Raw genomic sequence first — 162,596 nt, forward strand, 5'->3', positions numbered from 1 at the left:
CGTCAAACAGTGTATAGGCACCCCATAGGGCTATGGCTCCCGCAAGGCCGCCGCCAATGTTGTGCGACGTATTCCAGAAGCCCAGATACTTTCCGCGTTTATCTCGCGGTGTCCAGCGGGTCAGGGTGGAATAGGATGCTGGCCCACCGATGCACTGAAAGACGCCATTAAGCCCCCAGAGAACGATCAGAAATCCAATATGGGATCCCAGATAGCTCATCACCATGCCCATTAAGAGTACGCATATAGAGGACAGGATCAGGGCAAACGAGAGTAGTTTTTTAGTGTTCTTTCCGTCGATGTAGTAGCCCAGCACCGTTTTCCCTAGCCCGTAGGTGAGTGAAAAGGCTAGTCCGATCAGCCCCAGTTCAGTGGTAGTAAAATCTAGCTGCTCTTTCAGCAGAGGCTGGGCGGCTTTAAAGTTATTGCGCACCAGGTACATGGCCATATAGCCGAGAAAGACCACCAGGAACGCTTTAATAAACTGTCCCAGCCACATCTGCCGCTGTTGGCTAAGAGGAATTCGTTGATCAGATACTTTTTGTATTGAGAACATTCCCATTAGTACTGCTCCTTCAATATCGATAAGTGTGTAACGCCTACGATATGAAAATTAATTCCTTATAACAATTTATAAAATGAAATTTAATTCAAAATGTGATCGCTGTTGTTATTCACCAAGTAAGATACTGTGAGTTACAGTGCCAATGTAACATGAATTACTTGAGTTGGAAGGCTTTGTATTTTTTTATTTTATTGATTTATATAAAATAAATTATATTTCCTGACTATTCAAAGAGATCAAAAAGCGAACGAAGTGAATATCTCAGTCATTCGCAAAAAGAGCTGGCGTGATGAAATAAAATTTCATTGTGTCTTAATGGTGTGAAAAGGCTAGGATGAAAATGAGCAGGCGAGGGTTGAATGTGAATGAGTTTGGTGTGGTCATTCTTGTTCTGTTCTGTTCTGTTCTGTTCTGTTCTGTTCTGTTCTGTTTGGAATGGAGTGTTCAAAGTCGCCCATAATGCAGGCGACTCCATTACGTACTCCATCAACTGTAGCTATAAAATCCTTCTCTACTTTTCTTCCCAAGTCGACCGCCTCTGACCATCTTGCGCAGCAGCACGTGCGGGCGATATTTTGAATCGCCGGTTTCTGAATAGAGCACTTCCATAATGGCTAGGCAGACGTCCAGCCCGATAAGATCCCCCAGCGCCAGTGGCCCCATGGGATGATTAGCGCCAAGCTTCATGGCGGTGTCGATATCTTCCGCACTGGCAGTGCCGTCGGCGTAGATGCCGATGGCTTCATTCACCATTGGGATCAACACTCGGTTAACGATAAAGCCGGGAGCGTCTTTAGAGATAACGGCAACTTTGCCGACTTTTTCGACCAGCTCCTGCATTTTAGCGACAGTTTCGTCAGCAGTACCCAGACCGACGACGATCTCCACTAGCGCCATCACCGGCGCGGGGTTGAAAAAGTGCAGGCCGATGACTTGGCGATCCAGCCCGTTGCTTAATTCAGTAATAGACAGGGAAGAGGTGTTGGAAGCAAAAATGGCCTCAGGCTTACAGATCTTTTGCAGACCGCTAAAAAGCTGGCGCTTAACGTCTATCTTTTCGACCACAGCCTCGATAATCAGATCGCAGTCGGATACGGCGTCTGTCATGCCGGGAGTAATGTTGTCGGCAATAGCCTTGGCTTTCTCCGGTTCGATTTTGCCTTTTTCTACCAGCCTGCCGAGCGAGGCGATAATGCCGTTTTTCCCTTTTTCTGCGAACTCCTGCTTAATGTCACAAAGAACTACCGAGAAGCCTTCCGCAGCGGCAAACACCTGAGCAATACCCGCGCCCATAGCGCCCGCACCGATAACGCCTACTTTCATCTTGTCATCCTTTCTATTTTTCAACGGGTTACAGAGATTATTAGATTTATTTCGGCATTATACCTTCATGTGACTATGTCAACCGTGCCAGAAGGCGCAGTTTCAACACTTTCCTTCGATTTTCTCTAACGCAACCGGCGGCTTGATGCTTTTGCTGACGATCCTTTTCAAGCTTAAAAACAGGAATTGTATTTTTTGTGATCCAAATTGTAGTACAACTATAATTATATGTACTACAATGACGGCAGATAAGAGAGAAACAAGATTCATTTTGTACTGTAAAAGCGGGTGAAAATGCGTCGGTCGCGGTAAAGTAGGAACCTGTACATCTTTGACAGGAGATATTCCATGACCATGACGAAAACAGACCGAATTATCGAAGCGCTAGGGCGACAGATTGTTAGCGGAAAGTACGTTCCCGGCGCGGCGCTGCCGTCAGAAGCCGAGCTGTGCGAAGAGTTTGAAACGTCGCGCAATATTATTCGCGAAGTGTTTCGCTCACTCACCGCTAAGCGGCTGGTTGACATTAAGCGCTATCGCGGCGCTTTCGTGGCTCCGCGCAACTACTGGAACTATCTCGACACCGAGGTATTGCAGTGGGTGCTGGAACAAGACTACGACCCGCGATTGATTCGGGCCATGAGTGAAGTGCGTCACCTAGTGGAACCTGCCATCGCCCGATGGGCCGCTGAGCGGGCAACCTCAAGCGACTTAGCGCGCATTGAGGCGGCGCTCAATGACATGGTTGCTAACAATCAGGAGCGGGACGCGTTTAACGAGGCCGATATTCGCTATCACGAAGCGGTGCTGGAGTCGGTTCACAATCCGGTTTTACAGCAGCTGAGCGTTGCTATCAGTTCACTGCAGCGCGCGGTATTTGACAGAACCTGGATGGGGGATGAGGACAACATGCCGAAAACCCTTCAAGAACATAAGGCGCTATTTGACGCCATTCGTCATCAGGACGTCGACGCGGCGGAACAGGCTGCGTTGTCAATGATTGCCAGCTCAACGAAAAGGCTTAAGGAAATTACATGATATGTCGCTACATCGCTGTTGATTGGGGTTCTACGAATCTTCGCGCCTGGCTCTTTCAGGGTGAAGAATGTCTGCAAAGCAGACAGTCAGAGGCAGGCGTTACGCGTCTTAATGGTAAAACCCCCGAAGCGGTGTTAGCGGATATCACCGACGGCTGGCGTTCAGAGGGGACGCCTGTCGTGATGGCCGGTATGGTGGGCAGCAATGCCGGCTGGAAAATAGCCCCCTACCTCCCTTGCCCTGCTCGCTTTTCCGACCTGAGCAGCCATCTGATGACCGTCAAGCCCGGGGTTTATATCGTTCCCGGCATGAGCATTGATAGCGACGACAACCACAACGTGATGCGCGGCGAAGAGACCCAGCTTTTAGGGCTAGCCGCCTAATGCCTTCCTCGCTGTACGTTATGCCCGGCACCCACTGTAAGTGGGTCAAAGCCAGCGGCGACACTGTCAGCGACTTTCGCACAGTGATGACCGGCGAACTGCACCATCTTCTTTTGAATAATTCTCTGATCGGCGTAGGGATCGACGCTCAGCGTGCCAGCCCAGAGGCGTTTCGCGCTGGGCTGGAGAAGGGCATTGCGTCTGCGGATCTCCTGCCTGACCTGTTTGAAGTGCGCGCGGCGCACGTGCTGGAAGCGCTTCCTAAAAGCGACGTCAGCGAGTTTCTTTCCGGGCTGCTTATTGGCAACGAGGTTGCCGATATGGTGCGGCGTTACCAACCCGATGCAGCGCAGCCTATTACCATCGTCGCAGGGCCGTCTTTGGCCGAACGCTATCGGCAGGCGCTTTCCCTGATGGGGTTCTCCGCTCAGGTTATGGACGGCGACGCGGCATTTCAGGCAGGAATAAGGAGCATCGCCTATGCAGTGGCAAACTAGTTTACCCCTGATCGCTATTTTACGCGGAATTACGCCCGATGAAGCACAGCTTCACGTCGACGCGCTGTTGGAGGAGGGCTTCGACGCGATTGAAATTCCTCTTAATTCGCCAGACTGGCAAACCAGCATTTCTCAGGTGGTCAGAACCTCAGGCAGCCGTGCGCTGATAGGTGCGGGGACAGTGTTGAAACCAGAACAGGTGGATACGCTGGCGGAAATGGGCAGCCGTCTGGTGGTTACGCCTAATACTAACCCAGCGGTGATCCGCCGTGCGGTAGAAAAAGGCATGACGGTTTGCGCCGGATGCGCGACGGCGACCGAGGCTTTTATCGCGCTAGAGGCGGGAGCACAGTCGTTGAAGATTTTCCCTTCTTCGGCATTTGGCACGGACTACGTTAAAGCGCTGAAGGCCGTGCTGCCAGCGGACGTGCCGGTCTTCGCCGTCGGCGGCGTAACGCCGGAGAACTTATCCCAGTGGCTGAACGCAGGCTGTGCCGGCGCGGGGCTTGGCAGCGATTTGTATCGTGCGGGACAGGCCGTTAGCCGAACCCGAGAAAAGGCAAGAGCGTTTGTGAGCGCTTACAGAGAGGCAGTGAAATGAAAATAACGAAAATAACCACTTGGCGCCTGCCGCCGCGCTGGATGTTTCTGAAAATAGAAACCGACGAAGGCGTTGTAGGCTGGGGCGAGCCGGTGATTGAAGGGCGAGCGCGCAGCGTTGAAACCGCCGTCCACGAGCTGAGCGAGTTTCTTATCGGTAAAGATCCGTCTCGCATTAACGATCTTTGGCAGACCATGTACCGCGGCGGCTTTTACCGCGGCGGGCCAATCCTGATGAGCGCCATTGCTGGTATCGATCAAGCCCTTTGGGACATTAAAGGCAAAGTGCTCAACGCACCGGTTTGGCAGCTAATGGGCGGCCTGGTGCGCGATAAAATCAAAGCCTACAGCTGGGTTGGCGGCGATCGCCCGTCAGAAGTGATCGACGGTATTAAAACCCTGCGCAGCATCGGCTTTGACACCTTTAAGCTGAACGGCTGTGAAGAGCTGGGTGTGATAGACGACTCTCGCAAGGTTGATGCTGCGGTGAATACCGTTGCACAAATTCGCGAAGCGTTCGGCAATGAGATTGAGTTTGGCCTCGACTTCCACGGTCGCGTCAGTGCGGGCATGGCGAAGGTGTTGATCAAAGAGCTGGAGCCTTATCGTCCGCTGTTTATTGAAGAACCAGTACTCCCTGAGCAGGCTGAGTACTACCCGCGTCTGGCGGCACAGACCCATATTCCTCTTGCAGCTGGCGAACGCATGTTCTCTCGCTTTGAGTTTAAGCGCGTGTTTGAGGCGGGCGGTCTGTCTATTGTTCAACCAGATCTCTCTCACGCGGGCGGTATCACCGAGTGCTACAAGATCGCCGCAATGGCGGAGGCCTACGACGTTGGGTTCGCACCGCACTGCCCGCTGGGGCCGATCGCGCTGGCGGCCTGCCTGCACGTTGACTTTGTGGCTCGCAACGCCGTGCTGCAAGAGCAGAGCATGGGTATTCACTACAACAAGGGCGCAGAGCTGCTCGACTTTGTGAAAAACAAGGACGATTTCAAGATGGACGGCGGCTACTTCCATCCGCTAACCAAGCCCGGTTTAGGTGTGGACATTAACGAAGAGTTGGTTATTGAGCGAAGCAAGAACGTTGAAGACTGGCGCAACCCGCTTTGGCGTTACCCTGACGGCTCTGTGGCTGAGTGGTAGTCGTTTTACCTTAGAGCCTACTGGAATAGGCTTTTAATCGAAATTATTAAATAAAAACATCACCCTCTGTATAAACAGGGCGCGGTGAGGGGACTCATCGCGCCAAAATTTGGAGACGGACACTATGGATACTTCAGTCGCTACTGCGGCAAAACCCACGCGCCGCCGCTACCTGACGCTGCTGATGATCTTTGTTACGGTCGTTATTTGCTATGTCGATCGGGCTAACCTGGCAGTGGCTTCAGCACACATTCAGGAAGAGTTTGGTATTACTAAAACCGAAATGGGGTATATCTTTTCCGCCTTTGCCTGGCTGTATACGATTTGCCAGATCCCCGGAGGCTGGTTCCTCGATCGGGTGGGTTCACGCCTGACCTATTTTATCGCTATCTTTGGCTGGTCAGTGGCGACGCTGTTCCAAGGATTTGCCACCGGGCTGATGTCTTTGATTGGTCTGCGGGCAATCACCGGTATTTTTGAAGCCCCGGCGTTCCCGACCAACAACCGCATTGTCACCAGTTGGTTCCCCGAGCACGAGCGCGCTTCAGCGGTAGGTTTCTATACCTCCGGCCAGTTTGTCGGGCTGGCGTTTCTGACGCCGCTGCTTATCTGGATCCAGGAAGTTTTAAGCTGGCATTGGGTGTTTATCATCACCGGCGGTATCGGCATTATCTGGTCACTGGTGTGGATTAAGGTTTATCAGTCACCGCGCAAAAGCAAGGGCATCAACTCAACCGAGCTGGAGTACATCCGCAGCGGCGGTGGTCTAGTAGACGGCGATGCGCCAGTAGAGAAAAAGGCCCGCGTCCCCATGACGGCGGCTGACTGGAAGCTGGTGTTCCACCGCAAGCTGATTGGCGTTTATCTTGGCCAGTTCGCGGTAGCCTCTACCCTTTGGTTCTTCCTGACCTGGTTCCCGAACTACTTGACGCAGGAAAAGGGCATTACCGCGCTGAAGGCCGGATTTATGACCACCGTACCTTTCTTAGCAGCGTTCTGCGGCGTGCTGCTTTCTGGCTGGGTAGCGGACCGACTGGTGCGTAAGGGTTACTCCCTCGGCATCGCGCGTAAAACGCCGATTATCTGCGGTCTGCTGATTTCAACCTGCATTATGGGCGCTAACTATACTGATAACCCTGTCTGGATTATGACTCTGATGGCCGTGGCATTCTTCGGTAACGGATTTGCATCTATCACTTGGTCGTTGGTTTCATCACTGGCGCCGATGCGCCTCATCGGCCTGACCGGCGGGGTGTTCAACTTTGTCGGCGGCCTGGGCGGTATTACCGCACCGCTGGTGATTGGCTATCTGGCTCAGAGCTATGGCTTTGCCCCCGCGCTGGTTTACATCTCCATCGTGGCGCTGATCGGCGCGCTGTCCTACATTCTGCTGGTGGGGGATGTGAAGCGGGTGGGCTAAGCTATCGCATTTTTTACCCAATCTTTTTTGCTTGCTCTGGTGCGAATAGTCGCATCAGAGCTTTTTTATCCTATCTATTTGGTTTTTCCTCCGGAAATTTTCTGCTGTGTTACCGCACCTCTTTTCGTTATATGACGACCTCTAGCGTACTGATCATAAGGCCAAATGAATCTCACCTCATTGATAATCAGATCAAAAGCGATCTTTTATGACGTTAAAATATTAATGTCTGCATAATAATTTCATATAAATATTATTTAGATCACATAAATTCTAAAAAGTTATTAGTTTGAGCGAATAGTCATCGACAGCCTCTTAGATGGGGAGTAGCTTGTTTTTTGTTTGGAACATTGGTTCCGTATAAAGAACAAAAGGAGGCAGTCTATGTGTTTAAATCAATTCAAAGGTATTTTTCCACCTGTACCTACGATCGTCGATAGTCAAGGGCGACTCGATCGCGTCGGAATGGGGCCCTGATTGATAAGAGTATTCACGACGGAGCTCACGGCATGCTGATCCTTGGCAGCGGCGGGGAGTTTTGCCATATGTCGCATGAGATGAGGCTTGAGGTCGCTGAGTTTGCTTTGCAGCATGTGGCGGGAAGAGTTCCCGTCATGCTTGGTATTGCGGCACCAGGAACGGCAGAAACCGTTCAATACGGCCTGCATGCACAGTCAGTTGGCGCGTCAGCCGTGCTGGTTGTTAATCCCTACTATGCTGTTTTGAGCAGCGACTATATCTATCATCACTACCGCACTATTGGTGAAAGCCTGTCAATTCCCGTACTGCTGTACAACTTTCCTGCGCTGACTGGGCAAGATATTGGGCTAGACGTTATTGAGCGCTTGGCGCGCGATGTGCCAAATATCGTTGGGATTAAAGACACTATCGATAATATCAGCCATACGAGAGAAATTATTAACCGTGTCCACTCTTTCCGTCCTGATTTTCTTGTCTTCTCCGGCTATGACGAATACCTGCTCGATACACTCATTTTGGGTGGACACGGTGGTATTCCCGCAACCTTCAATTTTGCCCCTCAGGTGACGGGCGGAATATACCGCGCGTTTGTGGAAAAGGATTATGAAAGAGCCTTTGCGCTACAGCGAACGCTGGCCAAGCTGTCTTCTTTGTATGCCGTTGAGTCGCCGTTTTTTGGTGTAGTGAAAGAGGGGATAAAGGCAACGGGATTGAATATATCTACTGAGACTATCGCTCCTGTTCAGCGGCTTTCTGCCGATAAGGTTGAACAGGTTAAGCAGATACTGCGCTCGGCAGGTATAGAGGTAAAACAAGAAATAAAATAATAGCGGTATTTCCGTTTCTAATAAGATGAAAAAAAGGAAATTTCAATGAGCAATGTCTATCCGGTTATTAAACTGAATCCCAATGATGATGTCGTTATTGCCCGGCATCCGGTTGCAGCAGGAACCTTTCTGGCACAGGAGAGCGTCACAGTGCGAAGTGATATTCCTGAAGGCCACAAAGTGTCTTTGAGAGAGATCTCAGCCGGCGAGCCGGTAAAACGTTATGGGCAAATAATTGGTTTTGCAACGACCGATATTCACGCCGGGGACCACATTCATACTCACAATATGGGCATGGGGGATTTCACTCGCGATTATGCTTTCGGTGAAGATTTGACGTCGCTACCAGCGCCGGAAAAGATTGACACCTTTATGGGGATTCGGCGCGCCGATGGCAGAGTGGCTACCCGCAACTATATTGGCATTCTGACGTCCGTTAACTGTAGTTCAACAGTCGCTCGCGCCATTGAAGATCACTATAAAAAAGTGGGGCTAGACGGCTATCCAAACGTGGACGGTGTTGTGGCGCTTCCTCAGAGCTTTGGCTGTGCAATTGGTTTTGACAGCGAGTCAATGATGGTGATGCGGCGCACAATGAGCGGCTATGCTCGTCACGTGAACTTTGCTGGCGTCGTTATTATTGGTTTGGGGTGTGAATCTAGCCAGATAAAGGATCTGATTCGGGTCGAGGGGCTGACAGAAGGCCGCACGTTGCACACGATGACGATTCAGGAAACCGGCGGTACTCAGAAAACCATCGATAAAGGAATCAGTGTGATTTACGGAATGTTAGCAGAGGCGAACTGCGTTAAGCGTGAGCCTGTACCGGTTTCCGAACTGATGGTGGCGTTGGAGTGCGGTGGTTCCGACAGTTACTCAGGGATCTCCGCCAACCCAGTACTCGGCTACGCTGCGGATAAAATTGTGGCTCAGGGCGGTACAGCAATCCTTTCTGAAACGCCCGAAATTTATGGCGCAGAGCATCTGCTGACTCGTCGCGCTGTTTCTGCTGAAGTGGGTAATAAGCTGGTAGCCCGCATTAAGTGGTGGGAAGACTACTGCGCACGGACCCAAAGTGAAATGAACAATAACCCGTCGGCGGGCAACAAAGAGGGCGGTTTGACGACGATTCTGGAAAAATCGTTAGGGGCTATTGCTAAAGGCGGTACGTCTAATTTGGTGGATGTCTATGAATATGCTCAGCCGGTTACGGCTAAAGGGTTTGTGTTTATGGACACGCCGGGATATGACCCCGTTGCTGTGACTGGACAAATTGCCGGTGGTGCAAACATGCTGTGCTTTACTACCGGACGTGGCTCTGCATTCGGCTGTAAACCGACACCCTCCCTGAAGTTGGCAACCAACAATACGCTGTGGAAGCGGCAGGAAGAAGATATGGATATCAACTGTGGTGATGTGGTTGAAGGGGAAGAGACCATTCCTGAAGCCGGTGAGCGTCTGTATACGATGATTCTGGAAGCAGCGTCAGGTAAAAAGACGAAAAGTGAAAAGTTTGGCTACGGTGGCCTAGAGTTTGTGCCGTGGAATATTAACGCCATTATGTAATACATATTGTTATTCATTATCAATAATGCGAACGGCATCGTTATAACATTAATAACGATGCCGAATGTAACTCTGTTTTTATTTTCAGGAGATACGGCCTTTCTTTAATTAATTATTAAACCGTTTATTTAGACATGAATTTTAATCATGAAATAACGTGGGAATAAGTCATTTCTGCGATGGCTTCCTTTTAATTAAATGTCGATGCCTCGTTATTTCATTAAATATTAAAATAAAAAATGAAGGAATAATGTCATCATGATTATGAATTTCTTGAAAAGGGTTCCGGCCGGAATGATGGTCGTCCCTCTGCTTTTAGGCTGTGTAATAAATACGTTCTTTCCTGAAGCGCTGCAAATTGGCTCATTAACAACAGCAACGTTTTCAAGCAAGGCTGCGGCAACGGCAATGGGCATTCAGCTTTTCTGTTTGGGAACGACACTACAGGTTAAAGAAATGCCGCAGGTATTAAAGCGCGGTGGCGTACTGTTAATGTCGAAATTTTTAATTGGTGCTGTTATCGGTATTTTTATCGGTAAAGTGTTTGGCATGGACGGCATTCTGGGGCTGACGACACTGGCGGTGATTAGCGCAGTAACTAACAGCAATGGAAGCGTTTATTTGGCGCTGATGCAAACCTACGGCGATGATACTGACAGCGGCAGTATGGCGCTGCTGGCGCTTAACGATGGGCCTTTTTTTACCATGATAGCTTTAGGGCTGTCTGGTTTGGCAAATATCCCCATTGAGGCGCTTATCGCAACGGTTATCCCTATTATCGCAGGTATGGTTTTAGGCAATATAGATAAAAAGGTGCGCGACTTCTTCGAGCCCGCCGGTTCAGTCATGATACCTTTTGTTGGCTTTGCGCTTGGCGCAGGTATTGATCTGATGAACGTGATTAAAGGCGGCCTGCCGGGTATTGCGTTAGGGCTGATCACTATTTTTATTGGTGGCGCCTTTATTATTCTTTGCGATCGCCTTATTAGCAAAAGGCCGGGATATGCCGCCGTTGCCGTATCCACAACGGCCGGGAACGCGGTTGCGGTGCCGGCAGCGGTCGCGCTGGTCGATCCCTCTTGGGCTCCTTATGTCGGTACAGCAACAACCCAAGTGGCTGCGGCTGTAGTGGTCAGTGCCATTCTTGTTCCGATACTGACAGACCGCTGGGCGAAGAGGTTTGGCTGTCCGAAGATGCCGCTAGGTTAATAGTGGCCTATGCTGCTTAACTTCAGGCTAAAGAGCGCATAGCTTTTTGGCCTGATTTTATATAGAGCGGATTAGGTAAATTCACCTCTTTAACTAACCCCATGAAAATAATGAGATACCGCTAGCAGAACCGGTGGCTTCAAGGGCGTATAGTTTCGCCCACGTGTTTTTTACCCGTCAGGAAAGAGTGAATGTTTAAGAAGGCTTTATTAGCGGTCGCGCTGGCGTTTAGCGCCTCGGCCTTTGCCGCCGAGCATTGGATTGATGTGCGCGTTCCCGAGCAGTATCAAAGAGAGCATATTCAGGGAGCGGTGAATATTCCGCTGAAGGAGCTGACGGAGAAAATTGCCGCTCAGGTGCCGGATAAGAACGACACCGTTCACCTTTACTGTAACTCCGGTCGCCAGTCAGGGCTGGCGAAAGAGACGCTGTTGGATATGGGTTATACCCAAGTGTTTAACGATGGCGGCATCAGTCGGCTTGATATGCCTAAGGTGAAAGGCGAGTAGCGGCTCGCCTCGGGCTAATGGTCTGCGTGCTGCTGCCAGGCTTGCCGGAGTGACTCTGCGCTATCAACGCTGTCACAGCTGGCCGGGAAGGGCTTTTTCTCCTGCGCCAGCGCGGTCACTTTATCTTCTTGGCACAGTTCGGCCTGACCTTTGGCGTAGCCTTCCAGATAGGCGGTGCGGTTGACTTCCGCTTCACCGTACCACTCTGACAGGGATGCGTTGTCCTTCACGCCGCTGCCTTCAGCAGCTTCTTTGTACCCTACGTCAAACCAGACGGAAGAGCGTTCGGTCGTTTCCGATGCGTCAGCCGGAGCACTTTCACTGGCTGCGGCGCTGCAGCCAACTAACCATCCGGCCAGAAGTATGATCGTGATGTTTTTCATACGCTTTTTACTCTCTATTAGGCGATGCCGAGCTGTTCTTTCAGCGGCTTAAGATAGCGGCGGCTGACGGGAATGCGCTTTCCTGAACGGGTGACCGCTTCCGCGCTGCCGTTGTCCAACAGCTGTATTTCGCCGACGTGATCCAGATTGAGCAGATACTGACGATGGCAGCGGGTAAACGGCGTTTTTTCTTCCAGAATTTTCAGCGTGAGCTGAGTGTATCCGCTTTGATCGGTGCCGATAACGCGAACGCCGCTCAGCTCGCTGCTCAGGTATTCAACGTCGGACAGCCGCAGGAGAAAAATGCGGTTGTGGCCGTGACAGGGAATGTGCTTGAGGGCACTGTCGGTAAGCAAGTGGAAGTTTTTATTGACGGACTTAGTGCTTCTTAGGCGTTCAATGGTTTTGAGTAGCCGCTGGCCGTCGATTGGCTTGAGCAGGTAGTCAAAGGCGTGCTGTTCAAACGCTTTCACCGCGTATTCGTCATAGGCGGTGGTAAACACAATGTGCGGCATCGCGGCGGGGTCGAGCATGGCCGTCATTTCAAGCCCGCTGATCCGGGGCATCTGAATGTCGAGAAAAACCACGTCCGGCTGCAGGCGGTGGATGGCGGCAATGGCTTCCAGCGCGTTGCTGCACTCGCCGACAACGGTCAGGTTTTCAATTCCAACAAGCAGTTCCGCCAGTTCTTCCCGAGCCGGCTGCTCGTCGTCAACAATCATTGCTCTCAGCATGTTCCCTCCACAGATTTTGTTCAGTTTATCACGGCGCGGTACTTATGCGAACGCTCTCGATTGGAAAGTTATGTTTACATATTTTTATTGAAATTTTCCATATATTATGGGGTGTAAAAATAATAGTAAAAATATATTTACAATATCGGATTTAAAAGTTTACACTTAAACCCATGCCGCTAAACGCGGCCTTTGACTCTTTATCACAAGACGTTTTTACTCATCAGGGGATGGGGCTAAGGAACAACGATGATCATGCAGAAAGACAAGCTCAACAACGTAAACATCAGTGCAGAACAGGTTTTGGTGACGCCCGAAGAGCTTAAGCAGAAGTATCCCCTGAGCCAAGAGGATGAAATGAACATCTCGGCGGCACGTCAGACTATTGCCGATATTCTCCACGGTCGCGATCGCCGTCTGCTGGTGGTTTGCGGGCCCTGTTCTATTCACGACCCACAGGCTGCTCTAGACTACGCTCGCCGCCTGAAGAAGCTGGCGGACTCCACCAAAGACCGTTTGTTTATCGTGATGCGCGTTTACTTCGAAAAACCGAGAACAACCGTCGGCTGGAAAGGGCTGATTAACGACCCTCATATGGACGGCTCATTCGACGTTGAGTACGGCCTGCACGTTGCGCGCAAGCTGCTGCTAGAGCTGGTCTCTATGGGACTGCCTTTAGCGACCGAAGCGCTGGATCCGAACAGCCCGCAGTACCTTGGCGATCTGTTCAGCTGGTCAGCTATCGGTGCACGCACTACCGAGTCACAAACTCACCGTGAAATGGCGTCGGGTCTGTCAATGCCGGTCGGCTTTAAAAACGGCACAGACGGTAGCCTAGCAACAGCCATTAACGCCATGAAGGCCGCCGCTATGCCGCACCGCTTTATGGGCATTAATCAGGAAGGGCAGGTTTGCCTGCTGCAAACTCAGGGCAACGCTAACGGCCACGTTATCCTGCGCGGCGGTAAAATTCCGAACTACGATGCGCAGAGCGTGAAGGCATGCGAAGAGCAGATGAAGGCGGCAGGGCTTAATCCTTCGCTGATGATTGACTGTAGCCACGGTAACTCAAATAAAGACTTCCGCCGTCAGTCCGAGGTGGTGTTCTCTCTGCTGGAGCAGATTAAGGCAGGTAATCGTTCTATCATTGGCATGATGTTGGAAAGCAACATTCACGAGGGGAATCAGTCGTCTGAACAGTCTCGTTCCGACATGCGCTACGGCGTTTCCGTCACCGACGCCTGCATCGACTGGGAGACCACCGAGCGGCTTTTGAACAAGGTACATGAAGAGCTGGGTGAAGCAGCGCTTGTGTGTCAGTGATTTTTATCTGATTATTATTGCTCATCATTAGACCTGATGCCGCCGGAAGGCGGCATCTTTGTAAGTGTTAACCCGGGAGAGAAGACTAACATGGTGGCGGAACTGGCGGCGCTGCGCGATCGCATTGATGAAGTGGACAAAGGATTGCTCAAGCTGCTGTCTCAGCGGCTGGCGCTGGTGGCTGAAGTGGGTGAAGTGAAGAGTCAGCACGGCTTGCCCATTTATGCTCCGGACCGGGAAAGCAGCATGCTCGCTTCGCGCCGAAAAGAGGCTGAGTCCATGGGCGTTCCGCCCGACCTGATTGAGGACGTTCTGCGCCGCGTAATGCGCGAGTCTTACGCCAGTGAAAACGACAAAGGATTTAAAACCCTGAAGCCGGACATGGGGCCCATTGTTATCGTCGGTGGGCGAGGCAAGATGGGGCAGCTGTTTGGTCGGCTGTTTCAGCTATCGGGCTATCAGGTGCGCATTCTCGAGCAGGAAGACTGGCCGAACGCCGATGCGCTGTTAAAAGACGCCGGCATGGTGATCGTCAGCGTGCCCATCCATCTGACCGAAGAGGTTATTCGTAGGCTGCCGAAGCTCTCGGACGACTGTATTCTGGTGGACTTTGCCTCTATTAAGCAAAAGCCGATGGAGGCGATGTTAGAGGTACACTCTGGTCCGGTACTGGGGCTGCACCCGATGTTCGGGCCGGACGTCAGCAGTCTGGCTAAGCAGGTGATTGCCTACTGTGACGGGCGCAAGCCTGAGTCCTATCAGTGGCTGCTGGAACAGCTTCAGGTCTGGGGTTCGCGACTTCACGCTATTACGCCCGCGGAGCACGACCGCAATATGGCCTTTATTCAGGCGCTGCGCCACTTCGCCACTTTCACCTATGGGCTTAACCTGTCTCACGAGAAGGCCGAGCTGGAGCAGCTTTTAGCGCTGTCGTCACCGATTTACCGCTTAGAGCTGGCGATGATTGGCCGCCTGTTTGCTCAGGATCCTCAGCTGTATGCAGACATTATTATGTCGTCAGAAGAAAATCTGGCACTGATTAAGCGCTACTACGCTTGCTTCGGCGAAGCCGTGGCGATTCTGGAGAAGGGCGATAAAACCGCGTTTATCGATAACTTTAATCAGGTTAAAGACTGGTTTGGCGACTACGCCAGCCGCTTCCTGAACGAAAGCCGCACGCTGCTGCGACAGGCAAACGACAGCAGGCAGTAAGGGAAGTAGAAAATGTAAAGCGGCCACGCCGTTCGGCGTGGCTTCAAATAGCTTAGGCAACGTCCGGCATGTTTCTGCCGTAGTAGATTTCCTGCATTTCTTTGCGTACCAGACGAGTAATGTGCTGGCGCTCGCTCTGACTCAGGTCTTCCGGCTTGGCGTTAAACAGGTAGTGGTCGAGGTCGAACTCTTTGAGCATCATCTTGGTATGGAAAATGTTTTCCTGATACACGTTGACGTCCACCATGTGGAACTGAGAGGTAATGCTCTCAGCCATAAAGTTCTGAATTGAGTTGATCGGGTGGTCGATATAGTGCTTCACGCCGTTGACGTCGCGGGTAAAGCCGCGCACGCGGTAGTCCAGCGTCACGATATCTGATTCCAGCTGGTGAATCAGGTAGTTGAGCGCCTTGAGCGGAGAGATTACGCCGCAGGTAGACACTTCAATATCAGCGCGGAACGTGCAGATTCCTCCCTGAGGATGACTTTCAGGGTAGGTATGAACGCAGATATGGCTTTTGTCCAGATGGGCGACGACGGCCTCCGGCAGCGGGCCGGGATTCTCTGACTGATCGACGAGGCTTGGGTCGATAGGCTCTTCGCTGATGAGAATCGTCACGCTGGCGCCCTGCGGATCGTAGTCCTGACGGGCGATATTGAGAATATTGGCTCCGATGATGGAACAGGTTTCCGTCAGAATTTCCGTCAGGCGGTTGGCGTTGTACTGTTCATCAATGTAAGCAATGTACTGCTCTCTGTCGTAGTCCGTTTGGGTATAACAGATATCGTAGATACAAAAACTCAGGCTTTTGGTTAAGTTATTGAAGCCGTGTAGTTTTATTTTATGCAATTTGGTCCACCGCCTTTGTCGATAGTGAATAAAACGGGTGATTAACGGTCGTTCAACGCGTCATGTAAATACTGCGGCAGCGCAAAAGCACCCACGTGTATCGCCGGGTTGTAGTAGCGGCAGCGCAGGCCAGAGGCGCTGAACCGCGCTTCCAGCGTTGCAATATCGTGCTGGCGCAGCATCGGATTCTGGCTTGCCCAGGCGAAGGTCATGATGCCGCCGTAGTAGGTCGGGATCGCCGTCTGGTAGAAGCTGGCGTCGTCAAAATAGTGCGACAGTCTGCGCTGGCTGTTTACTGCTTCGTCCTGCTGTAGGAAGCAGACGCCGTTTTGGGCGACAAAAATGCCGTTTTCATTCAGGCAGCGCGCGCAGCCCTGATAAAAGTCAGAGGTAAACAGGCTCTCGCCGGGGCCGATAGGGTCAGTACAGTCGGAGATAATGACGTCGAACTTTTGGTCTGTCTGGCTGACGAAGTTCACGCCGTCTTCGATAACCAGATTAAAACGCGGATCGTCATAGGCGCCCGCGCTGTGGTTGGGCAAGTACTGACGGCAGAACTCCACTACGCCTGCGTCGATTTCCACCATGGTGATGTGTTCGACGCTCTGATGGCGGCACACTTCTCGAAGCATACCGCCGTCTCCGCCGCCGATGATCAACACGCGCTTGGCTTTACCATGGGCGAAAATCGGCACGTGAGCCATCATCTCATGGTAGATAAACTCGTCGCGCTCGGTGGTTTGTACTACACCATCAAGCGCCATCACGCGCCCAAGAGCGGCGTTTTCAAAGATGATCAGATCCTGATGTTCGGTTTTATTGTGATAAAGGGTTTTATCAATGGAAAAAAACTGACCAAATCCGCCGCCGTACAGCGTTTCAAACCAGATCTCTTTTTGAGACATGCGCCTTAATCCTCAATGCCGGACAAAAATTTAGCGAAATATCATAGCGGACTTGGGGCGTGGATGCACGGCAAACGGCGCATTTATGCGTATCAGATCGGCTGAGTGCCTTAGTGAGTAATAAGGCCGAACGAGTCTTTGGCGAGCCTGCGGCACTTGAGGTCTTTATCAAGAGGGATTTGCTTTAAGTCGCGGTAGCTGGCGCTACCTAGGGCTTCCATATTGAGCTGGTTATAGTTGCTCAGGTCCCAGCGGTTTTGCTGGGCAAAGTAAATCAGCGCCCGCTTGATTTCTGGGATAGGTAAATCGCCATACCCACATTCCTGTTTCAGATACAGAAAGACGGCGGTCAAGTCGGCAAGGTCTTCGGCTTCAGCTTCGGTTAGTGCCTGACTTTCAAAGGAGAACCCTGATAAAGACAGCAGCAGCAGAGGAAGGCGAAAAAAAGATTTGTGTTTCATGGCGTTGATATTCGTTACGGATACTCGGCGACGTTACCATACTGTATAGCGATGACAAATCTTTTTTATTCCTTCCCTCCGCGGCTGGCAGAAGGAAAGGGATAGGAGAGAAGAGGGGCTATGTGCGATAGCGGTAGTCTGACGGTGTTTTATCAAACATCTTTTTAAACGCTCGGGTAAAGCTCTGCTGTGAGTCAAACTGGTACTTATAGGCAATGTCCGCAATGGTTTTTCTGCTTTGCTTAAGCTCTGACGCCGCATTTTGCAGGCGCTTTTTGCGAATGTAGGTTGCCAGCGAGTCTCCGGTCGTATTTTTGAACAGCCGCTGTAAGTGCCACTGTGAGTAGCCCGCCTTGCTGGCGACGCGTTTAACGTTAAGAGGCTCCTCCAAGTGGTTTTCTATCCAGTGAGCCAGATCGTAAATAATCGTTGTTTGCAGCATAGCGTTATTTCCCTTTAGAAAACATTCCGAACCAGGGTTTCTCTCGATTCGTCTTTCGCACCGTTCAGATAAATGCGTCTCATTTATTTCGTCTTTGTACTGTACGGTACAGTATCTTGATGAAAAAAAGCCGTCAAATAAAACAGCACTAAACGTCAAAAAGAATGAGTGGGGCGAAGGAGCTGGAATGTGTGGGGTTGTAATCAAATTTGGCTATAGATGTTAAAAATTTTTAGCATTAAAAGCTAATACGGATCACATTTTTGGGTTTAGGATTTGTTCATCGTTTGAATAAAATTGATTTAGATATTTTCAATATATTAATTTAATTCAAATTGTTATGTTAATTTTTATTTTTTAATTCAATTAAATTCAATAATAAATTCAAATTTATTGAATAAAATATGAGGCAACAAAATGAAAAAGTCAGCAGCATTAATCGCTCTGTTATTCTCCCTTGGTGCAGGTTCTGCAATGGCCGCTACTCAGGTTAATAGCCAGCAGGCTCAGCAGCTACAAAGCATGGGTACCGTATCCAGTTCAGTACAGGTTGCTGACATGGATCAGGCCGTTAGCGCCATTGCGAAAAAAGCGGAAAGTATGAATGCAGGCCACTATCGCGTTATCGCAGCTAACTCTCAAGACGACTCCAACCAGTGGTGGGTTTCCGCTGAGCTGTATCGCTAATTGCGCGGGGGTATCGCCCAGAGCCGGCGTGCAATATAGGTGAGAAAAGCCGCTTTTATTTATGACTTTCCCCAGCGTATGATAGCCAAACGTTCAGCTTAATAGGTGATTGGCATCATGAAGACCACAGCGGTTCTGGCGATGTTCTTGGCTCTGTCCGTCAGCAGTATGGCGCACGCCGTGACGGAGATTTCACGTGCCGATGTGGCTGAGAAAATGCAGCTTCAGAGCATGGGCGTAATTAGCCTGTCAGTTATGGTCTCAACGCTAGATGAAGCGGTAGAGGCTATTGCTGAAAAGGCTGAGAAAGAGGGTGCCGACTATTTTCGCGTGATTGGTGCGCGTGATGCGGATGTCTCTCCTTACTGGCGCATTTCCGCTGAGATGTATCGCGCAGGCGGAACGACAGCGGCGCCGGCAAAATAGCGCGACACGTTTTTCCTTGATCCTGTCAAACGGCGGCTCAGTCCTGTGAGCCGCCGTTTTTTTACCTCTTCCGATAAGCAGCTCGCATAATCATTTCTGTTTTATTGCAATTTATTTCCTAACGAAATTAATTAATGTGCTGATTTTTATTTAGAAAAAAATTCCAGTGCCCAAAAGGCCAGTTGCGCAAACGGTGCCGGAATGCAATAAAAATACACAAATCTCTTTATGCCTGAGCAGGCACTTAGGCTCGGTAGCCCGTCGAGCACTTTTTAAGAAGATCGGTGAGGAAAAACAGGAAACGTATACGATGAAAACAAAGAAGAATGCGAAAAACGTAAACGATGAGGCTCTGGCCGATGACTCTCCAAAAATGACACGGGTGCGCGCCCGTACGTTAAACAAGCTTATGCAAGCGGCAATGACGATGCTAGAGAGTGGTAACATTCCCTCTATTACCGAGCTGGCTAACGAGGCGGGAGTATCGAGAGCGACGGCCTATCGCTATTTTCCTACCCAAAGCTCGCTGATTTCTGCCATTGTCGGGGACGTTCTGGCACCGATGCGGGCCTGGAAGCCGGAAGAGACTTCGGTGGCTGAACGCTTAGATTCGCTGCTTTCTTTTGCCTATCCTCAGTTGGAAAAGCACGAAGGGGCGCTGAGGGCGGCGCTGCGTATTTCTCTTGAACAGTGGGCAGCAAGGCGCTCTGGTAGCGAAGATGTAAGTGGAGAGCTGCCGCTGGTTCGGGGCAACCGCAAGCAGCTGTTGGAGATGGTGGCGCATCCGCTGAAGGAAAGAATGTCTGCGGCGGAATGGAACCGCATGAATCACGCTTTTTCTCTTATTTACGGTTCTGAAGTGTTTTTGGTGCTGAAAGATATTTGGGGGCTTGAGAGCCAGCAGATCCTCGACGTTGTGCGCTGGATGGGGAAAGCCATCGTTCGCCAGTCAGAGGAAGAGGCTGGCCTGACTTATTAACCTTTATGGTGTAGATCGAGTCGTACAGAGAGAAGTCGGGCGGCGATGAGCTTGCCGCCCGGCTTTTTCTCGGTGAGATTTGCCTTATTCCCCCTACGGCCGTATGTAACCGGCATGAAGATGTGTTACACTTTTCCGCCTTCCGTTTAACTACGCTTAACTCCAAAGGACGATGCGTTCGGGCTCTCCGAGCGTTTTTCACTATGAAACATATTGTTGAAACCATGATTTCCGAGCAGGAAGTAAAGGCACGTATTGCTGAGCTTGCTGCTGAAATTAACGCGCGCTATGGCGATAGCGGCAAAGAGCTGGTGCTGGTGGGGCTGCTGCGCGGCTCATTCATTTTTATGGCTGACCTGTGCCGGATGATTACCGTCCCTCACGAAGTCGACTTTATTACCGCTTCCAGCTATGGCAACAGCATGGACAGCAACCGCGACGTGAAAATCCTTAAAGATCTGGATGAAGACATCCGGGGTAAGGACGTCCTGATTGTTGAAGACATCATTGATACGGGCTATACCCTAACTAAAGTTCGCGAAATCCTGCTGCTACGAGAGCCTAATTCACTGGCGCTTTGCACTCTGCTGGACAAGCCTTCGCGTCGTGAAGTACCGGTGCCGATTGACTATATTGGTTTTTCTATCGCCGACGAGTTTGTTGTGGGGTACGGCATTGACTATGCTCAACGCTATCGTCATCTGCCCTATATTGGCAAAGTCGTTCTGCTAGACGAATAGTCTTTGCGCCTGCCCCGGCAGCGCTAGCCGTCCGGGGTAGGTCTCGCTTGCTGCGTTACTTTTCTGATTTGTCGGTGACGAGCAGGTTGGAAATGGCCTTGCGGTACAGCAGCTCGAGGGATTCGCGGCTTGACGCGCTGATTTCCAAATCGCGCAGTTTTCCGTCCTGTACGTCGTAAACCCAGCCGTGAATCAGCACTTTCTGCCCGCGCTTCCAGGCTGACTGTACGATAGTCGAATGGCCGAGGTTATACACCTGCTCCACTACGTTGATTTCACTCAGCAGGTTGGCGCGTTTTTCCGGCGGCAGCTCCCCGATCAGTGAACTGTGCTTGTACCAAAGATCGCGGATGTGCAGCAGCCAGTTGTTGATGAGCCCCAGCTCCGGGTTGTTGATGGCTGCATTGACGCCGCCGCACTCGTAGTGGCCACAGATAATGATGTGCTCAATCTCAAGGACTTCAACCGCATACTGCACAACAGAAAGGCAGTTCAGGTCGGTGTGGATAACCAGGTTGGCAACGTTACGGTGAACAAACAGCTCGCCCGGCTCAAGCCCGGTCAAGCGCTCTGCCGGTACGCGGCTGTCGGAACAGCCAATCCAGAGAAAGCGTGGCTTTTGTGACAGCGCCAGGCGTTCAAAAAATTCGGGGTCGTCCTTGCTGATACTTGCAGCCCAAACCTCGTTGTTGTGCATTAGTCTTTCAATGTCTTTCATAGGTGCTATCGCTCATTGTGTTTAACGGCGTTAATATACTCATTGTGCTTCACAGGATCGCCCAGTTGGCGACAACGCTCTGCCGAGGCTCGAATGGCTTAGAGTATACCGTGCTATGGCGGCGTTTTTTCAACGGAACCATGGTTCGTTATGACTTTTTTGGGCCGACTGTCCGGCCGAAGGGCTTGGGCAGCGTCCGTCATGAAAAAGGACGGACGCTATTTTATACCTGAATGAATTGTTTCAAAAGTGTTAATTGAATTGTTAAGCGTGACTATAACGATTAAGCTGATCGCATCTGCGCAGATGACGCGTCAATCCTGCGCCGTTCTTCTCCTCTCCCAAATAAGGTAATCCTGTTGGCTATGACGTACGCACTAGAATTATCGAAGTTATCCAAAGTGTATGCCGGCGGCGTAAAGGCGCTTAAAGGCATTGACCTGACCGTAGAGGCCGGCGATTTTTATGCACTCTTAGGCCCCAACGGCGCCGGGAAGTCGACCACCATTGGTATTATCAGTTCGCTGGTGAATAAAACGTCAGGGCAGGTGAAGGTGTTCGGTTACGATACGGACAGCGATCTGGTGAACGCCAAACGGCAGCTGGGTCTGGTGCCGCAGGAGTTTAACTTTAACCCCTTTGAGACTGTTCTACAGATTGTCGTCACTCAGGCCGGCTATTACGGCGTACCGCGGGATGTGGCGCTGGAGCGCGCAGAGACTTATCTGAAGCGCCTTGAACTGTGGGAGAAGCGCAACGAGCGCGCTATGCGACTGTCCGGCGGTATGAAGCGGCGGCTGATGATCGCTCGGGCGCTGATGCATCAGCCTAAGCTGTTGATCCTCGATGAGCCCACCGCTGGCGTTGACATTGAGCTTCGTCGTTCGATGTGGCTGTTCTTAAAAGAGCTGAACCAGCAGGGCATCACGATTATTTTAACCACCCACTATCTGGAAGAGGCAGAAATGCTGTGCCGCAATATCGGCATTATCCGGCAGGGGGAACTGGTGGAAAATACTTCTATGCGCGAGCTGCTGTCTAAGCTGAAGTCGGAAACGTTTATCCTCGACCTAGCGCCGAAAAGCCCGATCCCTCAGTTAGAAGGGTACGTCAGCCGTCTGGTAGACACTGCAACGCTGGAAGTTGACGTTGAGAGAGAGCAGGGGCTTAACGGCGTTTTCAACCAGTTGAGCGCGCAGGGTGTCGCTGTGTTAAGCATGAGAAATAAAGCGAACCGTTTGGAAGAGCTATTTGTCCACTTGGTCAACGATTATGAGGAAGAGGCAGAATGATTCGTCTGTATTGGATCGCACTGAAGAGCATCTGGATTAAGGAAGTCACTCGCTTCGCGAGGATCTGGGTTCAAACGCTGGTGCCGCCCGTTATTACCATGACCCTCTACTTCATCATTTTCGGTAACCTGATCGGTTCGCGCATCGGTGAAATGCAGGGCTTCGGCTATATGCAGTTTATTGTGCCGGGGCTGATTATGATGTCGGTGATCACTAACTCCTACTCTAACGTGGCGTCGTCGTTTTTCGGTGCCAAGTACCAGCACAGCATTGAAGAACTGCTGGTCGCGCCGGTACCAACCCACATCATTATTCTTGGCTTTGTCGGCGGCGGCGTGGCGCGAGGGGTTTGCGTTGGCGTGCTGGTTACGCTGGTATCGATGTTCTTTGTGCCGTTGGAAATCCACTCATGGTGGGCGATTGCCATAACGCTGCTGTTTACGTCGGTGCTGTTTTCTTTGGGCGGGCTGGTGAACGCGGTTTTTGCCGAAACGTTTGACGATATTAGCATTGTGCCAACGTTCGTGCTGACGCCACTGACCTACCTAGGAGGGGTCTTTTATTCACTGACTCTGCTGCCGCCTGTATGGCAAGTGATCTCCAAGGCAAACCCGATCGTGTACATGATAAGCGGTTTTCGCTATGGTTTTCTGGGTATTACCGACGTGTCGTTAACCATGACGCTGGGTGTATTGATTGCCTTTACGACAGGGTTTTATCTGCTGAGCTGGTGGCTGATTTCTCGCGGCAGAGGGCTTCGCAGCTAGTTTATTGATTTTATTCGCCACGCAATGTCTGCGTGGCTTTTTAATATTCGAACAGGGACGTTTTGATAATGAAAAAGTGCGTTTTAATCGTCGTTGCGCTTTTCACCCTTCTGCTGGCGGGATGCGAGTTTGATAAGCCAGAAATGACCACTGAACAGTTTCAAGCCGCTATGGAAGCGGAAGGTTTTACCATCGACAAGTCTAAGGATATGGACGGCAAAGGTAAGTCTGTTAAGCGCTATCTGGTGGCAGAAAAGGACGGCGTGACGGTGAATTTCTTGATATACACCAGTGTCGAGCGCGCAATTCAAGCCTATACCGGGATGGAAAAAGAGTATGAGAGTAGGAAGGCTGCGTCTAACCTCACTTCCTCCAGTAAGTTCGGCATGGGTAATTACAATAAATTTACTCTGAGATATAACGACAGGTACGTGCTGATAACTCGCATCGGCAGCACGATGATTTTTGTGGGCACTCAGGCTGACAGGCGAGAATGGATCGCTCCACTGATAGAAAAAATGGGATACTAGCGTTTTACTCACGGAAAGAAGGCTCGAGAGGGCTCAGCATGATTAGGGAGCAGGAATGAAAAGGACATCGCGTTTAGTAAAGGCTTCTTGGGCTATCCTTCTGCTTTCCAGCACAGGGCTTTTTATCTCCTATCAGGCGGTATCGGAACCTCAGCCGCCGTTGGCGGCGCCATCCTCAGGCGCGGAACGTGCTTCCCCAACTGTTTCAATCACTCCAAGTGCCGCAATCGTGCCCAAAACCAATCTGGCGCTGGGGCGCAGTGCTGAAGGTCAAATTGGCAAAACGCTGTACTATGACCCAGCTTACGTCTCTTTGTCTTATCCCAACGGTGACGTGCCGGAAGATCGGGGCGTGTGCTCTGACGTGGTTATCCGCGCTCTGCGTCAGCAGGGTGCCGATCTACAGCAGTTAGTGCATAAAGACATGAAAGCCAATTTTTCCTCTTATCCAAAGCGTTGGGGATTGAAAAAGCCCGATCCAAATATCGATCACCGCCGCGTGCCGAATCTTGAAACTTATTTTAATCGGCATAAAATGAGCAGGCCGATTTCGCAGAATTCTGCGGACTACCTGCCTGGCGACATCGTTTCCTGGCGTTTAGACAATGGATTACCCCACATCGGTATTGTGACCGATCGCTATACCTCTGACGGGCGGCCTTTAGTGGTTCACAATATAGGTTCCGGAGCTCGGGCTGAGGACATTCTTTTTTCATGGACGATTGAAGGGCACTACCGCTATTTTGCCAAATAGGCTATTTCGCCTATTCGGTGCGGGTCACTGCCTTTGCCTTTATCGCCCGGTGATGTCTGTCATTCTACTATAATAAATACGACGATTTTATGAGCTTTATATCCGTTCTACGCTTGCCGATCGCGCTGTTTCTTTTCGCCATCGGATTAACGCACGCCTACGCGCAGGGAGAAAGCGCGTCCATTATTCAGGTCAAACTGCTTCGCGAGAGCAGCATCATGGCGCCAGTTGCCGGTGAGGTTATTAACGTCGGCTCGCTCAATAAAAACGTCGAGCTGATGGTCTATCCGCTGAATGATGACTACTACGAATTTACCTTTGGTAACGGCAGAGGCCTTATTGATAAAGACGACTTAGAGCCGGTACAGAAGTCGAAAAAAGTGCTCGGCCTAGAGTTGGCAGATCTGCAAAAGCTGAATCAAAACCTGATCACTACCCGCACGACGGTGCTGTATAACCACCCTAAGGCGAAAAGCGGCGTTTTCGGCGAGCTGAGCGAGAACCTGCGCTATCCTATTCTAGGGCGCCTAAAGGGCGATGACGGCGTGCTGTGGTATGAAATTAACGTAGGTGATGACGTAAAGTACGTCCGCGCTGACGACTGTGAGCTGGACAACGGCATTCCGGTTCTGACTTACCATCACGTGCTGAAAGACGACGAAAATCGGCTGTTTCGCAACACGTCTACTACCACCTCCGATACCGCCTTTGATGCACAAATGGGCTACCTGAAAAGCGCGGGCTACCGCACGCTGTCTTTGGCTCAGCTTGAAGGGTACTTGAACAACAGCGTTAACCTGCCCGCTAAGGCGGTTGTGCTGACGTTTGACGACGGCCTGAAGTCGGTTTATCGCTACGCCTATCCGATATTGAAGAAGTATGGTCAGCAGGCAACGGCGTTTATTATCTCTTCGCGCGTTAAGCACAATCCGCAGCCTTGGGATGCAAACTCGCTGCAGTTTATGAGCATAAGCGAGATTAAGCAGATTCAGGACGTGTTTGACATTCAGTCGCATACTCACTTTCTGCACCGCTATTCCGACGATAAGCGCCCGGTGCTGCTTAGCCGTACTGAGCACAATATTCAGCTGGATTTTGAGCGCTCAGCGCGCGTGCTGAAGCCGTTTAACCCGAAGGTGCTTTACGTTTCCTATCCTTTTGGCGGCTATAACGATAAGGCTATTGAAGCGGCAAGGCTGGCGGGCTATCGCCTAGCGGTGACGACGGTAAGAGGGAAGGTGAAGCCGGGGGACAATCCATATACCCTGAAGCGCCTTTACGTGCTGCGCACAGATTCTATTGATGCAATGGCAGAGCGCATTGCCAATAACCGTTCAGACGTCAAGCCAATGGCGGTGAGGCAGTAGTCACTGCCGTTTAATCAAACCAGAGATTGATGCCTTCAAGGCTCAGCTGCGCCAGTTTCTGGCGCAGCGAGATGCCGTCCGGAAATATCAGTTCGGGCGCAATATCGGCGAGGGGATAGAGCATAAACGCACGGTTGTGCATGTCGTAGTGAGGGACTGTCAGCCGGGGCGTATTTATCACGCGATCGCCAAACAGCATGATGTCGAGATCCAGCGTGCGTGGCCCCCAGCGTTCGGCCTTTCTGACTCGTCCCTGTTGAAGTTCAATCTGCTGCGTGGCGTCCAGTAGCGCTTCGGGCTCTAGCGATGTTTCCAGCTCAACGGCTGCGTTAAGGTAGTCGGGCTGATCTTTTGGCCCCAGAGGCGCGGTGCGAAAATAGCGCGAGCAGTTAACCAGCCGGGTGTATTCAATGCGCCCAAGCGCATCCAGTGCCGCTTCAACCTGCTTAAGCGGCTGTTCCAGATTGCTGCCGAGTGCAATAAATACCTGAGTCATGAGGCTAGTGCCTTATTCCTGCGGCTTAGCCGCTCTAGGCACTCGCTTGCGCGGCCTGCGTGGACGACGCCCTCTGTCCGGCTCATCGCCCAGCGTGCTGAGCATGGTTTTCTGCCGCTGAGTGTCCGCTTCCTGAAACTCTTGCCACCAGATGCCCACTTTCTCCAGCTCGCCTCTTTCGATTTCGCCGCGAAGCAGCAGTAAATCGAAGGCGGCTCGGAACTTGGGATGCTCCATCAGCTTATAGGCTCTCTTGCCCTGACGGCGAGGAAGGCGAAGCTGCAGCTGCCAGATGTCGCGAACCAGAGAGGTAATGCGTTTGGGAATAGCCAGCGTGCGGCACTGTTCGTCCAGCGTATCGTTCATCGCTAAGGCGAACGCATCGTGGTAAGTCAGGCCGCTTTCCTGCGCCAGCTTTTGCGCAAGCTCAACCAGCGGGTACCAAAGCATGGCGGCGAACAGGAAGGCCGGATTGACGCGCTTGCCGTTTTGCAGCCGACGGTCGGTATTCTGCAGCACTTTTGCCAGCAGCTTTTCCATGTTGCCGTCGCTCTGAGGAGTAAAGTGCCGCGCAATTACCGGAAACAGCGGGCCAAACAGACGATATTCACGCATCAGTAAATAGGTGTCATAACCCTGACCGGACTGTAGCAGTTTGAGAGACTCTTCAAACAGCCGAGCGGGAGGGATATCGCTAAGCAGGTTGGCTAGACGAGGGATCGGCTCAGCGGTGACCGGTTCGATTTTCATGCCAAGCTTGGCGGCAAAGCGCACAGCCCGCAGCATTCTGACCGGGTCTTCGCGGTAGCGTACTTCCGGCTCGCCGATAAGGCGAATGATACCCTGTTGAATATCGCTCAGGCCGCCGGTGAAGTCGCGCAGCGTAAAGTCGCTGGCGCTGTAGTAAAGGCTGTTTACGGTAAAGTCGCGACGATAGGCGTCTTCCGTGATGGAGCCGTAAACGTTATCCCGCAGCAGCATGCCGTTATTCGCCTGCTGAGAGGCGTTTTTGTCGTCGCTGTCGCTGTGAGTGCCGCGAAACGTCGCAACCTCAATGATTTCTGGGCCAAACATGATGTGCGCCAGACGGAAGCGGCGACCAATCAGGCGGCAGTTGCGAAACAGCTTGCGGATCTGCTCTGGGGTGGCATTAGTGGTAATGTCGAAATCTTTTGGCTTTTTGTTTAACAGCAGGTCGCGCACGCCGCCGCCGACCAGATAGGCTTCATAGCCCGCTTTGTTCAGGCGATAAAGAACCTTCAGCGCGTTGTCGCTGATGTCTTGACGGGAAATGTTGTGCTGTGCGCGAGGAACGATGATGACGTCTTGAATGCTGTCGTCCTGCTGTTCGCCTGATTCAGGCTCTCGGGTGAATACCTTGCGGCAAAAGTCAGCTACGCGGGTAAAAATAGGACACCTCGATTGTTGTCTCTCTGTGAACGGTTGGCCCGAACGCGATCTGACGCCGTGAAGGCGATGCGGACGACCGGGCTCTGAAAAATTCGCTAGTCCCGCTTTCGCAGCGGGAAGATTTGTCGTCTTTTAGTTTAGGTGACGGCAAAATCGGCGGCCTATGATAGCTCACGCGAAGGCGTTTGAGAATGAAAACCGTATTTCCCTCTAATGCTAAGGATTTAGCGGGGTGGCAGTTGGGGGAGCGGTTAAGGGAATGGTCGACAACGACCAGCTATCAATAGCCCATGCAAGCAGTTCGTCCGTTGACGCGTATTCCCAGCCGACGGGCAAAGGTTGGCCAAGAAACGCGAGCGCTTTGGCAAGTGTCGGAACGGGGTTTCCCTCCGGCAGAGCGGGGGCATGATTTTGCTTCGACAGCTTGTCTCCGGTTCCGTTAAGCGCCAGCGGCAGGTGAAGGTAGCGCGGCTCTCGCCAGCCGAGTTGCCGATAAAGAGCAATTTGCCGAACGGTAGGGAGGATAAGGTCTGCGCCGCGGACAATTTCCGTCACGCCCTGAAAGTGGTCATCTACCACGACGGCGAGGTTATAGGCAAACAGGCCGTCTTTGCGGTGAATGATAAAGTCTTCTTTGGCGAAGTCCTGCGGTGTGGCAATGTCTCCCCTGAGCTCGTCGTGAAAGCTGAGAACGGGGTGAGTTAGCCTAAGCCTAAGAGCGGCCTGTTGTGCAGGAAGGTGCAAATCTCGACAGTGGCCGTCGTAAACGCCGCTCAGCTGTTGGATTCTGGCTCGGGTACAGTGGCAATAGTAGCAGTGATTTTGCTGATACAGGTCATCAAGCACCTGTCGATAGGCGTCAGAACGCTGAGACTGGTAGAGAATATCTTTGTCCCAGTGTAGCCCATAGCGTTCAAGGGTGTAGAGGATCCGTGAGGCCGCGCCAGCGACTTCCCGTGGAGGATCGATATCCTCGATGCGAACCAGCCAGTCACCGCAGTGTGCTCTGGCCTGTAAAAAGCTGCCCAGTGCGGCGATGAGTGAACCGAAATGCAGATCTCCAGAAGGAGAGGGGGCAAAGCGCCCCACATAGTGAGCCGTCATAGCTGCTGAGCCCGCGTAAAATTAGGCGGGCTCCTGTTAGTCACTGTGCTGAGCGATTAGCCCGCCATCTGCTTTTCGCGGATTTCGGCCAGCGTTTTACAGTCGATACACAGATCGGCAGTAGGACGCGCTTCAAGACGGCGGATGCCAATCTCAACGCCGCACGATTCGCAGTAGCCAAACTCGTCTTCGGCAATTTTTTGCAGCGTCTTGTCGATCTTCTTGATCAGCTTACGTTCGCGGTCGCGGTTGCGAAGTTCCAGACTGAACTCCTCTTCCTGCGTTGCGCGGTCTGCCGGATCGGGGAAGTTCGCCGCTTCGTCTTGCATATGGCTAACTGTACGGTCAACTTCATCCCTGAGCTGCCCGCGCCATGCTTCAAGAATCAGCCTGAAATGTGTAAGCTGGGCTTCGTTCATGTACTCTTCTCCCGGCTTCTCTTTATAGGGCTCGAGGCCCGCAATCGCCAGGATACTTAAGGACGAGGTCTTACGCTTTTGCCCTTCTTGCATTTTGCTTCTCCTACAAAATACGCGTTGTAGATTTGACTCTAAGAAAAAATCAGGCCGCTATAAATAACAGATGAGGATGAAGTTAGCAATTTTTCCTCCTCTCAGTATGACAATGCTGTGAGGGAAAGCACTTTCCTTTATAAGCACGATCATTTCTTCTCGTGAAACTACTTCACTCGTTATTTTTCATTCCTAATTCACGCTTTGAAATGCAGCGGTACTTGCAGGATCATTCCGTTAGGTGAGATCTCTGCTTTATAACAGACGACTTCGACACCGCATTTCCGAACTTGTTCAAAAAGCTTAGCGTAAGTCGGATCAATGTGCTTTGCCACATCGACGGATTCAATACCAGAATGCAGCACAGCGAACAGTAAAACGGCCCGCAGCCCCTGTTCAACAACGGACTGAAGCTCTCGAAGATGCTTTTGACCTCGGGTGGTCACTGCATCTGGAAAATACCCGCAGCCGTCTGTCAGCAGGGTGACGGACTTCACTTCAATATAGCAAGCGGGCTTCGTTTCACTTTCCAACAAAAAGTCGATGCGGCTGTTTTCTTCGCCATAGCGGACTTCGCTACGAAGCGAATCGTATCCCTGAAGCTGGGCAATGTTTCCCAGCGCCAGCGCTTCTTTAACCAGCTCGTTGGCGCGCAGTGTATTGATACAGATGAAATGGCCAGTGCGGGTTTGCGTCAGTTCCCACGAGTGAGCGTACTTTCGCTTTGGGTTGTCGGAAGTGGAGTACCACACCGTATCCCCCGGTTCTGCGCAGCCGGTCATTGCACCGGTATTGGCACAGTGCAGCGTCAGAGTTTCGCCTTCCGGCGTGACGACGTCGGCTAAAAAGCGCTTGTAGCGCTTCACCAGTGTGGCGGACTTTAGCGGGGAAGAAAACTGCATGGCCAGTGTATCCTTGGTTAAAAATCGGACATTATTCACGATGTTGGCCGTTTGGTAAAACAATGAAAGTTTTCTTTTCGGCTTTTATTCGGCTGATAGACTAACGGCCTCTATAATAGAGCCCTGATTTTGATACCACTACTCTGGCGATTAAAGCGTGCCTTTACCGATAAGCGACATTCTTGAACCTTTACTGGGCGAGCTTCAGCGCTCCCAGGCCGTGCTGCTTCAGGCGCCTCCCGGTGCGGGTAAGTCAACATGGCTGCCGCTGAGGCTTTTAGAACAGCCTTGGCTAGCGGGACGAATCATCATGCTGGAGCCCCGGCGACTGGCGGCTCGCAGCGTTGCCCAACGGCTGGCGGAACAGCTGGGAGAACCGGTGGGGCAGCAGGTCGGCTACCGCATGCGCGCCGAAAGCCTGTGCAGCGCCGCAACGCGCCTTGAAGTGGTGACCGAGGGCGTGCTGGTTCGCATGCTGCAGCGCGATCCGATGCTGGACGGTGTCTCCCTCATTATTCTTGATGAATTTCACGAGCGCAGCCTACAGGCGGATCTGGCTCTTAGCCTTCTTTTAGACGTGCAGAGCGGCCTTAACGAGACGCTAAAGCTGCTTATCATGTCAGCGACATTGGATAACCAAAAGCTCTGTCAGACTCTGCCGCAGGCGGCGGTGGTGAGTGCTGAGGGGCGAAGCTTCCCTGTGGAACGCCACTATCAGTCTTTACCCGTCGCAGGGTACTTTGAGGACAACGTTGCGCAGGCCGTTCGGCAGATTTTGAACCGGAATCAGGGTTCACTGCTGCTGTTTTTACCCGGCGTGGCGGAGATTCGGCGCGTGTACGACGCGTTGAGCGGTTCGGTGCCTTCTGATATTGACCTGTGCCCCTTGTACGGCGCGCTGTCGCTGGCGGAGCAGCAAAGAGCGATCGCCCCCTCTCCCGCAGGGCGGCGGAAGGTGGTGCTGGCGACCAATATTGCGGAAACCAGTTTGACTATCGACGGCATTAGTCTGGTGGTGGACAGCGGCCTAGAGCGCACGGCGCGGTTTGAGGCAAAAAGCGGTCTGACCCGGCTGGTGACCCAGCGCATCTCAAAAGCCTCCATGATCCAGCGCGCAGGGCGTGCCGGGCGGCTGATGCCCGGTCAGTGCTGGCACCTGTTTGCGCAGGAGCAGGCCGAACGGGCAGCAGAGCAGAGCGAGGCTGAAATCATGCAGGCCGATCTGTCGATGCTGCTGATGGAGCTTTTACAGTGGGGCTGTCGCGACGTTGAACAGCTGACTTGGCTAGATCGTCCGCCGGAAGCTGCGCTCTCGGCTGCACGCCGGCTGCTGACGCAGCTAGGGGCGCTGGCAGCCGACGGTGGTCTGAGCGCCAACGGTAGAAAAATGGCGGAAATGGGCTGCGATCCCCGACTGGCTGCGATGCTGCTTTTTGCACAAACCCAAAGCGCAGACTCGCTGGCAACGGCGCTAGCGCTGACAGCAATGCTTGAAGAGCCGCCAAGAAGCGGCAATAAAGACGTAGCCTATTGGCTGTCTAACCCGCTTCCCCAGTGGCAAAAGCGTGTTCGTCAGCTTTGCGGTCGCCTGTCTGGTCGGTCTGAAAAAATAGGGCGAATTGATGCTGACGAGGCACCGTTTTTACTGGCGGCTGGGTTTGCCGATCGCATTGCTCAGCGGCGCGCTAACGACGGTCGCTATCTGCTGGCTAACGGGCTGGGCGCGCAGTTGGAACCCGGTGACGGTCTGAGCCGTTCGCCCTGGCTGGTCGCCGCTTCTTTATTACAGGGGACAACCAGCCCTGATGCGAGAATATTACTGGCGAGCGCTGTCGATCCTGAGTGTCTGGCACAGCGGTTTCCTCATCTGGTGAACAGCCAGAGTGCGGTGGAGTGGGATGAAGAGAAGGGCACGCTGCGCGCCTGGAGGCGCCAGCAGATAGGTCGACTGGTGTTGAAGGCATCTCCGCTGGCAAAGCCGTCAATGGAAGAACTGCACGCCGCTTTTCTTAACTGGATCAGAACTCAGGGCATCGAGGCGCTCGGCTGGGATGACGATGCTCAACAGCTGCGGCTGCGCATGCTGCGCGCCCAAGAGTGGCTGCCGGGTTCGCCGTGGCCGGACGTCAGTGATGAAGGGCTGCTGGCGTCGCTGGAGCGCTGGCTACTGCCCTCTCTTGAGGGCGTGAAGGATATTAAGGGGTTAAAGCAGGTCTCCCTGTCTAAAGCCTTAGGCCAGCTGTTGGACTGGAAGCAGAAACAGCAGCTGGACGCCGCGCTGCCCTCAGCCTACCGAGTGCCGACAGACAGCCTGATCCCCATTCGCTATAGCGCTGAGGGGCCGCCCGCGCTGGCCGTGCGGCTACAGGAAATGTTTGGCGAAAAGCAGACACCAGCAATTGCTGACGGTCGCGTGGCGCTGGTGGTTGAGCTGCTGTCACCGGCTCATCGACCGCTGCAAATTACGCAGGACTTAGCCGCGTTCTGGCAGGGAGCCTATCGCGACGTGCAAAAAGAGATGAAGGGGCGTTACCCGAAACACGTCTGGCCGGATGACCCCGCTAACGCTGTGCCGACGCGTAGAACCAAGCGGTTTTATGAAGGGTAAACCTAAAAAATCAGTGGGCGAATCGCGTTGCATTCTGGGGTACAATACGCCCCGGCCGCGAGGGGCCTGTCTGGATACTGTGAGGAAAATACACCAATGCTGCCTGGAGTAATTGATGGCTAAAACAAAGAAATCCCGTAAGCCGGGTCTGATTAGGCGCCTGTTTGGGCTGACAGTCAAACTGGGGATTGTGGCGGTTGCGCTGCTGGCGTTTTACGGTGTCTATCTGGATTCTCAAATTCGCAGCCGCATTGACGGAAAAGTCTGGGATCTCCCCGCGGCGGTTTATGGCCGTATGGTTAACCTCGAGCCGGGGATGTCCTATAGCCAGAAAGAAATGGTCGATCTGCTTAACGGCATGCAGTATCGCAACGTCACTAAAATTACGCGTCCTGGCGAGTATTCTGTTCAGGGCAGCACTATCGAGCTTCTGCGTCGGCCGTTTGACTTCCCTGATGTCAAAGAGGGGCAGATCCGAGCGCGCCTTGAGTTTAACGGCTCCGGTTTAGCGCGAATTCTGAATCTGGATACGGGGCGTGAATTCGGCTTCTTCCGACTGGATCCGAAGCTTATTACGATGCTGCAGGCGCCAAACGGCGAGCAGCGGCTATTTGTTTCCGGCAAGAATATGCCTTATCCCATGTCGGATATGCTGATTGCCACCGAAGACCGCAATTTCTATCAGCACGACGGCATCAGCATTTACTCCATTGGTCGAGCAGTGCTGGCGAACCTGTCTGCCGGGCGGACGGTTCAGGGCGGCAGTACCCTAACGCAGCAGCTGGTAAAAAACCTGTTTTTAACCAACGAGCGCTCTCTGACCCGCAAGATGCGCGAAGCCTATATGGCGATTATTCTTGACGCCCGCTACAGCAAAGAGCGCATTCTTGAGCTGTACATGAACGAAGTGTTTCTGGGGCAAAGCGGCGCGGATCAGATCCGCGGTTTCCCGCTGGCCAGCCTCTATTTCTTCGGGCGGCCAATTAACGAGCTGAGCGTCGATCAGCAGGCGATGCTGGTGGGAATGGTAAAGGGCGCTTCTCTGTACAACCCGTGGAAGAATCAGCAAATTGTGCTGGAGCGCCGCAATCTGGTGCTGAAGCTGGCACAGCAGCAGAACGTCATCGATCAGGAACTGTATAACGTTCTGAGCGCAAGGCCGCTGGGCGTACAACCAAGGGGCGGTGTTATTACTCCTCAGCCCGCCTTTATGCAGCTAGTGCATCAGGAGCTTAATGAAAAGCTGGGAGACAAGGTTAACAACCTGTCAGGGGTGAAGATCTTTACCACCCTCGATCCGGTATCGCAAAACGCGGCGGAAAAGGCCGTGGAAGAAGGTATTCCAGCACTGCGCGCGGCGCGCGGTGTTAACGATCTGGAAGCGGCGATGGTGGTGGTTGACCGCTTTAGCGGCGAAGTACGCGCCGTCGTCGGCGGCTCTCAGCCTCAGTACGCAGGCTTTAACCGCGCTGTACAGGCAAGGCGCCCGATTGGCTCTTTAGCCAAGCCGCCGACCTATCTGACCGCGCTGAGCGAGCCGGAAAAATACCGTTTAAATACCTGGCTGGCCGATGAAGCGCTGGCGATCCCTCAGTCCGGTGGTAAAACCTGGCGGCCGCAAAACTACGATCGCCAGTTCCGCGGTCGCGTGCTGCTGGTTGACGCGCTGGCCAACTCGCTAAACATTCCGACGGTGAATCTGGGGCTGGAAGTGGGGCTGGATAAGGTAAGCGATATGCTGCAGCGCCTCGGCGTGCCGGAGAGCTCGATTCAGAAAGTTCCGGCTATGCTGTTAGGTTCTACCAGCCTGACGCCGATGGAGGCCGCGCAGATGTATCAGACAATCGGCAGCGGCGGCCAAAGGGCTAAGCTGTCCGTACTGCGTTCTGCCATCGCAGAAGACGGCACGGTTCTGTTACAAAGCCTGCCGCAGGCGCAGCGAGTCATTGAGCCTCAGGCAGCCTACTTGACGCTGTACGGTATGCAGCAGGTTGTCGAGCGCGGTACTTCTCGTTCGCTGACGGCTAAGTTTGGTAAATATAACCTAGCGGCGAAAACCGGTACTACCAACGATCTGCGCGACAGCTGGTTTGTCGGCATCGACGGTAAAGAGGTTGCTATTGCTTGGGTAGGCCGTGATAACAACGGCGTCGCCAAGCTGACGGGCGCCAATGGCTCACTGACGCTTTATCGCCGCTATCTGGAGAACCAGACGCCGCTGGCGCTGAATCTGGTTATGCCGGAGCGTATGTCGATGATGGGCATTAACGCTGACGGAAGCTTTGTCTGCAGTGGCGGTGTTCGCACACTGCCTGTCTGGACTGATTTCCCGAATGAGCTCTGTCAGTCACAGCAGCCCGCTCAGCAGGAAAGCGGCGCGCCGGACTGGGTTAGGGATATGTTTGGCAACTGATCTGTAACGATGAGATAAAGTCATGTTAAAAGGCCGCTTTAAAGCGGCCTTTTCTATTTAACGCTGTAAATATGAGGGTTATTTCTACATGATAACCGAAGGGTTATCTTTCGTATGCTTTATGATAAATGCTTCAAATATGTTCTGTAGCTCTTCTATATCATAGTCAATTTCATTAAGAGGAATATGCAATAGTCGAGAGTTGTTATTTTTCTTTTTCAAAGCAATAAACTGCTCCCGAAGTTTAACGGAGGGGATTTTCTGCGCGTACAACTCGACGTCATTAATATAAATTGCTAGTACAGGTTGATTGTTGACTACCTGTTGTTCGGTATAGGCAACGTCACTCCAGTCGAGTGGAGGAAGCTTTGTTCTATATAAGATTACTCCATCATTCGTTAGGGTTAACCATGGAGTCTTTGAACTGGCCTGGATAAAAAAGATAACTGAAGTAAAAAACATAACAGCGGTACATATAGCTAAAAGGATTTTTAAATCCGTCCTGTCCGCTAAAAATAGAGCCATGAGGGCAATCACGATTGCGATAATAAGTAAGACTACCGCAGTCTTCATTTTTATTTTTCTATTAGTATGAATGTGTACTGGTGCTGAGATATCCATTCCCTATATTTCCTCATTGATCGTCCCTGCTAATATAAACGCCAGTATGGGGGGTTGGCTTTGGGAAGTCTACGTTACGGTGCGTTATGGGTATTGTCATGCGATACCATTCTTGGCTTTTTCCGTTGACGAATTTGTATGGCTGACTAACAATCAGGCTAATAGAATAAGCCACCAACAGCAGGTGGCCTAAAAGGATGAACTCATGGCATGGAGCTTTACTTCAAACCCTTTCATTTCAATGTATGGGCCACTCTTCCTCGTTGTTTACTACGTGTTGGTCATTGCCCTATGGCAGCTGACCAAAGCGTTGTTGAAAAATTGGCCTCGTTTGCCTAAAGAAACGCTGTTGCCAAACGCCAATATATCCCCCTGCTTCATTGCCTGGCTTATGCACAGAAAAGATGGCGTACTGCTGCAGGGCATGGGAGTGCTGTTGCAAAGGGGCTATCTGGAAAAAGGTAAAAAGCTGGACTATTACCGAGCAGCGAAAACTTCTGATAGCGAGCTGGAGGACAGCGAACGACGGCTGCTGGCGCATTTTAGCAAGGCCAAGTACGCGTTTACCGTTAACGGCCTGATCGACAGGATATCTAATGAATATGAACAACAGGCCAGAGAAGAGGGGCTGATTCTGTCTGAGCGGCAGCTGCGCACTCAGTTTAGAATCGCACTGGGAGGCGGGTTACTCATTTTTGCGCTGGCGGTCTATAAGATTTGGGTGGCGCTAATGACCGGACACAGCAATGTTCTGTTTCTTGCTATTAGCGCCCCGATTCTCGCTATTGCTTATTACCTGCGCTTTAAGCCTCGAGACCGAATCGTCAACTCACCGAAGGGCCGTGCGCTGCTCGACTATTATCTTACCCAGCTTAGTCATCTCTCTAACCGAGAGGGAGCTCAGGCGTGGCTATATTTGGTGTTGGTCGGCACCGTGTCGATTGATTCTTTCTTTATGACGTCATATGCCCGACATGTGAATAGCGGTAGCGCAGGTTCGGGTGGCGATGGATCTCCCTCTTCATCCGACAGCGGTGGAGATAGCGGAAGTGGTGGCGACGGAGGCGGCAGTGGCTGCGGCGGTTGCGGGGGTGGTGACTAGCCGTGATCCACTTTCAGCCAGCGCGAATGACCGTTCAATGGCATATTACTCACGCCTGCAACCTGCGCTGCCAGCACTGCTATCAGGCTTCTTATACAGGCGCCAAAAATAACTTTGCTGAGCTTCGCCAGACGGCGGATCGCATACTGTCCTTCCATCAGCGTCTGGCTCCCGCTCCCTTGCTGATAACGCTGACGGGCGGTGAGCCTTTTGCTCACCCTAACTTTATCGAGCTGCTCGACTATCTGGTCGATCGCCCTGAACCTCCCAATCTGGCAGTTCTGACCAACGGTACGCTGCTCAACGAGCGAAGAATTGCCGCACTGCGCCGGGTAAATCCCACCTTTGTGCAGTTAAGCGTTGACGGTGGGCAAAGTACCCACGACGCCATTCGCGGAGAGGGTAACTTTGACCGGGTATTAGCCGCCAGCCGTCAGTTAAAGGCGCAGGGCGTTCGCGTACTGTGGTCGTTTACCGCTCATCGGCGCAATGCGCAAGAGTTTGCTGAGGTGGAGAAAGCCGCGCAGCGTATCGGTATCGACAGGCTGTGGGTAGACCGTATGATCCCCTGCAAGCAGAGCCAGCCCGATGCACTGGGCATTGCAGAGACTCAGGCGCTGTTTGCCGATATGCAGCGCATCAAGCGTCAGCGCGAGCAGCCCACGTTTATCCGACGTATCGTGCAGAGGCTTCATTCGCCGCCGAAAACGGAAGTCGCTATGAAGCGAGCGCTGCAGTTTTTATGGAGTGCGGGCGAGCCCTACCGCTGCCTAGCCGGGGAACGGCTTTTGACTATTATGCCGGACGGTGAAGTGCTCCCCTGTCGCAGAATGCCCGTTTCTGTGGGTAACCTTTATCAAAGCGATCTGGACGACATTTATCAAAATTCGCCTTTCCTTCAGCAGCTGCGGGCGTTTCGCCATCCTTCCGCATGCAGTCAGTGCCTTTTCAAAAACCAGTGCCGAGGCGGCCTGCGCTGCCTAGCCTGGGCACAGACCGGAAATCCTTTCAGCGCCGACCCCGGTTGCCCTTTAGTGAACAGAGGGAAAGGGAGCGGGTCAGTCTAAAAGCTGAGCATTTCTCTCTTTTCCCTCTCTCTGATTTCCTTTTTGTCATTTTGAAATTTACGGTTTTCATTTTGATATGAAAAGTTGATTTTTAACACTATGAAACGTGATACCAGTCACTAAGTAAAAGTGGCTTCAATAAAAATGAAAAAATAAAATATTTATATATCAAATGGATATTTTTTATTTCTTCCGGTTTTAGCGGTTTGGCACGGCGAATGCAATTAAGGAGGTGCAGAGACTAACAAACCTACTAAGGAGAAAGTGAATGACCTTTAAAATTCTGCTTCCGCAGGAAATCATGCAGGAAGGAAGAGAGTATCTGGAAAGCCGCGGCTATCAGCTTATCGACGGCTCGGGTATGGAAGAAGAGGATATTATCCGCGACATTCCCGACTGTGACGGCATTATCGTTCGCCTTTCCAAAATGTCCGACCGCGTATTTGACGCGGCGAAAAAGCTGAAGGTCGTTGCGCGCCACGGAGCAGGCTATGACACCGTTGACTTGGATTCCGCCAAGCGCCACGGCGTGACTGTCCTCAATGCTCCAATAGCAAACAGCATGTCAGTGGCTGAACTGGCTATCTTTTACATGCTTCACTGCTCCCGCAACTTCAAGCTGGTTCAGCAAAAGATGCTGGAGGACTATTACTTCGCCAAGCTGCGTACGCCAAAGGTAGAGCTAGACGGTAAAACTCTGGGGCTTATCGGCGTGGGTAACATTGGCTCCCGTGTGGCGCTGAAGGCTCTTCACGGTTTTAACATGAAGGTCATCGCTTACGATCCGTACAAAACCAAAGAACAGGTTCCTGAAGGCGTAGAGCTGACTGACGACTTCGATCGCATCTTTAAAGAGAGTGACTTTGTGTCGCTGCACTGCCCGGCAACCAAAGAGACCTTTGATTTTATCGGTGAAAAGCAGCTCGCCATGATGAAGCCAACTGCCTACCTGATTAACACTGCGCGCGGCAAAATCGTTGATGAAAATGCGCTCTATCACGCTCTCCAGAGCGGCGTGATTGCCGGTGCTGGCGTAGACGTTCTGAAAGAAGAGCCGTTTAATCCGGCACACCCTCTGCTCGGCCTGAGCAACATTATTATCGCTCCCCATATTGGCGCAGCGACGAAAGAGGCAACGGACAGGGCTTCCCTGCACTCTGCTATTGGCGTTGACGAAGTGCTGTCAGGTAAAAAGCCGTCTTGGCCGGTTCCTGGATTCTGAGGAGAATAAAAATGACTATTGGAAATCGAATCTTTACCCAGCGCCCTGACTTTGACGTTGCGCTACTTAACGGTTACAGAACGCTGCCCGCGGCGAACATTGCGGACAAAATGAATCGTATTGCGGTGCTGGGTAACGGCATCAGGCTGATTTCATCGCCAAAGGCGCCCGTGATGGCAGGCTATGCAATTACCGTGAAGGCCAGAGCCGGTGACAACCTGATGCTGCACGCCGCATTGGACATGGCGGGCGAAAACGATGTGATCGTTGTGTCAAACGAAGGTGACCGCTCCCGAGCGCTGATGGGGGAAATCATGGTGGCCTATGCACACTACGATAAGAAGATCGCCGGTATCGTGCTGGACGGCCCGATTAGAGACATCGATGCGCTTTCTCAAATGGATTTTCCCATCTATGCCACTGGCTCTAATCCGGCAGGTCCGTTTAAAGAAGGCCCGGGCGAGGTGAATACGCCGATTGCCGTAGGCGGCGTTGCCGTTTGCCCTGGGGATCTCATCGTTGGCGATGCTGACGGCGTTATCGTTGTTCCTTTGAATGATGCGGCGGGTCTGCTTGAAGCGGCAACGGAATACTCCAAGTTTGACGCCTCTAAAGTCGAAGCGGCGAAAAGCGGTAAGGCCAACCGTGCCTGGGTCAATAAGTCGTTAGTTGAGAAGGGTGTGGAATTTATCGACGACGTATATCGTTAAAAATAAATTCTAATAAATAATAATCAGCCATGCGAGCCGCAGGGCAGGGCATGGCTGTCTAAAAAAGGTCACAACAATGTTTTATTTAAAACTCTTACCGATTATTTTATTTCCCCTGCTTTTTTGGATTATCCCTAATCCTGAAGGCGTTTCTCCCCAGACGTGGCACATGGTCGGCATTTATTTGGCGATGCTGTGTGGGCTGGTTTTGCGGCCGTTTACCGATGCGGTGATTATGCTGATCATTCTCGGCATTGCCTCGGTCTTTATTTCCCCTAATTTACTTTTTGCCGGATTTGGCAGCCCGATGGTGTGGTTTATCATCAGCGCCTTTATTATCTGTAAGGCGTTTGTGATTACCGGGCTGGGCAAGCGAATTGCCTATTTGCTGCTGAGGAAATACGGCAAAAATACGCTGACCCTAGGCTATCTGATGATGGTCACTGACACTGTTCTGGCGCCAGCAACCGGTTCTAATATGTCTCGCTCAGGCGGCATTACTTACCCTATTTTTCGCAATATTGCCGAAGCGCTGGGTTCAACGCCTGAATCGGGCAGTCGCAGGATTGGCGCATATCTGACCATCCTGATGTATGTGGTGTCGATGGGAACCTCATCGCTGTTTTTGACCGGTATGGCGACCAACTCGATTACCGTTTCTCTCGCCAACGAAATCATGGGCGTCAACCTTGAGTGGATGGTCTGGTTTAAAGCCGCTATCGTTCCTGCCGGAATTATCCTGCTGACAGCGCCGCTTATCCTGTACAAGCTTTACGCTCCAGAGCTGAAAAAGATCGATAACGTGGCGGAAATCGCCAATCAGGGGCTGTCAGAGCTTGGACCGATTAAGCGGGAAGAAAAGCTGCTGATGGTGTTCTTTGCGCTGGGCGTTCTGGGATGGATGACCGGTTCGCTGACGGGCATTGCCTTTATTCCCGTCGGACTGGCGTTTTTGGCCTGTTTACTGCTGTTCAAAGTGCTGAGCTGGAACGACGTGGTGAGCGAAAAGAGCGCCTGGCAGACCTTCGTGTGGTACGGCGCGTTCTACGGCGCGGCGGTAGCCCTTTCCAAAGGCGGCTTCTATGTTTATCTGGTCGAGCTGATTAAAAACTATCTCGATCTTTCTCAGCTGAGTGAATTTAGCGCCCTGGGCGTACTGGTGTTTATCAGTCTGGCGGTGCGCTACTTCTTTGTCTCTAACAGCGCGTTCGTGGTGTCGTTCTATCCAGTGCTGTTTACGCTGGGTATGACCACGCAGGCACATCCGATGTACGTGGCGCTTTCGTTGGCATTCTCTGCGGGTTACGGCGCGCTGCTCACCCACTACGGCAACGGCGCAGGAGTGTTCACCTTTTCTAGCGGATACGTGCCGCAAAAGACCTTCTGGCTGCTGGGTACCATCATGGTGATTATCAACGTGCTGGTGTATTTCCTTATCGGCATACCGTACTGGAAGATGATCGGTATTTGATTCGCGGAGGCTGTGTATGAAACTGGATCTTTTAATTAAAAATGGCCGCGTGGCAGACGTTGAGAGCGGCGCTTTTGTTGAGCGCAGCGTAGGCGTTGTCGGCGACAGGATTGTTGACTTGACGGCTCTGGGCGAGTTCGACGCCGAAACGACGATTGATGCGAATGGCGCACTGGTGCTGCCGGGGTTGATTGACTTTCACGCCCACGTTTTTCACGGCGGTAGTGCTATTAGCGTTAATCCAGACGTTGTGTGTCTGCCTAACGGGGTGACTAGTGTAGTGGATGCGGGCAGCAGCGGCTGGGCGAACTATCCGTCTTTCTATAACGGGGTTATCACGCCGTCGACCGTCAAAATAAAAAGCTACCTCAACGTCGTTAACGTAGGGTTAGCGACGCTGGGCGGCGGTCCGACCGGCTATCTGGAAAACACCAATCCCGCCAACTATAACGCCGAAAGAATCAAAGCCACCTTTGAGCGCTACGGTGATAACCTGCTGGGGCTTAAGCTGCGCTATAGCAGAGATATCGCTAAAGATAAGAACTACAGCGCCGACCCGTTCCATTCAACGCTGGCGCTGGCGAAATCGCTAAAGGTGCCGCTGTGTGTACACGTCACTGACTCTCTTATGGGAGCCGACGAGCTGGTTCACCACTTCAGAGAAGGGGACGTTTATGCCCACTGTTTCCACGGTACCGGCAACACGATCCTGAACCCATCGGGTCGCCTCTTTGACTCTGTAAAAGAGGCGAAGGCGCGGGGAGTGATTTTTGACTGCTCCAACGGCGTGGCGCACTTTGACTTTAGCGTCGCTCGCGCTGCGCTGGCGGAAGGGTTTATGCCTGATGTGATCAGTACCGATCTGACGACTAAAAACAGCCTGAGAACCAACAGGGTTTACAGCCTGCCGTTTGTGATGTCTAAGTATTACGCCATGGGAATGCCCCTAATGGATATCGTTCGAGCGGTAACGCAAACGCCTGCTCGGCTGATGCGAATGGCGGGTGAGATTGGAACGCTGGCGCCGGGCGCAAACGCCGATATTGCCATTGTAAAACTGCGCAGCGAAGCGGTGACGTTTGAAGATACCCGCGGAGAGTCCATGACCGGAGAGGCGTATTTCGATAACTGCGCCACGGTGTGCAACGGTCAGATAGTTTATCGAAGATACCACTTCTGATAGGGCTTTAGATGACGCCGCGACGCAATTCGCGGCGTCTCTTTCCTATTTTCCCTTCTTGGCCAATCGCTTTGGGCGAAATGCAGTATCACACTTTTCACTCTCGCTCCTTAGCGAAGGCCGCTGAGATGGTAGTATCTCTTTAATGGTAGTATCTCTTTAACTGAAATCAGCAATGAGCGTGCGTGTTACCCATGGGCAAAAATGAAATTGTCATATTTTCGGTATCGCTGAGAATCACTCAGCGCATTTCTACGCTGTTGGCTGAAAGAAAGTTGCAGATACCGGTGTATGAGCTGAGCTATTTCGACGTGCTCGACAAGGCGAATGAGCTTATTCGAAACGGGACAAAAATCATTATTAGCCGGGGCGGCACGGCAGAGCTGCTGAGGAATAACGTCAATATTCCCGTCGTTGAGATATCGCACAATTTCTATGGTATCTACAGAACGATTCAGGAAGCGCGGGAGAAGTCGCATAAGATTGCGGCGGTCGGCTTTCCCCAGTTCTGTAACATGCTTAAGCACTACCAGAGCCTGACGAACGAAGAATTTAAGATCTGTCAGGTGTATAACCACGCCGACATTGAGAATGTCATCAGGCAGCTGTCTGAAGAGAACTATCAGCTGGTCATCGGCGGGCTTACCGTCGCGGAAAAGGCGAAGAAGTACGGCATGGGCGTTGTGATGGGGGATACCGACAATATCTCCATCGATCAGGCGCTGAACGAAGCCTTCAGCTTTTTAAAATATATCCGGCAGGAAAACGAAAAGCTGCTGATTTCTAACGCGGCGCTGAACCAAACCCGCGAAGGCATTATGTGTATTGATGAGTCAGGGGAAGTTATTCGCATCAATGCTAAAGGAATAGACCTGTTTCGATGTAATACCGGAGATAATATTTTTCGAAAGCCTCACTTTGAGTCGATGTACAACGGCATTATCAATGAGGTTGAGCTAAAAGATCGCCCGTTTGAGATTGGCGGTGAAACAGTCATTATCAACGTCAGGCACATCAAGAACCGCTCGAGCTTTTATTCGGTACTTACCGGGTATGCGATCGACGGCGTCCTGTCTCTTGGGGGGAAAGCCGGAGCCCGCCTGGCGTCAAAAAGCTTTCAGGCCAAGTACCGCTTTAGCGACATCGTAGGCTCATCAGAACCGTTGCAGCAGGCTATCGGTCTGGCAAAAACCTATGCCAAATTCGATTTTCCGGTGCACGTTTATGGCGAAACGGGCACCGGTAAAGAGCTGTTCGCCCAGAGTATACACAGCGAAAGCGAACGGCGCGGTGAACCCTTTATCGCCGTAAACTGCGCGGCGCTGCCGGAAAGCATTCTGGAGAGTGAACTTTTTGGCTATGTAGACGGGGCCTTTACCGGTACGCGCAAAGGGGGAAAGGTGGGCATCTTTGAGCTGGCCCGCAACGGTACAGTGTTTATTGATGAAATCAGTGAGGCTCCACTTTCTGTACAAATTAAGCTGCTGCGCGTCTTGCAGGAAAAGTCGTTTACTCGTCTGGGTGGTGAAGCCCTCATTGAGACCGATTTTCGGCTGATTACGGCAAGCAACAAGGATCTGCTGGCGCTGGTGCAGCGTAAAGAGTTTCGTGAAGACCTCTACTATCGGGTTAATGTGCTTAGCCTTGAACTGCCTAATCTTTCACAGCGGCGCGGTGACATTATTGAGATCGTCAATGCGTTGCTGGTTCAGCACGGGCGTTCGTTTACCTTTACCGACGATGCCGTTGGCTACCTCACAGAGAATGACTGGTCGGGGAACGTTCGCGAGCTTCAGGCTATTGTCTATCGGCTGCTGGTTTTATCGCCCAGTGAGACCATAGATCGGGACACCCTGTGTCGCTACGGCAACGCTGCGGGCGCAAAGGTTCAAGCTACGCCTCTTCTGGCGGGGGAAAGCGATCTGCTGAGAAAAAGTGAGGAGCGGCTGATTAAAGAAGTGATGACGATCACCGAAGGGGACAGGATTAAAGCTTCGGCCATACTGGGCATTAGCCCGTCGACGCTGTGGAGAAAAATCAAGTCGCTCTAACTGAAACAAAAAAGCGCCGAGTTCGGCGCCTTTTTGTCGATTTTCGCTGTTATTTGTCTTCTTGTGGTGAGTCTTTTAGCGACACGGGCACGACGTTTTCGCTCGGGAAGCACCCCAACACCTTGACTGACCGAGTGATAGGGCGCAGGTCTTCCAGAGCATTTTGCATCTCGATGGCATTCAGGTTGGCCTGAGTGTCGATATAAAACATCTCTTCCCAAGGATTGCCGTTAATCGGCCGTGACTCCAGCTTAGTCATCACAATATTGTGCTTACGCAGCACCAGAAGGGCCTCTACCAGCGCGCCGGACTGCTGCCCTGTCGCCATAATCAGGGTGGTTTTTGCCGGTATTTGCGCAGCCACTTCAATCGGTTTGCGCGCCACGACGATAAAGCGGGTGATGTTCTCTTTCTGGTTAGCCTGAATATGTTCCAGAACCTGAAGCTGATACAGCGCACCGCCCGGTTCACTGCCCACGGCGACCGCGTGCGGTGACTTCAGGCTGGCGACTTTTTCCATCGCCGCAGAGGTGCTTTCGCAGTACTCGATTTTCCACTCAGGGAATCCGCTGAGGTACTGAGTGCACTGCTGGAACGGCTGCGGATGGCTGTAGAGCGTTGTGACCCGATCTAGCGATGTCTCGACGGCGCTGAGCAGGCAGTGATTAATAGGGTTAGTCAGTTCGCCGACGATAAACAGGCTAGTGGACTGGAGAAGATCATAGACTTCGTTGATCGAGCCTGAGCTGGTGTTCTCAATCGGCAGTACACCGTAGTCTGCCTGACCTGTTTCAACGAGCTTGAAGACATCGTCGAAACGACTACAGCCGCACTCCACGAGTCCGTCAAAGTGGCGCGCAGCGTACTGACGCGCGGCCAAGTGTGAGTAAGACCCTTTAGGGCCAAGAAAGGCGATTCTGGCGGTGCTGAGCTTGTCCTGATTGATAAACTGTTGAAGCAGCGCCTGCTGGGTCAGAACGGAGTCTTCAATGATCAGCTGAAACACGCGGGTGATGTAGTGACCATCGAGGTGATGCTTTTTCCCTTCTTCAATCAGCCGATTTAGCAGGGCGCGTTCGCGCTCTTTATCGCGGATTGGCTTATGGGATGCCTGTTTGGTTTTGGCCACGTCCAGCGCCAGACTGCGGCGCTGCGCCAGCAGTTCCAGCAGTTGCAGGTCGAGCGCGGTAATGCGTTCTCTGAGTCCAAGCAGCGGATTTTCGCTCATAACGTTGTGTCACCTGTTTTTTTGTTATTTGGTATATACCCTAAATAATTCGAGTTGCATGACAAAACGCCGATGGCGTTTTGAACAGCGCTTGCGCAGCCAACGCACAGGCAACTTGAAGTATGACGGGTATAAAGCATTCAATAAAAAAGCCCCCCTTTAGGGAGGCTTTCGTGTTCGTCTTCGCTTTCTTTCTGCTCGCCTTGGAGCTACGGACGAAACGCCTCCCTGTCAGGGGTGGCTAAAAAAGAAAGCGAAGAAAAACGGCACTAAACGCATAATATGAAACATATCCTGAAGTAAAAAATCACCCCTAACTTAACCGCGGGCTTTCCGCTCTGTCAACCGATATTGTTTAAGTGGAAGAGAAAAGGGCGCAGAGAGGGTATTTTGTGGCGCCTGTTCGCGGCGGTGATGTAGAAAAATAGTGCCGAACCAATAAAAAACGCGCCCCGCAGGGCGCGCAATATCAAAAAACAGAAACTGAAATCAATCTTCTTGCAGCTGTTGCAGATTTGCTTCTTTCACACTGCCGTCAGCGCGGCGCGCTTCACCCTTGTGCTGCACTTTGTTGAGCTGACGCTCCAGCTTCAGCAGCAGTTCATTGATCGCCGCATACATATCTTCGTGCTTGGCGCTGGCGACTAGCGGGCCGTTCGGCGTAGTTATCGTCGCGTCGGCAACGAACACTTTGGGTTCTTTAGAGAGAACGATGTGTGGATTAATTAACTGAACCTGCCATTTCTCCAGCTTTTTAAGACGGTCTTCGACGTGAGTGCGAATTGCCGGGGTAATATCCATTTGTTTGCTGGTGATATTTACTGTCATATAACTTACCTCTTTGTCAGTCAACTGCCGTCAGATTCAATTTTAGAATACCGTTCCGGCCAAACTATTATGTGATCAGGATCAATTTTTTCCTCACCCTGAAACAAAGATGGCAGAAGTGTGATAACCGTAATGATTTATGACTCTTCGCTTGTATATTCAGTATAGCTCAAGCAATATTATTCATTGTGTTGGACTTACAATTCTGTACAAAAGAGCAGCAACCCTTCCTTTTTTAATCAATTATGTTTTTTCACGCTGGCCTGCCGTCTCGAAGGCCGACCTCAGGTATGAATTTTTCCAGTCATCATCGCTTGATTCACCGCTCAAAAACGCGAGGGTTGAAATGAGGTATGTGAGAGAGACTATCGACTTGATGAGGTTTTAGACGGAGGCGCCGTTTGCTCTTCAACAGGCTGACTATCACAAACCCTTTCTACCGAACTGAGCAGTATATGAACAGAAGCGCGAGTCGCGGCACTCGGCGTGACTATTTATCTCGAGTTATCTCGTGCTGTCAAAGACTATTGTGTGGTAGGTATTTAAAATAAATTGCCATACAGTGCATTTTTAAATAATATGAAAATATCTATATTTTTTAAAATATTAGCTTTTGGAAAATCGTTTTCATAGGGAATAAAAATGAAGAAAATAGTTACTCAGGCGTTGTTGTTGTTATTTTTGGCTCTAAACAGTACTTTTTCTTTTGCTGAAATAGCGTGTATTGACGCACAGACCCAATCAAAAATAGCTAAACCAGAGACGTTTCCAACGACGAATAAAAGCGTAGGGATTGCATGTGAATGGGAAGAGGGAAGTCAATCAGCCAAGTACCAAAGCGCTGCGCTGAATGACTATGATAACGCAGAAGATGTATCAATTAACACGCTATCTTTAGAAGACAGTAAAGGCATCGACGATGATTTATTAGGGGATAATTTGGATAAAAACTACATTGCTAACGTTCCCTATCTAGTTAAAGATGCAAAAGGTGTTAAAAACAGCATAGAGCTATTTGAAATAAAAAGAACGAATAGCGGTGAGGTGCGGATATATCTCATTAATAAGAATACGCCCAGAATCACTTTTTCATGTTTAGATAAAAGCATAAATTATAAAAAGAATGAAGCTAGCCATATTAGCGATATCCTGCTTTCAGATACTTGCCAAAAAGCCATGCAGGAATTCAACATACCGTTATCGAAAGAAGATATTAAAAACCTGGTAGTGACAAAAGGTTCTATTAATTAACCTGTTTTATCGATGTAACATCAATAGGCAAAATGCACGCCTTGAGCTGACCGCTTCCGCAGTGGATGTGTGGCCTAGCGAGTAGATACCCAAGGGGATAACGGGAAGGACAGACTTGCAACAGCAAATCACTTCCCCTAACCTTGTAAAAAGTAAATTGTAAAAAGTAAAAAAACTCAATCAACATGACTCGGGGTGCCCCGCTAACGCGCGGGCTGAGATATTACCCGTATTACCTGATCTGGATTATGCCAGCGTAGGGAAGTCGCCGCGTTCCAACGGGCAGCCTTCTTCACGCCGGTTGGGAGCTTTATGACACAGACTCATCCCATACCGCTTTCCGGCGCGATTGCCGCCGATGCGCTTGCGCGCCTTCGAGAACGTACACCGCTTATACACTGTCTGACCAACCAAGTGGTTCAAAGCTTCACGGCTAACGTGCTGCTGGCGCTGGGCGGCTCTCCTGCGATGGTGGTTGCCAGGCAGGAAGTCGCTGAATTTAGCGCGATAGCCGATGCCCTGTTGGTGAACGTCGGTACTTTGCATGACGAGCAGCGTAAGGCAATATCGCTGGCCGTGGTGGCCGCCAATCAGGCTGGCGTTCCCTGGGTGCTTGACCCCGTTGCCGTTGGCGGGTTGAGCTATCGCACTGAATTTTGTCGCACCCTGCTGGAACAGGGGCCTGCGGCAATTCGCGGTAACGCGTCGGAAATTATTGCGCTGGCGGGAAAGACGACTAGCGGACGGGGTGTAGACAGTGCTGATGTGTCTTTGGACGCTCTGTCTTCAGCGCTGTCTCTGGCGCAGCAAACCGGTGCGGTTGTGGCCGTCACCGGCGATGTTGACTATGTCACCGACGGCCGTCTCACTTATGCGCTTCCCTACGGTTCCCCTTTGATGACGAAAGTGGTCGGCACCGGCTGTGCGCTGTCGGCTGCGGTGGCGGCATTTATTGCCCAAAAAGACGGCGAGCGCCTTGAACAGGTAGCCTCCGCATGCATGGTGATGGCCGCGTGTGGCGGCATGGCGGCGGCTGAAGTTGGTGGCCCGGGCAGCTTTGTGCCGCGATTTTTGGATTTACTTTATCAGTTAGAACCGAAGCGTCTACAGGAGATGACGGTATGAGAATTAATGCACTGACGATTGCTGGTACTGACCCTAGCGGCGGCGCGGGGATACAGGCCGACCTTAAAACCTTTTCTGCGCTGGGCGCCTATGGCACGAGCGTGATGACCGCTCTGGTGGCGCAGAATACGATGGGGGTGCAGTCGGTCTATCGCATTGAACCGTCGTTTGTTTCCGCTCAGCTGGATTCAGTATTGAGTGACGTGAGAATCGACTCCGCCAAGATTGGCATGCTGGCAGAGTCTGACATCGTGCATACCGTTGCTGATGCTCTAGAGCGCTACACTATTCCCCACGTAGTGCTGGATACAGTTATGGTGGCCAAGAGCGGCGATCCGCTGCTGGCGCCCGAAGCCGTGGAGGCGATTCGCCAGCGGCTGTTGCCGATTGTCTCTCTGATCACGCCAAACCTGCCCGAGGCTGCGGCGCTGCTGGAATGTAAGGTAGCGACAAGCGAACAGGAGATGCTGACTCAGGGGGAAGCGCTGCTGGCAATGGGATGCCGCGCCGTTTTGATGAAGGGCGGGCATTTAAGCGAGTCGGAAAGCCCTGACTGGCTGATAACGGCAGAAGGCAGCACGCGGTTTACTGCGCAGCGTATAGTGACTAAGAATACCCACGGTACCGGCTGTACTCTGTCGGCAGCGCTGGCGGCGCTGCGTCCGCGTCACGAAAGCTGGTCTCAGACGGTTGAAGCGGCAAAAGCCTATTTGCAGGCTGCCCTTAAAGCTGCAGATACGCTGGAAGTTGGCCACGGGATTGGCCCAGTGCACCACTTTCACCGCTGGTGGTAAAGATCATAAGCAGTCAGGGGCGCATAAGGCGCCCCTTCTTTTTTTATCGGTATTTTATTATCGGTATTTGTATCGTCAGTACGCTCTTTAGGCCTGAGAGACGTTTTCTTCCACCTGAGCGCGCTGAGAAGTCGCCAGATCGCTGTTGTGCATGGCCCAGGTCGTGTCCAACATGCGATTGGCAAAGCCCCATTCGTTATCGCACCAGACCAGCATCTTAACCAGGTGCTGACCGCTGACGCGGGTCTGGGTTCCGTCGACAATGGCGCTGTGGGGATCGTGATTAAAGTCCGTGGACACCAGCGGCAGCTCGGTGTAGTCAACGATGCCGCTTAGCGCGCTGTTGGCGGCGTGCTCCAGCAGGTTGTTGACGTCGCTGACGTTAACCGGCACTTCCAGCGTAACGCTGAGGTCTATGGCGGTGACGTTGACGGTCGGCACCCGTACTGAAATGGCTTCAAAGCGATCGCAGAACTTGGGAAAAATGCGGGTAATACCTGCCGCCAGCTTGGTATCTACTGGGATAATTGACTGCCCGGCGGCGCGAGTGCGGCGCAGGTCTTTGTGATAGGCGTCAATCACCGGCTGGTCGTTCATGGCAGCGTGAATAGTGGTAACCGTCCCCGACCGAATTTCAAAAGCGTCGTCCAACAGCTTGATGACCGGAATAATACAGTTAGTGGTGCAGGACGCATTAGAAACGATGCGGTGCTCTGATCGCAGGGTAGTGTGGTTTACACCGTAGACGATAGTGGCATCGAGGTCGTTTCCTCCCGGATGAGAGAACAGCACTTTTTTAGCGCCAGCGGCGATGTGGGCTTCGCCGTCAGCCCGACTACCGAACACGCCGCTGCAGTCTAACACGATGTCAACGTTGAGGGATTTCCACGGCAGGTTAGCGATCTCCTGCTGGTGAAACAGCTGAATGGCGTCATCGTCAACCCACAGCATTTTTCCTTCCTGTCTGACGCGGCGAGCAAAGCGACCGTGGGTCGAGTCGTACTGCAACAGGTGCGCCATTCCTTTTGGATCGGCCAGTTCGTTGATGGCTACGACGCTAATATCTCTGTTTCGACCGGATTCATAAAGCGCCCGTAAGACGCTGCGGCCGATGCGGCCAAAGCCGTTGATGGCGATTCGAAGGGTCATTGTTGTTCCTTACCAGTGCCAGGGCCGCTTGGCGTCATTAGAAAGGCAGCCCGAATGATCGTGTCGGAAGGGCAGAATAACACAATGGAGGGAGGGAAAAAGCCTTCCGAAAGGCGTTTAATAGCAAAACGTGATAGTGAAAGATGACGGAAATATTGACGGAGGCGTAGCGCTAAATGAACAGAACGTGCGTTTTCCAAAGCGTTTTGGGTGCTTTACCTAATCATCGCTGATGGCGTTGGCGCTATAATCCGCGCGCGCTGACCGATTCCCGCGATTTTTTCTTTTTACACGCAGTAGACGCCATGAATACAAACCCCTTTATCGCCCGATGGAGCCGTTCCGGCAATCTGTTGTGCCACGGAGAGTGGCAAATTACCTATAGTGGAACACCGTTAACGCTGCCCGAACCCCTGAGAGACAAGGATATGGGTACTTACGGCATTTACGACATTATGGATCCCGACAACGAGCTGTTTGCCGACGGTCTGAAGGAAGATGACTGGATTTTGGCCAATCTGGAATGGCTAGCGGACGTTTTTGTTGACCACGAGATCCCTATTGAGGAGTCGCTAGTCCGAGATTTCTACCAGGCGGTTAACCGCACGGACTGGCGCTGCACCAGCTGTGCCGGATGCATGTAGTTTATCAGTCATATGTAATAATAATGGTTGAATTGAAATATAAGGATTATATAGTTGCCTTTGTAAATTAATTTCAAAGGAAATGCTGTATGAAGCCGATTTTATACGCTGCCGCGCTGCTGCTGGCAGGGTGCGGTACCTATCAGGGCGGATGTGATATCAGCGAACCTTCCCCCATTTATAAATACGATCCCGAGTCGGGAGAGTATCGTCGAGATCGGCGAATGGAGCGGGTGAGGGAGCAGGGCGCTCGCGACGGTTCGGCGGACAGCGGTCCAACTGTCTGTCAGTAGCTCACTGGCTATCCTTCGAGAAGAGTGGGCGAAAGTTCAGTGACATAGACACTTCCCTCCGTATAGGCGGCGACGAGATGACCACGCATGCAGTAGAACGCATCAGTCAGACGTTTACCGTCTGCGGTTGTAAAAACCAGATCGTCCAGCTTCTTCATGCGCTGGCCGCTGGTGCGCAGCAGAGAAAATTTACCGTGTTTGGAATAGCCGTTGTCCATCACCAGATAGGGATGGCATACCGCAAAGCAGCTTGCGCCTTCAATAGGAACGCGATAGCGGGTCGTAGCTTCTCCTGCCAGGTGAATAAGATCGAAGTCGGTGTAGTAGTAAAACCAGACTGAGCGGTCGTTTTCTACATTCAGTGCGTAGCAGTCACAGATATCAAACTCTTCTGCCTGCCAGAGCGGGGTGCCGTTGGCGTCATAGTTTACCAGCCCGTTTTGACCCATCGGCTGCGCCCAGCCGTAGTTGCCGAAAACGCCTTCATCAAAGTAGCTGACCCACAGAGTGTCGCGCTTTGTTGCGATAACGTCCTGAATGCCATCACCGAGGGTAAAGCGACGCAGCAGCCTGCCGTTGAGGTCATAAATTGCAGCGTTCTTTTCTCCTTCACCATTACGATAGTGGCAGCGGGCGCAGACGAGCAAAATCTGCCCATCGTTCAGCGTCTGTACATAGTGAAAGTTGATTTTTGACTCAATGGGAGGCAAAACCTGAGGCGGCAAGCCCGGTGCGTAAAGCGTGACGTACCAGCTTCGCTTATCGACTTCCGTTGGTGTAAACATACCGTTGATTCGCTCGGGCGGCGTTTCAACTTCCAGAACGGCGAGACGACCGTCAGCGCACCAAGAACAGCCGACCAACTTTCCTCGAGCGTGATGGGATATCGGCGTAAGGGGAATGCGGATCACGCCTCGGCCTCCGCTGTTCTGGGCTGATATCCATAAAGAAAGCAGCGAACTGCCTGACGCACGTGCTCGTCAATGGCCTGTTTGGAAGGAGGAGGAAGGCCGAACTGGGCGTCCTGTAAAAGGTTACCTTTGAGAAGGACTATCAGGTGATCGCAGACTATCCGGGGATCGGCATGAACAAGCTTGCCTTTGTTCATGTAGCTTTCCAGAAAGTCTTCCAGATAGCGGGAAACGCGCCCCGGTCCCTCTTTCATAAAGAACTCGGCCAGCTCTTTGTCATGGAAGGATTCGGTAACCAGTAGGCGGAACGTCTGCACCATGCAGGGTTGCAGAACAGTATGCAAAAAATTGTTGCCGAGCTGCACCAGCTGCTGCTCCAGCGGTGAGTCGTCGTCGTGGCGAAAGTTGAAAATTGCCGCCACGCGCTCAATGCTTAATCCGATAACGGCGGTGAGCAGACCCCGCTTGTCGCCAAAATAGCTGTAAATGGTCTGCTTGGATCCGCCGCAGCGTTCAATGATCTGATCCAGATTGGTTTGGGTATATCCTTGCTCAAGAAAAAGATCGCTTGCGGCCTCAATAATTTTTTTCTGTTTTAGCTTTGTCGATGGGCGCATGTAAATACCTCGCAAATTCTATGCCATTAGAACAGCTATCCCTTTTCTATGCAATTCCTCTTAATCCATTGATTGATAAAAACTAAATGAAAAAATCAGAGAGGCTTTGGCTGTTTTATGTACTCTCTAGTACATATTTTGCTCTTAGTGCCCCTTAAATTTCGCTAGGTACTGATGTTGGAAAATGCACATACGGATGGCATCACGATACTCTCCGTTGATAAAGAACTCGTGCTTTAACGTGCCTTCAATGTCGAATCCCAGCTTGGCATAGATATGAATGGCTTTTTCATTTTCCCGATCGACGATCAGGTAGAGCTTGTACAGGTTAAGCACGGAGAAGGCGTAATCCATTGCGGAGTGGGCGGCAGCGCCTGCGTACCCCTGCCCTTGAAACTCTGGGTCGATAATAATCTGAAACTCTGCGCGGCGATGAACGTGGGTAATTTCTACCAGCTCAACCAGCCCAACGCGCTGCTCTGCCGCTTCAATAATAAAGCGACGCTCGCTCTGGTCGTGAATGTGTTTATCGTACAGGTCTGATAGCTCGACGAAGGCTTCGTACGGCTCTTCGAACCAGTAGCGCATAATGCTGGCGTTATTGTCTAGCTGGTGAACGAACCTGAGGTCTTCGCGCTCAAGAGGGCGAAGTTTAACGGTGGGGCGGCGGGTTGACATGAAAACACTCCATCAGTGTAGTTTTTAAATAAAAAATAACAGGGCGTGATGAAAACGCCTGATGAATCTAGCTTAGTAGGGTTTTTATGACGGGAAAAGCGTTGCGGATAAGAAAACGGCCGGGGAAACCGGCCGCAGGGTAAATCGCAGTGAGATGTTTTAGCTTTGGAAGCCTTGTGCCGACAACGGCTTTCCGTCCATCCAGGCGCTGCCGTCGCGCATGGTGAGCCGCCCGTCGACAAACCAGCTGACCACCAGTGGATAGATGCGGTGTTCCTCTACCTGCACGCGCTTAGCGAGGGTATCTTCCGTATCGTTCTCAATAATCGGTACCACGGCCTGAAGAACGACAGGGCCGCCGTCCAGCTCTTCGGTGACGAAGTGAACGGTCACGCCGTGCTCGCGGTCGCCGTTTTCCAGAGCCCTTTGGTGCGTGTGCAGACCGGGGTACTTCGGCAGTAGGGAAGGGTGGATGTTCAGCATGATACCCGCGTAGCGGTTAACAAACTCTGGGGTCAGAATGCGCATATAGCCTGCCAGAACAACGAGGTCTGGGCGATAAGCGTCAACGGCGTCTGCCAGCGCGGCGTCGTAGGCCGCGCGATCGGCAAACGCACGGGGTTCAACCACCTGAGTGGCGATCCCAGCTTGCTGGGCGCGAGTCAGGCCGTAGGCGTCAGCAACGTTGCTAAATACTGCACAGATGTTCCCGCTAATCTCTTTGCGCGCGCAGGCGTCAATCAGCGCCTGAAGGTTAGAACCGCTGCCGGAAATGAGAACGACGATCCGTTTCATCAGCGGATCACCACGCGCTCGTCGCTGTTGGAGGCCTGAATGTGGCCAATTTTCCAAGCGACTTCGCCGGAGGCCGCTAGGGCTGCGATGGCATCGTCAGCCAGCTCTGGCGACAGTGCGATAATCATGCCGACGCCGCAGTTAAAGGTGCGGTACATTTCACGCCGCTCAACGTTGCCCGCCTGTGCCAGCCAGTCAAAAACCGCAGGCCAGCGCCAGCTGTTTTCATCAATCACTGCCTGTGTTCCAGCAGGCAGAACGCGAGGAATGTTCTCCCAGAAGCCGCCGCCGGTTAGGTGGGCGATGGCTTTCACGTCAATGCGTTCAATTAGTGACAAAATGGACTTCACATAGATACGGGTTGGCGCCAGCAGGTGGTCAGCCAGCGGCTTTCCTTCCAGCGTTTCGGCTTGAACGTCGGTTCCACTGACGTCAATAATTTTACGAACCAGAGAATAGCCGTTGGAGTGCGGCCCGCTAGAGGCCAGAGCGATCAGCGTATCGCCGTCGCCGACACGGCTACCGTCGATAATTTCAGACTTTTCAACTACGCCGACGCAAAAACCGGCAACGTCATAATCTTCCCCGTGGTACATGCCTGGCATTTCAGCCGTTTCACCGCCGACCAGCGCACAGCCGGACTGCTTACAGCCTTCGGCAATGCCGGTAATCACTCGGGCTGCGGTATCCACATCCAGTTTGCCCGTAGCGAAGTAGTCGAGGAAAAACAGCGGCTCAGCGCCTTGGACAATCAGGTCGTTAACACACATTGCCACCAGATCGATGCCAATAGTATCGTGGCGCTTGAGATCCATCGCCAGACGGAGCTTGGTGCCCACGCCGTCAGTGCCGGAAACCAGCACCGGTTCGCGGTACTTTTGCGGCAGCGCGCACAGCGCGCCGAATCCGCCAAGGCCGCCCATCACTTCGGGGCGGCGGGTTTCTTTTACGGCGCCTTTAATGCGATCGACCAGTGCGTTACCGGCATCAATGTCTACACCGGCGTCTTTGTAACTTAAGGACGTTTTCTCAGTCACTTTGGGATCCCCTGGAAGGTATCGAAAGGTAAAATTCGCAAACCGCCGCTATTCTATCAGGGGAAGCAATCGTTTGCTCATCTATTTTGACCTGAGAAACCCTCACCGAGCGGAGTGCGTTTTAGCGCGCAAACACCGGATCCGTCTCTCACTATTCGAACAAGGCGTAGCCGTTTATGATCTTAATCATGCATTTGTCGATCTTTTAGCAACCGTTATAGGGTATAATTTGCCGATTTTTTTGAGAACGACGAGTGCCATTTGCAGCAGGGGAGAATATAAGAATGAAGATCGTAGTAGTTAGCCATCCGTTAGTTAAGCACAAGCTGGGCCTGATGCGCGAAGAAGACATCAGCACCAAGCGTTTTCGTGAACTGGCGTCAGAAGTTGGCAGCCTGCTGACCTATGAAGCGACTGCAGATTTAGAAACTGAGAAAGTGACCATTAGCGGCTGGAACGGCCCGGTTGAAGTCGAGCAGATCAAAGGCAAGAAGATTACAGTAGTTCCTATCCTGCGGGCAGGCCTGGGCATGATGGAAGGCGTGCTGGAGCACGTACCGAGCGCGCGCATCAGCGTGGTCGGCGTCTATCGTGACGAAGAAACCCTTAAGCCAGTACCCTATTTCCAAAAGCTGGTTTCCAATATTGAAGAGCGCATGGCACTGGTGGTTGACCCTATGCTGGCGACCGGCGGCTCTATGATTGCCACTATCGACCTGCTGAAAAAAGCCGGATGCCACACGATTAAAGTGCTGGTACTGGTTGCCGCGCCGGAAGGCGTTGCCGCACTGGAAGCGGCGCATCCTGACGTTGAGCTGTATACCGCGTCTATCGATCAGGGGCTGAATGATAAAGGCTACATCATTCCTGGCCTCGGCGATGCGGGCGACAAGATTTTCGGTACAAAATAATTTGTCGGCGATGGCTTATTCCGGCATCGCCTTCGTTTTATAGCGGCGCGTTAGCTGTGCCTGTTGCACTAAAGCGCCTCTTTTGACCAAATGGATAAGGAGTTTCGCATGTCTCGATATCACAGCCTGTTGGCTGCCGCGCTGACACTCACGCTTACCGCTCCGGTATGGAGTAAGGAAGCGCCGGTTAGCAACGCTAACAGCAACGTCAATAGCCGCGAAGTGGCAAGTGCGCTGGGCGGCATCACTAACAAGACGTTCTCGCAAAAAGAAGCGCCGGTTCTGAAAGTGGCTTCGTTTAATATCGCCGCAGGCAAGGTCAGTAAAATGACTGATATCGCCGTTGCAATCAGGGCGATGGATGTTGATATCGTGGCGCTTCAGGAAGTGGACAAGCTAACCGGTCGCAGCGGTAAGATCGATCAGCTGGCTGAGCTGATGAAGCTGACGGGAATGTACGGCGTGTTTGGTCGGGCGATTGACTTTGACGGCGGCGAGTACGGGCTAGCCTATCTGTCGAAATATCCGATTAAAGATACTGAGATCTATCCACTGCCTTCCGGCCAGCGCGAACAGCGCATCGCCTTCGTTGCCAAGGTTGACGTACCGCACTTTGCTGCGCCGATTACCGTGGTGAACGCGCATTTGGACACCAAAGAAGATCCGGCTATGCGTCTGGATCAGGTGCGTGAGCTTAACGATCGCACGATCGAGATCCGCGGCATCAAACTGCTGTTTGGCGACATGAACGACGTTCCTAACAGCGTGACTTGGCAAGAGCTTAACCGCTACTGGAACGACACTCAGCCAGCGGATAAAGACGGCCGCAGCTGGCCTGCGGAAAACGCCGAAATAAAAGTCGACTATATTTTTACCGGCAACGCTCAGCGCTGGCATCTGGATAACATCACCATTCCGAACACAAGCGGTGAATGGGCGGGTGTTAACTGGCCTTCCGTCAGCGACCATCTGCCGATTGTGGCAGAGCTCAGGATGATTGAGCAATAGTCAATGGAGACACGGAATATGGGCGATATAATCGCCCATATTTATGTCTGTAGTTTTTGTAGCTTCTGTAGTTCGGCTGACGCACGAGATGCGGGCAAACCGCCGATTGGCCATCGGCAATAGGGAAATAATAATAACGAATAACGGGCAAGGGTTGCCCGCGGCAGGTCGCGGGCGCAAATATCACCATTTAGATTAGAGGTCTACGCTATGCAACAGCCGTCTACAGTCGGCACTCACCCCCCAACCTGGCAAAACGTTCTGGTTGGCGCACAGATGCTGTTCGTTGCCTTTGGCGCGCTGGTTCTGGTTCCGCTGATTACCGGGCTAGACACTAACGTGGCGCTGTTTACCGCCGGTGTGGGGACACTTCTGTTTCAACTTTGCACAAAGGGAAAGGTGCCGGTCTTTCTGGCGTCGTCTTTCGCCTTCATTGTGCCTATCAGCTACGGTGTGCAAACCTGGGGTATTCCCGCCACCATGGGTGGTTTGTTTGCCGCGGGCGTGGTGTACATGATCTTCGGCGGCTTGATTAAGCTGCGCGGCTCTAAAGTCATTGAGACGCTGCTGCCGCCGGTCGTTACCGGGCCGATGATTGCCATTATCGGCCTGACGCTGGCTCCTGCGGCCGTTAATATGGCGCTGGGGAAAAGCGGTGACGGCGGCTCGGTGATTTTAGCTGACTACCGCGCAGCGCTGATTATCTCAATGCTGTCACTGCTGACCACGCTGCTGGTGGCGGTGTGGGCCAAGGGGATTTTCCGCCTGATCCCTATTCTGTCGGGCATTGTTGTCGGCTATGCCATTGCGCTGGCGATGGGGCTAGTGAACTTCCAGCCGGTGCTAGACGCGCCGTGGTTTGCGCTGCCGAACTTTACCGCCCCTGAATTCCACTGGCAGGCGATTCTGTTTATGCTGCCGGTGGTCATTGCGCCAACCATTGAACACGTCGGCGACATCATGGCGATAAGCTCTGTCACCGGTAAAGACTATGCCAAAGACCCAGGCCTGCACCGCACGCTGGGCGGTGACGGTATTGCAACGTCAGTCGCAGCCTGCTTTGGCGGCCCGCCCTGTATTACCTATGCAGAAGTTATTGGTGCCGTTACTCTGACGCGCAACTTTAACCCGATGGTCATGACTTTTGCGGCCTGCTGGGCGGTATTCATGTCCTTTATCGGTAAAATTGGCGCGTTCCTCAACACCATTCCTACGGTGGTAATGGGAGGCATTATGGTGCTGCTGTTCGGCTCTATCGCGGCAGTTGGGATCAATATCCTGATTAAAAACCGCGTTGACCTGTCCGTTGCGCGCAACCTGTGCATTGTGTCTATCGTGCTGGTGTTCGGCATCGGCGGCATGGTGTTCAACTTTGGTCAGTATTCTCTACAGGGGATCAGCCTGTGTGGTGTCATCGCCATCCTGCTAAACCTGATCCTGCCGAAGGCGCCTGCTTCTTCTAAGACGGACAGCGCAGCCCACTAAGCAGAATGACCGGCGGCTGTCTATTTGCCGCCGGTTTTCTGTCAGCTCTATGTCAGTTCTATGTCAGTTCTATGTAGTATCTCGCTGTGATAAACTAAACGCATCGCTAATTCGCTTTTACCGGGGCTTCTCTGAACTCGTCCATGCAGCTTTCTTTCCCGCTTTACCTCTCTGATGATGAGGTTTTCGCCAGCTTTTACCCTGGGGAAAACGGCGTGCTGCTGTCGGCGATCCACGGCGCTTTAGCGCAGGAACACAGCACCTATATCTACTTTTGGTGCTCAGAGGGGGGAGGGCGAACCCATCTGCTTAACGCCGCCTGTAGCGAGCTTTCTCAGAAAGGGCTGGCCGTTGGCTATGTGCCGTTGGACAAGCGCGCCTACTTCGTGCCGGAAGTGCTGGAGGGAATGGAGCATCTGTCTTTGGTGTGCATTGACAACATTGAGTGCATAGCGGGCGATGAAGCCTGGGAAATGGCGATTTTCAATCTTTATAACCGCATTTTAGAAACCGGCGCTACCCGCCTGCTGGTAAGCGGAGATCGACCACCGCGCCAGCTTAACCTGATGCTGCCGGATCTTGCCTCTCGCCTCGACTGGGGTCAAATTTACCGCCTTCATCCACTGTCGGACGACGACAAGCTTCAGGCGCTGATCCTGCGCGCTAAGCTGCGCGGCTTCGAACTGCCAGAAGACGTCGGCCGCTTCTTGCTCAAGCGTCTGGACAGAGACACCCGCACGCTATTCAACACGCTGGACCGACTGGACAGCGCCTCCATCAGCGCACAGCGCAAACTGACTATCCCGTTCGTTAAAGAGGCGCTGGAGCTGTAGGCCGCGTTTTTCTTGGTTTTATTCTGCTGTTAATCGTGTTTTGTCATTAAACAATGAAAGTATATTGATCATTTCAATTGCTAATATAACTCTGGTTATTATTTTTATTAGCGATAAAATGCCGACGTAAGTCAGTCAATACGCGGCATTATCAAAAATAAGGATATTAAATGCCAATACCCTATAAAGCACTGCTTCTTGCGGCAATGCTGTCGCTGTTTACCGTTCCCTCAATAGCCTGTTCGCTGGGCCCCGATCCCGCTTATCACTATCAAAAGAAGGGTAGCGGGGTGATATACGTTAAAGTCTTTCAAGATAGACAAACGCTACTCTCTCGTCTGCCAGAGGTAAAGTATAAGCGTCTGCGCCGCATTGACGATCTGTCGATACAAAAAGACGAATGGGATACAGAAACTGACTCACTGGCAGACTTAACCACTGACAACGCGATTGGAACCGGGCGCGGTGACGTCGATATCTATTCTTATCACACTGACGGACGCTACGTCGTATGGGCCGGTAAAATAGTGCGTAATCCAAAGGGCAAGCCGAAGGTTGATGCCACAAGCTTTCGTGCCTTTGGTCGCTTTGGTATCGATAAAGACAGCCTCTACTTTGACGGCGTGCGCACTGACGACAATATAGGGGAAAAGCGGGTCGATATCGCCTCTTTGGAAAGAGCCAACGGCAGTGAAAAAGAATATATGCCTTTTGCCGAGTTTAATACCGAATTGCTGAAAGACCGCAATAGCCTGTATCTCAACGGTCGCTGGCTGGGGAGTGCGGCGGGTTTTGCGATTGTGGGAAAGAAAGGATGGAGTCCACGAGGTAAATTTGACCCAGAGCAGCGCAATCACTGTGGCTTTATCGACTCGCGGAGCTTTGATGTCATTGTTCGTACAGACAGGCTGGTTATTGTTAACAGCACGCCGATAGACGCCGATCCCGAAACCTTTCAGATTGTTCGCTGGATCCCTGACTCACTGCTTGTTTACCGCGATAAGAACGGCGTTAAGCGCTATACCTTCGGCTGGCCGGATGAAGGGCCGTTTGCCAAGGAGTACTGCCGCTATACCTTTAACCTGCTGGAAGACCGAGTTACGTGGCGAAGCCGCGGTTCACAGAATGGCTATCCTGTTGTAGAACAAGAACCGTGTCAGACGGAAACGATCCCAGATCTCGATCCTGAGCTGTTTCATCCCATTAGCGACACCGTTGCGCAGTATAAGGATCGTCTATACGTGGTGAATACCACGGAGTTTGGTGAAAGACGGCTCGACGTGATTACGCTGGACGATCCTAACCTGATTGTTGATAAGCGCTTTAACGCAGGAAAAAACCACGGTTATCTATTGACTGAGTGGCGCAGGGGCAGCGCTCAAACGGGATTTGAGATGTTTGAATCATCCGGGCCACTGGTTATGTTAAATGATGGGGGTAACAAACGCCTATTCGAAGGCGGCTGGTATGCCCGTGATGATCGCTACGTTTATATCTTTAACGGCTTTCAGCTTTATCGGTATGAAACTGCCGACCCTGCTGCGGCTCGGGTGTTTGAGGCAGATAGTTACTGCGGTTCAGAAAAGTGCGCCTATCTGGCAACTGTCGAAGGCGTTTATAACAATAGCGGTGTACTCATACCGCTTGGGCAGTAGGGCGAAATATGACCATGGCATTTACTTCGAACCTGCTTCTGGCGAGCGCGCTGCTTCTGTTTGGCTTTCCTGCACAGGCGGAGATTTATTATAAATATTCCCGCCAGGAAGGAGGGAATGCTGCGGTTTACCGAGAAACAACCGACTATATAACTACTGAGGGGCACCACGGAAGAAGAGATAAAGTCATCGCGATACTGCCTGAAATAGACTGGAATAAAGACTTCGATAAGCTAAGAAGCGTTGACCTTTCTATGCTTCAAGAAAAATGGCTTAGGCAAGATCGGGACGACTTCTCCAATGAAGATGACGAATGCTATGGCTACATTACCAACGGCAGTCACATTATTCGCGCGGGAAAGATCGTCAGAAACTCTTTTGATGCACCCATTGTTGACGTCGCCAGCTTTCGAGCCTTCGGGCGCTTTGCCGCCGATAAAGACAGCCTCTACTTTGACGGCGTGCGCACGGACGACAACACTGGTGAAAAGCGCGTCAATATGGCAGCGCTAAAGGCTGTGGCAAATAATACAACCATGCTGACTGACGGTCACAGCCTCTATGTGAAGGGGCGCTGGCAGGGCAGTGCGAGTCGTTTTACTGCGTTGGCACAAAAGCCGTGGCGTAAGAGCGGGTCTCTCGACGATAGTGTCTGGAAGTGGAAAAGCAAGTGCCCTCAGTCTCCGCAGGGGGCTTTTGACGTGATTGCCCGCACCGATTCGGGGCTACTGATTAACGGTGAGCCGATTGATGCCGATCCGGACTCTTTCAAGATCGTCCGCTGGATGCCCAATGCGCTTTTAGTCTACCGCGACAAAAATGGCATCAGGCGCTATGTGTTCGGCAAAGGTAAAATGAACGAGACTCTCGTTGAGCAACAGCCCATTGACTGCAGCAGAGCGTTTGAGCTGCGGGCTGATAAAGTGACTTGGCAGAAGCAGCGGGCGACCAAAAGGGGAGGCGACTGCGTTGTTGAAACACTGTCAGGCGTCGACCCTGAACTGTTTCGCCTAGTGACCGAGCGGGTTGCGCAATATCAGGATCGACTGTACGTGGCTACGGAGACAAAATTTGGTGAAAAACAGCTGGAGGTGATTACGCTGGATAAGCCCGATTTGGTTATCAATAAGCACCTTAATGCGGGAAATCGCTATGGCTATCTTGTTCGAGACTTCTACGGTTTAGATAAGAGGAAGATGGTTTTTGTCTTCGCCACGTCAGGACCTATGGTGGTATTGACGAACAACTCATACCCTAACGGCGTTTTTGCCCATGACGAGCGCTACGTTTATATTTTCGACGACTACGGTCAACTGCATCGCCATGAAACTGCTAACCCGGAAAGTGTATGGATCCGTGGGGGAAGACTAGCCACTGCCGAGGGATTCTATAGCTCTAGCAATGGGGCGTTTTCCCCTCATGCAAAGAACGCTGACGATGTACCTTAAACGCGTAGAAGAGGAAGAAGATGAGGTTATTCATCATCGCCGCGGTATTCTAGTGGCTGCGTTAACAGCGGCAAAATAGAACAGCAAAGGATGGATGTGAAGATAAGTCACCAGCAACAGGGCATTGAGGTACTGCGTCAGGAAATTAGAGCGGCAAAAGATGAATCCGAGCGTGTGAACTATAGATTAGATACAGATTGGAGTCTTAAGAATAAGAACATATGCCTTTGATTGGGCACTTTCTGACAGTATTCTCTGCACTTTGGGAATAGTATTTTCACCCCAAAGTGCAGCACTATCGCCTCTACTGAGCCTGATACCTTTCAAACTCCGTTTTTACGCTTCCTTCCGCGCTATAGGATACGCCGATGGTCATTTCATCCAGATCGGAGACCATTGAATAGGGCTTGCCGTTTAGCGCTTCTTTCATCGCCTGGTAAAACGGCTGATAGAAGTCCTGCGTTTGACCCTGTGGGTCGTACTTCAGGCTGACGTAAAAGACGGGATACTCGTCGGCATTGCACAGCTGTGCTGATGTAACGGTAATCGCGAACCGATCAAAGACCGCCAGAGCGGGGTTTTGCCAGCCGGGTATTTGAACGCTGTGGCAGCCGCTGGTGAGTTCGGTAAACAGGCGGGTTTTGTCCAGCGTCGGCGCAGCCTGTGTGCTAGCCGAGGCGATAAACAGCAGGGCGGCCAGGGGTAATTTCTTCATAAGGTTCATCCTTGATGCTTTAAAGAGAGACTAAAGAATGTCCAAGACGTTCTCAGGCGGGCGGCCTAAACGAGCCTTATTGCCGACAATAACGATCGGGCGCTCAATCAGTTTAGGGTGCTGAATCATGGCATCAATCAGCGCCTGCTCGGATGCGTCGGCCAGCTTCATCTCCTTATACAAATCCTCTTTGGTCCGGATTAGCTGCTGGGCGGAGCTAAAGCCCAGCTTGACCAGAAGATCCTGTAGCGTTGCGGCGTCCGGCGGTGTGTCCATATACAGATTCACGTCGGGAGTGATGCCTCGTTCTTCCAGCAGCGCCAGCGTGGTTCGGCTGGTGCCACAGCGCGGGTTATGATAAATCGTCACGTTTTTAGCGTTTGAGCTATTAGACATTGAGTTTTCCTTTCTTGTTCTTACTGCCTTGAATACTGTTTAAAGCGCTGCTGCATCTGGCGAAGCTGATCGATACGGGCGTCATAGCGAGCCTGTTTCAGGCTGCCGGTTGAGACGCTGGCGCTGGCCGTGCTGAGCATTTCAATTGCCTGATCCAGACGGCCGATCAGCGCCATACTTTCGGCTCGGGCTGCCAGTTCTTCATCGCGCAGCCCTTGCCCGGCACAGGCCTTAGCCAGAAGCTCCCAGCCGTTAGGGTCATCAGAGTGAGAATAGGTGTAGCGATAAAGCAGGGTAGCGGCCTTAGCCGGTTGCCCGGAAGCTATGTAGGCATTGCCCAGATTCACCTGCAGCACTGAGTTATTGGGCTGGCTTTTTATCGCCTGTTCAAGGCGGCTTACCGCAGCCGGAGCTCGGTTTTGCTCCAGATCGATATCCGTTGCCAGATCGAGGAACCAAGGGTTGTTGGGCTGTGCGCTCAGCAGGGATTGAATCGTTGTGCGCGCTGCGTCGTAACGCTGGGACTTGTAGTCCATTACGGCCTGACCGTAACGCCCGGCCAGCTGTTCGCGGGCGTTGCCTTTTTTGTAGTCGTCTAGCAAGTACTGATTCAGGCCGTCCGCGCCGCCGTACATCCCCATAACGCGCATTTTGGCAAATAGATAGTCCTGAGAGGATGGAACGCTTTTTTGACCCATTTGAGACGCGCGGCTACGGGTATCGGACATTCGACTATCGGGCATGGGGTGGGTCAGCAGCATTTCCGGCGGCCTGCTGGCGTAGCGATATTTGTCTGCCAGTTTCTGCATAAAGTCCGGCATGCCCATTGGGTCGAACCCCGCGCGCTGCAGCACGCGAATGCCGATGCGGTCAGCTTCCTGCTCGTTGGACTGGGTAAAGCTGATCATGCCCTGCTGTGTTCCGGCAATGGTGGTGCTCAACGCCGCCATACCCGCCTGCGGATTAGCCATTGTCAGCAGAATCGAGCCCAGTGCGCCGACCCAGGTTAGCGGGGCGTTACGCTGCTGCTCTTCCATTGCTCTGGCCAAATGGCGCTGAGTGACGTGAGAGATTTCGTGCGCCATAACCGAGGCCAGCTGGCTCTCATTGTCGGTTTCTTTAAACAGCGATGAGTGCAGCACGACGTTACCGCCAAAGAAGGCGAATGCGTTGATTTCGTTATTTTGAATCAGGTAGAAGTGAAAAGGCGTGCGTACTGAATCGGCTTTAGACACCAGCTTCATGCCCAGACCGTTGACGTAGTTTGTCAGCAGCGGATCGTAAATCAGCGGCGCTCCGGCTCTTAGCTGACGAAGATAAAAGTCACCCATTTGCAGCTCTTGGTTGATGCTGAGGGTGCCTCCCGCTGTGGTGCCGATATCGGGAAGATCGGTAGGCGCGTTCGCCGCGCTGGCCGCCATTGAGCCGCACAGGAGGGCGCTGCCTAACAGCGTCGCGAAGAGGGACTTACGAAAGCTCGTGGACATAGCGCTATTCATTCCTGAAATTGTTCATATCATTCACGTTGTGCGGCGTGGCCTGACGGCGTTCTGCCATTCGATATCACACCATGATGCCGTTGAAAGCCTAAACCGACAAGGTTTTAAATATTGTCGGTGTGGTCAAAATTTATTGCTATTATAGCTTACTGTTTTATAAAACGGCCGCTTGTATTGGATAGACAACAAGAGCGGTGCTTTGTCCCATAAATTTTGCTTTTTCACTGCCCAAATAGAGCGGTCGGGAAAGCATTTGTTTTTCCAGGCCGGCGGTGAATGCGTTGCTGACGGGCTTAACCGGAGGTTGTCTATGTTGGATATGCTGTTGCGCTGGTATCGTCGGCGCTTCTCCGATCCTCAGGCCGTTGCGCTGTTAATTATACTGGTGGTCGGGTTTGGCATTATCTATTTTTTCAGTGACATTCTGGCGCCGCTGCTGATTGCGATTGTGCTGGCCTACCTGCTTGAGTGGCCCACCACTAAGCTGCAAAAGATGGGTGTCTCCCGGGGGCTGGCGGCAGGAGGGGTGATCGTAATGTTTGGCAGCATTATGTTTGCCACCATCATGTTCGTGGTGCCCACCGCCTGGCAGCAGGGGGTGAACCTGCTGACGGATTTGCCCAATATGCTTAACCGCCTCCATGACTTTGCTGCCACGCTGCCTGCGCGCTATCCCGCTTTGGTTGATGCGGGCATTATCGATTTGGTTGCAGAGAACCTGCGCTCAAAGCTGAGCGGCGTAGCAGACTCGGTTGTTAAGTACTCGATGGCGTCCCTGATGGGGGTGCTAACTCTGGCTATTTATCTGATTCTGGTTCCCCTGATGGTGTTTTTCCTGATTAAGGACAAGAAGCAGATGATTTACGCCGTTCGCCGCATTCTGCCAAGAAACCGCGGGCTGGCCGGCAAGGTCTGGCTGGAGATGAACCAGCAGATCACTAACTACATTCGCGGCAAAGTGGTGGAAATCGTTATCGTAACGGTGGCGACTTACCTCGTCTTCTGGGTGATGGGGATGCGCTATTCCCTTCTGTTGGCTGTGCTGGTTGGCGTTGCGGTACTGGTGCCCTATATCGGCGCGGTGCTGGCGACGGTGCCTGTCCTGTTTGTTGCGCTGTTTCAGTGGGGGATTGGCCCGATTTCTGGACCATGTTTATTGCCTATCTGGTGGTGCAGGGGCTAGACAGTAACCTGCTGGTGCCGCTGCTGTTTTCTGAAGCGGTAAACCTACACCCTTTGGTGATTATACTGTCGGTGATTATCTTCGGCGGCCTGTGGGGCTTCTGGGGCGTTTTCTTCGCCATTCCGCTGGCGACGCTGGTGAAAGCGGTGATCCACGTCTGGCCGGATGATTTGATTGCGGAAAATCTGGAGTAGGTCAGTCGGCGAAAGAGAAAAAAGAAGCGAACAAAAAGAAGAGCAAAGAGAAGAGAGCTAGGCACCTACAGTGCGGCGCAAAGAAAAAGGCGGTCGCTTCCCCTGACGGAGCGGCCGCCCTGTGTTTAGCCAGATTAACCTTTGCCGTTCAGATAGTTCAGAACAACATCCTGATGGTTGCTGGTTTTAAAGTCGTCAAACACTTTTTCGATTTTGCCGTCGGTGCCGACCAAAAAGCTGATGCGGTGAATACCGTCATAGGTCTTACCCATGAAGCTTTTTTCACCCCAAACGCCGAACAGTTCGCACACTTTATGCTCCTCGTCCGACAGCAGGGTAAAGTTCAGCAGGTCGCGCTCAACAAAGCGTGACAGCTTCTCGGGCTTATCGGTACTGATGCCCAGCACGTCAACGCCCAGTTTTTTAAACTCATCCATATTGTCCCTCAGCCCGCACGCCTGTACGGTACAGCCGGGCGTCATGGCCTTAGGATAAAAGTAGATAAGCACTCTTTGCCCTTGAAAATCGCTAAGACTGATATCTTCACCATCTTGATCCGGGAGTGTAAATTCAGGGGCGATATCACCGGCTTTTAATGGATTTATCACGAGTTTCCATCCTTTTGTTCATGCTGTGGGTTGATGACGATATTAATACTGCCCTGCGCGTTAAGCTCTGCGCAGAGACGGTTAAAGTTCTGTTCAAGGACGTCGTGGTGGCCGGTTAAGGCGCTGTGCAACGTCATTTCAATGCCCAGCATGGGGGTATTGGTTTCCTCACTCATGCTGGTGCGGGATATCAGTTCCGCAATATTGGTCTGCGCCGAATCGAACAGGTTCGTGAATCGCTCGATAATATGGGGCGAATCCTTGACCTCTACTTTTACCCACATTGTGACCGGCATGGGAGGGCGAAGATGCTGGGTTGTGCGTTTCATCACAATCAACAGATCCAGCTCGACGCCTTTTTGTACAAGCGTCGATTCCAACAGGCTCATCGCGTTCCAACTGCCTGACAGCAGCATGATAAAAGTAAACTCTTCCCCTAGCAGAGCCAGGCGACTGTCTTCAATATTGCATCCACAGCTGCTGACGTGCCGTGTAATGGTATTCACAATACCCGGTCGATCGGTACCTAGTGCGGTAATGACAAGGTAGTGTTCAGATTGCTGTGGCACGTTAAATTTCCAGCTCAAAATAGAGAGTACTATATGGTAAACATAAAAAAATCACCCAGACAAGCCGTTAGAGTGATGTTGTTACTTGCTTTTCGCTATGAGTCAAAAGTACCATGCTTACTATGTTCATAAAGGGGAATCGCTTATGTTTACGGGAGTATGGTTGCGCTGGTAACACCGATGGATTCAACGGGATCTGTTGACCGTGCCAGTTTGAAAAGTTGGTTGATTATCATGTGGCTAGCGGCACTGCCGCCATCGTCTCCGTAGGTACCACTGGGGAGTCCGCCACGCTGAACCACGGTGAGCACGTAGACGTTGTTAAAATGACGCTGGATCTGGCGGATGGCCGTATTCCCGTTATCGCAGGCACGGGTGCTAATGCGACGGCTGAGGCTATTCTGCTGACAGAGCATTTCAACAATACCGGCGTTGTCGGCTGCCTGTCTGTTACCCCTTACTACAACAAGCCGACGCAGGAAGGCCTGTTCCAACACTTTAAAGCCATTGCTGAACATACCGATTTGCCACAAATCCTCTATAATGTGCCGGGGCGTACGGGCTGCGATATGCTGCCTGAAACCGTTGCCCGCCTAGCGGAAGTCCCCAATATCGTGGCGCTGAAGGATGCAACCGGTAACTTAAGCCGCGTGTCTCAAACGCAGGCGCTGGTCGGCAATGAGTTCAAGCTTCTCAGCGGCGATGACGCGACCTCTTTGGACTTCATGCATTTGGGCGGCCACGGTGTGATTTCAGTGACTGCCAACGTGGCAGCGCGCGAAATGGCGCAGCTGTGTAAATTGGCAGCAGAAGGGAACTTTACTGAGGCGCGCGGTCTTAATCAGCGACTAATGCCTTTACACGTGAAGCTGTTTGTTGAAGCTAACCGATCCCGGTCAAGTGGGCCTGCTACCGTCTGGGCCTGATTGCTGAAAATACGCTGCGCCTTCCGATGACGCCGCTGACTCAGCAGGCGCATCCGGTTGTCGAGCAGGCTTTGACGTCTGCAGGTTTGCTCTAAACTTTAGGAAGATTTGATGGTTCATTCATTACAGAAAGCTGCTGGTGTTTCTCTCGTTATGCTACTGGCTGCGTGCTCTAACGATCAGTCGTACAAGCATCAGATTAACGGCAACGAAGACTACTTGAAGGCACCTGAGCTGCGGGAGCTGCGAGCACCGGCAGGCATGGTTCTGCCGATGTCAAACGGGCAGTATGCGGTTAACAATCGCGTTTCCGATGTGGGTAACGTGGGCTATGCCCTTGATATTCGTCCGCCGTCTCAGCCGCTGGCGCTGGTGTCAGGGTCTCGCGTTCAGTTTAGCGGTAACACCGCGACGCTGCTGCTGGAAGACAGCGCGAAGAATCAGGGGCTGTGGAATCAGGTGATTTCCGTGATTGAGAGCAAAGGCTACCGCATCACTGGTCATCAGGAAGCCAATCAGACGCTGACCACTGACTGGATTGAATGGCCTCGTGGCGATGAAAGCGTGGTGTATCAGGCGCGCTATCAGGTTAACGTTCAGCAGCAGGCCTATCAAAACCAGCTCTCTGTCAGAGTGCTGGAGCTGAAGGCTGATGGCAAATCCGTTTCCGACTCGGCAAATATGCAGCGCTACAGCATCAGTATGCTGAACGCGATTACCGAAGGGTTGGAAAGCCGCCGTAGCGCCAGCAGTACGCAAGGTGCAGTAGCGGGATCCATGGTTGTTCAGGCCGCTACTGATGATACTGGGCTTCCGGTTGCCATTGTCCGCGCGCCTTATTCCACCGTTTGGGAACGCCTGCCTGCGGCACTGGACAAAATGGGCATGAAGGTGAATGACAGCAACCGTCCTCAAGGCACGATTGCGGTAACCTTTAAGTCTTCCAATAGCAACTGGTCTGCATTGAGCGTTCCAAACCCTGACCTGAGTAACGGCGATTACAAGATTCAGGTAGGAGATTTGGATAACCGCAGCAGCCTTCAGTTCAGCACCGATAAAGGTCGCGTGCTGAAAGAGGCGGACAATGCGGCACTCGTGACAATATTGCAGGCAGCGCTCAACCAGAGCGCAGCAGCCGCAAAATAACGAAAAAGGGGCTCACGCCCCTTTTTTATTCCATTCATATGAAATAAAACGGAGAACACTGAAGATGCAAAAGGTCGCCGAGCTTTATCGCGGTAAGGCAAAAACCGTTTATACCACTGAGGATCCCGATTTATTGGTGCTCGAGTTTCGCAACGACACCTCAGCGATGGACGGCGAACGTATTGAACAGTTCGATCGCAAAGGCATGATCAACAACAAGTTCAACTTTTTTATCATGAGCAAGCTGGCAGAAGCCGGTATTCCTACCCAGATGGTAAGCATGCTGTCGGATACGGAAGTGCTGGTGAAGAAGCTTTCCATGGTGCCGGTTGAGTGCGTGATCCGTAACCGCGCAGCGGGCTCACTGGTGCGTCGCCTGGGCGTTGAAGAAGGTCTGGAACTGAATCCTCCCGTATTTGACCTGTTTTTAAAGAATGACGCCATGCACGACCCGATGATTAATGAGTCCTATTGCGCAACGTTTGGCTGGGTGAATGAAACCAATCTGGCGCGGATGAAAGAGCTGACCTATAAGGCGAATCAGGTGCTGAGCAAGCTGTTTGATGACGCAGGTCTGATTCTGGTGGACTTCAAGCTTGAGTTTGGCCTGTTTAAAGGCGAAGTCGTCTTGGGTGACGAATTCTCTCCAGACGGCAGTCGGCTGTGGGACAAAGAGACGCTGAACAAGATGGATAAAGATCGCTTTCGCCAACGCATGGGCGGCCTGATCGAAGCCTATGAAGAGGTAGCACACCGTCTGGGTATTTCTTTGGACTAAATACGCAAACGATTACGTCTTTCTACACCTTTCCAGAGCCGGCGTCAGCCGGCTTTTTTATCGTCCGCGCTTGAGCATTTATCCCAGAGCCATTTTTGACTTTGTCACACACGTTTTTCCTCACGTCGTTTATACTATTGGCAGTTTTGCCAGAAACAGATGGCGATAATTTTAGGCTTGTTAAATTGAGCCAGTGTGAACGAGAGATAACATTATGCGGTGGCAAGGTCGTAGAGAAAGTCAGAACGTAGAGGATCGTCGGCAGCAGTCTGGAGGATTTCCTTCGGGGATGGGCGGCGGCGGTTTTCGACTGCCGAGCGGTAAGGGTGGTCTGGTCTTGCTGGTTGTCGTGCTGGTGGCGGGCTACTACGGTGTCGATCTTACTCCATTGTTGACCGGTGACGGCGCGGCGACCTCCCAGCAGGCTCAGCCAGTGTCAGAAAAAGACAACGAGCTGGCCAAGTTTACGTCAACGGTGCTGGCCTCAACGGAAGACTCCTGGAGCGCTATTTTTAAACAGCAGGGAGCGCAGTATCAAGATCCCAAGCTGGTGCTGTACCGGGGCGCTACCCGCACCGCCTGTGGAACCGGTCAGTCCGTTATGGGGCCGTTCTACTGCCCGGCGGATAAAACGGTCTATATTGACCTCTCTTTCTATCAAGACATGGAGAAAAAGATGCGCGCAGGCGGTGACTTCGCGCAGGCCTACGTTGTGGCTCACGAAGTGGGACACCACGTGCAAAACCTGATGGGTACAGCAGATAAAGTGCGTGCTCTTCAGCAGCAGGCAAAAAGCCAGACTGAAGTTAATCAGCTGTCCGTCCGCCTTGAGCTTCAGGCCGACTGTTACGCTGGCGTTTGGGGACATAGCCTGAAAAATCAGCAGATCCTTGACGTTGGCGATCTGGAAGAGGCGCTCAACGCTGCTCAGGCTATCGGTGACGATCGGTTGCAAAAACAGAGTTCTGGGCAGGTTATTCCCGATAGCTTCACTCACGGCACTTCTCAGCAGCGCTACACGTGGTTTAAGCGTGGTTTTGATACCGGAGACTATCGCCAGTGTGATACTTTTAGCGCAGCTAAACTGTAAGCGAGCTGCATTAGGTGGGCGTGAAGCCTATTTCACGCCCGCTGTCGTTTATATTTGTTACCATAATCATCACAACTTTTATCACAATAAGCAGAGCGTAAATGCCCCATATCGATCCCACGCTGATAGTCCTGCTGGTACTGGCAGGGCTGGGAATCTTAAGCCACAACAATACCGTTACTATCGCCATTTTGACACTGCTGATATTGCGCCTGACGCCGCTGGAAGCCGCCTTTCCTTGGGTGCAGAAGTACGGTTTGACCATTGGTATCACCATTTTGACCATTGCGGTGATGACGCCGCTTGCAAACGGCAAGATGACGCCCGCTATGCTGGCGCAGGTTTTTATTAACTGGAAGTCGCTGGTCGCTATCCTAATAGGTATTCTTGTCGCCTGGCTGGGCGGGCGAGGCGTAACGCTGATGACAAACCAGCCGAGCATTGTCGCAGGGCTTCTGGTGGGGACGATTATCGGTGTAGCGTTCTTCCGGGGTATTCCCGTTGGGCCTTTGATTGCTGCCGGCGTTGTGTCGCTGATAGTGGGTAAAGGCTGACTGAGGATTCTCTAAACACCGGATTAAGAAAGCGTGATAAACGGTAGGACTTATTGCCGCAACCCTTTATAATCCGGTCTAACTCATTGTTATTACAAAGCCTCTATTTATGCACGACATGCACGTCGATCTCTCTCCTCATCTGAATCAGATACGCGACTGCGGTATGCGGCGTTTGCTCGTTTTGAGCGGCGGCGCGGCGTGGCAGCGAATGCAGATTGAATCGCTTATCGCGCAAAGTGAAGGTGACTGGCTGTGGGTGTCGGAAACGGAGCCTGATATCCAAGGCGTCCAGTACCAGAAACCGTCAGGCATTCATCGACTGCTGGGAACAGCGCTGCGCCATGCGGTCATTGATGTGAACAGCGGCTTTCACGCTGAAGCCTTTGCCGTCGTTTCCGGGCTGCTGGCGGCGGGAAGCCTGCTGGTGCTGCAGGTTCCTGAATGGGATGGGTGGTCATCTCTTCCCGATGAAGACAGCCTGCGCTGGAGCGACTGTTCTGAGTCGGTAGCAACGCCTCACTTTATCGAACGCTTTCGCCGGTGCTGCCGTGAAGATGCAGACGTTATGCTGTGGCGGCAGTCAGAGGCGTTTACTCCCTCTCTGTTGCCAAGCGTTAATCGCTGGATAGCTCCAGACGGCCTGCCCACGCCGGACCAGCGGGAACTGCTCTCTCAACTGCTGCGCGCGGAAAAGGGCAACTACGTGCTGCTGGCGGATCGCGGGCGAGGAAAGTCAGCCGTTGCCGGTATGCTGGCCGAGCGCTGGGCAGGGCAGGGGGAATGCTGGCTGACGGCGCCCGCTAAGGTATCGGTTGAAACACTGCTCGAATGGGGGCAGGGGAAGGTTCACTTTTTCTCACCTGACGCACTGCTTGAACGCTGCGGGCAGACGCCTCCGAAAGGCGTTGACTGGCTAATCATTGACGAAGCGGCGGCGATCCCCGCCCCGCTGCTTTATCGGCTGGCGTCGCTTTTTCCCCGAGTGCTTTTTACGACCACTGTGCAGGGCTATGAAGGAAGCGGTCGAGGGTTTTTATTAAAGTTTTGCGCCAACCTGAGTGATTTACACCTGCTGCATTTGAGACAGCCGATCCGCTGGGCGCAGGGAGATCCGTTAGAGCGCTTCACTCGGCGGTTTTTGCTGATGGATGCGGAAGACTCTCTTAGCAGCACATCTAGCAGGAGCTACCGTATAGATAGTCTGAGTCGTCAACAGCTGGTTGAAAACGAAGCGCTGCTTGAACAGTTCTATGGTCTGCTTACCAGTGCCCACTATCGCACCAGCCCGCTGGATCTTCGCCGCCTTCTGGACGCGCCCGGGATGGCATTTTCTGTCGCTAAAGAAGCGCGTGGAGGGATCGCTGCTGCGCTGTGGCTGGTGGATGAAGGCGGCCTGTCTCCCGAGCTTGCCAGAGACGTTTGGGCGGGGCGCCGCCGTCCCAGAGGAAACCTGATCGCACAGTCGCTGGCGGCGCACGGTTCGGAATATCAGGCGGCCAGGCTTTGTTCTGCGCGAGTCACCCGTATTGCTGTGCTGCCGCCGCTGCGTCGTCAGGGCATTGCCAAAGCGCTGATCGAAGGGGCTATAGCAGACGCCCGAGGGCGAGGCCTTGACTATCTGTCCGTCAGCTTTGGCTACACGGAGCCTCTGTGGGCTTTTTGGCAGGCCTGCGGTTTTGAGCTGGTTCATATGGGGAGCCACCCAGAAGCGAGCAGCGGCTGCTGTGCCGCTATGGCGATTGTTCCTTTTACTCCAGAAGCCCATGCTTTGGCTCGGCGCGCTAAGCGTCAATTTTTGCTTAGTCAACTGACACAGTGCTCTGGCCTGCGGCACATTGGCGCCGTTGCGCCATCGCCGTTGGATGACGACGACTGGCGGGAGCTAGCGGGTTTTGCTTTCGCTCACCGTTCGGTTCGTGGGGCTCAGGTCGCACTGTATCGGCTGCTGCGCCATCGCGAAGCTGAGTGCCCGAGTCTGCGCCAGCTGCTAGACAACCGCCAGAACGAACAGCAGATTATTGAGCGCTTGGCGCTAAGCGGCCGCAAGGCGTTAATTCAGCGCTGGCGCGATGAAGTCGCCAACGCGCTGGTAGCGATAGATGCCGAGTGTTGTCGAGTTTGGCAAGCCTGGGCGACGGGCCAGACGGCGCTGGCGCGCTGAGTTTCGCCGCATCCTGCCTGAATAATTACTCTGACTGCTCTCTTTTTTACCGACGATCGGGGTCACACTTTTTAGATCTCCTTTTGGCATCGGCTCCGCGCGTGATATATTGATACGGTAGTTTTCTTTTCTTTTTACTCTCACCGAGGCATTGATGCTGGAGAATGTAATCATCAGATAATCAGCTTCCCGACCTTTGTAGGCCGGACTGATTATCGCTGCGCTAAAACCTTACGCGAACACCTGCGGGTGTTGGCTCGTTTTTGCACATGATGATTAACAGGTTTTCAGTATGAATTTATCCCGTCAGGAACAGCGTACCCTACACGTTCTCGCCAAAGGGGGGCGTATTGCGCACGAGCGCGATACATCAGGGCGTATCACTTCTGTTGAATGCTATAGCCGCGATGGGCTGCTGCTCAGCGACTGTACGCTCGCTGTCTTTAAAAAGCTTAAGACTAAAAAGCTGATTAAGTCCGTCAATGGGCAACCCTACCGTATTAACACCACCGGGCTGGCAAACGTTCGCGCACAGCCAGACAACCGCTAAGGAGTGCATGATGAAGGACAATACGATGAGCGCGCTGTTTTCCCATGAATTTATCAATGCCAACATGATGGGGCCGAATGCCCTGATGCTGGCTGAGGAAGTGTGCCCGGCTATGGGACTAAAGCCCGGCATGCGGGTACTCGATCTCGCCTGCGGCACAGGGCTGACGTCCATGTACCTAGCCAGTCAGTTTGGCGTCGAAGTTGTGGCAATGGATCTGTGGATCCCCGCTGAGGAGAACGCAAAGCGCTTTGAAGAGCGAGGCTTTAAGGATCGCATCACGCCAGTTTACTTTGACGTGGCGGACATGGCCGACCATTCCCCGTTTGAAGAAGAGAGCTTTGACGCGCTGCTAAGCATTGACGCCTGGCACTACTTCGGCGCCAATTCCTCTTTCTTCGACCGCCATCTTGCTCCGTATCTTAAAACGGGTGCGAGTGTGGCTGTTATGGTTCCGGGTTTGAAAGCGTCGTTCCCTAACGGCGTGCCGCCGGAGTTAGCGCCCTGGTGGCAGCCGGAAATCAACTTTTTCACCGTGGACTGGTGGCGGCAGCTTTGGCAGCAAAGCGCTTTTTTGCAGATAGACAGCTGTGAAGAGAGTGCACGCTGTAGCGAAGCCTGGCAGGCGTGGTTAGCCTGCGATCATCCTTATGCCATCCGCGATCGTGACATGATGGCGGCAGAAGGCGGGCGCTGGTTTAATTTCACGAAAATGACAGGACACATCAAACGATAGGCTAATGCCCCCGTCTACGGGCGGGGGCTAACGCGACGCTGACCGGAAGTGGCACAGACGTTTTTACTTCTTATCCTTCTTCTCTTTATTCCACTCGTCGTCTTCCTCTTTATCCCACTGGGCGTTGTTATCGCGGTGGGGAGGCAGATTCGACTTCTTTCTCAGCGAGCCGTCATAGTTAATTCTGGACAGCGCTTTAATACTGTTGATCAACATCCCTACCAGAACCAGCAAAATAACCCACCAGTAGTCAGCTAGCCAGTGCATGAGGGCGCTCCTTGGGGAGGGGATATATAGCGTTGAAACACCTCATCGAGGTGAGCGGACAGCCATTCATAGCCCGCAATTTCTTGCCCTTCCCAAGATAAGAGTAGCACCTCAGGAGTCAGTCGTGTTGAAAGGGGCTCAGCCAGCGGGTGATAGCTAAGGTGCCAGGGTTCAACCGCAACGCCGCCGTCGTTCTTTACGAAAGGGCGATAAAAGCCGTACTGCGCCATGTTGGCGCTTAGCCAGCGGGTGAGAGCGTAAAAATAGCCGCCGCGCTCATATTCCCAAGGTTCCAACTGAAGCTTTTGCCCTTCGGGCAGCAGGTCAGGATCGTAAACGTCAAGGTCGGTTCCCCAGTGGTGACGACTAGCACCCGGCAGGGCTGACCAGCGCAGGATTGCGCGACAGCGCTGCTCGTCGCTGAGTGCTGAGATGTCTATTGGCTGACTGTCTGCGTCTAACACTGGCCGAAGACCGTTGAACTTGTCGTTCCAGATCTTTTGCTGGCGGGCGAAGTCGCGAAAGGTGCTGGCAGGCTGTAGGCTAAAGCCTGCCAGTGCCGCTGCCGCTTGCATGGCAGAAAACGCAGTAACCGCCTCCGGCTGAAGGCGATGAGAACCAGAAAGCGCTGCTAAATGCCCGTCGCTTTGGCCAGTCAGTTCGGAAAGCGCGATCATGCCAGCAGCTGCTCCATGATTTTTTGGTACATGCGGCTAAGAAGCTGAAGATCCGCCGCGTTGACGCACTCGTTCACCTTGTGAATGGTGGCGTTTACCGGGCCAAGCTCAACGACCTGAGTCCCCAGTTGGGCAATAAAGCGACCGTCAGAAGTGCCGCCGTTGGTCAGCAGTTCAGGGCGAATGCCTGCGTAATACTCTACGGCAGTGGAGACGGCGTCAACGAGTTTGCCGCGCGGCGTTAAAAATGGCTTGCCGGACAGGTTCCAGTCAATACGGTAGCGCAGCTGGTGGCGCTCTAGCATGGCCTGAACTTTAGCCACGATCTGTTCGTGAGTCAGTTCCGTGCTGTAGCGGAAGTTAAACTGCACAAACAGATCGCCAGGGATAACGTTATTGCTGCCGGTGCCCGCTTTAATGTTGGCAATCTGCATGCTAGTAGCCGGGAAGAATTCGTTGCCGCGATCCCACTCGACGCCGACCAGCTCTTGAATAAAGGCTGCGGAGCGGTGAACGGGGTTGTCAGCCAAATGAGGATAGGCTACATGCCCCTGAGTGCCAAACACCGTCAGGTTAGCAGTCAGCGAGCCGCGACGACCGTTTTTCACCACATCGCCGACGCGCTCGGTGCTCGAGGGTTCGCCCACTAGGCAGTATTCGATTTTCTCTTGGCGAGCGGCGAGAGCCTCAACGACTTTGACCGTGCCGTTTACCGCGCTGGCCTCTTCGTCAGAGGTAATAAGAAACGCCAGCCTGCCGGTATGGTGAGGGTTTGCCGCCACGAAGCGCTCGGCAGCAACAACCATGGCCGCCAGTGAGCCTTTCATATCGGCAGCGCCTCTGCCGTAAAGGAAACCGTTTTCAATGGTTGGCGAGAAGGGCGGCTGCCGCCACTGGCTTTCGTCTCCAGCAGGGACAACGTCAGTATGCCCGGCGAATGCCAGCGTAGGGCCTTCGCTCCGGCCTTTGCGACAGGCCCAGAAGTTCTGCGTATCGCCAAAGTTCATCTGCTCAACGTGGAAGCCGATGGCCTCCAGTCGCTCAATCATTATTTGCTGGCAGCCCTCGTCGTTGGGGCTAAGAGAGGGGCGGGAAATTAGCTGTTCCGCCAGAGTGAGTACCGGGCATGCCATGGGCTACTCTCCGAAAACAAACTGCTGGTAGCCGCTATCGGCAAAGCCGAGCAGCATGTCATCACCCTTGACCAGCAGAGGGCGTTTAATAATGGCGGGCTGTTCAAGCATCAGCGCCTTAGCGCCCGCTTCATTTGAAGCTGCGGCCTTTTCGGCGTCGCTCAGCTTGCGCCAGGTGGTACCGCGCACGTTGAGCATGGCTTCCCAGCCTAGGCGGTCGATAAAGCTTTGCAGCAGGTCACCGTCTAGCCCGTCAACGCGATAGTCGTGAAAGCGATAGTCGACATCGCGCTCTTCCAGCCAGCGGCGCGCTTTTTTAATGGTGTCGCAGTTTTTTATTCCGTACATGCAGTAAGTCGTCAAGCGGGGCTCCCTGTAGTCAACTCCGCGTCTTTAAAGGCATCACGCGGGAAAAGGTCAAAAAATGGAATAGGTCAATTTACCATTTTATTGGCAACAGAGGGGGAAAAATTACGGTGTCTTTTTCGTTGTGCAAAAGGAGAGCAGAAAAGGTTTATCAGTAGACGAGAAGAGCCTACACAAATCGGTAGGCTCTTCGCACAAGAGAGCGCTATTGGCTTCTTCTTTCCAGATACATCACGGTTGCCGCCACGCGGGAACGGACGTTAAGCTTGCGCAGCATGTTGCGGATGTGCACTTTTACCGTTTCTTCAGAAATGTGCAGATGGGAAGCCACCTGCTTGTTAGACATACCGCGAGCCACTTCCTGCAGCACGTCCAGTTCACGTTCAGTGAGCAGCTCTAGGGGGTCGGTGTCTCCGTCGCTGCGGGAGGCGAGGTACTCAGAAATGATGTCGCTGTAGACGTTTTCACCCTGAGTAGCCTGTACGATCTTGGCCAGCAGCTGTTCTGGTTCACTGTCTTTAAGCAGGTAGCCGTCGGCGCCTGCGTCAATGAGCGCGTAGATATCGTTGCGGTTGTCTGACACTGTCAGCACGATGATGCGGGAATCAATGCCTTCGTTGCGCAGCGCTTTGAGCGTATCCAGACCGGACAGCCCCTTCATATTCAGGTCAAGCAGGATAAGGTCGGGCAGAAACTGGCCGGCATAGGTGATGGCCTCGTTGCCGTTGCTGGCTTCGGCGACGATATTGAGAGTAGGTTCGAGTTCTAGCAGCTGCCGTACGCCGCGGCGCATGAGAGGATGATCGTCGACGATTAAAACGCTGTACTGTTCTTGCACCATTATTACTCCCTATCTTTATGCTGGCGGAATATTGCGCAGAAGGCGCTTTGTCCGCTTCTGTTGTCGTCTATCTAATATCAGGTTCTGTATCGCTTAACGTGTTGTATATACAGTATACAGAAATTTTATTTACCAGAGCCTATCATTGTGCGCCGCGCTATTGTTGAGGAAAGCGCAGGCAAACGCTGGTTCCCCCGCCGTCCCGCTGGAGGATATCCAGCGTTCCGCCTAAGCGGGACGCTCGTTCATTCATAATATTCAGCCCGTAGTGGCCTTCTGGCTCGTTCAGGCTTTTGATCCCTTTGCCGTTGTCGGCAATGGTAATCATGTTTTGTCCATCTGACGTTGGCTCACAGTTTACTCTAATTTCGCTGGCGTGAGCGTGTTTTATGGCATTGAGCACGGCTTCTCTGACTATTTGCAGAGCGTGAACCTGCTGCTGAGCGTTCAGCGACTGAGACGACAGCGCGCAGTAAATGTGAATAGGCACGTCCGTTTGCGCCTGAAGCGGCGTGATGAGCTGATTGAGCGCCTCGTGCAGATCGGCCTCCTGGATGGTCAGTCTGAAGGTCGCCAGCAGTTCGCGCAATTGACGATAGGCACTGGCCAGAGCCCGATCGAAGTCTTGAATGACCTCCATCGCTTTACCGCTGTCGGCGGGCACTTCACGCTTGAGCAGGGTCAGCTGAATGCGCAGGAAGGAGAGCGACTGAGCCAGCGAGTCGTGCAGCTCGCGGGCAATAGTGGCGCGTTCTTCCATCAAAATGACCTGAAGATAGCGCTTTTGGGCGCGGTTAAAGTAAATGCCCCGACTGATGACGTTAGCCACGTTTTCGATAAGCTGTGGGTGAACGGCCGTTTCTGAACACTGCCAGCTCAGCTTGCCCAGCGTCTGTTCATGCTGCTGTAGCGTCAGATATTGCCAGTGAGCGTTAGGATCTTCATCCCCTTCAATCAACACCCAGCGGCCTTCACCGCTGTCCTGCACTTCAAGGCGAATAGTCACCAGATTCTCGCTGTTGTGGACGATTTTCAACACTTGTTCAAAGCACTGGCGGTCTACCTGACTGACACTGAGCGCCTGCAAGCAGTCATACAGTACGCCGAGAGAGCGATTGGCCTGAGTGAGTTCCAGTGTTTTCTCTTCAACTTTTTGTGCCAGAGAGTCGTAGCTCTTGGCCAGATCGGAGGACATGGACGTAAATGCCTGCGCCAGCACCCCCAGCTCGTCCGGTTGCTCAACGTCCAGCGGCAGGTGGTTAAAGCGACCGCTCTGAATTTGATGACTTGCTGTTACCATGCGATTAAGTGGCGCAACGATTTTCCGGCGACTGAAATGAATAACAAAGAAAACCAATCCGACAGTAATCAGAAAACTGATAATGCTGATAGCGCCGGTCACCTGAAGCTTTAGCTCTGAAAAACGCTGAATAGCGAGAACAAACTCATTGATTTCGCTGACGTACTCAGCAAGCTGGCTGACGTAGACGTCGCCGTTATTGCGATAAAGCTCCTCTTCTAATCCCTTCCAGCGGGTAAGGAGGTGCTGATACTTGTTCTGTATATGCTCAGGGTAATAGAACTGATTTACGTCCTTCAACGCGGGAGCGTTGATGGAAACGTCGTATTGGCGAATATGGGAATTCAAATAGGGTGACTGAGTCGTCAAGTCGTAGGCCAAACGATAGCTCTGCATGCGCAGCGAGCCGGAAATGTTGATCGCTTCCGCGTCAGTGCGGCTGGCTATCAGTGTGACCAGCGCAAAGCCAGTGGACAGCACGGAAAGCACCACGATAGCGAGCAGCATCCGGGCGATGGTGCTGGTGACAGAGCGTTTTACAGAGACGGCCATAGTTCCTCAGGCTGTATTAGTGCGGTGTTGATCCCGACGTCCGACAAAAATGTATCCGCTATAATTAGAAAGCGGGGGAAAGATAAAACACGCTGTATTTCCAGATAGCTGTATTTTCGGATAATGAGGACATAAAACGCCAGCGATACGTCACGATTATTTTGCCGCGTTTAGTAAAAAAATGCAGAGGTGAAATCGCGGCTGTGTCAAAAAACTGATTAAAAAACCGGCGAACGCTTGATCTAGCTCAATTGAAGCAGTGATTTACCCCTTAAGAGTAATTATCACATTCCTCCCTAAAGTTTACTTTACCCTCGCCGGGTTCTATAGGCAAAAGCGTTGATAAAAATACACAAGAGATCCTTTGGATAGTTTGAGGTAGCAAATGTCGACTTTGTCCAGACGAAACCTGCTTCGGGGCCATTGGCGAACAGGGGCTAGCGCCGTTAGGCCTCCCTGGTCAGTGGACGACGCGCGTTTTGTTGACGGATGTACCCGCTGCGGAGCCTGTGTTGAGGCCTGTGAAACGGGAGTGTTGACCCTTGCAGGGCGGCTCGACTTTCCCGAGCTCGACTTTCAGCGAGCTGAGTGTACGTTTTGTCGTCGCTGCGTTGAGGCCTGCCCAGAGCCGATTTTTCGGCGTCATGACAACCTGCCTTGGCGGCGCACTGCCGTGATTAGCGAGTCCTGTTTGACCGTGAAGGGCGTTGCCTGCCGCAGCTGTCAGGACGTTTGTGAACCCTACGCTATTCAGTTTCGCCTTTATCCCGGCGGTATAGCCCGGCCGCAGCTGGATGCAGACACCTGCACTGGATGCGGTGGATGCGTGAAAAGCTGCCCCGTCGGGGCGATAACAACCCGTGAGAGCAATAAAGAAAATGACGAAATCGCGTAGTTGGCACGACAGTTGGCACGTTTGCAGTTTAGTCATTCAAGTTAGACCTGAAGCAATTGAAACAGTAAGCAAGGCGTTGTGTGAGCTACCGGGGACAGAGATCCCTGGAGCCAATAACGAAGAAGGGAAACTGATTGTAGTGATGCAGGCAGAAGACGCCGACGCGTTGTATGCCCAAATTGAGTCAGCGCGAGATATCGCAGGCGTGCTGGCTGTGTCGCTGGTTTACCACCAGCAAGATGAGCAAGGTGAGGATACGCCATGAAACTCAGTCGTCGAGACTTCATGAAAGCTAATGCAGCTGCCGCCGCCGCGGTCGCTGCGGGAATGACGATCCCAACTGTCGCCGCTGCGGCAGGAGAAGACGCGTCAATCAAGTGGGATAAAGCACCGTGCCGTTTCTGCGGTACTGGATGTAGCGTTCTGGTCGGAACACAAAACGGCCGCGTGGTCGCCTCTCAAGGCGATCCTGATGCGCCGGTCAACCGTGGCCTTAACTGCATTAAAGGCTACTTCCTGCCCAAAATCATGTACGGAAAGGATCGCCTGACACAGCCGCTGCTGCGTATGAAAAACGGCGAATATGATAAAAACGGCGAGTTTACCCCAGTCAGCTGGGATAAAGCCTTCACCGTCATGAGTGAAAAGTATAAGAAAGCCTTTAAAGACCAAGGGCCGAACGGCGGCGGCATGTTTGCCTCCGGTCAATTCACCATTTGGGAAGGCTATGCGGCCGCCAAGCTGTTTAAGGCGGGCTTCCGCTCTAACAACATCGATCCAAACGCGCGCCACTGTATGGCCACTGCCGTTGTTGGTTTTATGCGCACCTTCGGGATGGACGAACCAATGGGCTGCTACGATGATATCGAGCATGCCGACGCCTTCGTCCTGTGGGGATCCAACATGGCGGAAATGCACCCGATCCTGTGGTCTCGCATTACCGATCGTCGCCTGTCGAACCCGAACGTAAAAGTGGCGGTAATGTCGACGTTTGAAAACCGCAGCTTTGAGCTGGCGGATAACGCGATTATCTTTAAGCCGCAGACAGACTTGGTGATCCTGAACTATATCGCCAACTACATTATTCAGAACGACGCGGTTAATCAGGACTTCCTGGACAAGCACGTCAACATTCGCCGCGGCGCGACAGACATCGGCTACGGCCTGCGTCCGTCCCATCCGCTGGAAAAAGCGGCTAAGAATCCGAACAGCGACGCCTCTACGCCGATGACGTTCGATGAGTACAAGGCGTTTGTTGCCGAGTACACGCTGGAGAAAACGGCTGAAATGACCGGCGTGCCGAAAGATTCTCTGGTGGCGCTGGCCAAGCTGTATGCGGATCCGAATGTGAAAGTTGTTTCCTACTGGACCATGGGCTTTAACCAGCACACCCGCGGCGTATGGGCTAACAACCTGTGTTACAACATTCACCTGCTGACCGGCAAGATTTCTACGCCGGGCTGTGGGCCGTTCTCGCTGACCGGTCAACCGTCAGCCTGTGGTACGGCGCGTGAAGTGGGCACCTTTGCTCACCGCCTGCCTGCCGACATGGTGGTCACTAACGAGGCGCACCGTAAAATAGCCGAAGAGAAGTGGAAACTGCCAGAAGGCACCATTCTTGGAAGTCTTGGTCTGCACGCTGTCGCGCAGGATCGGGCTCTGAAAGACGGTACTCTCAACGCCTATTGGACGCTGTGCACCAACAATATGCAGGCCGGTCCAAACATCAACGAAGACCGTATGCCGGGCTGGCGCGATCCGCGCAACTTCGTGGTTGTTTCTGATCCGTATCCGACCATTAGTGCATTAGCCGCTGACCTGATCCTGCCTACTGCTATGTGGGTAGAAAAAGAGGGTGCTTACGGCAACGCCGAGCGCCGCAGCCAGTTCTGGCGTCAGCAGGTGAAGGCACCGGGCGAAGCAAAATCTGACCTGTGGCAAATCGTTGAATTCTCTAAGTACTTCAAAACTGACGAAGTCTGGCCTGCCGAACTGCTGGAAAAGAACCCAGAATACCGCGGTAAAACGCTGTACGAAGTTCTGTTTGCTAACGGTCAGGTTAACAAGTTCAGCGTTGATGAACTGGCGAAAGATCAGCTTAACGACGAATCTCGCGAGTTAGGCTTCTATCTGCAAAAAGGCCTGTTTGAAGAGTACGCCGGGTTTGGTCGCGGCCATGCTCACGATCTGGCCTCGTTTGACGACTATCACAAGGCGCGCGGTCTGCGCTGGCCGGTGGTTGACGGAAAAGAGACGCTGTGGCGCTACCGTGAAGGCTACGACCCGTATGTCAAAAAGGGTGAAGGCGTTCGCTTCTACGGCAAGCCGGACGGCAAAGCGGTTATCTTTGCGCTGCCCTATGAGCCACCTGCTGAGAGCCCGGACGACGAGTTTGACCTGTGGCTGTCCACCGGTCGCGTATTGGAACACTGGCATACCGGTTCGATGACGCGCCGTGTGCCGGAACTTCACCGCTCGTTCCCTGAGTCAGTGCTGTTTATCCATCCGAAAGACGCCCAGAAGCGCGGTATGCGCCGCGGTGACAAAGTAAAAATTCAGTCTCGTCGCGGCGAGGTGCTGTCTACCGTTGAGACACGCGGTCGTAACCGTGTGCCTGAAGGTCTGGTGTACATGGCATTCTTTGACGCGGCACAGCTGGTGAACGCATTGACGCTGGACGCAACAGATCCTCTGTCTAAAGAGACTGACTACAAGAAGTGTGCAGTCAGGGTTGTGAAAGCGTAAGGCGGATGAGAGCGCATCACAATGGCTAACGAACGGGATAAGGGACCAGCACGGCGGCGCTTTTTGCGCGATGCCGTGCGCAGTGCGGGCGGCCTGGCTGGGCTTGCGCTGCTGTTAAGCGTTCCTCAGCGTCAGTCTCTGGCAAAAGAGGGGGTAGCACTCAGACCCCCCGGTGCGCTGCCGGAAGAGGCGTTTAACCGCGCCTGTATCCGCTGCGGACAGTGTGTGCAGGACTGCCCCTATGACACGCTGAAGCTGGCGACGCTGTTGTCGCCCGTTTCCAGCGGTACGCCTTACTTCGTGGCGCGGCAGGTTCCCTGCGAAATGTGCGACGACGTACCGTGCGTTAAGGCCTGTCCAAGCGGCGCGCTCGATCCTCGGCTGACAGATATCGATCAGTCCCGCATGGGGCTAGCGGTTTTGCTCGATCACGAAAACTGCCTTAACTGGCAGGGGCTGCGCTGTGACGTGTGTCATCGGGTATGCCCACTGATTAACAAAGCCATCACGCTAGAGCACCAGCACAACACGCGCACCGACAAGCACGCCAAGTTCATTCCTACCGTCCACAGTGAATACTGCACCGGATGTGGGAAGTGCGAAGAGGCCTGTGTCTTAGAGGAAGCGGCGATTAAGGTACTGCCTCTGTCGCTCGCGCTTGGCAAGCTGGGGCAGCACTACCGGCTGGGTTGGGAAGAGAAGGACAAGGCGGGTCATTCGCTGATCCCTGAAGCCCTGACGATGCCAACCCGTAAACCGGAAGGAGGGCTATAGTGGCAAATGCACCTATGCTGGCGGGCCGAGAGGCGCGCGTAAAGTTTGGCTGGTGGTACAGCCATCGCTTTCTCCTTCTGCGCCGGTTAAGCCAGATGCTGATCTTGGCGATGTTTCTGGCGGGGCCGTGGTTCAGCCTGTGGATCCTGCGCGGTAACTACAGCGGCAGCATGCTGCTTGGCGTAGTGCCGCTTGGCGATCCGCTGGTGGTGCTGCAAACGCTGGCTAGCGGATACCTGCCCGAGATGCCTACACAGGGTGAAGGTTGGACACAGTGGTACGCGGTCATTGGCGGTGTGATTATCGCTTTGGCCTATGCACTGTTCGCCAGCCGACTGTTCTGCGGCTGGGTGTGCCCTCTGGCGCTGGTGACCGATTTGGCTGCCTGGATGCGCCGCAAGTTTGGCATTCGCAACAGTGCGACCCTTCCTTCATCGCTGCGCTACGGCATTCTGCTGGCGGTTTTAGCAGGTAGCGCCGTGAGCGGTACGCTGATCTGGGAATGGGTTAATCCAGTGTCTGCCTTTGGGCGCGGGTTGATTAACGGGCTGGGGCAGGCGCCGACAGCAGGTCTGGTGAGCGGCCTGATGTTCGGTTTCGGCGCTAGCCTGTGGCTTATCGTTGCAGTGTTCCTGTTCGATCTACTGGTGGTTGAGCACGGCTGGTGTGGGCATCTATGCCCGATCGGCGCACTGTATGGCGCGATTGGCTGTAAGGGTGTGCTTCGCGTTAGCGCGGAAAATCGCCAAGACTGCACCCGCTGTATGGACTGTATTCACATTTGCCCTGAGCCTCAGGTGCTGCGTGGCCCGCTGTTTGGCAAAGGGGAAAGTCCTCTGGTGCTGAGCAAAGAGTGTATCTCCTGTGGCCGCTGCATTGATGTCTGTTCAGAGAAAGTATTTCAAATAAAAACACGATTCCATCGTTCGGGAGAAGAGGAATGAAGAGTAACGTCTTGAAAAAGCGAGTTACCTTATGGACTATGCTAGGCGTATTGGTTTTTGGCGGCGTGGCGTTTGCCGCTAATAATGGCGTGGACTTATCTCAGTCACCGGAAGTGTCAGGCACGGCGGATGGACAGATCACGACGCCGAAAGAGCAGCCTCGCATCGCCCTTGACTATGTAAACCAGCCGCCGATGATCCCGCACAGCGTAGACGGCTATCAGGTAACGACAAAAGTAAACACCTGTTTGAAGTGTCACGGCGTTCAGGGCTACCGCACGACGGGTGCTCCGCGAATCAGCCCGACTCACTTTATGGACAGCAATGGGCATGTTAACAGCGAGGTTGCACCTCGCCGCTACTTCTGCCAGTCCTGTCACGTGCCTCAGGCTGACGCCGCGCCGATTATCGGCAATACGTTCCAGCCTGCGCCTGGCTATGGTAAATAAGCGGGGATGACCATGAGTAAAGAGAAAAAGCCGGGTATTATTCGTCGTGCGTGGCGCTGGTTTCGCACTCCCAGCCGGCTGGCTATCGGCACGCTGCTGGGGCTGGGCTTTATCGCCGGTATCGTCTTTGTGAGTGGTTTTAACACCAGCATGACGATGATGAACAGCGAAGAGTTCTGCATCAGCTGCCACGAAATGCGCGACAACGTGTATCAGGAATACATGGACACCGTGCACTACAGCAACCGCACAGGGGTTCGCGCTGTTTGCTCTGACTGCCACGTTCCGCACGAGTTTGTGCCGAAGATGGTGCGTAAGATCAAGGCGTCTAAAGAGCTGTACGGTAAGGCAATGGGCATCATCGATACGCCTCAAAAGTTCGATGAGCACCGGCTACAGATGGCAAAGAACGAGTGGGAGCGCATGAAGGGGAATAACTCTCAGGAATGTCGCAACTGCCATAACTTCGACTTTATGGACTTTACCGAGCAGAAGGGCGTAGCCGCCAAGATGCACAGTCTGGCCATTAAAGAGAATAAAACCTGTATTGACTGCCATAAGGGCATTGCCCACAAGTTGCCTGATATGACGGGGATTGATACTGGGTTTAACTGATAGCCTGAGATTAATGGCTAATAAAAGAAAACCGCAGACAAGACGTTCTGCGGTTTTTTTATTGCCTTGAAAATGACTCTGCGCTATTTAAGCGCCTGTAGCCACTTGCTCAACTCGTTGGCAAATGCCTGTCGATCGCGCTGGCTCAGCGTGTTGGGACCGCCTGTTTGAATGCCGCTGGCGCGCAGGGTGTCCATAAAGTCGCGCATGGTTAGGCGTTCGGCAATGGTGGCTTTGGTATAGCGTTCACCGCGAGGGTTCAGCGCGGCGGCGCCTTTCTCTATGGCCTCGGCAGCGAGCGGGATATCGGCAGTAATGACCAAGTCACCTTCTTCTGCTCGCTTGACGATCTCGTTGTCCGCTACGTCAAAACCGGCAGCAACCCGCAGTGCGTGAATAAAGGCCGACGGTGGCGTTCTGATGCTTTGGTTAGCGACCAGCGTAACGTGAACCTTCTCCCGGTCGGCGGCGCGAAACAGCACCTCTTTTATCACGTTGGGGCAGGCGTCGGCGTCGACCCAGATTTTCATAGCGTTTCCTTTATGGGAATAGGGTATTAGGGAGATGGAACATAGGGCGATTCTGTCAGGTGCCAGCAGCCGTTTCGCAGCTCAAAGCGGTAGGCGTTGCCTTCGGACATGCCGTATTGATAAGAGACAATTCTGACCTTATCGCTGCTGGCGTCAAGGTTCATTTTGGTAGGCTGGGGATCGACCTGTCCCTGATAGTCAACCACGTGGAACCCGTCGGGCTGATGGCGAAGATTAAAGCCTTCATAGTCAGCACTGGCGAGGTATACCGGTTCTGTGTCAAAACCAAGATCGCCGTCGAATACCGGTTCAAGCACTTTTATCAGCGGGTCAGTGAAGCCTTTTTTCACCGAGTCATCGTTGGCGTAGCGAATAAGAAACTCAGTAAAGTCTGTTGCCGGGCAGGTGGCATTAGGAGAAGGGCTAACGGCTTGGCTTTCCCAAAAGCGCACGGCAAAAGCGCTCTTGGCGGCACTGTCATTCCAGCGAGTATAGTCACCTTCAGCGCCCACGCGCATAATATTCCCCTGCGATTTATGGGCGAAATTCATTACACAGACGCCGGTACCGCTACAGCTGTCGACTTCCGGCAGGTCGCTGCACACTTTTGCCTCTCCGCCAACGTTTGTTTGGCAGTTGAGGTTTCTCAACGGAAGCCAGCCGTCGGCTAGCAGCGCTTGGCGCAGATCGGCATAGGCCATGCCCTGCTTAAATTCAGCGTCGACAGCGGCAGATGCCGTTGCGCTGAACCAGCATAGAGCCAGCATGGAAAGAATAGCGAGTGGTCGGCGTAGAGTAAGCAGAGAGAAGCGAGGTAGCGTCATGGGTATCATCCTGAACGTATGGCGTGTCGAACATCATAAACGATATTATCTTGGGACGGTACGGGCTTAAAACGTGTGTCTAGTCGTTCACAAGGTAGGGGATAGATAAATCATCCTTGCGCTTGACGTTAATCCCATCATAATCAAGGGTAATAGCTGAAGGCGTGGTGGAAATTATGGAAATCCGTATTTTTCGACAAGATGATTTTGAAGACGTTATCACCCTCTGGGAACGCTGCGATCTGCTGCGCCCGTGGAATGACCCGGAAACCGACATTGAGCGTAAACAGCACCATTCACCGGAACTGTTTCTGGTTGCTGAGGTCGGAGGAGAGGTAGTAGGAACGGTTATGGGCGGCTATGACGGGCATCGAGGTTCGGCATACTACCTTGGCGTGCATCCGGACTATCGAGGCCGCGGTATTGCTAATGCTCTGCTAAACCGTTTGGAAAAGAAGCTGATTGCCTGCGGCTGCCCCAAGCTGCATCTGCTGGTGCGTGATGAAAATGACGCGCTGGTGGGCATGTATGAGAAGTTGGGATATGAAATTCAAGAGACGGTGTGCGTTGGCAAGCGTCTGATTGAAGATAGGGAGTACTAGGGCTGTCTGGTACGCTCTGGTTGAATAACACAGTGGGACTATTAATGAATATTCGTGCAGTTTTACTTTTAGCCTGTTTTTCTTTAGCTGGGTGTTCTTCTGTTAGCCAGTTTTCCTGGTCTAGCCTGTCGCCTTTTAGCTGGTTTGGCAGCGATTTGACGCTAAGCGACAGTGGACTAGGCGAAATCACCGCCTCAACGATGATGGATGAGTCCACGCTGGACAAGGCGCTGGACGGTGACTACCGCCTGCGTAAAGGCATGGGAATCGAAAACGGTCAGGTCGTCTCTTTTTATGAAGCCATGGACGACGATGACGTGGCGTTGATTGTTCACGGCGGGGCCGATAATCGCGTGGCGCGTATTGACGTGATGGATAAATCGGTAAAAACGCCGAAGGGAACACAGGTCGGTACGCAGTTTGCCGATCTGTACAGCAAAGCATTTGGTATCTGTCAGGTAGCAGAAGACAGCAGCGGCAATGTGGTTTGCCGTTCACCGGAAAGCCGACGCATTTCCTATGTGTTTGGCGGTAAATGGATGGGTTCAAAGAGCATTATGCCTCCTGACGATACGCTGAAGGGCTGGACTGTTAAAAAAATGGTTTGGCAATCGCAGTAATCGTAGAAACCGTATAGAAACCGTTGGTAGATGTTGCGTCAGCGCAAGGTTCTGTCAGCGGTTTTCGCTATCATAAACGTCCATTTTTTATTTCACGCGTCGACGCCATTGGCTATTTTCCTCCGGCGTCGCACGATCATGATGAGAAGGAGTTAGACATGGCTCAAGTGCAGAGCGGTATTCTGCCGGAACACTGTCGTTTTGGTATTTTTATTGAGGCTACGGCGGGAGACGACCTAGAGTCTATCCGCAGCGGCTGTAAGACTTTTATTTCAGCCCTGACGGAGCTGCAGCAAAAGCATCCCGATGCAGCCCTTGGCGCGACTATCTCTTTCGGTTCCGATCTTTGGCAACGCCTGTCGGGCAAAGGTGCGGCGGAGCTCAAGCCGTTTCGCCCGCTGGGCAATGGTCTGGCTCCTGCCACCCAGCGCGACGTGCTGATCCACATTCTTTCCCTGCGTCACGACGTGAACTTCACGCTGGCTCAGGCGGCGCTAAAGGCGTTCGGTAAGGCGATTTCTGTCGCTGAAGAGATCCACGGCTTCCGTTGGACGGAAGAGCGCGATCTGAGCGGATTTGTTGACGGTACAGAAAACCCAACCGGCGACGCGCGCCCGGGAGTTTGCGTGATTGCCGACGGCGAAGATGCTGGCGGTAGCTACGTCATGGTTCAGCGCTATGTGCACAATCTGGACGTGTGGAACACCATGCCGGTCAAAGCGCAGGAAAACGCCATGGGTCGCACCAAGGTGGATAACGAAGAACTGCCGGGCGACAAGCGCCAGCCTACTTCACACCTCGGTCGCGTAGATCTGAAAGAGGACGGGAAGGGGCTTAAAATCGTTCGCCAGAGCCTGCCGTACGGCACCGCCAGCGGTGAGCACGGTCTGTACTTTATGGCCTACTGTGCTCGTTTGCACAATATCGAGCAACAGCTGCTGAGTATGTACGGCGAGCTGGACGGCAAGACCGACCAACTGCTGCGCTTTAGTAAGCCGGTGACCGGTGGCTACTACTTTGCGCCGTCGTTGGATAAGCTGTTATCCCTGTAAGAGTGGTTTATAGCGATGGAAAAGGGGCTTTATGCCCCTTTTCCATCGGAGCGTGATTGAAGCCTGACCTACTTGGCTAAAATCCGCTAGAAACCGAGATGAAATTTTAAAAGTGCAACAGCGTCAGCTAAGAGTAGACGTTTAAGATTTATCTTTAACGTATCCTCTTTTTTTATCCCTTCTGCTTTCATTTCCCGCTATCTCCCGCCGTTCGGCCTATATGCCTTTTTGCTCTTATTCAGTGCGAAACAGTCTATGAAAAGGGTATATACGCGCAAAATCAGGCCATACACTATGACTTAAGACGCGTTGGCTTCCAACGCACTTTTTAATCATGGTGAGAGCGCATATGAAAAAAACGATTTTGAAAGGCTGGGCCCTGGCTGCGCTGATGGCGACCGGAACGGCTTCTGCTGCTGAGCTTTTAAACAGCTCCTACGACATTGCCCGTGAACTGTTTGTCGACATTAACCCTCTGTTTGAAAAAGAGTGGAAAGAGCAGACAGGCGAAACTCTGACGATTAAACAGTCCCATGCTGGTTCGTCCAAACAGGCGCTGGCTATTTTGCAGGGGCTGAGAGCTGACGTAGTGACCTACAATCAAGTGACGGACGTGCAGATCCTGCACGACAAGGGAAAGCTTATCCCCGCTGACTGGCAGGCGCGCTTGCCGAATAACAGCTCTCCTTACTACTCCACCATGGCGTTTCTGGTGCGCAAGGGCAACCCGAAAAACATTCGCGACTGGAACGATCTGGTTCGTGACGACGTGAAGCTGGTGTTCCCTAACCCTAAAACCTCCGGCAACGGTCGTTACACCTATTTAGCCGCCTGGGGGGCAACCTCACAGGCCAACAAGGGCGACGAGCAGAAAACGCGCGCCTGGATGACTCGCTTTTTAGGCAACGTAGCGGTATTTGACGTTGGCGGCCGCGGTGCAACCACCTCATTCGTTGAGCGCGGGCTGGGTGACGTGCTGATAAGCTTTGAATCCGAGGTGAACAACATTCGCAAGCAGTATGGCGAAGCGGACTATGACGTCGTGGTGCCGCCAGTCGATATTTTGGCGGAGTTCCCCGTCGCCTGGATTGATAAAAACGTCGAGCGCAACGGCACGGAAAAGCAGGCGAAAGCCTATCTGAACTTCCTCTACGGTCCTCAGGCTCAGGCGGTATTTACCCGTTACTACTACCGCGTTTATGACCCAGAAGCGATGAAGGCGGCAAAGGCGCAGTTTCCTGACGTGAAGCTGTTTAAGGTTGAAGAGCAGTTTGGCAGCTGGGAGAAGGTCATGAGTGGACACTTCGCCACAGACGGCGTGCTGGATCAGCTGCTGAGTGCGGGACGTAAAGGCTAATGATTCTGTCAACCTCCGTTAAGCGCGTTCTGCCGGGGTTTTCGCTTAGCCTGGGGAGCAGCCTGCTGTTTACCTGCATCATTCTGCTGCTGCCGATGACGGCGTTAGTCATGCAGCTTGCCGGGATGAGCTGGCAGGAGTACTGGCAGGTGGTGACGCATCCGCAAGTGGTGGCGGCCTACCGGGTCACTCTACTGTCGGCGGCTATCGCCAGCGTGTTTAACGGGGCGTTCGGTATGCTAATGGCCTGGGTACTAACTCGCTACCGTTTTCCCGGCCGTAATTTGCTAGATGGCCTGATGGATTTGCCGTTTGCGCTGCCAACGGCGGTAGCTGGCCTCACGCTGGCAAGCCTGTTTTCTACTACCGGATGGTACGGCCAGTGGTTAGCTCCGCTGGGAATTAAGGTTTCTTTTACCTGGCTCGGTATTGCAGTAGCGATGGCGTTTACCAGTATTCCCTTTGTCGTTCGCACTGTTCAACCAGTGCTGGAAGAGCTAGGGCCGGAATATGAAGAGGCGGCGCAAACTCTGGGGGCTAGCCCCTGGCAGAGCTTTCGTCGGGTAATTTTGCCAGAGGTTGGCCCTGCGCTGACGACCGGCGTCGTGCTGTCGTTTACCCGCAGCCTCGGCGAGTTTGGCGCGGTGATCTTTATTGCAGGCAACATTGCCTGGCAGACCGAGGTGACCTCTCTGATGATTTTTATCCGCCTGCAAGAGTTTAACTATGCGGCGGCCAGCGCGATTGCCTCCGTGATACTGGCTGCATCGCTGGTGCTGCTGTTTATCGCCAACGTGCTGCAAAGCCGCTACGGCAAGCGTGTAGGAGGGCATTGATGGCAGACGTTATTTGGCAGCAGACTGCGCCCCGCAGCCGCGTTAACTGGGGCAAATGGATCCTGATAGGGCTAGCCGTGCTGTTTTCCTTTTTGCTGCTGGCGGTTCCGCTGGCGGCGATCTTTGTTACCGCGTTTTCTGACGGTATTTCCGCACTGTGGAATAACCTGCTGGACGCGGACATGCTGCACGCAGTGTGGCTGACCGTGCTGATTGCGCTGATTACCGTACCGGTCAACGTCGTGTTCGGCACGCTGATGGCGTGGCTGGTAACCCGCTTTGAGTTTCGCGGTCGGCAGCTGCTGCTGACCCTGATCGATATTCCGTTTGCCGTGTCGCCAGTGGTGGCGGGCCTGCTCTACTTGCTGTTTTACGGCGCTAACGGCGTCGCTGGCGGATGGCTAGAGGCACACGATATTCAGTTGATGTTTTCCTGGCCGGGAATGGTGATGGTCACGGTATTTGTCACCTGCCCGTTTGTGGTGCGTGAACTGGTGCCTGTGATGATGAGTCAGGGTAGTCAGGAGGATGAAGCCGCCGTTCTGCTTGGTGCTTCCGGCTGGCAGATGTTCTGGCGTGTGACGCTGCCAAATATTCGCTGGGCGCTGCTGTATGGCGTGGTGCTGACAAACGCCCGCGCTATCGGTGAATTTGGCGCGGTGTCGGTGGTTTCCGGCGCTATTCGGGGCGAGACCTATACGCTACCGCTGCAGGTTGAACTGCTGCATCAGGACTACAACACTGCCGCGGCCTTTACCGCCGCAGCGCTCCTGACGCTAATGGCGATAGCGACACTGTTTTTGAAAAGCGCGCTGCAGTGGCGGATTGCCCGTCAGGCAAAGCGTGACGTTTGGGAGGTGGAGAATGAGCATTGAGGTGAGAGGCATTAACAAGGCTTTTGACGGGACACAGGTTCTGCATAACGTATCCTTAGACATTGCCTCCGGTGACATGGTTGCTTTATTGGGGCCGTCTGGCTCGGGAAAAACCACACTGCTGCGCATTATTGCCGGGCTGGAGTTTCAGAATTCAGGCGGCCTGAGAATTAACGGTCGGGAAGTCAGTCGCCTGCATGCGCGAGACCGCAAAGTCGGCTTCGTATTTCAGCACTATGCGCTGTTTCGCCACATGACGGTATTTGACAACATTGCCTTTGGTTTGACGGTTCTGCCGCGCCGCGAGCGCCCGTCACCGCAGGCGATCAGGCAAAAGGTGGAAGGGCTGCTGGAAAAAGTGCAGCTGTCCCACTTGGCCAATCGCTATCCCTCACAGCTTTCCGGCGGTCAGCGCCAGCGCGTGGCTTTGGCGCGCGCGCTGGCCGTTGACCCACAGATCCTACTGCTGGATGAGCCTTTTGGCGCACTGGATGCACAGGTGCGTAAAGAGCTGCGCACTTGGCTACGCCGCCTGCACGAAGACCTGAAGTTTACCAGTGTGTTTGTGACTCACGATCAGGAAGAGGCGATGGAAATCGCCGATCGCATCGTGGTTATGAGTCAGGGGCACATCGAGCAGGCTGGGGCGCCGGAGGAGGTTATTGACGAACCGCAGAGCCGCTTTGTACTGGAATTTTTGGGTGAGGTAAACAGGATCCCCGGTGAGGTTAAGGGGAATCATCTGCGGCTGGGGCAGCACGTCTGGCCGGAAACTGTGTCGCCGCTGCATCAGGGGAGTGTTGACCTGTACCTGCGCCCTTGGGACGTAACGCTAAGCGCCCAGTCAACGGCGGACTGCGTTCTGCCCGTAGTGGTTGTGGATTCACAGCCCAAGGGACACTATCGCCAGCTGACGGTACAGCCTTTGGGCTGGCATGATGGGCCGCTTAGCGTTACCTTTAACGAGGCAGGTGCCGCGGTACCGCAAAAGGGCGCTCGCTATTTTATCGGCGCGCGGCGCTTTTATCTTTATGCCGACGATAGGCCGCTAAACGCTTCGTTTCCGCTAGCCAAGACGGCCTGACAGCCGCTTTTAGGGAGTAACTGCAGTCGTGTCAACGTTGGAAAACTATATAGGTAACACCCCTCTGGTTCGTCTTCAGCGTCTGACCGAGGGGCTTGACGCTGAGGTATGGGTTAAGCTTGAGGGCAACAATCCCGCCGGTTCGGTAAAAGACCGCGCGGCGCTTTCAATGATTGCACGGGCCGAGCAGCGCGGAGAGATCCAGCCGGGAGACCGACTGATTGAAGCGACCAGCGGTAATACCGGCATTGCGCTGGCAATGATTGCGGCGCTGAAAGGTTACCGCCTGCGCCTGATCATGCCTGAGAACATGAGCCGCGAGCGGCAGGCATCCATGCGCGCCTACGGCGCCGAACTGGTACTGGTGAGCCGGGAGCTTGGCATGGAAGGCGCGCGCGATTTAGCGGCAGAGATGGCGCAGCAGGGAGAGGGGAAAATACTCGACCAGTTTAACAATGATGACAATCCCTATGCCCACTTTACGACGACGGGCCCAGAAATTTGGCATCAAACTCAAGGGGGCGTGAGCCACTTTGTTTCCAGCATGGGTACAACGGGCACCATCACTGGCGTGAGCCGATACCTGAAATCGCAAAATGAAGGCGTGCGGACAATAGGCCTGCAGCCGGCTGAGGGCAGCAGTATTCCCGGCATTCGCCGCTGGTCTCCGGGCTATTTACCGGGGATTTTTCGCCCTGAGCTGGTGGATGAAGTACTGGATATTTCGCAAGCCGAGGCTGAAGCGACCATGAAGCAGCTGGCGACTCGAGAAGGCATTTTCTGCGGCGTCAGCTCCGGTGGCGCAGTGGCGGGTGCACTGAAGATTGCAGCACAGAATCCCGGCGCGAAGGTAGTCACGGTGATTTGCGATCGCGGAGATCGCTATTTGTCGACAGGGGTGTTTGACGAGGCTTAGCCACAGAGCTTGATTTTAGCTCCTATAAGACTTGTTAACAGGTCTCTTTATTATTAGTATGAGACCTATTAACAGGTTTTTTGGGGGATATATGCCAAATTTGATTTTAAGTGATATCAGCGCCAGCGTCAGTGAGTTAAAAAAGAACCCAATGGCAACGGTTAATGCAGGAGCAGGATATCCAGTGGCAATTTTAAATCGTAACCAGCCCGCTTTTTACTGTGTCCCTGCGGAGCTGTATGAACAAATTTTAGACGCGCTAGACGAGCATGAACTGGTGAAACTGGTCAAGGAGCGTCAGGGCCAGCCGCTGGTTGAGGTGGATTTGGACTCATATCTATGAGTTATGCGGTCAAGTTTAGACGCGATGCATTGAAAGAGTGGCAAAAGCTGGATAAAGCCATTCAGCAGCAGTTTGCTAAAAAGCTAAAGAAGTGCTGTGAAGAGCCTCATCTTCCTGCGGCTAGGCTAAGCGGCATGCCGGATTGCTATAAAATTAAGCTTCGATCTTCTGGATTCCGCCTTGTTTATCAGGTTATTAATGACGAGCTGCTTGTTGTCGTCGTTGCAGTAGGCAAGCGAGAGCGCAGCGGTGTTTATCATCTGGCTAGCGAGCGTATGAGATAATTCTTAAGGGCTCCGATGAGCGGCTTTGGCCAGAAATTTTTTGGCAGAAACTTTTTGTTAGAAGAGCAGTATCATCTAAGAAAAACCCCGTTACCGGGGTTTTGTCATTTCAGTGGTTCAACAGAGGGCTATTCCCTTTCCAGCGCGTTGATCGGATCCATTTTCGCCGCTCGGCGAGCGGGGAAAAAGCCGAATACGACGCCAATCAGCGTCGAGCATACAAAGGCGGCGACGATGGAGGAAATGGAGTACACCATTGAAAAGCTGCTAACCAGCTGATGGAACACCACGCCAATGCCGAGGGCTAGGCCGACGCCAAGCGCGCCGCCCAGTAGGCACACCAGCACTGCCTCAATCAGAAACTGCTGCATAATGTCGCTGCCGCGCGCGCCAACCGCCATGCGAACGCCGATTTCCCGCGTTCTTTCGGTGACGGATACCAGCATAATATTCATCACGCCGATGCCGCCAACCACCAGTGAAATGACTGCAATCATGGATACCAGCAGTGTCATGGTAGCGGTGGTTTTCTCAATCGTCTGGCGGATGCTGTCGGTATTCAGAATGAAGAAATCCTGAGTGCCGTGGCGCTGGGTGAGCAACTTAGTGACGCCCTGTTCCGCTACGCTCATGTCTACATTGTCTTTAATTCTTACCGTAATGCTTCTCAGATAGGACTGACCCAGCATGCGTTTCATCACGGTGGTGTGGGGAAGCCAGACGTTGAGGCTTTCACTGCTGCCGAATCCGCTCTGCTGTTCTTCTGCTACACCGATAATACGGGCCGGCAGGCTGCCTAATAGAATAACCTGCCCGATAGGGTTGCTGTTTTTACCAAACAGCTTTTCGCGGGTATTGGCGTCAATAACCGCCTCTTGGGCGAGGGCGTCTACGCCGCTTTGGCTGAACGTTTTTCCTAGCGCCATTTTATAGCCGCGCACGTCAAAAAACTGTGGACCTACACCGTTCACCGTACCGGTTACTGACTGGTTGCCAACCCTGAAGGTGGTTGACGAAGAAACGCTGGGCGTCACGCTGTGCACATAGCTCTGCTGCTGTAATGCGTCCGCGTCGGTATCTCTTAGGGTGTGGATGGTCGAGGACTTTCTGTCGCCAAAGTCTTTACCGGGGAAGATCTCTAGGGTACTCGTGCCCATAGAGCTAATGTCCGACAGAATTTTCTGTCTTGAGCCTTCCCCCAGTGCTACGACGGAAACTACGGAGGCAATACCGATAATGATGCCAAGCATGGTGAGAAAGGTGCGCAGCCGCTGGGAAAACATCGCCAGTAGCGCCATTTTGAAGGCTTCAACGAAGCGATCGCGTAGGGCTCCGACGCCGTTATTGGTTTTGATTCGGTGGGCAGTTGCGTCTGCTGGAACGGCTGTTGTCTGCTTGTCTTCCGGATGGTGGCCGCGATCGTCGACAATCAGACCGTCGCTGATTTCAATAATTCGCTCTGCGTGTTCGGCAATCTGCATATCGTGAGTCACGATTATTACCGTATGCCCTTGAGCGTGCAGGTCTTTCAGTATTTTAAGCACTTCCTGACCGCTGTGAGTATCCAGCGCGCCGGTTGGTTCGTCCGCTAAAATAATCTGCCCACCGTTCATCAGCGCGCGGGCAATACTGACCCGCTGCTGTTGGCCGCCGGAAAGCTGGCTAGGGCGGTAGCCTATGCGCTCCTGTAGCCCTAGCCGAGTCAGTAGCTCCGCCGCCCGCGCTTTACGCTTTTGGCGTTCAGTACCGGCATAAATGGCAGGGATCTCCACGTTGCCGGCAGCGGTTAGAGCGTTGAGCAGGTGATAGCGTTGGAAAATAAAGCCAAAATGCTCTCTACGCAGTTCAGCGAGATCGTCCGGAAGCAGGCTGTTAGTGGCTCGGCCGTCGATGCGGTAAACGCCTGAACTGGGTTTATCCAAACAGCCCAGAATGTTCATCAGCGTAGACTTGCCCGATCCAGAGGCACCGACGATTGCCACCATCTCCCCACGGTTAATCGTTAGATTAATACCGTGCAGAACGGTGACAGTCTGTTCGCCAGTCGGAAAGGTGCGGGTAATGTTTTCAAGCTGGAGCAGCGGCTGAGTCATTACGTTACATCCTCATGCGCATGCGGGCCGGTGATGAGCCGGGCGCTCCACTGCCTTCGCTAACGATGACGCTGTCTCCTTCTACCAGACCAGAAAGGACTTGGACATTCACATTATTGTTGATGCCTACAGTGATTTTCTTTTCTACCACGCTGCCAGAGGCATCGACAACGCGCACAGTGGCGTTACCCTGAGGATCGAGGTTGTCTACTGCTGTGGCGGGAACGATCAGAGCGTCTTTGGCCTGAGCGAGCACGATGTAAACCTGTGCAGTCATCGAGATACGCAGCTTGCCGTCGGGGTTTTCAACGTCGAACAGGCCGTTGTAGTAGATAGCCGTAGTGGTCGATGTTGAAGAGTTGGAGGTTGTAGTGGTGTCGTTGTTGATAGAATCAGGCGCAGGCTCGATAGCGCGAAGCTTAGCGGTGTAGTGCTTGCCTGGCTCACCGAGGATAGTGAAGTATACCGGCATGCCGACGCTGACTTTTGGTACGTCGGCTTCGGAAATCTGTGCCTCGATGGTCATGGTGTCTAACTGAGCGACTTTAAGGATCGTTGGCGCACTCTGAACGGCGTTAACGGTTTGACCTTCTTCCACCGGAATGGCAACGACAACGCCGTCAATGGGTGACGTAATTTTGGTATAGCCGAGGTTCAGCTGAGCAGTGTCTACAGCGATATTTGCCTGAACGATTTGCGCATCCAGCGATTCGATTTCCGCCTTGGTGGCATCCAGCTGGGCTTTTGCGCTGTCGTAGTCAGCCTGAATGCCAACGCCGCGCGCGAGGATTTTACGCTGGCGCTCGAAGGCCAACTGGTTGTTTCTTAACGTAGCCTGCTTGGCCTGACGCTGGGCTTGGGCGCTTTTCAGCCCGGCTTGTGCATTTTGCAGATCGTTTTTTTGCGGCAGATCGTCGATTTCTGCCAGCGCCTGTCCTTTTGTCACCTTATCGCCAAGCTCAACGTGTAGCGCTTTAATCTGGCCGGAGACCTGAGCACCGACGTTAACCTGCTTAAGGGCCTTGATAGAGCCGTCAGCCAGAACGTTTTGTTCTATATCCGCTTTAACGACCGGAGACGTGATGTAGGCGGGCTTAACGTCTTCAGAAAAAAGGAAATGTTTGATTAATCCGCCAACTGCGGCGATGCACAGAATAATCAATGCGATGCGGAATTTTTTATTGGCTAATTGCATAAAAGAGGCTGCCTTAACGCCGTGAATAAAATGTCTAAATACTCCGCAAAAGCGGACTTATTAAGAATACAGGTCAATGTACAATGAGTTTATCCGCATTAGGGTAAGGGCGGCATAAATAAAATGTAAGGTTTAGGTAAAAGTAGCTGCATCTGAGAGAGTAACGGGCAAAATGATATTCAGTGAAAATAATTGGAATGAATCAGGAGATCGACATGCAGATTCTGTTGGTTGACGACGACGTGGAACTGGGCAGTATGCTCAAAGAGTATCTGACAGCAGAAGGCTTTTCGGCGACGGTTGCGCTAACCGGTCAGGGCGGCATTGACGGCGCGCTGTCAGGGCGATACGGCGCCATGATTTTGGATATCATGCTGCCTGACATGAGCGGTATCGACGTGCTGAATAAAGTGCGTAAACAGAGTCGGATGCCAATTATTATGCTGACTGCGAAGGGCGACAATATCGATCGAGTGATTGGGCTGGAGATGGGCGCTGATGACTATGTGCCAAAGCCCTGCTATCCAAGAGAGCTGGTTGCACGACTGCGTGCTGTTCTTCGCCGCTTTGAGGAACACATTGAACCGCAGAGCGGGGCGATTGTGAAACTGGGCGGCCTGTCCCTTGACTCCTCTCAGCGCATCAGCGCATGGCAGGGAACGCCTTTTGAGCTAACCGCCTCTGAATTTAATTTGCTGATGCTGCTTGTGAGGGAGAAAGATCGCGTAGTGTCAAAAGACGAGCTGTCTGAGGTGGGCTAGGGCGCCCGCGTGAAGCCTACGACCGCAGCGTCGACGTTCATATCAGCAACATTCGTCAAAAACTTAGTCAGGTAGCCGGTGACACGCTTTCAATTGAGACCGTTCGCAGTATTGGCTATCGCATCCGGTAACCCCTATGCGTAGAAGCCTGTTTTGGAAGATTCTGGTTGGTTTCTGGATAACGTTTATCGTGATTACCCAGGCCGTTTGGCTGGTGTTTTACTATTATGCTAGCCAAAAGGAGCCGTTTGAAAACCGCATCGCTAACCGCATAGTGTCGCTACAGTTTACGTCGGCGGTTTCGGTCCTGGAGACGGAGGGTCTTGACGGGCTTAACCGTATGACCAGCGGTTGGCCGGCTGTTGACCAGCGGCATATCGCCATTATTCCTCTTAAAGTGCCGTTAACGCAAAGGGCGGGGCCGATGTCGATGATCCCGCTAACTGACGATGTTCGTTTAGAACACGTGAAGGGGGGAGACGGGCGCTATTACCTGCTCAAGTATGACGTTGAGGCTCTGCGTAAAGAGTACCGACCTAACCGTTCTGGGAGAGTGCTGATTTTCAATATGCCGACACCGCTGCTGGTTTTGGGCGGTATTGGCGGGTTCTTATTTAGTGCGCTGCTGGCCTGGAACCTGACTCGGCCTATGCGGCAAATGCGTTCAGGGTTCGATCGCGTGGCGCAGGGCGATCTCGACGTTCGACTCTATCCGGTGATGAAAAATCGTCGCGACGAGCTGGGGGACATGGCCCGTGACTTTGACTCAATGGTTGAGCGACTGAAGCTGCTGGTTGGTGCCAGAGAGGCGCTGCTGCACGATGTGTCTCACGAGCTTCGCACGCCTCTTGCCCGCCTCCAGTTGGCTATCGGGTTAGCAAGGCAGAATCCGCAAAACGTGGAAAATGAGCTTAAGCGCATTGAGTTGGAGTCCGAACGGCTGGATAAAATGATCGGTGAACTGTTGACGCTTTCACGTACCGACGCGGCGGGCATTTCCGATGAAGAATACTTTGACCTGTACGGGCTGCTTGAAGCGGTGGTAAGTGATGTGACTTATGAGGCACAGGTGCCCGGCGTCGATATTGTTCTGCATGCGAACCCTCAGGCGCAGGAAATGTCCACAGTGAAGGGAAACTCTGAGCTGATGCGACGAGCGGTAGAAAATATCATTCGTAACGCGCTGCGCTTTTCTAAACAGGGCCAGAAAATAGAGGTGGAGCTCTTCTATGAAGAAGGGGAGCTGCTGATTCAGGTTAACGATCGGGGCCCGGGCGTAGATGAGGACAAACTGTCGAGCATCTTTGACCCCTTTGTGCGGGTGAAGTCAGCGTCGTCAGGAAAGGGCTATGGTTTAGGGCTGGCGATTGCTCGCAAGGTGGTTAATGCACACGGCGGCGCGATTGAGGCTAAGAATCGGCAACCTCACGGCCTGTCTATCGGTATTCGGCTTCCTGCGTGGCAGGGGTGATTGCTGAATAGTGAGTCTATAAAAAAGCAAAAGCGGCGCAGGAGCGCCGCTTTTGCTTAGTATGATTCTGTTGATTACTTCTTAACGCGAATAACAGGTGTTTCACCTACAACAACGCTTCCACTGAGCTTAGTCAGCTCTTTGATTTCATCCATATTGGAAATTACAACCGGCGTCAGGGTTGATTTAGCCTTCTCTTCAAGAAGAGCCAGATCGAACTCAATAATAGGTTCGCCTTTTTTAACGTGCTGGCCTTCTTCAGCCAGACGCTTGAATCCTTCGCCCTTCAGCTCAACGGTATCAATACCAAAGTGAACGAACAGCTCAATGCCGCTGTCGGATTCGATAGAAAATGCGTGGTTGGTTTCAAAGATTTTACCAATGGTGCCGTCTACCGGAGCAACCATCTTGTCGCCGGTAGGCTTGATGGCAATGCCATCGCCGACGATTTTTTCCGCGAAGACAACGTCTGGCACGTCCTCAATATTGACGATATCACCGGACAGTGGCGCAACAATTTCAATGCTGCCGGCGTCTTTCTTATCATCAGAAACAAGCTGTTTCAGTTTATCGAACAGACCCATGATTTTCTCCTCAGAAATAATATTTTTAACGGCCCTGCACCCATCTTATAACGCCATTTTACATGTTATTTTGGGCCAGAGTAGTGTTCATATTGCCAGCAGGTAAGGTTTCCCGCTGGCTCTGTGACACTTCTCGGGCCCAAATTGACCGCGCTATGCAGCGGTACTGTGGGTTGCCTTAGTTATAATAATAACTTAGCAGAGCGTTTTTTCTTCGATAAATTTATTCACCACCTCCAACACCTCCTGTGCGGTCGGCTGGGCCAGTGCATTTTCTGCCAGCGTTTTGACATCAGAGTAGTTAGCGTTGCGAATGATTTTCTTAATTCGCGGAATCGAAATGGCGCTCATGCTGAACTCATCCAGACCCATGCCGAGCAGCAGCAGCGTTGCTCGCTCGTCACCGGCAAGCTCTCCACACATGCCAGTCCATTTCCCTTCTTTGTGGGAAGCGTCAATCACTTGCTTGATTAACGACAGAACCGATGGAGAAAGCGGATTATACAGATGAGAGATCAGCTCGTTACCGCGGTCAACGGCCAGAGTATACTGGGTTAGGTCGTTTGTACCAATACTGAAGAAATCGACTTCTTTTGCCAGATGGTGGGCAATCGTTGCAGCAGCAGGGGTTTCTACCATCACGCCCACTTCGACGGTTTCATCAAAGGCAATGCTTTCGTCGCGCAGCTGCTGTTTCAGCATTTCTAGTTCGGCCTTCAATAGACGAACTTCTTCGACGGAAATAATCATTGGGAACATGATGCGCAGTTTGCCAAAGGCTGACGCTCTGAGTACAGCGCGCAGCTGCGCGTGTAAAATCTCTTTACGGTCCAGGCAGATACGGATCGCGCGCCAGCCAAGGAACGGGTTCTCTTCCTTTGGCAGGTTCATATAGGGGAGGTCTTTGTCGCCACCGATGTCCATAGTGCGCAGAATGACGGCCTGATCCCCCATCGCTTCAACGACGGCTTTATAGGCCTGAAACTGCTCTTCTTCGGTAGGGAACGCGTCGCGATCCATGAACAAGAACTCGGTGCGGTAGAGGCCAACGCCTTCTGCGCCGTTGCGCTCTGCGCCAGGAATATCGCGCACGGTGCCGATGTTAGCGCACACTTCTACCAGATGGCCGTCCAGCGTGATGGCGGGTAAATCTTTCAGCTTCGCCAACTCGTTTTTGTCGTTCAGGTACTGTGCCTGCACCTTCTTCATCTGCTCTATGGTTTCAATAGGCGGATTGACATAGACGCGATTTTCGACACAGTCGAGTATTAGGTAGTCGCCGTTTTTCACCTGCTTGGTGACGTCGTTGGTGCCGACAATAGCCGGAATTTCCAACGAGCGCGCCATAATGGAGGTGTGGGAGGTGCGGCCGCCCAGATCGGTAATAAATCCGAGGACTTTATCCAGATTAAGCTGAGCGGTTTCTGATGGCGTAAGGTCGGTTGCTACCAGAATAGCTTCTTCCTGAATGGCACCGAGGTCGACGATGGTCATTCCGAGGATGTTCTTTAGTAAGCGCTTACCGATATCGCGGATATCGGCCGCGCGTTCTTTAAGATATTCGTCCTCAAGGCTTTCCAGCTCGATAGCCTGAGCTTCAAACACGGCATGGGCTGCCGCATCAGCGCTTTCCTGCTTGGTTTTAATCCGGCTTTCGATTTCCTGCTCGAGGTCTTCGTCCTCCAACAGCATGATGTGGCCTTCAAAAATAGCGGCCTTCTCTTCGCCGAACGTTTCGCTGGCCTTCGCCATAATGGCGTTAAGCTGTTCGCTGGCCTTGTCGCGTCCTGCTTTAAAGCGGGAAATTTCTTTTTCGACGTCGTCGGCAGAAATTTTTCTGTTATTAACAACGATAGGATCGTCTTTTAATATCAGCGCTTTGCCAAAGGCGATGCCGGGAGATACTAAGATGCCTGAAATCATAAGCCTACCTTCAAATAAATACGGGATTAAAACGCGAGCGGAATTTCCTTCTTATTCCAGTTCCGCCATCAGTTTAACCAGATGCTCAACGGCTTCTTTTTCATCTTCGCCTTCGGCAGAGATGGTGACAACGGTCCCCTGAGTCAGGCCGAGGGTCTGCAGCTTAAACAGGCTTTTGGCACTGGAGCTTTTGCCGTTAGACGTCACGGTAATGTCGGAAGTAAAGGCTTTTGCTTCTTTAACGAACTGAGCGGCAGGGCGAGTGTGCAGGCCATTTGGAGCGGTAACAGTAACGTCTTGCTGGTACATAATATTCCTCGACTTGATGAGTAAAGCGCCATTGTTGTAGCACTTAAGTTTAGTCTAATTTTCATTGGTTCCCGCCCCAATACTGCGAAAAATGGCGCTGAGGTACCAACGGGTTAACGAATCAATATTCGACAGAATTTTGCTCTTTAGGTGCATGCCCGCTGGCTGGGTGCTTCGAGCCGTTACTATCCTAAATCGTCCTTTTTTACCTCTGCATGGAGGTGAAAAAGATTTAATTCGCGCATCGAAAAAATTAATAGCTTGATACTTTTCACCGGCTGATAAAGCAAATGTTAATGTGAAAAATCGAGATCTGGCGCACATAAAATGCGCATATTTTACCAGAATTGACTTTTTGCGAAGGGAAAATACATAGCTAAAAAGGGGGAAGGGGTTACTGTCAGACAATAAAAACGCCTCGACCTATTTGTTGGCCGAGGCGCGCAGTGCATTAAGTCAGTGAGTATCTACTACTGCTGTAGCTCTTGTTCAGTAAATAAACCGGCAAACAGTGGGGTGCTGAGATAGCGTTCACCGGAAGAGGGCAGAATGACAACAATATTCTTGTCGGCAAACTCAGGCTGTTTGGACAGCTTGATGGCTGCTGCGACAGCGGCGCCCGAAGAAATACCGGCCAGAATGCCTTCTTCTTCCATCAGTCGGCGAGCTGTTTCGATAGCCTCTTCATTGGTAATTTTTTCTACACGATCAATAAGGCTCAGATCGAGGTTACCGGGAATAAAGCCAGCGCCGATACCTTGGATTTTGTGCGGGCCCGGTTTGATAGGCTCACCAGCCAGCGCTTGGCTAATGACGGGGGAATCGGTTGGCTCGACTGCAACACTCACTATTTTCTTGCCCTTAGTCTTTTTGATATAGCGACTTACGCCGGTCAGCGTACCGCCGGTACCAACGCCAGCAATGAAGACATCTATGTTGCCATCGGTATCTTCCCAGATCTCAGGCCCTGTCGTTTTCTCATGAATCTCTGGGTTAGCTGGGTTATTAAACTGCTGCAGAAGGATAGTATGTTCAGGATCGGCAGCGACCAGCTCTTCCGCTTTTTCAATTGCGCCTTTCATACCTTTTGCCGCTTCAGTCAAAACTAAATTGGCCCCCAGAGCTTTTAACAGCTTGCGGCGCTCTAGGCTCATGGATTCAGGCATGGTCAACGTCAGCTTGTAGCCGCGGGCGGCTGCGACAAATGCCAGAGCAATCCCGGTGTTACCGCTGGTTGGCTCAACAATTCGTACACCCTGCTTCAAAATACCGCGTTTTTCAGCATCCCAAATCATATTGGCACCGATGCGGCACTTTACGCTAAAGCTTGGATTGCGTGATTCTACCTTGGCCAGGATTTTCCCATTACCCAAGCGGTTCAGGCGTACAAGCGGCGTGTGACCAATCGTTTTTGAGTTGTCTTCATAAATTTTTGTCATGGGTTATCCTTTTAAATTTGATAGATTTTTATCAGGCAATAGCTACAGCATAGCGATAAACCGAAGATAGGGAAGGAAAGAATAGGCATATCGATATGTGATTAAGGAATATGTAAATAATAGAGGAATGATAAAAGTTATAAGATAAAAGGCTTATTAGCGTACGTATTGGAAGGATAAAAGTGTTGTATTTTCGAGAGTTAAAGGTGGATATTAACTGCTGTTGTAATTTCTATCACTTAGTGACTATCTGGTTTTAAATTAATAAATAATGGTTATTAAATCATCAGCTGTTATGGGTTTTTCTCGTTAAATCAATGTATTAATATCGCACATTTGAACCTTGTAAATAGGGGTTTACTTGCGATTGAGGGGTAAGCGCGTATAATTAGGGCGCACTAACGCAGAGCGTTTTTCCTCTGCTATATGAAACATAACGTAGTTGCTTTGCTTACTGGCTTTTGGAGAACTGCCTCAGCACAAGTCAGCAGCAGCGCTACGCCTTTTTTACTGCCTCATTGGGAGCGTAACCCAAGGGCGGTAGCGTACCTAAAAAGTACCTAACTGTTTTTTCATTATCTTCCTTTTTCTCTTTTTTCTTTGATTATTTGGATAAGTTCAATGAGCAATAAAGCGCCTTCCCAGCCTCTGGCTATGCAAAGCGGTGTGGATTACTCCGCCTACCATCCGCAGAATAGAGACGAGATCGATCTGTTTGAACTGCTAGCCCAGCTATGGAAAAAGAAGCTGTGGATAGTGGGCTGTATGGTAGCAACAACGCTTATTGCCGGTATTTATGCTTTCACCGCAAAAGAGCAGTGGACGTCTACAGCCGTCATAAATGCTCCGACGTTTAATACGATGGCTAACTACTATCAGGGATTTAGGCTGGTTGAGGGCGAGACGGATAAGCCAACGACGTCAGAGGACGTGTCTATTAAGCTGTTTCAGCAGTTTGTTAGCCTGGCTTCGTCTTATAATGAGATTAGTCAGTTTGTGCGAGACACTGAGTATTTTAAGACATTGTCCAGCGGAATGACGCCGCAGGAGCAGGCTCGTTTGCTGGAGGATATTGTTGATAACATCAAGTTTGCCAAAGATAAGGAAAGCGGGGTCTACACAGTGAGCTTCCCTGCGCTGACTGCGGAGCAGGCTAAGATGCTGTTAACCGACTATATGTCAACAGTGAATAAGAATGTCGGCAAAATCCAGTACTCCCAGCTGGCGGCTCAAATTGAAGGTAGAAAACAAAGCGTTGAAAATCAGATGGCATCGCTGAAAAAGATTGCCGAAGAGCAGCGCGAAGAAGAGATAGAAAACATAAAAATGGCGTTAGCCATCGCCGAAAAGGCCAATATTCAGAAACCGGATACAGCAGGCCTGGCCAAGCTAGACAGTTCTAATATGTTCCTGTTGGGAAAAGATGCACTGATGGCGATGTCTTCCTCTATTGAGAAACAGCCCCTAACATTGAGTGATAAATACTACGAGTTACAGGGTCAATATATGGCGCTGACTGGATTTAAGTCCGGGGATGAAAAAGCTCAGGCGTTTAGTTACTTGAAAAACCCGATGGAGCCAGTGACCAAGGATAAGCCTAAGAAGGCGTTGATTTTAGTGCTTGGGGCACTGCTTGGGGGGATTTTGGGGGCTGGGGGAGTGTTGGGAATGGGGGCAATAACTAATACCAAACGAAGCGAATCTGTATCTAATTAATGTCTATTTATTTTTGAGTTAACTATGAAAAAAAAAGTTATTTTTATTGGTGCTTCTGGATTTGTTGGTACTCGCCTCATTGAAAATACCCTAAATGAATTTGATGTTAAAAATTTAGATAAACAACAAAGTCATTTCTATCCCAGTATTACTGTACATGGTGATGTGCGGGAATGTTCTTCTTTAAATGATGAGTTGGCGGGGCGAGAAACCGTTGTTCTACTTGCAGCGGAGCACCGCGATGATGTAAGCCCAACATCACTGTATTACGACGTTAACGTTCAAGGTACGAAAAACGTTTTAGCCGCTATGGATAAAAATAATGTTAAAAGTATTATTTTTACCAGTTCTGTTGCCATATATGGTTTAAATAAAGAAAATCCTGATGAAGGGCACCCACATGACCCTTTTAACCATTATGGAAAAAGTAAGTGGCAGGCAGAAGAGGTACTGCGTGAGTGGTATGAGAAAGCTCCAGAAGAGCGTTCCTTAACGATTATCAGGCCTACGGTTATTTTTGGTGAGCGTAACCGAGGAAATGTTTATAACTTGCTTCGACAAATATCTAGTGGAAAGTTTGCAATGATAGGTTCTGGCAATAATTATAAATCAATGGCCTATGTTGGTAATGTTGTGGAGTTTATTAAGTATAGACTTCAAAATGAAACGGTTGGCTATCAGGTTTATAATTATATAGATAAACCTGACTTAAGTATGAACCAACTGATTTCGGAAGTAGAGAAAAGCCTTAATAAAAAAGTGCCTTCAATCCATCTTCCATATGCTGTTGGCATTATGGGGGGGCTGTGTTTTGACCTGCTTAGTAAGGTCACCGGTAAGAAATATACTATCAGTTCTGTACGCGTTAAAAAATTCTGTGCGACGACGCAATTTGATGCCACTAAAGTACACAGCTCAGGATTTATAGCTCCTTATAGCTTATCACAGGGATTGGATAGGACTTTGCAGTATGAATTTGTTAAGAATAAGGAAGATGACATTGTATTTGTATCAGAATGAGTTAATTTTTAATTTAAGATAAATGGCAAATAAAAATTATGAAAGAAAAACTTATCATTATTGGTGCCGGTGGTTTTGCAAAAGCTGTAATTGATAGTTTAAATTATGATTTTTATGAAATTTATGGTTTTATCGATAGTAATAAAGAAGGGGTACATCAGGGATATCCAATAGTTGGAAAGTCTTTAGATGATATAGCAGATATATATAAATATGTCTTTTTTATTGCAATCGGTGATCCAGAAGATAGAGATACTTGGTTAAGACAGCTCAAATTTTTGTCTCTAAAGACAATAAATATTGTAGATCCTACTGCAATAGTATCAAAAAGATCCAAGTTAGGAACATGTATTTATGTAGGGAAAATGGCTATAGTAAATTGTGACTCAGAATTGGAAGATGGAGTTGTTATTAATACTAGAGCCTTAATAGAGCATGGGAATTATATTTCTTACTGTTCAAATATATCAACGAATGTTGTTTTAAATGGAGATGTTTTTGTAGGATATAAAACATTCATTGGAAGTTGTTCTGTTGTTAATGGGCAGCTTAAAATTGGAAATTTATCAATTATCGGTTCTGGCTCCGTAGTTATAAGAGAGATACCTGACAAAGTTGTTGTTGCTGGATCGCCTACTAGGCTAATAAAGGAAAGAAAATAAAATGTCTAAAGTATTTATTGTTGCTGAAATTGGATGTAATCATAATGGCGATTATCAGTTAGCTAAGAGAATGGTTGACGAAGCTAAAAAGGCGGGTGTCGATGCTGTAAAATTCCAGACATTTAAGGCTGATCTACTAATTTCAAAATTTGCACCAAAGGCAGAATACCAAATAAAAAATACGGGTGAAACTGATTCTCAGTTAGAGATGACACGAAAATTAGAATTAGCATATGATGATTATATTAAACTAGAAGAATATGCAAAAGAGTTAGGTCTAAACGTATTTTCTACACCATTTGATCTAGAGTCCATTGATTTTCTTGCAGGCAGAAATCAAAAAATATGGAAAATTCCATCAGGAGAGCTTTTAAATCTGCCATATTTTAGAGAAAATAGCCAAATTAAACATACCAGATAAAGAAATTGTAATATCTACAGGTATGTCAACTATAGATGAAATAGAAATGGCATTATCGATTCTTTGTGAAAATGGAATGAGTAAAAATAAAATCACAATATTGCACTGTAATACAGAATATCCAACGCCATACGAAGATGTTAATTTAAATGTTATAAGTTCTTTCAAAGATATTTTTAATGAATACAAGATAGGGTTTTCCGACCATTCAATTGGATATTTTGCTGGTATTGCAGCAGTTCCATATGGAATTGTTTTTATAGAAAAACATTTTACATTAGATAAAAAACTATCCTGGACCAGATCATAAGGCGTCAGTTACTCCTGATGAGTTGAAATTATTATGTGATGGAATTCGTTGTGTTGAAAAATCATTGGGTTCTAGTACTAAAATAGTAACAAATTCAGAAAGAAAAAATAAAATAGTAGCTAGAAAGTCTATCGTTGCAAAAGAGAATATATTAGCCGGTGATATTTTTAGTGAAGAAAATTTGATTATAAAACGTCCTGGTAATGGCATAAGTCCTATGAATTGGTATAAGCTGATTTGGAAAAAGGGCGAGTAGAAATTTTTCCATAGATGAATTGATTATACATGATGATTTCCCCAGTCAAGAGATTTGATGTTATGTATAAAAAAATAGCTATAATACCTGCGAGATCTGGTTCTAAAGGATTGCCAAATAAAAACATTCTTACTCTAATTGATCGGCCCCTTATTGCTTATACTATAGAGGGCAGCGCTTGACTCGGATGTTTTTGATCGAGTTATAGTTTCTACTGATTCTGAAGAATATAAATCTATTGCTGAAAAATATGGTGCGGAAGTCATATTAAGAGAAAAAGAACTTGCATCAGATACGGCAACTTCTTTTATGGTTGTTAAGGATGTATTATCAAGAATAGAAGTTAAACCACATTATTTTGTACTTTTACAACCAACATCTCCATTTAGGAATTCTAAGCACATTAGAGATGCTGTAAATATATATGAGAATAATACATTAGCAAATTATTTAGTCTCTGTTACTGAAAGTGAAAAAAGTTCATCTTTAATTAAAGAGATAAATGATTTTTCTATGCGCAACTATGATATTGATTATTCAGGATATAGACGACAAAAGCATAAAGAGTATTATCCTAATGGAGCGATATTTATAGGGGATGTAGATAGCTATTTGAAAAAAAAAGCATTTTTTTGGTATTGATAGTATTCCTTATTTTATGGATAAGAGGGATTCGGTTGATATAGATGATGAATTAGACTTTTTATTTTCTATTACAATAGCTAATAAATTAAAGTCTAGAGAAGCTTAGATTTAAGAATAAACAATAGAATTGAAGAAAAGAAAAGTCAAATGACATGATAGTAAGTCAATTACTCTAATTGGCCATTCAATTTTTGATTACTGGAATATTGAAAAGATAAAAGGTAGAGAGGTAAATAACTTAGGTATCGCAGGTATAAATACAAAAGAATACTTAGACAAAGTTATTTTTAAAAAATAAAATACTTGCTCTTAATGAGTATGTGATTTTACTATGTGGTACGAATGATATGGTATTAGATGGCTGGGAAAAAAATGATACATTGAATTGGGTTAATGAAACGATAAGATGTATAAATAAAATAAATCCAAATACAAAGATAATTTTACTTTCAGTTCCTAGGACTAGGGGCGAATGGATCGTAATAATAAAATTATTGATGAATTAAATGTTTACTTAGAAAAGAAAATAAATAAAAACATATGTTTTCTTGATATAACGACAGAATTATCTGATGAATATGGTAGTTTAAAATCAGAATTTACTTTAGATGGATTGCATTTTACTGATTTAGCCTATTTAAAATTGAAAGAAATAATAGAAAGGATCTTGTAAGATGAAGAAAATAATTTATATATCTGGCTCAAGAGCTGAATATGGAATTATGAAAGAGTTATTAGTTAAATTGAAAAATGACTCTGAGATTGAGCTAGTCATTGCTGTAACTGGTATGCATTGTGAGGTGGCATATGGTGAGACATATAAAGTTATTCAACAAGATGGTTTTAAAATAGAGAAGTTTTTTCCTATTTCAATTAATACAGAAAATAATTCATCTATATTAACATCAATGTCTATTTGCCAAAAGAAATTTGGTGAGTACTTTGAAGAGAAAAAATTTGATGCTGTAATGTTACTTGGTGATAGATATGAAATATTTTCTGTAGCGATTGCAGCTGCTATGCATAATTTACCTATTATCCATTTTCATGGTGGTGAAAAAACGCTAGGTAATTATGATGAATTTATTAGACATTCTATTACTAAAATGAGTCGATTGCATTTAGCATCAACAGAGATATATCGAAAGCGTATTATCCAGTTAGGTGAGAACCCTGATTATGTATATAATATTGGTGCTCTAGGTGCTCAAAATAGTTTGTTAATGGGTTTGCCTGAGAAAAGTGAACTTGAAGCGCGTTTTGGGAGATTAGATGTTCCGTATTTCATGGTCGTTTATCATCCTGAAACACTATCTTCACTATCTATAGAGTTTCAATTAGATGAATTACTTAGTGCATTAGAAGTATTTATCTCTGATTATAACTTTATATTTATTGGATCTAATTCAGATACTGGTGCTGATTGTGTAAGAGAAAAAACACTGCAATTTTGTCAGCGCAATAATTCTCGCTATCTGATTTCAGTAAAAGTAGATGAATATCTTGCTTTAAATAAATATTCTAAAGGATTAATTGGTAACTCTTCTTCCGGATTAATTGAAATACCATCGTTAAAAATACCAACGATAAATATAGGTGATAGACAAAAAGGAAGGGTTAGAGGAGCTTCAGTTATAGATATTGCCTGCAAAAAAGAGGAAATAGTGCGTGCAATAGAATTAACTAAGAAAGAACAATTTATAGAATTAGTCAACAATTCTACTAATCCATATCTTCAGGATGATTCATCTGAAAAGGCTCTTCATATAATAAAAGAATTTATTTTTAATGAAAATATTACTTATCAAAAGGATTTCTTCGATCATGAGTTTACCTTTTAGTTATGGTATGTTAGCTTTTTCTTATTGTGATACAAATCATGTGTAATGTAGTTCATTTGTGTATCACATATCGTCAATTAGTTATGGCTATATGTGATACATATTCTAATGAAGAAAATTTGATAAAAAGAAACACATCAATTATATGTTTAATTGATTTTCAGTTTATACCTATCGATATAAGATATAATTTAATTAAAAACTTTAATGACATAAAGTTTTATTTTCTGAGAGAGTCCTCAATAATTAATGAATTCTCTATATTACCACATTTTTTTCCATCAATAATTAGACGAAATATTACTTTTCGGAAACCATAATCCGATAATATACCCTCATCAATGGAAACCTAAAGTATTGAATGGTTTGTCATTTGAAACTGGATACGTATATCATTCCGGACCATTTTTATCAAAAGTTTTTCGTGGGATTTGTAATACTCTTATTTTAAGAGAGGATGGGCTATCAAATTATATACCCCATAATGTTTCTTTATCTAAAGGTATTATTCGTGCATTATTTGGTCTGTCTTATCGTGATCAAGTATGGGGGGAAGAAAAGTGGATTCATATGATAGAAGTTGAGAGACCAGTTGATTTACCTCAAAGGGTACGGCATAAAGCAAGAGAATATAGTTTTGGAAACCTTCTTCATCATACCAGCACAGAAACAAAGAATCTTCTTAAAAAGACGTTTTTGTTAGATGTATTGGATTTAAATAAAAATAAAAAGACATGCATAATATTAACACAACCAGTAGATGATGATAAATATTGTAGTACTGAGTTAAAAATGGAACTATATAATATTATTGCAAAAAAATTCTTAGATAGAGATTATTTAGTTTATTTAAAGCAACATCCAAAAGAAAAAGCATATTCAATACCAGGAACTCTTTCTTTCCCATCTAATTTTCCGATAGAGTTATTACCTTATATTTGTCCTCACCCTTTTGATTCCTGTGTTGCATTATGTTCAACTTCATTATCAATAAAGAATGTAAAGATAGCAGATAGAGAGATTCAATGTATACCTTTAAAACTTTTTACACCATATCATTCTGAAAAGTGGTTAGATATAGTTAAGAAAATTGGAATTGAATGATAGTATGTCTAAATTATATAAAGAAATCATGGGGCATTCATTTATTTATTTACTTTTTGATATGATAAATAAAGCTATTCCATTTCTTCTTTTACCATACATAACACATAATCTCATAACTGCTGACTATGGACGATTAGAACTATTTAATACATATGTATCATTTTTTTCTTTATTTGTTATGTTTGGCATTGATAGTTGGTCAGTTGTTTTTTTTCATAAACAAGATAAAAAAAGATTTAACTGGCAACTAAAATTATCTATCATTTTTATATCTATTATATCGGTAGTTCTATTTCTTTCTTTCTTTCTTCTTCAATTGAATAGAATATATCTCATATCTATTCTCTATTCTTATTGTATTAGTATTGTTCAGCTACGTGCTGTTTTATTTCGTGTTACACTTAAGACGATACATGCATCATTATTATTTTTAGTGAATATATCTATTAGCACATTATTGACGTATCTATCTTTCGAATATATCTCACCATCATTTGAATTTCGGATTATATCATTGCTAACTCCTCTAGTAGTATTATGCATATGGTCTATTTATTCCATATTGAAAGAATTTAATGAAGATGATAAAAAGCTAGGATGGAAATTAGAGTTTTTTCAGGTGTTGAATTTTGTTTTTCCTTTACTACCCAATGGAGTAATTAATTTTATTCGATTTGGTGCGGACAAAATTTTTATTGCAACTTTTTTTGGAATCACTCAATTAGCAGTATTTGGTGTTGGATATCAATTTTCGATGGTTGCCAATATTTTTATGTTATCGTTGAATCAAGCAACAATGCCATTTATGGTTAAGTTCTTTTCTGCTAAAAATATGGCTAAATATATTAAGTTAGCTATATGTCAATTTTTTGTTTTTTTAATATTTATTATTGTATTTTATTTTTCATTTCCATTTATACTTAGAGGCTTTTTTTCAAATCAATATGCTCACGCATCAGAGATAATAAAAAATATATCTGTGGGCATATCCAATTATTTTTTTATCAATAATGTCATCTAATACATTATTCTTCATGGAAAAAACTTGGGCTGTGCTGTTGATTACTGTTTTTTCATCAGGTCTACACCTAATAGTTTTATCATATGTGTATATGTATGATATTGCATATGAAAATGTACCATACGCATTACTGATTTCTAGTATATTATCATTAATTACTTCATTGTTCCTTTCTGTTAGGTATGTGAGGAGCTTTTAAAAATGTATTTGTCTGAACCAATATTTATTGTTTTCAAATTTTTTATTAATTTCTTTTGCTATTGGATTAGCTTTTTTATTCTCAATTAGAGAAGTATATTATAATATAGTTAAAGAGAGTACGACGTTATACGTTTTTATTTTTTTTATCTTTATCTTAATTGCATTTAGAACCAGAGGGTGGGATGTTGAACAATATTATAATATATATTACTCCATAGATATTAATGAACTTAGTCTAAACTCTTGGACGGAACCAGGTTACCTTTTTGCAAATTATATATTTAGACTTTTTGATGCGGATTATTTCCTCTTCAATTTATTTTTCTCCCTCATTCTTAGTATTTTTATATTTTATAGTGTAAAATTAAATTCCTATTACTTTATAGTGTCTATATTTTTTCTCTTTTTGTTTTATTTTTTTCGTGGACCATATGGACAGATTAGACAGGCACTATCTATACTGATTTTTTTCTACTCAATAAAGTATGTTACGTATGAAAATCGGTCACTAAAAAAATATTTTATTATTAATGTTTTTGCAAGTTTATTCCATGGTGTATCTTTAATGGCATTATTGGTGCCATTTTTTATTGGGATTAAATTAAATAAAAAGAGAATTCTATTTTCATTAATGTTGGCATCTACAATATTATTAGCGAATTGTCTTTTGTTTAATATTAGCGATTATATATTGCTAACACAAGATATATCAGTTCTATCGAAAATATATTATTATGTAACTAATTATCATGCTAATGGTAGCTATTTTAATCCAGATACTGCAAGGATTATTTTTATTTATGTAGTGTTATTAATGTGGCCCAATGATAAGTTGATAATCCCTGGGACATTGTTGCATACGCAAATTATTATCTTTATTCTAGGTGCTATATCTTATTCTATTCTCGCTTTTGATTTTAGAGTGGCATCTAGGATATCTTCTTTCTATTATCTTATAGATATATTTATCTTATCTAATTTTATATATTCTATTAATAATAGAAGTAATAAACTATTCTATTTTTGTATTTTCTCTTTTATTGGATTAATTTATTTAATTTATGAAATTATGATGATGTCAAATTCTGAAATAAAATATGAGTGGAGTTTTTAATGCTGGAAATATTAATGGCAACAATGCATAGGAAGAATATATCAGAAATAGATTGGATATATAAAAATATACAGACTCCTATCTTATTGATTAACCAGTCTGACTTCTCTTCATTAGAGATACAGGATAATATTAGAATGATTTCTTGCATTGAACGAGGTTCTTCTAATAGTCGTAATATGGCTTTAAATAATGCTATTGGAGATATCTGCTTAATCGCTGATGATGATGTTGGATATGTTGATAATGCAGAGGAAATAATAAATTGTGCATTTAGAGATAATCCTTCAGCTGATATTATTACTTTTCAGATTATAACTCCTGAAGGTAAACCTTTTAATAAGGGATATCCAGTACATAAACAATGGCACAATAGTCGTTCTATTCTTCGATGTGCATCAATAGAAATAGCCTTTAGAAAAGATAGTATAATTCAAGCTGGTATCAAGCTAGATGTGGATTTTGGATTGGGAAGTAAATATAGAGTACATGATGAAATAATTTTTTTGAAAGATGCTTTAGATAACAATCTGAAATTATTATATATTCCTATCCCTATTGTTATTCATCCGGCTGAAAGCTCTGGTACTGACTTCAACGATCATTTGATCGTATCTAAAGGGGCTGCATTTGTCCGATTATTTGGGTATAAAGGTATGTTCCTCAATATTTTATTTGCCATTAAGAAACACGCTGAATATTCTAATAAATATAGTTTTTTGGGGTTTTTAATGAAAATGTTCGAAGGTTCAATTAAATATATAAGAGAAGATTTGAAATGAATATTTCCAAGTGCAAGTATTTGATTATTGGTGGTGGTGCTTCAGGACTTATGTTTGCTAACACTAAGAAAAATGATGATATTATTCTTCTAGAAAAAGAAAATGAGCTAGGTGGATATTGTAGAACAATATACCAAGATGGTTTTGTATGGGACTATGCGGGACATTTTTTCCATTTTGCTAATGAAGATATAAAGAACTTCTTTAGAAGTAAAATTTCAGATAGTGATCTTGTTTTAAGAGAAAAAATTACTAAAATATTTTATAAAGATCTAGTAATTGATTTTCCATTTCAAACTAATATTCATCAATTAGATAAAGAAGAATTTATTGATTGTTTATATGATTTGTTTTTTAAAAATGAGTCAGAGCATTATAATTCCTTTTTAAGCATGCTATATGGAAAATTTGGTACATCTATAACCGACAAATTCTTGAGGCCATATAATGAGAAATTATATGCCTGTGATTTAAACTTATTAGATCAGAATGCGATGGGACGATTTTTTCCATATGCTGATCTAACTAAGATCATAAGAAATTTTAAGAGTGAATTTCAAGATAGTTATAATTCAACATTTTTGTATCCTAGAAGAGGAGCTAAGGTTTTTATAGATGCCTTAGCAGAGGATATTAGTAGTAAACTAATATCAGTAGGTGAGAGTGTTATATCTATTAACGTTAAAGATAAAATAGTTACTACAAACAAAAGAAATATTTCTTATCAATTCTTAATAAACTCTATGCCTTTCAATTCTCTCTTAGAAAGTATTGTCGATATAAATTATAAAGATATTATTAACACCCTTTCTTGGAATAAGGTTTTAGTCCTTAACTTGGGATTTGATAAAGCCTCTAAATATAATGATATTCATTGGTCATATTTTCCAGAGAAAGAATATAACTTTTATCGCGTCGGATTTTATAATAATATTCTTGGGGATGAAAGATTGAGCCTCTATGTTGAAATTGGTTTTTCTCCTAATGAATATATTAATGTTGATGAACAGTTGAGATTAGCTATTTTAGGGCTAAAAAAATCTGGGATAATTGATGAACATAAAGTTATTTCATACATTCCAATAATTATGGATCCTGCTTATGTTCATGTAGATAATAAGCTTGATAGCATAAAAGACAATATTAAAGAAAGCCTTTCCGAAAGAGGTGTTTATACAATAGGACGTTATGGGGATTGGAAATATTGCTCAATTGAAGACTCAATGCTTGACGCAATAAAAATTTCTCAAGAAATTTAATTTATGTTTATTCTATGGATTTAGAATTTAGATCTTATAGTAAATTTTTAATACTGCACGTTTTTCGGAAATATTATGTGTAATGATCTAGTCTCTATAATTATGCCAGCATTTAATGCTGAGAAATATATTGAAGAAGCCATCTCTTCGGTCCTAACTCAGACATATAATAATATTGAGCTGATTATTATAAATGATTTTTCATCTGATAATACTTCATTGATTTTAAAGAGATATGAGGATTTAGAACAAGTTATCATTATTAATTTAGATGAAAATATTGGAGTTTCAAAAGCTAGGAATATTGGAATTAATAATGCTAAAGGTCGTTATATTTCATTTCTAGATAGCGATGATGTCTGGCTTCCTACTAAGCTACAACTACAAATTGAATGTATGAAAGATTCTAATGTAGGATGTTCTCATTCATCATATTTCCGTATGTCTGAGGATGGTAAAATTCTTACAAAGGTATTAGCAAAAAGACTTTTGACATACGATATTATGTTGAGAGGCAACCAATTAGGAAATTTAACAGGAGTTTATGATACCTTATTTGTGGGCAAGATTCTACAGAAGTGCATCGGGCATGAAGACTATAAAATGTGGCTTGATGTATTAAAGAGTACAAATTCTATAGGGATTATTACTCCTTTGGCAAAATATAGGGTATGCGAAAAGTCTGTTTCTTCTAATAAATTCAAATCTATTGCTTGGCATTATACTATTTTAAAAAATGAATTGAATAATAATAAATTCTTATTTTTTATCTTATGATTAGATATGTTATTCAGGCTTTATTAAAAAGAATATAGATTTTGTTAAAGATTTATTATTGGAGATGAAAATGGCAATTTTAGTAACGGGTGGTGCTGGCTATATAGGTTCTCATACAATCCTGGCTCTATTAGAGCAGAAAGATGAGCATGAGGTTGTTGTTCTTGATGATTTGTCTAATTCATCTAAAGAGTCATTAGATCGCATCTCTAAATTGACAAAAAGAAAATTCATTTTTATTTGGGTAGTGTATTAAATAAGGAATTATTGTCTAATATATTATCAATGCATAAAATTGAATCTGTAATTCATTTCGCTGGATTGAAGTCTGTCGGAGAGTCTGTTAAAGACCCTGTGAAATACTATTATACTAATATCGCAGGAACTCTAGTCTTATTAGAAGCAATGCTTCATTATAATGTTAGGACTCTCGTGTTCAGTTCTTCAGCTACTGTCTATGGCGAACCTGAATTTATTCCATTGACAGAAGCTGCACGTGTTGGAGGGACAACTAATCCTTATGGAACATCTAAGTTGATGGTTGAAAGAATACTTCAGGATTTCTCTCTTGCTAATCCAGATTTTTCTATAACATGTCTTCGATATTTTAATCCTATTGGCGCTCATAGTTCGGGACTTATTGGTGAAAGCCCTAATGGCATACCGAACAATATATTCTTCTTATATATGTCAAGTAGCTATAGGAAATATTGATCATTTATCTATTTTTGGAAATGACTATCCAACTAAAGACGGAACAGGGATTAGAGACTACATTCATGTTATGGACTTAGCTGAGGGACATCTGGCTGCGCTATCACGTTCTAATTTGAATGATTCTTTTGAGGTTTATAATATTGGCACGGGAGTTGGATATTCTGTTCTTGAACTTATTAATTCATTTAAAAAAATGACTGGTATTAATATTAATTATAAATTTGTTGAGCGAAGAAAAGGTGATATTGCAGAATGTTGGTCAGATCCATCATTGGCGGCTCAAAAACTAGGATGGCATGCTAAACGCAATATAGAAGATATGATTTGTGATGCATGGAGATGGCAGAAAAATAATCCTAATGGATATAGATAGTAAACAAGGCCTTTAGAGACCTTGTTTACTTAAGGAATAATTCCTAAACAAACCTCCCCCTATACCTCTCCACCCACATCGCCGTCGCACCGCATACGGCAACTGGCATGATGAACAGATTCAGGATGGGGATCATCGTAAACAGGCTGACGACAGCGCCGAACTGAACGTTGCGAACCTTCTCTTGGCTTAGGGTCAGCTTCATGTCAGAAAAACTGATTTTATGGTTGTCGAACGGATAGTCGTTGTACTGGATGGAAAGCATCCAGGCGCTGAACAGAAACCACAGAACAGGAAAGATGGTCTGACCGACTCCGGGAATAAAATACAGCACAAGCAGAAGCAGCGCGCGGGGCAGGTAGTAGACCAGCTTGAGCCACTCGCGTTTCATAATGCGAGGGATGTCTTTTACTAAGCCAAAAATGCCGGTATCCGGTAGAGGCTTTCCGGTTAGCTTCGCCTCTAACTGTTCAGCCAGCAGGCCGTTAAAGGGCGCGGCTATCCAGTTGGCTATTGTGCTAAAGAAGTAGCCGAAAATTAGTAAAATGGATACAACGGCAAGTGGCCATAGCAGGTAGCTTAACCATTGAAGCCAGTCGGGAACGTAGCTCATCATCGAGGGGATCCATTCCCCCAGTTTGCCGTATAGCCACCAGAAGGCGCCTCCGACTAGGAGAATGTTGACCATCAGCGGCAAAATCACAAAACGCCGGATACCCGGTGTTCTTACCAGCTTGAAGCCTTGAGTGATGTAGTGAAAGCCGCTTTTTTCAGGCAAATTTTGTCGAACTGAGTCTTGTGTCATGCGTTAAAGTTCCCGTTATAAACGCAAATCAGGTTATCATATCCTATGATAAATACATTACTAACTTTGTGAAGACTAAAAAGTAGGCATAAAAGCGGAAAAAATCGTATTTATCGCGAATAAAGATCAGCATAGACTTGCACTTGGATACGCAGGCAAATAGATTATGTATACTTTACATAGTTCGAGTAGTCGGAAGGCGGCAAGCAAGTGAATCCCTGAGACCACGATCGCGATGTGACCAGAGGGTGAACGATGGCAGCCAACGCGTCGGCAGCTTGAAGTATGACGAGAATAGGTAAATGTTTGCCGCGGTGGCACGTATAAAAAGCAGAGATAGCAACGATGCAGAATTTGCGTCTGGTATTGATAGTAGTTGGCGCTATAGCAATCTTAGCGTTATTAATACACGGCCTATGGACTAGCCGTAAAGAACGCTCATCAATTTTTCGTGATAAACCGCTAAAGCGCGGGATAACACAGAAGAAAGAACAGTCTTTCGACTCACTGGACGAAGGTGTTGGTGAGGTTCGCGTGCGTCCTGCGTTTATCCCATCGGCCGATCCCTTGTCTTCATCATCTTCTGAACAGAAGCAGGAAGAAGAACCTGAGATGTCATTCTCTTTGACATCAGATGCCATTGAGGAGACTCAGAGTGGTGTTCGCGAGCCATCCCCTGTGCAAATGTCTTTTGATGATGTCCTGCTTGGCGATAATGAACCTGAAGCACCCGTACAGCAAGAAATTGCGCCTGAACCTATCGCCGAACAGCAAATCGAACAACATGCTGCACCAGCTCCAGAGCTAGTGAAAGAACTGGTTATCGTTTTACACGTATCGGCGCTTAACGGCGGTACGATCGCAGGAGAGCCTCTTCTGCAAAGTATTTTGCATGCGGGCTTCAAGTTTGGTGCGATGAATATTTTCCATCGCCATGTGGATCCTGCCGGTAGCGGAGCGGTTCTGTTTAGCTTAGCGAATATGGTGAAACCAGGCTCGTTTGATCCAGAGCACATGGCCGATTTCTCAACGCCGGGCGTGTCTATTTTTATGATGGTGCCTTCCTACGGCGATGCCAATCAGAACTTTAAGCTGATGCTGCAGTCTGCACAGCGCATAGCGGACGAGGTCGGGGGCGTTGTTTTAGACGAGTCTCGCCATATGATCACGCCCCAGAAGCTGGAAACGTACAAAACGCAAATCCGGGAAGTGCTGGAAAATACGGCTAAGCCAGCAAAGTAATACAATCTGTTTTTATTTAGCAAACCCCCGCCAGTCGGGGGTTTTTTATCATATAGATGGTGAAATATGTCGTCATTAGAGCAGCGTTTAAATCAACTTCGCGACCAACTGCGTCATCATGAATACCTTTATCACGTACTGGATGCGCCAGAAGTACCGGACGCCGAATACGATCGCCTGATGCGCGAGCTGCGCGAGCTTGAAGCTGAACATCCTGAACTGATTACTGACGATTCACCGACACAGCGCGTTGGCGCTGCCCCGCTTTCTGCTTTCGATCAGGTGACTCACGAAGTGCCAATGCTGTCTTTGGACAACGTGTTCGATGAAGCCAGCTATCTGGCGTTTGATAAGCGTCTGCACGATCGGCTGAAGAGTGATGACGAAATAGCCTTTTGCTGTGAGCTGAAGCTAGATGGTTTGGCAGTAAGCCTGCTGTATGAAGACGGTCGCTTGGTACAGGCTGCAACTCGAGGTGATGGAACCACAGGTGAGAATATCACCTCCAACGTGAGGACTATTCGGGCCATACCGCTGCGTTTAAAGGGCGAAGGCATTCCCCGCCGCCTAGAAGTCCGCGGTGAGGTGTTTATGCCTCAGTCAGGCTTTGAGGCGTTGAACGATCATGCGCGCCGTAATCATGAAAAAATATTTGCCAACCCGCGCAATGCTGCTGCGGGCTCTTTGCGCCAGCTCGACCCTCGCATTACGGCCAAAAGACCTCTGACCTTTTTTTGCTACGGTGTTGGCCTAATCGAAGGCGGAGAGCTGCCGAGAAGCCATATGGCACGTTTGCAAACCTTTAAAGCGTGGGGGTTACCCGTAAGCGACCGCATTCGCCTGTGTCAGAGCAGTGAAGAAGTGCTGGCGTTCTATCATCAGGTTCAGGAGGACAGGGCGACACTGGGCTTTGATATCGACGGTGTGGTTATTAAAGTCGACTCTTTGGACCTTCAGGAGACGCTGGGATTTGTCGCCAGAGCTCCCCGTTGGGCAACCGCCTTTAAGTTTCCCGCTCAGGAACAAATGACTGTTGTGCGTGATGTGGAATTTCAGGTTGGACGCACCGGCGCTATTACGCCTGTTGCTCGCCTGGAGCCCGTTAGCGTCGCTGGGGTGACGGTCAGCAACGCGACGCTGCACAACGCTGATGAAATTGCTCGTTTGGGGCTATGTATTGGCGATACCGTTGTGATCCGACGTGCAGGGGACGTGATCCCTCAGGTTGTTGGTGTAATCGAAGCGCAGCGCCCATCTGATGCTAAGGCAATTGTTTTTCCCAGCGCTTGTCCTGTATGTGGTTCAGACATTGAGCGCATTGAAGGAGAGGCCGTGGCCCGCTGTACCGCAGGCTTAGTATGTGCCGCTCAGCGTAAAGAAGCGCTCAAGCACTTTGTCTCTCGCCGGGCGATGGACGTTGAGGGAATGGGAGATAAGATTATCGAGCAGTTGGTGGATAAAGAGTACGTTAAAACGCCTGCTGATCTATACCGCTTGAGCCTCGGCATTCTTACCCGCCTTGAGCGTATGGGTCCCAAGTCGGCACAGAACCTGTTAGAGGCTCTGGAAAAGTCGAAGAGCACTACACTAGCGCGTTTCCTATTTGGATTAGGGATCCGCGAAGTGGGCGAGGCGACGGCCGCCAATTTAGCATCACACTTTGGTTCTCTTCAGGCAATTGAACAGGCCGATATTGACGCGTTAAAAGAAGTACAGGATGTCGGTGAGGTTGTCGCTAAGCACACCTACCACTTCTTTAAGGAAGAGCACAATCAGGCGATTCTAGCTGAGCTTGTAGGGCCTGAAATTGGTATTCATTGGCCTGCACCCGTCATGATTGTGGCTGAAGAAATTGATAGCCCGTTTGCGGGCAAAACAGTAGTGCTAACCGGATCTCTTAGTCAGATGTCGCGTGACGATGCTAAGGCGCGCTTAATTGCGCTAGGTGCCAAGGTGAGCGGCAGCGTGTCTAAGAAAACTGACATGGTGATTGCCGGTGAAGCCGCAGGCTCTAAACTTGCCAAGGCGCAGGAGTTAGATATTCCTGTCATTGATGAAGCGGAAATGCTGCGTCTGCTGGGCGTGTAGATTCAGGTTATAGAGATGATAGAAAAAACTCACCTGATAAAAATTGCCAATACGCCCATGCCGTTTGGTAAATACAAAGGGCGTATGCTGGTCGATTTGCCGGACGAGTATCTTTTGTGGTTCTCTAAAAAGGGCTTTCCAAAAGGTGAACTTGGCGAACTGATGGAGCTCACGCTGGCTTTGAAGATTGAGGGGCTGGATAGTGTGATTAGGCCTTTGAAGGGGCGAGCATAAAGGTGCGTACGGCAGAATGAACGGGGCTTTAAATCCCTCGTTTTTTATTTATAAGCGTTTTTATTTATCGATAAAAAACAGGTACAAAAAAAGCGCCTTAAGCGCTGAGATAAATAATGGTGGGTCGTATAGGATTCGAACCTATGACCAATTGGTTAAAAGCCAACTGCTCTACCGACTGAGCTAACGACCCGATGTAGACTTGATAGTTGGTGGTGGGTGATACCGGGTTCGAACCAGTGACCCCCTCCTTGTAAGGGAGGTGCTCTCCCAACTGAGCTAATCACCCCAAAAACTATCTTGATGAGAACGCTGGTGGGTGATACCGGGTTCGAACCAGTGACCCCCTCCTTGTAAGGGAGGTGCTCTCCCAACTGAGCTAATCACCCTGAAACCGCGTACTCTCATCATTACTACTAAAACTACTAAATCACACGAAAAGATGGTGGGTGATACCGGGTTCGAACCAGTGACCCCCTCCTTGTAAGGGAGGTGCTCTCCCAACTGAGCTAATCACCCTTCTCGTGTGGAGTCGCATTATAGGGAACGAACCAACTGAGTCAATGGTTTTTTCTACGAATCTGACCGTTCGTCGTAAAATTAGTCACCCTCACGGTATTTTTTCTGACTCAGGGCGTTTGGATTGCGCAGGGACATTGAGGATTCAACGGTGAGTGGTAGAATGTGGGCTACTTTTTTATCGCACCCGCTAGCTGTGCTGTAGTTCGCGACAGGCGATAGTGTTTATACCACCTTGAACAAGGCCAACGTTGAATGTCCATGAAAATAAAAACACGTTTTGCTCCAAGCCCAACGGGAGATCTCCACGTTGGCGGCGCTCGTACCGCTCTTTACTCTTGGCTTTTTTCTCGTCACTTTGGCGGCGAATTTGTTTTACGCATTGAAGATACCGATCTGGAGCGTTCAACTCAGCAGGCAATTGACGCCATTATGGACGGTATGAACTGGCTTAATATCGACTGGGACGAAGGCCCTTACTTTCAGACCAAGCGTTTCGATCGCTATAATGCAGTTATCGATGAAATGCTGAAAGCGGGGACAGCCTATAAGTGCTACTGTTCCAAAGAGCGCCTAGAGCAGCTTCGCGAAGAGCAAATCGCCCGTGGAGAAAAGGCTCGCTACGATGGCCACTGCCGCGACAGCGCTTGCCAACACGGCGACAGCGAACCGCACGTTGTGCGTTTTCGCAATCCGCAGGAAGGCTCAGTTATTTTTGATGACAAGATCCGCGGGCCGATTGAGATTGGTAACCAGGAGCTGGACGACCTAATTATTCGTCGGACAGACGGTTCTCCGACCTACAACTTCTGTGTGGTCATTGACGACTGGGATATGGAAATTACCCACGTTATCCGTGGTGAAGACCACATTAACAATACGCCGCGTCAGATCAATATTCTGAAAGCGCTGGGCGCCCCAGTGCCGGAATATGCCCACGTTTCCATGATTCTGGGTGATGATGGTCAGAAACTGTCTAAGCGTAACGGTGCTGCCAGCGTGATGCAGTATCGCGATGCAGGCTACTTGCCAGAGGCACTGCTTAACTATCTGGTACGTCTGGGCTGGTCTCATGGCGATCAGGAAATCTTTAGCGTTGATGAAATGAAAGAGCTGTTTACGCTAGATGCAGTTAGCAAGTCCGCCAGTGCGTTCAATACCGAAAAGCTGCTGTGGTTAAACCACCATTACATCAACCATCTGCCTCCTGAGCGCGTAGTGGTTCATCTGGCATGGCAAATTAACCAGCTGGGTTACAATACGCAGAATGGCCCCGAACTGGTCGATATCGTCAAGCTGTTGGGGGAGCGCTGCAAGACGCTTAAAGAGATGGCAGAGTCCTGCCGCTACTTCTATGAAGAGTTTGATGAGTTCGATGCCGATGCAGCGAAAAAGCATCTGCGCCCGGTCGCTAAAGAGCCGCTGGAGCGAGTGCGCGATAAAATCAGTGCCGTTGTTGACTGGACTGTTGAGAACGTCCATCAGGCCATTGAGGGAACAGCCACTGAACTGGAAATCGGCATGGGTAAAATTGGTATGCCTCTGCGTGTTGCCGTCACTGGCTGTGGTCAGTCACCGTCAGTTGATGCAACAGTCCACGCGATTGGTAAATCCCGCTCGCTGGCGCGTATTGATAGAGCGCTGGCGTTTATTGATGAGAGGGCGGCACAGCAGTAGCCATATGCGTTAGCCGCGAAAAAGCCGGGCTTTGCCCGGTTTTTTATAGACGGCACAGGCGATTTGCTCTCTTTTTCAGCATTTAAACAATTTGTTTTAATTAGGCGTTGACAGACATCCCCCATGTTTCATATTATGCGCCCGTTCCGTTGAGACAGCATCTTGCTGGGGCAGCGAAAACGATTTGGGGTTATAGCTCAGCTGGGAGAGCGCTTGCATGGCATGCAAGAGGTCGACGGTTCGATCCCGTCTAGCTCCACCAAATTATAAGAGGCCGATGCGAAAGCATCGGCCTTTTTCGTTATGCATTATGCAAAGTTATGCATTAAAAAGGGCCTTACGGCCCTAAATGCATTTATATGGCTTCTTGTTTACTTCAACATCGTCGACATCGCTGAGAAGCAGTTCAGAATGCGGATCGCGGACTGAACGGACTCGGCGTTGAAGCCAACTTCATCGCTTGCCAGTCTTTCCACAATCGGCAGTTGGCCAAACAGGTCAGCCAGCGCTGGAGTTTGGGTTTGCAGACGGCAGGTAATAGGTGGCTCGATTTTGAAAGGCTGCCACTGGGATGGGTTTTCCACCAGCATGCGGGCTGCGTCGTAAATAGCGCGGCAGGACTCTTCCGGCGTAATAGATAGGCCGCTGTTTTGCCCTTCGGCCTGCTTAGTTTCCACGAAAGTGACTTCCGGAAAGAGCGGTAGGGTTTCTTCGATAAATACGTCATCGCCGGCGATAAGGGCGACAGGAACGCCGAATTCGCCCGCCAGTGCGCCGTACAGGCCTGCTTCACCCAGTTCCATATCGTTCAGCCAAATGCGGGAAAACGCAAAGCTGTTGATGGTATGGGCCAGAATGCCGCGGGTTTTTGACTTAGAGTGGTAGCCAATCATAAACATGGCGTCAGGAGCGCGCTCAACGCCGGAGGCCATGCTCAGATAGCGAGGCTTGCCCTGAAGCAGCAGTGCGCGCGGATCGATGCGATCGGCGATGATGTTGCGAAAACTGCCGTGGGAGTCGTTGACAATCACCTCTTTTGCCCCGCCGTCCAAAGCGGCGCGTACGGCGGCGTTGGCTTCATTGGTCATCCAGATGCGGGCGCGTTCATATTCACCGTTGCCCGGGCGTACCTGCTCGGGATGAAATACGCCAGCGACGCCTTCAATGTCGGTCGAGATAAGTATTTTCACAGTCGAACTCTCCTTTATGATACGAGTAAATTCTGTAGGTCTGGCGCCAGATCGCGCAGCGAGACTCGGCGATGGCCGTCTCGTCCTTCCGTTGTTGTTGCATGCCACAGCGCGTGAATTATTGCCTGTTCAACGCTGTCGGCGGTAGCCTGAAACAGTGGATCCATCAGCGCATCGTGCAGAAAGGCAACGGAAGGCATAGGGCGATCGGTTTGCTGAGGGAGGGTATAGGCGGTCGAGAAGGCCAGAGAGATATCGCCGCTGCCGTTGCCAAAAAAGGCACCCGTGCGCGACAGGCCTACGCCAGCCCGCAGAGACAGACGCCGCAGCTGGCGTGAGTCCAGCGGTGCATCTGTGGCGACGATCATAATGATGGATCCCTTTTCTTCCGTTAGCGGTCGCTGCTCAAGCCGCTCTTTTAGCAACGTTCCCAGATGTTTGCCTGCTAGTGTAAAGGTCGGCAGGCGGCCAAAGTTGGATAAAACCAGAGCGCCGACGGTGTAGGTTTGCCCTGTCGCCAGCGTAGCGACGCGGGAAGCAGAACCAATACCGCCTTTAAGCTCGAAGCAGGACATGCCACGCCCCGCGCCCACCGCACCTTGGGTAAACTGTGTGTCGGCAGCGCCTAGCGCCGCAGCGTAGTGGCTGTCGTTAAGGATCATCGCCTGAATGTCATTGAGATAGCCGTCGTTGCACTCAAAGACAAGCGGATTCACCGTTGACCAGGCTCTGCCGACTTCCGGGTTCTCATTAATTGACTGGCGGATTTGTGCCTGCGCCATTGCGCCGACAGAGAACGTATTGGTGAGCGCAATAGGCGTTTCTAACACGCCAAGCTCTTCAACCTGTACCAGTCCTACGCTTTTTCCAAAGCCATTAAGCACGGTTGCGGCAGCGGGAACCTTATCGCAAAACAGGTTCCCAGAGTGGGGCGTAATCACTGTGACACCGGTCTGATGGATGCCGTCGCTGACGGTACTGTGCCCGACCTTTAGGCCTGATACGTCAGTAATAAGGTTGTTTTTTCCTGCGGGAAGCAAGCCGATACAGGGGGGAAGCGCGGGCGTGGTCATGGAGGAAGTCTTCTTTTTCTTATTCAGGACGATAACGCGTTGTATCACAGAGCACATCAAGACTCTGCGATACAACGCGTATATTTTACTATTTCTGGTCGATTTTTGGGTCTAACGCATCGCGTAGCCCGTCGCCCAGCAGGTTAAACGCTAGCACTGTCAGGAAAATGGCGATACTAGGGAAAATAGCGACATGAGGCGCCATCACCATATCCGCACGGGCTTCGTTAAGCATCGCGCCCCATTCCGGCGTTGGCGGCTGTGCGCCCATCCCCAGAAATGACAGGCTGGCAGCGGTGATGATCGAAGTGCCTATACGCATGGTGAAATAGACCACAATCGAGGACACGGTGCCGGGCAGGATGTGCCGCATAATGATGGTCCAGTCCGACGCTCCTAGGCTGCGAACCGCCTCAACGTAAGTCAGGTTTTTAATCACCAGCGTATTGCCGCGAACTAGCCGAGCAAAGGCGGGAATACTAAAAATCGCCACCGCAACGATAACGTTTGTCATGCCGCTACCCATAATGGCGACGACGCCGATTGCCAGTAGAATACCGGGGAAGGCGAACAGCACATCGGAGATGCGCATGGTGATACGATCCCACCAGCCTTCATAGTATCCGGCCATCAGTCCCATAAAGGTGCCAATAACGGCGCCGAGAGCGACGGAAAAGAAGCCTGCGGCCAGAGAGATTTTAGTACCGGCGATGATGCGGCTAAAAATGTCTCTACCCAGCGAATCAACCCCAAACCAGTGCAGTGCGGAAGGGCCTTCGTTGAGCTGGTCATAGTCAAAGTAGTTTTCTGGATCGAAAGGCGCAATCCAGGGGCTAAAAATGGCGATAACCACCAGCAGCAGAACGAAAATACCCGCTGCCACAGCGACGTGCTGTTTGCGAAACTTGCGCCAGAACTCGCTCCACGGCGTACGGACGTTTTTAGCACCGGAGCCGGATGCGGCAGTCGGTTCGACGGTCGTTGATGAACTCATATCGGCTCCTCCTATTTGTACTTGATCGTGGGGTTAATGGCGGCGTAGAGCATATCGACGATCAGGTTGATCAGAATAAACTCTAGAGAGAACAGCAGCACTTCAGCCTGAATAACCGGATAGTCGCGGGCATCAACGGAATCCACCAGCAGGCGGCCGAGCCCGGGCCAGTTAAAGACTTTTTCCACGACGATTGAGCCGCCTAGCAGAAAGCCGAACTGAAGCCCCATCATGGTGACTACTGGGATCATGGCGTTGCGCAGGCCGTGCTTAATGACCACTACGCGCTCTTTCAGGCCTTTTGCCCTTGCTGTACGGATAAAGTCTTCCTGCAACACTTCCACAAAGGAGGCGCGGGTGAAGCGCGCCATCACGGCTGCAACGGCAGCGCCTAGCGTAATGGAAGGCAGAATATAGTGTTTCCAGCTCTCCGCACCGACGGTTGGCAGCCAGCCGAGGTTGACGGAGAAAACCTGCATTAACAGCATCCCCAACGCAAAGGAAGGGAAAGAGATACCGGATACTGCCAGCGTCATGCCCAGCCTGTCGGGCCATTTGTTACGCCAAACGGCAGAAACGATACCAATGGCCATGCCGAAAATAACGGCCCAGACCATGCTCGTGACGGTAAGCCAGAATGTTGGCATAAAGCGAGAGGCAATCTCTTCGCTTACAGGGCGTTTAGTGCGAATTGAAGTACCAAAATCGCCCTGTATCATATTGGTAAAAAAGCTGACGAACTGTTGGGGCAGGGGCTTGTCTAGTCCAAGATCCTTGCGCACCATGTTAACGACGGTTTCGTCGGCTTCAGGGCCTGCCGCTAGCCGCGCGGGATCGCCGGGCAGCATGTGGACAAACAGGAACACTAATACCATAACGATAAGCAGCGTCGGTATCAGGCCCAGAAGTCGTTTTATAAAGTAACTCGACATGTTATGAACTCAGAAAACTGCACTTTCTTATAAAACGCGCCCCCCGATAAGAGGGCGCGTGGCGACATGGTTATTGCTTCAGATCGACATCGTCGAAGTTAAACGAACCGTCCAGAGTGATGTACATACCGCTCAGCGCCTTGCTGTGAACGTACAGCAGCTGGTCAGTTGTCAGGAAGATCCACGGGGCATCGGCCCAGACCTGATCCTGCACTTCTTTATACAGCTTGGCTTTTTCGTCACGGTTGGTGGTTTTCAGCGCTTCGATCAGGGCATTGTCCACTTTTTCGTTGCTGTAGTAGGCGGTGTTAAACATTTTCGGCGGCCAGGAAGCCTTAGACAGCAGCGGCGTCAGCGCGAAGTCTGACTCCATGGTGGAAGAAGACCAGCCCGCGTAGTACATGCGGACGCCCGCTTTGTCTGGCGTTGGTACGCTTTCTACTTTAGCAACGCGCTGACCGGGTTCCATCGCTTCGATTTGCACTTTTACGCCCACTTGGCCTAACTGCTGCTGAACAAATTGAATCACTTTTTGGGCGGTGGTGTTGTTGCCGTTGGCCCACAGTGTGGTAGAGAAGCCGTCAGGATAGCCCGCTTCTTTCAGAAGTGCCTTTGCCTTAGCGGGATCATACGGCCATGCGTTGTAGCTTATGGCAAAGTCTACGCCCTTGGGCACGACGCCTTCAGCCGGCATGGCATAGCCTGCAAAAGCGACTTTGGCGAGGGCCTGTTTGTTAACCGCATAGTTGAGAGCCTGACGGACTCTTACGTCATCAAACGGCTTTTGCAGCACGTTGAGGCTGACATAGCGCTGAATAATGGACGGTGATGAGACCATCACCAGCTTGTCATTTTTCTCCAGCAGCTTGGCCTGCTCAAAAGGAATGGTATAGGCAAAGTGCGCTTCACCGGTTTGCATCATGGCTGCGCGAGTGTTGTTTTCAACGACGGGTCGCCAGGTAATGGTGTCAACTTTGGGGAGCCCCTGTTTCCAGTATCCGTCGAACTTCTTCACCTTCATATAGTCGGTAGCGTTCCACTCTTCAAACTGAAATGGACCCGTGCCCACTGGGTGGAAGGCAATTTCCTTGCCGTACTTTTTCAGTGCGGCTGGCGAAATCATGATTGCTGAGGGATGCGCCAGCGAGTTGATAAAGGCGGAATAGGGGGCATCTAGCGTGATTTTTACCGTATAGGGATCGACCACTTCCGTCTTGGCAATGCGCTTAAACATGTTGTAGCGCTTAAGGTGGTTATCCGGGTTGGTCACGCGGTCGAAAACGGCTTTCACTGCCTCGGCGTTAAAGTCGGTGCCGTCGTGGAACTTCACGCCCTGACGCAGCTTAAAGGTATAGGTCAGGCCGTCCTCACTGGTGGTGTAGCTTTCTGCCAGCACGTTAATTAGCTTGGCGTCTTTATCGAAGCCGAACAGCCCTTGATAGAAGGACTTGGAAATAGCCTGAGACAGGGTGTCGTTAGCGTCGTAGGGATCCAGTGTGGTGAAGTTGGAGTAAACAGCGACGACAACGTCTTTGGCGGCAAATGCCGGCGAGGCCGAGAAGCCCGCCATAGCAATAAGACTAGCCGCCAGTAGCGTTCTTTTTGGTAATGAAACGATGGACATAGGTGAAGTCTCCGTGTGATGTTGTGTTGTTTTAATATATTCCGGCGATTTGGTGACGAGCGACAAAGTGGTTTTCGCTGACCTGAACCAGCGGCTGTACCACAGGCTCATCCCCTAACGCGCGTATTGGACTTGGAATTTCATCCGAGAGAGGTTCTCGCTTAATGTGGCGTCGGGCCGGATCGGCGATCGGCACGGCGGCCATCAGCTTTTTGGTGTAGGCGTGCTGTGGGTTTTCGAAAATCTCTCTTCTGGGGCCAATCTCAACGATTTGCCCGAGATACATAACTGCGACGCGATGGCTAATGCGTTCAACCACTGCCATATCGTGAGAGATAAACAGGAACGCCACGCCAAACTCTTTCTGAAGGTCGAGCATCAGGTTGATGACCTGCGCCTGAATGGAAACGTCCAGCGCGGAAACAGACTCATCTGCGACAATCACTTTCGGATTGAGCGCCAGAGCGCGGGCGATACAGATCCGCTGGCGTTGGCCGCCTGAGAATTCGTGCGGATAGCGCTTGGCGTGCTCCGGCAACAGGCCGACTTTCTCAAGCAGCCAGGCCACACGCTGCTCGGCCTCTTTACCGGTAGCAACGCCGTGAATCAGCAGCGGCTCCATGATGGAAAAGCCTACCGTGACGCGAGGGTCGAGAGAGGCGAAGGGATCTTGGAAAATAAACTGAATGTCCCTGCGCAGTGCCTGTAGCGATTTACCTTTTAGCTGATGAATTCTATTACCGCAAAACTCGATGGTGCCGCCCTGACTTTCCACCAGCTGTAGGAGGGAACGGCCTGTCGTTGACTTACCGCAGCCTGACTCACCCACCAGCGCCAGCGTTTCTCCCGGATAGAGGTCAAAGCTGACTTTTTCCACGGCGTGAACGCGCCGCTTAACACGGTTGAGAAGACCGCCGCGTACGTCAAAGCGGGTAATGAGATCGTGAACGCGTAAAATAGGCTCGCCTGTACGTTCTACCGTGCGTGGGGTTTCTTGTGCTTCGGTGACGCTGCTGTCGTTGACGCTTAGCAAAGGAAACTTGGCCGGAAGGTCGGTACCGCGCATCGCGCCCAGCTTTGGTACTGCTGACAGCAGCGCTTTGGTATACGGATGCTGGGGAGCGGCAAACAGAACGTCTGAATCGCCTTCCTCAACCTTTTCGCCTTTGTACATCACCAGAACGCGGTCGGCGACTTCAGCGACGACGCCCATATCATGGGTAATAAAGATCACCGCCATGTCCATCTCTTCCTGAAGCTCACGGATAAGCTGTAGGATTTGAGACTGGATGGTGACGTCCAGCGCGGTGGTTGGCTCGTCAGCAATGAGCAGCGACGGCCGACAGGAGAGCGCCATCGCTATCATTACGCGCTGCCGCATCCCGCCAGAGAGCTGGTGGGGGTAACGGTCAAGAACGTTTTCTGCTTCGGGAATACGCACTCTTTGCAGCATTTTTAGTGCTTCTGCCCGAGCGGTTGACCGGTCTTTCTTTTGGTGAAGTCGAATCGACTCGGCGATCTGCTCTCCCACGGAGAAGACGGGATTCAGGGAGGTCATTGGCTCCTGAAAGATCATCGCGATGTCAGCCCCCCGGATGCTGCGCATCGCCGCACCGTCGGCTTTAACCAGATCGAGCTGGTGTTCGCCGCGATTAAAAAGAATGCTTCCCTGAGTAATTTTACCGCCGCCCTGTTCTACGAGGCGCATCAGCGCCAGAGAGGTGACAGATTTTCCTGAGCCTGATTCACCGACGATAGCCAGTGTTTCCCCCTTTTTAATGCTGAATGAGAGGTTGCGCACAGCCTCAACAGTATGCTCGGATGTTTTAAACTGTACGCAAAGATTTTCGACAATAATCGCCGTGCCGTCGGAAGACGGCCTGGAAGTTTGCTTTTGTGTCACTGTGCGATCCCTGAGTTTGCTTTATTTTTATTGGTACTACTGCTACCGATCGGTAGTCTGGACGCCGTGGCTTATAGCGCCACTGTTATCGTCCGATTTTTGTGGCGAACCGAGAGTGTAAACCGCTTTATAAGAGCGGCTCTGCACGGCATCGGTTGCCACGTATGGTTTTTAAACAGTATTAACTGCGATAGATATCAACGAATGCGTCCTGGCCGACTCGCCCAACGCCGCGATACATGCCTTCTGTATTGAAGGGTAAGGCCACGTTGCCGAGGCTATCTACTGCAATCAGGCCGCCGTTGCCGTTAATTTTTGGCAGTTTTTCCATAACGACTTTGTGGCACGCCTCATCGAGAGTCAGCCCGGCATATTCAATCAGCGCTGAGACGTCATAGGCAGCAACCGCGCGCATAAACATTTCGCCAGTGCCGGTCGATGACACGGCGACAGTTTGGTTATTGGCATAGCATCCCGCTCCGATAATCGGAGAGTCGCCCACTCGGCCAACCTGTTTGTTCGTCATGCCGCCGGTAGAGGTTGCGGCAGCCAGATTGCCGCTGGCATCCAGAGCAACGGCGCCGACGGTGCCAAATTTTTTATCGGGATCGATAGGATCCCCTTGAGGTGCTTCTGCCGCTCGTGAGGCACCGTCGTGATCGAGAACGACGCCCTGATCCAGCAGCGCTCGCTGAAGCTGATCGTAGCGCGCCTGTGTAAAGTAGTAGTCAGTGCCGACCATTTCTATGTTTTGAGTTTTGGCGAACGCCTCTGCACCGTCACCGATAAACATCACGTGCCTGCTGTGCTCCATGACGGCTCTCGCCGCGAGGATAGGGTTGCGGATGTGGGTTACGCCCGCAACAGCCCCTGCATTCAGTGTTGAACCGTCCATGATGGCGGCGTCAAGCTCGTGAGTTCCGGAGTGGGTAAAGACCGCGCCTTTTCCAGCATTGAACAGTGGATTTTCTTCCAGCAGACGAACGGCTTCAGTCACAGCATCCAGTGCGCTGCCTCCGTTGGCTAGAATAGACTGCCCGGCAGTAACAATAGATGTTAGGGCGCTACGGTATTCGGCTTCTTTTTCAGCCGACATTGCGGAACGCGTGATCGCGCCAGCGCCGCCGTGGATAGCAATTACGGGTATACGACTCATTTCTTTCTGGGATCCGTTAGTGTGTTTGTGTCTGGAAATATCTTTTTTGCCAACCAGACTGTTTTTCTTTTCTATCCCTGAGCCTGTTTATATATTCCTTTATGTATCGCTGATAAATCGATTTTTTAACTGGGCCGCGTTTTCCCTATTTTTCGACTATATGTCTTTGGATCTTGCTCGTAAAGAGAAATGTCATACACAAACGGGTCTGGAGAGTGAAAAAAGGGCTGGCTAGCGATGAGAACGCATGAATAAGTTATAAGGATATTAATGTTAATAACTTATTTTTCCATAAGATGATAGGCGTGGATATTGTCTTTCATTTTTTAAATGAAATGATGTTTTATGATTAGGCGATTAGATAGAAATATATATTGTTATAGAGCGGTGTTATTAGGGCAACCTCTCTGTTATTTTCGCTTGAGTAGATGATTTCTTGTTAACCGGCATTTTTGTCCATCCTCTTTCCCTGTCCCCTATGTGATTTCTGTTAAACCAGTATGTTAAATTTGTTACTTTATGTTTTTTAAATGTTGTATAAATGATGTGGATTTTTGTTGAACATAGTATAATCACTTCAGGTTCTGCCTCATTCCTCCCGACAGCTGGGATGCCGCTCTCCGGTTGATTTGTTCTTTTTGAGCGATGTGTATAACCTTCTTGATGTTAGTAATGATAATTATTATCATTTAAAAAAGAGCAAATGGGGAGGCGCAGAATGTCCGATTCAAGTGCCATAGTGAGATCGGGAAAGATATCGCGAAAAGTCAGGCTTTCCCTGATGGGCCCCGCGTTTATTGCTGCCATCGGCTATATTGACCCCGGTAATTTTGCTACTAATATTCAGGCGGGCTCTGCATTCGGCTATCAACTGCTTTGGGTGGTTGTGTGGGCTAACGTTATGGCGATGGTGGTGCAGCTGTTTTCTGCCAAGTTGGGGATTGCCACCAATAAAAACCTTGCTGAACACATTCGAGACAGGTTTCCTCGGCCTTTGGTCTGGTTTTACTGGGTTCAGGCCGAGCTTATTGCAATAGCCACCGATCTGGCAGAGTTCATCGGTGCCGCTATCGGTTTCAAGCTGCTGCTGGGCGTTAGTTTGCTGCAGGGGGCGCTGATTACCGGTGCCTGTACTTTCCTTATTCTTATGCTGCAAAGTCGCGGCGATAAGCCTCTAGAAAGAGTGATCGGCGCATTTCTTCTGTTTGTTGCCTGTGCCTATATCATTGAGCTGTTCTTTTCTGCTCCCGACATAAAAGCCTTGTCGAAAGGCATGCTGATACCGGGGCTAGCAAACCACGATGCGGTATTTTTAGCGGCCGGGGTGCTGGGGGCAACGATTATGCCTCACGTTATCTATTTGCACTCTGCGCTAACCCAAAATACTAAGGGGACGCGCGAGGAGCGCTATAGCGCCACGAAGTGGGACGTGGCGGTCGCTATGACCATTGCCGGATTTGTGAATCTGTCCATGATGGCGATGGCGGCAGCAGTTTTTCACTTCAGCGGCCATACGGGTATTAGCGAGCTGGATGAAGCCTACGTGACGCTGGAACCTCTATTGGGCAAGTTTGCTGCGGTAACTTTTGCTCTAAGTCTAATCGTGGCGGGACTTTCTTCTACCGTGGTTGGCACGATGGCGGGTCAGGTTGTTATGCAGGGCTTTATCCACGTACGAATTCCGCTGTGGGTGCGGCGTTTGGTCACGATGCTGCCTTCACTTGTGGTTATTATGAGTGGTATGGATGCAACTCGGATCCTGATAACAAGCCAAGTCTTTCTCAGCTTTGGGATTGCGCTCGCGCTGATCCCATTATTACAGCTAACGGGGAACAGACAGCTGATGGGGGATATGGTCAATGGACGATGTATGCAAAATTTAGGCAAAGTCATCGTGGTGCTGGTGGTAGGGCTAAACGCTTACCTGCTGGTTGGATTTTTCGCTAGCGCCTAAACGGCGTGGCTCTCTTTTGGCCTAATCGGCTGACCCCGCTTCTGTTATTCCGAACGTTCTCTATTTGCTTTTTCCGAGTATTTTTCTGCGCGGGGCGTCAGTTTGTCGCTGAGCGTGGAGGAAATAGGGGTATTTGTTGTGTGAAAATATTCCGGCCGGCGAACCGACCGGAATAGAAAAGGGAAAAGAAAAGCCTTATCCCATCAGTAAAACCATCAGATAGGCAACGAACATCGCCAGGTGGGCAGCACCGTTAAGCACATTGGTTCTTCCCGTGGCAAATGAGCTTTGGCACAGAATAAGCACGCCAGAAAGTAGAACAATGTTTGGCATGGAGAGCCCGAATACCAGCTGCTGACCCGTGATAAGTGCAATACAGACAACGGCAGGAACTGTCAGCGAGATAGTGGCGAGCACTGAACCAAAAAAGAGGTTCATAGCGCGCTGCACTTGGTTATTCATTACCGCTCTCATTGCGCCCAAGCCTTCCGGCGAAAGGATCAGAAGCGCTATCAGGAAGCCGGTAAACTGAGGCGGCGCGTTCATGGCTGTCAACAGGTGCTCTAGGAGCGGTGCGTTAATTTTTGTAATGGCAATAACGGCAACCAGATGAACAATCAGCCAAACGGCGTGCCAGAGGTTACCGTGTGCCGAGGGCTTACCGTGAGGATCGTCAGGGTTGTCGCTTTCGTCTTCATGCTCGTAAATAAACAGGCTTTGGTGTGTTCTGGTTTGAATCACCAAAAAGACCAGATACATACCGGCAGACAGTAGGGCAACGATGCCAAGCTGTCCGGAAGTAAAGGTGCCGTTGTCGAAGAAGGCCGGTAAAATTAGCACAATAATTGCCAGCGGCAGCAGCGCGGTCAGGTACTGTTTAATGCCTGCCAGATTGACGTGCTGAGTTGCAAACTTGCGCCCGCCTAACAGTAGGGATACACCGACTAGACCACTCATAACAATCATTATGACGGCGTAGAGCGTGTCTCGCATAAGCGTTGGCCCAGTATCTCCGGTGACCATGAGCGCAGAGATAAGGCTAACCTCCAAGATCACCACCGCCAGACTGAGGATCAGAGAACCATAGGGTTCCCCTAGGCGGTGCGCCAGCACGTCTGCGTGACGAACCACGCTGAAGGCGCTGCCGAGTATGGCGACTAGAGCAAGAAGGTTAACCAGAGAAATTGTTAAAAGGCTGGTACTGTGCTGCATATAGAGCAGAACCGGAATTGCTATCATCGCTAGAATCAGCGAGTACTCTTTGTGACGCGTTTTGACGACGGGGTGATCCTGTGTTTGAACCATAAATTCTCTCTAAGTCTGGAAAGTTAATTTCATTATTGAAATGGGAATAACTCAGTTTTGCCAAATGTTACAGGCGAAATCAGGCAGGCCAATAGGCTAATAATCTGTAAGATATGCACATATTAGCCTATGGACAGCTTTGGTATATTCTTCTTAAAACTGCCAGCGCGCCCAGGTAAACAGTACGTTGCCGTTGTTATAAGTACCGGGAATATACGTGTTTTGCAGCGCAAAGTTTTTGTACTCAATAGAGAACAGCGGCAGCGGCAGAGGAATGGGAATATAGTTATAGTCGTGTCGAGCGGTGACTGCGGCAGTAAACCCTAACCCCAAACGCCAGTCGCGCTGGTCGCCGAAATACCAGTTTTTCTGATACCCGTAGCCAACGATAGGTTCAAATTGGTTATGGGAGTCCTGAAATTCCATGGCGTAAATAGAGTGCCAGTTTCCGTCTTTATCAAAACGTGACACTCCGTAGCCAATGCCCCACGGCCTTTCATTATAAGAATCTATTTTATCCTTGTCATACATAGCCCGGTTGTGCCAGGTATTTAAGGGAACGTAGAGATCTCTGGTCGGGGAATTCCACGTCTCTTTGACATTGCTTTTTATAGTTTCCCAAATGCCCTGATCTTCCATATTTGCATCTTCAGCGAAGGCGTTGAAGGAGAGCGCGGATAACAAAGCGATACTAGTAGTAATGGTTTTCATAAAGTTCATGGCTATGTGTGTTGATATCCATATCGTTGTGCGCTCTAGATGAACGCCTTATTCGGCATATTCGGGCAGTTCTATAGCCGAATATTATAGTAAACAGCTCTATTATAGATGAATTTCTATAGCGAATTCATTAATTACGCGTCGTTTTACCGGTACGTTAGTGATAACATTTTGTAATTACGCTGATATTTTTATGTAAAGTTACGTAGCGCGTTTTTCTTCCCTGATGGATAAAAAGCGGTGAGCGACATCAACACGGTTTTAGGCTAAAGTAGCGTCATCGTTTTACCCACTCAGTCAAGCGACACGAGGTTCGTTATGTACGACCACTATCAGGGACTTATCTTTGATATGGATGGAACGCTGCTCGATACGGAAGAGGGGCACCGCAAAGCCTGGGATGAGGTTCTTGCCAAGTATGGCATGAAGCTTGATTTAGACGCGGTCGTGGCGCTCAACGGCTCGCCCTCGTGGAAGGTTGCAGAGTTTGTCATCAATAGCTATCAGGTGGATATGGATCCTCACAGTCTGGCGCAGGAGAAGTTCGCCATTGTTGAGGAGATCGTACTTGATATGGTGAAACCACTGCCCATCGTAGAAGTTGTAAAACGCTATCGCGGGCAGAAACCTATGGCAGTGGGTACCGGCAGTATGCACGGCTTTGCCGATCGCCTGCTGAGGCACGTTGGCCTCCGCGACTGTTTCACTGCGATCGTCGGCGCTGACGATGTGACTAATCATAAGCCAGCACCGGACACTTTCCTGACCTGTGCATCGCTGATGAAGGTACCGGCTAAGGCGTGTGTGGTGTTTGAAGATGCTCCGCTGGGGCTACAGGCCGCGAAGGCGGCGGGAATGGATGCCGTTGACGTTCGGACGCTATGAATGAGGCGTGGCCTTTATTAACGCTGTTTGGCAGCAGCTTTCTCAGTGCAACCCTGCTGCCGGGCAACTCAGAAATTGTATTTATTACGCTGCTTTCTACGGTGGATACCCCGCCGGAGTTATTGCTATTGGCGGCGGTAGTCGGTAATACGCTGGGCGGCTTAGTGAACGTTGTCATAGGCCGTTTAGTTCCGGTGCTTAAGCACCATCCTCGTCTGGCATTAGCCACGACGTGGTTGCAGCGCTACGGTTCCCCCGTGCTGTTGCTAAGCTGGTTGCCCGTTGTGGGTGATTTATTATGTCTGTTGGCAGGCTGGTTACGTTTACCCTGGTGGTCGGTTACTTTTTTTATGTTGGCAGGGAAGTCATTACGCTATGCGGTAGTGATGATGATAACGCTGAAAAGCGCCTCTTTCTTTAGCTAAAAAAGAGTTAACGCTCTCAGAATGACGGTTTGTGCGGCAGGTGGTATGAACATGAATTGCGGGAGGTCAATTTGATCCCGGATGTATCGAAAGCGCTGTCTTGGTTAGAGGCGCACCCTCACGTTTTAAACGGTATCAAGCGCGGTATTGAACGGGAGACGCTGCGCGTCACCCCACAAGGGCACTTGGCCACGACACCACATCCTGCTTCTTTAGGCTCTGCGCTGTCTCATCGTTGGATAACGACCGACTTTGCCGAGGCGCTGCTAGAGTTTATTACGCCCGTTGACGACAGCGTCGATCACACGCTGGCCTTTCTGCGCGATATTCACCGTCACGTGAGTCGTGAGCTAGGCAGCGAGCTGATGTGGCCTTTAAGCATGCCCTGCTTTATCAATTCGGAAGATACCATTGAGCTGGCGCAGTACGGCTCTTCTAACGTTGGGCGCTTTAAAACGCTCTACCGTGAGGGGTTAAAAAACCGGTACGGTGCGCTGATGCAGACTATCTCCGGCGTTCACTACAACTTCTCATTACCGCTGGAGTTCTGGCAGGCAAGAGAAGGGGTCACTGATGAGCAAAGCGGTAAAGACAAAATTTCCGAAGGCTATTTCCGTTTAATCCGTAACTACTACCGCTTTGGCTGGACGATTCCTTTCCTGTTTGGTGCTTCCCCAGCGATCTGCTCTTCCTTCATTAAAGGTCGCGAAACTCAGCTCCCCTTTGAAAAGCTGAAGAGCGGTGCCTGCTATCTGCCTTATGCCACATCTTTGCGCATGAGCGATCTGGGCTATACCAACACAGCGCAAAGCAATCTGGGGATCACCTTTAACGATCTGGACACCTACGTTAAGGGTATTAAGAACGCGATTTCTACTCCTGCGCCGCAGTTTGAAGCGCTGAATGAGAAGAAGGACGGTGGTCACCAGCAGATCAACAGCAACGTGTTGCAGATTGAAAACGAATTCTATGCGCCGATCCGACCTAAGCGCGTGACTAAGGGGGGGGAATCACCCTCTGACGCTCTGCTTCGCGGCGGTGTGGAATATATTGAAGTCAGAGCGCTGGATATTAACCCGTTCTCACCTATCGGCATCGATGCGGATCAGGCTCGTTTCCTCGACCTGTTCCTGATTTGGTGTACGCTGGCTGACGCGCCGATGATGAGCAGCGAGGAGCTGCAGTGTACGCGCTATAATTGGAACAGAGTGATTCTGGAAGGGCGCAAGCCGGGGCAAACCATCGGTATTGGCTGTGACAGTGACCGCCAGCCGCTGGATGTGGTTGGTAAAGCGCTGTTTGCCGACCTGATGCGGGTTGCTGAAGTGCTGGACAGCGGTAATGACAATACGCTGTATCAGAACGTCTGTAAAAAGCTGGTGTCTGCGTTTGACTCTCCTGAGCTGACCTTCTCCGGCAGAATGCTGCAGGCAGTAAAGGACGTTGGTATCGGTCAGTTTGGGCTAGCGCTGGCTGAGCAGTACCGGCAGAGTCTGCAGTCTGAGCCATTGAGCGTTCTGACTGAAGAAGCTCTGGAAGCCGAACGAGTCGCCTCTTTACATCGTCAGGAAGAGATGGAAAAGCGGGACACGATAAGTTTTGATGAGTATTTGGCTGAGCAGAATCGCCGCTGATTTAGAGATAAAAAAAAGGCCACAGTCTAGTGGCCTTACAAAATATCTTTAATGAGGGATGATAACGAGTGTTCTTGTAATGATAAGACTCGTACTTTTAGAAAAGGTTCTGGGTTGAGCAAAAAAATCTCGTTTTTTTTAAGAAGGTGATGAAAATGCCACTGTTAGACAGTTTTACCGTAGACCATACCCGCATGTCCGCCCCAGCGGTTCGGGTAGCTAAAACCATGAAAACGCCTCTTGGCGATACCATCACGGTGTTTGATTTACGCTTCTGCCACCCAAATAAAGAAATTTTGCCAGAGCGGGGCATCCACACGCTTGAGCACCTGTTCGCTGGCTTTATGCGCGATCGTTTAAACGGCGACGGCGTGGAGATTATCGATATTTCTCCTATGGGCTGCCGCACTGGTTTTTACATGAGCCTTATTGGCGTACCGGATGAAGTAAGGGTGGCAAAAGCATGGGAAGCCGCCATGCAGGATGTACTGGGCGTACAGGATCAGGCGAAGATCCCAGAGCTGAACGAATACCAGTGCGGTACCTATTCAATGCACTCCCTGCAGGAAGCGCACGATATCGCGCGGCAAGTTATTGCTTCAGGGGTGGGCGTTAATCGGAATGAAGAACTGGCTTTACCGGCAGAGAAACTGGCTAGCCTGTAATATCGCGTTAATCGTAGCCAGAGCCCTGCCGTTTAGGCGGGGTTTATTTTTTGAAGAGCGGAGGAATTCGAGAAAAGAAAGATAACGCTAGACTTTTTCTTTCCCTGAACTGACCTGTGAACCTTTGGGGCGAATAACAACCTGCTTGATCATGTTGTTGCTGACCTTAACGATGTCCACACTGTAGTTCTTAAAATCGATATGGGTTCCGGCTTTGGGAATGTCTTCCAGATACTCCAACAGCAAGCCGTTAAGGGTTTTTGCCGCTGAGGTGGGCAGATGCCAGCCCATAGCCTTATTCAGGTCGCGAATGCTGGTGCTGCCGTCAACGGAAACCGAGCCGTCGGGCTGTCGAATAACCTCATCTTCCAGCGTTGGGGACATCGATGTGGTAAAGTCGCCAACGATTTCCTCAAGAATATCCTCAACGCTAACCAGCCCCTGAATATCGCCGTATTCATCGACAATTACGCCGACTTTTTCTCTATTGCGCTGAAATTTGACTAACTGAACGTTAAGCGGCGTTCCTTCTGGAATAAAGTAAATTTTGTCGGCAGCGCGCAGCAGCGTTTCTTTATTGAACTCGCTTTTTTCCATCATTAGGCGATAGGCCTCGCGAACCCGCAGCATGCCGATAGCGTCGTCAAGGGAGTCTCTATACAGCACTATACGGCCGTGGGGAGAGTGGGTGAGCTGCTTTAGAATGTCTTTCCAGTCGTCGTTAATGTTGATACCGACGATGTCCTGACGCGGCACCATGATGTCGTCAACGCTGATGGCTTCCAGATCCAATACCGACAGCAGCATGCTCTGATAGCGGTGGGAAATAAGCGGATTCGAGGCGTTAACGATAGTACGAAGCTCATCTTTACTGACGGCGTCAGAGCTTTTTACGTCGGAGCGCAGTCCGAACAGGCGCATAATAAAGCGCGTGATGCCGTTGAGCAGCCATACCAGCGGCGCCATGAGCTTTTGCAACGGCTTAAGCAGCAGGCTGCTGGGAAAGGCGACTCGCTCGGGATACAGAGCGGCTACCGTCTTGGGCAGGACTTCGGCAAACACCAGAATGATAAACGTGAGCAGACCGGTGGCGATAGCAACGCCGATGTCACCATAGAGGCGAATACCTATTACCGTTGAAAGGGCTGAAGCGAGAATATTGACCAGATTGTTGCCAATCAGCACTAGGCTGATAAGCCGGTCAGGACGCTGCAAAAGCTTTTCTACCCGCCGCGCCTGAGGATTGCCTTTGCTGGCCAGATAGCGAAGCCGATAGCGATTCAGAGTCATCATGCCGGTTTCCGACGCAGAGAAGTAGGCGGAAATCAGCACCAGAATAATCAGTATGATGATAAGCGTACTGGTCGATACGGTGTCCACCGAGTATTGCCCTCAAAATTATTAGCGGTTGGGTAACTCAAGTATAGGGCGTCTTGCCTACCAGCGCCCCAGCATCAGCTGAATAAAGCGGCTGCCAAAGTAGCCCAGCGTGAGCAGCACCGCGCCCGCGATGCTGAACCATACCACTTTACGCCCGCGCCAGCCCTGACGGAAGTGGCCCCAAAGCAAAACGAGATAAACCAGCCAGGCCATAATAGAGAGCACGGTTTTGTGCACATTTTCTCGGCCGAATAGGTTATCCAGATAGATAACGCCTGTTAGCAGCGTGAGCGTTAGCAGAACGACGCCAACCTGAGTGATGTGAAACATTTTCCGCTCAGTGGAAAGCAGGGGCGGCATGCCTGGCGCAAACGTCAACTTTTTATGCTTTAGCCGATAGTCAATCCACGCCAGCTGCGCGGCATAAAGCGCAGCAATAATCAGCGTTGCGTAAGAGAACAGCGCCAAAACGATGTGGGCAAGCAGCGTTGGGCTACCTTCCAGATGCAGGATAAATTCCCAAGGGGTGAAGCTGGCCAATGCAAGGTTAATGATAGAAAAACAGTACACAATGGGAAGCAGTACCCAGCCGCGATTTTTCGACGCCACGAAGGTCATGATGGCACTAATCAGCAGGCTGGCACCGGAGGCCATATTGAGCAGACTGATGTTTTGACCGTAGTCAACGTCGAAGACACGCTGCTGAAGCGCAATGCCGTGAAAAATAAGCGCAAATATCGCTGACACCAGCACCCAGCGGCGATGGAGACCTTTATTCTTTATCAGGCCGGGAATAATTAACCCGAGACTGGCTAAATAGGCAATCAGCGAAAGTATGGCAAAAACAGGCATAGTCGTTAACGTCTGGTTTATATAACCTTGAGATAAGTGAAAACAGTATAGCGTTAGTGGCGTCCCCCTCCAACCAATAACTGTTCTTCAGGCGGTTCATGGTATACTGGCCGAAATCTTTCCCGCGAATCGCGGATTATCATTAGTTAAAGCCATAGTTGAGCAGAAACGATGTTTGAAAATTTATCTGACAGATTATCGCGTACTCTTCGCAATATCAGCGGCCGTGGGCGGCTGACCGAAGACAATATTAAAGAGACTCTGCGCGAAGTGCGTATGGCGCTTCTGGAAGCTGACGTCGCTCTGCCAGTCGTGCGCGACTTTATCAATAGAGTGAAAGAGAGCGCTCTTGGGCAGGAAGTTAATAAAAGCCTGACGCCAGGGCAGGAGTTCGTCAAGATCGTCCGCAACGAGCTGGTGTCAGCGATGGGCGAGGAAAACGATGCGCTAAATCTCGCTGCACAGCCTCCCGCCGTTATTCTGATGGCCGGTCTACAGGGTGCCGGTAAGACGACCAGCGTCGCTAAACTGGCGAAGTTTCTGAAAGAAAAACAGAAGAAGAAAGTGCTGGTGGTGTCCGCCGACGTTTACCGCCCGGCGGCTATCCGCCAGTTGGAAACGCTGGCTGAGGCCATCGAGACGGACTTCTTCCCTTCCGACGCACAGGAAAAGCCTGTTGATATCGTCAACCGCGCTTTGTCTCACGCTAAGCTTAAGTTTTATGACGTACTGATCGTCGATACCGCCGGTCGCCTGCACGTTGATGAAGCCATGATGGACGAAATCAAGCAGGTGCACGCGGCGCTGAATCCGATAGAAACGCTGTTTGTGGTGGACGCCATGACCGGTCAGGACGCCGCCAACACCGCTAAGGCGTTTAATGAAGCGCTGCCGCTAACGGGCGTGGTGTTGACCAAGGTTGACGGTGACGCACGAGGCGGTGCGGCGCTTTCTATCCGCCATATTACCGGTAAGCCTATCAAGTTCCTGGGCGTTGGCGAGAAAACCGAAGCGCTAGAGCCGTTCCACCCCGATCGTGTTGCATCCCGCATTCTCGGCATGGGCGACATGCTGTCCCTGATCGAAGAGCTGGAGAGCAAGGTTGACCGCGTGAAAGCGGAGAAACTGGCTTCCAAGCTCAAGAAGGGGGACGGTTTTGACCTGACGGACTTCCTCGAGCAGCTCAAGCAGATGCGCAACATGGGCGGTATGGCCAGCATGATGAGCAAATTGCCGGGCATGGGGCAAATTCCGGACAACGTAAAGTCCCAGATGGATGACAAAGTGCTGGTTCGTATGGAGGCCATCATTAACTCGATGACCTTTAAAGAGCGCGAAGCACCAGAGATTATCAAAGGCTCCCGCAAGCGCCGCATTGCTGCCGGTTCCGGCGTGCAGGTGCAGGATGTCAACCGTCTGCTTAAGCAGTTTGACGACATGCAGCGCATGATGAAGAAAATGAAGAAAGGCGGTATGGCCAAAATGATGCGCGGCATGAAGGGTATGATGCCGCCGGGCATGATGCGCTAAGTGCTGAAAGAGAGGGCGTGATGACGTGCTTAATGAGGCTGTCTCAGGGAATGGCGCAGTTTTCTCCGTCGGAGAAAAAGATGGCGGCGTTTATTCTCGAGTCTCCCAAGCGCATTGTGACGCTCTCTTCTCAGGAACTGGCTGCGGCATTGAACGTGAGCCAGTCGGGCATTATTAAGTTTGCGCAAAAGCTGGGTTTTAAGGGCTACACGGCGCTTAAGCTGGCTATCAGTGAAGAACTGGGGCGTAATCGGCAGGTAGAGAAGTCAACGCTGCACCTGCACAATGAAATTACCGGCGATGACGATCTTCTGGCTATCGCTAACAAACTGCTGCTGGAAAAACAGAGTGCCCTTCGGGAAACCATGAACGCGCTGGATGCAAAGGTTTTCAACCAAGTGGTAGAAAAGGTGGCGGCCGCGCATAAGGTTCACATTGCCGGCATCGGTGGGTCAGCGCTGATTGCTAAAGATCTGGCCTATAAACTGTTGAAAATAGGCATTCCTGCCTTTTCTGAGTTCGATAGTCACGTGCAGTTGACCATTGCTCAAACGCTGGGGCCGAGCGACGTTCAGATTGCTATTTCCTATTCCGGCGTTCGGCGCGAGGTCGTACTGGCAGCAGAAGTCGCCAGAGCGCAGGGAGCGACGGTAGTTGCTATCACCTCTCTGAGAAACAACGCGCTGACACAGCAGGCTGACTTTGTGCTTCATTCTGTTGCAGACGAGGTTCAATGGCGTAGCTCTTCCATTTCTTCCCGCACGGCTCAGAACGCTGTGACCGATCTGCTGTTTATGGCGCTGGTGCAGCACGACCGCGAACGGGCCAACGGCCTGATCCAACAGAGCGGCGAGCTGGTGAAAAAAATACTTCTCTAAATCCAGCTTCAAGGCTCTTTTTTCTTATCTCTACCTATCTTTCTTTTTCCTCTCTCTCTCTCTTTCTTTCTCTTTAGTCTCTGGCGATGTGAATAGCGTCATAAAAATCGACAATGTCTATGTGCCTTTTTGAATAATTTATTATAATTACCTGTAGATTATTGGAATAAAAAATTCATTAAAGAAAACGCCTGCGCAGGAGATAAGCCCCATGATCGATCTGAGTCAAATGGTGACGGAAAGCCGTAATCCGGCCAGTGAACGCATTGATGAACTAACCACATTGGAGATGCTGCGGGTCATTAATGATGAAGATAAAAAAGTGGCTTTTGCGGTAGAAAAAGAGCTGCCTCACATTGCTCGCGCGGTGGATGCTATCAGCGAAGCCTTTAGCCTCGGTGGCCGGCTGGTGTATTGCGGTGCAGGAACCTCTGGAAGGCTGGGGATTCTGGATGCCAGCGAGTGTCCGCCAACCTATGGTACGCCTCCAGAGCAGGTTATTGGTCTTATTGCCGGTGGGCATCGGGCGATTCTGAAAGCGGTAGAAAACGCCGAAGACAGCCTTGAAATGGGCGTTGAGGATCTGAAAGCGATTGGTTTTAACGAGCGCGATGTTTTGGTGGGGATCGCCGCCAGCGGACGGACGCCTTACGTGTTGGCTGCCATGGCATACGCTGACTCGCTGGGAGCGACGGTTGTTAGCCTAAGCTGTAACCCAGAAAGCCCGATGGCTAAAGCCGCAAATATTGCTATTACGCCCGTTGTCGGCGGAGAGGTGGTGACTGGCTCGTCGCGCATGAAGGCCGGAACAGCTCAGAAGCTGGTGCTTAATATGCTGACAACCGGTGCCATGATCCGCACCGGAAAAGTGTATGGCAACCTGATGGTTGACGTAGAGGCGACCAACGCCAAGCTGATTGAACGGCAAAAGGGCATTGTGATGCAGGCGACGGGCTGTGACCGTGACGAAGCACAGGCTGCGCTAGAGCAGAGTGACGGTCACTGTAAGACGGCAATTGTGATGGTTTTAACCGGTGTGTCCGCCGAACAGGCAAAGGCGATGCTGGCAGCCCATCGCGGATTTATTCGCCCGGCGATAGAAGCCGGGCGTGAATAGCCAGGAGACAGCGGCAATGGCGAAAATAACCCAAGAGACAGTAGCGCAGATAGCGAAAGCCATCGGCGGGCTCGACAACGTGGTAAAAAGCGGCAACTGCATGACGCGGCTAAGGCTGACGCTAAAAGATAGCGGTCGTGCGGACACCGCGCAGATAAAGGCCATTCCCGGCGTGCTGGGCGTTATCGAAACTGATGAGCAGCTTCAAATTGTTCTTGGCCCGGGAAAGGCTCAGTCAGCAGCCGATATGATGGCGGCACTGTTGGCACAGCCCTATAGACAAGACAGTTCTTCAGAAAAAGCGCCGGAGGTTACCCTTAAGGATATTGCTGCGGCCAACAAGCGCGAAGTGAAAGCGCGACAGGGTAGCGCTATCCATAATTTTCTCAGCAAGTTTGCCACCATCTTTACGCCGCTGATACCGGGCTTTATTGCCGCCGGCCTGCTGCTTGGCGTGGCGACGCTGATTGAGCAGTCCGTTGTTCAAGGCGGTGGGGTAGTGACGGGTAATTTGCTTTATGTCATTACCTTTATGAAGGTATTTAGCAAGGGGCTGTTTGCCTTTTTAAGCATTATGATCGGCTATAACGCCCAGCAGGCGTTTGGCGGTACTGGTGTTAACGGGGCGATTATCGCCGCGCTGTTTATTCTGGGCTATGACCCCAAGGCCGTGACGGGGATCTACTCAGGCATGGAAACTTTCTTCGGCCTGACGATTGTGCCCAAGGGGAATATTATCGGCGTTCTGATTGCCACCCTGCTAGGCGCCTATGTAGAGCGAGCGGTCAGGCGCATTATTCCCGGCAATCTGGACATGATCCTCACCTCGGGCATTACTCTACTGATTATGGGGACGGTGACCTTTGTTCTGATCATGCCTTTCAGCGGCCTGCTGTTTAACGGCATGTCGTGGCTCTTTTTACACTTGAACAGTAACCCGATTGGCTGCGCGGTATTGGCTGGGCTGTTTCTTATTGCAGTGATGTTCGGCATTCATCAGGGATTTATTCCCGTCTATTTCGCCTTAATGGACGCTCAGGGTTTTAACTCGCTGTTTCCTATCTTATCTATGGCCGGCGCAGGCCAGGTCGGTGCCTCTCTGGCGCTGTACTTTAAGGCGGAAAAGAATTCGTTGCTGCGCACGCAGATCCGAGGGGCGATTATTCCCGGCATTTTGGGGGTTGGTGAGCCGCTTATCTACGGAGTTACGCTGCCAAGACTTAAACCATTTGTCACCGCCTGTATCGGTGGCGCAATAGGCGGCTTTTTTATCGGTACAGTTGCCTACCTTGGTCTGCCGATGGGGCTTAACAGCGCGTTTGGCCCCTCAGGGATTGTGGCGCTGCCGCTGATGACGTCGAACCACGGCATCTTTGCCGGCATGGCGGTGTATGGCTGTGGGCTGCTGGTGTCATATTTCGCAGGGTTTATCATTACCTGGTTCTTTGGCACCAAAGATGTCGATCTAACGTAGTTACTTAGTGATGAATGAAGGAATGCGCTCCAAAAGGAGCGCATTTTTTCTTTTTAAAGCCGTACGATAAGCTCAGCCAGCAGAGCGGAGCGTTTAACCAGATCGTCGAGGACAATATGCTCATGCTCAGCGTGCGGGCCTGCGCCGGTTGACCCCAAGCCGTCAAGGGTTGGAATACCTAGCGCTGCCGTGAAGTTACCGTCACTGCCGCCTCCGACAGAAGCTTCTCCGATTTCAAAGCCTAGCGCGCTGGCGGCCTCTTTAGCCTTGTCCATCAGTTTGCCAGAAGCTTCACTACGCTCCATCGGTGGGCGTACCATGCCGCCGCTGACGGTGAGTTGAATTCCCGCCATAACGGCGACTGAGTCGTAGATTGCCTTGTGGATCCGTTCTGCTTCATCCAGTCGGGTAACGCGTACGTCAATACTGAGGTTTGCTTCTTCAGCTACCACGTTAATCTTACTGCCGCCGCAGGCTACGCCAACGTTAACGGTTGTTCCGTTTTCCGGCGCGTTTAGGGAGTGGAGATACTGGATTTGGTAGGACATTTCCTGAATGGCGCTGATGCCGTCTTCTGGGTTGTTGCCCGCGTGGGCAGCGCGCCCTTTGATGTGCACGTAGAAACGCCCGGTGCCTTTACGACCGGTTTTTAGTGCGCCGCTGGCTGTAGCGGGTTCGGGAACTAGAACGGTCTGGTAGCCGGGGGCAATTTGCTCAATCAGCGGGCGGGAGCTCGGGCTGCCAAGCTCTTCGTCGGCATTGCAAAAAAAGCGGATTTGGCGATCGCCAAGCAGGTTGAGCTCTTTTAGTGCCCGAACAGCCCAAATCGCCTGTGTCAGACCCCCTTTCATATCCAGAACGCCGGGGCCGTAGAGTTTACCGTCTTCCTTTCTTAGCGTTAGGCGGCCGATGTCCCAAACGGTGTCAAAGTGCCCGATAATCAGTGTCTTTTTAGTACCTCTACCGATTTCAACCGTCAGGTGATTACCATATTCCGTTTGAGGAAAAACCTCAGCCTTTACGCCAAGATAGTCAGCAAACAGCGACTGAACCAGATCGCCGCAGGCGTCTACCGCCTGCTTGTCGTGAGAGGGTGATTCAGCACGAGCCAAACGCTCAAGATCGGCCAGAATGTCGTGCTGATGCTGGGTCAGGTAGGCAAGAATTGTGGACATGGTTTCACCTTTGATTTTTTAGGATGTGCTTCAAGCATATTCCTCTAAAGGGTGAAAACAAAGTCAAAAACTACACATCTGTCGGGGAGAACGATGTCGGTTTTGCATGGCGACTTCGTTCTTTGCATTGTGAGTTTATCGGGCGATTGCTAGCTTGTACTGAATGAATAACAAACAAAAATGAGAAAACCTATGTACCAATATGACAAGGTAGTAAAAGGCGTTTGGGTAAAAGATCCGATTAACGGTGTGGATTGTCGGGCGGATATTGCCATTGTTGATGGAAAAATTGCCGCCATTGAAGCGGATATTCCCATGAGCCAGGGAAGAACGCTGATTGACCTTGGCGGCTATACCGCGATTCCCGGCATTATCGATCCCCATACGCACGTCAGTGCATTCTGGGGTAGCGACAACGGCCAGACAATGCTGGCCAAGGCGGGGGTATGTACAACGTTGGACATGGCAGGGCCGATGGAAGATATTCTTCAGTCGATCCCTCAGCACGGTGCAGGGCTTAACGTGGCGATTTTGCAGTATGCGAGTCCACCCTATACCTTTAACAGCGCTTCGCCGTCATCGGCAGAAATCAGTGGACTGGTAGAAAAAAGCCTGCGCGACGGTGCCTACGGTGTGAAGCTGCTGGGCAGGCACTATCCGCTAACGCCGGATGCTTCAGCACAGCTTATTGCTGAAATCGCCCGTCAGGGAGGGTACGTAGCCTGGCATGCGGGAACCACAGAGCACGGCTCCAATATTGAGGGCATGCGTGAAGCTATCGCTATGGCTGACGGTCATTTTCTTCACCTAGCGCATATCAACAGCTACTGTCGTGGAGCGATCAATCCTGAGCTGGAAGAGGCTCAGGAGGCGATTTCTCTGCTGATTAAGAACCCCAATATTTACAGTGAGTCCTATATTTCTCCCCTTAACGGGACCAGCCTAGCCTGTAAGGACGGCGCGCCGATCAGCAAAGTCACCTGTAATAGCCTGATTAAGCTCGGCTTCGAGGCGACGGAAGCAGGAATGGAAAAGGCGTTTCGGGCAGGGAAAGTCGGATGCGTGGTGAACGGCGGCAGTGAGAGTGTACGCGTGACTGGCGAAGAAGGCATTCGGCTGTGGCGGGAGCACGAAACCGAATTGGGGGGAATGTTCCCGGTCAATCCTCCCATGCCTAGGATCATGCTGGCTGAAGCCAAACGACCGAGCGGTGATTTCGTTGTGGACTGCCTGTCCACCGATGGCGGCTGCCTGCCGCGCAACGTACTGATCGAGAAGGGACTTGGTCTGGTCTTCCTTGATGTGCTCAGCCTAGATGAGTTCATTATTAAAACCTCTTGGAACCCTTCTCGTATGCTGCGTTTGACCCAAAAAGGTAGTTTAGGCATCGGGATGGATGCGGATATCACTGTGCTGGATGTTGAACGAAGGCTACCGGTTGCGACCATCGTTGGCGGTGAGGTGGCGATGTTTAAAGGGTTGGTCTGTGGACGCGGTTCGACCATCATCTGTACTGAGAACGGAGAGGCGAGCCTACAGGCAAGAGGGATAAAAACCTGTGTCGCCGATCCGTCTCAAAGGCCGCTGGCAATGAGTGCAACTCGCTGACCTAGAGAGGCCCTTTGTGCGGCAGTTGACAGTAATACTCGGTTTTTCATGCTCGGTTTGCGATTAAAGCACCAATAGCGGGCGCTTTAAGTTGCTTTTTGCGCCAAAACGAGTAAAATTTTTGGGCTTTTTATATAACACCAGACCCCGTTCCTCGATGGGGTCTGTGTGTTTTATTAACTCAAAAGAGGATGTTATGGTAACAATTCGTTTAGCTCGTGGCGGCGCTAAAAAGCGTCCGTTTTATCAAGTTGTCGTGACCGACAGCCGCAATGCGCGCGATGGTCGCTTCATTGAACGCGTAGGCTTCTTCAACCCGATCGCTACCGGTCAGGCTGAGCGTCTGCGTTTAGATCTGGATCGCGTCAATCACTGGATCGGTCTGGGTGCAACGGTTTCTGACCGTGTTGCACAGCTGATTAAAGAAGCTGGTAAAGCAGCTTAACTTGTCTGGGTGTCATTCATTATGAGCGCGCTATTAAATCCCGTAGTCCTTGGTAAGCTAGGGTCTGCATATGGAATTCGAGGCTGGCTCAGAGTGTTTTCATCCACCGAGCAGTCTGAAAGCATTTTTGACTACGGGCCGTGGTATATCAAGCGGGCCGGTGAGTGGCGAATCGTCGAGCTGGAAAGCTGGAAACGCCACAATCAGGATTTGATCGTGAAGCTGAAAGGCGTTGACGATCGCGATGCTGCCCACGTGTTGGCTAACTGCGAGATTGCCGTTAACACTGAGCAGTTGCCTACCCTTGAAGAGGGCGATTACTACTGGAAAGACCTCATGGGCTGTAAAGTAGTAACCACTTCAGGATATGAACTGGGAAAAGTCACTGACATGATGGAAACCGGTTCTAACGACGTTTTAGTCGTTCGGGCAAACCTGAAAGATGCTTTTGGCGCCAAGGAGCGCTTAATTCCGTTCCTTGATGGGCAAGTGATTAAGAAAGTCGATCTCGCTGCTCAATCGATTGAAGTCGATTGGGATCCCGGTTTTTAATTCCGTGCCTCGCGCATTAGGTGCAGGGCGGTTGTTACAGATGGAACGTTAAGCATGTGGATTGGGGTTATTAGCCTGTTCCCGGAAATGTTCCGTGCGGTAACCGACTATGGAGTAACCGGCCGAGCAGTAAAGAATGGCCTGCTGAGTGTCAACGTCTGGAGTCCTCGCGACTTCACGCACGACAGGCATCGCACCGTTGACGACCGGCCTTACGGCGGTGGTCCCGGCATGTTGATGATGGTTCAGCCCTTACGGGACGCCATACACGAAGCGAAAGCGGCAGCGGGTGAAGGGGTGAAGGTGATCTATCTTTCACCACAGGGGCGCAAACTTGACCAGACTGGCGTTTGCGAGCTGGCGATGAATGAGAAGATGATTCTGATTTGTGGCCGGTATGAGGGAATAGACGAGCGCGTGATTCAAACCGAAGTCGATGAGGAGTGGTCCATTGGTGATTACGTTCTCAGCGGCGGAGAGCTTCCCGCGATGACGTTGATTGATTCAGTCTCCCGCTTTATTCCGGGGGTGCTGGGGCATCAGCAGTCAGCCGAAGAGGACTCGTTTGCCGACGGTCTTTTAGACTGTCCGCACTATACCCGACCTGAGGTGTTAGACGGCATGGAAGTACCGGAAGTGCTGCTTTCGGGCAACCATGAACACATTCGCCGCTGGCGCCTGAAGCAGTCGCTGGGTCGAACCTGGCTTAGAAGACCTGAGCTTCTGGAAAGCCTAGCTCTGACTGATGAGCAAGCAGCGCTGTTAACCGCATTCCAAAAAGAATGGGAAGAACAGCAAGACTAACGGGTAACGTTGTGTTCCCGACGTTTCAGTTTACCTAGGGTAAGAGAGATATTATGAGCAACATTATTAAGCAACTTGAAGACGAACAAATGAAGAAGGACGTACCTGCATTCCGTCCGGGTGATTCCGTGGAAGTTAAGGTATGGGTCGTTGAAGGCAGTAAGAAACGTCTGCAGGCATTCGAGGGCGTGGTTATCGCTATCCGTAACCGCGGTCTGCACTCTGCATTCACTGTTCGCAAGATTTCTAACGGCGAAGGCGTAGAACGCGTGTTCCAAACTCACTCTCCAGTGGTTGACAGCATTACCGTTAAGCGTCGTGGTGCCGTTCGTCAGGCTAAACTGTACTACCTGCGTGAGCGTGCCGGTAAGTCTGCTCGTATCAAAGAGCGTCTTGCTAAAGCTAGCGCTTAAGCGACATCCAAAAGCAATATGCAAAGGGCTTAGCAGTGCTAAGCCCTTTTTCTTTTCTATCTTTCAACTCTATTTTTTAATTTCACTGAAGGTGATTACACCCAACCTTTGGCGCGGAATTCGTTAAGCACGCTGACAAAGGTGGTCATTTCTTCGGGAGTACCCAGCGTTAGGCGATTCCAGCCCGTTGCCGGAGGAAATTCGCGGCCAACGAAAACGTGGTATTCCTTCATGCGATTCTGATAGGTTTTAACGTCCCCGGGTACTTTATGGAAAATGAAGTTTGCCTGTGAGGGCAGATATTCCAGTCCCAGCTTGTCTAGCGCTGCAGTAACGATTTTTCGCGCTGTATCTACAGAGGTTTTGCTAATCGTCAGGAAGGTTTTGTCTTCCAGCGATGCGAGAGCCGCCGCCGCGCCTGCTGCGTTAGTATTGTCGATAGACATAAAGGCTTCGATCTGGGCAATGACCTCTGGATGGGCAACCGCATAGCCAATGCGCAGACCTGCCAGCGCATAGATTTTTGAGAACGTGCGGGTAACGATGACCTTTTTGTTCCCTTTCAGAACCAGTTCGATGCCGCTGCGGAAGCTGGGATCGGTCACGAATTCGGCATAGGCTTCATCCAGAATAAACAGCGTGCTTTCTGACGCATCGGCGATCCACGGCTCTAACTGATCGGCGGGAGTAATCGTTGCGGTAGGATTATTCGGGTTACACAGATAGACAATAGATACACCGTCAAATGCATCAACCGCTTTCTTTAAGCCGACAACGTCGAATCCTAGCTTATCGTTCAGTGGAACTTTAACAACGCTGGCCCCTAAGGAAGATGCATAGAGTTCCGCATAGTTGAAGGTGGGATCGGGGGCAACCAGCTGAACTTTTTTACCTGCTTTTTGCGCCTGATATATCCCCATCTGAACGGCAGCCTGAATAGATTCAGAGGAACCATTGCCTAAAGATAAATTGGCTACCTGAAGTTTATGCACTTCGGCGATTTTCTCGACGAGTTTTTCTCTGGCGGCATCAGGGTAGCGGAAGGCCTGTGTTAGCGCTTCAACCGCAGCCTGATGAGCCTTTGGGGACATACCCAGTGAGTTTTCGTTAAAGTTCAGCAGCAGTGGACTTTCTTTAGTCGGTACTGGTAGTGCAGACGATGGGCTTGCTGGTTTTGTACCCTGGCTGGCTCTTGCGGTACCGGTGACGAGCTGGCCAAGAGTCAGGCCGCCCAGCAAAAGGCCGGATGATTTAAGAAGTGTTCGCCTGTCCATATTGTTTTTACCCCATAGTGAATTATTATTCATAAAAATCGATATCTGAACTAAATTAGCGGGTTTTATAAATGATGTAAATAAGGGATCGGACAGGAAAGTAGAAACAACACGGCCGCGATATACGCGGCCGTGTTTAAAGATAAAACGAAAGGTTACGACTTAACGTCGTTGGCTTCAATAATGCGTTTGACCTTATCAGCCTGAGGTGCCAGATTTAATTTCTGATAGGCATTTTCCATCAGCGGCAGCGCGTTACGCGTCGCTTCAGAGTCCGGATAGTCGCGCATCATTTGCTCTACGCGGTTAATGACAGCGACATAGGCGCCGCGCTTAGTATAATATTGCGCGACGGAAAGCTCGTAGTTAGCCAGACGGTTGTGCAAATACACCAGACGCTTCTGCGCATCGTTGGCGTAAGCGCTCTGTGGAAAACGGCGAACCAGCTGTGTGAAGTCGCTGAATGCGGCACGGGCGTGCTGCGGATCGCGATCGGAGCGGTCAATTCCGAAGAAGTTCTGTATCATGTTGCCGTCAAACGCCATATCCGTCAGGCCGCGCATGTACATGACATAGTCAACGTTAGGGTGCGTCGGGTTTAAGCGAGCGAAGCGATCGATAGTGGCCTGTGCCAGCGGCAGCTCGTCAGCCTTGTAGTAGGCGTAGATGAGGTCAAGTTGAACCTGTTGAGAATAGGGGCCAAACGGGTAGCGGCTGTCTAGCGCTTCCAGTTCAGTGATAGCGCCACGAAAGTTACCGCTTTGCAGCTTTTCCTGGGCGGTTGCATACATTTCCGCTGGCGGAGTATCGGGAACCTTGTCCGATGAGCAGCCGGCCAATGTCAGGCTTACTATGGCCGCAGCCACTAACTTTTTCATAGGCATCATGACGCTTTGATTATCCTCAGAGTGTTGTTTCAGAAGCTATCCTTTCAGCTTCTGAGAAGTAACAGATACAATAGCATAATATTTTAAACGGCATTGCCGCTAAAACCCAACTGAAAACTTAAGAAGTCACTTTATGTCACAGCAAGTACAGCTTACTGCAACAGTTCAGGAATCACAGCTCGGTCAGAGATTAGATCAGGCATTGGCCGAATTGTTCCCCGATTATTCACGATCTCGTATAAAAGAATGGATCTTGGAAGAGCGCGTGTCGGTTAACGGCCAGATTATCTCCAAGCCGAAAGAAAAAGTGCTTGGCGGGGAGTGTATCTTAGTCGATGCGCTGATAGAAGAGGAAACGCGTTGGGAGCCTCAGGATATCGCTCTGAATATCGTCTATGAAGATGATGACATTATCGTTATCAACAAGCCGCGCGATCTGGTTGTGCACCCTGGCGCGGGCAATCCTGATGGCACAGTGCTGAATGCGCTTTTGCATCACTATCCAGCCATTGCCGACGTGCCGAGAGCCGGCATTGTGCACCGTTTGGATAAGGATACTACGGGTCTGATGGTGGTAGCGAAAAACGTACCCGCCCAGACTCGTCTGGTAGAGGCGCTTCAGGCACGGGAAATTACCCGTGAGTATGAGGCCGTAGCGATCGGTATTATGGCCGGTGGTGGTACAGTAGATGCCGCGATTGCTCGTCACCCGACCAAGCGTACCCATATGTCAGTTTACCCAATGGGAAAACCGGCAGTGACTCACTATCGCATTATGGAGCGCTTTCGTGCCCATACCCGCCTGCGCCTGCGTTTAGAGACCGGCAGAACGCACCAGATTCGTGTGCACATGGCGCATATCAGCCACCCTCTGGTGGGCGATCCGCTGTATGGCGGTCGTCCTCGTCCGCCAAAAGGCGCGTCTGAAGCCTTTATTCAGCAGCTTCGCAACTTCGACCGTCAGGCGCTGCACGCGACAATGCTGCGTTTGTATCATCCCATTAGTGGTGAACTGATGGAGTGGCACGCGCCGCTGCCCGATGACATGGTGGAACTGGTTGCTGCACTGCGTGAAGATACTGAACAGTTTAAAGACCAACTGGACTGGACATGATCCCGCTAATTTATCCTGAGTGGCAGGGGCCAGCGAACGTTAAGGCGCTGGCGACAACGCGAATAGGCGGCGTTAGTCCGCCGCCTTATGAGTCGCTAAACGTGGGCGATCACGTCGATGATTCACCGCTAAACGTGACTGAAAATCGTCGGCGCTTGGGTGAGCAGTTAGGTTCATCGATTGAGATTGGCTGGCTCTCTCAGGTACACGGCACTGACGTTTTGTCGATGGACGCTTATCGCGCCGCCGATAACTGTGCCGATGCGTCCTATAGCTGTTTGCCAGAAAAGGCCTGTGCGGTAATGACGGCAGACTGTTTACCAGTGCTGTTTTGTTCCGTCCATGGCAATGAAGTCGCTGCCGCTCATGCTGGATGGCGAGGCCTTCAAAGCGGCGTTTTAGAGCGAACTCTTGAACGTTTCAACGCGCGGCCGGGAGAAGTGATGGCCTGGCTTGGGCCAGCGATAGGGCCAGAATGCTTTGAAGTTGGTGCGGAAGTGCGGGATGCCTTTATGGATATTGATCCTCAGGCCGCTTTGGCGTTTCAGCCCCGTGGAAATAAATATCTGGCGGATATCTACCTTCTTGCTCGCCAGCGTCTCATCGCTGCCGGAGTTGAAAAAATTTACGGCGGAACTTACTGCACAGTAAGCCAACCTGAACTATTTTTTTCCTATCGGCGTGAAAAAACGACCGGCAGGATGGTGAGTCTTATTTGGTTCGAGTAATCGCCTGACAGAACGACTGACTGTTAATCTGTCGTTTCCTCATAGCGTCAGGCAGAGAGCTGCCTGACGCACTAGTGTTAAAAAATCTCTCCATTCTGTGACTGATGTTGATAAAAATATATTGACTTTAGTCTTGAAAACCGCCTTGCCAGCCTCATCTATACGACATAGCAACATTGCTAACCCTATTTTTCTCTGGAGGTGTTATGCGTCTAGATCGTTTAACCAGTAAGTTTCAACTCGCTTTGGCCGATGCTCAATCATTAGCGCTGGGGCGTGATAATCAGTTTATTGAACCTATCCATTTAATGAGCGCGCTGCTAGCGCAGGAAGGGGGCAGCATTCGTCCTCTGCTGACGTCCGCGGGTGTTGACGTTAATCGTCTGCGTAATGATTTGAACGATGCGCTAAGCCGTACCGTTCAGGTTGAAGGGGCCGGTGGTGACGTTCAGCCGTCCAATGAGCTTATCCGCATGCTGAACCTGTGCGACAAGCTGGCGCAGAAGCGCAGCGACAAGTTCATTTCTTCGGAGCTGTTTATTCTTGCCGCGCTGGAAGAGCGCGGGCAGCTGGCTGACCTACTTAAGAAAGCAGGGGCTGTGGAAAGTAAAGTCAGCCAGGCGATTGACCAAATGAGGGGAGGAGATAACGTGGACGACGCCAGTGCAGAAGACCAGCGTCAGGCGCTGAAGAAATATACTGTCGATATGACCGAGCGTGCAGAGCAGGGTAAACTCGATCCGGTTATCGGTCGTGATGAAGAAATTCGCCGGACTATTCAGGTACTACAGCGTCGTACTAAAAACAACCCTGTGTTGATCGGTGAGCCCGGTGTTGGTAAAACCGCTATTGTTGAAGGTCTGGCTCAGCGAATTGTTAACGGTGAAGTGCCCGAAGGCTTGAAAAACAAGCGGGTGTTGGCGCTGGACATGGGGGCTTTGATTGCTGGCGCAAAGTATCGCGGCGAGTTCGAAGAGCGTCTAAAGGGAGTTTTAAACGATCTGGCCAAGCAGGAAGGCAGCGTTATTCTGTTTATTGACGAACTGCACACTATGGTCGGTGCCGGTAAGGGCGACGGCGCAATGGACGCGGGCAACATGCTTAAGCCAGCTTTGGCGCGGGGCGAGCTGCACTGCGTTGGGGCAACAACCCTAGATGAATATCGTCAGTATATTGAAAAAGATGCGGCGCTGGAGCGGCGCTTCCAGAAAGTTTACGTAGCGGAGCCGACAGTGGAAGACACTATCGCTATTCTGCGCGGTTTGAAGGAGCGCTATGAGCTACACCACCACGTACAGATTACCGATCCGGCTATCGTTGCGGCTGCGACCCTGTCCCATCGCTATATTTCGGACAGACAGTTGCCGGACAAAGCCATTGACCTGATCGATGAAGCCGCTTCCAGCATCCGTATGCAGATGGACTCCAAGCCTGAGTCGCTGGATCGCCTCGATCGACGCATAATCCAGTTAAAACTGGAACAGCAGGCGCTGCTTAAGGAGTCCGATGACGCCAGTAAAAAGCGCCTTGATATGCTGAATGAAGAGCTTGAGCAAAAAGAGCGCGAATATTCTGAATTGGAAGAAGAGTGGAAAGCGGAAAAGGCCGCAGTGTCTGGTACGCAAAGCATTAAAGCCGAGTTAGAACAGGCCAAAACAACGC

Annotated in this window: 152 protein-coding genes, 5 tRNA genes, 9 pseudogenes, 1 riboswitch and 1 other annotated feature (2 of these 168 only partly in view); of the genes and pseudogenes, 105 read left to right on the forward strand and 61 right to left on the reverse strand. The window is 50.5% G+C overall.

Annotation, left to right across the window (positions count from 1 at the left end; translation table 11 throughout):
• Both uhpT and DQM29_RS04420 read right to left on the reverse strand, forming a co-directional pair.
• Nucleotides 1-562, reverse strand: partial view of a hexose-6-phosphate:phosphate antiporter gene (gene uhpT / locus DQM29_RS04415; protein WP_111739490.1) — the start only. The gene continues 860 nt to the left of window position 1, outside the view; 562 of the gene's 1,422 nt are visible here — the first part of the coding sequence; the start codon lies at nucleotides 560-562; its stop codon lies beyond the left edge, outside the window.
• 489 nt (nucleotides 563-1,051) lie between these two features.
• On the reverse strand, nucleotides 1,052-1,888 hold the full coding sequence (locus tag DQM29_RS04420; RefSeq protein ID WP_111739491.1) for a 3-hydroxyacyl-CoA dehydrogenase family protein: 837 nt from the start codon (nucleotides 1,886-1,888) through the stop codon (nucleotides 1,052-1,054).
• A 348-nt stretch (nucleotides 1,889-2,236) separates the two neighbouring features.
• On the opposite strand from DQM29_RS04420, the gene dgoR reads away from it, so the two are divergent.
• The 9 genes and pseudogenes from dgoR to pspE all read left to right on the forward strand — a co-directional run bounded on the left by dgoR (nucleotide 2,237) and on the right by pspE (nucleotide 11,563).
• Complete coding sequence (dgoR, locus tag DQM29_RS04425) at nucleotides 2,237-2,926, forward strand: D-galactonate utilization transcriptional regulator DgoR (protein ID WP_111739492.1); 690 nt, start codon at nucleotides 2,237-2,239, stop codon at nucleotides 2,924-2,926.
• Nucleotides 2,923-3,806 (forward strand): annotated as a pseudogene (locus DQM29_RS04430) (2-dehydro-3-deoxygalactonokinase). The gene dgoR and the pseudogene DQM29_RS04430 overlap by 4 nt, the downstream one beginning before the upstream one ends.
• On the forward strand, nucleotides 3,790-4,407 hold the full coding sequence (locus DQM29_RS04435; RefSeq protein ID WP_111739493.1) for a 2-dehydro-3-deoxy-6-phosphogalactonate aldolase: 618 nt from the start codon (nucleotides 3,790-3,792) through the stop codon (nucleotides 4,405-4,407). The pseudogene DQM29_RS04430 and the gene DQM29_RS04435 overlap by 17 nt, the downstream one beginning before the upstream one ends.
• Complete coding sequence (gene dgoD / locus DQM29_RS04440; RefSeq protein ID WP_111739494.1) at nucleotides 4,404-5,552, forward strand: galactonate dehydratase; 1,149 nt, start codon at nucleotides 4,404-4,406, stop codon at nucleotides 5,550-5,552. Before DQM29_RS04435 ends, dgoD begins: the two co-directional genes overlap by 4 nt.
• A 107-nt stretch (nucleotides 5,553-5,659) precedes the next feature.
• Nucleotides 5,660-6,972, forward strand: a pseudogene (locus DQM29_RS04445) (MFS transporter).
• Between the two features lie 384 nt (nucleotides 6,973-7,356).
• Nucleotides 7,357-8,279 (forward strand): annotated as a pseudogene (locus tag DQM29_RS04450) (dihydrodipicolinate synthase family protein).
• 45 nt (nucleotides 8,280-8,324) lie between these two features.
• Nucleotides 8,325-9,845, forward strand: a complete 1,521-nt coding sequence (locus DQM29_RS04455; RefSeq protein ID WP_111739496.1) for a UxaA family hydrolase — start codon at nucleotides 8,325-8,327, stop codon at nucleotides 9,843-9,845.
• A gap of 258 nt (nucleotides 9,846-10,103) precedes the next feature.
• Nucleotides 10,104-11,054, forward strand: coding sequence for a 2-keto-3-deoxygluconate permease (locus tag DQM29_RS04460; RefSeq protein WP_111739497.1), 951 nt, complete (start codon nucleotides 10,104-10,106; stop codon nucleotides 11,052-11,054).
• A gap of 191 nt (nucleotides 11,055-11,245) precedes the next feature.
• Nucleotides 11,246-11,563, forward strand: coding sequence for a thiosulfate sulfurtransferase PspE (gene pspE / locus DQM29_RS04465; RefSeq protein ID WP_111739498.1), 318 nt, complete (start codon nucleotides 11,246-11,248; stop codon nucleotides 11,561-11,563).
• 14 nt (nucleotides 11,564-11,577) lie between these two features.
• Here the strand turns inward: pspE and DQM29_RS04470 are convergent, their stop codons facing one another.
• The gene (locus tag DQM29_RS04470) at nucleotides 11,578-11,946 is read right to left on the reverse strand and encodes a DUF2799 domain-containing protein (protein WP_111739499.1); all 369 of its coding nucleotides are present in this window, start codon (nucleotides 11,944-11,946) and stop codon (nucleotides 11,578-11,580) included.
• Nucleotides 11,947-11,963: 17 nt separating this feature from the next.
• Nucleotides 11,964-12,680, reverse strand: a complete 717-nt coding sequence (btsR, locus tag DQM29_RS04475) for a two-component system response regulator BtsR (protein WP_111739500.1) — start codon at nucleotides 12,678-12,680, stop codon at nucleotides 11,964-11,966.
• A gap of 255 nt (nucleotides 12,681-12,935) precedes the next feature.
• Here btsR and DQM29_RS04480 point away from each other — a divergent pair, with 255 nt between their 5' ends.
• A complete protein-coding gene (locus DQM29_RS04480) occupies nucleotides 12,936-14,003 on the forward strand; it encodes a 3-deoxy-7-phosphoheptulonate synthase (protein ID WP_111741992.1) in 1,068 nt (355 codons plus the stop codon).
• A gap of 90 nt (nucleotides 14,004-14,093) precedes the next feature.
• Nucleotides 14,094-15,215, forward strand: coding sequence for a bifunctional chorismate mutase/prephenate dehydrogenase (tyrA, locus tag DQM29_RS04485; RefSeq protein ID WP_111739501.1), 1,122 nt, complete (start codon nucleotides 14,094-14,096; stop codon nucleotides 15,213-15,215).
• Between the two features lie 52 nt (nucleotides 15,216-15,267).
• Here tyrA and speD read toward each other — a convergent pair whose 3' ends face one another.
• From speD to DQM29_RS04505, 4 genes are all read right to left on the reverse strand, one after another.
• Nucleotides 15,268-16,065: an adenosylmethionine decarboxylase gene (gene speD, locus DQM29_RS04490; protein ID WP_111739502.1), complete on the reverse strand. Its 798-nt coding sequence runs from the start codon at nucleotides 16,063-16,065 to the stop codon at nucleotides 15,268-15,270.
• Between the two features lie 41 nt (nucleotides 16,066-16,106).
• On the reverse strand, nucleotides 16,107-16,970 hold the full coding sequence (gene speE, locus DQM29_RS04495; RefSeq protein WP_111739503.1) for a polyamine aminopropyltransferase: 864 nt from the start codon (nucleotides 16,968-16,970) through the stop codon (nucleotides 16,107-16,109).
• A 110-nt stretch (nucleotides 16,971-17,080) separates the two neighbouring features.
• A complete protein-coding gene (locus DQM29_RS04500) occupies nucleotides 17,081-17,431 on the reverse strand; it encodes a YacC family pilotin-like protein (protein ID WP_111739504.1) in 351 nt (116 codons plus the stop codon).
• 118 nt (nucleotides 17,432-17,549) lie between these two features.
• Nucleotides 17,550-17,873 carry a helix-turn-helix domain-containing protein gene (locus DQM29_RS04505; RefSeq protein ID WP_111739505.1) on the reverse strand — a complete coding sequence of 108 codons (324 nt, stop codon included), beginning with the start codon at nucleotides 17,871-17,873 and terminating at the stop codon, nucleotides 17,550-17,552.
• Nucleotides 17,874-18,290: 417 nt separating this feature from the next.
• Here DQM29_RS04505 and DQM29_RS04510 point away from each other — a divergent pair, with 417 nt between their 5' ends.
• The 4 genes from DQM29_RS04510 to hpt all read left to right on the forward strand — a co-directional run bounded on the left by DQM29_RS04510 (nucleotide 18,291) and on the right by hpt (nucleotide 20,705).
• The gene (locus tag DQM29_RS04510) at nucleotides 18,291-18,560 is read left to right on the forward strand and encodes a YdgH/BhsA/McbA-like domain containing protein (RefSeq protein WP_111739506.1); all 270 of its coding nucleotides are present in this window, start codon (nucleotides 18,291-18,293) and stop codon (nucleotides 18,558-18,560) included.
• A 117-nt stretch (nucleotides 18,561-18,677) separates the two neighbouring features.
• Nucleotides 18,678-18,986, forward strand: coding sequence for a YdgH/BhsA/McbA family protein (locus tag DQM29_RS04515; protein ID WP_111739507.1), 309 nt, complete (start codon nucleotides 18,678-18,680; stop codon nucleotides 18,984-18,986).
• A 310-nt stretch (nucleotides 18,987-19,296) separates the two neighbouring features.
• A complete protein-coding gene (locus DQM29_RS04520; RefSeq protein ID WP_111739508.1) occupies nucleotides 19,297-19,965 on the forward strand; it encodes a TetR/AcrR family transcriptional regulator in 669 nt (222 codons plus the stop codon).
• Nucleotides 19,966-20,168: 203 nt separating this feature from the next.
• The gene (hpt, locus tag DQM29_RS04525) at nucleotides 20,169-20,705 is read left to right on the forward strand and encodes a hypoxanthine phosphoribosyltransferase (protein ID WP_111739509.1); all 537 of its coding nucleotides are present in this window, start codon (nucleotides 20,169-20,171) and stop codon (nucleotides 20,703-20,705) included.
• 55 nt (nucleotides 20,706-20,760) lie between these two features.
• On the opposite strand, the gene can is transcribed toward hpt, so the two are convergent.
• Complete coding sequence (gene can / locus DQM29_RS04530) at nucleotides 20,761-21,423, reverse strand: carbonate dehydratase (protein WP_111739510.1); 663 nt, start codon at nucleotides 21,421-21,423, stop codon at nucleotides 20,761-20,763.
• A 365-nt stretch (nucleotides 21,424-21,788) separates the two neighbouring features.
• On the opposite strand from can, the gene DQM29_RS04535 reads away from it, so the two are divergent.
• From DQM29_RS04535 to DQM29_RS04555, 5 genes are all read left to right on the forward strand, one after another.
• Nucleotides 21,789-22,715 carry an ABC transporter ATP-binding protein gene (locus DQM29_RS04535; RefSeq protein ID WP_111739511.1) on the forward strand — a complete coding sequence of 309 codons (927 nt, stop codon included), beginning with the start codon at nucleotides 21,789-21,791 and terminating at the stop codon, nucleotides 22,713-22,715.
• Nucleotides 22,712-23,482 (forward strand): ABC transporter permease, encoded by a 771-nt coding sequence (locus tag DQM29_RS04540; RefSeq protein ID WP_111739512.1) that lies wholly within the window; start codon nucleotides 22,712-22,714, stop codon nucleotides 23,480-23,482. The genes DQM29_RS04535 and DQM29_RS04540 overlap by 4 nt, the downstream gene beginning before the upstream one ends.
• Before the next feature lie 68 nt (nucleotides 23,483-23,550).
• Nucleotides 23,551-24,012 (forward strand): hypothetical protein, encoded by a 462-nt coding sequence (locus tag DQM29_RS04545; RefSeq protein ID WP_111739513.1) that lies wholly within the window; start codon nucleotides 23,551-23,553, stop codon nucleotides 24,010-24,012.
• A 55-nt stretch (nucleotides 24,013-24,067) separates the two neighbouring features.
• Complete coding sequence (locus DQM29_RS04550) at nucleotides 24,068-24,766, forward strand: DUF1287 domain-containing protein (RefSeq protein ID WP_111739514.1); 699 nt, start codon at nucleotides 24,068-24,070, stop codon at nucleotides 24,764-24,766.
• Nucleotides 24,767-24,855: 89 nt separating this feature from the next.
• Nucleotides 24,856-26,133, forward strand: a complete 1,278-nt coding sequence (locus DQM29_RS04555; protein WP_111739515.1) for a polysaccharide deacetylase family protein — start codon at nucleotides 24,856-24,858, stop codon at nucleotides 26,131-26,133.
• A 10-nt stretch (nucleotides 26,134-26,143) separates the two neighbouring features.
• Here DQM29_RS04555 and folK read toward each other — a convergent pair whose 3' ends face one another.
• From folK to sfsA, 5 genes are all read right to left on the reverse strand, one after another.
• Nucleotides 26,144-26,629: a 2-amino-4-hydroxy-6-hydroxymethyldihydropteridine diphosphokinase gene (folK, locus tag DQM29_RS04560; RefSeq protein ID WP_111739516.1), complete on the reverse strand. Its 486-nt coding sequence runs from the start codon at nucleotides 26,627-26,629 to the stop codon at nucleotides 26,144-26,146.
• A gap of 12 nt (nucleotides 26,630-26,641) precedes the next feature.
• Nucleotides 26,642-28,039 (reverse strand): polynucleotide adenylyltransferase PcnB, encoded by a 1,398-nt coding sequence (gene pcnB, locus DQM29_RS04565; RefSeq protein WP_111739517.1) that lies wholly within the window; start codon nucleotides 28,037-28,039, stop codon nucleotides 26,642-26,644.
• A gap of 216 nt (nucleotides 28,040-28,255) precedes the next feature.
• Nucleotides 28,256-29,143 carry a tRNA glutamyl-Q(34) synthetase GluQRS gene (gluQRS, locus tag DQM29_RS04570; RefSeq protein ID WP_111739518.1) on the reverse strand — a complete coding sequence of 296 codons (888 nt, stop codon included), beginning with the start codon at nucleotides 29,141-29,143 and terminating at the stop codon, nucleotides 28,256-28,258.
• Between the two features lie 56 nt (nucleotides 29,144-29,199).
• Complete coding sequence (gene dksA / locus DQM29_RS04575) at nucleotides 29,200-29,655, reverse strand: RNA polymerase-binding protein DksA (protein ID WP_111739519.1); 456 nt, start codon at nucleotides 29,653-29,655, stop codon at nucleotides 29,200-29,202.
• 197 nt (nucleotides 29,656-29,852) lie between these two features.
• Nucleotides 29,853-30,557, reverse strand: coding sequence for a DNA/RNA nuclease SfsA (sfsA, locus tag DQM29_RS04580; RefSeq protein WP_111739520.1), 705 nt, complete (start codon nucleotides 30,555-30,557; stop codon nucleotides 29,853-29,855).
• A gap of 157 nt (nucleotides 30,558-30,714) precedes the next feature.
• Here sfsA and hrpB point away from each other — a divergent pair, with 157 nt between their 5' ends.
• Together hrpB and mrcB are read left to right on the forward strand one after the other, a co-directional pair.
• Nucleotides 30,715-33,165: an ATP-dependent helicase HrpB gene (hrpB, locus tag DQM29_RS04585; RefSeq protein WP_111739521.1), complete on the forward strand. Its 2,451-nt coding sequence runs from the start codon at nucleotides 30,715-30,717 to the stop codon at nucleotides 33,163-33,165.
• 115 nt (nucleotides 33,166-33,280) lie between these two features.
• A pseudogene (mrcB, locus tag DQM29_RS04590) lies at nucleotides 33,281-35,578 on the forward strand (bifunctional glycosyl transferase/transpeptidase); the annotation flags it as partial.
• Nucleotides 35,579-35,662: 84 nt separating this feature from the next.
• On the opposite strand, the gene DQM29_RS04595 reads toward mrcB, so the two are convergent.
• Nucleotides 35,663-36,199, reverse strand: coding sequence for an STM3941 family protein (locus DQM29_RS04595; RefSeq protein WP_111739523.1), 537 nt, complete (start codon nucleotides 36,197-36,199; stop codon nucleotides 35,663-35,665).
• Between the two features lie 205 nt (nucleotides 36,200-36,404).
• On the opposite strand from DQM29_RS04595, the gene DQM29_RS04600 reads away from it, so the two are divergent.
• The 7 genes from DQM29_RS04600 (at nucleotide 36,405) to DQM29_RS04630 (ending at nucleotide 45,002) form a co-directional block, all read left to right on the forward strand.
• Nucleotides 36,405-37,301 carry a TIGR04222 domain-containing membrane protein gene (locus DQM29_RS04600; protein ID WP_111739524.1) on the forward strand — a complete coding sequence of 299 codons (897 nt, stop codon included), beginning with the start codon at nucleotides 36,405-36,407 and terminating at the stop codon, nucleotides 37,299-37,301.
• A 2-nt stretch (nucleotides 37,302-37,303) separates the two neighbouring features.
• A complete protein-coding gene (locus DQM29_RS04605) occupies nucleotides 37,304-38,368 on the forward strand; it encodes a radical SAM/SPASM domain-containing protein (RefSeq protein WP_111739525.1) in 1,065 nt (354 codons plus the stop codon).
• Nucleotides 38,369-38,636: 268 nt separating this feature from the next.
• Nucleotides 38,637-39,590 carry a hydroxyacid dehydrogenase gene (locus DQM29_RS04610; RefSeq protein WP_111739526.1) on the forward strand — a complete coding sequence of 318 codons (954 nt, stop codon included), beginning with the start codon at nucleotides 38,637-38,639 and terminating at the stop codon, nucleotides 39,588-39,590.
• 11 nt (nucleotides 39,591-39,601) lie between these two features.
• The gene (locus DQM29_RS04615) at nucleotides 39,602-40,300 is read left to right on the forward strand and encodes an RraA family protein (protein ID WP_111739527.1); all 699 of its coding nucleotides are present in this window, start codon (nucleotides 39,602-39,604) and stop codon (nucleotides 40,298-40,300) included.
• Between the two features lie 76 nt (nucleotides 40,301-40,376).
• The gene (locus DQM29_RS04620) at nucleotides 40,377-41,771 is read left to right on the forward strand and encodes a DASS family sodium-coupled anion symporter (protein ID WP_111739528.1); all 1,395 of its coding nucleotides are present in this window, start codon (nucleotides 40,377-40,379) and stop codon (nucleotides 41,769-41,771) included.
• 16 nt (nucleotides 41,772-41,787) lie between these two features.
• Nucleotides 41,788-42,951, forward strand: coding sequence for a metallo-dependent hydrolase (locus DQM29_RS04625; protein WP_111739529.1), 1,164 nt, complete (start codon nucleotides 41,788-41,790; stop codon nucleotides 42,949-42,951).
• Between the two features lie 194 nt (nucleotides 42,952-43,145).
• Nucleotides 43,146-45,002 carry a sigma 54-interacting transcriptional regulator gene (locus tag DQM29_RS04630; protein ID WP_111739530.1) on the forward strand — a complete coding sequence of 619 codons (1,857 nt, stop codon included), beginning with the start codon at nucleotides 43,146-43,148 and terminating at the stop codon, nucleotides 45,000-45,002.
• 49 nt (nucleotides 45,003-45,051) lie between these two features.
• Here DQM29_RS04630 and pheA read toward each other — a convergent pair whose 3' ends face one another.
• Nucleotides 45,052-46,230, reverse strand: a complete 1,179-nt coding sequence (gene pheA, locus DQM29_RS04635) for a bifunctional chorismate mutase/prephenate dehydratase (RefSeq protein WP_111739531.1) — start codon at nucleotides 46,228-46,230, stop codon at nucleotides 45,052-45,054.
• A 142-nt stretch (nucleotides 46,231-46,372) separates the two neighbouring features.
• Nucleotides 46,373-46,510 (reverse strand) — a sequence feature (Phe leader region).
• 209 nt (nucleotides 46,511-46,719) lie between these two features.
• The gene (gene raiA / locus DQM29_RS04640) at nucleotides 46,720-47,058 is read right to left on the reverse strand and encodes a ribosome-associated translation inhibitor RaiA (protein WP_111739532.1); all 339 of its coding nucleotides are present in this window, start codon (nucleotides 47,056-47,058) and stop codon (nucleotides 46,720-46,722) included.
• A 642-nt stretch (nucleotides 47,059-47,700) separates the two neighbouring features.
• Between raiA and DQM29_RS04645 the strand changes: the two genes are divergently transcribed.
• From DQM29_RS04645 to thiD, 3 genes are all read left to right on the forward strand, one after another.
• Nucleotides 47,701-48,309, forward strand: a complete 609-nt coding sequence (locus DQM29_RS04645) for a hypothetical protein (protein ID WP_111739533.1) — start codon at nucleotides 47,701-47,703, stop codon at nucleotides 48,307-48,309.
• 181 nt (nucleotides 48,310-48,490) lie between these two features.
• Nucleotides 48,491-48,589, forward strand: a riboswitch (TPP riboswitch).
• A gap of 32 nt (nucleotides 48,590-48,621) precedes the next feature.
• A complete protein-coding gene (gene thiM / locus DQM29_RS04650; RefSeq protein WP_111739534.1) occupies nucleotides 48,622-49,434 on the forward strand; it encodes a hydroxyethylthiazole kinase in 813 nt (270 codons plus the stop codon).
• On the forward strand, nucleotides 49,431-50,228 hold the full coding sequence (gene thiD / locus DQM29_RS04655) for a bifunctional hydroxymethylpyrimidine kinase/phosphomethylpyrimidine kinase (protein ID WP_111739535.1): 798 nt from the start codon (nucleotides 49,431-49,433) through the stop codon (nucleotides 50,226-50,228). Before thiM ends, thiD begins: the two co-directional genes overlap by 4 nt.
• An 87-nt stretch (nucleotides 50,229-50,315) precedes the next feature.
• On the opposite strand, the gene epd is transcribed toward thiD, so the two are convergent.
• Nucleotides 50,316-51,377 carry an erythrose-4-phosphate dehydrogenase gene (gene epd / locus DQM29_RS04660; RefSeq protein ID WP_111739536.1) on the reverse strand — a complete coding sequence of 354 codons (1,062 nt, stop codon included), beginning with the start codon at nucleotides 51,375-51,377 and terminating at the stop codon, nucleotides 50,316-50,318.
• Nucleotides 51,378-51,682: 305 nt separating this feature from the next.
• Between epd and DQM29_RS04665 the strand changes: the two genes are divergently transcribed.
• Entirely contained in the window at nucleotides 51,683-52,021 is a 339-nt protein-coding gene (locus DQM29_RS04665; protein WP_111739537.1) for a hypothetical protein, read from the forward strand.
• 89 nt (nucleotides 52,022-52,110) lie between these two features.
• A complete protein-coding gene (locus tag DQM29_RS04670) occupies nucleotides 52,111-52,314 on the forward strand; it encodes a hypothetical protein (protein ID WP_111739538.1) in 204 nt (67 codons plus the stop codon).
• A gap of 8 nt (nucleotides 52,315-52,322) precedes the next feature.
• Here DQM29_RS04670 and DQM29_RS04675 read toward each other — a convergent pair whose 3' ends face one another.
• The 5 genes from DQM29_RS04675 to purM all read right to left on the reverse strand — a co-directional run bounded on the left by DQM29_RS04675 (nucleotide 52,323) and on the right by purM (nucleotide 56,352).
• Nucleotides 52,323-53,225 carry a hypothetical protein gene (locus tag DQM29_RS04675; protein ID WP_111739539.1) on the reverse strand — a complete coding sequence of 301 codons (903 nt, stop codon included), beginning with the start codon at nucleotides 53,223-53,225 and terminating at the stop codon, nucleotides 52,323-52,325.
• Complete coding sequence (locus tag DQM29_RS04680) at nucleotides 53,222-53,842, reverse strand: TetR/AcrR family transcriptional regulator (protein ID WP_111739540.1); 621 nt, start codon at nucleotides 53,840-53,842, stop codon at nucleotides 53,222-53,224. Before DQM29_RS04680 ends, DQM29_RS04675 begins: the two co-directional genes overlap by 4 nt.
• 144 nt (nucleotides 53,843-53,986) lie before the next feature.
• On the reverse strand, nucleotides 53,987-54,520 hold the full coding sequence (gene speG, locus DQM29_RS04685) for a spermidine N1-acetyltransferase (RefSeq protein WP_111739541.1): 534 nt from the start codon (nucleotides 54,518-54,520) through the stop codon (nucleotides 53,987-53,989).
• Nucleotides 54,521-54,679: 159 nt separating this feature from the next.
• Complete coding sequence (gene purN / locus DQM29_RS04690) at nucleotides 54,680-55,315, reverse strand: phosphoribosylglycinamide formyltransferase (protein ID WP_111739542.1); 636 nt, start codon at nucleotides 55,313-55,315, stop codon at nucleotides 54,680-54,682.
• Nucleotides 55,315-56,352 carry a phosphoribosylformylglycinamidine cyclo-ligase gene (gene purM / locus DQM29_RS04695; protein WP_111739543.1) on the reverse strand — a complete coding sequence of 346 codons (1,038 nt, stop codon included), beginning with the start codon at nucleotides 56,350-56,352 and terminating at the stop codon, nucleotides 55,315-55,317. The genes purN and purM overlap by 1 nt, the downstream gene beginning before the upstream one ends.
• Nucleotides 56,353-56,636: 284 nt before the next feature.
• On the opposite strand from purM, the gene upp reads away from it, so the two are divergent.
• The 6 genes from upp to DQM29_RS04725 all read left to right on the forward strand — a co-directional run bounded on the left by upp (nucleotide 56,637) and on the right by DQM29_RS04725 (nucleotide 63,692).
• Nucleotides 56,637-57,263 carry a uracil phosphoribosyltransferase gene (upp, locus tag DQM29_RS04700; RefSeq protein ID WP_111739544.1) on the forward strand — a complete coding sequence of 209 codons (627 nt, stop codon included), beginning with the start codon at nucleotides 56,637-56,639 and terminating at the stop codon, nucleotides 57,261-57,263.
• Nucleotides 57,264-57,371: 108 nt separating this feature from the next.
• Nucleotides 57,372-58,271 carry an endonuclease/exonuclease/phosphatase family protein gene (locus DQM29_RS04705; protein WP_111739545.1) on the forward strand — a complete coding sequence of 300 codons (900 nt, stop codon included), beginning with the start codon at nucleotides 57,372-57,374 and terminating at the stop codon, nucleotides 58,269-58,271.
• Between the two features lie 210 nt (nucleotides 58,272-58,481).
• The gene (locus DQM29_RS04710; RefSeq protein ID WP_111739546.1) at nucleotides 58,482-59,756 is read left to right on the forward strand and encodes a uracil-xanthine permease family protein; all 1,275 of its coding nucleotides are present in this window, start codon (nucleotides 58,482-58,484) and stop codon (nucleotides 59,754-59,756) included.
• A gap of 131 nt (nucleotides 59,757-59,887) precedes the next feature.
• Complete coding sequence (gene hda / locus DQM29_RS04715; RefSeq protein ID WP_232054947.1) at nucleotides 59,888-60,589, forward strand: DnaA inactivator Hda; 702 nt, start codon at nucleotides 59,888-59,890, stop codon at nucleotides 60,587-60,589.
• A gap of 170 nt (nucleotides 60,590-60,759) precedes the next feature.
• Complete coding sequence (locus DQM29_RS04720) at nucleotides 60,760-62,244, forward strand: DKNYY family protein (protein WP_111739548.1); 1,485 nt, start codon at nucleotides 60,760-60,762, stop codon at nucleotides 62,242-62,244.
• Nucleotides 62,245-62,258: 14 nt separating this feature from the next.
• A complete protein-coding gene (locus DQM29_RS04725; RefSeq protein WP_145960334.1) occupies nucleotides 62,259-63,692 on the forward strand; it encodes a hypothetical protein in 1,434 nt (477 codons plus the stop codon).
• 304 nt (nucleotides 63,693-63,996) lie between these two features.
• Here DQM29_RS04725 and DQM29_RS04735 read toward each other — a convergent pair whose 3' ends face one another.
• From DQM29_RS04735 to bepA, 3 genes are read right to left on the reverse strand one after another with little or no spacing between them, the layout of a single operon-like run.
• Nucleotides 63,997-64,407 (reverse strand): hypothetical protein, encoded by a 411-nt coding sequence (locus tag DQM29_RS04735; RefSeq protein WP_111739550.1) that lies wholly within the window; start codon nucleotides 64,405-64,407, stop codon nucleotides 63,997-63,999.
• A gap of 30 nt (nucleotides 64,408-64,437) precedes the next feature.
• A complete protein-coding gene (gene arsC, locus DQM29_RS04740; RefSeq protein ID WP_111739551.1) occupies nucleotides 64,438-64,803 on the reverse strand; it encodes an arsenate reductase (glutaredoxin) in 366 nt (121 codons plus the stop codon).
• A gap of 20 nt (nucleotides 64,804-64,823) precedes the next feature.
• Entirely contained in the window at nucleotides 64,824-66,290 is a 1,467-nt protein-coding gene (bepA, locus tag DQM29_RS04745; RefSeq protein WP_111739552.1) for a beta-barrel assembly-enhancing protease, read from the reverse strand.
• Nucleotides 66,291-66,612: 322 nt separating this feature from the next.
• Between bepA and DQM29_RS04750 the strand changes: the two are divergent.
• Nucleotides 66,613-67,679, forward strand: a pseudogene (locus DQM29_RS04750) (AI-2E family transporter).
• 134 nt (nucleotides 67,680-67,813) lie between these two features.
• Here DQM29_RS04750 and bcp read toward each other — a convergent pair.
• Both bcp and DQM29_RS04760 read right to left on the reverse strand, forming a co-directional pair.
• Nucleotides 67,814-68,284 (reverse strand): thioredoxin-dependent thiol peroxidase, encoded by a 471-nt coding sequence (gene bcp, locus DQM29_RS04755; RefSeq protein ID WP_111741993.1) that lies wholly within the window; start codon nucleotides 68,282-68,284, stop codon nucleotides 67,814-67,816.
• Entirely contained in the window at nucleotides 68,284-68,856 is a 573-nt protein-coding gene (locus tag DQM29_RS04760) for a glycine cleavage system transcriptional repressor (protein ID WP_111739553.1), read from the reverse strand. The genes bcp and DQM29_RS04760 overlap by 1 nt, the downstream gene beginning before the upstream one ends.
• A gap of 159 nt (nucleotides 68,857-69,015) precedes the next feature.
• On the opposite strand from DQM29_RS04760, the pseudogene dapA reads away from it, so the two are divergent.
• The 8 genes and pseudogenes from dapA to DQM29_RS04800 all read left to right on the forward strand — a co-directional run bounded on the left by dapA (nucleotide 69,016) and on the right by DQM29_RS04800 (nucleotide 76,800).
• Nucleotides 69,016-69,877: pseudogene (gene dapA / locus DQM29_RS04765) on the forward strand (4-hydroxy-tetrahydrodipicolinate synthase).
• 16 nt (nucleotides 69,878-69,893) lie between these two features.
• Complete coding sequence (gene bamC, locus DQM29_RS04770; protein WP_111739554.1) at nucleotides 69,894-70,928, forward strand: outer membrane protein assembly factor BamC; 1,035 nt, start codon at nucleotides 69,894-69,896, stop codon at nucleotides 70,926-70,928.
• A gap of 64 nt (nucleotides 70,929-70,992) precedes the next feature.
• Nucleotides 70,993-71,706, forward strand: a complete 714-nt coding sequence (gene purC / locus DQM29_RS04775; protein WP_111739555.1) for a phosphoribosylaminoimidazolesuccinocarboxamide synthase — start codon at nucleotides 70,993-70,995, stop codon at nucleotides 71,704-71,706.
• A gap of 214 nt (nucleotides 71,707-71,920) precedes the next feature.
• On the forward strand, nucleotides 71,921-72,796 hold the full coding sequence (gene ypfJ, locus DQM29_RS04780; RefSeq protein WP_111739556.1) for a KPN_02809 family neutral zinc metallopeptidase: 876 nt from the start codon (nucleotides 71,921-71,923) through the stop codon (nucleotides 72,794-72,796).
• Nucleotides 72,797-72,897: 101 nt separating this feature from the next.
• Complete coding sequence (locus DQM29_RS04785) at nucleotides 72,898-73,350, forward strand: DUF441 domain-containing protein (RefSeq protein WP_111739557.1); 453 nt, start codon at nucleotides 72,898-72,900, stop codon at nucleotides 73,348-73,350.
• A gap of 109 nt (nucleotides 73,351-73,459) precedes the next feature.
• Nucleotides 73,460-75,514 carry a tRNA(Met) cytidine acetyltransferase TmcA gene (locus DQM29_RS04790; RefSeq protein ID WP_232054860.1) on the forward strand — a complete coding sequence of 685 codons (2,055 nt, stop codon included), beginning with the start codon at nucleotides 73,460-73,462 and terminating at the stop codon, nucleotides 75,512-75,514.
• A 292-nt stretch (nucleotides 75,515-75,806) separates the two neighbouring features.
• Nucleotides 75,807-76,064, forward strand: coding sequence for a YjhX family toxin (locus tag DQM29_RS04795; protein ID WP_111739558.1), 258 nt, complete (start codon nucleotides 75,807-75,809; stop codon nucleotides 76,062-76,064).
• Nucleotides 76,065-76,074: 10 nt separating this feature from the next.
• A complete protein-coding gene (locus DQM29_RS04800) occupies nucleotides 76,075-76,800 on the forward strand; it encodes an SAM-dependent methyltransferase (protein WP_232054861.1) in 726 nt (241 codons plus the stop codon).
• 63 nt (nucleotides 76,801-76,863) lie between these two features.
• On the opposite strand, the gene DQM29_RS04805 is transcribed toward DQM29_RS04800, so the two are convergent.
• The 6 genes from DQM29_RS04805 to narQ form a co-directional block, all read right to left on the reverse strand.
• Complete coding sequence (locus tag DQM29_RS04805; RefSeq protein WP_111739559.1) at nucleotides 76,864-77,067, reverse strand: YpfN family protein; 204 nt, start codon at nucleotides 77,065-77,067, stop codon at nucleotides 76,864-76,866.
• Nucleotides 77,055-77,744, reverse strand: a complete 690-nt coding sequence (locus tag DQM29_RS04810; RefSeq protein WP_111739560.1) for a M15 family metallopeptidase — start codon at nucleotides 77,742-77,744, stop codon at nucleotides 77,055-77,057. The genes DQM29_RS04805 and DQM29_RS04810 overlap by 13 nt, the downstream gene beginning before the upstream one ends.
• Nucleotides 77,741-78,877 carry a succinyl-diaminopimelate desuccinylase gene (gene dapE / locus DQM29_RS04815; protein WP_111739561.1) on the reverse strand — a complete coding sequence of 379 codons (1,137 nt, stop codon included), beginning with the start codon at nucleotides 78,875-78,877 and terminating at the stop codon, nucleotides 77,741-77,743. The genes DQM29_RS04810 and dapE overlap by 4 nt, the downstream gene beginning before the upstream one ends.
• A 3-nt stretch (nucleotides 78,878-78,880) precedes the next feature.
• Nucleotides 78,881-79,225: an ArsC family reductase gene (locus DQM29_RS04820; protein WP_111739562.1), complete on the reverse strand. Its 345-nt coding sequence runs from the start codon at nucleotides 79,223-79,225 to the stop codon at nucleotides 78,881-78,883.
• Nucleotides 79,226-79,448: 223 nt separating this feature from the next.
• A complete protein-coding gene (narL, locus tag DQM29_RS04825; RefSeq protein WP_111739563.1) occupies nucleotides 79,449-80,084 on the reverse strand; it encodes a two-component system response regulator NarL in 636 nt (211 codons plus the stop codon).
• A gap of 157 nt (nucleotides 80,085-80,241) precedes the next feature.
• Entirely contained in the window at nucleotides 80,242-81,936 is a 1,695-nt protein-coding gene (gene narQ, locus DQM29_RS04830; protein ID WP_111739564.1) for a nitrate/nitrite two-component system sensor histidine kinase NarQ, read from the reverse strand.
• A gap of 385 nt (nucleotides 81,937-82,321) precedes the next feature.
• Here narQ and napF point away from each other — a divergent pair, with 385 nt between their 5' ends.
• The 7 genes from napF to napC are packed head-to-tail and all read left to right on the forward strand — an operon-like array spanning nucleotide 82,322 to nucleotide 88,358.
• The gene (gene napF / locus DQM29_RS04835; RefSeq protein ID WP_111739565.1) at nucleotides 82,322-82,831 is read left to right on the forward strand and encodes a ferredoxin-type protein NapF; all 510 of its coding nucleotides are present in this window, start codon (nucleotides 82,322-82,324) and stop codon (nucleotides 82,829-82,831) included.
• Nucleotides 82,815-83,096, forward strand: a complete 282-nt coding sequence (gene napD, locus DQM29_RS04840; protein ID WP_111739566.1) for a chaperone NapD — start codon at nucleotides 82,815-82,817, stop codon at nucleotides 83,094-83,096. Before napF ends, napD begins: the two co-directional genes overlap by 17 nt.
• Nucleotides 83,093-85,576, forward strand: coding sequence for a nitrate reductase catalytic subunit NapA (gene napA, locus DQM29_RS04845; RefSeq protein ID WP_111739567.1), 2,484 nt, complete (start codon nucleotides 83,093-83,095; stop codon nucleotides 85,574-85,576). The genes napD and napA overlap by 4 nt, the downstream gene beginning before the upstream one ends.
• A 21-nt stretch (nucleotides 85,577-85,597) precedes the next feature.
• Nucleotides 85,598-86,350: a ferredoxin-type protein NapG gene (gene napG / locus DQM29_RS04850; protein ID WP_111739568.1), complete on the forward strand. Its 753-nt coding sequence runs from the start codon at nucleotides 85,598-85,600 to the stop codon at nucleotides 86,348-86,350.
• A complete protein-coding gene (locus DQM29_RS04855; RefSeq protein WP_111739569.1) occupies nucleotides 86,350-87,294 on the forward strand; it encodes a quinol dehydrogenase ferredoxin subunit NapH in 945 nt (314 codons plus the stop codon). Before napG ends, DQM29_RS04855 begins: the two co-directional genes overlap by 1 nt.
• Nucleotides 87,291-87,743, forward strand: a complete 453-nt coding sequence (gene napB, locus DQM29_RS04860; protein ID WP_111739570.1) for a nitrate reductase cytochrome c-type subunit — start codon at nucleotides 87,291-87,293, stop codon at nucleotides 87,741-87,743. Before DQM29_RS04855 ends, napB begins: the two co-directional genes overlap by 4 nt.
• A gap of 12 nt (nucleotides 87,744-87,755) precedes the next feature.
• Entirely contained in the window at nucleotides 87,756-88,358 is a 603-nt protein-coding gene (gene napC, locus DQM29_RS04865) for a cytochrome c-type protein NapC (RefSeq protein ID WP_111741996.1), read from the forward strand.
• Between the two features lie 83 nt (nucleotides 88,359-88,441).
• On the opposite strand, the gene DQM29_RS04870 is transcribed toward napC, so the two are convergent.
• Nucleotides 88,442-88,888: a YaiI/YqxD family protein gene (locus tag DQM29_RS04870; RefSeq protein WP_111739571.1), complete on the reverse strand. Its 447-nt coding sequence runs from the start codon at nucleotides 88,886-88,888 to the stop codon at nucleotides 88,442-88,444.
• A gap of 26 nt (nucleotides 88,889-88,914) precedes the next feature.
• Nucleotides 88,915-89,712 carry a hypothetical protein gene (locus DQM29_RS04875; RefSeq protein WP_111739572.1) on the reverse strand — a complete coding sequence of 266 codons (798 nt, stop codon included), beginning with the start codon at nucleotides 89,710-89,712 and terminating at the stop codon, nucleotides 88,915-88,917.
• A gap of 176 nt (nucleotides 89,713-89,888) precedes the next feature.
• Between DQM29_RS04875 and DQM29_RS04880 the strand changes: the two genes are divergently transcribed.
• The 10 genes from DQM29_RS04880 (at nucleotide 89,889) to DQM29_RS04925 (ending at nucleotide 97,681) form a co-directional block, all read left to right on the forward strand.
• Nucleotides 89,889-90,314, forward strand: coding sequence for a GNAT family acetyltransferase (locus tag DQM29_RS04880; protein ID WP_111739573.1), 426 nt, complete (start codon nucleotides 89,889-89,891; stop codon nucleotides 90,312-90,314).
• A gap of 44 nt (nucleotides 90,315-90,358) precedes the next feature.
• Nucleotides 90,359-90,934 (forward strand): RpoE-regulated lipoprotein, encoded by a 576-nt coding sequence (locus tag DQM29_RS04885; protein WP_111739574.1) that lies wholly within the window; start codon nucleotides 90,359-90,361, stop codon nucleotides 90,932-90,934.
• 158 nt (nucleotides 90,935-91,092) lie between these two features.
• Nucleotides 91,093-91,986: a Dyp-type peroxidase gene (locus tag DQM29_RS04890; RefSeq protein WP_111741997.1), complete on the forward strand. Its 894-nt coding sequence runs from the start codon at nucleotides 91,093-91,095 to the stop codon at nucleotides 91,984-91,986.
• Nucleotides 91,987-92,320: 334 nt separating this feature from the next.
• Complete coding sequence (cysP, locus tag DQM29_RS04895) at nucleotides 92,321-93,343, forward strand: thiosulfate ABC transporter substrate-binding protein CysP (protein ID WP_170126490.1); 1,023 nt, start codon at nucleotides 92,321-92,323, stop codon at nucleotides 93,341-93,343.
• Nucleotides 93,344-93,345: 2 nt separating this feature from the next.
• On the forward strand, nucleotides 93,346-94,179 hold the full coding sequence (gene cysT / locus DQM29_RS04900) for a sulfate/thiosulfate ABC transporter permease CysT (protein ID WP_111741998.1): 834 nt from the start codon (nucleotides 93,346-93,348) through the stop codon (nucleotides 94,177-94,179).
• Nucleotides 94,179-95,054 (forward strand): sulfate/thiosulfate ABC transporter permease CysW, encoded by an 876-nt coding sequence (gene cysW, locus DQM29_RS04905; protein ID WP_111739576.1) that lies wholly within the window; start codon nucleotides 94,179-94,181, stop codon nucleotides 95,052-95,054. The genes cysT and cysW overlap by 1 nt, the downstream gene beginning before the upstream one ends.
• Nucleotides 95,044-96,138 carry a sulfate/thiosulfate ABC transporter ATP-binding protein CysA gene (gene cysA, locus DQM29_RS04910; RefSeq protein WP_111739577.1) on the forward strand — a complete coding sequence of 365 codons (1,095 nt, stop codon included), beginning with the start codon at nucleotides 95,044-95,046 and terminating at the stop codon, nucleotides 96,136-96,138. Before cysW ends, cysA begins: the two co-directional genes overlap by 11 nt.
• 28 nt (nucleotides 96,139-96,166) lie before the next feature.
• The gene (gene cysM / locus DQM29_RS04915; protein WP_111739578.1) at nucleotides 96,167-97,054 is read left to right on the forward strand and encodes a cysteine synthase CysM; all 888 of its coding nucleotides are present in this window, start codon (nucleotides 96,167-96,169) and stop codon (nucleotides 97,052-97,054) included.
• A gap of 91 nt (nucleotides 97,055-97,145) precedes the next feature.
• Entirely contained in the window at nucleotides 97,146-97,397 is a 252-nt protein-coding gene (locus DQM29_RS04920) for a type II toxin-antitoxin system Phd/YefM family antitoxin (RefSeq protein WP_111739579.1), read from the forward strand.
• Nucleotides 97,394-97,681, forward strand: coding sequence for a type II toxin-antitoxin system RelE family toxin (locus DQM29_RS04925; protein ID WP_111739580.1), 288 nt, complete (start codon nucleotides 97,394-97,396; stop codon nucleotides 97,679-97,681). The genes DQM29_RS04920 and DQM29_RS04925 overlap by 4 nt, the downstream gene beginning before the upstream one ends.
• Before the next feature lie 128 nt (nucleotides 97,682-97,809).
• Here the strand turns inward: DQM29_RS04925 and DQM29_RS04930 are convergent, their stop codons facing one another.
• Complete coding sequence (locus DQM29_RS04930) at nucleotides 97,810-99,774, reverse strand: MacB family efflux pump subunit (RefSeq protein WP_111739581.1); 1,965 nt, start codon at nucleotides 99,772-99,774, stop codon at nucleotides 97,810-97,812.
• 4 nt (nucleotides 99,775-99,778) lie between these two features.
• On the reverse strand, nucleotides 99,779-100,969 hold the full coding sequence (locus DQM29_RS04935) for an efflux RND transporter periplasmic adaptor subunit (protein ID WP_111739582.1): 1,191 nt from the start codon (nucleotides 100,967-100,969) through the stop codon (nucleotides 99,779-99,781).
• Between the two features lie 215 nt (nucleotides 100,970-101,184).
• Here DQM29_RS04935 and DQM29_RS04940 point away from each other — a divergent pair.
• Nucleotides 101,185-101,861: pseudogene (locus tag DQM29_RS04940) on the forward strand (response regulator transcription factor).
• Nucleotides 101,862-101,866: 5 nt separating this feature from the next.
• Nucleotides 101,867-103,201, forward strand: a complete 1,335-nt coding sequence (locus DQM29_RS04945; RefSeq protein ID WP_111739583.1) for an ATP-binding protein — start codon at nucleotides 101,867-101,869, stop codon at nucleotides 103,199-103,201.
• 74 nt (nucleotides 103,202-103,275) lie between these two features.
• Here DQM29_RS04945 and crr read toward each other — a convergent pair whose 3' ends face one another.
• From crr to cysK, 4 genes are all read right to left on the reverse strand, one after another.
• On the reverse strand, nucleotides 103,276-103,785 hold the full coding sequence (gene crr / locus DQM29_RS04950) for a PTS glucose transporter subunit IIA (RefSeq protein ID WP_111739584.1): 510 nt from the start codon (nucleotides 103,783-103,785) through the stop codon (nucleotides 103,276-103,278).
• Nucleotides 103,786-103,980: 195 nt separating this feature from the next.
• On the reverse strand, nucleotides 103,981-105,708 hold the full coding sequence (ptsI, locus tag DQM29_RS04955) for a phosphoenolpyruvate-protein phosphotransferase PtsI (protein ID WP_111739585.1): 1,728 nt from the start codon (nucleotides 105,706-105,708) through the stop codon (nucleotides 103,981-103,983).
• A 51-nt stretch (nucleotides 105,709-105,759) separates the two neighbouring features.
• Complete coding sequence (ptsH, locus tag DQM29_RS04960) at nucleotides 105,760-106,017, reverse strand: phosphocarrier protein Hpr (RefSeq protein WP_027273961.1); 258 nt, start codon at nucleotides 106,015-106,017, stop codon at nucleotides 105,760-105,762.
• Nucleotides 106,018-106,487: 470 nt separating this feature from the next.
• A complete protein-coding gene (cysK, locus tag DQM29_RS04965; protein WP_111739586.1) occupies nucleotides 106,488-107,456 on the reverse strand; it encodes a cysteine synthase A in 969 nt (322 codons plus the stop codon).
• 621 nt (nucleotides 107,457-108,077) lie between these two features.
• Between cysK and DQM29_RS04970 the strand changes: the two genes are divergently transcribed.
• The 15 genes and pseudogenes from DQM29_RS04970 (at nucleotide 108,078) to galE (ending at nucleotide 121,678) form a co-directional block, all read left to right on the forward strand.
• Complete coding sequence (locus tag DQM29_RS04970) at nucleotides 108,078-109,172, forward strand: LPS O-antigen chain length determinant protein WzzB (protein WP_111739587.1); 1,095 nt, start codon at nucleotides 108,078-108,080, stop codon at nucleotides 109,170-109,172.
• A gap of 24 nt (nucleotides 109,173-109,196) precedes the next feature.
• Nucleotides 109,197-110,192: an NAD-dependent epimerase/dehydratase family protein gene (locus DQM29_RS04975; RefSeq protein ID WP_111739588.1), complete on the forward strand. Its 996-nt coding sequence runs from the start codon at nucleotides 109,197-109,199 to the stop codon at nucleotides 110,190-110,192.
• A gap of 38 nt (nucleotides 110,193-110,230) precedes the next feature.
• The gene (locus DQM29_RS04980) at nucleotides 110,231-110,854 is read left to right on the forward strand and encodes a NeuD/PglB/VioB family sugar acetyltransferase (protein WP_111739589.1); all 624 of its coding nucleotides are present in this window, start codon (nucleotides 110,231-110,233) and stop codon (nucleotides 110,852-110,854) included.
• Between the two features lies 1 nt (nucleotide 110,855).
• A pseudogene (gene neuB / locus DQM29_RS04985) lies at nucleotides 110,856-111,899 on the forward strand (N-acetylneuraminate synthase).
• Nucleotides 111,900-111,903: 4 nt separating this feature from the next.
• Complete coding sequence (locus DQM29_RS18600; RefSeq protein ID WP_332102937.1) at nucleotides 111,904-112,023, forward strand: cytidylyltransferase domain-containing protein; 120 nt, start codon at nucleotides 111,904-111,906, stop codon at nucleotides 112,021-112,023.
• A 22-nt stretch (nucleotides 112,024-112,045) separates the two neighbouring features.
• The gene (locus DQM29_RS18605; RefSeq protein WP_332102951.1) at nucleotides 112,046-112,483 is read left to right on the forward strand and encodes an acylneuraminate cytidylyltransferase family protein; all 438 of its coding nucleotides are present in this window, start codon (nucleotides 112,046-112,048) and stop codon (nucleotides 112,481-112,483) included.
• A 475-nt stretch (nucleotides 112,484-112,958) separates the two neighbouring features.
• Nucleotides 112,959-113,159 carry an SGNH/GDSL hydrolase family protein gene (locus tag DQM29_RS18610; RefSeq protein ID WP_332102938.1) on the forward strand — a complete coding sequence of 67 codons (201 nt, stop codon included), beginning with the start codon at nucleotides 112,959-112,961 and terminating at the stop codon, nucleotides 113,157-113,159.
• A 1-nt stretch (nucleotide 113,160) separates the two neighbouring features.
• On the forward strand, nucleotides 113,161-114,327 hold the full coding sequence (gene neuC, locus DQM29_RS04995; RefSeq protein ID WP_111739590.1) for a UDP-N-acetylglucosamine 2-epimerase: 1,167 nt from the start codon (nucleotides 113,161-113,163) through the stop codon (nucleotides 114,325-114,327).
• Nucleotides 114,328-114,684: 357 nt separating this feature from the next.
• A complete protein-coding gene (locus DQM29_RS18090) occupies nucleotides 114,685-115,431 on the forward strand; it encodes a polysialyltransferase family glycosyltransferase (RefSeq protein ID WP_145960335.1) in 747 nt (248 codons plus the stop codon).
• 4 nt (nucleotides 115,432-115,435) lie between these two features.
• The gene (locus DQM29_RS05000; protein ID WP_111739591.1) at nucleotides 115,436-116,455 is read left to right on the forward strand and encodes a lipopolysaccharide biosynthesis protein; all 1,020 of its coding nucleotides are present in this window, start codon (nucleotides 115,436-115,438) and stop codon (nucleotides 116,453-116,455) included.
• Between the two features lie 226 nt (nucleotides 116,456-116,681).
• A complete protein-coding gene (locus DQM29_RS18690; RefSeq protein WP_170126491.1) occupies nucleotides 116,682-117,770 on the forward strand; it encodes an EpsG family protein in 1,089 nt (362 codons plus the stop codon).
• Nucleotides 117,770-118,552, forward strand: a complete 783-nt coding sequence (locus DQM29_RS05010) for a glycosyltransferase family A protein (RefSeq protein ID WP_111739593.1) — start codon at nucleotides 117,770-117,772, stop codon at nucleotides 118,550-118,552. The genes DQM29_RS18690 and DQM29_RS05010 overlap by 1 nt, the downstream gene beginning before the upstream one ends.
• Nucleotides 118,549-119,811, forward strand: coding sequence for a protoporphyrinogen/coproporphyrinogen oxidase (locus tag DQM29_RS05015; protein WP_111739594.1), 1,263 nt, complete (start codon nucleotides 118,549-118,551; stop codon nucleotides 119,809-119,811). The genes DQM29_RS05010 and DQM29_RS05015 overlap by 4 nt, the downstream gene beginning before the upstream one ends.
• 75 nt (nucleotides 119,812-119,886) lie before the next feature.
• A complete protein-coding gene (locus DQM29_RS05020) occupies nucleotides 119,887-120,588 on the forward strand; it encodes a glycosyltransferase family 2 protein (protein WP_111739595.1) in 702 nt (233 codons plus the stop codon).
• A gap of 70 nt (nucleotides 120,589-120,658) precedes the next feature.
• Nucleotides 120,659-121,678 (forward strand): annotated as a pseudogene (galE, locus tag DQM29_RS05025) (UDP-glucose 4-epimerase GalE).
• Nucleotides 121,679-121,721: 43 nt separating this feature from the next.
• On the opposite strand, the gene cysZ reads toward galE, so the two are convergent.
• Nucleotides 121,722-122,483 carry a sulfate transporter CysZ gene (gene cysZ, locus DQM29_RS05030; protein WP_111739596.1) on the reverse strand — a complete coding sequence of 254 codons (762 nt, stop codon included), beginning with the start codon at nucleotides 122,481-122,483 and terminating at the stop codon, nucleotides 121,722-121,724.
• A 345-nt stretch (nucleotides 122,484-122,828) separates the two neighbouring features.
• Between cysZ and zipA the strand changes: the two genes are divergently transcribed.
• The 3 genes from zipA (at nucleotide 122,829) to DQM29_RS05045 (ending at nucleotide 126,047) form a co-directional block, all read left to right on the forward strand.
• On the forward strand, nucleotides 122,829-123,725 hold the full coding sequence (zipA, locus tag DQM29_RS05035; RefSeq protein WP_111739597.1) for a cell division protein ZipA: 897 nt from the start codon (nucleotides 122,829-122,831) through the stop codon (nucleotides 123,723-123,725).
• 66 nt (nucleotides 123,726-123,791) lie between these two features.
• A complete protein-coding gene (ligA, locus tag DQM29_RS05040; protein ID WP_111739598.1) occupies nucleotides 123,792-125,813 on the forward strand; it encodes an NAD-dependent DNA ligase LigA in 2,022 nt (673 codons plus the stop codon).
• 15 nt (nucleotides 125,814-125,828) lie between these two features.
• Nucleotides 125,829-126,047, forward strand: a complete 219-nt coding sequence (locus DQM29_RS05045; RefSeq protein WP_111739599.1) for a DUF3820 family protein — start codon at nucleotides 125,829-125,831, stop codon at nucleotides 126,045-126,047.
• Nucleotides 126,048-126,164: 117 nt separating this feature from the next.
• Here the strand turns inward: DQM29_RS05045 and DQM29_RS05050 are convergent.
• From DQM29_RS05050 to DQM29_RS05065, 4 genes are all read right to left on the reverse strand, one after another.
• A tRNA-Lys gene (locus DQM29_RS05050) sits at nucleotides 126,165-126,240 on the reverse strand.
• Between the two features lie 20 nt (nucleotides 126,241-126,260).
• Nucleotides 126,261-126,336, reverse strand: a tRNA-Val gene (locus DQM29_RS05055).
• Nucleotides 126,337-126,360: 24 nt separating this feature from the next.
• A tRNA-Val gene (locus tag DQM29_RS05060) sits at nucleotides 126,361-126,436 on the reverse strand.
• Nucleotides 126,437-126,490: 54 nt separating this feature from the next.
• Nucleotides 126,491-126,566, reverse strand: a tRNA-Val gene (locus tag DQM29_RS05065).
• Nucleotides 126,567-126,827: 261 nt separating this feature from the next.
• Here DQM29_RS05065 and gltX point away from each other — a divergent pair.
• Both gltX and DQM29_RS05075 read left to right on the forward strand, forming a co-directional pair.
• Nucleotides 126,828-128,243, forward strand: coding sequence for a glutamate--tRNA ligase (gene gltX, locus DQM29_RS05070; RefSeq protein WP_111741999.1), 1,416 nt, complete (start codon nucleotides 126,828-126,830; stop codon nucleotides 128,241-128,243).
• Nucleotides 128,244-128,429: 186 nt separating this feature from the next.
• A tRNA-Ala gene (locus tag DQM29_RS05075) sits at nucleotides 128,430-128,505 on the forward strand.
• Between the two features lie 109 nt (nucleotides 128,506-128,614).
• Here DQM29_RS05075 and DQM29_RS05080 read toward each other — a convergent pair.
• The 7 genes from DQM29_RS05080 to DQM29_RS05110 all read right to left on the reverse strand — a co-directional run bounded on the left by DQM29_RS05080 (nucleotide 128,615) and on the right by DQM29_RS05110 (nucleotide 137,115).
• Entirely contained in the window at nucleotides 128,615-129,433 is an 819-nt protein-coding gene (locus DQM29_RS05080; protein WP_111739600.1) for a M55 family metallopeptidase, read from the reverse strand.
• A gap of 14 nt (nucleotides 129,434-129,447) precedes the next feature.
• Nucleotides 129,448-130,506: a DmpA family aminopeptidase gene (locus DQM29_RS05085; RefSeq protein WP_111739601.1), complete on the reverse strand. Its 1,059-nt coding sequence runs from the start codon at nucleotides 130,504-130,506 to the stop codon at nucleotides 129,448-129,450.
• A gap of 88 nt (nucleotides 130,507-130,594) precedes the next feature.
• On the reverse strand, nucleotides 130,595-131,500 hold the full coding sequence (gene gsiD, locus DQM29_RS05090; RefSeq protein WP_111739602.1) for a glutathione ABC transporter permease GsiD: 906 nt from the start codon (nucleotides 131,498-131,500) through the stop codon (nucleotides 130,595-130,597).
• A gap of 11 nt (nucleotides 131,501-131,511) precedes the next feature.
• Complete coding sequence (gsiC, locus tag DQM29_RS05095) at nucleotides 131,512-132,432, reverse strand: glutathione ABC transporter permease GsiC (protein WP_111739603.1); 921 nt, start codon at nucleotides 132,430-132,432, stop codon at nucleotides 131,512-131,514.
• Between the two features lie 70 nt (nucleotides 132,433-132,502).
• Nucleotides 132,503-134,056, reverse strand: a complete 1,554-nt coding sequence (gene gsiB, locus DQM29_RS05100; protein ID WP_111739604.1) for a glutathione ABC transporter substrate-binding protein GsiB — start codon at nucleotides 134,054-134,056, stop codon at nucleotides 132,503-132,505.
• A gap of 31 nt (nucleotides 134,057-134,087) precedes the next feature.
• Nucleotides 134,088-135,914 (reverse strand): dipeptide ABC transporter ATP-binding protein, encoded by a 1,827-nt coding sequence (locus DQM29_RS05105; protein WP_232054948.1) that lies wholly within the window; start codon nucleotides 135,912-135,914, stop codon nucleotides 134,088-134,090.
• A gap of 226 nt (nucleotides 135,915-136,140) precedes the next feature.
• A complete protein-coding gene (locus DQM29_RS05110) occupies nucleotides 136,141-137,115 on the reverse strand; it encodes an isoaspartyl peptidase/L-asparaginase family protein (RefSeq protein WP_111739606.1) in 975 nt (324 codons plus the stop codon).
• A gap of 718 nt (nucleotides 137,116-137,833) precedes the next feature.
• Here DQM29_RS05110 and DQM29_RS05115 point away from each other — a divergent pair.
• On the forward strand, nucleotides 137,834-139,069 hold the full coding sequence (locus DQM29_RS05115; RefSeq protein ID WP_111739607.1) for an Nramp family divalent metal transporter: 1,236 nt from the start codon (nucleotides 137,834-137,836) through the stop codon (nucleotides 139,067-139,069).
• Nucleotides 139,070-139,264: 195 nt separating this feature from the next.
• Here DQM29_RS05115 and chaA read toward each other — a convergent pair whose 3' ends face one another.
• Together chaA and pagP are read right to left on the reverse strand one after the other, a co-directional pair.
• On the reverse strand, nucleotides 139,265-140,374 hold the full coding sequence (gene chaA, locus DQM29_RS05120) for a sodium-potassium/proton antiporter ChaA (RefSeq protein ID WP_111739608.1): 1,110 nt from the start codon (nucleotides 140,372-140,374) through the stop codon (nucleotides 139,265-139,267).
• A gap of 153 nt (nucleotides 140,375-140,527) precedes the next feature.
• The gene (pagP, locus tag DQM29_RS05125; protein ID WP_111739609.1) at nucleotides 140,528-141,094 is read right to left on the reverse strand and encodes a lipid IV(A) palmitoyltransferase PagP; all 567 of its coding nucleotides are present in this window, start codon (nucleotides 141,092-141,094) and stop codon (nucleotides 140,528-140,530) included.
• A 318-nt stretch (nucleotides 141,095-141,412) separates the two neighbouring features.
• Here pagP and yqaB point away from each other — a divergent pair, with 318 nt between their 5' ends.
• From yqaB to luxS, 4 genes are all read left to right on the forward strand, one after another.
• Entirely contained in the window at nucleotides 141,413-141,979 is a 567-nt protein-coding gene (yqaB, locus tag DQM29_RS05130) for a fructose-1-phosphate/6-phosphogluconate phosphatase (RefSeq protein WP_111739610.1), read from the forward strand.
• Complete coding sequence (locus tag DQM29_RS05135; protein WP_111739611.1) at nucleotides 141,976-142,404, forward strand: YqaA family protein; 429 nt, start codon at nucleotides 141,976-141,978, stop codon at nucleotides 142,402-142,404. The genes yqaB and DQM29_RS05135 overlap by 4 nt, the downstream gene beginning before the upstream one ends.
• 71 nt (nucleotides 142,405-142,475) lie before the next feature.
• On the forward strand, nucleotides 142,476-144,038 hold the full coding sequence (gene gshA, locus DQM29_RS05140) for a glutamate--cysteine ligase (RefSeq protein WP_111739612.1): 1,563 nt from the start codon (nucleotides 142,476-142,478) through the stop codon (nucleotides 144,036-144,038).
• Between the two features lie 155 nt (nucleotides 144,039-144,193).
• Nucleotides 144,194-144,703: an S-ribosylhomocysteine lyase gene (luxS, locus tag DQM29_RS05145; RefSeq protein ID WP_111739613.1), complete on the forward strand. Its 510-nt coding sequence runs from the start codon at nucleotides 144,194-144,196 to the stop codon at nucleotides 144,701-144,703.
• An 87-nt stretch (nucleotides 144,704-144,790) separates the two neighbouring features.
• Here the strand turns inward: luxS and DQM29_RS05150 are convergent, their stop codons facing one another.
• Together DQM29_RS05150 and DQM29_RS05155 are read right to left on the reverse strand one after the other, a co-directional pair.
• Nucleotides 144,791-146,083 (reverse strand): CNNM domain-containing protein, encoded by a 1,293-nt coding sequence (locus DQM29_RS05150; protein ID WP_111739614.1) that lies wholly within the window; start codon nucleotides 146,081-146,083, stop codon nucleotides 144,791-144,793.
• A gap of 57 nt (nucleotides 146,084-146,140) precedes the next feature.
• Nucleotides 146,141-146,935 (reverse strand): cytochrome C assembly family protein, encoded by a 795-nt coding sequence (locus tag DQM29_RS05155; protein WP_111739615.1) that lies wholly within the window; start codon nucleotides 146,933-146,935, stop codon nucleotides 146,141-146,143.
• A gap of 171 nt (nucleotides 146,936-147,106) precedes the next feature.
• On the opposite strand from DQM29_RS05155, the gene ffh reads away from it, so the two are divergent.
• The 4 genes from ffh (at nucleotide 147,107) to murP (ending at nucleotide 151,934) form a co-directional block, all read left to right on the forward strand.
• The gene (gene ffh, locus DQM29_RS05160) at nucleotides 147,107-148,465 is read left to right on the forward strand and encodes a signal recognition particle protein (protein WP_111739616.1); all 1,359 of its coding nucleotides are present in this window, start codon (nucleotides 147,107-147,109) and stop codon (nucleotides 148,463-148,465) included.
• A 20-nt stretch (nucleotides 148,466-148,485) separates the two neighbouring features.
• Entirely contained in the window at nucleotides 148,486-149,343 is an 858-nt protein-coding gene (locus tag DQM29_RS05165) for an SIS domain-containing protein (protein WP_111739617.1), read from the forward strand.
• 211 nt (nucleotides 149,344-149,554) lie between these two features.
• Entirely contained in the window at nucleotides 149,555-150,460 is a 906-nt protein-coding gene (gene murQ / locus DQM29_RS05170; protein ID WP_111739618.1) for an N-acetylmuramic acid 6-phosphate etherase, read from the forward strand.
• Between the two features lie 16 nt (nucleotides 150,461-150,476).
• Nucleotides 150,477-151,934: a PTS N-acetylmuramic acid transporter subunit IIBC gene (gene murP / locus DQM29_RS05175; RefSeq protein ID WP_111739619.1), complete on the forward strand. Its 1,458-nt coding sequence runs from the start codon at nucleotides 150,477-150,479 to the stop codon at nucleotides 151,932-151,934.
• A 53-nt stretch (nucleotides 151,935-151,987) separates the two neighbouring features.
• Here the strand turns inward: murP and DQM29_RS05180 are convergent, their stop codons facing one another.
• Entirely contained in the window at nucleotides 151,988-153,109 is a 1,122-nt protein-coding gene (locus DQM29_RS05180) for a M20 family metallopeptidase (protein ID WP_111739620.1), read from the reverse strand.
• A gap of 192 nt (nucleotides 153,110-153,301) precedes the next feature.
• On the opposite strand from DQM29_RS05180, the gene DQM29_RS05185 reads away from it, so the two are divergent.
• From DQM29_RS05185 to rplS, 5 genes are all read left to right on the forward strand, one after another.
• Nucleotides 153,302-154,717, forward strand: coding sequence for an amidohydrolase family protein (locus DQM29_RS05185; RefSeq protein WP_111739621.1), 1,416 nt, complete (start codon nucleotides 153,302-153,304; stop codon nucleotides 154,715-154,717).
• 196 nt (nucleotides 154,718-154,913) lie between these two features.
• Nucleotides 154,914-155,162 carry a 30S ribosomal protein S16 gene (gene rpsP, locus DQM29_RS05190; protein WP_111739622.1) on the forward strand — a complete coding sequence of 83 codons (249 nt, stop codon included), beginning with the start codon at nucleotides 154,914-154,916 and terminating at the stop codon, nucleotides 155,160-155,162.
• Nucleotides 155,163-155,183: 21 nt separating this feature from the next.
• Entirely contained in the window at nucleotides 155,184-155,714 is a 531-nt protein-coding gene (gene rimM / locus DQM29_RS05195) for a ribosome maturation factor RimM (protein WP_111739623.1), read from the forward strand.
• Between the two features lie 54 nt (nucleotides 155,715-155,768).
• Nucleotides 155,769-156,518: a tRNA (guanosine(37)-N1)-methyltransferase TrmD gene (gene trmD, locus DQM29_RS05200; RefSeq protein WP_111739624.1), complete on the forward strand. Its 750-nt coding sequence runs from the start codon at nucleotides 155,769-155,771 to the stop codon at nucleotides 156,516-156,518.
• 53 nt (nucleotides 156,519-156,571) lie between these two features.
• On the forward strand, nucleotides 156,572-156,931 hold the full coding sequence (rplS, locus tag DQM29_RS05205; RefSeq protein ID WP_111739625.1) for a 50S ribosomal protein L19: 360 nt from the start codon (nucleotides 156,572-156,574) through the stop codon (nucleotides 156,929-156,931).
• Nucleotides 156,932-157,026: 95 nt separating this feature from the next.
• Here rplS and DQM29_RS05210 read toward each other — a convergent pair whose 3' ends face one another.
• Entirely contained in the window at nucleotides 157,027-158,205 is a 1,179-nt protein-coding gene (locus DQM29_RS05210; RefSeq protein WP_111739626.1) for a pyridoxal phosphate-dependent aminotransferase, read from the reverse strand.
• A 155-nt stretch (nucleotides 158,206-158,360) separates the two neighbouring features.
• Complete coding sequence (bamD, locus tag DQM29_RS05215) at nucleotides 158,361-159,092, reverse strand: outer membrane protein assembly factor BamD (RefSeq protein ID WP_111739627.1); 732 nt, start codon at nucleotides 159,090-159,092, stop codon at nucleotides 158,361-158,363.
• A gap of 133 nt (nucleotides 159,093-159,225) precedes the next feature.
• On the opposite strand from bamD, the gene rluD reads away from it, so the two are divergent.
• The 3 genes from rluD to clpB all read left to right on the forward strand — a co-directional run.
• Nucleotides 159,226-160,206: a 23S rRNA pseudouridine(1911/1915/1917) synthase RluD gene (gene rluD / locus DQM29_RS05220; RefSeq protein WP_111739628.1), complete on the forward strand. Its 981-nt coding sequence runs from the start codon at nucleotides 159,226-159,228 to the stop codon at nucleotides 160,204-160,206.
• Nucleotides 160,203-160,934, forward strand: a complete 732-nt coding sequence (gene pgeF, locus DQM29_RS05225; RefSeq protein ID WP_111739629.1) for a peptidoglycan editing factor PgeF — start codon at nucleotides 160,203-160,205, stop codon at nucleotides 160,932-160,934. Before rluD ends, pgeF begins: the two co-directional genes overlap by 4 nt.
• Nucleotides 160,935-161,140: 206 nt before the next feature.
• Nucleotides 161,141-162,596, forward strand: the 5' portion of a protein-coding gene (gene clpB / locus DQM29_RS05230) for an ATP-dependent chaperone ClpB (protein WP_111739630.1). It continues 1,118 nt past the right edge of the window; the window shows 1,456 of its 2,574 coding nt (coding positions 1-1,456); its start codon is at nucleotides 161,141-161,143; its stop codon lies beyond the right edge, outside the window.

It is taken from the genome of Leminorella richardii, from assembly GCF_900478135.1.
GTDB lineage: Bacteria > Pseudomonadota > Gammaproteobacteria > Enterobacterales > Enterobacteriaceae > Leminorella > Leminorella richardii.

What these genes read in the sequence shown, in the direction of transcription:
- DQM29_RS04420 (WP_111739491.1), bottom strand. Translation starts at nt 1,888, where the DNA reads ATGAAAGTAGGCGTTATCGGTGCGGGCGCTATGGGCGCGGGTATTGCT.
- dgoR (WP_111739492.1), top strand. Translation starts at nt 2,237, where the DNA reads ATGACCATGACGAAAACAGACCGAATTATCGAAGCGCTAGGGCGACAG.
- DQM29_RS04435 (WP_111739493.1), top strand. Translation starts at nt 3,790, where the DNA reads ATGCAGTGGCAAACTAGTTTACCCCTGATCGCTATTTTACGCGGAATT.
- dgoD (WP_111739494.1), top strand. Translation starts at nt 4,404, where the DNA reads ATGAAAATAACGAAAATAACCACTTGGCGCCTGCCGCCGCGCTGGATG.
- DQM29_RS04455 (WP_111739496.1), top strand. Translation starts at nt 8,325, where the DNA reads ATGAGCAATGTCTATCCGGTTATTAAACTGAATCCCAATGATGATGTC.
- DQM29_RS04460 (WP_111739497.1), top strand. Translation starts at nt 10,104, where the DNA reads ATGATTATGAATTTCTTGAAAAGGGTTCCGGCCGGAATGATGGTCGTC.
- pspE (WP_111739498.1), top strand. Translation starts at nt 11,246, where the DNA reads ATGTTTAAGAAGGCTTTATTAGCGGTCGCGCTGGCGTTTAGCGCCTCG.
- DQM29_RS04470 (WP_111739499.1), bottom strand. Translation starts at nt 11,946, where the DNA reads ATGAAAAACATCACGATCATACTTCTGGCCGGATGGTTAGTTGGCTGC.
- btsR (WP_111739500.1), bottom strand. Translation starts at nt 12,680, where the DNA reads ATGCTGAGAGCAATGATTGTTGACGACGAGCAGCCGGCTCGGGAAGAA.
- DQM29_RS04480 (WP_111741992.1), top strand. Translation starts at nt 12,936, where the DNA reads ATGCAGAAAGACAAGCTCAACAACGTAAACATCAGTGCAGAACAGGTT.
- tyrA (WP_111739501.1), top strand. Translation starts at nt 14,094, where the DNA reads ATGGTGGCGGAACTGGCGGCGCTGCGCGATCGCATTGATGAAGTGGAC.
- speE (WP_111739503.1), bottom strand. Translation starts at nt 16,970, where the DNA reads ATGTCTCAAAAAGAGATCTGGTTTGAAACGCTGTACGGCGGCGGATTT.
- DQM29_RS04500 (WP_111739504.1), bottom strand. Translation starts at nt 17,431, where the DNA reads ATGAAACACAAATCTTTTTTTCGCCTTCCTCTGCTGCTGCTGTCTTTA.
- DQM29_RS04505 (WP_111739505.1), bottom strand. Translation starts at nt 17,873, where the DNA reads ATGCTGCAAACAACGATTATTTACGATCTGGCTCACTGGATAGAAAAC.
- DQM29_RS04510 (WP_111739506.1), top strand. Translation starts at nt 18,291, where the DNA reads ATGAAAAAGTCAGCAGCATTAATCGCTCTGTTATTCTCCCTTGGTGCA.
- DQM29_RS04515 (WP_111739507.1), top strand. Translation starts at nt 18,678, where the DNA reads ATGAAGACCACAGCGGTTCTGGCGATGTTCTTGGCTCTGTCCGTCAGC.
- DQM29_RS04520 (WP_111739508.1), top strand. Translation starts at nt 19,297, where the DNA reads ATGAAAACAAAGAAGAATGCGAAAAACGTAAACGATGAGGCTCTGGCC.
- hpt (WP_111739509.1), top strand. Translation starts at nt 20,169, where the DNA reads ATGAAACATATTGTTGAAACCATGATTTCCGAGCAGGAAGTAAAGGCA.
- can (WP_111739510.1), bottom strand. Translation starts at nt 21,423, where the DNA reads ATGAAAGACATTGAAAGACTAATGCACAACAACGAGGTTTGGGCTGCA.
- DQM29_RS04535 (WP_111739511.1), top strand. Translation starts at nt 21,789, where the DNA reads ATGACGTACGCACTAGAATTATCGAAGTTATCCAAAGTGTATGCCGGC.
- DQM29_RS04540 (WP_111739512.1), top strand. Translation starts at nt 22,712, where the DNA reads ATGATTCGTCTGTATTGGATCGCACTGAAGAGCATCTGGATTAAGGAA.
- DQM29_RS04545 (WP_111739513.1), top strand. Translation starts at nt 23,551, where the DNA reads ATGAAAAAGTGCGTTTTAATCGTCGTTGCGCTTTTCACCCTTCTGCTG.
- DQM29_RS04550 (WP_111739514.1), top strand. Translation starts at nt 24,068, where the DNA reads ATGAAAAGGACATCGCGTTTAGTAAAGGCTTCTTGGGCTATCCTTCTG.
- DQM29_RS04555 (WP_111739515.1), top strand. Translation starts at nt 24,856, where the DNA reads ATGAGCTTTATATCCGTTCTACGCTTGCCGATCGCGCTGTTTCTTTTC.
- folK (WP_111739516.1), bottom strand. Translation starts at nt 26,629, where the DNA reads ATGACTCAGGTATTTATTGCACTCGGCAGCAATCTGGAACAGCCGCTT.
- gluQRS (WP_111739518.1), bottom strand. Translation starts at nt 29,143, where the DNA reads ATGACGGCTCACTATGTGGGGCGCTTTGCCCCCTCTCCTTCTGGAGAT.
- dksA (WP_111739519.1), bottom strand. Translation starts at nt 29,655, where the DNA reads ATGCAAGAAGGGCAAAAGCGTAAGACCTCGTCCTTAAGTATCCTGGCG.
- sfsA (WP_111739520.1), bottom strand. Translation starts at nt 30,557, where the DNA reads ATGCAGTTTTCTTCCCCGCTAAAGTCCGCCACACTGGTGAAGCGCTAC.
- DQM29_RS04595 (WP_111739523.1), bottom strand. Translation starts at nt 36,199, where the DNA reads ATGGATATCTCAGCACCAGTACACATTCATACTAATAGAAAAATAAAA.
- DQM29_RS04600 (WP_111739524.1), top strand. Translation starts at nt 36,405, where the DNA reads ATGGCATGGAGCTTTACTTCAAACCCTTTCATTTCAATGTATGGGCCA.
- DQM29_RS04610 (WP_111739526.1), top strand. Translation starts at nt 38,637, where the DNA reads ATGACCTTTAAAATTCTGCTTCCGCAGGAAATCATGCAGGAAGGAAGA.
- DQM29_RS04615 (WP_111739527.1), top strand. Translation starts at nt 39,602, where the DNA reads ATGACTATTGGAAATCGAATCTTTACCCAGCGCCCTGACTTTGACGTT.
- DQM29_RS04620 (WP_111739528.1), top strand. Translation starts at nt 40,377, where the DNA reads ATGTTTTATTTAAAACTCTTACCGATTATTTTATTTCCCCTGCTTTTT.
- DQM29_RS04625 (WP_111739529.1), top strand. Translation starts at nt 41,788, where the DNA reads ATGAAACTGGATCTTTTAATTAAAAATGGCCGCGTGGCAGACGTTGAG.
- DQM29_RS04630 (WP_111739530.1), top strand. Translation starts at nt 43,146, where the DNA reads ATGGGCAAAAATGAAATTGTCATATTTTCGGTATCGCTGAGAATCACT.
- pheA (WP_111739531.1), bottom strand. Translation starts at nt 46,230, where the DNA reads ATGAGCGAAAATCCGCTGCTTGGACTCAGAGAACGCATTACCGCGCTC.
- raiA (WP_111739532.1), bottom strand. Translation starts at nt 47,058, where the DNA reads ATGACAGTAAATATCACCAGCAAACAAATGGATATTACCCCGGCAATT.
- DQM29_RS04645 (WP_111739533.1), top strand. Translation starts at nt 47,701, where the DNA reads ATGAAGAAAATAGTTACTCAGGCGTTGTTGTTGTTATTTTTGGCTCTA.
- thiM (WP_111739534.1), top strand. Translation starts at nt 48,622, where the DNA reads ATGACACAGACTCATCCCATACCGCTTTCCGGCGCGATTGCCGCCGAT.
- thiD (WP_111739535.1), top strand. Translation starts at nt 49,431, where the DNA reads ATGAGAATTAATGCACTGACGATTGCTGGTACTGACCCTAGCGGCGGC.
- epd (WP_111739536.1), bottom strand. Translation starts at nt 51,377, where the DNA reads ATGACCCTTCGAATCGCCATCAACGGCTTTGGCCGCATCGGCCGCAGC.
- DQM29_RS04665 (WP_111739537.1), top strand. Translation starts at nt 51,683, where the DNA reads ATGAATACAAACCCCTTTATCGCCCGATGGAGCCGTTCCGGCAATCTG.
- DQM29_RS04670 (WP_111739538.1), top strand. Translation starts at nt 52,111, where the DNA reads ATGAAGCCGATTTTATACGCTGCCGCGCTGCTGCTGGCAGGGTGCGGT.
- DQM29_RS04680 (WP_111739540.1), bottom strand. Translation starts at nt 53,842, where the DNA reads ATGCGCCCATCGACAAAGCTAAAACAGAAAAAAATTATTGAGGCCGCA.
- speG (WP_111739541.1), bottom strand. Translation starts at nt 54,520, where the DNA reads ATGTCAACCCGCCGCCCCACCGTTAAACTTCGCCCTCTTGAGCGCGAA.
- purN (WP_111739542.1), bottom strand. Translation starts at nt 55,315, where the DNA reads ATGAAACGGATCGTCGTTCTCATTTCCGGCAGCGGTTCTAACCTTCAG.
- upp (WP_111739544.1), top strand. Translation starts at nt 56,637, where the DNA reads ATGAAGATCGTAGTAGTTAGCCATCCGTTAGTTAAGCACAAGCTGGGC.
- DQM29_RS04705 (WP_111739545.1), top strand. Translation starts at nt 57,372, where the DNA reads ATGTCTCGATATCACAGCCTGTTGGCTGCCGCGCTGACACTCACGCTT.
- DQM29_RS04710 (WP_111739546.1), top strand. Translation starts at nt 58,482, where the DNA reads ATGCAACAGCCGTCTACAGTCGGCACTCACCCCCCAACCTGGCAAAAC.
- DQM29_RS04720 (WP_111739548.1), top strand. Translation starts at nt 60,760, where the DNA reads ATGCCAATACCCTATAAAGCACTGCTTCTTGCGGCAATGCTGTCGCTG.
- DQM29_RS04725 (WP_145960334.1), top strand. Translation starts at nt 62,259, where the DNA reads ATGGCATTTACTTCGAACCTGCTTCTGGCGAGCGCGCTGCTTCTGTTT.
- DQM29_RS04735 (WP_111739550.1), bottom strand. Translation starts at nt 64,407, where the DNA reads ATGAAGAAATTACCCCTGGCCGCCCTGCTGTTTATCGCCTCGGCTAGC.
- arsC (WP_111739551.1), bottom strand. Translation starts at nt 64,803, where the DNA reads ATGTCTAATAGCTCAAACGCTAAAAACGTGACGATTTATCATAACCCG.
- bepA (WP_111739552.1), bottom strand. Translation starts at nt 66,290, where the DNA reads ATGTCCACGAGCTTTCGTAAGTCCCTCTTCGCGACGCTGTTAGGCAGC.
- bamC (WP_111739554.1), top strand. Translation starts at nt 69,894, where the DNA reads ATGGTTCATTCATTACAGAAAGCTGCTGGTGTTTCTCTCGTTATGCTA.
- purC (WP_111739555.1), top strand. Translation starts at nt 70,993, where the DNA reads ATGCAAAAGGTCGCCGAGCTTTATCGCGGTAAGGCAAAAACCGTTTAT.
- ypfJ (WP_111739556.1), top strand. Translation starts at nt 71,921, where the DNA reads ATGCGGTGGCAAGGTCGTAGAGAAAGTCAGAACGTAGAGGATCGTCGG.
- DQM29_RS04785 (WP_111739557.1), top strand. Translation starts at nt 72,898, where the DNA reads ATGCCCCATATCGATCCCACGCTGATAGTCCTGCTGGTACTGGCAGGG.
- DQM29_RS04790 (WP_232054860.1), top strand. Translation starts at nt 73,460, where the DNA reads ATGCACGACATGCACGTCGATCTCTCTCCTCATCTGAATCAGATACGC.
- DQM29_RS04795 (WP_111739558.1), top strand. Translation starts at nt 75,807, where the DNA reads ATGAATTTATCCCGTCAGGAACAGCGTACCCTACACGTTCTCGCCAAA.
- DQM29_RS04800 (WP_232054861.1), top strand. Translation starts at nt 76,075, where the DNA reads ATGAAGGACAATACGATGAGCGCGCTGTTTTCCCATGAATTTATCAAT.
- DQM29_RS04805 (WP_111739559.1), bottom strand. Translation starts at nt 77,067, where the DNA reads ATGCACTGGCTAGCTGACTACTGGTGGGTTATTTTGCTGGTTCTGGTA.
- DQM29_RS04810 (WP_111739560.1), bottom strand. Translation starts at nt 77,744, where the DNA reads ATGATCGCGCTTTCCGAACTGACTGGCCAAAGCGACGGGCATTTAGCA.
- dapE (WP_111739561.1), bottom strand. Translation starts at nt 78,877, where the DNA reads ATGGCATGCCCGGTACTCACTCTGGCGGAACAGCTAATTTCCCGCCCC.
- DQM29_RS04820 (WP_111739562.1), bottom strand. Translation starts at nt 79,225, where the DNA reads ATGTACGGAATAAAAAACTGCGACACCATTAAAAAAGCGCGCCGCTGG.
- narL (WP_111739563.1), bottom strand. Translation starts at nt 80,084, where the DNA reads ATGGTGCAAGAACAGTACAGCGTTTTAATCGTCGACGATCATCCTCTC.
- narQ (WP_111739564.1), bottom strand. Translation starts at nt 81,936, where the DNA reads ATGGCCGTCTCTGTAAAACGCTCTGTCACCAGCACCATCGCCCGGATG.
- napF (WP_111739565.1), top strand. Translation starts at nt 82,322, where the DNA reads ATGTCGACTTTGTCCAGACGAAACCTGCTTCGGGGCCATTGGCGAACA.
- napD (WP_111739566.1), top strand. Translation starts at nt 82,815, where the DNA reads ATGACGAAATCGCGTAGTTGGCACGACAGTTGGCACGTTTGCAGTTTA.
- napA (WP_111739567.1), top strand. Translation starts at nt 83,093, where the DNA reads ATGAAACTCAGTCGTCGAGACTTCATGAAAGCTAATGCAGCTGCCGCC.
- napG (WP_111739568.1), top strand. Translation starts at nt 85,598, where the DNA reads ATGGCTAACGAACGGGATAAGGGACCAGCACGGCGGCGCTTTTTGCGC.
- napB (WP_111739570.1), top strand. Translation starts at nt 87,291, where the DNA reads ATGAAGAGTAACGTCTTGAAAAAGCGAGTTACCTTATGGACTATGCTA.
- napC (WP_111741996.1), top strand. Translation starts at nt 87,756, where the DNA reads ATGAGTAAAGAGAAAAAGCCGGGTATTATTCGTCGTGCGTGGCGCTGG.
- DQM29_RS04870 (WP_111739571.1), bottom strand. Translation starts at nt 88,888, where the DNA reads ATGAAAATCTGGGTCGACGCCGACGCCTGCCCCAACGTGATAAAAGAG.
- DQM29_RS04875 (WP_111739572.1), bottom strand. Translation starts at nt 89,712, where the DNA reads ATGACGCTACCTCGCTTCTCTCTGCTTACTCTACGCCGACCACTCGCT.
- DQM29_RS04880 (WP_111739573.1), top strand. Translation starts at nt 89,889, where the DNA reads ATGGAAATCCGTATTTTTCGACAAGATGATTTTGAAGACGTTATCACC.
- DQM29_RS04885 (WP_111739574.1), top strand. Translation starts at nt 90,359, where the DNA reads ATGAATATTCGTGCAGTTTTACTTTTAGCCTGTTTTTCTTTAGCTGGG.
- DQM29_RS04890 (WP_111741997.1), top strand. Translation starts at nt 91,093, where the DNA reads ATGGCTCAAGTGCAGAGCGGTATTCTGCCGGAACACTGTCGTTTTGGT.
- cysP (WP_170126490.1), top strand. Translation starts at nt 92,321, where the DNA reads ATGGTGAGAGCGCATATGAAAAAAACGATTTTGAAAGGCTGGGCCCTG.
- cysW (WP_111739576.1), top strand. Translation starts at nt 94,179, where the DNA reads ATGGCAGACGTTATTTGGCAGCAGACTGCGCCCCGCAGCCGCGTTAAC.
- cysA (WP_111739577.1), top strand. Translation starts at nt 95,044, where the DNA reads ATGAGCATTGAGGTGAGAGGCATTAACAAGGCTTTTGACGGGACACAG.
- DQM29_RS04920 (WP_111739579.1), top strand. Translation starts at nt 97,146, where the DNA reads ATGCCAAATTTGATTTTAAGTGATATCAGCGCCAGCGTCAGTGAGTTA.
- DQM29_RS04925 (WP_111739580.1), top strand. Translation starts at nt 97,394, where the DNA reads ATGAGTTATGCGGTCAAGTTTAGACGCGATGCATTGAAAGAGTGGCAA.
- DQM29_RS04930 (WP_111739581.1), bottom strand. Translation starts at nt 99,774, where the DNA reads ATGACTCAGCCGCTGCTCCAGCTTGAAAACATTACCCGCACCTTTCCG.
- DQM29_RS04935 (WP_111739582.1), bottom strand. Translation starts at nt 100,969, where the DNA reads ATGCAATTAGCCAATAAAAAATTCCGCATCGCATTGATTATTCTGTGC.
- DQM29_RS04945 (WP_111739583.1), top strand. Translation starts at nt 101,867, where the DNA reads ATGCGTAGAAGCCTGTTTTGGAAGATTCTGGTTGGTTTCTGGATAACG.
- crr (WP_111739584.1), bottom strand. Translation starts at nt 103,785, where the DNA reads ATGGGTCTGTTCGATAAACTGAAACAGCTTGTTTCTGATGATAAGAAA.
- ptsI (WP_111739585.1), bottom strand. Translation starts at nt 105,708, where the DNA reads ATGATTTCAGGCATCTTAGTATCTCCCGGCATCGCCTTTGGCAAAGCG.
- ptsH (WP_027273961.1), bottom strand. Translation starts at nt 106,017, where the DNA reads ATGTACCAGCAAGACGTTACTGTTACCGCTCCAAATGGCCTGCACACT.
- cysK (WP_111739586.1), bottom strand. Translation starts at nt 107,456, where the DNA reads ATGACAAAAATTTATGAAGACAACTCAAAAACGATTGGTCACACGCCG.
- DQM29_RS04970 (WP_111739587.1), top strand. Translation starts at nt 108,078, where the DNA reads ATGAGCAATAAAGCGCCTTCCCAGCCTCTGGCTATGCAAAGCGGTGTG.
- DQM29_RS04975 (WP_111739588.1), top strand. Translation starts at nt 109,197, where the DNA reads ATGAAAAAAAAAGTTATTTTTATTGGTGCTTCTGGATTTGTTGGTACT.
- DQM29_RS04980 (WP_111739589.1), top strand. Translation starts at nt 110,231, where the DNA reads ATGAAAGAAAAACTTATCATTATTGGTGCCGGTGGTTTTGCAAAAGCT.
- DQM29_RS18600 (WP_332102937.1), top strand. Translation starts at nt 111,904, where the DNA reads ATGTATAAAAAAATAGCTATAATACCTGCGAGATCTGGTTCTAAAGGA.
- DQM29_RS18610 (WP_332102938.1), top strand. Translation starts at nt 112,959, where the DNA reads ATGGATCGTAATAATAAAATTATTGATGAATTAAATGTTTACTTAGAA.
- neuC (WP_111739590.1), top strand. Translation starts at nt 113,161, where the DNA reads ATGAAGAAAATAATTTATATATCTGGCTCAAGAGCTGAATATGGAATT.
- DQM29_RS05000 (WP_111739591.1), top strand. Translation starts at nt 115,436, where the DNA reads ATGTCTAAATTATATAAAGAAATCATGGGGCATTCATTTATTTATTTA.
- DQM29_RS05010 (WP_111739593.1), top strand. Translation starts at nt 117,770, where the DNA reads ATGCTGGAAATATTAATGGCAACAATGCATAGGAAGAATATATCAGAA.
- DQM29_RS05015 (WP_111739594.1), top strand. Translation starts at nt 118,549, where the DNA reads ATGAATATTTCCAAGTGCAAGTATTTGATTATTGGTGGTGGTGCTTCA.
- DQM29_RS05020 (WP_111739595.1), top strand. Translation starts at nt 119,887, where the DNA reads ATGTGTAATGATCTAGTCTCTATAATTATGCCAGCATTTAATGCTGAG.
- cysZ (WP_111739596.1), bottom strand. Translation starts at nt 122,483, where the DNA reads ATGACACAAGACTCAGTTCGACAAAATTTGCCTGAAAAAAGCGGCTTT.
- zipA (WP_111739597.1), top strand. Translation starts at nt 122,829, where the DNA reads ATGCAGAATTTGCGTCTGGTATTGATAGTAGTTGGCGCTATAGCAATC.
- ligA (WP_111739598.1), top strand. Translation starts at nt 123,792, where the DNA reads ATGTCGTCATTAGAGCAGCGTTTAAATCAACTTCGCGACCAACTGCGT.
- DQM29_RS05045 (WP_111739599.1), top strand. Translation starts at nt 125,829, where the DNA reads ATGATAGAAAAAACTCACCTGATAAAAATTGCCAATACGCCCATGCCG.
- gltX (WP_111741999.1), top strand. Translation starts at nt 126,828, where the DNA reads ATGAAAATAAAAACACGTTTTGCTCCAAGCCCAACGGGAGATCTCCAC.
- DQM29_RS05085 (WP_111739601.1), bottom strand. Translation starts at nt 130,506, where the DNA reads ATGACCACGCCCGCGCTTCCCCCCTGTATCGGCTTGCTTCCCGCAGGA.
- gsiD (WP_111739602.1), bottom strand. Translation starts at nt 131,500, where the DNA reads ATGAGTTCATCAACGACCGTCGAACCGACTGCCGCATCCGGCTCCGGT.
- gsiC (WP_111739603.1), bottom strand. Translation starts at nt 132,432, where the DNA reads ATGTCGAGTTACTTTATAAAACGACTTCTGGGCCTGATACCGACGCTG.
- gsiB (WP_111739604.1), bottom strand. Translation starts at nt 134,056, where the DNA reads ATGTCCATCGTTTCATTACCAAAAAGAACGCTACTGGCGGCTAGTCTT.
- DQM29_RS05110 (WP_111739606.1), bottom strand. Translation starts at nt 137,115, where the DNA reads ATGAGTCGTATACCCGTAATTGCTATCCACGGCGGCGCTGGCGCGATC.
- DQM29_RS05115 (WP_111739607.1), top strand. Translation starts at nt 137,834, where the DNA reads ATGTCCGATTCAAGTGCCATAGTGAGATCGGGAAAGATATCGCGAAAA.
- chaA (WP_111739608.1), bottom strand. Translation starts at nt 140,374, where the DNA reads ATGGTTCAAACACAGGATCACCCCGTCGTCAAAACGCGTCACAAAGAG.
- pagP (WP_111739609.1), bottom strand. Translation starts at nt 141,094, where the DNA reads ATGAACTTTATGAAAACCATTACTACTAGTATCGCTTTGTTATCCGCG.
- yqaB (WP_111739610.1), top strand. Translation starts at nt 141,413, where the DNA reads ATGTACGACCACTATCAGGGACTTATCTTTGATATGGATGGAACGCTG.
- DQM29_RS05135 (WP_111739611.1), top strand. Translation starts at nt 141,976, where the DNA reads ATGAATGAGGCGTGGCCTTTATTAACGCTGTTTGGCAGCAGCTTTCTC.
- luxS (WP_111739613.1), top strand. Translation starts at nt 144,194, where the DNA reads ATGCCACTGTTAGACAGTTTTACCGTAGACCATACCCGCATGTCCGCC.
- DQM29_RS05155 (WP_111739615.1), bottom strand. Translation starts at nt 146,935, where the DNA reads ATGCCTGTTTTTGCCATACTTTCGCTGATTGCCTATTTAGCCAGTCTC.
- ffh (WP_111739616.1), top strand. Translation starts at nt 147,107, where the DNA reads ATGTTTGAAAATTTATCTGACAGATTATCGCGTACTCTTCGCAATATC.
- DQM29_RS05165 (WP_111739617.1), top strand. Translation starts at nt 148,486, where the DNA reads ATGACGTGCTTAATGAGGCTGTCTCAGGGAATGGCGCAGTTTTCTCCG.
- murQ (WP_111739618.1), top strand. Translation starts at nt 149,555, where the DNA reads ATGATCGATCTGAGTCAAATGGTGACGGAAAGCCGTAATCCGGCCAGT.
- murP (WP_111739619.1), top strand. Translation starts at nt 150,477, where the DNA reads ATGGCGAAAATAACCCAAGAGACAGTAGCGCAGATAGCGAAAGCCATC.
- DQM29_RS05180 (WP_111739620.1), bottom strand. Translation starts at nt 153,109, where the DNA reads ATGTCCACAATTCTTGCCTACCTGACCCAGCATCAGCACGACATTCTG.
- DQM29_RS05185 (WP_111739621.1), top strand. Translation starts at nt 153,302, where the DNA reads ATGTACCAATATGACAAGGTAGTAAAAGGCGTTTGGGTAAAAGATCCG.
- rpsP (WP_111739622.1), top strand. Translation starts at nt 154,914, where the DNA reads ATGGTAACAATTCGTTTAGCTCGTGGCGGCGCTAAAAAGCGTCCGTTT.
- rimM (WP_111739623.1), top strand. Translation starts at nt 155,184, where the DNA reads ATGAGCGCGCTATTAAATCCCGTAGTCCTTGGTAAGCTAGGGTCTGCA.
- trmD (WP_111739624.1), top strand. Translation starts at nt 155,769, where the DNA reads ATGTGGATTGGGGTTATTAGCCTGTTCCCGGAAATGTTCCGTGCGGTA.
- rplS (WP_111739625.1), top strand. Translation starts at nt 156,572, where the DNA reads ATGAGCAACATTATTAAGCAACTTGAAGACGAACAAATGAAGAAGGAC.
- DQM29_RS05210 (WP_111739626.1), bottom strand. Translation starts at nt 158,205, where the DNA reads ATGGACAGGCGAACACTTCTTAAATCATCCGGCCTTTTGCTGGGCGGC.
- bamD (WP_111739627.1), bottom strand. Translation starts at nt 159,092, where the DNA reads ATGATGCCTATGAAAAAGTTAGTGGCTGCGGCCATAGTAAGCCTGACA.
- rluD (WP_111739628.1), top strand. Translation starts at nt 159,226, where the DNA reads ATGTCACAGCAAGTACAGCTTACTGCAACAGTTCAGGAATCACAGCTC.
- pgeF (WP_111739629.1), top strand. Translation starts at nt 160,203, where the DNA reads ATGATCCCGCTAATTTATCCTGAGTGGCAGGGGCCAGCGAACGTTAAG.